This is a genomic window from Pseudomonas sp. St386 (genome assembly GCF_018325865.1).
Lineage (GTDB): Bacteria > Pseudomonadota > Gammaproteobacteria > Pseudomonadales > Pseudomonadaceae > Aquipseudomonas > Aquipseudomonas brassicacearum.
Map to the genome: position 1 here is coordinate 1773072 of NZ_AP021900.1, position 230686 is coordinate 2003757.

General features: G+C 59.8%; 205 protein-coding genes and 2 pseudogenes (2 of these 207 only partly in view). 158 read left to right on the forward strand and 49 right to left on the reverse strand.

The features are described from left to right. Nucleotides 1-741, reverse strand: the 5' portion of a protein-coding gene (locus KI235_RS07870; RefSeq protein WP_003198989.1) for a TolC family outer membrane protein. It extends 618 nt beyond the left edge of the window; the window shows 741 of its 1359 coding nt (coding positions 1-741); the start codon lies at nt 739-741; the stop codon falls past the left edge of the window. Nucleotides 742-1196: 455 nt separating this feature from the next. Between KI235_RS07870 and KI235_RS07875 the strand changes: the two genes are divergently transcribed. Then, nucleotides 1197-10502, forward strand: a complete 9306-nt coding sequence (locus KI235_RS07875) for a retention module-containing protein (RefSeq protein WP_212795630.1) — start codon at nt 1197-1199, stop codon at nt 10500-10502. 67 nt (nt 10503-10569) lie between these two features. Here KI235_RS07875 and KI235_RS07880 read toward each other — a convergent pair whose 3' ends face one another. Together KI235_RS07880 and KI235_RS07885 are read right to left on the reverse strand one after the other, a co-directional pair. Beyond that, nucleotides 10570-10965 carry a YbaN family protein gene (locus tag KI235_RS07880; protein WP_003198995.1) on the reverse strand — a complete coding sequence of 132 codons (396 nt, stop codon included), beginning with the start codon at nt 10963-10965 and terminating at the stop codon, nt 10570-10572. A gap of 8 nt (nt 10966-10973) precedes the next feature. Continuing rightward, nucleotides 10974-11561, reverse strand: a complete 588-nt coding sequence (locus KI235_RS07885; RefSeq protein ID WP_003198997.1) for a YecA family protein — start codon at nt 11559-11561, stop codon at nt 10974-10976. A 437-nt stretch (nt 11562-11998) separates the two neighbouring features. Here KI235_RS07885 and recQ point away from each other — a divergent pair, with 437 nt between their 5' ends. The 3 genes from recQ to KI235_RS07900 all read left to right on the forward strand — a co-directional run bounded on the left by recQ (nt 11999) and on the right by KI235_RS07900 (nt 16756). After that, nucleotides 11999-14125: a DNA helicase RecQ gene (gene recQ, locus KI235_RS07890; protein ID WP_013692519.1), complete on the forward strand. Its 2127-nt coding sequence runs from the start codon at nt 11999-12001 to the stop codon at nt 14123-14125. A 118-nt stretch (nt 14126-14243) separates the two neighbouring features. After that, nucleotides 14244-14678: a MarR family transcriptional regulator gene (locus KI235_RS07895; protein WP_003199001.1), complete on the forward strand. Its 435-nt coding sequence runs from the start codon at nt 14244-14246 to the stop codon at nt 14676-14678. A 113-nt stretch (nt 14679-14791) separates the two neighbouring features. After that, complete coding sequence (locus tag KI235_RS07900) at nt 14792-16756, forward strand: FimV/HubP family polar landmark protein (RefSeq protein ID WP_212795631.1); 1965 nt, start codon at nt 14792-14794, stop codon at nt 16754-16756. Between the two features lie 173 nt (nt 16757-16929). Here the strand turns inward: KI235_RS07900 and KI235_RS07905 are convergent, their stop codons facing one another. Then, nucleotides 16930-19131: a patatin-like phospholipase family protein gene (locus tag KI235_RS07905; protein WP_212795632.1), complete on the reverse strand. Its 2202-nt coding sequence runs from the start codon at nt 19129-19131 to the stop codon at nt 16930-16932. Nucleotides 19132-19202: 71 nt separating this feature from the next. Between KI235_RS07905 and KI235_RS07910 the strand changes: the two genes are divergently transcribed. Beyond that, nucleotides 19203-19490, forward strand: a complete 288-nt coding sequence (locus tag KI235_RS07910; RefSeq protein ID WP_003199006.1) for a SelT/SelW/SelH family protein — start codon at nt 19203-19205, stop codon at nt 19488-19490. Here the strand turns inward: KI235_RS07910 and KI235_RS07915 are convergent. Both KI235_RS07915 and KI235_RS07920 read right to left on the reverse strand, forming a co-directional pair. Continuing rightward, the gene (locus KI235_RS07915; RefSeq protein ID WP_212795633.1) at nt 19484-20374 is read right to left on the reverse strand and encodes a DMT family transporter; all 891 of its coding nucleotides are present in this window, start codon (nt 20372-20374) and stop codon (nt 19484-19486) included. The genes KI235_RS07910 and KI235_RS07915 overlap by 7 nt on opposite strands. Nucleotides 20375-20582: 208 nt before the next feature. Then, nucleotides 20583-21332: a helix-turn-helix domain-containing protein gene (locus KI235_RS07920; protein WP_028237336.1), complete on the reverse strand. Its 750-nt coding sequence runs from the start codon at nt 21330-21332 to the stop codon at nt 20583-20585. 135 nt (nt 21333-21467) lie between these two features. Between KI235_RS07920 and KI235_RS07925 the strand changes: the two genes are divergently transcribed. Continuing rightward, complete coding sequence (locus KI235_RS07925) at nt 21468-22286, forward strand: UDP-2,3-diacylglucosamine diphosphatase (RefSeq protein WP_003199013.1); 819 nt, start codon at nt 21468-21470, stop codon at nt 22284-22286. A gap of 403 nt (nt 22287-22689) precedes the next feature. Here the strand turns inward: KI235_RS07925 and KI235_RS07930 are convergent, their stop codons facing one another. Both KI235_RS07930 and KI235_RS07935 read right to left on the reverse strand, forming a co-directional pair. Beyond that, a complete protein-coding gene (locus KI235_RS07930; RefSeq protein ID WP_003199015.1) occupies nt 22690-23280 on the reverse strand; it encodes an HD domain-containing protein in 591 nt (196 codons plus the stop codon). Between the two features lie 14 nt (nt 23281-23294). Continuing rightward, nucleotides 23295-23606 (reverse strand): DUF962 domain-containing protein, encoded by a 312-nt coding sequence (locus KI235_RS07935; RefSeq protein WP_027912759.1) that lies wholly within the window; start codon nt 23604-23606, stop codon nt 23295-23297. A gap of 160 nt (nt 23607-23766) precedes the next feature. Here KI235_RS07935 and KI235_RS07940 point away from each other — a divergent pair, with 160 nt between their 5' ends. Beyond that, nucleotides 23767-24828, forward strand: coding sequence for an AraC family transcriptional regulator (locus KI235_RS07940; protein WP_003199018.1), 1062 nt, complete (start codon nt 23767-23769; stop codon nt 24826-24828). Here KI235_RS07940 and KI235_RS07945 read toward each other — a convergent pair. After that, the gene (locus tag KI235_RS07945; protein WP_003199020.1) at nt 24785-26239 is read right to left on the reverse strand and encodes a TrkH family potassium uptake protein; all 1455 of its coding nucleotides are present in this window, start codon (nt 26237-26239) and stop codon (nt 24785-24787) included. The two genes, KI235_RS07940 and KI235_RS07945, sit on opposite strands and share 44 nt — an antisense overlap. A gap of 162 nt (nt 26240-26401) precedes the next feature. On the opposite strand from KI235_RS07945, the gene KI235_RS07950 reads away from it, so the two are divergent. Beyond that, nucleotides 26402-26965, forward strand: a complete 564-nt coding sequence (locus tag KI235_RS07950) for an NAD(P)H nitroreductase (protein WP_003199021.1) — start codon at nt 26402-26404, stop codon at nt 26963-26965. Between the two features lie 294 nt (nt 26966-27259). Here KI235_RS07950 and KI235_RS07955 read toward each other — a convergent pair whose 3' ends face one another. From KI235_RS07955 to phhA, 3 genes are all read right to left on the reverse strand, one after another. After that, nucleotides 27260-28453 (reverse strand): amino acid aminotransferase, encoded by a 1194-nt coding sequence (locus KI235_RS07955; RefSeq protein WP_039010862.1) that lies wholly within the window; start codon nt 28451-28453, stop codon nt 27260-27262. Further along, entirely contained in the window at nt 28453-28809 is a 357-nt protein-coding gene (locus KI235_RS07960; RefSeq protein ID WP_013692526.1) for a 4a-hydroxytetrahydrobiopterin dehydratase, read from the reverse strand. The genes KI235_RS07955 and KI235_RS07960 overlap by 1 nt, the downstream gene beginning before the upstream one ends. A 98-nt stretch (nt 28810-28907) precedes the next feature. Beyond that, on the reverse strand, nt 28908-29693 hold the full coding sequence (phhA, locus tag KI235_RS07965; RefSeq protein WP_013692527.1) for a phenylalanine 4-monooxygenase: 786 nt from the start codon (nt 29691-29693) through the stop codon (nt 28908-28910). A gap of 290 nt (nt 29694-29983) precedes the next feature. On the opposite strand from phhA, the gene KI235_RS07970 reads away from it, so the two are divergent. From KI235_RS07970 to KI235_RS08255, 58 genes and pseudogenes are all read left to right on the forward strand, one after another. After that, a complete protein-coding gene (locus KI235_RS07970) occupies nt 29984-31546 on the forward strand; it encodes a sigma-54-dependent phenylalanine hydroxylase transcriptional regulator PhhR (RefSeq protein WP_003199029.1) in 1563 nt (520 codons plus the stop codon). A gap of 186 nt (nt 31547-31732) precedes the next feature. Further along, nucleotides 31733-32851: a DegT/DnrJ/EryC1/StrS family aminotransferase gene (locus KI235_RS07975; protein WP_003199031.1), complete on the forward strand. Its 1119-nt coding sequence runs from the start codon at nt 31733-31735 to the stop codon at nt 32849-32851. Further along, nucleotides 32848-33606 carry a WbqC family protein gene (locus KI235_RS07980; protein ID WP_003199033.1) on the forward strand — a complete coding sequence of 253 codons (759 nt, stop codon included), beginning with the start codon at nt 32848-32850 and terminating at the stop codon, nt 33604-33606. The genes KI235_RS07975 and KI235_RS07980 overlap by 4 nt, the downstream gene beginning before the upstream one ends. Then, complete coding sequence (locus KI235_RS07985; RefSeq protein WP_003199035.1) at nt 33599-34579, forward strand: hypothetical protein; 981 nt, start codon at nt 33599-33601, stop codon at nt 34577-34579. Before KI235_RS07980 ends, KI235_RS07985 begins: the two co-directional genes overlap by 8 nt. Further along, nucleotides 34576-35133 carry a GNAT family protein gene (locus tag KI235_RS07990; RefSeq protein ID WP_013692528.1) on the forward strand — a complete coding sequence of 186 codons (558 nt, stop codon included), beginning with the start codon at nt 34576-34578 and terminating at the stop codon, nt 35131-35133. The genes KI235_RS07985 and KI235_RS07990 overlap by 4 nt, the downstream gene beginning before the upstream one ends. Next, nucleotides 35130-35909 (forward strand): phytanoyl-CoA dioxygenase family protein, encoded by a 780-nt coding sequence (locus tag KI235_RS07995; RefSeq protein WP_003199038.1) that lies wholly within the window; start codon nt 35130-35132, stop codon nt 35907-35909. The genes KI235_RS07990 and KI235_RS07995 overlap by 4 nt, the downstream gene beginning before the upstream one ends. 4 nt (nt 35910-35913) lie before the next feature. Beyond that, nucleotides 35914-36666: a class I SAM-dependent methyltransferase gene (locus KI235_RS08000; RefSeq protein WP_003199040.1), complete on the forward strand. Its 753-nt coding sequence runs from the start codon at nt 35914-35916 to the stop codon at nt 36664-36666. Further along, the gene (locus KI235_RS08005; protein ID WP_212795634.1) at nt 36663-40169 is read left to right on the forward strand and encodes a glycosyltransferase family 2 protein; all 3507 of its coding nucleotides are present in this window, start codon (nt 36663-36665) and stop codon (nt 40167-40169) included. The genes KI235_RS08000 and KI235_RS08005 overlap by 4 nt, the downstream gene beginning before the upstream one ends. A gap of 311 nt (nt 40170-40480) precedes the next feature. After that, on the forward strand, nt 40481-41218 hold the full coding sequence (locus KI235_RS08010) for a flagellar basal body rod protein FlgF (RefSeq protein WP_003199043.1): 738 nt from the start codon (nt 40481-40483) through the stop codon (nt 41216-41218). Between the two features lie 49 nt (nt 41219-41267). Next, a complete protein-coding gene (gene flgG / locus KI235_RS08015) occupies nt 41268-42053 on the forward strand; it encodes a flagellar basal-body rod protein FlgG (protein ID WP_003199045.1) in 786 nt (261 codons plus the stop codon). 72 nt (nt 42054-42125) lie between these two features. Next, entirely contained in the window at nt 42126-42821 is a 696-nt protein-coding gene (flgH, locus tag KI235_RS08020; protein WP_003199049.1) for a flagellar basal body L-ring protein FlgH, read from the forward strand. Nucleotides 42822-42866: 45 nt separating this feature from the next. Beyond that, nucleotides 42867-43937 (forward strand): flagellar basal body P-ring protein FlgI, encoded by a 1071-nt coding sequence (locus KI235_RS08025; RefSeq protein ID WP_161796644.1) that lies wholly within the window; start codon nt 42867-42869, stop codon nt 43935-43937. Between the two features lie 10 nt (nt 43938-43947). Then, a complete protein-coding gene (gene flgJ, locus KI235_RS08030; protein ID WP_212795635.1) occupies nt 43948-45252 on the forward strand; it encodes a flagellar assembly peptidoglycan hydrolase FlgJ in 1305 nt (434 codons plus the stop codon). Nucleotides 45253-45262: 10 nt separating this feature from the next. Continuing rightward, on the forward strand, nt 45263-47329 hold the full coding sequence (flgK, locus tag KI235_RS08035) for a flagellar hook-associated protein FlgK (protein WP_003199056.1): 2067 nt from the start codon (nt 45263-45265) through the stop codon (nt 47327-47329). A 13-nt stretch (nt 47330-47342) separates the two neighbouring features. Continuing rightward, complete coding sequence (locus tag KI235_RS08040; protein ID WP_003199059.1) at nt 47343-48908, forward strand: flagellar hook-associated protein 3; 1566 nt, start codon at nt 47343-47345, stop codon at nt 48906-48908. A gap of 110 nt (nt 48909-49018) precedes the next feature. Continuing rightward, on the forward strand, nt 49019-52600 hold the full coding sequence (locus KI235_RS08045) for a glycosyltransferase (protein WP_212795636.1): 3582 nt from the start codon (nt 49019-49021) through the stop codon (nt 52598-52600). Nucleotides 52601-52663: 63 nt separating this feature from the next. Continuing rightward, entirely contained in the window at nt 52664-55558 is a 2895-nt protein-coding gene (locus KI235_RS08050) for a TIGR00180 family glycosyltransferase (protein ID WP_033063694.1), read from the forward strand. Between the two features lie 330 nt (nt 55559-55888). After that, complete coding sequence (locus KI235_RS08055) at nt 55889-56815, forward strand: ketoacyl-ACP synthase III (protein WP_003199065.1); 927 nt, start codon at nt 55889-55891, stop codon at nt 56813-56815. A 275-nt stretch (nt 56816-57090) separates the two neighbouring features. After that, nucleotides 57091-57939 (forward strand): flagellin domain-containing protein, encoded by an 849-nt coding sequence (locus KI235_RS08060; protein WP_003199067.1) that lies wholly within the window; start codon nt 57091-57093, stop codon nt 57937-57939. A 71-nt stretch (nt 57940-58010) separates the two neighbouring features. Next, complete coding sequence (locus tag KI235_RS08065; RefSeq protein WP_003199070.1) at nt 58011-58376, forward strand: flagellar protein FlaG; 366 nt, start codon at nt 58011-58013, stop codon at nt 58374-58376. 82 nt (nt 58377-58458) lie between these two features. Beyond that, the gene (fliD, locus tag KI235_RS08070; protein WP_003199072.1) at nt 58459-59889 is read left to right on the forward strand and encodes a flagellar filament capping protein FliD; all 1431 of its coding nucleotides are present in this window, start codon (nt 58459-58461) and stop codon (nt 59887-59889) included. Between the two features lie 129 nt (nt 59890-60018). Beyond that, on the forward strand, nt 60019-60414 hold the full coding sequence (gene fliS, locus KI235_RS08075; RefSeq protein ID WP_003199073.1) for a flagellar export chaperone FliS: 396 nt from the start codon (nt 60019-60021) through the stop codon (nt 60412-60414). An 11-nt stretch (nt 60415-60425) separates the two neighbouring features. Continuing rightward, nucleotides 60426-60722, forward strand: coding sequence for a hypothetical protein (locus KI235_RS08080; RefSeq protein WP_003199075.1), 297 nt, complete (start codon nt 60426-60428; stop codon nt 60720-60722). 168 nt (nt 60723-60890) lie between these two features. Further along, nucleotides 60891-62366 (forward strand): sigma-54 dependent transcriptional regulator, encoded by a 1476-nt coding sequence (locus KI235_RS08085; protein ID WP_003199076.1) that lies wholly within the window; start codon nt 60891-60893, stop codon nt 62364-62366. Between the two features lie 128 nt (nt 62367-62494). Beyond that, a complete protein-coding gene (locus KI235_RS08090) occupies nt 62495-63685 on the forward strand; it encodes an ATP-binding protein (RefSeq protein ID WP_196233445.1) in 1191 nt (396 codons plus the stop codon). A 5-nt stretch (nt 63686-63690) separates the two neighbouring features. Further along, the gene (gene fleR / locus KI235_RS08095) at nt 63691-65085 is read left to right on the forward strand and encodes a sigma-54-dependent response regulator transcription factor FleR (protein ID WP_028236946.1); all 1395 of its coding nucleotides are present in this window, start codon (nt 63691-63693) and stop codon (nt 65083-65085) included. Nucleotides 65086-65308: 223 nt separating this feature from the next. After that, nucleotides 65309-65635, forward strand: a complete 327-nt coding sequence (fliE, locus tag KI235_RS08100; RefSeq protein ID WP_003199082.1) for a flagellar hook-basal body complex protein FliE — start codon at nt 65309-65311, stop codon at nt 65633-65635. A 15-nt stretch (nt 65636-65650) separates the two neighbouring features. Beyond that, complete coding sequence (gene fliF / locus KI235_RS08105; protein ID WP_003199084.1) at nt 65651-67435, forward strand: flagellar basal-body MS-ring/collar protein FliF; 1785 nt, start codon at nt 65651-65653, stop codon at nt 67433-67435. Next, a complete protein-coding gene (gene fliG / locus KI235_RS08110; RefSeq protein WP_003199086.1) occupies nt 67428-68447 on the forward strand; it encodes a flagellar motor switch protein FliG in 1020 nt (339 codons plus the stop codon). Before fliF ends, fliG begins: the two co-directional genes overlap by 8 nt. Before the next feature lie 7 nt (nt 68448-68454). Beyond that, nucleotides 68455-69300 (forward strand): flagellar assembly protein FliH, encoded by an 846-nt coding sequence (fliH, locus tag KI235_RS08115; protein WP_003199088.1) that lies wholly within the window; start codon nt 68455-68457, stop codon nt 69298-69300. Then, a pseudogene (fliI, locus tag KI235_RS08120) lies at nt 69290-70647 on the forward strand (flagellar protein export ATPase FliI). Before fliH ends, fliI begins: the two are co-directional and overlap by 11 nt. Nucleotides 70648-70653: 6 nt before the next feature. After that, the gene (fliJ, locus tag KI235_RS08125; RefSeq protein ID WP_003199091.1) at nt 70654-71103 is read left to right on the forward strand and encodes a flagellar export protein FliJ; all 450 of its coding nucleotides are present in this window, start codon (nt 70654-70656) and stop codon (nt 71101-71103) included. A gap of 102 nt (nt 71104-71205) precedes the next feature. After that, complete coding sequence (locus KI235_RS08130) at nt 71206-71511, forward strand: STAS domain-containing protein (RefSeq protein ID WP_003199093.1); 306 nt, start codon at nt 71206-71208, stop codon at nt 71509-71511. 5 nt (nt 71512-71516) lie between these two features. Then, entirely contained in the window at nt 71517-73223 is a 1707-nt protein-coding gene (locus KI235_RS08135) for a fused response regulator/phosphatase (protein WP_038857535.1), read from the forward strand. Nucleotides 73224-73254: 31 nt separating this feature from the next. Then, nucleotides 73255-73599: an Hpt domain-containing protein gene (locus KI235_RS08140; protein ID WP_003199096.1), complete on the forward strand. Its 345-nt coding sequence runs from the start codon at nt 73255-73257 to the stop codon at nt 73597-73599. An 88-nt stretch (nt 73600-73687) separates the two neighbouring features. Beyond that, entirely contained in the window at nt 73688-75061 is a 1374-nt protein-coding gene (locus KI235_RS08145) for a flagellar hook-length control protein FliK (RefSeq protein WP_060613504.1), read from the forward strand. A gap of 229 nt (nt 75062-75290) precedes the next feature. Beyond that, nucleotides 75291-75794, forward strand: coding sequence for a flagellar basal body-associated protein FliL (gene fliL / locus KI235_RS08150; RefSeq protein WP_013692537.1), 504 nt, complete (start codon nt 75291-75293; stop codon nt 75792-75794). A gap of 9 nt (nt 75795-75803) precedes the next feature. Next, on the forward strand, nt 75804-76772 hold the full coding sequence (gene fliM, locus KI235_RS08155; protein ID WP_003199105.1) for a flagellar motor switch protein FliM: 969 nt from the start codon (nt 75804-75806) through the stop codon (nt 76770-76772). 71 nt (nt 76773-76843) lie between these two features. After that, nucleotides 76844-77302: a flagellar motor switch protein FliN gene (fliN, locus tag KI235_RS08160; RefSeq protein WP_003199107.1), complete on the forward strand. Its 459-nt coding sequence runs from the start codon at nt 76844-76846 to the stop codon at nt 77300-77302. Continuing rightward, on the forward strand, nt 77303-77740 hold the full coding sequence (fliO, locus tag KI235_RS08165; RefSeq protein WP_003199109.1) for a flagellar biosynthetic protein FliO: 438 nt from the start codon (nt 77303-77305) through the stop codon (nt 77738-77740). Further along, nucleotides 77740-78489, forward strand: coding sequence for a flagellar type III secretion system pore protein FliP (fliP, locus tag KI235_RS08170; protein ID WP_003199111.1), 750 nt, complete (start codon nt 77740-77742; stop codon nt 78487-78489). Before fliO ends, fliP begins: the two co-directional genes overlap by 1 nt. A gap of 23 nt (nt 78490-78512) precedes the next feature. Then, nucleotides 78513-78782 (forward strand): flagellar biosynthesis protein FliQ, encoded by a 270-nt coding sequence (gene fliQ / locus KI235_RS08175; RefSeq protein ID WP_003199113.1) that lies wholly within the window; start codon nt 78513-78515, stop codon nt 78780-78782. 4 nt (nt 78783-78786) lie between these two features. Next, on the forward strand, nt 78787-79569 hold the full coding sequence (gene fliR, locus KI235_RS08180) for a flagellar biosynthetic protein FliR (protein WP_003199115.1): 783 nt from the start codon (nt 78787-78789) through the stop codon (nt 79567-79569). A gap of 3 nt (nt 79570-79572) precedes the next feature. Next, complete coding sequence (flhB, locus tag KI235_RS08185) at nt 79573-80709, forward strand: flagellar biosynthesis protein FlhB (protein WP_003199117.1); 1137 nt, start codon at nt 79573-79575, stop codon at nt 80707-80709. A gap of 231 nt (nt 80710-80940) precedes the next feature. After that, nucleotides 80941-83070, forward strand: a complete 2130-nt coding sequence (gene flhA, locus KI235_RS08190; protein ID WP_027912735.1) for a flagellar biosynthesis protein FlhA — start codon at nt 80941-80943, stop codon at nt 83068-83070. An 11-nt stretch (nt 83071-83081) separates the two neighbouring features. Next, complete coding sequence (gene flhF / locus KI235_RS08195; protein ID WP_003199121.1) at nt 83082-84431, forward strand: flagellar biosynthesis protein FlhF; 1350 nt, start codon at nt 83082-83084, stop codon at nt 84429-84431. Nucleotides 84432-84547: 116 nt separating this feature from the next. After that, nucleotides 84548-85378, forward strand: a complete 831-nt coding sequence (gene fleN / locus KI235_RS08200) for a flagellar synthesis regulator FleN (protein WP_003184001.1) — start codon at nt 84548-84550, stop codon at nt 85376-85378. Beyond that, entirely contained in the window at nt 85375-86118 is a 744-nt protein-coding gene (fliA, locus tag KI235_RS08205) for an RNA polymerase sigma factor FliA (RefSeq protein ID WP_003199123.1), read from the forward strand. The genes fleN and fliA overlap by 4 nt, the downstream gene beginning before the upstream one ends. A gap of 167 nt (nt 86119-86285) precedes the next feature. Further along, nucleotides 86286-86657 carry a chemotaxis response regulator CheY gene (locus KI235_RS08210; RefSeq protein ID WP_003199125.1) on the forward strand — a complete coding sequence of 124 codons (372 nt, stop codon included), beginning with the start codon at nt 86286-86288 and terminating at the stop codon, nt 86655-86657. An 18-nt stretch (nt 86658-86675) separates the two neighbouring features. Then, on the forward strand, nt 86676-87461 hold the full coding sequence (locus tag KI235_RS08215) for a protein phosphatase CheZ (protein ID WP_003199127.1): 786 nt from the start codon (nt 86676-86678) through the stop codon (nt 87459-87461). Between the two features lie 30 nt (nt 87462-87491). After that, on the forward strand, nt 87492-89753 hold the full coding sequence (locus KI235_RS08220; protein ID WP_003199130.1) for a chemotaxis protein CheA: 2262 nt from the start codon (nt 87492-87494) through the stop codon (nt 89751-89753). 48 nt (nt 89754-89801) lie between these two features. Continuing rightward, the gene (locus KI235_RS08225; RefSeq protein ID WP_013692540.1) at nt 89802-90935 is read left to right on the forward strand and encodes a chemotaxis response regulator protein-glutamate methylesterase; all 1134 of its coding nucleotides are present in this window, start codon (nt 89802-89804) and stop codon (nt 90933-90935) included. After that, a complete protein-coding gene (locus KI235_RS08230; protein WP_003199135.1) occupies nt 90935-91675 on the forward strand; it encodes a flagellar motor protein in 741 nt (246 codons plus the stop codon). The genes KI235_RS08225 and KI235_RS08230 overlap by 1 nt, the downstream gene beginning before the upstream one ends. Before the next feature lie 15 nt (nt 91676-91690). After that, nucleotides 91691-92575, forward strand: a complete 885-nt coding sequence (motD, locus tag KI235_RS08235; protein ID WP_003199137.1) for a flagellar motor protein MotD — start codon at nt 91691-91693, stop codon at nt 92573-92575. Nucleotides 92576-92624: 49 nt separating this feature from the next. Beyond that, a complete protein-coding gene (locus KI235_RS08240) occupies nt 92625-93416 on the forward strand; it encodes a ParA family protein (RefSeq protein WP_003199140.1) in 792 nt (263 codons plus the stop codon). A gap of 96 nt (nt 93417-93512) precedes the next feature. After that, nucleotides 93513-94388, forward strand: coding sequence for a CheW domain-containing protein (locus tag KI235_RS08245; RefSeq protein WP_003199142.1), 876 nt, complete (start codon nt 93513-93515; stop codon nt 94386-94388). A 72-nt stretch (nt 94389-94460) separates the two neighbouring features. Then, on the forward strand, nt 94461-94946 hold the full coding sequence (locus KI235_RS08250) for a chemotaxis protein CheW (RefSeq protein ID WP_003199144.1): 486 nt from the start codon (nt 94461-94463) through the stop codon (nt 94944-94946). Nucleotide 94947: 1 nt separating this feature from the next. After that, nucleotides 94948-95343, forward strand: a complete 396-nt coding sequence (locus tag KI235_RS08255; RefSeq protein ID WP_003183966.1) for a DUF2802 domain-containing protein — start codon at nt 94948-94950, stop codon at nt 95341-95343. A gap of 167 nt (nt 95344-95510) precedes the next feature. Here the strand turns inward: KI235_RS08255 and KI235_RS08260 are convergent, their stop codons facing one another. Together KI235_RS08260 and KI235_RS08265 are read right to left on the reverse strand one after the other, a co-directional pair. After that, nucleotides 95511-95840: an EscU/YscU/HrcU family type III secretion system export apparatus switch protein gene (locus KI235_RS08260; protein WP_003199146.1), complete on the reverse strand. Its 330-nt coding sequence runs from the start codon at nt 95838-95840 to the stop codon at nt 95511-95513. Next, on the reverse strand, nt 95837-97408 hold the full coding sequence (locus KI235_RS08265) for a flagellar hook-length control protein FliK (protein WP_003199148.1): 1572 nt from the start codon (nt 97406-97408) through the stop codon (nt 95837-95839). Before KI235_RS08265 ends, KI235_RS08260 begins: the two co-directional genes overlap by 4 nt. Before the next feature lie 198 nt (nt 97409-97606). Here KI235_RS08265 and ccmA point away from each other — a divergent pair, with 198 nt between their 5' ends. The 11 genes from ccmA to KI235_RS08320 all read left to right on the forward strand — a co-directional run bounded on the left by ccmA (nt 97607) and on the right by KI235_RS08320 (nt 107414). Continuing rightward, nucleotides 97607-98242, forward strand: a complete 636-nt coding sequence (gene ccmA, locus KI235_RS08270) for a cytochrome c biogenesis heme-transporting ATPase CcmA (RefSeq protein ID WP_003199149.1) — start codon at nt 97607-97609, stop codon at nt 98240-98242. Continuing rightward, the gene (gene ccmB / locus KI235_RS08275) at nt 98239-98907 is read left to right on the forward strand and encodes a heme exporter protein CcmB (RefSeq protein ID WP_003199151.1); all 669 of its coding nucleotides are present in this window, start codon (nt 98239-98241) and stop codon (nt 98905-98907) included. Before ccmA ends, ccmB begins: the two co-directional genes overlap by 4 nt. A gap of 94 nt (nt 98908-99001) precedes the next feature. Then, on the forward strand, nt 99002-99757 hold the full coding sequence (locus tag KI235_RS08280; protein ID WP_003199153.1) for a heme ABC transporter permease: 756 nt from the start codon (nt 99002-99004) through the stop codon (nt 99755-99757). Beyond that, nucleotides 99754-99930: a heme exporter protein CcmD gene (gene ccmD / locus KI235_RS08285; protein ID WP_003199159.1), complete on the forward strand. Its 177-nt coding sequence runs from the start codon at nt 99754-99756 to the stop codon at nt 99928-99930. Before KI235_RS08280 ends, ccmD begins: the two co-directional genes overlap by 4 nt. After that, complete coding sequence (ccmE, locus tag KI235_RS08290; protein ID WP_003199160.1) at nt 99927-100382, forward strand: cytochrome c maturation protein CcmE; 456 nt, start codon at nt 99927-99929, stop codon at nt 100380-100382. Before ccmD ends, ccmE begins: the two co-directional genes overlap by 4 nt. Before the next feature lie 3 nt (nt 100383-100385). Further along, on the forward strand, nt 100386-102374 hold the full coding sequence (locus KI235_RS08295) for a heme lyase CcmF/NrfE family subunit (protein ID WP_003199162.1): 1989 nt from the start codon (nt 100386-100388) through the stop codon (nt 102372-102374). After that, nucleotides 102371-102907 (forward strand): DsbE family thiol:disulfide interchange protein, encoded by a 537-nt coding sequence (locus KI235_RS08300; RefSeq protein WP_003199163.1) that lies wholly within the window; start codon nt 102371-102373, stop codon nt 102905-102907. The genes KI235_RS08295 and KI235_RS08300 overlap by 4 nt, the downstream gene beginning before the upstream one ends. Continuing rightward, nucleotides 102904-103377, forward strand: coding sequence for a cytochrome c-type biogenesis protein (locus KI235_RS08305; protein WP_003199166.1), 474 nt, complete (start codon nt 102904-102906; stop codon nt 103375-103377). Before KI235_RS08300 ends, KI235_RS08305 begins: the two co-directional genes overlap by 4 nt. Continuing rightward, on the forward strand, nt 103370-104572 hold the full coding sequence (ccmI, locus tag KI235_RS08310; protein WP_013692544.1) for a c-type cytochrome biogenesis protein CcmI: 1203 nt from the start codon (nt 103370-103372) through the stop codon (nt 104570-104572). The genes KI235_RS08305 and ccmI overlap by 8 nt, the downstream gene beginning before the upstream one ends. A gap of 14 nt (nt 104573-104586) precedes the next feature. Further along, a complete protein-coding gene (locus KI235_RS08315; RefSeq protein ID WP_003199169.1) occupies nt 104587-104994 on the forward strand; it encodes a hypothetical protein in 408 nt (135 codons plus the stop codon). A gap of 326 nt (nt 104995-105320) precedes the next feature. Further along, nucleotides 105321-107414 carry an LTA synthase family protein gene (locus KI235_RS08320; RefSeq protein ID WP_212795637.1) on the forward strand — a complete coding sequence of 698 codons (2094 nt, stop codon included), beginning with the start codon at nt 105321-105323 and terminating at the stop codon, nt 107412-107414. A gap of 63 nt (nt 107415-107477) precedes the next feature. Here the strand turns inward: KI235_RS08320 and KI235_RS08325 are convergent, their stop codons facing one another. Continuing rightward, nucleotides 107478-107630, reverse strand: coding sequence for a DUF3309 family protein (locus tag KI235_RS08325; protein WP_003183939.1), 153 nt, complete (start codon nt 107628-107630; stop codon nt 107478-107480). Nucleotides 107631-107862: 232 nt separating this feature from the next. Between KI235_RS08325 and KI235_RS08330 the strand changes: the two genes are divergently transcribed. The 3 genes from KI235_RS08330 to csrA all read left to right on the forward strand — a co-directional run bounded on the left by KI235_RS08330 (nt 107863) and on the right by csrA (nt 109419). Beyond that, the gene (locus KI235_RS08330) at nt 107863-108678 is read left to right on the forward strand and encodes an SDR family oxidoreductase (protein ID WP_003199173.1); all 816 of its coding nucleotides are present in this window, start codon (nt 107863-107865) and stop codon (nt 108676-108678) included. 57 nt (nt 108679-108735) lie between these two features. Further along, nucleotides 108736-109068 (forward strand): YnfA family protein, encoded by a 333-nt coding sequence (locus KI235_RS08335; protein WP_003199175.1) that lies wholly within the window; start codon nt 108736-108738, stop codon nt 109066-109068. Nucleotides 109069-109218: 150 nt separating this feature from the next. Beyond that, nucleotides 109219-109419: a carbon storage regulator CsrA gene (gene csrA / locus KI235_RS08340; protein ID WP_003199177.1), complete on the forward strand. Its 201-nt coding sequence runs from the start codon at nt 109219-109221 to the stop codon at nt 109417-109419. On the opposite strand, the gene KI235_RS08345 is transcribed toward csrA, so the two are convergent. From KI235_RS08345 to mnmC, 5 genes are all read right to left on the reverse strand, one after another. After that, nucleotides 109408-109635, reverse strand: a complete 228-nt coding sequence (locus KI235_RS08345; RefSeq protein ID WP_003199186.1) for a YheU family protein — start codon at nt 109633-109635, stop codon at nt 109408-109410. The two genes, csrA and KI235_RS08345, sit on opposite strands and share 12 nt — an antisense overlap. Nucleotides 109636-109811: 176 nt before the next feature. Further along, nucleotides 109812-110999, reverse strand: a complete 1188-nt coding sequence (locus KI235_RS08350) for an osmoprotectant NAGGN system M42 family peptidase (protein ID WP_161796645.1) — start codon at nt 110997-110999, stop codon at nt 109812-109814. 204 nt (nt 111000-111203) lie between these two features. Continuing rightward, a complete protein-coding gene (ngg, locus tag KI235_RS08355) occupies nt 111204-112949 on the reverse strand; it encodes an N-acetylglutaminylglutamine synthetase (protein ID WP_003199190.1) in 1746 nt (581 codons plus the stop codon). Between the two features lie 3 nt (nt 112950-112952). Next, the gene (locus KI235_RS08360) at nt 112953-114725 is read right to left on the reverse strand and encodes an N-acetylglutaminylglutamine amidotransferase (RefSeq protein ID WP_003199192.1); all 1773 of its coding nucleotides are present in this window, start codon (nt 114723-114725) and stop codon (nt 112953-112955) included. Nucleotides 114726-115008: 283 nt separating this feature from the next. After that, the gene (gene mnmC, locus KI235_RS08365) at nt 115009-116991 is read right to left on the reverse strand and encodes a bifunctional tRNA (5-methylaminomethyl-2-thiouridine)(34)-methyltransferase MnmD/FAD-dependent 5-carboxymethylaminomethyl-2-thiouridine(34) oxidoreductase MnmC (RefSeq protein ID WP_003199194.1); all 1983 of its coding nucleotides are present in this window, start codon (nt 116989-116991) and stop codon (nt 115009-115011) included. Nucleotides 116992-117141: 150 nt separating this feature from the next. On the opposite strand from mnmC, the gene pap reads away from it, so the two are divergent. Next, the gene (gene pap, locus KI235_RS08370; RefSeq protein WP_003199196.1) at nt 117142-118659 is read left to right on the forward strand and encodes a polyphosphate:AMP phosphotransferase; all 1518 of its coding nucleotides are present in this window, start codon (nt 117142-117144) and stop codon (nt 118657-118659) included. Nucleotides 118660-118762: 103 nt separating this feature from the next. Continuing rightward, nucleotides 118763-119947, forward strand: a complete 1185-nt coding sequence (locus tag KI235_RS08375; RefSeq protein WP_003199198.1) for a thiolase family protein — start codon at nt 118763-118765, stop codon at nt 119945-119947. 175 nt (nt 119948-120122) lie between these two features. On the opposite strand, the gene KI235_RS08380 is transcribed toward KI235_RS08375, so the two are convergent. Beyond that, nucleotides 120123-120320 carry a DUF6316 family protein gene (locus KI235_RS08380; RefSeq protein WP_003199200.1) on the reverse strand — a complete coding sequence of 66 codons (198 nt, stop codon included), beginning with the start codon at nt 120318-120320 and terminating at the stop codon, nt 120123-120125. Nucleotides 120321-120510: 190 nt separating this feature from the next. Between KI235_RS08380 and KI235_RS08385 the strand changes: the two genes are divergently transcribed. Then, nucleotides 120511-121461 (forward strand): DMT family transporter, encoded by a 951-nt coding sequence (locus KI235_RS08385; protein WP_027912729.1) that lies wholly within the window; start codon nt 120511-120513, stop codon nt 121459-121461. Between the two features lie 93 nt (nt 121462-121554). Here the strand turns inward: KI235_RS08385 and KI235_RS08390 are convergent, their stop codons facing one another. Next, complete coding sequence (locus KI235_RS08390) at nt 121555-122949, reverse strand: class II fumarate hydratase (protein ID WP_003199203.1); 1395 nt, start codon at nt 122947-122949, stop codon at nt 121555-121557. Between the two features lie 191 nt (nt 122950-123140). Between KI235_RS08390 and KI235_RS08395 the strand changes: the two genes are divergently transcribed. The 7 genes from KI235_RS08395 (at nt 123141) to KI235_RS08425 (ending at nt 131195) form a co-directional block, all read left to right on the forward strand. Continuing rightward, the gene (locus KI235_RS08395; protein ID WP_003199204.1) at nt 123141-123668 is read left to right on the forward strand and encodes a DUF2059 domain-containing protein; all 528 of its coding nucleotides are present in this window, start codon (nt 123141-123143) and stop codon (nt 123666-123668) included. Nucleotides 123669-123680: 12 nt separating this feature from the next. After that, entirely contained in the window at nt 123681-123980 is a 300-nt protein-coding gene (locus KI235_RS08400; RefSeq protein ID WP_003199206.1) for a BolA family protein, read from the forward strand. A gap of 317 nt (nt 123981-124297) precedes the next feature. Continuing rightward, nucleotides 124298-125239: a rhodanese-related sulfurtransferase gene (locus KI235_RS08405; protein WP_003199207.1), complete on the forward strand. Its 942-nt coding sequence runs from the start codon at nt 124298-124300 to the stop codon at nt 125237-125239. Between the two features lie 36 nt (nt 125240-125275). Beyond that, the gene (locus KI235_RS08410) at nt 125276-125878 is read left to right on the forward strand and encodes a DsbA family protein (protein WP_172436066.1); all 603 of its coding nucleotides are present in this window, start codon (nt 125276-125278) and stop codon (nt 125876-125878) included. Beyond that, complete coding sequence (locus KI235_RS08415; protein WP_003199211.1) at nt 125871-127697, forward strand: ABC transporter ATP-binding protein; 1827 nt, start codon at nt 125871-125873, stop codon at nt 127695-127697. Before KI235_RS08410 ends, KI235_RS08415 begins: the two co-directional genes overlap by 8 nt. Before the next feature lie 190 nt (nt 127698-127887). Next, complete coding sequence (locus KI235_RS08420; RefSeq protein ID WP_003199213.1) at nt 127888-130347, forward strand: EAL domain-containing protein; 2460 nt, start codon at nt 127888-127890, stop codon at nt 130345-130347. A 44-nt stretch (nt 130348-130391) separates the two neighbouring features. Then, nucleotides 130392-131195 (forward strand): iron-containing redox enzyme family protein, encoded by an 804-nt coding sequence (locus tag KI235_RS08425; protein WP_013692551.1) that lies wholly within the window; start codon nt 130392-130394, stop codon nt 131193-131195. Between the two features lie 139 nt (nt 131196-131334). Here the strand turns inward: KI235_RS08425 and KI235_RS08430 are convergent, their stop codons facing one another. The 5 genes from KI235_RS08430 to KI235_RS08450 form a co-directional block, all read right to left on the reverse strand. Continuing rightward, on the reverse strand, nt 131335-132261 hold the full coding sequence (locus KI235_RS08430) for a GGDEF domain-containing protein (protein ID WP_027912727.1): 927 nt from the start codon (nt 132259-132261) through the stop codon (nt 131335-131337). Nucleotides 132262-132616: 355 nt separating this feature from the next. Then, nucleotides 132617-133357 (reverse strand): YciK family oxidoreductase, encoded by a 741-nt coding sequence (locus KI235_RS08435; RefSeq protein ID WP_013692552.1) that lies wholly within the window; start codon nt 133355-133357, stop codon nt 132617-132619. A gap of 191 nt (nt 133358-133548) precedes the next feature. Beyond that, nucleotides 133549-134220, reverse strand: a complete 672-nt coding sequence (mupP, locus tag KI235_RS08440) for an N-acetylmuramic acid 6-phosphate phosphatase MupP (protein WP_038858815.1) — start codon at nt 134218-134220, stop codon at nt 133549-133551. Between the two features lie 4 nt (nt 134221-134224). Beyond that, the gene (gene ubiG / locus KI235_RS08445; RefSeq protein WP_003199224.1) at nt 134225-134923 is read right to left on the reverse strand and encodes a bifunctional 2-polyprenyl-6-hydroxyphenol methylase/3-demethylubiquinol 3-O-methyltransferase UbiG; all 699 of its coding nucleotides are present in this window, start codon (nt 134921-134923) and stop codon (nt 134225-134227) included. 61 nt (nt 134924-134984) lie between these two features. Beyond that, nucleotides 134985-136316: a TRZ/ATZ family hydrolase gene (locus KI235_RS08450; RefSeq protein WP_003199225.1), complete on the reverse strand. Its 1332-nt coding sequence runs from the start codon at nt 136314-136316 to the stop codon at nt 134985-134987. Between the two features lie 106 nt (nt 136317-136422). On the opposite strand from KI235_RS08450, the gene mtnA reads away from it, so the two are divergent. The 37 genes from mtnA (at nt 136423) to KI235_RS08635 (ending at nt 178405) form a co-directional block, all read left to right on the forward strand. Next, nucleotides 136423-137499: an S-methyl-5-thioribose-1-phosphate isomerase gene (gene mtnA, locus KI235_RS08455; protein ID WP_212795638.1), complete on the forward strand. Its 1077-nt coding sequence runs from the start codon at nt 136423-136425 to the stop codon at nt 137497-137499. A gap of 446 nt (nt 137500-137945) precedes the next feature. Then, the gene (gene gyrA, locus KI235_RS08460) at nt 137946-140609 is read left to right on the forward strand and encodes a DNA gyrase subunit A (protein ID WP_060613510.1); all 2664 of its coding nucleotides are present in this window, start codon (nt 137946-137948) and stop codon (nt 140607-140609) included. A gap of 228 nt (nt 140610-140837) precedes the next feature. Then, entirely contained in the window at nt 140838-141923 is a 1086-nt protein-coding gene (gene serC / locus KI235_RS08465; protein WP_003199231.1) for a 3-phosphoserine/phosphohydroxythreonine transaminase, read from the forward strand. Then, nucleotides 141923-143017, forward strand: coding sequence for a prephenate dehydratase (pheA, locus tag KI235_RS08470; protein ID WP_003199233.1), 1095 nt, complete (start codon nt 141923-141925; stop codon nt 143015-143017). Before serC ends, pheA begins: the two co-directional genes overlap by 1 nt. Before the next feature lie 13 nt (nt 143018-143030). After that, nucleotides 143031-144143 (forward strand): histidinol-phosphate transaminase, encoded by a 1113-nt coding sequence (gene hisC / locus KI235_RS08475; protein ID WP_003199235.1) that lies wholly within the window; start codon nt 143031-143033, stop codon nt 144141-144143. A gap of 28 nt (nt 144144-144171) precedes the next feature. Continuing rightward, the gene (locus tag KI235_RS08480; RefSeq protein ID WP_244864313.1) at nt 144172-146379 is read left to right on the forward strand and encodes a bifunctional prephenate dehydrogenase/3-phosphoshikimate 1-carboxyvinyltransferase; all 2208 of its coding nucleotides are present in this window, start codon (nt 144172-144174) and stop codon (nt 146377-146379) included. Next, the gene (gene cmk, locus KI235_RS08485; protein WP_003199238.1) at nt 146376-147065 is read left to right on the forward strand and encodes a (d)CMP kinase; all 690 of its coding nucleotides are present in this window, start codon (nt 146376-146378) and stop codon (nt 147063-147065) included. Before KI235_RS08480 ends, cmk begins: the two co-directional genes overlap by 4 nt. Before the next feature lie 120 nt (nt 147066-147185). Beyond that, nucleotides 147186-148874 carry a 30S ribosomal protein S1 gene (gene rpsA / locus KI235_RS08490; protein ID WP_003199242.1) on the forward strand — a complete coding sequence of 563 codons (1689 nt, stop codon included), beginning with the start codon at nt 147186-147188 and terminating at the stop codon, nt 148872-148874. Nucleotides 148875-149096: 222 nt separating this feature from the next. Next, nucleotides 149097-149375, forward strand: a complete 279-nt coding sequence (locus tag KI235_RS08495; RefSeq protein ID WP_013692555.1) for a hypothetical protein — start codon at nt 149097-149099, stop codon at nt 149373-149375. Nucleotides 149376-149511: 136 nt separating this feature from the next. After that, nucleotides 149512-149808: an integration host factor subunit beta gene (ihfB, locus tag KI235_RS08500; RefSeq protein WP_003199243.1), complete on the forward strand. Its 297-nt coding sequence runs from the start codon at nt 149512-149514 to the stop codon at nt 149806-149808. 26 nt (nt 149809-149834) lie between these two features. Further along, nucleotides 149835-150059 (forward strand): lipopolysaccharide assembly protein LapA domain-containing protein, encoded by a 225-nt coding sequence (locus KI235_RS08505; protein ID WP_013692556.1) that lies wholly within the window; start codon nt 149835-149837, stop codon nt 150057-150059. Nucleotides 150060-150247: 188 nt separating this feature from the next. Continuing rightward, a complete protein-coding gene (locus tag KI235_RS08510; RefSeq protein WP_027912724.1) occupies nt 150248-151288 on the forward strand; it encodes a Wzz/FepE/Etk N-terminal domain-containing protein in 1041 nt (346 codons plus the stop codon). Between the two features lie 547 nt (nt 151289-151835). Further along, entirely contained in the window at nt 151836-152006 is a 171-nt protein-coding gene (locus KI235_RS08515; RefSeq protein WP_155953897.1) for a hypothetical protein, read from the forward strand. A gap of 113 nt (nt 152007-152119) precedes the next feature. Then, nucleotides 152120-153100, forward strand: a complete 981-nt coding sequence (locus KI235_RS08520; RefSeq protein ID WP_027912723.1) for an NAD-dependent 4,6-dehydratase LegB — start codon at nt 152120-152122, stop codon at nt 153098-153100. 9 nt (nt 153101-153109) lie between these two features. Further along, nucleotides 153110-154267 (forward strand): LegC family aminotransferase, encoded by a 1158-nt coding sequence (locus KI235_RS08525; RefSeq protein ID WP_027912722.1) that lies wholly within the window; start codon nt 153110-153112, stop codon nt 154265-154267. Further along, complete coding sequence (gene neuC / locus KI235_RS08530; protein WP_027912721.1) at nt 154257-155417, forward strand: UDP-N-acetylglucosamine 2-epimerase; 1161 nt, start codon at nt 154257-154259, stop codon at nt 155415-155417. Before KI235_RS08525 ends, neuC begins: the two co-directional genes overlap by 11 nt. After that, nucleotides 155414-156499, forward strand: coding sequence for an N-acetylneuraminate synthase (neuB, locus tag KI235_RS08535; protein ID WP_027912720.1), 1086 nt, complete (start codon nt 155414-155416; stop codon nt 156497-156499). The genes neuC and neuB overlap by 4 nt, the downstream gene beginning before the upstream one ends. After that, complete coding sequence (locus KI235_RS08540) at nt 156496-157161, forward strand: acetyltransferase (protein WP_080766445.1); 666 nt, start codon at nt 156496-156498, stop codon at nt 157159-157161. Before neuB ends, KI235_RS08540 begins: the two co-directional genes overlap by 4 nt. A 9-nt stretch (nt 157162-157170) precedes the next feature. After that, nucleotides 157171-158217 carry a nucleotidyltransferase family protein gene (locus KI235_RS08545; RefSeq protein ID WP_027912719.1) on the forward strand — a complete coding sequence of 349 codons (1047 nt, stop codon included), beginning with the start codon at nt 157171-157173 and terminating at the stop codon, nt 158215-158217. A gap of 49 nt (nt 158218-158266) precedes the next feature. Further along, nucleotides 158267-158959, forward strand: a complete 693-nt coding sequence (locus tag KI235_RS08550) for an acylneuraminate cytidylyltransferase family protein (protein WP_027912718.1) — start codon at nt 158267-158269, stop codon at nt 158957-158959. A gap of 183 nt (nt 158960-159142) precedes the next feature. Beyond that, entirely contained in the window at nt 159143-160426 is a 1284-nt protein-coding gene (locus tag KI235_RS08555) for a hypothetical protein (RefSeq protein WP_043041958.1), read from the forward strand. Next, the gene (locus KI235_RS08560) at nt 160413-161597 is read left to right on the forward strand and encodes a hypothetical protein (protein WP_027912717.1); all 1185 of its coding nucleotides are present in this window, start codon (nt 160413-160415) and stop codon (nt 161595-161597) included. The genes KI235_RS08555 and KI235_RS08560 overlap by 14 nt, the downstream gene beginning before the upstream one ends. Further along, nucleotides 161590-162852, forward strand: a complete 1263-nt coding sequence (locus tag KI235_RS08565) for a hypothetical protein (RefSeq protein ID WP_152644358.1) — start codon at nt 161590-161592, stop codon at nt 162850-162852. The genes KI235_RS08560 and KI235_RS08565 overlap by 8 nt, the downstream gene beginning before the upstream one ends. 35 nt (nt 162853-162887) lie before the next feature. Further along, the gene (locus KI235_RS08570) at nt 162888-164021 is read left to right on the forward strand and encodes an N-acetyl sugar amidotransferase (RefSeq protein ID WP_200889244.1); all 1134 of its coding nucleotides are present in this window, start codon (nt 162888-162890) and stop codon (nt 164019-164021) included. Next, on the forward strand, nt 164018-164632 hold the full coding sequence (hisH, locus tag KI235_RS08575; protein WP_027912714.1) for an imidazole glycerol phosphate synthase subunit HisH: 615 nt from the start codon (nt 164018-164020) through the stop codon (nt 164630-164632). The genes KI235_RS08570 and hisH overlap by 4 nt, the downstream gene beginning before the upstream one ends. Before the next feature lies 1 nt (nt 164633). Further along, nucleotides 164634-165416: an AglZ/HisF2 family acetamidino modification protein gene (locus KI235_RS08580; RefSeq protein ID WP_039010896.1), complete on the forward strand. Its 783-nt coding sequence runs from the start codon at nt 164634-164636 to the stop codon at nt 165414-165416. Nucleotides 165417-165447: 31 nt separating this feature from the next. Further along, the gene (locus KI235_RS08585; RefSeq protein WP_039010898.1) at nt 165448-166482 is read left to right on the forward strand and encodes a polysaccharide biosynthesis protein; all 1035 of its coding nucleotides are present in this window, start codon (nt 165448-165450) and stop codon (nt 166480-166482) included. 5 nt (nt 166483-166487) lie between these two features. After that, a complete protein-coding gene (locus KI235_RS08590; RefSeq protein ID WP_003199263.1) occupies nt 166488-167606 on the forward strand; it encodes an NAD-dependent epimerase/dehydratase family protein in 1119 nt (372 codons plus the stop codon). A 10-nt stretch (nt 167607-167616) separates the two neighbouring features. After that, complete coding sequence (wecB, locus tag KI235_RS08595; RefSeq protein ID WP_003199266.1) at nt 167617-168759, forward strand: UDP-N-acetylglucosamine 2-epimerase (non-hydrolyzing); 1143 nt, start codon at nt 167617-167619, stop codon at nt 168757-168759. Nucleotides 168760-168773: 14 nt separating this feature from the next. Then, nucleotides 168774-170027 carry a glycosyltransferase family 4 protein gene (locus KI235_RS08600; RefSeq protein WP_039010900.1) on the forward strand — a complete coding sequence of 418 codons (1254 nt, stop codon included), beginning with the start codon at nt 168774-168776 and terminating at the stop codon, nt 170025-170027. Beyond that, the gene (locus tag KI235_RS08605; RefSeq protein ID WP_027912711.1) at nt 170027-170992 is read left to right on the forward strand and encodes an SDR family oxidoreductase; all 966 of its coding nucleotides are present in this window, start codon (nt 170027-170029) and stop codon (nt 170990-170992) included. The genes KI235_RS08600 and KI235_RS08605 overlap by 1 nt, the downstream gene beginning before the upstream one ends. Then, a complete protein-coding gene (locus KI235_RS08610; protein ID WP_027912710.1) occupies nt 170989-172005 on the forward strand; it encodes a glycosyltransferase family 4 protein in 1017 nt (338 codons plus the stop codon). Before KI235_RS08605 ends, KI235_RS08610 begins: the two co-directional genes overlap by 4 nt. A 79-nt stretch (nt 172006-172084) precedes the next feature. Beyond that, nucleotides 172085-174094: a nucleoside-diphosphate sugar epimerase/dehydratase gene (locus tag KI235_RS08615; protein ID WP_212795640.1), complete on the forward strand. Its 2010-nt coding sequence runs from the start codon at nt 172085-172087 to the stop codon at nt 174092-174094. 191 nt (nt 174095-174285) lie between these two features. Continuing rightward, nucleotides 174286-176280: a nucleoside-diphosphate sugar epimerase/dehydratase gene (locus tag KI235_RS08620; RefSeq protein WP_027912708.1), complete on the forward strand. Its 1995-nt coding sequence runs from the start codon at nt 174286-174288 to the stop codon at nt 176278-176280. A 114-nt stretch (nt 176281-176394) separates the two neighbouring features. Continuing rightward, nucleotides 176395-176730, forward strand: coding sequence for a helix-hairpin-helix domain-containing protein (locus tag KI235_RS08625; RefSeq protein WP_027912707.1), 336 nt, complete (start codon nt 176395-176397; stop codon nt 176728-176730). A gap of 154 nt (nt 176731-176884) precedes the next feature. Next, on the forward strand, nt 176885-177538 hold the full coding sequence (locus KI235_RS08630) for a GntR family transcriptional regulator (RefSeq protein WP_027912706.1): 654 nt from the start codon (nt 176885-176887) through the stop codon (nt 177536-177538). 15 nt (nt 177539-177553) lie between these two features. After that, entirely contained in the window at nt 177554-178405 is an 852-nt protein-coding gene (locus KI235_RS08635; protein ID WP_039010903.1) for a DUF1989 domain-containing protein, read from the forward strand. Between the two features lie 153 nt (nt 178406-178558). Here the strand turns inward: KI235_RS08635 and KI235_RS08640 are convergent, their stop codons facing one another. Both KI235_RS08640 and eat read right to left on the reverse strand, forming a co-directional pair. Next, on the reverse strand, nt 178559-178726 hold the full coding sequence (locus tag KI235_RS08640) for a DUF2897 family protein (RefSeq protein ID WP_003183831.1): 168 nt from the start codon (nt 178724-178726) through the stop codon (nt 178559-178561). A 120-nt stretch (nt 178727-178846) separates the two neighbouring features. Beyond that, entirely contained in the window at nt 178847-180211 is a 1365-nt protein-coding gene (gene eat / locus KI235_RS08645) for an ethanolamine permease (RefSeq protein ID WP_013692567.1), read from the reverse strand. A gap of 395 nt (nt 180212-180606) precedes the next feature. On the opposite strand from eat, the gene kdpF reads away from it, so the two are divergent. The 6 genes from kdpF to KI235_RS08675 all read left to right on the forward strand — a co-directional run bounded on the left by kdpF (nt 180607) and on the right by KI235_RS08675 (nt 188757). Continuing rightward, complete coding sequence (kdpF, locus tag KI235_RS08650; protein WP_032833236.1) at nt 180607-180696, forward strand: K(+)-transporting ATPase subunit F; 90 nt, start codon at nt 180607-180609, stop codon at nt 180694-180696. Between the two features lie 8 nt (nt 180697-180704). Then, on the forward strand, nt 180705-182399 hold the full coding sequence (kdpA, locus tag KI235_RS08655; RefSeq protein ID WP_013692568.1) for a potassium-transporting ATPase subunit KdpA: 1695 nt from the start codon (nt 180705-180707) through the stop codon (nt 182397-182399). An 11-nt stretch (nt 182400-182410) separates the two neighbouring features. Further along, nucleotides 182411-184465: a potassium-transporting ATPase subunit KdpB gene (gene kdpB / locus KI235_RS08660; RefSeq protein WP_027912704.1), complete on the forward strand. Its 2055-nt coding sequence runs from the start codon at nt 182411-182413 to the stop codon at nt 184463-184465. Nucleotides 184466-184558: 93 nt separating this feature from the next. Further along, a complete protein-coding gene (gene kdpC, locus KI235_RS08665; RefSeq protein WP_003199308.1) occupies nt 184559-185104 on the forward strand; it encodes a potassium-transporting ATPase subunit KdpC in 546 nt (181 codons plus the stop codon). 238 nt (nt 185105-185342) lie between these two features. Further along, on the forward strand, nt 185343-187994 hold the full coding sequence (locus KI235_RS08670; RefSeq protein WP_039010905.1) for a sensor histidine kinase KdpD: 2652 nt from the start codon (nt 185343-185345) through the stop codon (nt 187992-187994). A 64-nt stretch (nt 187995-188058) separates the two neighbouring features. Then, entirely contained in the window at nt 188059-188757 is a 699-nt protein-coding gene (locus tag KI235_RS08675) for a response regulator (RefSeq protein ID WP_013692569.1), read from the forward strand. A gap of 117 nt (nt 188758-188874) precedes the next feature. Here KI235_RS08675 and KI235_RS08680 read toward each other — a convergent pair whose 3' ends face one another. Next, nucleotides 188875-189912 (reverse strand): patatin-like phospholipase family protein, encoded by a 1038-nt coding sequence (locus KI235_RS08680; protein ID WP_003199314.1) that lies wholly within the window; start codon nt 189910-189912, stop codon nt 188875-188877. A 207-nt stretch (nt 189913-190119) separates the two neighbouring features. Here KI235_RS08680 and KI235_RS08685 point away from each other — a divergent pair, with 207 nt between their 5' ends. The 3 genes from KI235_RS08685 to KI235_RS08695 all read left to right on the forward strand — a co-directional run bounded on the left by KI235_RS08685 (nt 190120) and on the right by KI235_RS08695 (nt 192322). Continuing rightward, the gene (locus KI235_RS08685) at nt 190120-190410 is read left to right on the forward strand and encodes a hypothetical protein (RefSeq protein ID WP_003199317.1); all 291 of its coding nucleotides are present in this window, start codon (nt 190120-190122) and stop codon (nt 190408-190410) included. 105 nt (nt 190411-190515) lie between these two features. Next, nucleotides 190516-191277, forward strand: coding sequence for a CHAD domain-containing protein (locus KI235_RS08690; RefSeq protein WP_003199320.1), 762 nt, complete (start codon nt 190516-190518; stop codon nt 191275-191277). Between the two features lie 247 nt (nt 191278-191524). Then, nucleotides 191525-192322: a thioesterase family protein gene (locus tag KI235_RS08695; RefSeq protein WP_028236959.1), complete on the forward strand. Its 798-nt coding sequence runs from the start codon at nt 191525-191527 to the stop codon at nt 192320-192322. A gap of 11 nt (nt 192323-192333) precedes the next feature. Here KI235_RS08695 and KI235_RS08700 read toward each other — a convergent pair whose 3' ends face one another. From KI235_RS08700 to KI235_RS08710, 3 genes are all read right to left on the reverse strand, one after another. Continuing rightward, nucleotides 192334-192708, reverse strand: a complete 375-nt coding sequence (locus KI235_RS08700; RefSeq protein WP_003199324.1) for a terminase — start codon at nt 192706-192708, stop codon at nt 192334-192336. Between the two features lie 258 nt (nt 192709-192966). Further along, a complete protein-coding gene (locus KI235_RS08705; protein ID WP_212795641.1) occupies nt 192967-194448 on the reverse strand; it encodes a methyl-accepting chemotaxis protein in 1482 nt (493 codons plus the stop codon). 141 nt (nt 194449-194589) lie between these two features. Continuing rightward, nucleotides 194590-195396 (reverse strand): TatD family hydrolase, encoded by an 807-nt coding sequence (locus tag KI235_RS08710; RefSeq protein WP_212795642.1) that lies wholly within the window; start codon nt 195394-195396, stop codon nt 194590-194592. 237 nt (nt 195397-195633) lie between these two features. Here KI235_RS08710 and KI235_RS08715 point away from each other — a divergent pair, with 237 nt between their 5' ends. The 3 genes from KI235_RS08715 to KI235_RS08725 all read left to right on the forward strand — a co-directional run bounded on the left by KI235_RS08715 (nt 195634) and on the right by KI235_RS08725 (nt 198763). Further along, the gene (locus tag KI235_RS08715) at nt 195634-197055 is read left to right on the forward strand and encodes a transglycosylase SLT domain-containing protein (RefSeq protein ID WP_003199330.1); all 1422 of its coding nucleotides are present in this window, start codon (nt 195634-195636) and stop codon (nt 197053-197055) included. A gap of 100 nt (nt 197056-197155) precedes the next feature. Next, nucleotides 197156-197590, forward strand: a complete 435-nt coding sequence (locus KI235_RS08720; RefSeq protein WP_212795643.1) for a DoxX family protein — start codon at nt 197156-197158, stop codon at nt 197588-197590. An 864-nt stretch (nt 197591-198454) separates the two neighbouring features. After that, complete coding sequence (locus KI235_RS08725) at nt 198455-198763, forward strand: hypothetical protein (RefSeq protein ID WP_013692574.1); 309 nt, start codon at nt 198455-198457, stop codon at nt 198761-198763. 8 nt (nt 198764-198771) lie between these two features. Here KI235_RS08725 and greB read toward each other — a convergent pair whose 3' ends face one another. Genes greB through KI235_RS08740 form a run of 3 tightly spaced genes read right to left on the reverse strand, consistent with a single transcriptional unit; the run spans nt 198772 to nt 202491 of the window. Beyond that, entirely contained in the window at nt 198772-199269 is a 498-nt protein-coding gene (greB, locus tag KI235_RS08730; protein ID WP_003199337.1) for a transcription elongation factor GreB, read from the reverse strand. Between the two features lie 34 nt (nt 199270-199303). Beyond that, complete coding sequence (locus tag KI235_RS08735; protein WP_027912699.1) at nt 199304-201808, reverse strand: ABC transporter permease; 2505 nt, start codon at nt 201806-201808, stop codon at nt 199304-199306. Beyond that, entirely contained in the window at nt 201808-202491 is a 684-nt protein-coding gene (locus KI235_RS08740) for an ABC transporter ATP-binding protein (protein ID WP_003199342.1), read from the reverse strand. The genes KI235_RS08735 and KI235_RS08740 overlap by 1 nt, the downstream gene beginning before the upstream one ends. 10 nt (nt 202492-202501) lie before the next feature. Between KI235_RS08740 and KI235_RS08745 the strand changes: the two genes are divergently transcribed. The 3 genes from KI235_RS08745 to KI235_RS08755 all read left to right on the forward strand — a co-directional run bounded on the left by KI235_RS08745 (nt 202502) and on the right by KI235_RS08755 (nt 204691). After that, on the forward strand, nt 202502-203107 hold the full coding sequence (locus KI235_RS08745) for an arylesterase (protein ID WP_003199345.1): 606 nt from the start codon (nt 202502-202504) through the stop codon (nt 203105-203107). A 56-nt stretch (nt 203108-203163) separates the two neighbouring features. Next, a complete protein-coding gene (locus tag KI235_RS08750) occupies nt 203164-203457 on the forward strand; it encodes a hypothetical protein (RefSeq protein WP_003199347.1) in 294 nt (97 codons plus the stop codon). Nucleotides 203458-203719: 262 nt separating this feature from the next. Further along, nucleotides 203720-204691 carry a L,D-transpeptidase family protein gene (locus KI235_RS08755; protein WP_003199349.1) on the forward strand — a complete coding sequence of 324 codons (972 nt, stop codon included), beginning with the start codon at nt 203720-203722 and terminating at the stop codon, nt 204689-204691. A 141-nt stretch (nt 204692-204832) separates the two neighbouring features. Here KI235_RS08755 and oprI read toward each other — a convergent pair whose 3' ends face one another. After that, a complete protein-coding gene (oprI, locus tag KI235_RS08760) occupies nt 204833-205084 on the reverse strand; it encodes an outer membrane lipoprotei OprI (RefSeq protein ID WP_003199355.1) in 252 nt (83 codons plus the stop codon). Nucleotides 205085-205719: 635 nt separating this feature from the next. Between oprI and KI235_RS08765 the strand changes: the two genes are divergently transcribed. After that, nucleotides 205720-206001, forward strand: a complete 282-nt coding sequence (locus KI235_RS08765) for a GNAT family N-acetyltransferase (RefSeq protein ID WP_003199362.1) — start codon at nt 205720-205722, stop codon at nt 205999-206001. Between the two features lie 186 nt (nt 206002-206187). Here KI235_RS08765 and KI235_RS08770 read toward each other — a convergent pair whose 3' ends face one another. Further along, nucleotides 206188-207264 (reverse strand): 3-deoxy-7-phosphoheptulonate synthase, encoded by a 1077-nt coding sequence (locus tag KI235_RS08770; RefSeq protein ID WP_003199364.1) that lies wholly within the window; start codon nt 207262-207264, stop codon nt 206188-206190. 267 nt (nt 207265-207531) lie between these two features. On the opposite strand from KI235_RS08770, the gene KI235_RS08775 reads away from it, so the two are divergent. From KI235_RS08775 to cysB, 4 genes are all read left to right on the forward strand, one after another. Next, nucleotides 207532-208485 (forward strand): putative 2-dehydropantoate 2-reductase, encoded by a 954-nt coding sequence (locus KI235_RS08775; protein WP_027912698.1) that lies wholly within the window; start codon nt 207532-207534, stop codon nt 208483-208485. 20 nt (nt 208486-208505) lie between these two features. Beyond that, nucleotides 208506-209411 carry a 5'-nucleotidase gene (locus KI235_RS08780; RefSeq protein WP_003199368.1) on the forward strand — a complete coding sequence of 302 codons (906 nt, stop codon included), beginning with the start codon at nt 208506-208508 and terminating at the stop codon, nt 209409-209411. A 96-nt stretch (nt 209412-209507) separates the two neighbouring features. Next, on the forward strand, nt 209508-210008 hold the full coding sequence (locus KI235_RS08785) for a universal stress protein (protein WP_003199370.1): 501 nt from the start codon (nt 209508-209510) through the stop codon (nt 210006-210008). 110 nt (nt 210009-210118) lie between these two features. Beyond that, a complete protein-coding gene (cysB, locus tag KI235_RS08790) occupies nt 210119-211093 on the forward strand; it encodes an HTH-type transcriptional regulator CysB (RefSeq protein ID WP_003199376.1) in 975 nt (324 codons plus the stop codon). 7 nt (nt 211094-211100) lie between these two features. Here the strand turns inward: cysB and KI235_RS08795 are convergent, their stop codons facing one another. Together KI235_RS08795 and KI235_RS08800 are read right to left on the reverse strand one after the other, a co-directional pair. Beyond that, nucleotides 211101-211583: a GreA/GreB family elongation factor gene (locus KI235_RS08795; protein ID WP_003199378.1), complete on the reverse strand. Its 483-nt coding sequence runs from the start codon at nt 211581-211583 to the stop codon at nt 211101-211103. Between the two features lie 2 nt (nt 211584-211585). Then, a complete protein-coding gene (locus tag KI235_RS08800) occupies nt 211586-211972 on the reverse strand; it encodes a hypothetical protein (RefSeq protein WP_003199380.1) in 387 nt (128 codons plus the stop codon). 121 nt (nt 211973-212093) lie between these two features. Here KI235_RS08800 and earP point away from each other — a divergent pair, with 121 nt between their 5' ends. Next, nucleotides 212094-213227 (forward strand): elongation factor P maturation arginine rhamnosyltransferase EarP, encoded by a 1134-nt coding sequence (earP, locus tag KI235_RS08805; protein ID WP_003199383.1) that lies wholly within the window; start codon nt 212094-212096, stop codon nt 213225-213227. A 48-nt stretch (nt 213228-213275) separates the two neighbouring features. Further along, a complete protein-coding gene (locus KI235_RS08810; RefSeq protein WP_003199385.1) occupies nt 213276-213845 on the forward strand; it encodes an elongation factor P in 570 nt (189 codons plus the stop codon). 136 nt (nt 213846-213981) lie between these two features. On the opposite strand, the gene KI235_RS08815 is transcribed toward KI235_RS08810, so the two are convergent. From KI235_RS08815 to KI235_RS08825, 3 genes are all read right to left on the reverse strand, one after another. Next, nucleotides 213982-214995, reverse strand: a complete 1014-nt coding sequence (locus KI235_RS08815; RefSeq protein ID WP_003199387.1) for an alpha/beta hydrolase — start codon at nt 214993-214995, stop codon at nt 213982-213984. A gap of 35 nt (nt 214996-215030) precedes the next feature. After that, nucleotides 215031-215450 carry an organic hydroperoxide resistance protein gene (locus KI235_RS08820; RefSeq protein ID WP_003199389.1) on the reverse strand — a complete coding sequence of 140 codons (420 nt, stop codon included), beginning with the start codon at nt 215448-215450 and terminating at the stop codon, nt 215031-215033. A 343-nt stretch (nt 215451-215793) separates the two neighbouring features. Continuing rightward, nucleotides 215794-216255 (reverse strand): MarR family transcriptional regulator, encoded by a 462-nt coding sequence (locus KI235_RS08825; RefSeq protein ID WP_003199391.1) that lies wholly within the window; start codon nt 216253-216255, stop codon nt 215794-215796. A 144-nt stretch (nt 216256-216399) separates the two neighbouring features. Between KI235_RS08825 and KI235_RS08830 the strand changes: the two are divergent. Next, nucleotides 216400-217148 (forward strand): annotated as a pseudogene (locus tag KI235_RS08830) (sulfite exporter TauE/SafE family protein). On the opposite strand, the gene KI235_RS08835 reads toward KI235_RS08830, so the two are convergent. Further along, complete coding sequence (locus KI235_RS08835; protein WP_027912697.1) at nt 217138-217992, reverse strand: LysR substrate-binding domain-containing protein; 855 nt, start codon at nt 217990-217992, stop codon at nt 217138-217140. The pseudogene KI235_RS08830 and the gene KI235_RS08835 sit on opposite strands and share 11 nt — an antisense overlap. Before the next feature lie 97 nt (nt 217993-218089). Here KI235_RS08835 and KI235_RS08840 point away from each other — a divergent pair, with 97 nt between their 5' ends. Both KI235_RS08840 and KI235_RS08845 read left to right on the forward strand, forming a co-directional pair. Then, a complete protein-coding gene (locus KI235_RS08840) occupies nt 218090-218308 on the forward strand; it encodes a DUF1127 domain-containing protein (protein ID WP_003199394.1) in 219 nt (72 codons plus the stop codon). A 64-nt stretch (nt 218309-218372) separates the two neighbouring features. After that, a complete protein-coding gene (locus KI235_RS08845; RefSeq protein ID WP_003199396.1) occupies nt 218373-219602 on the forward strand; it encodes a winged helix-turn-helix domain-containing protein in 1230 nt (409 codons plus the stop codon). A 135-nt stretch (nt 219603-219737) separates the two neighbouring features. Here the strand turns inward: KI235_RS08845 and KI235_RS08850 are convergent, their stop codons facing one another. Continuing rightward, nucleotides 219738-221084, reverse strand: coding sequence for a 3-deoxy-7-phosphoheptulonate synthase class II (locus KI235_RS08850; protein ID WP_003199400.1), 1347 nt, complete (start codon nt 221082-221084; stop codon nt 219738-219740). A 142-nt stretch (nt 221085-221226) separates the two neighbouring features. Between KI235_RS08850 and KI235_RS08855 the strand changes: the two genes are divergently transcribed. Together KI235_RS08855 and KI235_RS08860 are read left to right on the forward strand one after the other, a co-directional pair. Then, the gene (locus tag KI235_RS08855; protein WP_003199402.1) at nt 221227-221982 is read left to right on the forward strand and encodes a spermidine synthase; all 756 of its coding nucleotides are present in this window, start codon (nt 221227-221229) and stop codon (nt 221980-221982) included. A gap of 490 nt (nt 221983-222472) precedes the next feature. After that, complete coding sequence (locus KI235_RS08860) at nt 222473-224146, forward strand: DEAD/DEAH box helicase (protein ID WP_003199404.1); 1674 nt, start codon at nt 222473-222475, stop codon at nt 224144-224146. 191 nt (nt 224147-224337) lie between these two features. Here KI235_RS08860 and KI235_RS08865 read toward each other — a convergent pair whose 3' ends face one another. Further along, nucleotides 224338-225105 carry a class III extradiol ring-cleavage dioxygenase gene (locus KI235_RS08865; protein WP_003199407.1) on the reverse strand — a complete coding sequence of 256 codons (768 nt, stop codon included), beginning with the start codon at nt 225103-225105 and terminating at the stop codon, nt 224338-224340. 104 nt (nt 225106-225209) lie between these two features. On the opposite strand from KI235_RS08865, the gene KI235_RS08870 reads away from it, so the two are divergent. Beyond that, on the forward strand, nt 225210-225863 hold the full coding sequence (locus tag KI235_RS08870; RefSeq protein WP_003199409.1) for a thiopurine S-methyltransferase: 654 nt from the start codon (nt 225210-225212) through the stop codon (nt 225861-225863). A 328-nt stretch (nt 225864-226191) separates the two neighbouring features. On the opposite strand, the gene htpX is transcribed toward KI235_RS08870, so the two are convergent. Both htpX and KI235_RS08880 read right to left on the reverse strand, forming a co-directional pair. Continuing rightward, nucleotides 226192-227079 (reverse strand): protease HtpX, encoded by an 888-nt coding sequence (htpX, locus tag KI235_RS08875; RefSeq protein ID WP_003199411.1) that lies wholly within the window; start codon nt 227077-227079, stop codon nt 226192-226194. A gap of 301 nt (nt 227080-227380) precedes the next feature. Continuing rightward, complete coding sequence (locus KI235_RS08880; protein WP_003199412.1) at nt 227381-228592, reverse strand: pyridoxal phosphate-dependent aminotransferase; 1212 nt, start codon at nt 228590-228592, stop codon at nt 227381-227383. Between the two features lie 220 nt (nt 228593-228812). Here KI235_RS08880 and msrB point away from each other — a divergent pair, with 220 nt between their 5' ends. The 3 genes from msrB to KI235_RS08895 all read left to right on the forward strand — a co-directional run bounded on the left by msrB (nt 228813) and on the right by KI235_RS08895 (nt 230337). After that, the gene (gene msrB, locus KI235_RS08885) at nt 228813-229208 is read left to right on the forward strand and encodes a peptide-methionine (R)-S-oxide reductase MsrB (protein WP_003199414.1); all 396 of its coding nucleotides are present in this window, start codon (nt 228813-228815) and stop codon (nt 229206-229208) included. A gap of 185 nt (nt 229209-229393) precedes the next feature. Next, a complete protein-coding gene (locus tag KI235_RS08890) occupies nt 229394-229879 on the forward strand; it encodes a glutathione peroxidase (RefSeq protein WP_003199416.1) in 486 nt (161 codons plus the stop codon). Beyond that, on the forward strand, nt 229876-230337 hold the full coding sequence (locus KI235_RS08895; protein WP_039010911.1) for a MarR family transcriptional regulator: 462 nt from the start codon (nt 229876-229878) through the stop codon (nt 230335-230337). The genes KI235_RS08890 and KI235_RS08895 overlap by 4 nt, the downstream gene beginning before the upstream one ends. Here KI235_RS08895 and KI235_RS08900 read toward each other — a convergent pair. Beyond that, nucleotides 230321-230686: the 3' end of a response regulator gene (locus KI235_RS08900; protein WP_003199420.1), read on the reverse strand. The gene runs 1956 nt beyond the window's last position; the window shows 366 of its 2322 coding nt (coding positions 1957-2322); the start codon falls outside the window, past its right edge; its stop codon occupies nt 230321-230323. The genes KI235_RS08895 and KI235_RS08900 overlap by 17 nt on opposite strands.

The following is a 230686-nucleotide window of genomic DNA, read 5'->3' on the forward strand; positions in this document are numbered from 1 at the left end:
ATCCACCATGCTTTGCTGGGCTTCGCGCAGGTCGGCAGGCAGTTCGCCTTTGGTCGAGGGCGGCGTTTCCAGTTCATCGGGCATGCGCCCGACCACGCTGTAGAAGTTCGTCTCGGCGTCGGCCAGGTCGACCTGGGCGGTGTCGTAGTTGTTTTCCGCCAGGGCCCGACGGGCGTTGGACTGGTCGGAGTCGGCCGTACTGCCCACCCCGCGCTGGGTGCGCAGGCCGATCTGGTCGTTGACCCGCAGGTGCGCTTGCAGGTTGTTCTTGGCCAGGGTCACCAGTTCGCGACGCTTGAGCACTTCCAGGTAGACCTCGATGGTGCGCAGCGCCAGATCCTGGGCGGTGCCCTGGGCGTAATAGGCCCGGGAGTTGACCACGCCCTGGGTGCGTTCCACTTCATTGGCGGTGTTGAACCCGTCGAAGATCATCTGTCGCAGGCGCAGCTCCGATTGGGTGTAGGTCAGGATATTGGTGTGGTGATTGCCCAAGGCCCGGGTGTTGGTGTTGTCGCTATAGCCACGACCGTAACCGGCATTCAAATCCACCGACGGGAAAAAGCCCCCTCGGGCGACCTTGACGTCTTCATTGGCCGACAGACGGCTGTCCACCCGTTGTGCCAGCTCAGGGTGAGTGGCAATGGTGCTCTGGATCGCTTCGGTCAAGGACATGGCCTGCGCCTGAGAGGAGCAGGCCATGGCCAGCAAAACCGCGCTGCAGAGGGGGGTTAGAACGCGCATGGGGTGCATCTCCTGAGGTCCGTAGTGCTTCGCTTGTCGCCAAAATATTGACGTGTTTAAGATCAAAACCGTTTCAACCTTGTAACAACACAGCTAAGAACATCCTGAGCAAAACCTAAGAAGAATTTCTCATAAGACTTATGCCGAAAAAAACTTATGTACTTGAAAAAAACCGGCACATTGTTCAAAGCGAAAGCCTTTGAATCTGCGGGTTCTGACGGCTTTTAGGCGTCAATAAAAGTTCCATGCAGATTTTTAAGCAATGTGAAGAAATGTCGAAAGGGCGATCTGTGAGGTGGTTTTTGGTGACGGTTTTTTGTCGTTTTGGCGAATTGCTAGCACCTTCTTCTTTCACGAAAGCTGGCAGATTTTCCAGCTTTTTGGATCGCCAAACCTGAGGACGGATTCTTCACTCAGACAGGTGCCGATTGCGGTCGGCAACGGAGGAAATGCACATGGCAGCGCTCATCGGTATCGTCAGCAAAGTGGTCGGGCAAGTTTTCGCAGAAGCGGCCGGTGGCCTGCGGCGGCCTCTGGTCGAAGGCGATCGGCTTTATGCCGGCGAACACCTGGTCACCGGTGCCGAAGGGGCCGTGGCGGTTCATCTGCAGAACGGCCAGTCATTGACCCTGGGTCGCGGAAGCGACCTGACCCTGACCCCGCAGTTGCTCGCCAACCATGCGCCTCATGTCGATACGCCTGACGCGGCGACACCGAGTAATGCGCAACTGACCGATGTGCAAAAGCTGCAGCAAGCCATCGCTGCCGGTGCCGACCCGACCCAGACCGGTGAAGCCACGGCCGCCGGCCCCGAGGGTGGCAACCCGGGGGGCGTGGGCGGCGGGCACAGTTTTGTGCTGCTGGAAGAAGTCGGTGGGGAGGTCGATCCGCAGATCGGTTTTCCGACGGCCGGGTTCAATGGGATTCCCGAGTTTCCACAGCTGCGCCTGGCCGGTGATCCGGATAACACGGGCGACAATGCAACCGTGCCGCCGGTGACACCGGATAACCCGGTGACCCTCGACGGGGTCGATGTCGAGGGCGGCGAACTGACCATCAACGAAGCCAATCTGGCCGATGGTTCGGCCAGCAATCCGGGGGCGCTGGTGCAAAATGGCACTTTCACGGTTTCCGCGCCTGACGGGCTGAGCAGCCTGAGCATCGGCGGCATCAACGTGATCACCGGCGGTGTGCCCGCAGGCTTCCCCCAAACCGTCACTTCGGCGCTGGGTAACACGTTGACCATCATCGGCTATGACCCGGCCACGGGGGTGGTCAGCTACAGCTACACCCTGACGGACAATGAAACCCATCCTGCCGGTGGTGGTGCCAACAGCATCACCGAGCAGTTCCCGGTGGTGGCCGTCGACACCGACGGCGACACGGCCACCGGCACCCTGGACGTCAACATTACCGATGACGTGCCCCAGGCGATCGACGACAGCCACGCCAACACGGCGTCGGAAACCCTGGTAACCCTCACCGGCAACGTATTGCCCAACGACCATCAGGGCGCCGACCGGATTCCCACCGGTCCCGATAGCGGGCCGATCATTGGCGGCACGTTCACCGGCACCTACGGCACCCTGGTGCTCAACCCCAACGGCACGTACACCTACACCCTGAACACCAGCGACCCGCAATTCGTCGCGTTGCATGGCGGGGGCAGTGGCACCGAGACGTTCACCTACACGCTGACCGATGCCGACGGCGATACCAGCACCGCGAATTTGGTGCTGCAGGTGCACAACAACGACGATCCAGTGGTGTTGGTGGGCCTGAATGCTGAGGGTGGCGAGCTGTCATTGCAGGAGAAAAACCTCAGCGATGGCAGCAGCCCGGATGCACCGGCCCTGACTCAAAGCGGCACGTTCACCGTGACTGCGTTGGACGGTGTGCAAACCTTGAGTGTTGGCGGCATCAATGTGGTGACGGGTGGCGTGGCAGCCGGTTTCCCACAGTCGATTACCACCGCGCTGGGCAACACCCTGACTATCACCGGTTTCAACGCTGCGACTGGGGTGGTCAGCTACAGCTACACCTTGCTGGATAACGAAGCCCATCCAAACGCCAACGGCGCCAACAGCGTTAGCGAACAGTTCGCAGTGGTCGCCACCGACGATAACGGCACCACCGCCAACGGCAACCTGGACGTGAACATCGTCGACGACTTGCCTAAAGCCGTGGATGACAGCAACGCCAGTACAGCCTCGGAAACCAATCTGACCCTGACCGGCAGCGTACTGACCAACGACACCCAAGGTGCAGACCATGTGGCGTCCGGCCCAATCACCCCCGGCACCTTCACTGGCACCTACGGCACCTTGGTGCTCAATGCCGACGGCTCCTACACCTACACCCTCAACACCGCCGATGCCGACTTCAAGGGCCTGCACGGTGGTGGCGATGGCAGCGAAACCTTCACCTACACCCTGACCGATGCCGACGGCGACACCAGCACTGCAAACCTGGTGCTGCAAGTACACAACAACGATGACCCAGTGATCATCACCGGCCTCGACACCGACGGCGGTGAGCTGACGGTCCAGGAGAAAAACCTCAGCGATGGCAGCAGCCCGGATGCACCGGCCCTGACTCAAAGCGGCACGTTCACCGTGACTGCGTTGGACGGTGTGCAAACCTTGAGTGTTGGCGGCATTAACGTCGTCACGGGCGGTGTAGCAGCCGGTTTCCCACAATCGATTACCACCGCACTCGGCAATACGCTGACCATCACTGGCTACAACGCCACCACGGGCGTGGTCAGCTACAGCTACACGCTGCTGGACAATGAAGCCCATCCAAACGCCAACGGCGCCAATAGCCTCAGCGAACAGTTCGCAGTGGTTGTCACCGACGATAACGGCACCACCGCCAACGGCAACCTGGACGTGAACATCGTCGACGACTTGCCCAAAGCCGTGGACGACAGCAACGCCAGCACGGCTTCGGAAACCCACCTGACCCTGACCGGCAGCGTGCTGACCAACGATACTCAAGGTGCGGACCATGTGGCCTCCGGCCCAATCACCCCCGGCACTTTCACCGGTACTTACGGCACCCTGGTGCTCAATGCCGACGGCTCCTACACCTACACCCTCAACACCGCCGATGCCGACTTCAAGGGCCTGCACGGTGGTGGCGATGGCAGCGAAACCTTCACCTACACCCTGACCGATGCCGACGGTGATACCAGCACCGCGAACCTGGTGCTGCAAGTACACAACAACGATGACCCAGTGATCATCACCGGCCTCGACACCGACGGCGGTGAGCTGACGGTCCAGGAGAAAAACCTCAGCGATGGCAGCAGCCCGGATGCACCGGCCCTGACTCAAAGCGGCACGTTCACCGTGACTGCGTTGGACGGTGTGCAAACCTTGAGTGTTGGCGGCATCAATGTGGTGACGGGTGGTGTGGCAGCCGGTTTCCCACAGTCGATTACCACCGCGCTGGGCAACACCCTGACTATCACCGGTTTCAACGCTGCGACTGGGGTGGTCAGCTACAGCTACACGCTGCTGGACAATGAAGCCCATCCAAACGCCAACGGCGCCAATAGCCTCAGCGAACAGTTCGCAGTGGTTGTCACCGACGATAACGGCACCACCGCCAACGGCAACCTGGACGTGAACATCGTCGACGACTTGCCCAAAGCCGTGGATGACAGCAACGCCAGTACAGCCTCGGAAACCCATCTGACCCTGACCGGCAGCGTGCTGACCAACGATACTCAAGGTGCGGACCATGTGGCGTCCGGCCCAATCACCCCCGGCACTTTCACCGGCACCTACGGCACCTTGGTGCTCAATGCCGACGGTTCCTACACCTACACCCTCAACACCGCCGATGCCGACTTCAAGGGCCTGCACGGTGGTGGCGATGGCAGCGAAACCTTCACCTACACCCTGACCGATGCCGACGGTGACACCAGCACCGCGAACCTGGTGCTGCAAGTACACAACAACGATGACCCAGTGATCATCACCGGCCTCGACACCGACGGCGGTGAGCTGACGGTCCAGGAGAAAAACCTCAGCGATGGCAGCAGCCCGGATGCACCGACCCTGACTCAAAGCGGCACGTTCACCGTGACTGCGTTGGACGGTGTGCAAACCTTGAGTGTTGGCGGCATCAATGTGGTGACGGGTGGCGTGGCAGCCGGTTTCCCACAGTCGATTACCACCGCGCTGGGCAACACCCTGACTATCACCGGTTTCAACGCTGCGACTGGGGTGGTCAGCTACAGCTACACCTTGCTGGATAACGAAGCCCATCCAAACGCCAACGGCGCCAACAGCGTTAGCGAACAGTTCGCAGTGGTCGCCACCGACGATAACGGCACCACCGCCAACGGCAACCTGGACGTGAACATCGTCGACGACTTGCCTAAAGCCGTGGATGACAGCAACGCCAGTACAGCCTCGGAAACCAATCTGACCCTGACCGGCAGCGTGCTGACCAACGACACCCAAGGTGCGGACCATGTGGCCTCCGGCCCAATCACCCCCGGCACTTTCACCGGCACCTACGGCACCTTGTTGCTCAATGCCGACGGCTCCTACACCTACACCCTCAACACCGCCGATGCCGACTTCAAGGGCCTGCACGGTGGTGGCGATGGCAGCGAAACCTTCACCTACACCCTGACCGATGCCGACGGCGACACCAGCACTGCAAACCTGGTGCTGCAAGTACACAACAACGATGATCCAGTGATCATCACCGGCCTCGACACCGACGGCGGTGAGCTGACGGTCCAGGAGAAAAACCTCAGCGATGGCAGCAGCCCGGATGCACCGGCCCTGACTCAAAGCGGCACGTTCACCGTGACTGCGTTGGACGGTGTGCAAACCTTGAGTGTTGGCGGCATTAACGTCGTCACCGGTGGTGTGGCAGCCGGTTTCCCACAGTCGATTACCACCGCACTCGGCAATACGTTGACCATCACTGGCTACAACGCCACCACGGGCGTGGTCAGCTACAGCTACTCCTTGCTGGACAACGAAGCCCATCCAAACGCCAACGGCGCCAATAGCCTCAGCGAACAGTTCGCAGTGGTTGTCACCGACGATAACGGCACCACCGCCAACGGCAACCTGGACGTGAATATCGTTGATGACCTGCCGACCGCTCATGCCGACTCTGCCTCGGTGGATGAAGGTGGGACGGTCAGTGGCAACGTCCTGAACAACGATGAAGGTGGTGCCGACGGACCGGCTGCGAGTGGTGCCGTGATCGGTGTGCGTGCAGGCAACGACACCTCGACTCCGGCGATTGGCGGCTTGAACACCCAGATCAACGGCACCTACGGCTACCTGACCCTGGACGCCAATGGCAACGCCGTCTACCACAGCAACCCGAACACCGTCAGCGCCCCGGGTGCGACCGATGTCTTCACCTACACCGTGCGTGATGCCGACGGTGATGAAAGCACCACCACCATCACCATTGATGTCCACGATATCTGCCTCGTCGCCACCCCCGACCACGAAATCAGCGTCTACGAAAAAGCCCTTGACCTGAACCAGGACGGCCAGGACCTGGCCCCCGGCACTGTCACCGGCAGCGCCCCGAGCGCCACCAGCGAAACCGCCAGTGGCAGCCTTGTCGGCTCGATCAGCGGTGCCGTTGGCGCAGTGACCTTCGCGCTGGTGGGCAACGCCAACGGTGCCTACGGTCAACTGTCGCTTCAGCCCGACGGCTCCTACACCTACACCCTGACCTCGCCAGCCACGACGACGCCTCACGCCAACGATGGCCCGAATGTGTTGAGCGAAAGCTTCACCTACCAGGCCACGGACTCGTTGGGCAACACCGTCACCAGCACCATCGTCATCGACATCGTCGACGACGTGCCAAGCGCCCATGCCGATTTCGCCTCGGTGCTGGAGGGCGGCACGGTCAACGGTAACGTGCTGGACAACGACGTACTTGGCGCGGATGGCGGCATGGTGATCGGCGTGCGCGCCGGCAACGACACCTCGAACCCTGCCGTCGGCGGCCTGAACACCCAGATCAACGGCACCTACGGCTACCTGACCCTGGACGCCAATGGCAACGCCGTCTACCACAGCAACCCGAACACCGTCAGCGCCCCGGGCGCGACCGATGTCTTCACCTACACCGTGCGCGACGCCGATGGCGATGAAAGCACCACCACCCTCACCATCGATGTCCACGAAAGCTGCCTCGTTGCCACGTCGGACCACGAAGTCAGCGTCTACGAAAAAGCCCTCGACCTGACCCAGGATGGCCAGGACCTGGCCCCCGGCACCGTCATCGGCAGTGACCCGAGCGCCACTGGTGAAACCGCCAACGGTAGCCTTGTCGGCTCGATCAGCGGTGCCGTTGGCGCAGTGACCTTCGCGCTGGTGGGCAACGCCAACGGTGCCTACGGTCAACTGTCGCTTCAGCCCGATGGTTCGTACACCTACACCCTGACCTCGCCAGCCACGACGACGCCCCACGCCAACGATGGCCCGAATGTGCTGAGCGAAAGCTTCACCTACCAGGCCACGGACTCGTTGGGCAACACCGTCACCAGCACCATCGTCATCGACATCGTCGACGACGTGCCAAGCGCCCATGCCGATTTCACCTCGGTGGTGGAGGGCGGCACGGTCAACGGTAACGTGCTGGACAACGACGTACTTGGCGCGGATGGCGGCATGGTGATCGGCGTACGCGCCGGCAACGACACTTCAACCTCTGCTGTCGGTGGTCTCAACAACCAGATCAACGGCACCTACGGCTACCTGACCCTGGACGCTAACGGCAACGCCGTCTACCACAGCAACCCCGATTCTGTCGGTGCAGCAGGCGCGACCGATGTCTTCACCTACACCGTGCGTGATGCCGATGGTGATGAGAGCACCACCACCCTCACCATTGACGTGCACAACAGCTGCCTCATCGCAGAAACCGACCACGACGTTACTGTCTATGAAAAAGCCCTCGACCTGAACCAGGATGGCCAGGACCTTGCCCCTGGCAGCGTCACCGGCAGCGACCCGAGCGCCACCAGCGAAACTGCCAGTGGCACCTTGGTCGGTTCAGTCAGCGGTGCCACTGGCGCCGTCTCCTTCACCCTGGTGGGCAACGCCACCGGCGCCTACGGCCAGTTGTTGCTCCACCCGGACGGTTCCTACACCTACACCCTGACCTCACCAGCCAACACCACGCCCCATGCCAATGATGGCCCGAACGTGCTGAGCGAAAGCTTCACCTATCAGGCCACGGACTCCCTGGGCAACAGCACCACCGGCAGTCTGGTGGTCAGCATCGTCGATGATGTACCGAAGGCCGTTGCGTCCGAGCGTTCGGTCACCGCGGTGGAGATCGATTCGAACCTGCTGATCGTGCTCGACGTGTCCGGCAGCATGGCCGATGACTCCGGTGTGCCGGGGCTTTCGCGGCTGGATTTGGCGAAACAGGCGATCAGCGCCTTGCTCGATAAATACGATGACCTGGGGGATGTGAAAGTCCAGCTCGTGACGTTCAGCAGCAGTGCCACCGACCAGACTTCGGTGTGGGTCGACGTGGCGACCGCCAAGTCGCTTCTCTCCAGCCTGTCAGCGGACGGCGGGACCAACTACGACGCGGCAGTGGCGACGGCCAAGACCGCGTTCGTCACGTCCGGGCAACTGACCGGCGCGCAGAACATCGGCTACTTCTTCTCGGACGGCAAGCCCAATTCTGGCCTGGAAACCGGCACGGCAGACGAGGCGGCGTGGAAAGCCTTCCTCGATGCCAATGGCATCAAGAACTACGCCATTGGCCTGGGCGACGGTGTCAGTAACGACTACCTCGACCCGCTGGCCTACGACGGCAGCGCTCATACCAACACCAACGCCGTGGTGGTCACCGATCTGAACCAGCTCAATTCGGTGCTCTCCGGCACGGTGCAAGGCGCGCCGGTTACCGGCAACCTGCTGGGCGAAGGCGGTTCGTTCGGCGCCGATGGCGGGTTTGTCAAAAGCCTGGTGGTCGATGGCACCACGTACAGCTACGACCCGGCGGCCAACGGTGGCCACGGTGCACTGAGCGCCAGTGGCGGGGTCAACCACGGCAGCTTCAATACAACCACCAACACACTGAGCATCGCCACCGCCCATGACGGTACCCTGGTGGTCAACCTTGATACCGGTGCGTTCAGCTACACCTCCCAGACCGCCACCAGCACATTGATCACCGAAAACATCGGCTACACCATCAGTGACAACGATGGCGACCTGGCCAGCTCCAGCTTGGTGGTCAAAGTCGTGCCCAACAGCCCACCCGTGGCGATGGACGACAACATCATCACCAACGTGCTGTCAGGCAACATCGTGGTACCGGGCGAATTGCTGCTGGGCAACGACAGCGACGCCAACGGCGATCCGCTCACCGCATCACCCACCAGTTTCAATACCGGTTGGACCGCCAAAGGTGGGGATTTCACTGGCAGCACCGGCACGGTCAGTTTCACCGGTAACAACGTGCAGTCGATCAACCTCAATCGCAGCGCCTTCGTCGCCAATGCCGCGACCATGACGGCGGTGCTGGTGGTCAGTGGCGCGCTGGGTGCGGTTTCCAACAATAATGCCAACGATGAGGACCGCCTCAACATCAGCCTCAAGCAGGGTGAAACCCTGACGCTGGACCATAACCTGGCGGGTGGGCATATCACCCTTGAGTATTCTCTCAACGGTGGGCCGTTCATTGCGATCAGCGACGGCGCCTCGTTCACTGCGGCGGCGGATGGCAACTACCAGATCCACGTCACCAACATCCCCAATCCCGGCGGCGGTAATTCCAACGCTGCGGAAAACTATCAACTGACCATGACCGTCAACTACGCCGGGGCCCAGGACAGCACCCCGGATTACCACGGCAGCTACACCGCCAGCGACAACCATGGCGGTAGCGACAGCGCTGCGGTGGACATCAGCTACCAGGCGGGCCATACCCTGACGGGCACCACCGGGGACGATGTGCTGTTGGCTGGTAACGGCGACAACATCCTCAATGCGGGCGACGGCAACGACATCCTCAGCGCAGGCTCGGGCAACAACACCCTGCACGGCGGGGCAGGCAATGACCTGCTCTACAGCGGCGCGGGCAACGACCTGCTCGATGGCGGTACGGGCAACGACACTGCGAGCTATGCCCACGCGAGCGCCGGGGTCACGGTGAACCTGGGACTGTTGGCGGCGCAGAACACCGTGGGCGCTGGCACCGATACGCTGACAGGCATCGAAAACCTGGTCGGTTCGAACTTCAACGATACCCTCACCGGTGACGGCGCCAGCAACCGCATCAACGGTGGATTGGGCCATGACGTGCTCAACGGCGGTGGCGGCGATGACCTGCTGATCGGCGGCCTGGGCAACAACACGCTCACTGGCGGCAGCGGTGCCGATACCTTCCAATGGCAGGCAGGCAACAGCGGCCACGACGTGATCACGGATTTCGCGCCCGGCGTCGACAAACTCGACCTGTCCCAGCTGTTGCAGGGGGAGAACGGCAGCACCGCGTCACTGGACGATTACCTGCACTTCACCATTAGCGGCAGCGGTGGGGCGGTCATCACCAGCATCGACGTCAGTGCCATTGCCGGTGCCACGCCGAACCAGACCATCGATCTGGCGGGCGTCAACCTCGCCAGTCATTACGGCGTCACGCCCGGCGTAGACGGGATGATCGCGGGCGGGGCGGATACGGCGACCATCATCAACGGAATGCTCAACGATCATTCTTTGAAGGTGGACACGGTGTGAGGTGAGCTGAAACGACAAAACCCGTCATGTCCAGTCTGGACATGACGGGTTTTGCTTTTGTGGCGGCTCAGGGTTTGCGCAATGTCTTCTGCTTGAGGATATAAACCGTTACCAGCACCGCACTGGTGAGCATGAACCCCCGGGCCCACGGCAGGGGCACCAGGTAGCAGGAAAAGAGGATGCTCGCCCACATCAGCCCGATGGCATAGACCTTACCCTTGAGCGGGATGCCGTTGCCGCTGAGGTAGTCGCGGATCCACGGGCCGAGGCGGGGATGTTCTACCAGCCATTGGTAGAAGCGCGGCGAGCTGCGGGCGAAACAGGCCGCCGCCAGGAGCAGGAAAGGGGTGGTGGGCAGTACGGGAACGAAGATGCCGATGACCCCCAGCGCTACGCTCAGCCAGCCAATGGCCAACAGAACGTAACGCAGGATCAGCGGGCGATTGCCGACTGGCGAGGGCACCCGGTCACTCAGTGGTGGCGAGGCTTGAGGATCGCCGGTTTCTCGTCCGGTGCGTTGCACAGCAGGTACAGGGCCGTGAGGGCTTCGGGGATCTGGACAATCATGTCGTCCATCAGGTTGGCGTCGGCGGCGATGTCGGAAAATTCCGGTTGCTCATCGAACAGGCCGGAACCGACCATGATCGGCAGCAGCATTTCGCTGACTTCCTCTTCGGCGGTTTCGAACCAGGCGGCTTCGCGCAGGAACACGCCTTCCATGAAGCCGATGCACCAGCCACGCAACTCCGAATCATCCGGATCATCGCCCAGGTCCAGGTCGCACGGTAGTTCGAATTCTTCGTCGGAAGCCAGTTGGCGGGCGATGTGGGCCTTGAGGCCGACCAGTGTGGCTTCGATTTCGGCACGCTGGGCTTCGTCGCTGTAATGCGGCTCTTCGGCGAACAGGGCGTCGATCCACTCACGGTCCGGCACCGTTTCTGCGCAGATGGACAGGGCGGTCAGATAGCCGTGAGCGGCCACGTAGTCCAGCGCCTCTTCGTGCAGCTCATCGGCGTCGAGGAAGACTTGCAGGCGGGTCAGTTGCTCAGCGAAGGACATTACGGGCTACCTTGGGGAATAAACAATGCGGGAATTCTAGGCCTTCTTGAGCGCCCAGGCCAGCCGCGTGGCGTATTTGCCTCTTGAAGGCCAGGGGTGGACACAAATGGGGGGGCGCCGCAGATCAAATGTGGGAGCGAGCTTGCTCGCGATGAGGGCGGCACATCCAGCACCTTCTCAAAATGACCCACCGCTATCGCGAGCAAGCTCGCTCCCACAGGGACTTGTGGCAACGGAAGCAATGTGTGGGTATCCCTAGCCGCTAGCACCTCCTGTCAGCAGCCCCCTTTGCAACGAAGGCCTCGGGTATACTGCCGCGTTTTGTGATGCCCTGCGGCGTCCCGCCGGTTCGAAACGCGCACTTACGATTCGCCGGTGCAGCTTTTGTGATTCTGAACCAGCCTTGCAGGGATGTTTCGGTGATTTTTGGAGTTTCTATGCTCGAACAGGCTCAACGCGTCCTCAAGGACATCTTCGGCTACGACAGTTTCCGTGGCCGCCAGGGTGCCATTATTGAGCGCGTGGCCAGCGGTGGCGATGCCCTCGTGCTCATGCCTACCGGCGGCGGCAAATCCTTGTGCTTTCAGGTCCCGGCGCTGTTGCGCAACGGCCTGGCGGTGGTGGTCTCGCCGCTGATCGCATTGATGGACGACCAGGTCGCGACCCTCGAGGAACTGGGGGTTGCCGCTGCTTCGCTGAACTCCACCCTCAGCGCCGAGCAACAGCGGGACCTGGCGACACGCATCAAGCGCGGCGAAGTGAAGATGTTGTACCTGGCCCCGGAACGCCTGGTGCAGCCGCGCATGCTGGCGTTCCTGCAGAGCCTGGAAATTGCCCTGTTCGCCATCGACGAAGCCCACTGCGTATCCCAATGGGGGCACGATTTCCGACGCGAATACCTGCAACTGGGGCAACTGGCGGAACTGTTCCCCGACGTACCGCGCATCGCCCTGACCGCCACCGCCGACAAGCGCACCCGCGAGGAAATCGTCGAGCGCCTGCACTTGCAGAACGCCGAGCGCTTCCTGTCCAGTTTCGACCGTCCGAATATTTTCTACCGCATCGTACCCAAGGAGCAGCCGCGCAAGCAGTTGCTGGCGTTCCTCGCCGAGCGCCGCAGCGATGCCGGCATTGTCTATTGCCTGTCGCGCAAGAAGGTCGATGAAGTGGCGGCGTTCCTGTGTGAGCAGGGGTTCCCGGCGCTGCCGTATCACGCCGGCCTGCCCAACGACCTGCGGGCCTATCACCAGAAGCGCTTCCTCAACGAGGAAGGCCTGATCATGGTGGCCACCATTGCGTTCGGCATGGGTATCGACAAACCCAACGTGCGCTTTGTCGCGCACCTGGATCTGCCCAAGTCCCTTGAGGCGTATTACCAGGAAACCGGACGTGCCGGCCGTGATGGCTTGCCGGCCGACGCCTGGATGGCCTACGGCCTGCAAGACGTGGTGATGCTCAAGCAGATGCTGCAGAACTCCGAAGGCGACGAGCGCCACAAGCGTCTGGAACAGCACAAGCTCGACGCGATGCTCTCGCTGTGCGAGGAAACCCGCTGCCGCCGCCAGACCTTGCTGGCCTATTTTGACGAAGACATGCCCCAGCCTTGCGGGCATTGCGACAACTGCGTCGATGGCGTGGAAACCTGGGACGCCACCGAACCGGCCCGCCAGGCCTTGTCGGCGATTTTCCGTACCGGCCAGCGCTACGGTGTCGGGCATCTGGTGGACGTGTTGCTGGGCAAGGACAACGAAAAGGTCCGCAGCTTTGGCCACCAGCACCTGTCGGTGTTCGGCGTGGGCAAGGCGCGCACCGAGGGTGAGTGGCGTTCATTATTCCGACAACTGGTGGCCCGCGGTCTGGCCGACATCGACCTGGAAGGCTACGGCGGTCTGCGCCTGAGTGCGACTTGCCGGCCGTTGCTCAAAGGTGAGGTCACCCTCGAACTGCGTCGTGACCTCAAGCCGGCAACGGCGGTCAAGAGCAGCAAGAGCCAGGCCAGCCAACTGGTACGTGGCGAAGAGCGCGATCAATGGGAAGCCTTGCGGGCCTTGCGGCGCAAGCTGGCCGAGGAGCACGGCGTCCCGCCGTACGTCATCTTCCCCGACTCGACGCTGCTGGAAATGCTCCGCAGTCAGCCCACCTCCCTGGCGGAAATGGCCCAGGTCAGTGGTGTGGGCGCGCGCAAGCTGGAGCGGTATGGCGAGGCCTTCCTCCAGGTCCTGGGTGGCGAGGCCGAAGCACCGAAAGCGGTGGCCGATGTACGTCACGAACTCATTACGCTGGCCCGGGCCGGCATGACACCGTTGCAGATCGCCGGGCAACTGCAGTGCTCGGAAAAGAACGTCTACACGATGCTGGCCGAAGCCATTGGCAAACAGCAGTTGTCCCTGGAACAGGCGCTGGATCTGCCCGAAGAACTGATGGGAGAGGTGCAGGATGCCTTCCTGGATGGCGAAGGCGAGTTACCACCCGTGTCTGAAGTTGCCGCGCTGTTTGTCGGACGGGTTCCCGAAGGCGTGCTGTATTGCGTCAGGGCTGCGTTGCAGTCTGAATTTGAAGTCTGATCAGTGAGTTGCGTGCCTTTAACGATTCAGTACAAGGTGAACCTTGCTTGAATCCAAAGCTCATGCTTAGCTGACTAATAATTAGTTTTTCTCTATTTCAGATCTGATGAGTTTTTTTATGCCGTTAACCGATCAACACCGTTTTGGCATGCAGTTGGCGCAAATGTCTCGAGGCTGGCGTGCCGAACTGGATCGCCGCCTGGCCGGGCTGGGCCTGTCCCAGGCACGTTGGCTGGTGCTGTTGCACCTGGCCCGTTTCGAACAGGCGCCGACCCAGCGTGAACTGGCCCAGAGCGTCGCCGTCGAAGGCCCGACACTGGCCCGGTTGCTCGACAGCCTGGAAACCCAGGGGCTGGTGCAGCGCCAGGCCGTGGCCGAGGACCGCCGGGCCAAGAAAATCGTGCTCTGCGCACCGGCCCTGCCGTTGATCGAACAAATCGAAACCATTGCCACGCAACTGCGTCGTGAGCTGTTCGAAGGTGTCGACGAAGCGGACATGCGCGTGTGCATGCGGGTCCACGGTACGATCCTGGCCAACCTGGAAAAATCCTGAGGCATATCCCTGGCGCCAGACTTTTGAGATTCGGCGATTAGCGAACTATAACCAGTACTAAGTGATCGTATTGGATGCGTTTGCGCTCAGTCTGGTAGTCGAAAGGGATACCCATGCTTGAAAGTTTGCAGTCCACGTTGCGCAGTTGGGTCAACGTGTCGGTCGTCGTGGGTGCCCTGGGGTATTCGGCCTTGGCGTCGGCGCTGGGGCTGGGGGACATCACGCTCCATTCCGCCCTGAACCAGCCGTTGCGCGCCGATATCGCCCTGGTCGATGTGGCCGGGATCAGCGAGGGCGATCTGTCGGCCAGCCTGGCGAGCCCGGACGATTTCAGTCGTGCGGGTGTGGAACGGGCGTTCTTTCTCAATAACCTGCGCTTCACGCCGGTCTTGCGCGGGGAGCGCAGCTTCATTCGGGTGACTTCCAGCAAACCGGTGGAGGAACCCTTCCTCAATTTCCTGGTGCAGCTCAATCAGCCCAACGGGCGCCTGCTGCGCGAATACACCGTACTGATCGACCCGCCGGGCACACCGGGTATCGTGCCGGTCCGTGATGAACCTTCCCAGGCCCCTCAGTCCATCAAGCCGCCCCCGGCGGTACAGGGCAAGCGTTACACCGTCGTGCCGGGAGACAACCCCTGGATCATCGCCAAGCGCCTGCATGACGCCGGTAGCAACGCGTCGGTCAATGAGTTGATGCAAGGAATCCAGGCCTTGAACCCCGGCAGTGACCGGCTTTCCATCGGCCAGCGCTTGTTGCTGCCCGACTCGGCCGTGCTGCCGACTTCGGCTGCAGCCCCTGCTGGCCAGGCCCCCGCCGCGCCCGATGAGCAAATGGCCGCCAGCGTGCTGCAAAACCAGCAGCAACAGAAGACGATCGATGAACTGCAGGCCCGGCTCCAGGCCCAGGACGAGGAAATCGCTGGCCAGCGCAAGCAGATCAGCCAATTGCAGGCCCGGCTGGCCGAGGTTGCGCCAGCCCCTGTTGCATCGACACCACCGCAACCGGCGCTTCCTGCAGCGGAACCGGCGCCGGACGCGCAACCCGCTACAGAACCGGTAGCAGAGCCAGAGGGCGTCAATTGGACATGGGTGGCGGGGCTGGTGGGCCTGTTGGGGGTGTTGGCGCTGTTACTGTTCGTTCGGCGTCGGCAGCAGCAGGCCGAGTTGGAACCGATGACCGGGCGTCCCGAGCCGATGCTGGAGGAGGACGACGAAACCTTTGCATCAATCCCCGATACGGAGCCGTCCGAGACTGCGGCATCGTTCAACAACGGGGATACGCCCCTGGGCGATGTGCTGGAGGGCGTCGGGATCTACTTGACCTACGGTCGGTTCACCGAGGCCGCAGGGCTGTTGCGCGCCGCGTTGCTGGCGGAGCCGGAACGCACCGACCTGGGCCTCAAGTTGCTGGAGGTACTGGGCAAGCAGGGCGATGTCATCGGTTTCCAGGCCCAGGAACATCATCTACTGGCACAGGGTATCGATGCCCGGACGTTGGAGGAGATCCGCGGGCGCTACCCCAAGGTTGCCATGATCGCCGCGCCGACAGTGGCATCGGTACAACCCCAGGTACCGGTTCTTGCACCTGCTCCGGCACCTGCTCCGGCACCGGCACCTGAACGTGAGCCAGTGCCCGGTGACGAGTTCGAGTTGGACCTGGATGCACTGTCCATGGAAACCAGCTGGGACCTCGCCGATGCCCAGGACAACACTGCGGATAAAGAAGCTGTTTCACCTTATGCCGCCGAGAGCTTTTCGCTTTCAGGTTTTGACGAACCGGAGCTGCAATGGGAAGCGCCATTGGAAACCGAGTCGCTGGACGATGCTTTCCTCGATAGCTTTGCCGACGAAGAACAGTCGCTGGAACTCGAGCCGCTGGCCCTTGAACCTGTTTCCCTGGACACCCTTTCCCTCGAACCTCAGGTCCCGGAACACTCGGTCAAGCTGGAACAGGCACAGAATTGCATCGACGATGGAGACCTGAAAACCGCTGTCTCCCTGCTTGAAGAGCTGCTCGAAGAGGGCGACGAACCCCTCAAGCAGACCGCCCGGGTGCTGCTGGCAGGGATTCGCTAAGGTTGCAGCACGGTCAACATCACCGACACTGACCCACCGCTATCGCGAGCAAGCTCGCTCCCACAGGGATTTGTGGTGAACGGCCATTGCGTGTACACCCCGGACCCCATGTGGGAGCGAGCTTGCTCGCGATAGCGGCCTATCAGGCTGTCAAATCCTGTCCAGGTAGCCACTCAAAACGTCTGCCCCAGGTTCAGATACACCGCCTGTTCATCATCGTCGTTAAAGCCATAGCTGAAATTCAGTGGCCCCAGCGGTGTATCGAAACCGAGGAAAATGCTGGCGGCGTTGATGTAGCCGCTGTCGAATTCGTTGTCGTTGTTCCAGGCCCGGCCGCGTTCCAATGAGCCGCCGATGTACAGCGGGAAGTCCAGTGGCAGGTAGGCCCGCGGTGTGAGGCGGCGGTAATACACGGCGCGCATCAGGCTGATGTTCTGCCCGGATACCCCGTCTTCGCGAAAGCCTGACAGTTGCCGCGCGCCACCGAGCACAAAGCTGGACGTCACGACTTCAGCAGTGTCCAGTGTTCGTCCGTAGCGCCCGCCCAGGATGAAGGTATCCGGGCCGCTGCTCAGGGCCTTGTCCAGCTTGAACTCCCATTGGCGGTAACGCTGGTCGGAACCCAGCCCCGGTTCGTATTGGCGCCAGCTCAGGCCGATGTCTTCCCCTTCGTGGGGGAAATACACGTTGTCGAAGGAATCGAAGGAGTACTTCAGCTCATAGAAACCTTCATTGAAGTTTTCGCTGGGCTGGTCATGGTCGCCAATGCGCACATCCGCCTTGCCCCAGGCCTGGCCGACACCGAAGCGGATTTCGCCGTTGTTGCCGATCTGGCGGCCCACGTTCAGCCCGAAGCCATAGCGCTCGACGCGATACTGGGCCACCGGATCGTTGTCCAGGATGGACTCCACGTTGCGGGATTCGAATTGCCCGTAGGGGGCGATGAAGTAGCGCGAGCCGACATCCAATGGCTGGTAGAACTCGCTGTACAACTCCTGCTTGTCGCCGATCTGCGCCCGGGTCAGCCATTCGGCACCGAGGCGATTGATGCCGTTGACCCGATAGCTGGCTCCCAGGTTGAAAGCGCTGTCGCCGCGCATGTCGTCCGACAGGCTCAGCCCCAGCCGCAGGTAGTCGGTGCCGGTGCGTCTTCCCCGAGCGCTGATCACCAGCGTGTGATCCGGGCCCTTGCGGACCACGCGGTATTGCACCTGCTCGAAGTAATCCAGGCCGTACAGCGTGCCCATGTCGGTCTGCAGGCGGCCCAGGTCCAGCGGCTCACCGATCTTCTGGCGAACGTAATAGCGGATCACGTCATCGCCGACTTTCGAGTCGTTCTCCACTCGAATGGCGGTGATGACCGGCGTGCGCTCGCTGGGGGTGCGCGCGGCCATGAGCTCGGCGTTGGGCGCCTCGGACGGGCGTAGAGGAGCCAGGCGCGCCTCGAGTATCCGCGTGGCACGGTAACCGGCGTCGATCATGTCCTGGGCCCGGCCGAAATCGGTGGAGCTGAAGCTCGCCAGCGCCGGTTGGATCAGCACGTCGTCTTTTTTCAGCGTTGCCAGTTGCTCTTCAGAGTTGTGCCGGGTCATCAGGGTGGTCGATTGGTTCAGCACGTCGACCACCGTGACCAGTTGCTTGCGGTTGCGCAGGGGCGTGCCGATGTCGACCACGATGGCCACGTCCACGCCCATTTCCCGAGCCACGTCCAGCGGGATGTTGTCGGACATGCCGCCGTCCACCAGCAGCCGGCCGTCCAGTTCCACCGGGGCGAATACCGCCGGGATCGACATGCTGGCGCGAATGACCTTGGGCAGGTGGCCTTTGCGAAACACGACTTTTTCGCCCGTGGCGATGTCCGTGGCGACTGCGCGAAACGGGATCGGCAGTTTGTCGAAATCTCGGGTGTCGCTGGCGTGGGCCAGCAGGCTTTCGAGCAGCAGGGCCAGGTTCTGGCCCTGGATGACCCCCAAGGGCAGGCCGAGGCTGCCGTCGTCACGAAAGCTCAGTTTCTGTTTGACCAGGAAGTCCCGGTCATCCTGCTTGCGCCGGAATGGCACGTCCTTGCGCGGTGGCGCATCGGACAGAGCCTGTTGCCAGTCGATGCCCAGTGCGAGTTTTTCCAGTTCGTCGATCTTGTAGCCCGAGGCATACAGCCCGCCGATCACCGCGCCCATGCTGGTGCCGGCAATGGCATCGATCTTGATGCCTTGCTCTTCCAGGGCCTTGAGCACGCCGATGTGGGCCAGCCCCCGTGCGGCGCCGCCGGACAGCACCAGGCCGATTTTCGGGCGTGGCGCGTCGACGGCGGGCTCTTTGGCATGACCGAGCAGGGGCAACAGCAACAGAAGCAGGAGGGGCAGGAGGCGGCGCATCGTCAATCTCGGGGCGGGCGATCAAAGGCGGGTATTATAGCGACGCCTTCGAACCCAGGAGTCCACCCGCAATGACCGAACACAAACCGGAAGTCGTCATCACCTATTGCACCCAGTGCCAATGGCTGCTGCGCGCCGCCTGGCTGGCCCAGGAGCTGCTCAGCACCTTTGGCGATGACCTGGGCAAGGTGTCGCTGGTGCCGGGCACCGGCGGTGTGTTCCACATCAGTTGCGACGGCACGCAGATCTGGGAGCGCAAGGCCGATGGTGGTTTTCCCGAAGCCAAGGTCCTGAAGCAGCGGGTCCGCGACCGGATCGATCCGGAGCGGGACCTGGGCCACAACGATCGGGTTCAGTGAGACGCGGCTTGGGCGCCAACCCCCGGTTTCTTTGAACCGCTCAGTTGGCTTGAGATCACGATGGCCGTGATGATCACCACGCCGCCCAGCAGCATGCGCAGGGTCGGGCTCTCATCGAACAGCCACCAGGCCATGGCGATGCCGTAGACCGGCTCCATGGCGAACACCACCGCTGCCGTGCGGGCCTTGATCACCGCCAGGCTGGCGACGAACAGGCTGTGGGCCAGGCCGGTGCAGAACACGCCGAGCAAGCCGATCCACAACCAGTCGATGGGGCGAACGTTGCTCAATTGTGGCGCGGCCATCGGCAGCAGGCACAACCCGACCACCACGTTCTGGCACAGCGCGGCCTGCACCGGCGGGACGTGCGCCGAACCGGCGCGGTTGGTCAATGACAGCAGGGAGAAGAGCAACCCCGAGAACACGGCCCAGAGCAGGCCAGTGGTGGCGCCGCTGGCCAAGTCGAAGTTCGGCGTGACCAACACCAGGCCGACGCTCACCAACACCACCAACCAGATTTCATTGGCGCGAATCCGCTCGCGGAAGATCAGCCCTTCAAGCAGCACCGTGAAGGCCGGGAAGCTGGTGAACCCCAGCGTGGCGACCGTCACGCCGGCAACCTTCACGGCGATGAAGAAACTCACCCAATGCCCGGCCAGTAACAGCCCCCCAAGGAGCAATCGCCAGCCATCCTGGGCCCGCAGTTGCTGCCAGCGGCTGTTGCTGGCGAACCGGGCGAACATCGCCAGGGCGAGCACGGCGAAGACGGCGCGACCAAACACAATGACCGTTGGCGAGGCTGCGGCGAGTTTGCCGAATACACCGGTCAGGCCAAACATGAGTGCGCCGATGTGCAGGGCGCCGAGGGCGGTACGGGGTGTCATTTCAATCCTTTCAACAGACAGTGGGGCAACTGGCGAGTGTCTTCTGTGGGAGCGAGCTTGCTCGCGAAAGCGGTGGTTCAGGCAATGCAGATATTGACTGACAGATAGCAATGGCGAGCAAGCTCGCTCCCACAGGATCGTCCCCTAGTATTTAAGCGTGGGTGAGGCGGCAGTGTCTGTCGCGATCCTAGCGATTTTTAGCGCGAATCTATCGCTGACGCCGCAGCTTGCCCGGCGAGGCGCCGAATTCCCGCAGTACCGCCGCGGCGAAGGCACTTTGGGAGCTGTAGCCGACCCGGTGGGCGATCTCACCGATGGGCAACTGCGAATCACGCAACAACGCTACAGCCTTGTGCAAGCGGCGGCTGCGGATGTAATCCATCGGGGTTTGCCCGCATTCGGCGACGAAACGTGCGTGCAAACGGGCGCTGGAGAGGCCGGCGACTCGCGCCAGGTCCGCCACTTGCAGCGGATAGGCGGTGTTCTGGTCGATGTGGGCGTTGAGTGCGGCGTAGGGCAGGCGCCGGCCGCCGAGGGTTTGCTGGCGAGCGTTATTGAGACTCGCCAGCAGCAGCACCGCGCCTTGCTGGGCGATCACCGGATCGTCCACCGGGCTCCTCGCCAACCAGCTGACCAACTGGCTTTGTCCCGCATCCAGGGGCAGGCGCGCGGTATCGTCGAGCAAACGGCGGCTGGCGTCGGCGTGATCCCCCAGGCACTGCCCGACCCAGTCATCGCTGGGCACATCCAACACCAGGCAACGGCTGCCGTGGGGGCTGCCGCAGGCGTGATGCGCGCCGGCCGGTATCACCACGAAGCTTTGTTGCACCACCTGGCTGCCATGCCCTTCGACCTCGAAATCCAGTGCGCCAGACAGCCCGAACACCAATTGGGCATGGTCATGGCTGTGGACGATCAAGTCGTGGCTGTAGTGGCGTAGCGTGAGGATCGGTCTCATCGCGGTCTCCCGTGTCAGGCCGCCAGCATACACCGAGGGCGTACCGCCCGGCGCTGTCATGCAATGGACTTGTGTTTGTCATAGGCCATTAACCGCTGGCGTGCACAGTGGCAAAAACGATCAGAGGGTTGCCCAATGACCAGCGCCGAGCTCGCCAGACCCAGCCGCAAACAGCGTGTTCGCACCCTGTGGATTTCCGATGTGCACCTGGGCACCCGGGATTGCCAGGCCGAGCACCTGTCGCAGTTTCTCAAGGGCTACCACGCCGACAAGATCTACTTGGTGGGGGACATCATCGACGGCTGGAAACTGCGCGGTGGGATGTATTGGCCCCAGGCCCACACCAACGTCATTCGCCGCTTGCTGACCATGAGCAAGCGCGGCACCGAAGTGATCTACGTCACCGGCAATCATGACGAGTTCCTGCGGCGCTATTCGAAGCTGATCCTGGGCAATATCCAGTTGGTGGACGAAGCGGTGCACGTCACTGCCGATGGTCGGCACCTGTTGGTGATCCATGGCGACCAGTTCGACGTCATTACCCGGTACCACCGTTGGCTGGCGTTCCTCGGGGATTCGGCCTACGAGTTCACCCTCACGCTGAACCGCTGGCTCAACCATTGGCGGGCCCGTTACGGCTACGGTTACTGGTCGTTGTCGGCGTACCTCAAGCACAAGGTCAAGACCGCCGTCAGCTTCATCAGCGATTTCGAAGAAGCCATCGCCCACGAGTGTGTGAAGCGCGAACTGCATGGCGTGGTCTGCGGGCATATCCACCATGCCGAGATGCGCATGGTGGGTGAGGTGGAATACCTCAATTGTGGCGATTGGGTCGAATCCTGCACGGCGCTGATCGAGCACTGGGACGGGTCGATCGAGTTGTATCGGTTGGCGGAGGCCCAGGCACGGGAGGCACTGGCCAAGACTGAGTTGAAAGTGACTGAGCCGGTGTAGGCCTTCATGACGCCATCGCGGGCAAGCCTTGCTCCCACAAGTACTCACCGCCTATGAGAGCAGGCAACACCTGTGGGAGCAAGGCTGTTCCCACAAGTACTCACCGCCTATGAGAGCAGGCAACACCTGTGGGAGCAAGGCTGTTCCCACAAGTACTCACCGCCTATGAGAGCAGGCAACACCTGTGGGAGCAAGGCTGTTCCCACAAGTACTCACCGCCTATGAGAGCAGGCAACACCTGTGGGAGCAAGGTGTTCCCACAAGTACTCACCGCCTATGAGAGCAGGCAACACCTGTGGGAGCAAGGCTGTTCCCACAAGTACTCACCGCCCATGAGAGCAGGCAACACCTGTGGGAGCAAGGCTTGCCCGCGATGGACCGCGCAGCGGTCCCCAGCAATCTGTCAGCCAGAAGGCTGCTCCGTCATCGCCGCCTTGTAGATCGACTGCTTCGGCGCAGCAAACAGCCTTTCCAGCATCGGCTCGAAGAAACTCAACGGCAGCGTGTCGTACTGGGGATCGAACGCCGCTGCGTCATATTTCGCACAAAAGTCGACTGTCGCCTGATACTGCGGATGTTCGAAAAACTGCTCGCGCAGGTGCCGGTCCATGCCCAGGTGATGGAAGAAGTAATAGCCCTGGAAAATCCCGTGCTTCTCCACCATCCACAGGTTTTCCGCGCTGACGAAGGGCTTGAGGATCGCCGCCGCGATGTCCGGGTGGTTATACGAACCCAGGGTGTCGCCGATGTCGTGGAGCAGGGCGCAGACCACGTATTCCTCGTCCCGCCCGTCACGGTAGGCACGGGTGGCGGTTTGCAGGGAATGGGTCAGGCGATCCACCGGGAACCCGCCGAAATCGCCGTCCAGCAGCTTCAAGTGGGCCAGGATCCGGCCCGGCAATTGCCGGGCGTAGGCGCTGAAGTCGGCGGCGATGATCGCCCAGTCCTCCTGAGTGCCGTCCCGCATGTGGGTAAAACGTGCATGAGTGTTCATAGGCAATCCTTTGGCTAGAACGCCACCTTGCCCAGCAGCATGTCGCGGTACATGACGAAATCGCCGAGCAGGCTGTAGAAAGGATGCTGGAAGGTGGCGGGACGGTTTTTTTCGAAGAAGAAGTGCCCGACCCAGGCAAAGCCGTAGCCGGCCACGGGCAGGGCGAGCCACAGCCACCCGCTCCCCACTACGAGGGCCATGACGAACACCAGGATGACCAGGGAGGTGCCGATGAAATGCAATCGTCGGCAGGTGCTGTTGCTGTGCTCGCCGAGGTAATACGGGTAGAACTCGGCGAAGGTATTGAATCGTTTGGCGTTTTCCAAGACTGCAGGCTCTTTGGTTATTGTTCTGGCAACCGATAAATCCAGCGGCTTACTTTGAGTCTAGAGCGATCACTTGCAACAGCCAGTGACAATGGGCGCCACTTTAGTATCCTTCGCAAATCCAGCCGTACCCTGCGGCTCGTCATGCAAGTAAAACGTCATGAACGAACGAACGACTTCTTCAAGCTGGGCGATGGGGATTGTCAAGGCGTTGGAAATCGACGGCCTGGATTGTCGGGTGCTGTTCAAGCAACTGGGGCTGGACTTTGATGCGCTGGAGGATCCGGATGCACGCTTCCCCCAGGACTCGATGACGCGGCTCTGGCAGCGGGCGGTGGAATTGTCCGGTAACCCGGCCATTGGCTTGAACATGGGTAAAGTGGTGCGCCCGGCCTCGTTTCATGTGGCGGGCTACGCCTTGATGTCCAGTCGCACGCTGGCGGAGGGTTTCCAGCGACTGGTGCGATACCAGCGAATCATTGCCGAAAGCGCCGACTTGAGTTTTCGTCGGTTGGAAGAGGGCTATGGGCTGATCCTGACGGTGCATGGCGACCATTTACCCCCCACTCGGCAAAGTGCCGAGGCGTCCCTGGCCTGTGCGTTGGCCCTGTGCAACTGGCTGACCGGGCGTACCTTGCACCCGGTAAAAGTGCTGTTCCAAGGCACCGAACCCCTGGACCTGGCGCCTTATCAGCGAGCCTTCTGCGCACCGCTGGTGTTCGGCGCGTCTTATGACGCGCTGATTTTTGAGCGGGCCGACATGGAGGCGCCTCTGCCGACGGCCAACGAAGCCATGGCGCAGTTGCATGACCGGTTTGCCGGTGAATACCTCGCGCGTTTTTCGGAAAGCCGTGTGACCCATAAGGCACGACAAGTGTTGTGCCGACTGTTGCCCCAGGGCGAGCCCAAGCGTGACGTGGTGGCGCAGACGCTGCACCTGTCGCAGCGCACCTTGCAGCGGCGCTTGCAGGAAGAGGGCACCAGTTTCCAGAGTTTGCTTGAGGACACCCGTCGTGAACTGGCCGAGCAGTACCTGGCGCAGTCGGGCATGACGCTGCTGGAGATCGCCTATCTGCTGGGGTTTGCCGACCCAAGCAATTTTTTCCGGGCCTTCCGCCGCTGGTTCGACACCACGCCTGGCGAATACCGGGCACGGTTGGCGAGCCAGCCTGAAGCGGTCAGTGACGCCAGAACGCCGGGATACACAGCACGAACACCGTGATGATCTCCAGTCGGCCCAGCAGCATGCCTCCTGACAGAATCCACTTGGCCGCGTCCGGCAGCGGTGCGAAGTTGCCGGCCGGCCCGATGGTTTCCCCCAGCCCCGGGCCGACGCCGGACACGGTACTGGCCGCACCGGTCAGCGCCGTCATCCATTCCACGCCCAGCAGCGACAGCAGCAGGGCGATCACGCAGATGGTGATGGCGAAGAAGAACGAGAACGTAAGGATCGAGCGGACGATTTCTTCGTCGAGGCGATGACCGTTGTATTTCTGCTTGATCACCGCGCGGGGGTGGATCAGTTGATTAAGGTTGGCCCGCAGCAGGATGTAGGCGACCTGGAAGCGGAAGATCTTGATCCCGCCGGCCGTCGAGCCTGAACAACCGCCGACGAACCCCAGGTAGAAAAACAGCATCAGCGAAAAATTGCCCCACAGGCTGTAGTCGCCGAGGGCGAAACCGGTGGTGGTGACGATGGACGTCACGTTCAGCGCCACGTGCCGCAGCGCCTCCAGCCAATGCAGGTCGGTGGTCGCCCAATACCAGGTGCCGAGCACCAGCCAGGTCACCAGCAACACCCCGATGAGCCCCTGGACCTGCTGGTCCTTGATCAGTGCCCGGCGATTGCCCCGCAACATCGAGACATAGAGGGCAAACGGCAGGCTGCCGAGGATCATGATGACAATGATGACCCAGTGCACGGCCGGCTGGGTCCATTTGGCCAGGGACAGGTCCGAGGTGGAAAAACCGCCGGTGGAGATCGCCGACATCGCATGGTTGATGGCATCGAACAGGCTCATCCCGGCCCACCAGAGCGCCAGGGTGCCGAGAATGGTGATGCCCACGTAGGACGCCACGATCAGCCGCGCCACCATGTGGGAACGGGGCATGACTTTTTCCGAGCGGTCCGACGATTCGGTCTGGAACAGCCGCATGCCACCGATGCGCAGCAAGGGCAGGATCGCCACCGCCATGCCGATGAAGCCGATACCGCCGAGCCAGTGCAGCAGCGAGCGCCACATCAGGATGCCCGGGGACATGGTGTCCAGGCCGCTCAGGACGGTGGCGCCGGTGGCGGTGATGCCCGACATGCTTTCGAAAAACGAGTCGGTGTAGCTGATCTTCTGGGTCAGCAGGAACGGCAGCGCGGCAAAGATACACACCACCAGCCAACTGCTGACGGTCAGCAAGTACATGTCGCGCGGGCGTAGGTGGATGTGTTCCGGGCGCCCGGGAAGCACCAGGGCCAGGCCGGCCAGGAAGGTAATCATGCTCGACCAGAGGAACGACGGCAGGTCGCGGGTGCGCTCGAAGACCATCAGGGTGGCCATGGGAACGACCATGAAGATCGCCAGGGTGATCAGGAAGATGCCGATGATGAAACCAATGATCCGCAGGGTCGGCAACGCCATGAAGTCCGCTCAGGCTGAAAAAGGAAGGGCGCCATTCTACCCGCGACAAGCGCCCTGTAAACCGGCACCCGGCGCCGAGTGGGCACCTGGTCGCGGAATTTGCGCTAACGAACTCGCCGCACAGCTACTAGAATAGCCGGACATTTTTTCAGGAGGTGGCCGATGCAGGCTCTCGACGCTTTGCTCAACCGTGTTTCCGTCCCGCGCCTGGTGGAGCCGGCCCCCACGCCGGAACAGCGCGAACTCATGTTCGCCGCGGCCATGCGGGCGCCGGATCACGGCCAGCTGCGGCCATGGCGTTTTCTGACAGTCGAAGGGCAGGCGCGGCATCGCATGGGCGAACTGCTGGCCGAAGCAGCGCGGTTCAATGACCCGCTGGTACCGGAAACCGTCGTGGAAAAGGCCCTCAACGGCCCATTGCGCGCGCCCCTGGTCGTGGTGGTGATCGCCCGTCTGCAGGACCATTTCAAAATCCCCAAATCCGAGCAACTGCTGGCAGCCGGCTGCGCAGCCCATGGCATCTTGTTGGCGGCGTATGCCCAAGGGGTTGGCGGCGTGTGGCGCACCGGTGAACTGGCGTACTCGCCGCATGTGGCCAGGGGGCTTGGCCTTGAGGATGGGGAGGAGGTGATCGGTTTCCTCTACCTGGGCACACCGCAGAAAGAAGCGCGCACGGCGCCGAAGGTGGAAACCGCAGAATTTGTCAGCGAGTGGACAGGCCTGTAGTAGCTGCCGAGCGGGAGCAAGCTCTCATGGAACTAATTGCAACCATTTGATTTTTAAGGCTGAAAATACATATCGATCGTTCCCACGCTCCTGCGTGGGAATGTCGCCGGGGACGCTCCGCGTTCCGCTTCTGGAAGGTGACGCAGAGCGTCACGGGATGCATTCCCACGCAGAGCGTGGGAACGATCAAAAACAGATATCTCGTGGACGTCGCTCTAGTTCCCTGCGCGACAGCGCAGCGTCGAAGACGTGGCGGGGACTCCCTCGCCACAAAATCAACGGCCGACGGTGGTGTTATCTGCAAACGTCAGCAATCGCCTCGGCCAGCAGGTCCAGGCGCGTGGCGTCGATGCCGGCCACGTTGGCCCGGCCGGTGCCGACCATGTAGACACTGTGGCGCTCGCGCAGGTGCTTGACCTGTTCCGGCGTCAGGCCGGTGTAGGAAAACATCCCGCGTTGCACGCCGATATGGGCGAAGCGCTCGCGCAAGCCATGGGGTTCGAGAGCCTCCAGCAAGCCGCTGCGCAATTGCGCGATGCGCAGGCGCATGGCCTGGACTTCATCGGCCCACAGGCTCTTGAGTTCCGGGTTGCCGAGGATGGTCGCCACCACGGCCGCACCATGATCCGGCGGTGTCGACCACAGGTTGCGGGCGATGTTTGCCAGTTGGCTGCGGATGTCCACCAGCTTCTCGGCATCCCGGGCGCAGACGATCAACGCACCCGTACGATCGCGGTAGAGGCCGAAGTTCTTCGAGCAGGAACTGGTGACCAGCACTTCCGGCAGGGCCTGGGCAAACAGTCGGACCGCCCAGGCGTCCTGTTCCAATCCATCACCGAAGCCCTGGTAGGCGAAGTCGATCAGTGGCAGCAGGTCGCGGTTGCGCACCACGTCCAACACCTGACGCCATTGTTCATGGGACAGGTCGAACCCGGTGGGGTTGTGGCAACAGGCGTGCAGCAGCACGACATCACCTTTGGGCGCCTGGTTCAGGGCCGCCAGCATTGCTTCGAAATCCAGGCGGTTATCAGCGCCCACGTAAGGGTAGTGACTGACCTTGACCCCGGCCGCGGCGAAGATGGTCTCGTGGATCGGCCAGGTCGGGTTACTCAGCCATACGCCACGGCCCGGCAGGCATTGGGCGATGAAGTCGGCACTCAGGCGCAGCGCACCGGTACCGCCCGGTGTCTGGGTGGCGCCGGCACGTTTTGCGCTGATCAGCGGTGAGTCGGCGCCCAGCACCAGCTCGTTGATCAACTGGCCGAACGCGGCGTCGCCGTGACCGCCGATGTAGGTCTTGGTGGTCTGGCGATCCACCAGCCGTTGTTCAGCCAGCTTCACTGACTGAAGAATCGGCGTCAGGCCCTGGGCGTCCTTGTAGACACCCACGCCCAAGTCGAACTTGCTTGGGTTGCTGTCCGCCCCGTAGGCCTCCATCAGGCCTAGGATCGGGTCGCCGGGCACCCGGCCGATGGCATCGAAATGCATTACTTGCGGCCCTCTGCGGTCTTGGCCACGTCATCGGTGCGGGCGGCCATGATGAAGTCGTTGCGGTGCAGGCCCTTGATGGAGTGGCTCCACCAGGTCACGGTGACTTTGCCCCATTCGGTGAGCAGGCCAGGGTGGTGGCCTTCGGCCTCGGAAATTTCACCGACAGCGTTGGTGAACGCCAGGGCGTGCTTGAAGTTCTTGAACAGGAAAACTTTTTCCAGTTGCATCACGCTGTCGCGCACTTCGATGTTCCAGTCGGGGATCTGCTTGATCAGCACCGGCAGTTCTTCGTCGCTGACTTGTGGGGCATCGGCGCGGCAGGCTTCGCAATGGGCTTGGTTCAGAGTGTTCATGGTGTGTTCCCGGATCGAATATTTGAAAACGTCGATGCACCCACGCTAAAGCAAAGCCGCGTTGTGCAACAGACTCAATTGAGATTAAAAGACGCGGTTCACGCAGCCTTTGGTGGGAATTTCGGGGCGTGCAAGCCCAGTTCCCGACCGCGCTTGACCATGCCCATGATGTCTTCGTGGGCCAGGTCGAACAGGCGCTTGAGCTCGGGCAGCACGAAATAAACCGGTTGCAGGATGTCGATGCGATAGGGCGTGCGCATGGCTTCCAATGGATCGAAGGCCTGATGCTCAGGCTCGTCGGACAGGCAGTACACGGTTTCCTTGGGCGAGGACAGGATGCCGCCACCGTAGATGCGCCGGCCCTGCGGGGTTTCCACCAGGCCGAACTCGATGGTCATCCAGTACAGGCGCGCCAGGTAGACGCGTTCTTCCTTGGAAGCCTGTAGGCCGAGTTTGCCGTAGGTGTGGGTGAATTCGGCGAACCAGGGGTTGGTCAGCAATGGGCAGTGGCCGAAGATCTCGTGGAAAATGTCCGGCTCTTGCAGGTAATCCAGCTCCTCGCGGGTACGAATGAAGGTCGCCACCGGAAACTGCTTGCTGGCGAGCAATTCGAAGAAAGTCTGGAAGGGGATCAAGGCCGGTACCCGGGCGACTTGCCAGCCCGTGGTCGCGCCCAGCACCTGGTTGATTTCGCCCAGTTGCGGGATACGGTCGTGGGGCAGGCCAAGCTTGTCGATGCCGTCCAGGTATTCCTGGCACGCACGGCCTTCGATGACTTTCAGCTGGCGGGTGATCAGCGTATTCCACACCGCATGTTCTTCGGCGGTGTAGTGGATAAAACCTTGCGCATCGGGCTCGCGGGCCACGTACTGCGTCTGCTTCATGCTGCTCTCCTGCTGATTTCCCTCAGGGGGAAGACGTGTTGTTGTTATGTCCAGCGATGTATTAGAGATAACTCGAAGCAGGGGCTTGCGCAGCAGGCTGGCGAAAATGGATTGGGTGAGGGAATCGTCAATCCGTAAACTTTTCGTTACGAAATGGCGGCGGCTACGAGGTTGCTGGGATTTTCTGTTGGGAAACGGCCTACAACTGTCACATAATCTTGACGGTTATTTACGCTGCCGGGCAGAAAAACCTTGTGGCAGGGACCTTTTCATACACATCGGGCCTTTTCATGCGCATCAAAGTCCATTGCCAGAATCGCATCGGTATCCTGCGGGACATCCTCAACCTGTTGGTGGAGTACGGCATCAACGTCGCCCGGGGGGAGGTCGGTGGCGAGCATGGCAACGCGATCTACCTGCACTGCCCAAACCTGATCAACATCCAGTTCCAGGCGCTGCGTCCGAAATTCGAAGGCATTGCCGGGGTATTTGGCGTCAAGCGTGTAGGGCTGATGCCCAGTGAGCGTAGGCACATGGAGCTCAACGCCTTGCTCGGCGCCTTGGAATTCCCGGTGCTGTCTATCGACATGGGCGGCTCCATCGTAGCGGCCAACCGGGCAGCGGCGCAGTTGCTCGGGGTGCGAGTGGACGAGGTGCCGGGGATTCCCTTGTCCCGCTATGCCGAGGATTTCGACTTGCCGGAACTGGTGCGGGCCAACCAGTCGCGCATCAACGGCCTGCGGGTCAAGGTCAAGGGCGATGTCTTCCTGGCCGACATCGCGCCGCTGCAATCGGAGCACGACGACAGCGAAGCCATGGCCGGTGCGGTGCTGACACTGCACCGGGCCGACCGGGTTGGCGAACGTATCTATAACGTGCGCAAACAGGAACTGCGTGGCTTCGACAGTATTTTCCAGAGCTCGAAGGTCATGGCGGCGGTGGTCCGTGAGGCTCGGCGCATGGCCCCGTTGGACGCGCCGCTATTGATAGAAGGTGAAACCGGCACTGGCAAGGAGCTGCTGGCTCGCGCCTGTCACCTGGCGAGTCCGCGCGGGCAATCGCCATTGATGGCGCTCAACTGTGCCGGGCTGCCGGAGTCCATGGCCGAGACCGAGCTCTTCGGCTACGGGCCGGGGGCCTTCGAAGGTGCCCGGGCCGAAGGCAAGCTCGGCCTTCTGGAGCTGACCGCCGGGGGGACGCTGTTCCTCGACGGGGTCGGAGAGATGAGCCCGCGCCTGCAAGTGAAATTGCTGCGCTTCCTACAGGACGGTTGCTTCCGGCGTGTTGGCAGCGATGAGGAGGTGTACCTGGACGTCAGGGTGATCTGCGCCACCCAGGTCGATTTGTCCGAACTCTGCGCCCGGGGCGAATTCCGTCAGGATCTGTATCACCGCTTGAACGTGCTTTCCCTGCACATCCCGCCGCTGCGCGAATGCCTCGATGGCCTGGCGCCGCTGGTGGAGCATTTCCTCGACCAGGCCAGCCGCCAGATCGGCTGCGCCCTGCCCAAGCTGGCCCCGGCGGCGATGGACCGTCTCAGTCATTACCACTGGCCGGGCAATGTCCGGCAACTGGAAAACGTGCTGTTCCAGGCCGTTTCCCTGTGCGATGGCGGGACGGTGAAGGCCGAGCATATCCGCCTGCCGGACTACGGCGTGCATCAGCCCCTTGGCGATTTTTCCCTTGAGGGTGGGCTGGATGAGATCGTCGGACGCTTTGAGAAAGCGGTGCTGGAGCGCTTGTACTCCGAACACCCGAGCAGCCGGCAACTGGGCAAGCGGCTGGGGGTTTCCCATACGACCATTGCCAATAAGTTGCGCGAATACGAAGTCGGCAAAGAACCCAGTGCGTAATCTGAGGTGACGCCGATTATCGGGCTCGCAAGGAGTTGGCCGATTTTTTGCTGGGGTACCCGCACATCAAGAGTCAGCTGTCGGTTTCATGGCGTTGCAGCCCGCCGATATAGACCGTGATGCAACGCCGCGTCTGAGGGATTCCCGAGCCGTGTGCCATTTTTCAGTCACCCGAGTAGTGTACCCATGGCCGATTCCATTACCGTTACCAGCCCGCTGCTACCTCCTCTGGAAGAGTTCACGCCTTATCTGCAGCGAATCTGGGACAGTAAGCGGCTGACCAACGGCGGCCCTTTCCACGAACAACTGGAAAAGGAGTTGGCCGAGTACCTCGGCGTCAAGCATCTTTCGCTGTTTTCCAACGGTACCCTGGCATTGGTGACGGCGCTCCAGGCCCTACGCATCACGGGTGAAGTCATCACTACGCCCTATTCGTTCGTGGCCACCTCCCACTCGCTACTGTGGAACAATCTCAAGCCGGTGTTCGTGGACATCGATCCAGTCACCAAGAACCTCGATCCGCAACGTATCGCCGAAGCCATCACCCCGGCGACTTCGGCGATTCTTCCGGTCCATTGCTATGGTGTTCCCTGTGATGTCGGGGGCATCCAGGACGTAGCCGACACCTATGGACTCAAGGTTATCTATGACGCCGCACATGCCTTCGGGGTCCGACACAACGGCGAAAGCGTTCTCAACAACGGCGACCTGTCGATCCTCAGCTTCCACGCCACCAAGGTATTCAATACTTTCGAAGGCGGCGCAATCATCTGCCGTGACGAAAAGATCAAGCAGCGTATCGATTACCTGAAGAATTTCGGTTTTGCCGATGAAGTCACGGTCATGGCTCCCGGCATCAACGGAAAGATGAACGAGTTGCAGGCCGCATTTGGTGTGCTGCAGTTGCGCTATATCGATGAAGCTCTCAGCCGTCGACAAAAGGTGTTTGAGTACTATCAGAGCGCGCTGGACGGCATACCTGGTATCAGCCTCCTGGAGCAACCGCAGGGGCTGGACTGGAACTATGCCTATTGTCCGATCCTGGTTGATGGTGAGCGCTTCGGCGTGAGCCGGGACGAGCTGTATGACCGCTACCGTGCTGAAAACATTCTCGTGCGCCGGTATTTCTACCCACTGATATGCGAGTTTCCGATGTACCGCGGCCTGCCCAGTTCGGATCTCTCTCAGTTGGGGAACGCCTACAAGGTGTCTCGCGAGGTATTGTGCCTGCCGATCTATCCGGATCTCGATCCGCAGACCCAGACGCGGATCATCGAGGTACTGCTCAAGGCTCGGGCGGCATGAGCCAGGCCCTCACCTTGAAGGTGTGTGCCCCGGCAACTGACCAGCAGCGCCGCATTGCACTCATGCAACCTTACTTGCTGCCCTATCTGGGTTATTTTCAGTTGATCGCTGCTGTCGACTGTTTTGTCATCTACGACAATGTGCAGTTCATCAAGAACGGCTGGATTGAACGCAACCGCTATCTGCTGGGACAGGAGCCGAAGTGGTTCCGGGTGTCACTGACCAAGGGTAGTCACACTGAGCAGATCATGGAAAAACGTATTGCCGAGACGTTCGACCCTGGCGATATCCTTAACAAGTTGAGCTTCGCCTATCGCCGTGCGCCCCACGCGCCGCGCATGCTTGCGTGGCTTGAGGCACTGCTGGTCGAGCCTGCTTCGAGTATCGCTGAGCTCAACGAACGGATTCTGCGGGCCTGCTGCTCCCTGATCGGGCTGCAAACGCCGATCATCCGTTCCAGCGATCTGTCGATCTGCAGTGACAGTCGAGCCCAGGGCCGGGTACTCGAAGTGGTCCAGGCTTGCGCTGGCACCCGCTACCTCAACCCCTTCAACGGCGCTCATCTTTACCAGGCCGAGGCATTCCAACAGGCCGGTATCTGCCTGGAGTTGCTCAAGGCCACCTTGCCCGACTACCGACAGGGGGATGGTGAACAGCCCTTCGTGCCCGGCCTGTCGATTCTCGACGCCTTGATGTACAACGACGCGCAGGTCGTGGGGGCGTGGGCAAAACAAGGAGAGATTGTCCGTGCCTGAAGCCATCGGCGGTTATTTCGAACTGGAGCTGCGCAAGGGACACCATCCTTACCCGCAGGCCATTGCCTTCAACTCGGCCCGCTCAGCCTTCAAGGCGCTGGTGTTGGCGCGCAACCTGCGCCGGGTTCATCTGCCTATCTACATCTGCGATGTCATGCAGGACGTGCTGCGCGGATCCGGCATAGAAGTGATGCGATATGCGCTGACCGAGCGGCTCGAGCTGCCGGATCATCCAGCCCTGCAAGCCGATGAGGCTTTGCTGTTCGTCAATTATTTCGGACTCAAAGCCGATTACATCAGCGAGGTGCTTGCTGTTCGCTACGGCAAGCAATTGATCGTCGACAATTCCCAGGCGCTGTTTTCCCTGCCGCAGTCCGGGATTGCAACCCTTTACTCCCCGCGCAAGTTCGTCGGCGTTGCTGATGGTGGCTGGCTGGCCAATGCCCCTGCTGGTTTGCCGCAAGCGCGGAGCAGCCGTTCGCAGGCGCGTTTCGGCGCGCTGCTGGGGCGCCTTGAAGACTCCCCGCAACATCACTATGCGACGTTCCAGGCATTGGAGCAGGCGCTGGAGAACGATGGCGTCAAGGCGATGGCCACCAGCACTGCGCGTCTGCTCGACAGTATTGATTACCACGAAGTCGCCAGGCGCAGGATAGACAACCTGGCGCACCTGCGCCGACGCCTGGACCACCTCAACCGCTTCGCCATCTGGCCGGTGCAGCCCGTTGCCGCATTGTGTTACCCGCTGCTGGTCAAGTCTGCCGAGACGGCCACCCGATTACGCGCTCAACTGCTCGACCAACATATCTATGTGCCCAGCTACTGGCGCGAAGTGCTGAACAATCCAACTGTGCCACCCATCGAAAGGGACTGGGCACAATGCTTGCTGCCGCTGCCGATCGACCAGCGATACAACGTCGATGACATGAATCGTCTCGCCGACGTCATCCTTCAGAACACGGGAAAATCATGAGCATTCAAGGTCAACGCATCCTGCTCAGGGCACTGGAGCTTGAGGACTTGCCGCTGCTGCATCAATGGTCCAACGATGAGGCCCTCTGGAGCCTGCTGGGCGGATGGCATTTCCCTACCTCGCGGGAAGCGCAACGGGAGTGGCTATTGGGTCTGAAGAGCGACTCGCTCAACCAACGCTTCGGTATCGAGGTCCAAGGCCATGGCCTGATCGGTACGGCGAATCTGGTCAGCATCGACTGGAAAAACCGTACAGCCGAACACGGCATGATGATTGGCGACTCCTCCCTGCGCGGCCAGGGTCATGGCACCGACGTGATTGCCACGGTGATGCGCTATGCCTTCGACGAACTGGGCTTGAGCCGTCTCTCGACCACCATCATTGAGTACAACGCGGCGTCCCTGGCGACCTACACGCGCAAGACCCCTTGGGTCATCGAGGGTGTGCAGCGCCAGTGGTACTACCGCAAGGGCCAGCGTTGGGACCGCATCCTGTTGGGCGTGAGTGCCGAAGAGTACCGCGCCTGGCAAGCCGCGCGGGGAGACAACCTATGAACCCGGTGTTGCAAGCGCTGCAAGCGAACGGCTACGTCTGCCTGCCCTCCCTGATTACGGGGTCGCTGCTCGACCAACTGCGCGAAGACTTGGGGCACGCCATAGACCGTTGCCGTCAGGTGCAACTGGAGAACGGTATTACCCAGCGAACCGAACAGACCGCGCACCATATCCTGATGCAGGACTCCAGTTTCGTTGAATTGCTCAATCGATTCGCCGAATGGGGGATCGTCGACATCCTGCGGCACATGCTGGGCGGTGCCGCGATCCTCAATTCGTTTGGCGGCCTGAACAACCTGAGCAGCACCGACGCCTACGTGCGTAATGTGCACCGGGACGTGCGTTCCTGGTCAGCCGAGTCCATGCAGATGGCCCAGGCGTTGGTGCTGCTCGACGACTTCACTGTCGACAACGGTGCGACCCTGTTCCTGCCGGGCTCGCACGCTGCACCGGACAAACCCGACCCTCAGGTGTTCGAGGAGCAGGCCCGCAAGGCCTTGGGCAGCGCTGGTTCTATCTACTTGTTCGATTCGCGCATCTGGCATGCCGCCGGTGTCAATCGTACCGACCTACCACGACGGTGCCTGACGCTGACCTTCACACGCAGCTATTTCAAACCGCAGTTCGATTATTGCCGAGCGCTCGGCGAAGACTTCTGCCGCTCGCAAACACCGAGCATGCAACAACTGCTGGGGTGGTATGCCCGTACCCCCTCGACCCTTCACGAGTGGTACCAACCTGAAGAACAGCGTTTCTACAGGAAAAGTCAGGAATAACGCCATGTCCGTACGCGATTACAACAAAGAGTTTCAGGATAACGCTCACCGCAGCTACTTCTACGATTTCGATTCGCGGCTGCGACGCTACATGCTGGACAGCTTCGGCCCCTGGCTGGCGAAGGGACCGACCCTGGAAATGGGCTGCTTCGAAGGTGCCTTTACGACGCTGTTCGCCGAACGCTTTGCCGACCTGACGGTCATCGAGGCGGCCAGCGACCTGATCGATGTCACCCGTAAAAAGGTCGGCTCAGGCGTCAGGTTCGTCTGCAGTACCTTTGAAGAAGCCGAGCTGGAACCGCGCTTCGAGAATATCTTCCTGATCCACACCCTGGAGCACCTCGACGACCGTCAGGCAGTGCTCAAGCGCGTGCGCAACTGGCTCGCGCCTGGGGGGCGTTTGTTCATTGCCGTACCAAACGCCAATGCACCTTCGCGCCAGATCGCCGTCAAGATGGGCTTGATCGAGCACAACAGTGCCGTGACCGAAGGCGAGCGTCTGCATGGCCACCGAGTGACCTACACCCTCGATACCCTGGATCACGAAGTACGCAGTGCCGGTTGGCATGTGAGCCACCGTGGTGGGGTCTTCTTCAAGCCGCTGGCCAACTTCCAGCTGGACAAGGCTCTGGAAACCCAGCTTATCGATGAGCGTTTCATGGATGCCTGCCATGCCCTAGGCATGGTCTATCCAGACTTGTGCGCCAGTGTCTTCGTCATTTGTGAGCAGCCCTCCAGCCCCAAGGCCACCGTATGACCACTCCGTCCCTGCATGGCAAGCCGCGTCACCCTTACTACATCGGTGCTCCCAACTATCGGGAAACCTCCTCGGGCGTGTGCGTATTGCACTACCTGTGCCACGTCCTGAACCTGTCCGGCTACGAGGCCTACCTCACGCCCTGCCAGGTCAACCCGAAACTGCGCACCCCGATCCTTACCGACGAGGTGCGTCGGCAGCACCGGTCGCTAGGCTTGGCGCCCATTGCTGTGTATTCCGAGGTGATGGACGGTAACCCGTTAGACGCACCGATCGTAGCCCGTTACATTCTGAACCGTGAAGGCTTCCTCACTGGCCGTGCTATCAAGGCGCAAAAATCAGACCTGTTTTTCTATTACACCCAGGATTTCGGTGGCGACAGCGATAACAGCAACCTACTCCTGTTGCCGGTCATCGACTCGGAGTTGTTTTCACCGCCAACCGAGCCAGTGCAGCGCAGTGGCAACTACCTGTACCTGCACCGCATCGACAGGTCTAAGGTCGACTACTCGATGTTGCCGGACGATATCGAAGTCCTGAGCATGGATAACCCGAAGACCCTTGCTGAACTGGCACAGATTTTTCGAACGGCTTCAACGCTTTACAGTTACGAAATTTCGGCAACGTGTACCGAAGCCATGCTTTGTGGTTGCCCGGTTATCTACATGCCCGGCGGTCATGTGAAGACCCAGCCGTTCATCGAGCAGTTTGGTGATGCGGGCTCGGCACTTTATGACGAGCCAGGTGGGCTGGAGCGCGCCCGTGCGACAGTGATGCAAGCTCGCAGGCGCTGGCTGGACCTTGAAAAGGCCTTCTGGCCTCAACTGGAACGTTTCATCGATATCACTCAGCAGGCTGCTATACAGCATGCCATTGACGTTCGTGTGCCCTCCATCAAGGACTGGCTGCGCAACCGAGTGCTGACGCCGATCCAGCAGCAACTTGTCGATCAGCGCCGTCAGCAGCTCAGCGGACAAACCAGCCTGACGCTGCTGATACTCGATCCCCTGGGCGATTTCAATGCCTTGAGCGATACCGTGGAAAGTCTTGCGCTGTGGCGATCGCGCTCCTCGATCAGCATGCGCATGGTGGTCTTGAGCCCTGCGCCAAGTCCGGCCAACTTGCCCGGCAGCCTGCACTGGCTGACCTGCGCCCAGCCAGGTGCCGTCGAACTGAACGAAGTTCTGCGGGCGGACGACAGCGACTGGATCATGCTGTTGACGGCCGGTGACGAGGTCTTGCCCGCCGGCACGTTGATGCTCGACCTGGAGCTGCCGGGTGCCAACGGTTGCCGGATGATCTATTGCGATGGCATGTATCGCTCAGATCATGGCCCTCAAGCGGTCTTCCGGCCTAGCATCAACCTCGACTACCTCTTGAGCCTGCCATTGACTATGGCCAACCACTGGCTGATCCGTCGCGAGTTGGCGCTGGAGGTTGGAGGTTACGACCCTCAGGTGCCCGCGGCGCTTGAGCTGGACTTGATCCTGCGACTGATCGAAGCCGGGAGCATGAACGGCATCGCCCATCTGAACGAGCCGCTGGTAGCCAGCAACACGCCGACCCTTGCCGATAACCCGGACGAGCTCTATGCCCTGCAACGGCACCTGGACAATCGCGGCTACACGAACGCCAGGGTCCTGCAGGAGCCGCCCCGGCATTACCACATCAAGTACGGTCATGACCAACAGCCCCTGGTATCGATCCTGATTCCTACCCGGGACCGGTTACCGCTGCTGCAGCGCTGCGTGGAAAGCCTGTTGTCGAAAACCCGCTATCCGTACTTCGAGATTATTCTGATCGACAATGGCAGCGAGACCGAAGAGGCACTCATCTGGCTGAGCGAGATGGAGTCGATCGGGGGAGGCAAGGTTCGCGTCATCCGCTTCCCTTATCCATTCAACTTCAGCGCCATGAACAACCTGGCGGCCAGTCAGGCGCGCGGCGAATACCTGGTGTTGTTGAACAACGATACGGAAATCATCCACGAGGATTGGCTGGAAGAACTGCTCAACCACGCCTTGCGCCCCGAAGTGGGGATCGTCGGTGCCAAGCTGATTACCCCGGCAGGCACCGTCCAGCATGCAGGCCTGATCACCGGCTTGCGTGGCCCTGCCGGCAGCCCATTTACCGGTCAGGCTGCCAATGGCGGCGGCTACATGCAGCGCCTGGTGGTCGACCAAAATACCAGTGCGGTCAGTGCGGCCTGCCTGATGATCCGCACGGCGATCTACCTGGAAGCCGGTGGTATGGATGACGCGCTGTTCCAGGTCACCTGCAACGATCTGGACCTGTGCCTGAAAGTGGCGAACCTTGGCTATCTGAATGTATGGACACCTCATGCCGTGCTCGTGCATGAGGGGGAGGGGACTTGGTCAAGCGTTGGCAAGGACCCACTCAACCAGCAACGCTTCGCCTTGGAACAGGAGCAAGCCTTGAGTAAATGGCTGGGTGTCCTGGCCAATGATCCTGCCTACAACAGCAACCTGTCGTTGCGCGGCGTCGGCTTTGAGCTGGAAGCCATCAACGAGCTGTCCTGGCGACCGCTGTCCTGGCGGCCGCTGCCTGTGGTATTGGTGCATCCTGCGAAGTCGGCAAAAGCCGCCAGGTTGCGTATTGTCGAGCCGTTCACGGCTTTGCGCGACTCCGGCAAAATCGAAGGCTGCATCAGCAACAGCCTGTTACCGGCAACGACGCTTGCGCGCTACAACCCCGACGTCATCGTCTTCCAGCATCAGGCTGACCCGCTTCGTCTGGAGCAGATGCAAAGCATCAGCACGCTTTCCAGCGCGTTCAAGGTTCTTGAGCTGGATGCGCTAACGCCAGAGGTTCCAGGATGGATGACTTCGCTGCAGCAATCGGCAAGTCTGGTTGACTGCATCGTTGTAGCGACGCCTGCAATGGCCCACGCCTGTGCCGGGCTGCATCAGGATATTCGTGTTCTCGAAACGCGCCTGGACAACAGATGGCGCAATCTTTCCATCGTGCGCCAGACGTTTGGCATCCCTCGCATAGGCTGCGCTATCGATTCGGCGCAGCCCTTCGTCCAGCCGTTGATCCTCGAGTTAATGCAAGCGCTGGCCGGTCAAGTGGAGTGGGTACTCTGGGGCGATGTGCCCGCGTATCTGCAAGCGCTCGCCTGCGAGATTTATGATGACGTTCACGACAATCCCGATGTCATGGCCAGCCTCAACCTGGATATTGTCCTCGCTCCACAGGGCTTCGGTAAGAACGACCAAGGGGCGAGCTTGCTTCATCATCTGCAGTATGGTGCTTGCGGCTACAGTGTAATCGGCAGCGACACCGCCGATTATCTGGGCGACCTCGCCATCACGCGTGTCGCTGGCAGCCGAGGACAGTGGCTGGAGGCGATCAATGAGCACCTGGCTGATCGGCACGCCTCACGACAACAAGCTGAGGGATTGCGCGAGCAAGTGCTGGCTAACTGGGTCTTCGACGATACCTATGCGGCACACTGGGTTCAGGGATGGCTGCCCAACTGACGGAGGCCTGAGAGAGGCGGCAGGGGAAATCCCCCCTGTCGCCTGACTGGTCAATCCGACCCTCTGTAGTCTGCTCGCGCAAGCTACGCCATACCGCGCTGCAGTAGAAGCGATCAAAGGCTGACACTTGCCACTTAACGGCATGACACCGCCGGTTTTTCGACTTCGACATATTCAATCAACCCCTCTGAATCCCTCAAACCCTTTGTTTTCCGGGCCTGGGGCCGCCAGAAAAAAGTTGGTCTGCAAATTGCTTAAGGCTGTGCAACACAGCAGTGGGCGGCAAACGTCCGGCATGCAGAGGAACGACAGTGGACAAGTACCTTTATGTGGCAATGACCGGCGCCAGCCAGAACGCACTGGCGCAGCGGGCCCATGCCAACAACCTGGCGAACATCTCCACCAACGGTTTTCAGAAAGACCTGGAACAGGCTCGCTCGATGCCGGTGTTCGGCGACAGCTTTCCGGCGCGGGCGTTTGCCATGTCCGAACGGCCTGCTACTGATTTCACTCCGGGTGCGCTGGTGGAAACCGGTCGTGACCTCGACGTCGCGGTGAGCGGGCCGGGCTGGATGGCCGTGCAGAACCCCGACGGCGGTGAAAGCTACGTGCGCACCGGCAGCCTCAATGTTGACGCCCTGGGCGTACTGCGGGCTGGCAACGGCATGCCGGTGATGGGCAACGGCGGTCCGATCGCCGTGCCGCCAGAGCAGAAAATCGAAATCGGCCAGGACGGCACCATCAGCATCCGCGCCATGGGCGAAGGCCCGCGGGTGATGGCTGAAGTGGACCGCATCAAGCTGGTCAACCCGGACCTCAAGAACATGACCAAGGGCCTGGACGGTTCGATCCGTACCAAGGACGGCCAGCCGGCGCCCATCGATGCCAACGTGCAGTTGGTGTCGGGTTTCCAGGAAGCGAGCAACGTCAATGCCGTGGATGAAATGACCTCGGTGCTGGCCCTGGCCAAGCAGTTCGAGCTTCACGTCAAAATGATGAACACCGCCAAAGAAGGCGACGAGGCCATGGCTCGGGTCTTGCAGATCTAACCATTAACTAAAGCGTCGCGCCGAAAAACAGGCGTACGAGGAGAATCGAATGCTTCCGGCTCTATGGGTTGCCAAAACAGGTCTGTCCGCCCAGGACACCAACCTGACGACCATTTCCAACAACCTGGCGAACGTTTCGACCACGGGTTTCAAACGTGATCGTGCCGAGTTCCAGGACCTGCTGTATCAGGTAAAACGCCAGCCTGGCGCCCAGTCGACCCAGGACAGCGAACTGCCGTCGGGCCTGCAAGTGGGTACCGGTGTGCGCATTGTCGGCACCCAGAAAAACTTCACCGCCGGCAGCCTGCAAACCACCGAGCAGCCGCTGGACATGGCCATCGACGGTCGCGGTTTCTTCCAGATCCTGCAGCCGGACGGCACCACGTCCTACACCCGTGACGGTACGTTCCACCTCGATTCCAACGGCCAGATCGTCAATGCCAGCGGTTTCGCCCTGGAGCCGGCCATCATCATCCCGAACGATGCCCAGACGTTCACCGTGGGCCGTGACGGCACCGTGTCCATCACGGTGGCGGGCAACCCGGCCTCCCAAGTGATCGGCAACCTGCAGACCGCCGACTTCATCAACCCGGCCGGCCTGCAAGCGGTAGGCAATAACCTGTTCCTGGAAACCGCCGCCAGTGGCGCGCCGCAAGTCGGCACTCCCGGCCTGAACGGTTTTGGTACCACGCTGCAGAACACCCTGGAAACGTCCAACGTGAGCACGGTCGAGGAGATGGTCAACATGATCACCACCCAGCGCGCCTACGAGATGAACTCCAAAGTGATCTCCACCGCCGACCAGATGCTCTCGTTCGTTACGCAGAATCTGTAATCACGTCGCAACGTCCGTCATTACGTAGACAGGGCGGCCCCAGGGGCGCCTGCAACACCAAGAGGTAGGGTCATGAAACGCTTCGTATCTGTTCTGGCACTGAGTGGGATCACCGCACTCGCGGGCTGTGTCGCGCCGACACCCAGGCCCAATGACCCGTATTACGCCCCGGTGTTGCCGCGCACGCCGTTGCCGGCTGCCGCCAACAATGGCTCGATCTACCAGGCTGGCTTCGAGCAGAACCTGTACAGCGACCGCAAGGCCTTCCGGGTCGGTGACATCATCACCATCACCCTGAATGAGCGGACCCAGGCCAGCAAGAACGCCAACTCGCAAATGGACAAGACCAGCAATACCAGCGTCGGCCTGACGTCGTTGTTCGGTTCCAGCCTGACCACCAACAACCCGATCGGGGGCAATGACCTGAGCCTCAACGCCGGGTACAACTCTGACCGTGCCACCAAGGGCGACAGCAAGTCCGGCCAGAGCAACAGCCTGACCGGCTCGATTACCGTGACCGTCGCCGATGTGTTGCCCAACGGCATCATCGTCGTGCGCGGCGAGAAGTGGCTGACCCTTAACACGGGTGACGAACTGGTGCGCATCGCCGGCATGGTTCGCGCCGATGACATCGCCACCGACAACACGGTTTCGTCGACTCGGGTGGCCGATGCACGCATCACCTACTCGGGCACCGGTGCCTTTGCCGATGCGAGCCAGCCAGGTTGGTTCGACCGTTTCTTCCTCAGCCCGAAGTTCCCTTTCTAGGTGGCCCAGTTGAATCTTAAGCAGCTGTTGATCGGTGCCCTGGTAATGTCGGCAGCCTTTACCGCTCAAGCCGAGCGTCTGAAGGACATCGCCAGCATTTCCGGCGTGCGTTCCAACCAGTTGATCGGCTACGGCCTGGTCGTGGGCCTGAACGGCACCGGTGACCAGACCACCCAGACCCCGTTCACCTTGCAGACCTTCAACAACATGTTGTCGCAGTTCGGCATCAAGGTGCCGGCCGGCTCCGGCAACGTCCAGTTGAAAAACGTCGCGGCGGTGTCGATCAGTGCCGATCTGCCGGCGTTCGCCAAGCCTGGCCAGCAGGTGGATATCACCGTCTCGTCCATCGGTAACTCCAAGAGCCTGCGCGGTGGCACCTTGCTGCTGACGCCGCTCAAGGGTATCGACGGCAACGTCTACGCCATCGCCCAGGGCAACCTGGTGGTGGGCGGTTTCGATGCCGAAGGGCGCGACGGTTCGAAGATCACCGTCAACGTTCCGTCGGCCGGTCGCATCCCTGGCGGTGCGTCGGTGGAACGTGCAGTGCCGAGCGGTTTCAACCAGGGCAACAGCCTGACGCTGAACCTCAACCGTTCCGACTTCACCACCGCCAAGCGTATCGTCGACAAGATCAATGACATGCTCGGCCCAGGCGTGGCCCAGGCCCTCGACGGCGGCTCGATCCGCGTCACCGCGCCACTGGATCCGAGCCAGCGGGTCGATTACCTGTCGATCCTGGAAAACCTCGAGGTCGACCCGGGCCAGGCGGTGGCGAAAGTCATCATCAACTCGCGCACCGGCACTATCGTGATCGGCCAGAACGTCAAGGTGTCTCCGGCCGCCGTGACCCACGGCAGCCTGACCGTGACCATCACCGAAGACCCGATCGTCAGCCAGCCTGGTCCGTTGTCCAACGGCCAGACAGCCGTGGTCCCCCGTTCGCGGGTCAATGCCGAGCAAGAAGCCAAGCCGATGTTCAAGTTCGGCCCGGGCACTACCCTGGATGAAATCGTCCGGGCGGTGAACCAGGTCGGCGCGGCGCCAGGCGACTTGATGGCGATTCTCGAAGCCTTGAAACAGGCCGGCGCGTTGCAAGCCGACCTGATCGTGATTTGAGGACCGGTCCATGGACATGCGCAAGGGTACTTTGATCAGCGGGGATTCGGGCTCCTACTCGGACTTGAACCGACTGAACCAACTCAAGGTTGGCGACAAGAACAGCGACGGCAACCTGCGTAAAGTGGCTCAGGAATTCGAGTCGCTGTTCCTTGGCGAAATGCTCAAGTCCATGCGTTCGGCCACCGATGCGCTGGGCAAGGACAATCCGATGAACACGCCGGAAGCCAAGCAGTACCAGGAAATGTACGACCAGCAGTTGGCCGTCTCCATGTCCCGCGAAGGCGGTGGTATCGGCCTGGCCGATGTGCTGCTGCGCCAGATGTCCAAGAACAAACCGCTGGCGCCAGGCGAGGCGACAAGCTTGTCGGCCGCCAAGCAGCAAGAGGCGCTGGACAAGGTCGCCAAGGCAGCGGTGCCAACGCCAGTGGCCGCCGGCACGCTGCCCGACGGTCCTCTTTCACGCTCCAACGGCCAGCGTCCGCTGTGGGCTTCCCGGGCGGTGAACGTGCCGCAAGGGGCGGGCGAGGGTACTCATCGCAATGACATGGAGCTGATCAACCAGCGCCGCCTGGCCTTGCCGCCGAAACTGGCTGACCGCCTGCTTGCCGGGCTGGTGCCTTCGGCCGCGGCCAACGCCGATGTGCCTGCACAGAACGTCCTGACGGATCGCGCCATCGCCGCCGTCAAGCCGGCGACTGGCGAATTGGCCAATGGCGACTGGTTGGCCGCACTCAAGGCCGCCGAGCCGAAAGGCGACATGCAGGTCTATGGCCGCGCCGTGGCCCAGCCACCGCTGGCACCGGCACGCAAGGCCTTCCGCGATGCCGACGAATTCGTCAACGCCATGTTGCCAATGGCCAAGGAAGCGGCCGACCGCATCGGTGTCGACCCGCGTTACCTGGTGGCCCAGGCCGCTCTGGAAACCGGTTGGGGCAAATCGGTCATGCGCCAGCCCGATGGCAGCAGCAGTCACAACCTGTTCGGTATCAAGGCCAGCGCCAATTGGAAGGGCGATTCGGCCCGGGCGATCACCAGCGAATTTCGCAATGGTGCGATGGTCAAGGAGACGGCCGAGTTCCGTTCCTACGCCTCGTACCGCGACAGTTTCCACGACTTGGTCAACCTGCTGCAAAGCAACAGTCGCTATCAAGATGTGCTGAAGTCTGCCGATAACCCGGAACAGTTTGTACGCGAGTTGCAAAAGGCCGGTTACGCCACCGACCCGCACTACGCCAGCAAGATTTCGAACATAGCCCGGCAGATGACGAGTTACCAAAACTACGCTTCTGCAGGCGCCACCACGACTTTATAAGGTCTGAACCATGAGTTTGCTCAATATAGGGATGTCGGGTCTGTCAGCAAGCCAGACTGCGTTGGTGACCACGGGCAACAACATCGCCAACGTCGATACCGCCGGTTATTCGCGCCAGCAGACCGTACAGACCACCAAGGCTTCGAACCAGTACGGCAACGTGTTCATTGGTTCCGGCACGACCCTGGCCGATGTGCGCCGGGTGTATAACGCCTTCCTTGAAGCACAACTGAAAACCACCACGTCGCTCAACAGTGACGCGGCGGCCTATCAGGGCCAGATCACTCCGCTCGACTCCCTGTTGTCGGACAGCGGCACCGGTCTCAATGGTGCCCTGACCAAGTTTTTCGCCTCGGTGCAGAACGTCAACGCCAAGCCGGGTGACGATGCATCCCGTCAGTTGCTGCTCAGCGACGCCCAGGCCTTGAGTAACCGTTTCAATTCGGTTGCCAACCAGTTGACGGAGCAGAGCCAGAACATCAACGGCAACCTGTCGAACATGGTCGACCAGGTCAATAACCTGGCGGCTACCGTTGCGCAGTTGAACAAGAAAATCGCCGAAGTCTCCAACGCCGGCGGCGCGCCCAATGACCTGCTCGATGCCCGCAGCGAAACCATTCGCCAGCTCTCGACGTTCACTGGCACGCAGGTCGTCGAGAACGGCAGCAGCCTGGACATCTACCTGGGCTCCGGCCAACCGTTGGTGATGGGCAACATCGTCAATACCCTGCAAGCGGTGCCGGACAAGAACGATCCGGGGCGCATAGGTATCCAGCTCAACAGCGGTTCCAGCTCCATGGACCTGACGTCGGTGCTCACCGGCGGCGAGATCGGTGGCCTGATGCGCTACCGCAGCACCGTGCTCGATCCGGCCATGAACGAGCTGGGCCGCGTGGCCCTGGTGGTCGCCGACCAGATGAACAGCATCCAGGCCTCGGGCATCGACATGAACGGGGCCTTCGGCTCCAACCTGTTCACTAACATCAACAGCGCCGCGCAGATCAGCCAGCGCAGCGTTGCGTCGTTGAACAACAGCGCCGGCTCCGGCAACTTCAACATCGCCATCAAAGACTCCGGCAAGCTGACCACCAACGACTACAAGGTAACGTTCACCAGCGGTACGGACTACACCGTCCAGCGCCTGCCCGACGGCACCTCGATGGGCGCGTTCAACACCGCGACCACGCCGCCGCCGGTGATTGACGGTTTTTCGATGACCTTCGCCAACGGCACCGCGGCCGCCGGCGACACATTCAAACTCACGCCGACTCGCAACGAGGCGGCCAATATCAAGACCGAGATGACCGACTCCAAGCGGCTGGCGATTGCCGCGCCGTTGGGTGCCGCCATCGTGCCAGGGGGCAGCGGTACGCTGACCATTCCGGCCAACGGCCAGCCGAGCATGACCACCAAGCTGGACATCTACGACGCCGCCACCACGACCATCGTCCAGAACGGCATCAAGAACTCCATGCCGGTCAAGGTGGTGTTCGGCGCGACGTCCGCCGATGGCACCAGCCAGGCTTATCAGTTGCTCGATGCCAAGGGCGTTCAGATCAGCAATGGCACGATCAAACCTGGGGAAAGCAACACCCTGAGCCTGAGTGTTCCGCTCAAGGATGCCAGTGGCGCCCCGATCATGGATTCGTCCGTGCCACCGGTACAACGCACCGTCACGTTCGACATGTCCATTGCCGGTGCTCCGTCCAACGGAGCGTCCATCAATGTCAGCCTCAGCCAGCCCGGCAGCCTGGACAACCGTAACGGTACTGTCCTGGCCGGCTTGCAGACCGCCAAGACCGTGGACACCGGTTCCTCCAGCAAGGGTATTTCCCTGAACGATGCCTACGGCAAGCTGGTGGAAGGCGTCGGCGCCAAGGCCGCCCAGGGCAAGCTCGACAGTGCCGCCACTGGTGCGATCCTGGACAATGCCAAGACCGCCCGCGATTCGTTGTCGGGCGTGGACCTGGATGAAGAAACCGGCAACCTGGTCAAGTTCCAGCAGTACTACACCGCGTCTTCGCAGATCATCAAGGCGGCGCAGCAAATCTTCAGCACTTTGATCAACAGTCTTTAAGGAGCCGTAGCCCATGCGCATTTCTACTTCTCAGTTTTACGAAAGCACGGCTGCGAACTACCAGAAAAACTTCGCCAAGGTGGTCAAGACCAGCGAAGAAGCCAGCAGCCTGGTACGTGTGAACACCGCCGCCGATGATCCGGTGGGCGCTTCGCGTCTGTTGCAGTTGGGCAACCAGGCTTCGATGCTTTCCCAATATGAAGCCAACGTCACCACCATCAAGGCGACCCTGGGCACGACCGAAGCGGTCATGACCAGCATCGGCAACGTGCTGCAGCGCGCCAAGGAATTGGCCGTCAGTGCCGGCAACGCCGCCTACACCGACGCGGACCGTAAAGCCGTTGCCTCGGAATTGGGGTCGATCGAAGATCAGTTGCTGAGCCTGATGAACACGAAGGATGAAAACGGCAAATACATCTTTTCCGGTTCCAAGGGTGATGTCGTACCGTTCACCCGCAACGACGATGGTACCTACAGTTACAACGGCGACCAGGTGACCCTGGACCTGCCGATCGGCGACACCATGTCGATGGCCACCAACAGCACTGGCTGGGAAGTGTTCCAGCAAGCCGTCAACACCAGTCGCAGCCAGGTCACCATGACCGCGCCGGCGGTGGATGATGGTCGCGTGGTGTTGACCAACGGCCAAGTGTCGTCCAGCGTGACCTACAACAGCCAGTTCCGCAGTGGCGAGCCGTACACAGTGGAATTTGTCAGCGGCACCCAGTTGAAAATCACCGATTCGGGCGGCAATGATGTGACCGCCGAAGCCAGCAAGGGCGGTGTCATCGAGCCGAATAACCAGATCGGGCAGACTGTGAGCTTTCGCGGCGTCGACTTGACCTTGAACGTCAATCTTCAAGCGGGCGACGTTGCCGGCACGGTGTTGCCAGGCCATACCTTCACCCTGGCCGCCAAACCCGATACGTTCACTCCGGCCCGCAGCCCGGGCAACACCACCGCGACTCAGATCACCGGTAGCCAGATCACCGATCCAGTGGCCTACCACGCCAGTTTCCCGACGGGGGCGGCGGTGCTGAAGTTTACCAGTGCCACGGACTTCGACCTGTACGCCGCGCCACTGAACGCTGACAGCAAGCCGGTGTCCAGCGGCACCCTGGCGGGTAACGTCGCCACCGCATCAGGTGTGAGTTTCACGCTCAATGGTGCCGTGGCCGCCAACGACCAGTTCAGCATCGCGGTCAATACCCACGAGACGCAGAACGTACTGGACACCGTGAACCAGTTGCGGACTGCTTTGAACACGCCGACCGATGGCGACAACATCGCCATCCAGAAACTGAATGCGTCACTGGCTTCGGCTATCGGTAACCTGGCCAGCGGCACTGACCAGTTGACCAGTGCATTGAGTTCGGTCGGCGGTCGCGGCCAGTCGCTCGATACCCAGAGCGATACCAATCAGAGCTTTGTCCTGGCTAACACGCAGACCCAGTCGGCGATTCGTGATTCCGACGCGGCCGAGGTGATGACGCGCCTGACCTTGCAGCAGACTATGCTTCAAGCGTCGCAGTTAGCGTTCAGCAAGATCGCTCAATTGGGCCTGTTCAACAAAGTGTGATCCAGGGCCGGGACCGTGACGTTATAAGCGGTCCCTGACCCGTTCCTTTATACGATTCAGGACGTCCTGCTCTCGCCTGAGTTGGCGCCCACCGGTTGAGAGCCAAGCGTGTGAAATCAGCTCCTCTTGTCAGCATCGCCATCCCCGCGTTCAACCCACGCTTTTTCCGCCTCGCCTTGCAAAGCGCGCTCGAGCAGACCTACGAGAACCTTGAGATTGTCATCTGCGACGATTGCCGCACCGATGAAATCGAGCAGATCGTCCAGGAACTTGGCGCGGGCTCCAAGGTTGCGATGCGCTACCTGAGCAACCCGACCCGGCTGGGCTTCCAGCAGAACCTGCTGCGCTGTCTTGAAGAGTCCTGGGGCGAGTTCATCAAGTTCCTGTGCGATGACGACCAGCTGCTGGCGTTCTGTGTCAGTCAACAGGCGGCCATCCTGCAGGAGCATGCCCAAGTATCGCTGGTGATCAACAAACATCATTTAATCGATGCAGACAACTACGCCTTGCCGGTCCGTGTTGAAAACACGGGCATCACGCAATTCGATGCGCTGTTCAACGGCAGCGACATGCTGGCGTACTTCGAAAAAACCACCCGCAATATTCTCGGCGGTTTGAGTGGCGCACTGATGCGCCGCGCAGATGTCGAGGCCTTGCTGCCAGCGTTGGCGCTGCCCGGCGAAGGCTTCGAGGCAGTCCTCGATTTTGCCTTGTTCATCTGCCTGTTGCGCCGGGGTAATCTGGTCCAGCTTTACGCCGAGGGAAGCGGCCAGCGGTTGCATCCAGAGCGCCTGGGGCTTCAGTTCAAGATGGTTGAGACGGCCACGGTGGAACTGACATGGCTCAAGGAAATGCTGGCCCAGCGCAGCGGCGAGCCGGCACCAGCCAGCGGCTGGGTGCGTTACCAGTCGTTGGGGCAGCCCAAGGAGCCAGGGGCGCCCGAGTGGGAAGAAATCAACGTCTACTCGGTCATTGCGACTCGTCAGGGCGTCATCGGCTCGCAAGTCGGCACTGATATCGAAAGCTACGCAGACCTCTATGCGCAGTGGTTGACGTGTCGACGTTTCAGTCCATTGCGCAAGCAAGTCTTGTCCCGGCAGATTGCCCGCTGGGCCTATCGTCCGATGATCATCCCCATCATCATCGATGAGCAGGACAATCCTTATGCATTGGGCATTACCCTGCAGAGTATTGCTGCCCAAGCCTATGCCTGCGAATCAGTGCTGCTGCTCTCCAACGGTCGCCAGGCTGTGGATAACCATGTCCTGCGCCTTGGCCTGCAAGCGGACTGGGCGCAGCAGCTCAACGGGCTGTTGCCTCAACTGGACGGCGCCGATTGGTTCTACCTGCTGCGTGCCGGCGATCGCTTGACGGAGTCGGCACTGCTGATCATGGCCGACCGGATTGTCAGCTCGCCAGCTGCTGCCTGTCTCTACAGCGATGAAGGTGCGCTGGTGGATGACAAGTCGGTGGAGCCGATCTTCAAGCCCGACTTCAATCTCGACCTGATGCGCGGTTATCCCTATGTCGGTCGGACACTGGCTTTCGAGCGTGCGCGATTCCTGGCCTCGGGTGGATTCGATTCGAGCCTGGGCGAATTGGCGCCCCATGACTTGATCTGGCGACTGGTGGAAACGGATGGGCCGCAGGTCATTGGTCATATTCCGGAAGTCCAGGTCGAGTCGACGTTTTCGTTTGCCCAATGGCTGTCATTACCTGAGGTCGTCGAGCAAAACGCCCAGCTGATCGGCGCTCATCTACAGCGTATCGGCGTGCCGCACCGGCTTCACCCAGGGCCGCTCCTGGCGTTGATCCCGCGTATCGAATACCTATTCGCCGAGCGACCACTGGTGTCGATCATCATCAGCGTCAAGGATGACCTGAGCGCGCTGGAGCGTTGCGTCAACAGCCTGATCAGTACGACCGCGTATCCGCACTACGAAATCATCATTGTCGATAACGCCAGTGAAAACGCCGAGCTGCAGCATTGGTTGCGAGCCATGGCCGAGCTGGGCAGCGAAAAGTTGCGAATATTTTTGCACTCGGGAAGCGGCAGCGAAGCCGTCATCCGCAATTTCGCAGCACAACAGGCCCGCGGCGAATACCTGCTATTGCTCAACCCCAATTGCATTGTGCTGGAAGCTGCCTGGCTGGGTGAGTTGCTCAATCAAGGACAACGTCCCGAGGTCGGTATCGTGGGGCCTCGTACACTTAACCAGCAAGGCCGGGTCATCGACTCCGGCATGATCATGGGGCTGGGTGGGTTGGCCGGCAGGGCCTTCGTCAACGAATCAGTAACGTCTGGCGGCTATATGCAACGCTTGCAGACGGTGCAGAACTGGAGTGCTGTCGGCGATCACTGCCTGTTGGTGCGCAAGCAGGTTCTGGAGGAGGCCGGTGGGTTCGATGAGTCGATCACCACGCAGCGCATCAACTCTCTGGAGTTATGCCTGCAGGTGGGAAAAAACGGTTATCTGATCGTCACCACACCTTACAGTGATGTCGTGCTGGCGTCCGGTATGGAAGCGAGTCGTGATCCTTCGTGGAAAGAGCGGCTGGAGCATGAGCAAGAGGCGTTCTATCAGCGCTGGTTGCCCAGGATCGCCAACGATCCTGCCTACAACCGTAACCTGACCCTGACCGGGAAAAGCTTCAGTCTTGAGCCCGGCCCACGCACCGGATGGAATCCGTTGATCACCCGCAACGTACCTTCGATTCTGGGGCTGGCGGTCAATACCTCGGCAGTGGGGCATTACCGGGTCAGCCAACCGTTGTTCGAACTGGAAGCGGCCGGGCGAATCGTGGGGCGTGTTGCCTACGATACACCTTCGATCATCGACATCGAGCGCCAGTCGCCGGATGTGATCGTGCTTCAAGGTCGCTATAACGTGGGTAAGTTCAAGGACATCGCTCAAGTCAAGACTTACTCCAACGCCATGCGCATCTACGAATTGGATGACTACATCGCCAGGGTCCCGGAGAAAAACGAACATCGCCGCAATATGCCGGACAACCTTGAGGACTTGCTGCGACAGGGGATCGGCCTGTGTGATCGGGTGGTGGTGTCCACCCATCCATTGGCAGACGCTTTGTCGAGCATGCACCACGACATCCGCGTGGTGCCCAACATGCTGGCTGCCGGCCTGTGGAATCAGCTCAGAAGCCAGCGTGCAACCTCCAGCAAGCCGCGTATCGGTTGGGGGGGCGGCACCAGCCACCGTGGCGACCTGGAGCTCATTGCCGATGTGGTTCGGGAACTGGCCGACGAAGTCGAATGGGTTTTCTTTGGCATGTGCCCCGATTTGCTCAAGCCCTATATCCATGAGTTCCATCCTGGCGTGAGCCTGGCGCTTTATCCGGCAAAACTTGCCAGCCTGAATCTCGACTTGGCCTTGGCGCCGTTGGAATTCCATATTTTCAACGACTGCAAAAGCAACCTTCGCCTGTTGGAATACGGTGCGTGCGGCTATCCGGTCATCTGTTCGGATACCGAAGCTTATCGGGGACACCTGCCTTGCACCCGGATCCTCACCAACAGCGCCGAAGAATGGCTGGAGGCAATCCGGATGCACCTGGCGGATCCGATTGCCAGCTACCGGATGGGCGACGAATTACGTGAAGTGGTGCTGCGCGACTTTATCTTGCGCGGCGATAACCTGCAGTACTGGGCCAATGGTTGGCTACCGGATTGATGAGTTTCAACCGCGAAACCTCCGGTATCGCTGATGCGGCCACCCACTTGTTAAGGAATGAATATGCAAAGCAATGTCCCAACAGGATCGACTGCGCCGTTGAATGAACGGTTTACCCTGGTGCTGCTCGCTCACGACCAGTCGACTGCCCTGCGGCGGGCGTTGCGCTACTACCGCGACAGTTCGTTTGCGGTGCTGGTGATCGACTCATCGAGCCTGATCGATGCTGATATCACGGCAGCATTCCCCGGCGTGCAATACCAGCACGCGCCCACAGCGGGAGGTTTCGGCGAAAAAGTTCGCCAGGCCGTCGAGCGAGTTGCCACGCCTTACCTGGCGATTGCCGATGCCGAAAGTTTCCTGCTGCCCCAAGCGCTCGAGCAATCGTTGTGTTTCCTCGAAGCACACGCTGAATACGGTGCCTGCCAAGGCTACAGCCTGGCGTTCGAGGCCCATGCCGACCGTGTTGACTATTACCTGCTCGACCGCAAGGGCTGTGAAGATTATTCCGGCGCATCGGCCGAAGCCCGGCTGGCCGTGTTTGCCGAGGATTGCCCGTCATTGGTGAGTGCACTCACGCGCACTGAAACCCTGCGGCGCAGTTACGCTTCGTTGCCCGTCGGTTTTGATTCGCGGTTGCAGGAGGCCGGCCATTGCTTTGGGTTGGTGACGGATGCAAAGGTTCGCTTGCTGGACATTCCTTATGGTGTACACGAGCGCAGTCGCGTGGCGAAGCCACGGAACCCGGTTGGCATGGCACCTGGTACCGAGGACTTGCGAGCAGTCGCTGAACAGGAGCGCATGAGCACCATGCTGGTCGACGCCTTTAGCACGGATGCTTTGGCGTGGGAACATGCCCGGACCATACTCAAGAAGCTGGTCGAGCGTTCGGTGCCGCAGGCTGGGAAACTGTTCGAGTCGACCTGGGATTCGCGGCGTGGCGAACCGGTTCGTCGTTTCGAACCGACGCAATACGTTGAGTTGCCGTTTTATAGCCAGGCTTTTTTTGACGTGCTCACCGCGCTGGAATTCCTGCTTCATGCGGCGCCAAGCGGGCAGGTACAGTTGAAGGAGCTGGAAGCGGTCATGCTCAAGCAGAAGGAGCTGTCTCGCCCTCAGCGCAACACCAGCGCCGAGCCGCTTGATGAACAACTAGCAAGGGCTTTCCTGAGCTATGCCTTCAACCAGGATCTGGTGAAACAACTGCTTGAGGTCATGCAGGCCAAGGGTGACAAGCGCTACGTGCAAATGATCCAGGCCTGGGAACAGCGGCTCAAGGCAGCGGCGTTTGAAAATACCGCGAGGTTTTTCGACACCACACGCTCCGGTCAATTGCTGCGCTGGCTCGAGGCGCGTGAACCGAGCGCCAGTGAAGCCCAGAAAGTGTCCAAATACCTGGCTGCTCGCAACGGGGGCCCGAGATTTGGCATTTTGCTCCTGGATCTGGACGCTGACGTCTTCAAGATGCAGGCAACCTTCGACAGCGTGATCAATGGCTATTGCCGGGCGTTCAAGATTGTCGTGTTTACTACTGGGGACCTGCCGGCCGAGACCACACCGCAGCAGGTCCTGCATTTCGTCAAAGTCAATGAAAGCAATTACGTCGACAAAATCAATCAGGTTGTCAGCCAAAGCGATTGCGATTGGATGGTCATGGCCGAGGCCGGCGATGAATTGACGCCGGGTGGCCTGTTCCGCGCGGGGTTGGAATTTCTGGCCGCGCCACAGTGCCAGGCCGTGGCTATGGATGAGTTCCAGCGCCAGCCTGACGGGACGCTGGCCGACGTCTTCCGGCCAGGGTTCAACCTTGACTTGCTGCAAAGCGCCCCGGCCTTGATGGCCCGTCATTGGCTGGTACGCCGAGAGACGTTGGTAAAGCTCGGCGGTTATTCGCGCGAGTTCAAGAATGCGTTGGAGTTCGACCTGCTGTTACGTTTGATCGAGCAGGACGGCCTGGAGGGGCTTGCCCACCTGGATGAACCTCTGTTGACTTGCCAGGCGCTGCCGGTGGAAGACAATGCCGACGAGCGCAAGACATTGCTGCGTCACTTGGCGGTTCGTGGTTATCAGGCTGACGTGAGCGCGGTCGTGCCGGGCACGCACAAAATCGATTACCGATTTGCCGAGCGCCCTCTGGTGTCGATCATCGTCCATGGCATTGGCGATCTGCCGGCGCTACAACGTTGCCTGCTCAGCGTACTGCAGCGCACCCGATATCAGCGTTACGAAGTATTGGTCCCCACCGGGACAGCGAACCATTCCGTGCTGCGCACCTGGCTTGATGGCCAGGGGCACCAAGCCAGTCGCGTTCGGCTGTTGGATATCGAACCGAATGTCGCGACGGGCACCTGGGTCAACGCTGCCAGCCAGGAGGCCAAGGGCGAGTATCTGGTTACCCTGGCGGCCGACAGTGAAGTGGTCAACGTCAACTGGATCGAATCGCTGCTCAACCAGGCCTTGCGTCCGGAAGTCGGTGTGGTCGGCGCCAAGCTGGTCGAGCGCGATGGGCGTATCACCCAGGCCGGCCTGGTCCTGGGCTTGAATGACGAAGTGGGCTCGGCCTTCGTCGGCGAGCCGAAGACCGCCAGAGGCTACATGAACCGGTTGGTCGTCGAGCAGAATTGTTCGGCGGTGTCTTTTGCCTGCTTGATGATTTCCAAACAGCTGTTCAACGCTGCTGACGGCATAGACAGCGATTTGTTCGACGATGCCTTGGGTGACGTGGATCTGTGCCTCAGAGTCGGCCAGGCCGGCTACCTGACGGTATGGACGCCACACGTGCAGGTGATCCAGTCCGGCGTGCTGGCGAGTACGCCAGAGGCGCGTGCGGCGCTGCGTGAGAAGTGGTCCGAGGCGCTCGCCCAGGATCGCTTCTACAACGCGAACCTGGCATTGCAAGGCGCTGGCTTCACCCTGGGGCCGGTGCGCAACGTACCCTGGACCGACTTGCTGGCATAACCCCGTCTTGCGAGGCATTCCATCGACGCTGGCGGGTTGAACCTGCCGGCGTTCTCGCCCAATTGCCTCGCCATCCTCAAGATTGCTGTCCAGTGTCCAATGCCGTTGCGGGAAATGACGCAGCTTCGTTTGTCATGAAAAAATGCCCCTCCAGGACAAAACGGCGTGACGCATAGGTCATAAAGTGCATCTTCACTGTATTGTATTCCCCGGAGTGGAGGCCCGTTCGTTTGCCGAATAAGGCGTCCGCCCTTGGAAATCAACCATTTTTGAAGCGCCCCTGAGCTTTTGGGGGTGAACCTAGTCGCAGTTTATGATCGGGAAGCCATGATGATTGGCATAAAAAGCATAGCGAGTTATGTGCCGACCGCTGGTGTGGATAACTACGCTCAGGGTGCCAAATTCGAGAAGGATGAGGAATTCATCCTTGGCAAGATTGGTTCGGCGTTCCTGCCGCGCAAAGACGCTGATCAGGAAACCTCGGACCTGTGTGTCGAAGCAGTGAATGCACTGTTCGCCAACAACCCAAGCCTTGCGCGCGAGTCGATCGACGCGTTGATCGTTGTCACCCAGAACGGTGATGAAGAGGGGCTGCCGCACACGGCTGCCATCGTGCAGGACAAGCTCGGGTTGCCGACCCATGTGGCGGCGTTCGATATATCGCTGGGCTGCTCGGGCTATGTGTACGGCATCTATGCCCTGAAAGGCTTCATGGAGGCCGCAGGGCTGAAGAATGGATTGCTGGTTACCGCCGACCCATATTCGAAAATCGTCGACCCTGAAGACCGTAACACCACCATGTTGTTTGGTGATGCCGCCACCGCCACTTGGATGGCCGAGGGCGCCAGCTGGCAGTTGGGCAAGGCCAAGTTCGGCACCGATGGTTCCGGCGCGCCACACCTGAAGGTCAGTGACGGGGTGTTTTTCATGAACGGTCGCCAGGTCTTCAACTTCGCCCTGTTGAAAGTGCCCGCTCATTTGCACGAACTGCTGGACGAATCGTCACTGCAAGCCAGTGATATCGACGCATTCTGCATCCACCAGGGCAGCGCGGCGATTGTGGATGCCGTGGCGCGACGTTTCGAGGGTGAGCCTGAGAAGTTCATCAAGGACATGGTCGAGACCGGCAATACCGTGTCGTCGAGCATTCCGCTGCTGCTGGAAAAGCACGTCCTGGATGCTGACTGGAAGCGCGTGGCGATCAGCGGTTTCGGTGTGGGCCTGTCGTGGGGCTCGGCGATTCTGTATCGCGATTGATCGAATCACGTTCTTCCAATAGCGCTTCAGGTTGGCCTGTGGCGCTTTTTTTTGCCCGCAACTTTGGTCCTGCGGTTTCTTGACGCCATTTTTCGGGCTTTTTCCAGTGACTAAACCCTTGTTTTGCAAGGGATGGCAGTCTGCTAGCAAATTTTTTGAAAAAAGCCCTCAAGCAAGTTCCCAATCCGACGATAACTATTACGAAGGTTCTCTAGGCCACACCCGGCGGTTGCCAGGGCCGGAAGCCGCAGTACCCAACCAACGAGGAATTCGTCATGGCTTTAACAGTAAACACCAACACCACATCGTTGAACGTTCAGAAGAACCTGAACCGGGCTTCCGACGCTCTCTCCACTTCGATGACCCGTCTGTCTTCCGGCCTGAAAATCAACAGCGCTAAAGACGACGCCGCCGGCCTGCAGATCGCTACCCGTATGACCTCGCAAATTCGCGGTCAGACCATGGCGATCAAAAACGCCAACGACGGTATCTCCATGGCGCAGACCGCTGAAGGCGCGATGCAGGAGCAGACCAACATTCTGCAACGTATGCGTGAACTGGCCATCCAGTCCCGTAACGATAGCAACAGCGCAACCGACCGTGTCGCTCTGAACAAAGAGTTCTCGCAGATGAGCGACGAACTGACCCGTATCGCCAACAGCACCAACCTGAACGGCAAGAACCTGCTCGACGGTACTGCCAGCACCATGACTTTCCAGGTCGGTTCGAACACCGGTACTGACAACCAGATCTCCCTGACCTTGAGCGCCAGTTTCGACGCTGCAAGCCTGGGTGTTGACTCGGCAATCACCATCATTGGTTCCGACAGTGCTACTGCTGAAACCAACTTCTCGGCCGCCATGGATGCAATCACCAGCGCGATCGACACCATCAACAGCGCTCGTGCCGACCTCGGTGCTGCACAAAACCGTTTCGCCAGCACCATCTCCAACCTGCAGAACATCAACGAAAACGCCAGTGCTGCACTGGGTCGTGTACAAGATACCGACTTCGCTGCTGAAACTGCACAACTGACCAAGCAGCAGACTCTGCAGCAAGCGTCTACCTCGGTTCTGGCCCAGGCCAACCAACTGCCATCCGCTGTACTGAAGCTGCTTCAGTAATAGCCGGATGAGTTTTAGCGGGGAGTGCGCTTGCGTGCTCTCTCGCTTTTTCCGTTCAAGAGGTGATGGACATGGATATGAGCGTGAAGCTGAACTTGTCTTATCCAGCGGCGAAGCCGGCACCGACAGTGGTCGACAAGCCAGTGGAGAAGCCTCAAGCCGAGGTTGCTACCGTGACTCCGGTCAAGGAAGCTCCTAAAGACGCTGCCGCCGAGCAGGACAAACTCAAGAAGGCCGTTCAGGAAATCGAGAAGTTCGTTCAGTCGGTCAAGCGCAACCTGGAGTTCTCTATTGATGAGCCTTCAGGCAAAGTAGTGGTCAAAGTGATCGCCAGTGGTTCCGGTGAAGTGATTCGCCAGATCCCGAACGAAGAAGTTCTGAAACTGGCCAACAGTTTGAATGATGCAAACAGCTTGTTGTTCAGCGCCGAAGCCTGACAACTGGCACGAATTTTGTTGCTATGTTCTTTTGGGCGTTGTAAGGGTCAAAAGGCCGGCGACATACTGAAGGGAGTCCCACATGGCAAGTCCAATTCTACCTGGCTTGGGTTTAGGCTCTGGCCTTGATACCACCGCGATAGTCAAGGCGTTGGTCGATTCTGACAAGGCCGCCAAGCAAGGTCAGATCACCCGAGCGACGACGACGACTACCAACAGTATCTCCGGGGTGGGAACCCTGAAGTCATTGTTGGCGGCTTTCAATACCGCGATGAAGGACTTGTCCAGCACAACGACCCCGCAATTCTCGGGTTTTGCTGCGACATCTTCCTCCCCCGGTGTCCTCACGGCTACCGCCAGCAACTCGGCGGTGAATGGCACTTACGCGATCAAAGTCACAAGCCTGGCCACTGCGTCCAAAGTCACTACGGCGGCTTTTGCCGGTGGTACTACCAGTGCCATCCCCTCTGGCACGCTGACCATCGCGCAGAACGGTGTCAACTACAACCTCAATGTGCCGGATGGTTCGACCCTGCAATCGGTTCGTGACGCGATCAATGCCGACACTTCGCTCAAGGCTGCCGGTTTCAGTGCGAACATCATCACCGACTCTTTCGGTTCGCGCCTGGTGCTGGGTTCAAGCACTACCGGCGCAGGTTCCGACATCTCGGTGAGTGGTATCGCCGGGCTGGAGATCGATGGGACGAACGTTGTGGGTGCCAACAATACTGCGCTGACGGCTACTTCCGCGGGCGCCATCGGTGCCCTGGCCCAGGATGCCAGCTTCACCGTCGATGGCATGCTGCTGACCAGCAAGAGCAATACGGTCAGCACGGCGATTTCCGGATTGACGTTGAATTTGCTCGGAGTGGCAGGCGGGGGCACTTCAACTGTTACCGTGGCGCCGAACAACGATGGCCTGAAAGCCTCGATCCAGAAATTTGTCGATGCCTATAACGCGATCGCCAATAGCATCACCGCACTGACCAAGCCGTCGCTCGACGATGATGGGAAGCTGACAGTCTCGGCAAAATTGACAGGCGATGCGTTGCCTCGCTCGCTGCTGGCGGCGATTCGAACGCCTTTGTCTGAAACCGGCGCCGGGGACAAGCTGACTTCGCTAGCCCAGTTGGGTATTACCACCGATCAGAAGACGGGTGCGTTGAACTTCGATAGCGTCAAATTCACCACAGCGATGAACGATAAAAAGCTCAGCGGTGAAGTGCAAACGTTGTTCACTGGCAGCAATGGCCTGCTGGAGCGCATGGGTAAGGCGATCGAGCCCTTCACCCAGACAGGTGGCATCCTCGATCAGCGGACCACGGCGCTGAACAGGACCCAGACTCGCCTGAAGAACGATCAGGAGGCTCTGGATCGTCGGGTCGAGACCCTGACCGCCGTACTGACTAAAAAGTACAACGACATGGACACCCTGGTCGGCAAGCTGAAGGCCACCGCCAGCAACATCACTTCCATGTTCGAAGCAATGACGGCGCAGCAGAAGAACAGCTGATTTTCGACCGATGCAAAAGCCCGGCAACGTTTTGACAGCGTTCCGGGCTTTCGGCTTTTTGACCTAAAGTTTTTTGACGCAGCGTCGATACGCTGTTTATACGAACTGAAGTTTTAGATGAGGTAGAACATGAATCCGATGTTGGCCCTTCGCCAATACCAGAAGATTGGCGCCCAAGCGCAAACCTCCGAAGCGAGTCCCCATCGTCTTGTGCAGATGCTCATGGAAGGCGGACTGGATCGTATCGCCCAAGCCAAGGGCGCGCTGGAGCGCAAGGATATTGCAAACAGAGGCATTCTGATCAGCAAGGCCATCGGCATCGTCGGTGGTTTGCGTGAAGGCCTGGACCTGGAAAATCGGGCCGAGTCGGTCGCTGAATTGGACGCTCTTTACGCTTACATGATGAAACGTCTGGCCGAGGCCAACGTCAAGGCCGATGCGAAGATCCTCGACGAAGTCGCCGATCTGCTTCACACGGTCAAGGAAGGCTGGGATGCCATTGCCGCGCCTGGTCCGCAATTCTAAGGAGTGCTCTCATGAGTCTTGTCCTGCAGCGAATCGAACAAACCCGTGATGCCTTGGTTGATGCCCTGGCCGAGCGAAACTGGGAGGCCATCGGTCAGTTGGACCTGGCTTGCCGTTCCTGCATGGAAGACGTCCTGGGCGAGTCCCAGGTGGATGAGGCGGCGTTGCGGATCAATCTTGAGGAGTTGCTAGGGGTGTATCGGCAATTGCTGGAGGCGGCGACAGGAGAGCGTCAGGCGATCGTCGACGAGATGCAACAGATCCATCAAGCACAGAACGCGGCAAAGGTTTACCATCTGTTCGGTTAATGCTCACTTAATCCGAGCCGTTGCGCCATAAATTTGACTGTGCGCGGTTTTTTGACTTAACTAGTAGCTGTTTACAGATTTAAGGCGTCTACAGGCATGACAAGTCTGCAAGCGTCTAGCTTGCCCCCTAATTTCGGGCATTGGGTTGACTAGGGAAGTTGCTATTGCATGTGGCGTGAAACCAAAATTCTCCTGATCGATGACGATAGCGTCCGCCGCCGCGACTTGGCGGTGATCCTGAATTTTCTCGGCGAAGAAAATTTACCCTGCGGAAGCCATGACTGGCAGCAGGCTGTCGGCTCATTGTCGTCCAGTCGTGAAGTCATCTGTGTCCTTATCGGGACCGTAAATGCTCCTGCAACGCTTTTGGGCTTGCTAAAGACACTCTCAACCTGGGATGAGTTCCTTCCGGTTTTGTTAATGGGCGAAAATTCTTCCCTTGACTTGCCTGAAGACCAGCGCCGCCGGGTTCTTTCCACGCTCGAAATGCCGCCCAGCTACAGCAAGCTGCTTGATTCGCTGCATCGCGCGCAGGTTTATCGCGAGATGTACGACCAGGCCCGTGAGCGCGGCAGGCATCGTGAACCCAACCTGTTCCGCAGCCTTGTCGGCACCAGCCGGGCGATCCAGCACGTGCGCCAGATGATGCAGCAGGTCGCCGATACCGACGCCAGCGTGCTGATCCTGGGCGAATCGGGCACCGGCAAGGAAGTGGTTGCGCGCAACCTGCATTACCACTCCAAGCGCCGCGAAGCGCCGTTCGTGCCAGTCAACTGTGGCGCGATCCCGGCCGAGTTGCTGGAGAGCGAGCTGTTTGGTCATGAGAAGGGCGCCTTTACCGGCGCGATCACCAGCCGCGCCGGGCGTTTCGAACTGGCCAACGGCGGTACGCTGTTTCTCGACGAAATCGGCGACATGCCGCTGCCGATGCAGGTCAAGCTGTTGCGGGTCCTGCAGGAGCGCACCTTCGAACGCGTGGGCAGCAACAAGACCCAGAGCGTCGATGTGCGAATCATTGCCGCTACGCACAAGAACCTCGAGAGCATGATCGAGGTTGGCAGTTTCCGCGAAGACCTCTACTACCGCCTCAACGTTTTCCCGATCGAAATGGCGCCACTGCGCGAGCGCGTCGAAGACATTCCGTTGTTGATGAACGAACTGATCTCGCGCATGGAGCACGAAAAGCGCGGTTCGATTCGTTTCAACTCGGCGGCGATCATGTCCCTGTGCCGCCATGGCTGGCCGGGCAACGTCCGTGAGCTGGCCAATCTGGTGGAGCGCATGGCGATCATGCACCCGTACGGGGTGATCGGCGTGAACGAACTGCCGAAGAAATTCCGCTACGTCGACGACGAAGACGAGCAAATGGTCGACAGCCTGCGCAGCGATCTGGAGGAGCGGGTGGCAATCAACGGCCACACACCGGATTTCACCGCCAATGCCTTGTTGCCGCCCGAAGGCCTGGATCTCAAGGATTACCTGGGAGGCCTGGAGCAAGGGCTGATCCAGCAGGCGCTGGATGATGCCAACGGTATCGTGGCCCGCGCGGCAGAACGCCTGCGCATCCGTCGCACCACCCTGGTGGAGAAGATGCGCAAGTACGGCATGAGCCGTCGCGAAGGAGATGAACAGGCGGATGATTGACGCCTGTTTTCCAACCGCCTGATTTTCAGGCGGTTTTTTTTCGGCACGGGTATTGCTATAGCCCTCGCAACGTTCCGTTTAACTGACGGTCAGCCAAGCGAGAGAGCACGATGACCCTAGCCGCCCAGATGTCTCCTGTCCCCGAGCCGGAACACATGCCGTCCGCCGAGCAGGCAAGCCGGCTTGGACTTGAGCAGGCATTTTCGCTGTTCAACCAGATGTCCAGCCAACTGACTGATTCCTACAGCCTGCTCGAAGCCCGGGTCACCGAGCTCAAGGGTGAGCTGGCCGTGGTCAGCGCCCAGCGCATGCAGGAGCTGGCGGAAAAGGAACGCCTGGCTAATCGTCTGCAAAATCTCCTCGATCTGTTGCCCGGTGGCGTTATCGTCATCGACGCCCACGGCCGTGTACGCGAAGCCAACCCCGCGGCCTGCGAGTTGCTCGGCCTGCCGTTGGAAGGCGAGCTGTGGCGGCATGTCATCGCCCGCTGCTTTGCGCCCCGTGAAGACGATGGTCATGAGGTCTCCCTCAAGGACGGTCGGCGCCTGTCCATCTCGACGCGCTCGCTGGATGCCGAGCCGGGGCAGTTGGTGCTGCTCAATGACTTGACTGAAACCCGTCACTTGCAAGACCAGCTGGCTCGCCATGAGCGCCTCTCTTCCCTGGGGCGGATGGTGGCGTCGCTGGCCCATCAGATTCGTACGCCGCTTTCTGCCGCGCTGCTCTATGCCAGTCATCTGACTGAACAGCAATTGCCGATGGAAACCCAGCAACGGTTCGCCGGACGCTTGAAAGAACGCCTGCACGAACTGGAGCACCAGGTGCGCGACATGCTGGTATTCGCTCGCGGCGAGCTGCCGTTGACCGACCGTGTCACCCCCAAGGCCTTGCTGCAATCACTGCAGGCCGCGGCGTTGACCCATGTACAGGAGCTGCCGATCCGTTGGCAGTGCGACAGCCACGTCGGCGAAGTGTTATGTAACCGCGACACGTTGGTGGGCGCGGTGTTGAACCTCATCGAAAACGCGATCCAGGCCAGCGGCGGGGACGTCCGGCTGAAAGTGCACTTATATACACGCGATCACACCTTGCGCCTGTGTGTCAGCGACAACGGCAGTGGTATCGCGCCGGCCGTGCTGGCGCGCTTGGGCGAGCCATTTTTCACCACCAAGACCACTGGCACCGGCCTGGGCCTGACCGTGATCAAGGCTGTGGCGCGTGCCCACCAGGGAGAATTGCAACTGCGCTCGCGGTTGGGTCGTGGCACCTGTGCGACGGTGTGCTTGCCGCTGTTTTCCAATGCGCCAGTGGTGGAGTGAAAGCAATGGCGATCAAGGTGTTACTGGTTGAGGATGACCGGGCCCTGCGCGAGGCGCTGGCCGATACACTGGTGCTGGCCGGGCACGACTATGCCGCTGTCGGTTCGGCGGAAGAAGCGCTGCTGGCGGTGGGGCGCGAAGCATTCAGCCTGGTGGTCAGTGACGTCAATATGCCGGGCATGGACGGCCATCAATTACTCGGCCTGTTGCGCGCCCGTCAGCCGCAACTGCCGGTCTTGCTGATGACCGCTCACGGCGCCGTCGAGCGAGCGGTGGATGCCATGCGCCAGGGCGCCGCGGATTACCTGGTCAAGCCGTTCGAGCCAAAAGCGCTGCTGGACCTGGTCGCGCGTCATGCCTTGGGCAGCCTCGCGGTCGAGGGCGAAGGCCCGGTGGCCTTTGAACCAGCCAGTGCGCAACTGCTGGAATTGGCCGCGCGGGTGGCACGCAGCGACTCAACCGTGTTGATTTCCGGCGAGTCCGGTACGGGCAAGGAAGTGCTGGCGCGCTATATCCATCAACAGTCCCGACGCGCCAGCGAACCGTTCATTGCCATCAATTGCGCGGCGATTCCCGACAACATGCTCGAAGCGACACTGTTCGGTCACGAAAAGGGCTCGTTCACGGGGGCCATCGCGGCTCAGGCCGGTAAATTCGAACAAGCCGACGGCGGCACGATCCTGCTCGATGAAATTTCCGAAATGCCGATGGGCTTGCAGGCCAAGTTGCTGCGGGTATTGCAGGAGCGGGAAGTGGAACGGGTCGGTGCGCGCAAGCCCATCAGCCTGGATATCCGCGTGGTGGCGACCACCAACCGCGACCTGGCCGGCGAAGTGGCGGCGGGGCGGTTTCGTGAGGATCTCTATTACCGCCTGTCGGTATTCCCGCTGGCCTGGCGTCCGTTGCGCGAGCGCACCGCCGATATCCTGCCTCTGGCTGAGCGTCTGCTGAACAAACACGTCAATAAAATGAAGCATGCGGCGGCGCGGCTATCAGCGCAGGCTCAGGCCTGCCTGATTGCCTACCCATGGCCGGGAAATGTCCGAGAGCTCGATAACGCCATCCAGCGGGCCTTGATCCTGCAGCAGGGCGGCTTGATCCAACCGGAGGATTTCTGCCTGGCCGGCCCGGTGGCCTGCGCGCCATTGCCTGCTCTGTCGCCAGTACCAGCAGCGGCCTTTGCGCCTGCGGTGGAAGTGGAGGGCGAGTCGGCCGGCGCCTTGGGAGACGACCTGCGTCGTCGCGAATTCCAGATGATCATCGACACCCTGCGCGCCGAACGCGGTCGTCGCAAGGAGGCGGCCGAACGCCTGGGGATCAGCCCGCGTACCCTGCGCTACAAACTGGCGCAAATGCGCGACGCCGGCATGGATGTCGAGGCTTATCTGTTCGCCAGTTGAATAAGCGCCAAAAATCCCTGTGGGAGCGAGCTTGCTCGCGATAGCGGTGGGTCAGTCAAGTTGAGGTCGGATGTGATGGGTTATCGCGAGCAAGCTCGCTCCCACAATGGAGTTGTGCGCGCATTTGTTTTTTGCGGCCATGGAGCTGGCACCCTTGTTGCTAATACCTGAATACCCGCTGAGTAAGTGTCAAAAAAATGCGGGCCGCCAGAGAGAGTAGACCATGAGCCAAGGTATTGAATTTAATCGGTTGATGTTGGACATGCGGGCCATGCAAATGGACGCCATGGCCCAGCCTAAATCGGTCGCGGTCCCCCAGGTGGGTGGCAGCAGCTTTTCCGACATGCTCGGTCAGGCCGTCAATAAAGTGAACGATACCCAGCAGGCATCGAACCAGTTGGCCAGTGCTTTCGAGATTGGCAAAAGTGGCGTCGACCTGACGGACGTAATGATCTCCTCGCAGAAAGCCAGTGTCTCGTTTCAGGCGTTGACCCAGGTTCGTAACAAACTGGTTCAAGCCTACCAAGACATCATGCAGATGCCGGTTTAAGGAAATTATTGAGTCATGGCAGAAGCAGCCGTTGATAACGTTCCGGCCAAGGCCACTCCGGTAGACGGCAAACCGCCGCTATTCGGTCTGTCCTTCCTGGAAAATCTCTCCGAGATGACCATGCTGCGTCAGGTGGGCCTGTTGGTCGGCCTGGCTGCCAGCGTGGCGATTGGTTTTGCCGTGGTGCTGTGGTCCCAGCAGCCGGACTACCGGCCGCTGTATGGCAGCCTGGCGGGCATGGACGCCAAGCAAGTCATGGAAACCCTGGCTTCCGCCGACATTCCTTACACCGTCGAACCCAACTCCGGCGCGTTGCTGGTCAAGGCCGATGACGTTGCCCGTGCGCGCCTCAAGCTCGCTGCGGCTGGCGTGACGCCTACCGATGGCAACATCGGTTTCGAGATCCTCGACAAGGACCAGGGCCTGGGCACCAGCCAATTCATGGAAGCGACCCGTTATCGTCGCGGCCTGGAGGGTGAGCTGGCGCGGACCATTTCCAGCCTGAACAACGTCAAGGGCGCCCGTGTGCACCTGGCGATCCCGAAAAGCTCGGTGTTCGTGCGCGATGAGCGCAAGCCCAGCGCTTCGGTATTGGTCGAGCTGTATTCGGGCCGCTCCCTGGAGCCAGGCCAAGTGCTTGCCATCATCAACCTGGTGGCAACCAGCGTACCTGAGCTGAGCAAATCGCAGATCACTGTGGTCGACCAGAAAGGCAACCTGCTGTCCGATCAGGCGGAAAACTCCGAACTGACCATGGCCGGCAAGCAATTCGATTACAGCCGCCGCATGGAAGGCATGCTGACCCAGCGGGTGCACAACATCCTGCAACCGATCCTGGGTAACGATCGCTACAAAGCCGAAGTGTCGGCTGATGTCGACTTCAGCGCCGTCGAGTCCACTTCCGAGCAGTTCAACCCGGATCAACCGGCGTTGCGCAGCGAACAGTCGGTGAATGAGCAGCGTACTGCCAGCAATGGCCCGCAAGGCGTACCGGGTGCCCTGAGCAACCAGCCGCCGTCGCCGGCCAGCGCGCCGCAAACCACCGGTGGCGCCACGGCGGCCGCCGGCATGGTGCAGCCAGGCCAACCGCTGATCGATGCCAATGGCCAGCAGATCATGGACCCGGCCACCGGCCAGCCGATGCTGGCGCCGTATCCGGCCGACAAGCGTCAGCAGTCGACCAAGAACTTCGAACTCGACCGCTCCATCAGCCACACCAAGCAGCAGCAGGGCCGTTTGACCCGCTTGTCGGTCGCCGTGGTGGTGGACGATCAGGTCAAGGTCAATGCGGCCAACGGCGAAACCAGTCGTGCACCATGGAGTGCCGACGAATTGGCGCGCTTTACTCGCCTGGTGCAGGACGCCGTCGGTTTCGACGCCAGCCGCGGCGACAGCGTCAGCGTGATCAACGTACCGTTCTCCCTGGAACGCGGTGAAGTGGTCGCCGATATTCCGTTTTATTCGCAACCCTGGTTCTGGGATGTGGTCAAGCAAGTACTGGGTGTGCTGTTTATCCTGGTGCTGGTGTTTGGCGTGCTGCGTCCGGTGCTCAACAACATCACCGGTGGCGGCAAGAGCAAGCAGTTGGCAGGTTTTGGTGATGTCGAGCTGGGAGGCATGGGCGGCCTGGATGGCGAATTGGCCAACGATCGCGTCAGCCTCGGCGGGCCGCAGAGCATTCTGCTGCCAAGCCCGAGTGAAGGCTATGACGCTCAGTTGAACGCCATCAAGAGTCTGGTGGCAGAAGATCCGGGTCGTGTGGCCCAGGTCGTGAAAGAGTGGATTAACGCAGATGAGTGATAATCGAGCCGCTGTTGCCAAATTGTCCCGGGTCGACAAAGCCGCGATCCTGCTGCTGTCTCTGGGTTCGACCGACGCTGCCCAGGTGCTGCGCCACATGGGGCCCAAGGAGGTCCAGCGTGTGGGCGTGGCCATGGCACAAATGGGCAACGTGCACCGTGAACAGGTCGAGCAGGTGATGAGTGAGTTCGTCGACATCGTCGGCGATCAGACCAGCCTGGGCGTCGGTTCCGACGACTATGTGCGCAAGATGCTCACCCAGGCACTGGGCGAGGACAAGGCCAACGGCCTGATCGACCGGATCCTGTTGGGCGGCAACACCAGCGGCCTGGACAGCCTCAAGTGGATGGAGCCGCGGGCGGTTGCCGACGTGATCCGTTACGAGCACCCGCAGATCCAGGCGATCGTGGTGGCTTACCTCGATCCGGACCAGGCCGGTGAAGTGTTGGGCAACTTCGACCACAAGGTGCGCCTGGACATCATCCTGCGGGTGTCTTCGCTCAACACCGTGCAGCCGGCGGCCCTGAAAGAATTGAACCAGATTCTCGAGAAGCAGTTCTCGGGCAACTCCAATGCCTCGCGCACCACCCTGGGTGGCATCAAGCGCGCGGCGGACATCATGAACTTCCTCGACAGTTCGATCGAAGGTCAGTTGATGGACTCGATCCGCGAGTTCGACGAAGACCTGTCCGGTCAGATCGAAGACCTCATGTTCGTGTTCAACAACCTGTCCGATGTCGACGATCGTGGCATCCAGGCGCTGTTGCGCGAAGTGTCGTCCGACGTGCTGGTACTGGCCCTCAAGGGGTCGGACGAAGGCGTCAAGGAAAAGATCTTCAAGAACATGTCCAAACGGGCGGCCGAACTGTTGCGCGACGATCTCGAGGCCAAGGGCCCGGTACGCGTCAGCGACGTGGAAACCGCACAGAAGGAAATCCTCACCATCGCCCGCCGCATGGCCGAAGCCGGGGAGATCGTTCTCGGTGGCAAGGGCGGCGAAGAGATGATCTAAGGTCGTTATGTCTGCCAAGAGTGATGAAGCACCCAGCGACCTGATCCGCGCCCGTGACGTCGGTGGTTTCGACGTCTGGTCGCTGCCCAGCTTCGACCCCCATGTTCCCGAGCCTGAGCCGGAACCGGTGGAAGAGCTGCCGGAACCGGAGGAAGTGCCGCTGGAGGAAGTCCAGCCACTGACCCTCGAGGAAGTCGAGAGCATTCGCCAGGAAGCCTACAACGAAGGCTTTGCCGTGGGTGAAAAGGAAGGCTTCCACAGCACCTCGCTCAAGGTCCGCCAGGAAGCCGATGTGGCGCTGACGGCCAAGCTCCGTGCCTTGGAATCGCTGATGCTCAACCTGTTCGACCCTATCGCCGAGCAGGACAGCCAGATCGAGAAATCCCTGGTGGGGCTGGTGCAGCACATCGCCCGGCAAGTGATCCAGCGCGAGCTGGCCATCGATTCGACCCAGATCGAACATGTCATGCGCGAAGCGCTCAAGTTGTTGCCATTGGGCGTGGGCAACGTGCGGCTGTACATCAATCCCCAGGACTTCGAGCTGGTCAAGGCGCTGCGCGAACGCCATGAAGAAACCTGGCGTATCGTCGAGGACGCTTCGCTGCTGCCCGGCGGCTGCCGTGTGGAAACCGAACACAGCCGCATCGACGCCACCGTTGAAACGCGCATCAGTCAGATCATGGCCAAATTGTTCGACCAGTTGCACGAACAGGCCCTGCATCCGGCCGCTCCCGATCTGAGCCTGGAGTTGCCGGACGAACCCCTGATCAGCGCTGATGCCGCGCCGGCCGATGCTGGCTTGGATGTACCTGAATTGGACGCTTCTGCACTGGACAACCGCGATGCGCCTTGAGCGAACCAGTTTCGGCAAGCGCCTGGGCAGCTACGCCGAGGCCAGCGAGCTGGCCGGTCAACCGATCCTGGAAGGCCGCCTGCTGCGCATGGTCGGCCTGACCCTCGAAGCCGAAGGTCTTCGTGCCGCCATGGGCAGCCGTTGCATGGTGATCAACGACGACAGCTATCACCCGGTGCAGGTCGAAGCTGAAGTCATGGGCTTCTCCGGCAGCAAGGTCTTCTTGATGCCGGTGGGCAGCGTTGCTGGCATCGCCCCGGGTGCGCGCGTGGTGCCCCTGGCCGACAATGGCCGCCTGCCCATGGGCATGAGCATGCTCGGGCGCGTGCTGGACGGGGCCGGGCGGGCCCTGGACGGCAAGGGCGGCATGAAGGCTGAAGACTGGGTGCCGATGGACGGCCCGACGATCAATCCCCTCAAGCGTGACCCCATCAGCGTACCGCTGGACGTGGGCATCCGCTGCATCAACGGTTTATTGACGGTCGGACGCGGCCAGCGTCTGGGCCTGTTCGCCGGTACCGGGTGGGCAAGAGTGTGCTGCTGGGCATGATGACCCGCTTCACCGAAGCCGACATCATCGTGGTGGGGCTGATCGGCGAGCGGGGTCGCGAGGTGAAGGAATTCATCGAGCACATTCTTGGCGAGGAAGGGCTCAAGCGTTCGGTGGTGGTGGCTTCGCCGGCGGACGATGCGCCATTGATGCGCCTGCGGGCAGCCATGTACTGCACGCGCATTGCCGAGTACTTTCGCGACAAGGGCAAGAACGTCCTGCTGTTGATGGATTCGCTGACCCGTTTCGCCCAGGCCCAGCGGGAAATCGCCCTGGCCATCGGCGAGCCGCCGGCCACCAAGGGTTATCCGCCTTCGGTATTCGCCAAGCTGCCGAAACTGGTGGAGCGCGCCGGCAATGCGGAAAAGGGCGGCGGTTCGATCACCGCGTTCTATACCGTGCTGTCCGAAGGCGACGACCAGCAGGATCCCATCGCCGACTCGGCCCGGGGCGTACTCGACGGGCACATCGTGCTGTCCAGGCGCCTGGCCGAAGAAGGGCATTACCCGGCCATCGACATCGAGGCGTCCATCAGCCGGGTCATGCCGTCGGTGATCAGCGCCGAACACATGAAGCGCGCCCAGCAGTTCAAGCAGTACTGGTCGCGCTACCAGCAAAGCCGCGACCTGATCAGCGTCGGCGCCTATGTCCCCGGTGGTGACCGTGAGACCGACACCGCCATCAGTCTTTACCCGGCCATGGCCGTTTACCTGCGCCAGAGCCTGAACGACAACATCGGCATGGGCGCCAGCGAAGCGCATTTGCAGACTATTTTCGCCCCGGTCTCAGGCACGTAACCGGCCATGGCCACGAGTCGTGCGGCACGCCTGGCGCCAGTGGTGGACATGGCGGAAAAGGCCGAGAAGACTGCCGTCCAGCGACTGGCGTATTTTCAGGGCCAGGTCAAAGTCGCCGAAAGCAAACTGGCAGACCTCGAAAACTTTCGACTCGAGTACCAGGAGCAGTGGATCGCCCGGGGCGCCCACGGGGTTTCCGGGCAGTGGTTATTGGGTTACCAAGGATTCCTTGCGCAGTTGGGTACCGCTATCGACCAGCAGCGCCAGAGCCTGGTCTGGCACCAGAACAACCTGGAGAAGGCCCGCCAGAGCTGGCAAGAGGCGTTTGCCCGGGTCGAAGGGCTGCGTAAACTGGTGCAGCGCTATATTGATGAGGCACGGCAACTGGAAGACAAGCGCGAACAGAAACTCCTCGATGAGTTGTCCCAGCGCCTGCCACGCCAGAATCCCTATTGATGCGAAACCGCGATTTTGTCGGCTGAATGAGGCAAAACCTTGCTCAGACCTTTACCAGATGCTACACCTTGTACACGTATGTCCATGACAAGGAAGCCGATCATGTCAGTTGTTACCGAAGTATCCCCCGATGGGCATAAGCTGACGATCTCGATCAAAGGTCGATTCGATTTCGGGCGGCATCAGGAATTTCGTGAGTCCTATGAACGGCTCAACAAAAAACCTGACTCCATCGTGGTGGATTTGAAAGACGCCACTTATCTCGACAGTTCCGCCTTGGGCATGCTCCTGCTGTTGCGTGATCATGCCGGTGGCGATGCGTCGGATATCCGCGTTGTCAACAGCAGCAATGACGTCAAGAAAATCCTCGCGATCTCCAATTTCGACAAGCTGTTCGACATCAGTTGATCGCCATGCAATCGTCGTCGGAGTCGCTGACGGTCCTGATTGCCGAAGACAGTGCCGCTGACCGACTGCTGTTGTCGACCATCGTCCGCCGCCAGGGGCATCATGTGCTCACTGCGGCCGATGGCGCCGAAGCGGTCGACGTCTATCTGGAGCAGCGTCCGCACCTGGTGTTGATGGACGCGATGATGCCGGTGATGGACGGCTTTGAAGCCGCGCAGAAGATCAAGCAGTTGGCCGGGGACCAGTTGGTCCCGATTATTTTCCTCACCTCGTTGACTGAGGGCGAAGCCCTGGCCCGTTGCGTGGAAGCGGGCGGCGACGATTTCCTGGCCAAACCCTACAACCAAGTGATCCTGGCGGCCAAGATCAAGGCCATGGATCGCTTGCGTCGGTTGCAGGCCACGGTGGTGGAGCAGCGCGACCAGATTGCCCGGCACCATGACTACTTGCTCAACGAGCAACGGGTCGCCAAGGCCGTGTTCGACAAGATCGCCCACTCCGGCTGCCTGAGCGCGCCGAACATCCGTTACTTGCAATCGCCTTATGCCTTGTTCAACGGTGACCTGCTGTTGGCAGCGTTCAATCCGGCCGGCGACATGCACGTCCTGCTGGGGGATTTCACCGGCCACGGTTTGCCCGCGGCGGTCGGCGCGATGCCGCTGGCGGAAGTGTTCTACGGGATGACCGCCAAGGGCTACGGCCTGGCGCAGATCCTGCGAGAGATGAATGCCAAGCTCAAGCGCATCCTGCCGGTCGACATGTTCTGTTGCGCGACGTTGTTATGCCTGAGCTTCCAGCGTTGCACGGTAGAGATCTGGAACGGCGGCATGCCCGATGGATACCTGCATGACAGCCTCAGTGGCGTGCGTACGCCATTGCCGGCGCGGCACCTGCCGTTGGGCGTGCTCACACCTCAATTATTCGATGACCGCACCGAAGTGCATACCATGTCGCTGGGTGACCGGGTGTTCCTGTTGTCCGACGGTGTGATCGATACCACCGACGAAGACGAGCAACTGTTTGGCGTGGAACGGCTGCAACAGGTGTTCGCCGCCAACCGTGAACCCGACCTGCTGTTTGAAGACATCCAGCAGGCCTTGCGGGATTTTCGCGGTGAGTCGCGGGATGACTTCAGCATGGTCGAGTTGCGATTGGTCGCACCGACGCAACTCAATCCGCCGCCACCGGTCTATTCCGATAGCGGTCAGTCCAGCCCGCTGGATTGGTCGGTGAGCTTCGAGTTCCGGGCGCAGACGCTAAAACGCTTCAACCCGATGCCCTACTTGCTGCAATTGCTGCTTGAGGTCCATGGGCTCAGGGTGCAGAGTGGCGCCCTTTACAGCGTCATGTCGGAGCTGTATTCCAATGCCCTGGATCATGGGGTGCTGGGGCTCGACTCCAGTCTCAAGCGTGACGCGGCGGGTTTTGCCCGCTATTACAGGGAGCGCAATACGCGCCTGGATGAACTGAGCGACGGCTACGTGCGGGTGCACTTGCATGTCTCGCCAAACGGTGAGGGTGGGTGCCTGGCCATAGAGGTCGAGGACAGTGGCGAAGGCTTTGATGTCGCCAGGGTGCTGGCGCGTCCTGTGGACACTGATCGGTTGTCGGGGCGCGGCGTGAGCCTGGTACGCCAGTTGAGCCACCAAGCCAGTTGGTCAGACGATGGTCGTAGTGCGCGCGTGGAGTTTTTCTGGGAGGCTCCGGCATAATCGGCGCCATTCTTGATCAGGGAGCGAACAAGTGAACGAGATTCATCTGGACCGCGACGTGCTCAGCACGCTGAAGGAAGTCATGGAGGAGGGGTATCTGGAGTTGCTGGATACGTTTCTCAATGACTCGGAGGCTCGCCTGCGCGTGCTGCATGAGGCGCGGGACGCTGAAAAACTGAGCGCCACGGCCCACAGCTTCAAGGGTAGCAGCAGCAACATGGGCGCTATCCGCCTGGCCGAGCTGTGTGGCGAACTGGAGCAGCGTGCCAAACAGCCCTCATTGGGTGGTATCGAGAAACTGGTCAACGAAATCGACAGTGAATTCGCTCATGTTCGCAAGCTTTGCCGAGAAGAGCGCGAAGGCTTTCACTGCTGAGATTTGACGGTCGGGCAGACGTTGGCCCGTGCCTTGCATTACCTAGTCTCGACTGTACCTATGATTCCAGTGCAGCGGAGACCTTTATATGCCCGTTACCCCCAATACACTGCTTCAGGCCTCTGTCCAGGCCAAGCCCCAGGTCGCCGTCAATTCACCGGCAGTGGCCCCGGATCTCGGGGATAGAGCCTCCAGCTTCGCTCAAGTCTTCGCCAAGCAGGCGCCTGCCAAGGCAGCGGCGGCCCCTGAGCCACCGGTGAAATCGGCGCGCGACAACGCCTCCAGCAACACCGTCAAAAAAGACACCGGCAACCAAACCTCTGCCGCCTCGGAACCGACGGTTGCCGATAGCGGCAAACCCTTGCCCGCCGACAAACCGGCCAGCGCTGACGACAAGGCCGCCCGCGACGACAACGCTGACTCGGCTGAAACGCCAGTGGCGGATGCTGCACCCGTCGATCCGAGCCTTGATCCAGGATTGCTGCCCGACATGACGGTGCCGGTGGCGACAATCGCACCGGAACCTGCGCCTGTGGTCACGACCGAGGTTCAGGTCACCACGGCCGTCGCGGCACCGGTTGCCCCGCTGGTCACGCCGGCCCAGGCTGCGGTGGCCCCGGAGGTCGATCCAGCCTTTGACCCTGAAGCCGACCCGCTCGATGCGTTGCCAGCGTTGCGTTTGGCGATGGAGCAGGGCGGTCATGTTTCCGCCGCTAGCCAGGCGCAATCCAAGACTACTGCCCCGGCGTCGCTCGACGGTGAACCGACTTCGGCGCAGACCTTCGCCGCGGGCATGGCGAGCATGCTCACCGTGCAGGCCGATCAGAACAGTACCGAGTCCGGCAGTCAGGGCGGCGACAAGGCATTCGGCGGCTTGATCAGCGAGGGCCTCAAGGACCTCGGCGCCGCGTCCAGTGACACACGCGTGGACGATTTCGCCAACCGCCTGGCCGCACTGACCCAGGCTGCTACACCCAAGACCGCCAACGCGGTGCCGGTCAATCAACCTATCGCGATGAATCAGAGCGGTTGGACCGAGGAGGTGGTCAACCGGGTGATGTACCTGTCCAGCGTCAATCTCAAGGCGGCCGACATCCAGCTGCAACCCGCCGAACTCGGGCGCCTGGATATCCGGGTGAACATGGTTCCGGACCAGCAGACCCAGGTCACGTTCATGAGCGCCCACCCCGGCGTTCGCGAAGCCCTCGAAGGTCAGTTGCATCGCCTGCGGGACAGTTTTGCCCAGCAGGGCATGGGCCAGGTCGACGTCAGCGTGTCCGATCAATCCCGTGGCTCGCAGAACCAGGGGCAGCAGGCCCAGCAACAAGCCCAGGCCGGGCGCACGACGTCGTCCGGTGGGCGAGTGGACTCGGTGGATGAGCACCTGCCGGCCAGCGTTGCTGAAGTAGCGGCCAGTACCACCAGCGTCATCGGCAGCAGCGCGGTCGACTACTACGCCTGACGCCTCAACACCCTCTGTGGGAGCGAGCTTGCTCGCGATAGCGGACTGTCAGTCACCCTTGTGGTGACAGATCCACTGCTATCGCGAGCAAGCTCGCTCCCACATTGCTTTTTGGGCGATCAAAGATTGCACCCGGCCCGCCATCTTCTCTCTTGCCACTTCTGGCATAACACTTGCTCCAGCCTTGCCGTGCAACAGTGAAAACCTCGATTAGTGACGGATTATTGGCATGGCGAAGAGTGAAGCAGCAGCTGTAAAAGACCCTGCAACCAAAGGCAAACTCAAGCTGATCATCATGATCGTGGTGGGTTTGCTCCTGGCGATCGGTGTGTCTGTGGGCGCGACCTGGTATTTCATGCACAGCGCTCAAAGCAAGCCGGCAGTCGCGGTCGAAGCTGCGCCAGTGGGCAAGCAGCCGGCGATTTTCGAACCGATGGCGCCAGCCTTCGTGGCCAACTACACCCAGAACGGTCGTCAACGCTACATGCAGGTGAGCATTACCCTGCTGGGTCGCAACCAGGCTGACCTGGAGGCGCTGCGGGTGCATATGCCACTGATCCGCAATAACCTGGTGATGCTGTTTTCCGGACAGAATTTCGACACCCTGGCCACTCCGGTCGGCCAGGAAATGTTGCGTCAGAAAGCCACGGCCAGCGTGCAGGAAGTCGCTCAGAAAGAGCTTGGCAAAGTGGTGATCGAACAGTTGCTCTTCACTAACTTCGTATTGCAGTAGGAACACGACATGGCCGTGCAGGACCTGCTGTCCCAGGACGAAATCGATGCGCTGTTGCATGGTGTCGACGACGGTCTGGTACAGACCGAAAACGCTGCTGAACCGGGCAGCGTCAAAAGCTACGACCTGACCAGCCAGGATCGCATCGTTCGCGGACGCATGCCGACCCTGGAAATGATCAACGAACGTTTCGCCCGTTACACCCGCATCAGCATGTTCAACATGCTGCGTCGCTCGGCCGACGTGGCCGTCGGTGGCGTGCAAGTGATGAAGTTCGGTGAGTACGTGCACTCGCTGTACGTACCCACCAGCCTCAACCTGGTGAAGATCAAGCCGTTGCGCGGCACCGCGTTGTTCATCCTGGACGCCAAATTGGTGTTCAAGCTGGTGGACAACTTCTTCGGTGGTGACGGCCGTCACGCCAAGATCGAAGGTCGGGAATTCACCCCGACCGAGCTGCGGGTGGTGCGCATGGTGCTGGAGCAGGCCTTCGTCGACTTGAAGGAAGCCTGGCAGGCGATCATGGAAGTGAACTTCGAGTACATCAACTCGGAAGTGAACCCGGCGATGGCCAACATCGTCGGCCCAAGCGAGGCCATTGTGGTCTCGACTTTCCACATCGAGCTCGATGGCGGTGGTGGCGACCTGCACGTGACCATGCCGTACTCGATGATCGAGCCGGTGCGTGAAATGCTCGACGCCGGTTTCCAGTCGGACCTCGACGACCAGGACGAACGCTGGATCAACGCTTTGCGCCAGGACGTGCTGGATGTCGACGTGCCGATCGGCGCTACAGTCGCTCGGCGCCAACTGCGTCTGCGTGACATCCTGCACATGCAGCCGGGGGACATCATCCCCGTCGAGATGCCGGAAGACATGGTCATGCGCGCCAATGGCGTGCCGGCCTTCAAGGTCAAGATGGGCTCTCACAAAGGCAACCTGGCGTTGCAGGTGATCGAGCCGATCGAACGCCGCTGAGCGGTGTCGAACACCTTAAGTTTGTAACGGATTTTTGCTTCTAACTGAATTTTGCCCGCCGAGGACACATGATGGCTGACGATATGAATACCCAGGATGACCAGGCGCTGGCCGATGAATGGGCTGCGGCCCTGGAAGAAACCGGCGATGCCGGGCAAGCCGACATCGACGCCTTGCTGGCGGCCGACACTGGCGCCCATGCGTCCAGCCGCCTGCAGATGGAAGAATTTGGCAGCGTGCCGAAGAGTCATGAACCGGTGACGCTCGATGGCCCGAATCTGGATGTGATTCTCGATATCCCGGTGTCGATTTCCATGGAAGTGGGCAGCACCGACATCAATATCCGCAACCTGCTGCAGCTCAACCAAGGCTCGGTGATCGAACTGGACCGCCTGGCCGGCGAGCCGCTCGATGTACTGGTCAACGGCACCTTGATCGCCCATGGCGAAGTGGTGGTGGTCAACGAGAAGTTCGGCATTCGCCTGACGGACGTGATCAGCCCGAGCGAACGCATCAAGAAGTTGCGCTAAGTGAAAGGTTTCTTCGCAGCAGCCGCGATGCTGCCGTTGAGTGTGCTGGCGGCCGAACCGGTTGCCACGGCCGCCGCCGCGCCGGCAGCAGGCAGTGGTGTCGCCGGGCAATTGGCGCAATTGGTGCTCGGCTTGCTGCTGGTGCTGGGCTTGATCTTCTTTCTCGCCTGGCTGTTGCGGCGTGTGCAGCAGGCGGGGCCGGCTGGCAAGGGGCAGGTCATCGACATCGTCGGTTCCCGCGCGCTCGGGCCACGCGACCGGCTGGTGCTGGTGCAGGTCGGCAATGAGCAGATCCTGCTGGGCCTGAGCCCGGGCACCATCACCGCCTTGCACGTCCTCAAGGAGCCGGTGCAGGTGCCTTCCGCCGAGCAGGCCAGCCCCGAATTTGCCCAGCGCCTCATGGAACTGTTGGGTAAAGACCAGAAGGATAAAAAGTAATGCCGTTGCGCATCCTGTTGGCATTGGCCCTGATGCTGGCCGCACCGTTGGCGTTCGCCGCCGATCCGCTGTCGATCCCGGCGATTACTCTCGGAACCAACGCCGAAGGGGCTCAGGAATACTCGGTCAGCCTGCAGATCCTGCTGATCATGACGGCGCTGAGTTTCATACCGGCGTTCGTCATGCTGATGACCAGCTTCACCCGGATCATCATTGTCTTTTCGATCCTGCGTCAGGCCCTGGGCCTGCAACAGACGCCCTCGAACCAGATCCTCACCGGCATGGCGCTGTTCCTGACCATGTTCATCATGGCGCCGGTGTTCGACCGGGTGAACCAGGATGCGTTGCAACCTTACCTGGCAGAAAAAATCACCGCCCAGGATGCCGTGGCCAAGGCTGAAGTGCCGATCAAGGATTTCATGCTGGCCCAGACTCGCAGCAGCGACCTGGAGCTGTTCATGCGCCTGTCCAAGCGCACCGATATCCCCAGTGCCGATCAGGCGCCGCTGACCATCCTGGTGCCGGCGTTCGTGACGTCCGAGCTCAAGACCGCTTTCCAGATTGGCTTCATGATTTTCATCCCTTTCCTGATCATTGACCTGGTGGTCGCCAGTATCCTGATGGCCATGGGCATGATGATGCTCTCTCCGTTGATCATTTCCCTGCCGTTCAAGATCATGCTGTTTGTGCTGGTGGATGGCTGGGCGCTGATTATCGGTACCCTGGCGGGCAGTTTCGGCGGTGTTTAGGCCTTTTGTGCGGGTAGGACGATATGACGCCTGAAGTAGCGGTAGACCTGTTCCGTGAAGCGCTCTGGCTGACGACCACGATGGTCGCCATCCTGGTGATCCCCAGCCTGCTGGTGGGGTTGCTGGTGGCGATGTTCCAGGCCGCGACCCAGATCAACGAGCAGACCTTGAGCTTCCTGCCGCGCCTGTTGGTGATGTTGGTGACGCTGATCGTCGCCGGGCCCTGGCTGGTGCAAACCTTCATGGAATACATCCTGCAGTTGTACGGCAGTATTCCGCAGTTGATCGGCTGACCTCATGTCGATGCTCGCGCTGACGGACACCCAGATCAGTTCCTGGGTGGCATCGTTCGTCCTGCCACTGTTTCGCGTCACCGCGGTGCTCATGAGTATGCCGGTCTTCGGCACGACCCTGGTGCCTCGGCGCGTGCGCTTGTATTTCGCCCTGGCGATCACGGTGGTCATCGCGCCCGGGCTGCCGCCGATGCCATCGGTTCATGCGCTGGACCTCAGTGCATTGATGCTGGTGGCCGAGCAGATCCTCATCGGCACCTTGATGGGGTTCTCGCTGCAGCTGTTCTTCCAGGCGTTCGTGGTGGCCGGGCAAATCATTTCGATCCAGATGGGCATGGCCTTCGCGTCCATGGTCGACCCCACCAATGGCGTGACGACGGCAGTGATCGGTCAGTTCCTGACGATGCTGGTGACCCTGTTGTTCCTCGCCATGAACGGGCATCTGGTGGTGTTCGAAGTCTTGACCGAGAGTTTTACCACCATGCCGGTGGGCAGTGCGTTGCTGGTCAATCATTTCTGGGAAATCGCCGGCAAGCTCGGTTGGGTCCTGGGTGCGGCGATGGTGCTGGTATTGCCCGCGATCACTGCGTTGCTGGTGGTCAACATCGCCTTTGGCGTGATGACCCGGGCGGCGCCGCAGTTGAACATTTTCTCCATCGGTTTCCCGCTGATCCTCACGCTGGGCATGGTGATTTTCTGGATCAGCCTGGGGGATATCCTCAACCAGTATCAGCCGCTGGCCATCCAGGCCTTGCAACTGCTACGCGACATGGCACAGGCACGCTGAACCATGGCCGAGAGCGAGAGTGGCCAGGACAAGACAGAAGACCCCACGGAAAAGCGCCTGCGCGAATCCCGGGAAAAGGGTGAGACCGCCCGCTCCAAGGAGCTCAATACCCTGGCGGTGATGCTGGCCGGGGCGGGTGGGTTGCTGATTTATGGTGGCGGGTTGGCCCTGGACCTGCTGGAAATCATGCGGCTGAATTTCTCGCTGCCCCGTGAGGTGCTGCTCACGCCGGGGTCCATGGCCCAGTATCTGCTGCACTCAGGCAAAATCGCGATTCTGGCGATACAGCCGGTTCTGATCTTCCTGTTGCTGGCCGCTGTTATCGGCCCGATTTCCCTGGGCGGCTGGTTGTTCGCCGCCGGTAGCCTGGCCCCCAAATTCAGTCGGATGAACCCCGCCGCTGGTCTTAAGCGCATGTTTTCGACCTCGGCGCTGATGGAACTGCTCAAGGCTTTCGGGAAATTCCTGCTGGTTCTGTTTGTCGCGCTGACGGTGTTGCAGTCCGATATCGACGATCTGTTGCGCATCGCTCACGAGCCGCTGGAGCAGGCCATCATCCACAGTGTGCAGTTGGTGGGTTGGAGCACGTTGTGGATAGCCTGCGGCCTGATCCTGATCGCTGCCATCGACGTGCCGATCCAGCTGTATCAGAGCAAGCAGAAGCTGATGATGACCAAGCAGGAAGTGCGCGACGAGCACAAGGACTCGGAGGGCAAGCCGGAGGTCAAGCAGCGGATTCGCCAGTTGCAGCGCGAGGTGTCCCAGCGGCGGATGATGGCAGCGATCCCAGACGCCGATGTGGTCATCACCAACCCGACCCACTATGCCGTGGCGCTCAAGTACGACCCCGAGAAAGGCAACGCTCCCGTGTTGCTGGCCAAGGGCAGTGACTTCCTGGCGCTGAAGATCCGTGAGATCGCCGTGGCCAATGAGGTGATGCTGCTCGAGTCCCCGGCGCTGGCGCGGTCGATTTACTACTCCACCGAGCTCGACCAGGAAATCCCTGGCGGCCTGTACCTGGCCGTGGCCCAGGTGCTGGCCTACGTCTACCAGATCCGCCAGCACCGCGCCGGCAAGGGCAAACGCCCCGAACCGCTCAAGGACCTGCCGATCCCGCCGGATTTGCGGCGTGATTCCTGAGTCGGCTGGCACAAAACCCTGTGGGAGCGAGCTTGCTCGCGATTGCGCTGGTTCAGTCGACTATGGGTGTGACTGACAAATCGCTATCGCGAGCCAGCTCGCTCCCACAGGTCAGCGTCCCTTCAACCCCTCTATTTCAGCCTCCGACAAAAGTTGGAAGGCTTCTTGCAATACCCCGTCTGCGCCCCCTCCGGGCGTCAAAAGTTTGCTTCACAGGAACGGGGAATATTGGTGGATCGCTCTCAGTTATTCAGCACCGCGCGCAGTAATGTCGTAGACCTCAGCCGGGGTAATCTGGGCGTGCCGCTGTTGCTGCTGGTCATGCTCGCCATGATGATGCTGCCGGTGCCGCCGTTCCTGCTGGACGTGTTTTTCACGTTCAACATCGCCCTGTCGATCGTCGTGCTGCTGGTGTGCGTCTACGCCCTGCGGCCGCTGGATTTCGCCGTATTCCCGACCATCCTGCTGGTGGCCACGCTGTTGCGCCTGGCGCTGAACGTGGCGTCCACCCGGGTGGTCATGCTCCACGGCCAGGACGGTCACGCCGCCGCCGGTAAGGTGATCCAGGCCTTTGGTGAGGTGGTGATCGGCGGCAACTACGTGGTCGGTATCGTGGTTTTCGCCATCTTGATGATCATCAACTTCGTCGTGGTGACCAAGGGTGCCGGGCGGATTTCCGAGGTGAGCGCGCGTTTTACCCTCGATGCGATGCCCGGCAAGCAGATGGCGATCGACGCCGACCTCAACGCCGGCCTCATTGATCAGAGCCAGGCCAAGCTGCGTCGTCTGGAAGTGGCCCAGGAAGCCGAGTTCTACGGTTCCATGGACGGTGCCAGCAAATTCGTGCGCGGTGACGCCATCGCCGGCCTGTTGATTCTGTTCATCAACCTGATCGGCGGCATGGCTGTCGGTATCTTCCAGCACAACATGAGTTTTGGCGACGCTGGCAGGGTTTACGCCTTGTTGACCATCGGTGACGGTTTGGTGGCGCAATTGCCATCACTGTTGTTATCTACAGCGGCCGCGATCATGGTGACCCGTGCTTCGGGCTCCGAAGACATGGGCAAGCAGATCGGCCGGCAGATGTTCGCCTCGCCCAAGGCCCTGGCCGTTGCCGCCGGCCTGATGGCGGTGATGGGCCTGGTGCCGGGGATGCCCCACATTTCCTTCCTGAGCATGGCGGCCATGGCTGCAGGCGGAGCCTACCTGTTCTGGAAGAAGCAGAACGTGCAGAAAGTCCAGGCCCTGCAAGAGGTCAAGCGTCAGCAGGAACTGCTGCCGTCGCCGGCCCGCGCCATGGAAACCAAGGAGCTGGGCTGGGATGACGTGACGCCGATCGACATGATCGGCCTGGAAGTCGGTTACCGCCTGATTCCATTGGTCGACCGCAACCAGGGTGGGCAATTGCTGGCGCGGATCAAGGGGGTGCGCAAGAAGCTGTCCCAGGACCTGGGCTTCCTGATGCCGACCGTGCATATCCGCGATAACCTCGATCTGGCGCCGAGCGCCTACCGCCTGACGCTGATGGGGGTGATCCTGGCCGAAGCCGAGATCTACCCCGACCGCGAGCTGGCGATCAACCCCGGGCAGGTCTACGGCTCCCTCAATGGCATCACCGCCAAGGATCCGGCTTTCGGCCTGGAAGCGGTGTGGATCGAAATCAGCCAGCGGGCCCAGGCCCAGTCCCTCGGTTATACCGTGGTGGACGCCAGTACGGTGGTGGCGACCCACTTGAACCAGATCCTGTACAAGCACTCCAGCGAGCTGATTGGCCACGAAGAAGTCCAGCAACTCCTGCAAGTACTGGCCAAAGGCTCGCCGAAGCTGGCCGAAGAGCTGGTGCCGGGTGTGGTTTCGTTGTCGCAGTTGCTCAAGGTGCTGCAGGCGCTGTTGGCCGAACAGGTGCCCGTGCGCGACATACGCAGTATCGCCGAGGCTATCGCCAATAACGCCTCCAAGAGTCAAGATACCGCCGCCCTGGTGGCTGCGGTTCGGGTCGGCGTGTCCCGCGCAATCGTCCAAAGCATTGTAGGCACTGAGTCTGAGCTGCCTGTGATCACCTTGGAACCAAGGTTGGAACAGATATTGCTCAATAGTCTGCAGAAGGCAGGACAAGGCTCGGAAGAGGGTGTTCTGCTGGAGCCAAGCATGGCCGAGAAGCTGCAGCGTTCGCTGATCGAAGCAGCCCAGCGGCAAGAGATGCAAGGCCAGCCAGTGATCCTGCTGGTGGCCGGCCCGATTCGCGCGATGCTCTCGCGATTCGGGCGCCTCGCGGTCCCGGGGTTGCATGTGCTGGCGTACCAGGAAATACCGGACAACAAGCAAGTGACCATCGTTGCGACAGTAGGGCCCAACGGCTGAGGTAGTGGTTTATGCAAGTGAAGCGTTTTTTCGCCGCCGACATGCGTCAGGCCATGAAACTGGTTCGTGACGAGCTGGGCGCTGAAGCAGCCATCATTGGCAACCGTCGTATCGCCGGCGGTGTCGAGCTGACGGCGGCCCTGGATTACAAACTGTCTGCGCTGGCCCCGCGGGTTCCGAACATGGAACTCGAAGATGAGCTGCGCAAGACTCAATCGCGCATCGCCAGCGCCCAGGCCGAGCTGAGCCTGCGCAGCAGTGAAGGCGAGGCCGCGGCAGGCACCAATCGTCAATTGTTCGCCGGTCAGCCGCTGACGGCCGGCCTGCCGTTGACGGCTGCCGAACCGCTGATCGAGCAGGCCCACGCCGAACCGCGTCGTCCTGAGCCGGCGCCCGCGGCGCCTGCCCGGGGTGTCGATCCGCGCGCCCTGGACTCGATGCGCTTTGAACTCAACAGCCTGCGCGAGCTGATGGAAGTCCAGCTCGGCTCCCTGGCCTGGAACCAGCTGCAAGGCAGCCGTCCAGCCCAGGCCAACCTGTGGCGTCGCCTGCAACGCATCGGCCTGTCCGGCCCGTTGTCCCGGGACCTGCTGGCGCTGATCAATGGTATCGAAGAGCCTCGCCAGGCCTGGCGCATGTTGCTGGCGCACCTGGCGCGGATGATCGCGACCCCGGAAGTCGAGCCGCTGGAAGAAGGCGGGGTAATTGCCATGGTCGGTCCTGCCGGCATGGGCAAGACCACCACCCTGGCCAAGCTCGCCGCCCGTTATGTACTCAAGTACGGCGCCCAGAGCATTGCCCTGGTGAGCATGGACAGTTTCCGCATCGGTGCCCAGGAGCAACTCAAGACCCTCGGCCGGATCCTCAATGTGTCGGTGACCCATGTGGATCCGGGCCAGTCCCTGGCCCAGGCGCTGGAGCCGCTGCTGCGCAAACGCGTCGTGCTGATCGATACCGCAGGCCTGCAAGCCAGCGATCCAGCCCTGCGCATGCAGCTCGAAAGCCTGGCCGGACGCGGTATCAAGTCAAAAAATTATCTCGTGTTGGCAACCACCAGCCAGAAACAGGTTCTAACCGCCGCATACCACAGCTACAAACGCTGCGGGCTGGCCGGCTGCATCCTGACTAAGCTGGACGAAACGGCAAGCCTGGGCGAGGTGTTGAGCCTGGCGATCGGTCATGAATTACCGGTGGCCTACCTGACCGACGGGCCGCGGATCCCGGATGATTTGCATCTGCCGCGCCGTCATCAACTGGTCAGTCGTGCCGTGAGTGTGCAAATGCAGGAAGAACCCAGCGAAGAAGCCATGGCTGATATGTTCGCTGATATCTACCACAGCCCGACCAAGCAGGTCGGCTGAGGTAATCATGAATATTTTTTGTACCTACATCGATGGTCTGCCATGCATTGTTCCGTATGCGAACGCGCAGCCAGTAATGTGGCCTCCGTCTAAGTAAGACAAGGTAAAGAACGAACATGGGCAGCATGCATCCCGTACAGGTGATCGCGGTGACCGGCGGCAAAGGTGGCGTCGGGAAGACTAACGTGTCAGTGAACTTGTCCCTGGCTCTGGCAGAGCTTGGCCGACGGGTCATGCTGCTGGACGCCGACCTGGGCCTGGCGAACGTCGACGTGTTGTTGGGGCTTACACCCAAACGCACGCTGGCGGACGTGATTGAAGGGCGCTGTGAGCTGCGTGACGTGTTGTTGCAGGGGCCGGGCGGGATTCGCATCGTGCCGGCTGCCTCAGGCACCCAGAGCATGGTTCACCTGACCCCGGCCCAGCACGCGGGCCTGATCCAGGCTTTCAGCGACATCGGCGACAACCTCGATGTGCTGGTGATCGACACCGCAGCCGGTATCGGTGACTCGGTCGTCAGTTTCGTCCGCGCGGCCCAGGAAGTGCTGCTGGTGGTCTGCGACGAACCGACGTCCATCACCGACGCCTATGCCCTGATCAAGTTGCTTAACCGCGACTATGGCATGAACCGCTTCCGCGTCCTGGCCAACATGGCCCAGAGCCCGCAGGAAGGACGCAACCTGTTCGCCAAGTTGACAAAGGTCACGGATCGCTTCCTGGACGTCGCCCTACAATACGTCGGCGCAGTGCCTTACGACGAAAGCGTACGCAAGGCCGTCCAGAAGCAACGTGCCGTTTATGAAGCCTTTCCACGCTCCAAATGCGCGCTGGCGTTCAAGGCCATCGCCCAGAAGGTCGATACCTGGCCACTGCCGGCCAACCCTCGCGGGCATCTGGAATTTTTCGTCGAGCGTCTTGTGCAACAAACAGCAGGGCCCGTGCTATGACAGCCAGCGGTTACAACCATCTCTATAAAAAATCGGCACGGGACGCCCAATACGAATTGATCGAGCGTTACGCGCCACTGGTCAAGCGTATCGCCTATCACTTGCTGGCGCGGTTGCCGGCCAGTGTCCAGGTTGAAGACTTGATCCAGGCGGGCATGATCGGCCTGCTCGAAGTGTCGAACAAATACGACGCGAGCAAGGGCGCGAGTTTCGAGACGTATGCCGGTATTCGCATTCGCGGTGCCATGCTCGATGAAGTCCGCAAGGGCGATTGGGCGCCGCGTTCGGTACACCGCAATACCCGCATGGTCAGTGATGCAATTCGGGCAATTGAAGCTAAAACCGGGCGTGACGCTAAAGATCACGAGGTTGCGGCCGAACTCCAGTTGAGTCTCGACGATTATTACGGGATTTTGAACGATACCTTGGGCAGCCGCCTGTTCAGTTTCGACGACCTGTTGCAGGACGGCGAACATGAAGGGCTGCACGAGGATAACGCGAGTGCTCACATGGAGCCGTCGCGTGACCTGGAAGATGAACGTTTCCAGAGCGCGCTGGCGGAAGCGATTGCCAATTTGCCGGAGCGTGAGCGGCTGGTCTTGGCGCTGTACTACGACGAAGAGCTGAACCTCAAGGAAATCGGTGAGGTCCTGGGGGTCAGCGAATCGCGGGTCAGCCAGTTACACAGCCAGTGCGCGGCCCGTTTGCGGGGGCGTTTGGGGGAGTGGCGAGCGCGTTGACAGGCAGTGTGGGGACACTGCGAACGAGGCTGGCCTGGCAGGTGCTGTGCCAGTCTCCATCCGTGGTGCTCCAGACCGTTGTCGAGTGTTGTGCCGGATTGATTGAAATGGCGCGTCCAGGTGCTGGGCGCGTTTAAGACTGCTTGGAGGTCGAATTGGACAAGAACATGAAAATCCTCATCGTTGATGACTTCTCAACGATGCGGCGGATCATAAAAAACCTGTTGCGTGACCTTGGGTTCACCAACACGGCCGAAGCAGATGACGGGACCACTGCGCTCCCGATGTTGCACAGTGGCAACTTCGATTTTCTGGTCACCGACTGGAACATGCCGGGCATGACCGGTATCGACCTGTTGCGCCAGGTGCGTGCCGACGAAAAACTCAAGCATCTTCCGGTGCTGATGGTCACTGCCGAAGCCAAGCGCGAGCAGATCATCGAAGCGGCCCAGGCCGGTGTAAACGGCTATGTGGTCAAACCCTTCACGGCCCAGGCGTTGAAAGAGAAGATTGAAAAAATCTTCGAACGCATCGGTTAACGGCGCCACGGGGGAGCTATGGATAACGAATCTTCAATGGGTGATTTCGAATCGACCCTGAAAAAACATGCCCGCGAACTGGTCGACAGCCTTGAAAAAGGTCGTTTTGGCGATGCGGTTCAAATGATCCATGAGCTCAACCAGACCCGTGACCGCGGTCTGTATCAGGAGGTGGGCAAGCTCACGCGTGAATTGCACAGCGCGATTGTCAATTTCCAGATCGACCCGAATATGCCGCAGGCCGAGGAAGTCTCGCAGATCACCGACGCCACCGAGCGTCTGGGTTATGTGGTCAAGCTGACCGAGGCCGCGGCCAACCGCACCATGGACCTGGTGGAAAGCGCAACGCCCCTGGTCAACGGCCTGAGCGAAGAAGCCCAGGCCTTGAGCACCGACTGGGGTCGGTTCATGCGGCGCGAAGTCGGCGCCGAAGAGTTTCGGGAGTTGGCCCGTCGGGTCGACGGTTTCCTGGCGCGCAGCAGCACCGAGAACCGCGCGGTGGCAAGCAACCTCAACGATATTCTGCTGGCTCAGGACTATCAGGACCTGACCGGCCAGGTGATCAAGCGTGTGACCCAACTGGTCACCGAAGTGGAAAGTAACCTGCTCAAACTGGTGTTGATGGCCAGCCAGGTAGACCGCTTTGCAGGCATCGAACACGACCGTGAAGCGATGCTTGCTGAAAAAGATCCACAAAAACATCTCTCTCAGGGTGAAGGTCCGCAGATTCATGCCGATAAAAGAGAAGACGTTATGTCCGGTCAGGACGATGTGGACGATTTGCTGTCCAGCCTTGGATTCTGAGTTTTAGCCCTGTTTTAGGAGCAGCCATTAATGAGCTTCGGCGCCGATGAAGAGATCCTTCAGGATTTCCTGGTTGAGGCCGGCGAGATTCTAGAGCAACTGTCCGAACAGCTGGTCGAGCTGGAAAGCCGACCAGATGATGCGGATCTGCTCAATGCAATTTTTCGCGGTTTCCACACTGTAAAAGGAGGCGCCGGCTTCCTCCAGCTCAACGAGCTGGTGGAGTGCTGTCACATTGCCGAAAACGTGTTCGACATCCTGCGCAAGGGTGAGCGTCGCGTTGATTCGGAACTGATGGACGTGGTGCTTGAAGCGCTGGATGCGGTCAACAGCATGTTCAGCGAAGTGCGTGAGCGCTCGCCGATCACCGCTGCCACGCCTGAGTTGCTCGCCGCGCTGGCACGCCTGGCGGAGCCGCAATCGGCTGATGAAGCGGCTCCGGTTGCCGAGGCAGTGGCTGAAGAGCCGGTCGCCGAAGAGTCGGGCGACATCACCGATAACGAATTTGAACAACTGCTGGATTCGCTGAACGCCGTCAAGGCCCAAGCCGAAGCGCCGGCGGCACCTGCTGCGCCGCCCGCCAATGCAACAGCTGACGCCAGTGATGAAATCACCGACGACGAGTTCGAGTCATTGCTCGACCAGCTCCATGGCAAAGGTCAGTTCGCTCCCGATGCGGTCACGCCAGCGGCGACTCCGGCTGCCCCGAAAGCGGCGGGCGACAACTCCGACATCACCGACGACGAATTCGAAGCCTTGCTCGATCAGTTGCACGGCAAGGGCACGTTTGCCGTTGACGCGCTGGATTCGGCCATCGCTTCCGCGCCGACGCCAGCCAAGCCGGCTGCCGCCGCGGCTGGCAGCGACCTGATCAGCGATCACGAATTCGAATCGCTGCTCGACGAACTGCACGGCAAAGGCAAGTTTACAGAAGTCGGGAAGGCCGCGGCTGCTCCTGCTGCCGGCACTACCGCCACTGCTGTTCCAGCAGCCAAGGCTGCGCCCAAACCCGCTGCCAAGGCACCGGAACCGAAGGCCGAACCCGCCAAGCCTGCTGCCACTGCGGCCCCGGCACCTGCCCGTGCTGCGGCGGCTGCGCCAGCGGAAAAACCGGCCAGCGAAGCCGAGACCACCGTTCGGGTCGATACCGCACGCCTGGACGAGATCATGAACATGGTCGGCGAACTGGTGCTGGTGCGTAACCGTCTGGTGCGCCTGGGCCTCAATAGCCAGGACGAAGCCATGTCCAAGGCCGTGTCGAACCTGGACGTGGTCACGGCGGACCTGCAGACCGCGGTCATGAAGACCCGGATGCAGCCGATCAAGAAAGTCTTCGGGCGCTTCCCGCGCCTGGTTCGCGACCTGGCTCGCCAGCTCAAGAAAGAAATCAACCTGGAACTGGTGGGTGAAGAGACCGACCTCGACAAGAACCTTGTCGAGGCCCTGGCCGACCCGCTGGTCCACTTGGTGCGCAACGCGGTCGACCACGGCATCGAGTCGCCGGAAGAGCGCGAAGCCTCGGGCAAGGTCCGCAGCGGCAAGGTGATCCTGGCCGCCGAGCAGGAAGGCGACCACATCCTGCTGTCGATCTCCGACGACGGCAAAGGCATGGATCCGAACGTGTTGCGTTCCATCGCGGTGAAACGCGGTGTGATGGACAAGGATGCCGCCGACCGCCTGAGCGACACCGAGTGCTACAACCTGATCTTCGCCCCGGGTTTCTCGACCAAGACCGAGATTTCCGACGTGTCGGGCCGTGGCGTGGGCATGGACGTGGTGAAAACCAAGATTTCCCAGCTCAACGGTTCGATCAATATCTACTCGACCAAGGGCCAGGGCTCGAAGATCGTCATCAAGGTCCCGCTGACCCTGGCGATCATGCCGACCCTGATGGTGATGCTGGGCAACCAGGCCTTCGCCTTCCCGCTGGTCAACGTCAACGAGATCTTCCACCTCGACCTGTCGCGCACCAACGTGGTGGACGGCCAGGAAGTGGTGATCGTACGGGACAAGGCACTGCCACTGTTCTACCTCAAGCGCTGGTTGGTCAGCTCCGCCGCTCATGTGGAGCAGGGCGAGGGCCATGTGGTGATCCTTTCGGTGGGCACCCAGCGGATCGGCTTCGTCGTCGACCAGTTGGTGGGCCAGGAAGAAGTGGTCATCAAGCCGTTGGGCAAGATGCTCCAGGGCACCCCGGGCATGTCCGGCGCCACCATCACCGGCGACGGCCGCATCGCGTTGATTCTCGATGTGCCAAGCATGCTCAAGCGTTACGCCGCCCGGCGTATTTGATTCTGGAGGGGCGTGGCCCAGGGCCGCGCCTCGTCTAACGGAGTGTTTATGGTAGTTAAAGTCCTGGTGGTGGACGATTCGGGGTTTTTCCGCCGCCGCGTCTCGGAAATTCTTTCGGCGGACACGAGTATTCAGGTCGTCGGTACCGCGACCAACGGCAAAGAGGCGATCGATCAGGCCCTGGCACTCAAGCCGGACGTGATCACCATGGACTACGAGATGCCGATGATGGATGGCATCACGGCCGTGCGGCATATCATGCAGCGCTGCCCGACCCCGGTATTGATGTTCTCGTCCCTGACCCATGAAGGCGCCCGAGTGACCCTCGATGCGCTGGACGCCGGGGCGGTGGATTTCCTGCCGAAAAATTTCGAAGACATTTCGCGCAACCCCGACAAAGTCCGGCAGTTGCTGTGCGAAAAGGTCCACAGCATTTCCCGCAGCAATCGTCGTGTCGGTGCCTACAGCGCACCGGCGCCAGCCCCTGTTGCGGCGCCAAGCCCGGCGCCGACTGCATCGAGCAGCTTCAATCCGGCACCGGTACGCAGTGCATCGGCACCAGCCCCTGCGCCGGCTCGCCCGGTGCCCGCCAGTGCGTCGTCGCCGGCGCCCAAGCGCAAAGCCTACAAGCTGGTCGCTATCGGCACGTCCACGGGTGGCCCGGTGGCGCTGCAACGGGTCCTGACCCAGTTGCCGGCCAACTTCCCGGCCCCCATCGTGCTGATCCAGCACATGCCGGCGGCGTTCACCAAGGCTTTCGCGGAGCGCCTGGACAAGCTGTGCAACATCAGCGTCAAGGAAGCCGAGGATGGCGACATCCTGCGTCCAGGCCTGGCGTTGTTGGCGCCAGGTGGCAAGCAGATGATGATCGATGGCCGCGGCGCGGTGAAAATCCTGCCGGGCGACGAGCGTCTGAACTACAAGCCTTGCGTGGACATTACCTTCGGTTCCGCGGCCAAGTCCTACGGTGACAAAGTTCTGGCGGTGGTGCTCACCGGCATGGGCGCCGACGGTCGCGAAGGCGCGCGCCTGCTCAAGCAGGGCGGCAGTGCGATCTGGGCCCAGGACGAAGCCAGCTGCGTGATCTACGGCATGCCAATGGCCATCGTAAAAGCCGATCTCGCCGACGCAGTGTACGGATTGGACGACATCGGTAGACACCTGGTCGAGGCCTGCCTGTAATGGATGTACTCAGCCTGATCGGCATCATCATGGCGTTCGTCGCCATCATTGGCGGCAATTATCTGGAAGGCGGTCATCTGGGCGCGCTGGCCAACGGCCCGGCGGCGTTGATCGTGCTCGGTGGCACCATTGGCGCGGCGCTGTTGCAGTCGCCCATGAGCGCTTTCAAGCGCGCCATGCAAGTGCTGATCTGGATTCTGTTCCCGCCCCGTGTCGACCTGGCCGGTGGTATCGATCGTGTGGTGAACTGGAGTCTGACCGCTCGCAAGGAGGGCCTGCTGGGGCTGGAAGGGGTGGCCGATGCCGAGCCCGACAGCTACTCACGCAAAGGCCTGCAATTGCTGGTGGACGGCGCCGAGCCGGAAGCCATCCGCAGCATCCTGGAAGTGGATTTCTACACCCAGGAAAGCCGCGATATCGAAGCGGCCAAGGTGTTCGAAAGCATGGGCGGCTACGCGCCGACCATCGGCATCATCGGTGCGGTGATGGGCCTGATCCATGTGATGGGCAACCTGGCCGATCCGTCGCAATTGGGTAGCGGCATCGCCGTGGCGTTCGTCGCCACGATCTATGGCGTGGCGAGTGCCAACCTGGTGCTGCTGCCGATCGCGGCCAAGCTCAAGTCCATCGCGTTGCGCCAGTCGCGCTATCGCGAAATGCTGCTGGAAGGGATCCTGTCGATCGCCGAAGGTGAAAACCCGCGCTCCATTGAGTTGAAGCTCCAGGGCTTCATGGACTGATGGGAGACAAGGAATATGGCACGTCGCAGGCACACCGAAGAACACGTCAACCATGAACGCTGGCTCGTTTCCTACGCCGACTTCATCACCCTGCTGTTCGCCTTTTTCGTGGTCATGTATTCGATCTCGTCGGTCAATGAAGGCAAGTACAAAGTCATTTCCGAGGCGTTGATCGGCGTCTTCACGGATTCCGACCGCGCGCTCAAACCGATTCCCATCGGCGATGAGCGCCCCAAGACCACCACGCCGGCCAAGCCCTTGGTCAAGGACAGCGAACAGGTCGATGCCGGTATCGCCGGCGGTAGCGATCCGTTGAAAAGCATCGCCGACGATATCAGCGCGGCGTTCGGTGACCTGATCAGCTCCAACCAGATGACCGTGCGTGGCAACGAGTTGTGGGTCGAGATCGAGCTCAATTCCAGCTTGTTGTTCGGCAGCGGCGACGCCATGCCCAGCGACATGGCGTTCAACATCATCGATAAGGTCGCGGCGATCCTCAAGCCCTTCGACAACCCGATCCATGTCGAAGGCTTCACGGACGACCAACCGATCCGTACTTCGCAATACCCGACCAACTGGGAGCTGTCCTCGGCCCGTTCGGCGAGCATCGTGCGCATGCTGGCGATGCAGGGCGTGAACCCCGGCCGCCTGGCCTCGGTGGGCTACGGCGAGTTTCAGCCGGTCGCCAACAACGCCACGGCCGAGGGGCGTGCGCGCAACCGGCGGGTGGTGCTGGTGGTGTCGCGCAACCTCGATGTGCGTCGCAGCCTGACCGGTACCGGTACGGCCAAAGCAACTCCGGATGCGGCATTGAAGCGGGCTGGCACACAAACTGCACCGGCTCCGGTCAAGTCGCCGGGAAGACAGAGTGCCGTCAATTCTCCGTCACCCGCTTTATAACCGAGCTATTTCTCGGTCGAGCCTGTTTCGGCCGGGAGGAACGATCCAAATGAGAGTCTGGGCAGTCGCCAATCAAAAAGGTGGTGTGGGCAAGACCACATCTTCCATCGCTTTAGCCGGGTTGCTGGCCGAGGCGGGCAAGCGCGTGGTCATTGTCGACCTGGACCCCCATGGCTCGATGACCAGCTATTTCGGCTACGATCCCGACAGCCTGGAGCACAGCAACTACGACCTGTTCCTGCACAAGGGCGTTGTGCCCGAGGGCCTGCCGGGGCAGTTGCTGTTGTCCACCAGCGACGAGCGGATTTCCCTGCTGCCATCGAGCACCGCCCTGGCCACCCTGGAGCGACAGTCGCCGGGGCAGGGCGGGTTGGGCCTGGTGATCGCCAAGAGTCTGGCGCAGCTGTGGCAGGATTTCGATTACGCGATCATCGACAGCCCGCCGTTGCTGGGTTTGCTGATGGTCAATGCCTTGGCGGCCAGCCAACAATTGGTCATTCCGGTGCAGACCGAGCACCTGGCGGTCAAGGGCCTGGAGCGCATGGTCAATACACTGGCGATGGTCAACCGCTCGCGCAAGCAGACGCTGGCCTTCAACATCGTGCCAACCCTGTTCGATCGTCGTACCCAGGCCTCCCTGGGCACCTTGCGGGTGTTGCGGGACAAGTACCCGGAAGACATCTGGCAAGGCTATATCCCCGTTGATACCCGCTTGCGGGACGCCAGCCGTGCCGGTGTGACCCCGTCGCAATTCGATGGCAAGAGCCGCGGAGTGCTGGCCTATCGGGCGCTGCTCAAGCACCTGTTGACCCAACAGCTTGTTCCGCAGCAGGTGGCTTAAGGTGACGAGGCTTTCCACTGGCATTGTGTTCGCCTGCGAACGCTCAAGTCCTGCCGCATTCATGCCGATAACCTCTTCAAGTGGCGCACTGTTCCTATGAGCCGCCCGATAAAGACAACCTCGCGTCCGCAAATGGCCCTGCAGTCCTATCTGGATGGGCTGCTGCAGGAAGCGACCGAAGAATTGCCACCACAGCCAAGCGTGATCGAGGCGTTGCCCGAGAACGTCGAAGCCAAGGGTGTGCTGGATGAGTTTCAGGCGGCCGTGCTCGAAGAGCAGGCCCGTGACGCACAGAAATCAGTGATAGCTGCAGCGGTCGAGGCACCGTTTATCAAGCCCCAGGTGGCGGTCATGGACGCGCCTGCGCCGATCCTGGCGCCGGTCTCGACCGTTGCCCCGCTGCTACAAGGCCTGGTGACGCCGGTGGTGGAAATCCACCTGCCGCCGAGCAATCCGCCGCCACCGGTGCCGGGCGACGACCGTCCGGCCTGGGCCGCCGAGCCGTTCGAGTGTCTGTTGTTTGATGTGGCCGGGTTGACCCTGGCGGTGCCGCTGGTATGCCTGGGGTCGATTTATTCCCTGGCCGGGCAGGAATTGACGCCGTTGTTTGGCCAGCCGGAATGGTTCCTCGGAATCCTGCCGAGCCAGGCCGGCAACCTGAAGGTACTGGATACGGCACGCTGGGTCATGCCGGACCGTTATCGCGATGATTTTCGCCAAGGCTTGCAGTACGTGATTTCAGTGCAGGGTTACGAGTGGGGTTTGGCGGTGCATCAGGTCAGCCGTTCGCTGCGCCTGGACCCGAACGAGATCAAGTGGCGCAGCCATCGAGGGCAACGGCCATGGCTGGCCGGTACGGTGATCGAGCATATGTGCGCCTTGCTGGACGTTTCCGAGCTGGCGGAGCTGATCGCCAGCGGCGGGGCAAAACACCTGGGTGGCAGTAAGAAGCCGGTCCAGAAACCGAAATAAGATAACCGGCGGCGCCCAGCGTCGTCGGACAGAATACACGCCGCCACAGGCGGTTTTTCGAGGGGTCAGGGTATGAATGATAAGGCGTCGTCTCAAAAGGGTTCTGAAGATCCGATTCTGCAATGGGTGACCTTCAAGCTCGATAACGAAACCTACGGCATCAACGTGATGCGCGTTCAGGAAGTGCTGCGCTATACCGAGATCGCCCCGGTACCGGGTGCACCGAGCTACGTTCTGGGCATCATCAACCTGCGTGGCAACGTGGTCACGGTGATCGATACCCGCCAGCGCTTCGGCCTGATGAATGCCGAGATCAGCGACAACACCCGGATCGTCATCATCGAAGCCGACAAGCAAGTGGTTGGCATCATGGTCGACAGCGTCGCCGAAGTGGTTTACCTGCGCCAGTCGGAAATCGAGACTGCGCCGAACGTGGGTAACGAAGAATCCGCCAAGTTCATTCAGGGCGTGTGCAACAAGAACAACGAGTTGTTGATTCTGGTTGAACTGGACAAGATGATGAGCGAAGAAGAGTGGTCGGAACTGGAGAGTATCTGATTTGATTCTTGAGGTAGCAGTCATTGTCCTGTTCCTTTTCTGGGCAGGCACGCTGGCGATGTTCTTGGCGTACATACGTGGCCAGCGGCAGATCGCCGCTCAGCAGGCCCAGGGCGATGCGCTGCGCGATCAGCGCATCAAGGACCTGGCCAAGCGTGTCGACGATTACCAGAACGGCACCGTGCGCATGGGCGAAGCGCTCCATGAGCTGCGTGCCGTGGTCGCGCCGTTGCCGGATAAACTCGCCCAGCTGGAACAGCGCGACCCCTCCAGCCTGTCCTTTGCCCAGGCCGCCCGCCTGGTGGGCATGGGCGCCAGTGTCGACGAACTGACCCAAGCCTGCGGCCTGACCCAGGCCGAGGCGGAGTTGATGAGTAAGCTGCATAAGGGCGGCTGATCGCCTTCACCCCCCGATCCAATTGTGGGAGCGAGCTTGCTCGCGATAGCGGTGTGACAGTCAACAGAGATGTTGAATGTGAGTCCGCCATCGCGAGCAAGCTCGCTCCCACAGGTTTTTTTGTCGCTCACACACTGATCATTCCAGCCCAAGCACCGCCGCTGTGATCAGTAGTCGTCGCCGCGGTCGGTCACATCTTTCTCGACACTCGGCGCATTCGGGTCGTAGCCCTGGGGAAACTTGCCCTTGAGGTTCCAGGCAAACGCAATGATCTCGGCAATCGTGCGGTACAGCTCTTCCGGGATGCTGTCCCCCAGCTCCATCCGCGCCAACAGCTTCACCAGCTCGGCATTTTCATAGATCGGCACTTCGCTTTCGCGGGCGATGCGCAGGATTTCCTCGGCCAGGGCTTCGTCGCCCTTGGCGGTGAGGGTCGGGGCGTGGTGGCCGTCGTACTTGAGGGCGATGGCCTGGCGGGGTTCGGTATGGGTTGTCATGCGGTTTCGTCCACCCAGCGTTGTTCCAGGCGAGTCTTGGGGCCTTGGGGCGGGGTGCCGAGGTGGCAGTCCAGCTCGCCGACGTTCAGGCCACAGGTCACCAGGCGTTCACGCAAGGCTGTCAGGTTGCTTTCGATCAGGCTTGCGGTGTACGGCCGTTCTGCCCACAGCTGGCTGGACAGGCTGCCGCTGAGCAACTGCGCCTGAACCTGCAGTGGGCCGAGCGGTTCCATGTCGAACGCCAATTCCACCCGCCAGAGCTGCTGTTTTGGCTCGCGTTCTTCCCGGCGCTCGTTGGGTTGCTCCCGGGGCGGGGTTTCCTCACGCTGGAACTTGACCTGCAACGGCACGATGTCCTGCAAGTTGCGCATCGGGATCTCCAATTGCCAGGTGCTCATCAGCCGACCGTCGTCGGTCAGGCCGGTCTGTTCCAGGCTCGACAACTGATGGCTTTGCAGGCGTGACACGGCGGCAGCGGCCAGGCGCAGCAGGTGTTCGAGGTCGCCTTCTTCGTCCTGGCCTTTCATCTGGCGCGAGGGCAGGGGGAAGCTGGTGGGTTGTGGCTTGGCGCTGACCTGGCCGAGCATCCCCAGGGCGCTGCGTACGAAGCTAGGCAGGACTTGGGCCAACGTATTGGCGGCAATGATGGCGCTGAGGTTGGTGGAGGTGGGTAGGGCCGGTGTCAGTTGGGCGATCAGTTTCAGCAGGTCGCCTTTCATGTCCGGCGCCAGGCTCGGCGGCTGCCCGGCGAGCAACTTGCTTTCCAGGAACACACCGCTGGCGACCATGGCCTGGGCCAGCCCCTTGGGCGTACTCAGTTGCTGGACATCCGGCAGGCTGGCCAACAGGCGTGTCACCGCGGCGCGCAGCTCGGCACCGGTGTCGTCGGTGGCCGGAAGGTTTTGCAGGGCGGTGATCAGGCTGTCCAGCGAGCCCTGCTGGCTCATTTGCGTGACCAACTGCTGGCTCACCGCCAATTGCTCCTGGCGGTTGCTCAGCGGAACGAACTTCAGCGTCTGAGTATCTTGCACCTGGGCACTCAACAGCGTGCCGATGCGCAGCGGCTGCGGGCTGTCGATGTCCAGGGTGCTACCCGCCTGGGCGGTATTGAGCAAGCTTACCAACGACCGATACACCGCCGGTTGTCCCGGCAGCTGCGGCAACGCCTGACTGGTCAGCACTTTGCCTTGCAGCAGGGTGCCGACCGGCAACTGCGCCGTGTCGATTCGGGTGAGGGTGGCGACGCTGGAGGCCACGGCCTGTTGCACGGCAATCGCCAGGTTGCTGGCGGACGGCTGCGTCACGGCCAGGCTGGTGCCTTGGGGCAACGGCTGGGTGCTGGTGGCCTGCACGGTGGTCTGGCGGCCGCTCTCCAGGGTGACCTTGAGCAACAGCTGGAAAGTCTGGTCGGCCTGCTTGAGCGACAGCACTTCGGCCTGGGCGGTCTGGCCCGAGCTGATCAGGCCTTCGGTCGGCACCAGCAGTTTGAGCAGCTCGCCATTGACCGCTGGCATACGCGTGGTTGCCGTGGCCTGGGGCAGCGGCAGGATGTTCATGTCGCCTGTCATTTGCGGTCTTACCTTGGGGAAATAAGCTCTCTTGAGAGGAGGTTAGGGCATGTATAATGCCGCCCGTCTTTCAGGGAGTGGCGAAAACCTTGCAATTGTTTGACGCAGCTCTGTGGAACAGCTCGTCAATGCATCTATGCTGCATCTCTTTAACGGCCGCTGCACCGCCGACTTGAACCGTATAAGGCCCGCGATCCCTTGACCAGTCCTCTCCTGCAAACCGTCGGCCTCGCCTGTGAGCGAGACTTGCGACTGCTTTTCGAAAATCTCGAATTGAGACTCTCGCGTGGCGACATGGTGCAAATCAGTGGTCCCAACGGCAGCGGCAAGACCAGCTTGCTGCGCCTGCTGGCCGGGTTGATGCAACCCACCGCAGGCCAAGTGTTGCTCAATGGCCAGCCCTTGCACAGCCAGCGTAGCGAACTGGCCCGCAACCTGCTCTGGATCGGCCATGCCGCCGGTATCAAGGATTTGCTGACCCCCGAAGAGAACCTCAGTTGGCTCTGCGCATTGCATACGCCGGCCGGCCGCGAAGCGATCTGGCAGGCGTTGGCGGCGGTAGGGCTGCGCGGCTTCGAAGACGTGCCGAGCCACACCTTGTCCGCCGGCCAGCAACGCCGCGTGGCCCTGGCCCGGCTGTATCTGGACAGCCCGCCGCTGTGGATTCTCGACGAGCCGTTCACCGCCCTGGACAAGCAGGGTGTCGCGCAGCTCGAGGAACACTTGGCCCAGCACTGTGAAAACGGTGGCATGGTGCTCTTGACCACTCACCACACGCTGGCGCGGATGCCGGCCGGTTATCGCAACATTGATCTGGGGAACTGGGCCGTATGAGTGTGTTTGGCCTGTTGCTTGCCCGCGAGGCGCGCCTGCTGTTCCGTCGTCCGGCCGAATTGGCCAATCCGCTGGTGTTCTTCGCGATAGTGATTGCGTTGTTCCCGTTGGCGGTCGGGCCGGAGACTCAATTGTTGCAAACCTTGTCTCCGGGACTGGTCTGGGTCGCCGCGCTTTTATCGGTCCTGCTCTCGCTGGACGGGCTTTTCCGCAGTGATTTCGAAGACGGTTCACTGGAACAGTGGGTCCTTTCGTCGCACCCCCTGGCCCTTCTGGTTTTAGCCAAGGTACTGGCACACTGGGTTTTTTCCGGGCTGGCACTGGTATTGCTCTCGCCACTGCTGGCAATGATGCTGGGGCTGCCCGGCGCGTGCATGCCGGTGCTGCTGGTGTCGCTGCTGCTGGGCACGCCGGTGCTGAGCCTGCTCGGTGCGGTGGGCGCGGCGTTGACGGTGGGGTTGAAGCGCGGCGGCCTGTTGCTGGCGCTGCTGATCCTGCCGTTGTATATCCCGGTCCTGATCCTGGGCAGTGGTGCCTTGCAAGCGGCGTTGCAAGGAATGCCCGCGACCGGTTATCTGCTGTGGCTTGGTAGCCTGACCGCCCTGGCGATAACCCTGACACCCTTTGCAATAGCCGCTGGCCTGAAGATCAGCGTCGGCGAATAATAACGAGGCCTGGTCAAAAATTGACCACTTCTTTGGAAGTAAAGGCTGCCCCGGCGGTTCGTGACGGCGAGCCGCAACCGTGATGGAAACAGCAATGAACTGGACCTGGTTTCACAAGCTCGGCTCACCCAAGTGGTTCTACGGCATCAGCGGCAAACTGCTCCCATGGTTGAGCATCGCTGCACTGTTGTTGATTGGTTCTGGCGTAGTCTGGGGCCTGGCCTTCGCACCGCCGGACTACCAGCAGGGCAACAGCTTCCGCATCATCTACATCCACGTACCCACGGCGATGCTGGCCCAGTCCGTCTACGTGATGCTGGCGGTGTGCGGTGTGGTAGGGCTGGTGTGGAAGATGAAGCTGGCCGACGTGGCCCTGCAATGCGCTGCGCCCATCGGTGCCTGGATGACTGCCGTGGCGCTGGTCACCGGGGCCATCTGGGGCAAGCCGACCTGGGGTTCGTGGTGGGTCTGGGATGCGCGACTGACGTCGATGCTGATCCTGCTGTTCCTGTACTTCGGTCTTATTGCGCTGGGCAACGCCATCAGCAATCGTGACAGTGCCGCCAAGGCCTGCGCGGTACTGGCGATTGTCGGTGTGATCAACATCCCGATCATCAAGTACTCGGTGGAGTGGTGGAACACCCTGCACCAGGGGGCGACTTTCACGCTTACCGAAAAACCGGCAATGCCCGTCGAAATGTGGCTGCCGCTGTTGCTGACCGTGTTGGGTTTCTACTGTTTCTTCGGCGCGGTGCTGCTGCTGCGCATGCGCCTGGAAGTGCTCAAGCGCGAGTCCCGGGCCAGTTGGGTGAAGGCCGAAGTACAGAACAGCCTGGAGGCCGCTCGATGAGTTTCGCTTCATTCGGCGATTTCCTCGCCATGGGCCATCATGGCCTGTATGTCTGGTCAGCCTATGGCATCTGCCTGGTGGTGCTGGCCCTCAACGTGGCGGTGCCAATCCTGGCCCGCAAGCGGTATCTGCAACAAGAGGCGCGTCGTCTGCGCCGGGAGAACGGTCAGTGAATCCGCTGCGCAAAAAACGTCTTGTCATCATTCTTGCGATCCTGGTGGGTGTCGGTGCCGCGGTCGCCCTGGCCCTGAGCGCCCTGCAGCAAAACATCAACCTGTTCTACACCCCGACCCAGATCGCCAACGGCGAAGCGCCCAAGGACACCCGCATCCGCGCTGGCGGCATGGTGGAAAAAGGCTCGCTGGAGCGCTCCGGGGATTCCCTGGACGTGAAATTCAATGTCACCGACTTCAACAAGACCGTGACCATCACCTATCGCGGCATCCTCCCGGACCTGTTCCGCGAAGGGCAGGGCATCGTCGCCCTGGGCAAGCTCAACGCCGACGGCGTAGTGGTGGCCGACGAAGTGCTGGCCAAGCACGACGAAAAATACATGCCGCCGGAAGTGACCAAGGCGCTGAAAGACAGCGGTCAGTCGGCGCCCGCTCCCGTGAAGGAGGGCTGATCAATGACTGCTGGCATCTTTATTCCCGAGTTGGGCCACCTGGCGATGATCCTTGCCCTGTGTTTCTCCCTGGTACAGGCCGTGGTGCCCTTGCTCGGTGCCTGGCGCGGCGACCGCTTGTGGATGAGCCTGGCCCAGCCGGCGGCGTGGGGGCAGTTCGCCTTCATGCTGTTCGCCTTCGGTTGCCTGACCTATGCGTTCATGGCCGACGATTTTTCCGTGGAATACGTCGCCAGCAACTCCAATAGCGCCTTGCCCTGGTACTACAAGTTCAGCGCCGTGTGGGGCGCCCACGAAGGCTCGCTGCTGCTTTGGGCGTTGATCCTGGCCGGCTGGACCTTCGCCGTCTCGGTGTTCTCCCGGCAGTTGCCCCAGGTGATGCTGGCCCGGGTGCTCGCGGTGATGGGCATGATCAGCACCGGTTTCCTGCTGTTTTTGATCGTCACCTCCAACCCGTTCGAGCGCATCCTGCCGCAGATGCCGACGGATGGCCGCGACCTCAACCCATTGCTGCAAGACATCGGCCTGATCGTTCATCCGCCCATGCTCTACATGGGCTACGTCGGCTTCTCCGTGGCCTTCGCCTTCGCCATCGCCGCGTTGCTCGGTGGTCGTCTCGATGCGGCGTGGGCACGCTGGTCGCGTCCGTGGACCATCGTCGCCTGGGCCTTCCTCGGCATCGGTATCACCCTCGGTTCATGGTGGGCCTACTACGAACTCGGCTGGGGCGGCTGGTGGTTCTGGGACCCGGTGGAAAACGCCTCGTTCATGCCCTGGTTGGTGGGCACGGCGCTGATCCATTCCCTGGCGGTCACGGAAAAACGTGGTGTGTTCAAGAGCTGGACCGTGCTGCTGGCCATCGCGGCGTTCTCGCTGAGCCTGCTGGGGACGTTCCTGGTGCGCTCGGGCGTGCTGACGTCGGTGCATGCCTTCGCCTCGGACCCTGAGCGTGGCGTGTTCATCCTGATGTTCCTGCTATTTGTGGTCGGCGGTTCGCTGACGCTGTTCGCCCTGCGTGCGCCGGTGGTCAAGAGCCAGGTTGGCTTCAACCTCTGGTCGCGGGAAACCCTGTTGCTGGGCAATAACCTGGTGCTGGTGGTGGCCGCGTCGATGATCCTGCTGGGGACGTTGTACCCGCTGGTGCTCGATGCGTTGTCCGGTGCCAAGCTGTCGGTGGGCCCGCCGTACTTCAATGCGCTGTTCATCCCGCTGATGGCTATCCTGATGGTAGTAATGGCCATCGGTATGCTGGTGCGTTGGAAAGATACCCCGGTCAAGTGGCTGCTGGGCATGTTGACCCCGGTGCTGCTGGGCACCGCCGCGCTGGCCGTGGTGGCCGGCGTGGCGTATGGCGATTTCAACTGGGCGGTACTGGCGACGTTCGTGCTGGCAGCCTGGGTATTGCTGGCGGGTGTACGGGACATCTTCGACAAGACCCGGCACAAAGGCCTGATCAAGGGGCTGCCGACCCTGACCCGCAGTTACTGGGGCATGCAGGTCGCACACCTGGGCATCGCCGTCTGCGCTCTGGGCGTGGTGCTGTCCAGCCAGAACAGCGCCGAGCGCGACCTGCGCCTGGCGCCGGGTGAGTCCATGGACCTGGCCGGCTATCAGTTCGTTTTCGAGGGCGCCAAACATTTCGAGGGCCCGAACTTCACATCCGACAAAGGCACTGTGCGAGTCCTTCGCAACGGCCAGGAAATCACCGTGCTGCACCCGGAAAAACGTCTCTACACCGTGCAGAACTCGGTGATGACCGAAGCCGGCATCGATGCCGGTTTCACCCGCGATCTCTACGTGGCGCTGGGCGAGTCCCTGGGCGACGGCGCGTGGGCGGTGCGGGTCCACGTCAAGCCATTCGTGCGCTGGATCTGGTTCGGTGGCTTGCTCACCGGCCTGGGTGGGGTGCTGGCGGCGCTGGATCGGCGTTATCGAGTCAAGGTGAAAACCCGGGTGCGTGAAGCCCTGGGCGCGACGGGAGCCACTGCATGAAACGTTGGTTGATGTTGGTGCCGCTGGCGCTGTTCCTGTTGATGGCGGTGTTTTTGTACCGCGGGCTGTACCTGAATCCGACCGAGTTGCCCTCGGCGATGATCGGCAAGCCGTTTCCGGATTTCTCCCTGCCTTCGGTGCAGGGTGATAAAACCTTGACCCGCGCCGACCTGCTGGGCAAGCCGGCGCTGGTCAACGTGTGGGGCACCTGGTGCATCTCCTGCCGGGTCGAGCACCCGGTGTTGAACAAACTGGCCCAGAACGGCGTGGTGATCTACGGCGTCAATTACAAGGACGTCAACGTCGACGCCTTGAAGTGGCTGGCCGAGTTCCACAATCCGTATCAACTGGACATTCGCGATGAAGACGGTTCCCTGGGCCTGAACCTGGGTGTCTACGGTGCGCCGGAAACGTTCTTCATCGACGCCAAGGGCGTTATCCGCGACAAGTTCGTCGGCGTGATCGACGAACAGGTCTGGCGCGAGAAACTGGCCGCCAAGTATCAGGCACTGGTGGACGAGGCCAAGCCATGAAGCGCTGGTTAGCCGCCGCCATCCTCGGCCTGAGCCTTGCCGGCGTGGCCCACGCCGCCATTGATACCTACGAATTCGCCAACGACGGCGAGCGCGAGCGGTTTCGTGAACTGACCAAGGAACTGCGCTGCCCCAAGTGCCAGAACCAGGACATCGCCGACTCCAACGCACCGATTGCCGCCGACTTGCGCAAGGAGATCTTCCGCATGCTCGGCGAGGGCAAGGACAACCAGCAGATCATCGATTTCATGGTCGATCGCTACGGTGAGTTCGTGCGCTACAACCCCGCCCTGTCCTCCAAGACGGCGCTGCTGTGGTTCGGCCCCGCCGGGCTGTTGTTCGGTGGTTTCGTCGTCATTGCAGTGATCGTGCGCCGCCGCCGGGTCCAGCGCACGGCCGCCCCGGACACGCTTTCTGTCGAAGAGCGCCAGCGCCTCGACCAACTGTTGGATAAAACCAAGCATGATTGATTTCTGGCTCGCCGCAGGTCTGCTTCTTCTGGTTGCCCTGAGTTTTCTGTTGATCCCTGTCCTGCGTGGTCGTCGCGCTCAACGCGAGGAGGACCGTACCGCGCTCAACGTGGCGCTGTACCAGGAACGCGTTGCCGAACTGCAAGTCGAGCGGGAGGAGGGCGTGCTCAACGCCGCGCAACTGGACACCGGTCGCGCCGAAGCTGCCCGTGAACTGCTCGCCGACACCGAGGGCGCCGATGCACCACGCGAATCCCGGTTGGGCAAGCCGTTGCCATTGCTCGCCGCTGTGCTGGTGCCGGTGTTGGGCCTGGCGCTGTACCTGCATTTCGGTGCCAGCGACAAGGTCGAGCTGACCCGTGAATTCGCCCAGGCGCCGCAGTCGATGGAAGAGATGACCCTGCGCCTGGAACGTGCGGTGGCGGCGCAACCGGATAACGCCGAGGGCCTGTATTTCCTCGGGCGTACCTACATGGCGCAGGATCGGCCCGCAGACGCGGCAAAGATCTTCGAGCGCACCGTGGCGGTGGCTGGTCGCCAACCCGAACTGCTGGGCCAATGGGCCCAGGCGCAGTATTTTGCCGATGGCAAGAAATGGTCGGACAAGCTCCAGGCGCTGACCGACGAAGCGCTGAAGCTCGATCCGAAGGAAGTCACCAGCCTCGGCCTGCTGGGTATCGCCGCTTTTGAGGGTGAGCGCTATCAGGACGCGATCGATTACTGGGGACGCCTGCTGGTGGAACTGCCCGAGGGCGACAAGTCCCGTGAAGCGCTGCAGGGCGGCATTACCCGTGCCACCGAGAAGCTGCAAGCCAGTGGCGGCAAGGTCGCCCAGGCGCCGGTGGCCAAGGCTGCGGCACTGCTCAAGGTGCGCGTCGACCTGGCGCCGGCACTCAAGGCCAAGGTGCAGCCGGGCGACAGCGTGTTCATCTTCGCCCGCGCCGTTTCCGGCCCGCCTGCGCCACTTGCCGCCAAGCGCCTGACGGTCGCCGATCTGCCGGTCACGGTAGAGCTGGGTGACGCGGACGCAATGATGCCGCAGTTGAAACTGTCGAACTTCCCCGAAGTCCAACTGGTGGCGCGCATCTCCCGGGCCGGCCAGCCGACCGCGGGTGAGTGGATCGGCCGCAGCCAGCCCCTGGCGAGCAGCACCACGGCGCAGCAACAATTGACCATCGACAGTCCGGACAAATAACAGGAATTCGCACCATGACCGCCATCGCTCGTATCACCCTGCTCACGCTCGTCATGGGCCTGAGCGCTTGTGCGGTCCAGCGTCCGTCGGAGCCCTCGGCACCGCTGCCTCCGATCCCGCCGTCGACCCCGACCAGCAAACCGGTCCCGTCCACAGCGCCGGGCAAACCTGTCATCCCGAACAAGCCGGCCAAACCGCTGCCGCGCACCTCCGCCAGCTTCGCCCCACCGCCAGGTGGCAACAGCCATTGGGACGCCAAGCTTGGGGTCTATGTGCTGGACAACCAGACGAACACGTTCTATCGCCAGCGAACCTATTACCGCTGGAACAACGGTTGGAGCCGTTCCGTCAGCCCGAATGGTCCATGGGAAGACACCAGCATCGAAGGCGTGCCAGCGGGCTTGGGGCGGCAATTCCATTAAGCAACGGGAACCCCGGAGGAAAGGGGGCATCTGTGGGAGCAAGCTTTGCTCCCACAGATAAATCCCCTTGCTACCATAGCGTTCGGTTGAGCCGCATCGCCAGGCTGGGCTTTTTGTGTTTCTGAATATTCTTTGAACGAAATTTTCACAAAATCTTGCGGACAATCCCCCGCGCTCATATCGCCGCCGGTTATTTAATGGCAATGCCATAGCCGTTCGTGCAACATTTGCGCACTCGCGCAAGCCCCGAGGCCAGACTTTGGTCAACAGAGGGCGCGCCGTTGTTTCTTTTTGTCACTCCAATTCCGATAGGGTCCTTAAACGACATGGCAATCCCGGACGCCCTGAGTCAGCAGCGTACTACGCATCGCCTGCTGCAACCGACCGTCAAATCACACCTGGCCTACACGTTGCTCTGTGCCCTGGTGATGATGGTCATGTTCAGCCTGCTGCGCGTGGCGCTGCTGGTCTATAACCGCGAGATGATCCTCGACACCCCGGCCTCGACCTTCGTTGAAGCCTTCGTCAATGGCCTGCGTTTCGACTTGCGCCTGGTGGTCTATCTCTGCATCCCGTTGTTGCTGGCGTTGTTCAGCGCCAGGGCCATGGCCGCCCGTGGGTTCTTTCGTTTGTGGCTGACCGTCACTTCCAGCATCGCGCTGTTCCTGGGCTTGATGGAGATGGATTTCTACCGTGAATTCCACCAGCGCCTCAACGGCCTGGTCTTCCAGTACGTAAAGGAAGACCCGAAAACCGTGATGAGCATGCTCTGGTACGGTTTTCCGGTGGTGCGCTACCTGCTGGCGTGGGCCGGCGGCACCATCATCCTCAGCCTGGCGTTCAAAGGCGCCGACCGCGCCACGCGTCCCCGTGGGCCGTTCAGTGGCGGCACCATTGGCACCCGGCAGATCGCTCCGTGGTATGGGCGTGTCGTGGTGTTCATCGTTTGCCTGCTGGTCGCTGTGACCGCCGCGCGTGGCACCTTGCGCCAAGGGCCGCCCCTGCGCTGGGGCGACGTCTACACCACCGATTCGAACTTCGCCAACCAGTTGGGCCTCAACGGTACCTTGTCGCTGGTGGCCGCGGCGAAAAGCCGGATGTCCGAAGACCGCGACAACATCTGGAAAGCCACCCTCGAGCAACCGTTGGCACAGCAGACTGTGCGCGACATGCTGGTGATGCCTGACGATAAACTGGTGGACACCGCGACCGCCGCCGTGCGCCGCGACTACACGCCGCCGGCCGACAAGACCCTGCCGATCAAGAACGTGGTCGTGATCCTCATGGAAAGCATGGCCGGTCACTCGGTTGGCGCCCTGGGCGCGCCGGGCAACATCACGCCTTACCTGGACAAACTGTCCAAGGAAGGCCTGTTGTTCGACCGTTTCTTCTCCAACGGTACCCACACCCACCAAGGCATGTTCGCCACCATGGCGTGCTTCCCGAACCTGCCCGGTTTTGAGTACCTGATGCAGACGCCGGAGGGCAGCCACAAGCTGTCGGGCCTGCCGCAACTGCTCAGCGCCCGTGACTACGACGACGTGTATGTCTACAACGGCGATTTTGCCTGGGACAACCAGTCGGGTTTCTTCAGCAGCCAGGGCATGACTACATTCATCGGGCGTAACGACTTCGTGAACCCGGTGTTCTCCGATCCGACCTGGGGCGTGTCCGACCAGGATATGTTCGAGCGTGGCCTGATCGAGCTCAAGGCGCGGGAAAACGGCAAGCCGTTCTATGCCTTGCTGCAAACCTTGTCCAACCACACCCCTTATGCGCTGCCGACGCCGTTGCCGGTCGAGCGGGTCACCGACCGTGGCAGCCTGAACGAACACCTGACTGCCATGCGTTACTCCGACTGGGCGCTGGGCCAGTTCTTCGAGAAGGCCCGCAAGGAGCCTTACTTCAAGGAAACCCTGTTCGTCGTGGTCGGCGACCATGGCTTTGGCAACGAACGCCAGATCACCGAGATGGACCTGGGCCGTTTCAACGTACCGATGCTGTTGATCGGTCCGGGCGTCCAGGAAAAATTCGGCCAGCGTAACCACACCGTGGGTACCCAGGTCGACATCGTGCCGACCATCATGGGCCGGATCGGTGGGCAAGTACGGAACCAGTGCTGGGGCCGTGACCTGTTGAACCTGCCGCAAGGCGATCCCGGTTTTGGTGTGATCAAGCCGTCGGGCAGTGATCAGACCACCGCGATCATCCGGGGTGACACCGTCCTGATGCTTCCCAAGGAAAAGGAAATGGCGCCGAAGATGTATCGCTATGAGCTGGGCGCCAATCCGCATGCGCAAATCATCCAGGATGCACCCGACGCTGCCGAGATGAAGCTCAAGCTCGAATCCTTCCTGCAAACCGCGACCAAGAGCCTGCTGGATAACACCGCCGGGGTTGTTGACGGCAAGCCGGACTGATAAACGGCGCACATAAAAAAGAGGCCTGCAAAGGCCTCTTTTTTTTTGCGCTTACTTAGTGGTTTATATCTTGCCCAGTAGTAGCAGGACCAACAGCACCACCAACACCACACCGATGATACCGGACGGGCCGTAACCCCAACTTCTGGAGTGCGGGAAGACTGGGAGACCACCGATCAGCAGGAGGATCAGGATAATGATAAGTATTGTGCCCATTGTAGATTTCCTTATTGGTCAGTTCTGGAGTGATGCAACTTCCAACTACCAGCGCGCATGCGTTAAATCCGGGCGGCTTAATAAGTCCGACCGTCGCGCCTTGTAGAAAATTCAAAGTTTTTGTAGCGCCTACGGTTTGCCCTCGCCATTCAGCAATCTGATGGAGCGTGGGTCCGCTGAATGCCTTCGCTACACTCGGCCTATCTCTCCCGGAACAACAAGGCTGTCTGCTATGCAAAATCGCATGATGATCACTGGTGCCGGCTCCGGCCTGGGTCGCGAAATCGCGCTGCGCTGGGCCCGCGAAGGATGGCGCCTGGCCTTATCGGATGTCAGCGAGCCGGGCCTCGTGGAAACCCTCAAGCTAGTGCGTGGTGCCGGTGGCGACGGCTTTATCCAGCGCTGCGACGTGCGCGACTACAGCCAATTGACTGCGTTCGCCCAGGCCTGCGAAGAGAAGTTCGGCGGTATCGATATCATCGTCAACAATGCCGGCGTGGCCTCGGGCGGCTTCTTCAGCGAGCTTTCCCTGGAGGATTGGGACTGGCAGATCGCGATCAACCTCATGGGCGTGGTCAAGGGCTGCAAGGCGTTCCTGCCGCTGCTGGAAAAAAGCCGTGGCAAGATCATCAACATCGCCTCCATGGCAGCCCTGATGCAGGGCCCGGCCATGAGCAACTACAACGTGGCCAAGGCAGGTGTCGTGGCGCTGTCGGAAAGCCTGCTGGTGGAACTGGCGCAGCAGGAAGTTGGCGTACACGTGGTGTGCCCGTCGTTCTTCCAGACCAATCTGTTGGACTCCTTCCGCGGCCCGACCCCGGCCATGAAAGCCCAGGTTGGCAAGTTGCTGGAAAGCTCACCGATCAGCGCCACGGATATTGCCGACTACATCTACCAGCAGGTCGCCCAGGGCCAGTTCATGATCCTGCCCCACGAACAGGGACGCATGGCTTGGGCGCTCAAGCAGAAGAACCCACAGTTGCTGTACGACGAAATGACCGTCATGGCCGACAAGATGCGCGCCAAGGCCCGGCAAAACCTCAATTGACCTGGATGCCCGATGTCCTCAGGATGGCGCCATTCGGCCCTCCTGATGGACATTTGCATGCTCAATTACCTGTGGTTTTTTCTCGCCGCGCTGTTTGAGATCGCTGGCTGCTACGCATTCTGGATGTGGTTGCGCCAGGGCAAGAGCGCCTGGTGGATCGCCCCGGCGGTGCTCAGCCTCACCCTGTTCGCGCTGTTGCTGACCCGCATCGAAGCGACGTACGCCGGGCGCGCCTACGCCGCTTATGGCGGCCTCTATATCATTGCCTCGATCGGCTGGCTGGCGGTGGTTGAGCGGGTGCGACCACTGGGGTCCGACTGGATTGGCGTGGCGCTCTGCGTGTTGGGGGCGAGTGTGATTCTATTCGGCCCGCGGTTCTCGGCGCCCTGAAATACCGGCGGTCCGACAGGGTTTTGCAGGAAGTTTCCGTCAGTCACAAGAACTTTGCTTGTAGGGCCTTACTGAATTCTCGTGGGTGACTTGAGAACAGGAAACAGGCCGGGCATGGTCAGGGTCCAGACATTCTTAAGGACAAGAACCATGCTTGTATTAAGCCGCGCTGTAGGTGAGTTGATTTCCATCGGTGACGATATTTCCGTCCGTGTGCTGTCGGTCAGCGGCGGCACGGTGCGTTTTGGCGTGGAAGCGCCACGGCATGTCGATGTCCATCGTTCCGAAATCTACGACAAGATCCAGAAGAAAAAGGCCCATGCCACTCGCAAGGCCTGTTCAGTCGAATAGGTGTTTGGGCACGTCGTGCTTGAGCATCAGTTGACACTGTTCACTTTCGGGGTCGAAGACGATCAACGCCTGGCCTTTGGTCAGGGCTTGCCTGACCCGCAGAACCCGCGTTTCCAGGGGCGTGTCGTCACCATTGTCGGTGCCGTCGCGGGTCACGAAATCCTCGATCAGGCGGGTGAGCGTGTCGACTTCGAGTTGGTCGTGGGGGATGAGCATGGGGTACCTCGGCTAGACAATAGGGCGATGCTACGGCCAATGGGCTTTTGCGGCTAGCCTTGGGTTTTGTGGAGCCTGTCCTGGCCTCATCGCGAGCAAGCTCGCTCCCACAATGGAGCACCTTGTGGGAGCGAGCTTGCTCGCGATGGCAATAGCCCAGACAGTGAAATGTCGGGTTAGTTATCGGAGCGCTGCCCAATCAGGCTGTCCACCGACGGTACCCGGGTATCACTTTCCATCTGTGTATCGTGTTCGATCTGATGACTGAAACGGTCCAGTGAACCCTGGGCTGGTTGCGCGTCGCTGGCGAACACCGGCGGGCTGAGGATGTAGGCGCCGAGCAGGCGACTGAGGGCGGCCAGGCTGTCGATGTGGGTGCGTTCGTAGCCATGGGTGGCGTCGCAGCCGAAGGCCAGCAGGGCGGTGCGGATATCGTGGCCGGCGGTGATGGCCGAATGAGCGTCGCTGAAGTAGTAGCGGAACAGGTCGCGGCGTGCCGGTACCTCGTTCTCCTTGGCCAGTTTCAGCAAGTGCCGCGACAGATGATAGTCGTAGGGGCCTCCGGAATCCTGCATCGCCACGCTGACTGTGTGTTCGCTGGAATGCTGGCCTGGCGCGACAGGCGCGATGTCGATGCCAACGAATTCGCTGACATCCCAGGGCAGTGCGGCCGCGGCACCGCTGCCGGTTTCCTCGGTGATGGTGAACAGTGGGTGACAGTCGATCAGCAGTTCTTCGCCGCTGTCGACAATCGCCTTGAGCGCCGCCAGCAGCGCCGCGACCCCGGCCTTGTCGTCCAGGTGACGAGCGCTGATGTGGCCGCTTTCGGTGAATTCCGGCAGGGGGTCGAAGGCGACGTAATCGCCGATGCCCACCCCCAGGGTTTCGCAATCGGCGCGGGTGGTGCAATAAGCGTCCAGGCGCAGCTCGATGTGGTCCCAACTGATGGGCAGTTCATCCACGGCGGTATTGAACGCGTGCCCGGATGCCATCAACGGCAGCACGCTGCCACGGATCACGCCGGTGTCGGTAAACAGGCTGACTCGGCTGCCTTCGGCAAATCGGCTGGACCAGCAACCCACGGGGGCCAGGGTCAGGCGGCCGTTGTCCTTGATGGCCCGCACCGAGGCACCGATGGTATCCAAGTGCGCCGACACGGCCCGGTCGGGGCTGCTCTTGCGCCCCTTGAGCGTGGCGCGAATGGTGCCACGGCGGGTCATTTCAAAAGCGATACCCAGCTCTTCGAGCCGCTCGGCGACGTAGCGCACGATGGTGTCGGTAAAGCCGGTAGGGCTGGGGATGGCGAGCATCTCCAGCAGGACCTTTTGCAGGTATTCGAGATCCGGTTCGGGAATTTTGCTGATCATGGAAACTCCTGATGGGTTGAACGCATCGATGGTTTCGATGAGTGTGTCCGACTGTTGGATGGCGGTGCCTGAACTGGCCTCATCGCGAGCAAGCTCGCTCCCACAGAGGTCCTACGATGAACACAGAATGTGTAAACACCAGAAATCCCATGTGGGAGCGAGCTTGCTCGCGATGGCATCTGTTCAGGCACTACGCCTCTGCTAGGCCGCCGTCTGGCTATGGGGAAACAACAAATCCACAAAGCGCTCGGCGGTGGGTTGTGGTTCGTGGTTGGCCAGGCCTGCGCGTTCGTTGGCTTCGATGAACACGTACTCGGGTTGATCGGCCGCCGGCACCAGCAGGTCGAGGCCGACCATGGGGATGTCGAGCGCCCGCGCGGCGCGCACCGCCGCATCGACAAGGGTCGGATGCAGGATGCCGGTGACATCCTCCAGCACGCCGCCGGTATGGAGGTTCGCCGTACGCCGTACGAACAGGTGCTCCCCAGCGGGCAGCACGCTGTCGTAGTCGAACCCCGCCGCGCTGAGCGTGCGCAGGGTCTCGGCGTCCATCGGGATTTTACTTTCGCCGCCCGTGGCCGCTTGGCGTCGGCGGCTCTGGGCTTCGATCAGCGCGCCGATGGTGTGCCGGCCATCGCCGATCACCTCCGCCGGGCGCCGGATCGCCGCCGCCACCACTTCGAAACCGATCACCAGAATGCGCAGGTCCAGTCCCTCGTGGAAGCTTTCCAGCAAGACCTGGCTATCGAACTGCCGGGCCGCTTCGATGGCGCTCTGCACCTCCTCGATGGTGCGCAGGTCTACCGCCACGCCTTGGCCCTGTTCACCGTCCAGCGGCTTGACGACCACCCGTTCGTGCTCGTCGAGAAACGCCAGGTTGTCATCGGCATTGCCCGCCAACTGTTGGGCCGGCAGGTTCAGGCCGGCGTTTTTCAGCACTTTGTGGGTCAGGCTTTTGTTCTGGCACAGCGTCATGCTGATGGCGCTGGTCAGGTCGCTCAAGGATTCGCGGCATCGGACCCGACGGCTGCCGTGGACCAGGGTGAACAAGCCGGCCTCGGCATCGTCCACCTGCACGTCGATGCCTCGGCGGTGAGCTTCTTCGACAATGATTCGCGCATAAGGATTGAACTGCGCTTCGGGGCCTGGCCCCAGGAACAACGGCTGGTTGATGCCGTTCTTGCGTTTGATGGCGAAGGTCGAGAGATTGCGAAAGCCGAGTTTGGCGTAGAGGTTTTTCGCCAGGCGATTGTCGTGCAACACCGACAGGTCGAGGTAACTCAAGCCACGGCTCATGAAATGCTCGATGAGGTGACGCACCAGCACTTCGCCAACACCGGGCCGCGGACATTGCGGGTCGACTGCCAGGCACCAGAGGCTGCTGCCGTTTTCCGGGTCGTTGAAGGCTTTCTGGTGATTCAGACCCATGACGCTGCCGATCACCGCACCGGTGTCGTCATCTTCGGCCAGCCAGTAGACCGGGCCACCCTCATGGCGCGGGGTCAGGCGCAGCGGGTCGATGGGCAACATGCCTCGGGCTTGGTAGAGCTGGTTGATGGCCTGCCAGTCGGTCTCGCTCTGGGCCCGACGAATCCGGAAACCGCGAAACACCCGGGTGGACTGGCGATAGTCGCTGAACCACAAGCGCAAGGTGTCGGACGGATCGAGGAACAGTTGTGCCGGTTCCAGCCCCAGTACTTGCTGGGGCGCGGCCACGTACAAGGCAATGTCGCGTTCGCCGGGTTGTTCGTTGAGCAGTTCCTGGGCCAGGCTTGCCGGGTCCGGGAAGGTGTGGCCGATCAAAAGTCGGCCCCAGCCGCAATGCACCGCGATCGGGTCGGCACCCAACTCGCTGCCGTCTTCGGCCAGGCGTGCCTGCAGGCGTTCGTAGGAGGGCGCCTGGCCACGCAAGAGGCGTTGATTGTGAACTGTTGCATGAGGTTTCATCGATCAGATTCCTTGCTCGCTGAGCCACAGGTTCAGCGCCGCCAGTTGCCACAGTCGCGAGCCGCGCAATGGCGTGAGCTGGCCGTTGGGGTCGGTCAGCAGGCGGTCGAGCATGGCCGGGTTGAACAGGCCGCGGTCCTGGCTCGGGTCCAGCAGCAACTCGCGAACCCAGGCCAGCGTATTGCCTTCCAGGTGCTTGAGGCCTGGCACCGGGAAATAGCCTTTCTTGCGGTCGATCACCTCGCCGGGGATCACCCGCCGGGCGGCTTCCTTGAGTACCTGCTTGCCGCCATCGGGCAGCTTGAACTTCGCTGGGACCCGGGCCGAGAGTTCCACCAGGCGGTAGTCCAGGAAGGGCGTGCGCGCTTCCAGGCCCCAGGCCATGGTCATGTTGTCGACACGCTTGACCGGGTCGTCCACCAGCATCACGGTGCTGTCCAGGCGCAGGGCCTTGTCTACCGCCGCATCGGCCCCGGGCTGGGCGAAATGTTCTTTGACGAAGTCACCGGCCGCGTCGTTGGCCATCAGCCATTTGGGCTGCACGGTGGCGGCATATTCTTCGTAGCTGCGGTCGAAGAACGCGGCGCGATAGGCCGCGTACGGATCGCTGGCGCCATCGACCTGCGGGTACCAGTGGTAACCGGCGAACAGCTCGTCGGCGCCCTGGCCGCTTTGCACCACTTTGCAGTGCTTGGCCACTTCCCGCGATAGCAGGTAGAAGGCGATGCAGTCATGGCTGACCATCGGCTCGCTCATGGCACGGAACGCTGCCGGCAGTTGCTCGATGATCTCTTTCTCGTCGATACGCAGTTGGTGGTGGCGGGTGCCGTAGTGCTTGGCGATCAGGTCTGAATACTGGAACTCGTCACCACGCTCGCCGCCGGCATCCTGGAAACCGATAGAGAAGGTCGACAGGTCTTCTACGCCGACCTCGCGCAGCAGTCCCACAAGCATGCTCGAATCCACGCCACCGGAAAGCAGCACGCCGACATCCACGGCGGCGCGTTGGCGAATGGCAACCGCTTCACGGGTGCTGTCGAGCACGCGGTCGATCCAGTCTTCCAGGTTCAGGTGCTGTTCGTCGGCCCGTGGTCCGTAGGGCAGGGTCCACCAGGTTTTCTGCTCGGTGCTGCCGTCGGCTTCGATGCGCATCCAGGTGGCGGGCGGCAGTTTTTCAACACCCGCCAGCAAGGTGCGGGGCGCCGGGACCACTGCGTGGAAATTCAGGTAATGGTTGAGGGCCACCGGGTCGAGCATCGGGTTGATATCGCCACCCTTGAGCAGTGCTGGCAATGCCGAGGCGAAACGTAGCCGTTGGCCGGTGCGCGACAGGTACAGCGGCTTGACGCCGAGGCGGTCGCGGGCGATGAACAGCCGCTTGGCATCGCGTTCCCAGATGGCGAAGGCGAACATGCCGTTGAGCTTGGGCAGCAGCGCTTCGCCCCAGGCGTGATAGCCCTTGAGCAGCACTTCGGTGTCGCCACCTGAATAGAAGCTGTAGCCCAGGCCTTCGAGCTCGCTGCGCAGTTCCGGGTAGTTGTAGATCGCGCCGTTGAAGGCCAGGGACAGGCCCAACTGATTGTCGATCATCGGCTGGGCCGAGCCGTCCGACAGGTCCATGATTTTCAGGCGCCGATGGCCCAGGGCAATTGGCCCTTGGCTATGAAAGCCCCAGGCGTCGGGGCCGCGAGGGGCCAGGTGATGGGTGATTCGCTCTACGGCCGCAAGGTCCGCAGGTTGTTGATCGAAACGTAACTCTCCAGCTAATCCGCACATAAGTCCTTACCGGTTTTTCCGTTGGGGAGGGGTCAAGCCGCACACGCCAAAAGGGCGGGTACCCTGAAACTGACCGGAGGGATTGCTGTGAGTTTTAGATCGATGCGTTATAAGCCGGCCCGTGGGGGGATGGTCTGCCACGGGATTTCAAAGATGGGCGAACCTGTGGGCGCTGAGCTTGCTCGCGATGGCGGTGGATCAGTCGGCATCCAAGTAGGCTGACACATCGCCATCGCGAGCAAGCTCAGCTCCCACAGGATTTGTGGTGAGCCATCCATCTGTGTCAGGCCTTGCCCCGAATCAATGCTCGCAACGCAAACCGGTTTGGATGGCAGGCTTCGGCCACGCTGCGGGGCAGTGGCAGGGGTTCGTTGTCCAGCCAGGCGGCGATCAGTTCGCCCGACAGCGGGGCGGTGATCAGGCCGCGGGAACCGTGGCCGCTGTTGATGTACAGGCCATCGAGCCACGGGCAGGGGGCGTCCGGTACTTGGCGGGCGTCTTTGCCGAGGGCCGCATAGGCTTCGGTAAAGGCTTGACGATCCGCTAATGGGCCGACAATCGGCAGGTAATCCGGGCTGGTGCAACGGAACGCCGCGCGACCTTCGAGGCGTTCCGGGTCCAGGCTGCCGGCATTCAGGCGGTCCACCAGGTCCAGGGAAATTTCTTCAAGCATCTGCAGGTTGCCGGCATGCTCGGCGGCCGTGGGCGTCAGGTCGTCGCTGTTGAAATCGAAACTGGCGCCCAGGGTGTGCTCGCCCAGTCGCGGCGGGGCCGCATAACCTTCGGCACAAACCACGGTCGCCAGGCTCTGGCTGCGGGTGGTTTGTGGCAATCGGGTGATTTGCCCACGAATGCGCTTGAGCGGCAAGTCGGCGGCCGCTTCGAAACGTTTGATCTCGGCGGCGCTGGCGAGGATCGCCACCGGCGCGCTGGCCAGGCATCGTTCGCCGTCCCACGCCTGCCAATGGCCGTCCACGCGGCGCAGTTGCAGCACTTCATGATGGGGCTGCACGTCAATCGCCGGCCCCGAGGCTTGCCAGCGACACAACGCCGGTGGATGCACCCAGCCGCCCTCGGGATAAAACAGACCACCACAGGCCAGACCGATGCCGGACCGCACCTGCGCCTCGGACTGATCGAGGGTATGCAGCAAATCCCTTGGGAACGCCTCGGCCAGTTGCGCCTGACGCTCGGCTTCCTTGCTGTTGAAGGCCAGTTGCAAGACGCCGCAGGCGTCCCAGTCAGTGCCGCGTTGCAGTTGCTCCAGCACGCGCCGGGTGTAGCCGAAGCCGCTGAGGATCATCTGCGACAACGCCGTGCCGTGGGCCGACAGCTTGAGATACAGCACGCCCTGGGGGTTGCCGGAAGCTTCCTCGGCCAACCCGGCATGACGCTCCAGCAACGTCACCTGCCAGCCACGTGCGGCGAGGCTGGCAGCGCTGGCACAACCGGCCAGGCCGCCGCCGATCACGAGTGCCCGGCGTTCGCCGGTCAGCGTGGCGGGGCGGGCGTACCAGGGTTTTGCCGGGGCCGGGGCCGGTGTCTGCTCCGGCCAACCGAGAAACACACCGCGCAGGATTTCCCACTTGTGGCCGATGCCCGGCGTGCGCTTCATCTTGAAGCCCGCCGCGTTCAGCAATCGCCGGACCCAACCGGTGCTGGTGAAGGTGCTGAGGGTGGCGTCGGGTGCGGCCAGCCGGGCCAGTTCGGCGAACAGCTCGGCGGTCCACATCTCGGGGTTCCTGGCCGGCGCGAAACCGTCGAGGAACCAGGCGTCGATCTGACCGTCCAGCTGCGGCAACTGCTCCAGGGCATCGCCGATCAACAGGGTCAGCGTCACCCGTCCGTCCGCCAGGACCAGGCGCTGGAAGCCCTGGTGGATCGCCACGTACTGCTCAAGCAATTGCTCCGCCTGAAGACTCAGTTGCGGCCACAAGGCCAGGGCCCGGCCCAGGTCCTGGGGGGTCAAGGGGTACTTCTCGACACTGACGAAATGCAGCCGGGCGCCTGCCGGTGCGCACTGTTCGAACAGTTGCCAGGCACAGAGGAAATTCAAGCCGGTGCCAAATCCGGTTTCGCCGATCACCAGCCGCCCGTCATCGGCCAGGGCCGCGAAACGCTCGGCCAGGTTGTTCTGCTCAAGGAACACATAACGGGTTTCTTCCAGCCCCGACTGGTCGGAAAAATACACATCGTCGAACACCCGCGAACGCGGGCGACCCTGATCATCCCAGTCGAGTTGGGCGTGTTGCTGGATGGGCGTCATGGCTGGCTCGGTCAAAACTGAGCGGCCATTCTAGCCGATCGGTATCGGCTTGCTTGACCCATCGCAACAGAGCGCGCATCTGGATGGAATCTGCTGCACAGGGCCGCATCCAATCCGCTAGTCTTGGCCCATCCCCGGAAGGAGCTGCCCATGTTTGAATCCGCTGAAATCGGTCATGCCATCGATAAAGAAACCTTTGAGGCCGAAGTGCCGGCCCTGCGTGAAGCGTTGTTGGAGGCGCAGTTCGAGTTGCAGCAGCAGGGCCGGTTTCCGGTCATCGTGCTGATCAATGGCATCGAAGGTGCGGGCAAGGGCGAGACGGTGAAGTTGCTCAACGAGTGGATGGACCCGCGGCTGATCGAAGTGCGCACCTTCGACCAGCAGACCGACGAGGAACTGGCGCGGCCTCCAGCGTGGCGCTACTGGCGGATGCTGCCGGCCAAGGGGCGCATGGGGATTTTCTTCGGCAACTGGTACAGCCAGATGCTGCAAGGCCGAGTCCATGGCGAGTTCAAGGACCCACGGCTCGACCAGGCGATTGCCGGTGCCGAGCGCCTGGAAAAAATGCTCTGCGACGAAGGCGCGCTGATCTTCAAGTTCTGGTTCCACCTGTCCAAGAAACAGATGAAGGCCCGGCTCAAGGGGCTCAAGGATGACCCACTGCACAGCTGGCGCATCAGCCCGCTGGACTGGCAGCAGTCCCAGACCTACGACAAGTTCGTCAAATACGGTGAGCGCGTGCTGCGCCGCACCAGTCGCGATTACGCGCCGTGGCATGTGATCGAAGGGATGGACAGCTGTTATCGCAGCCTCACCGTCGGACGGATCCTGCTCGACGGCTTGCGCCAGGCCCTGGACCGTCCGAAGGTCAAACCGCAAAAGGTCGGCGTGGCGCCGCTGCCCGCGCTGGACGGCCAGGTCACGCTGCTCGACAGCCTGGACATGACCTTGCGCCTGGACAAGGCCGATTACGAAGAACAGCTGATCACCGAGCAGGCGCGGTTCGCCGGCCTGCTGCGGGACAAGCGCATGCGCCAGCATGCCTTGGTGGCGGTGTTCGAGGGCAATGATGCGGCAGGCAAGGGCGGGGCGATCCGGCGGGTCGCGGCAGCCCTGGACCCGCGTCAATACAGCATCGTGCCGATTGCCGCGCCCACTGAAGAAGAGCGCGCCCACCCCTACATGTGGCGGTTCTGGCGGCATATTCCCGCGCGGGGCAAGTTCACCATGTTCGACCGCTCCTGGTACGGCCGGGTGCTGGTGGAGCGGGTCGAAGGCTTTTGCAGCCAGGCCGACTGGCTGCGGGCCTATGGAGAAATCAACGATTTCGAGGAGCAGGTCGCCGATGCCGGCTTGGTGGTGGTCAAGTTCTGGCTGGCCATCGACAAGGAAACCCAGCTGGAGCGTTTCCAGGAGCGCGAGGACATTCCATTCAAGCGCTTCAAGATCACCGAGGACGACTGGCGCAACCGCGACAAGTGGGACGCTTACCGCGCAGCGGTGTGCGACATGGTCGACCGCACGAGCACCGAGATTTCCCCTTGGACATTGGTGGAAGCCAACGACAAGCGCTGGGCGCGGGTCAAGGTGTTGCGTACTCTCAATCAGGCGCTGGAGGCGGCTTTCGAGCGGAGTGCAAAGCAGGCTCGCAAGAAAAAGAAGGGCTAGGGCGATGGGTGCGCATACGCGGGGTGAATGATTGTCGCGGTCGGTTATGCAGTGGATTTATGCTCGATTCACTCTCAACCGACTACAACAATGAGGTACAGCCATGCGTGAAGTGGTGATCGTCGACAGCGTACGGACCGGCCTGGCCAAGTCCTTTCGCGGCAAGTTCAACATGACCCGTCCAGACGACATGGCGGCCCATTGTGTCGATGCCTTGCTGGCGCGCAACGACATCAATCCGGCCAGTGTCGAGGACTGCATCGTCGGGGCCGGGTCCAATGAAGGCGCCCAGGGCTACAACATCGGGCGCAACGTGGCGGTGCTCTCGAGATTGGGCACCGGCACCGCCGGCATGACCCTCAACCGCTTCTGTTCCTCGGGCCTGCAAGCCATTGCCATCGCCGCCAACCAGATCGCTTCCGGTTGCAGCGACATCATCGTGGCGGGCGGCGTGGAATCCATCAGTCTGACGATGAAAAGCGTCAACACCGACAATCTGATCAACCCGCTGCTCAAGGAGCAGGTGCCCGGGATCTATTTCCCCATGGGCCAGACGGCCGAGATCGTTGCCCGTCGTTACCAGGTCAGCCGCGAGGAACAGGACCGCTACGCCTTGCAGAGCCAGCAGCGCACCGCCAAGGCCCAGGCGGCCGGGTTGTTCAATGACGAAATCATCCCGATGGCGGTCAAGTACCGGGTCGAGGACAAGAACACTGGCGCTGTCCAGATCCTCGACGGTGTGGTCGATCACGACGATTGCAACCGTCCGGACACCACCTACGAAAGCCTGGCCGGCCTGAAACCGGTATTCGCCGAAGACGGTTCGGTGACGGCGGGCAACTCGTCGCAGTTGTCCGACGGGGCCTCGATGACCTTGGTGATGAGCCTGGAAAAAGCCCTGGCGCTGGGGCTCAAGCCCAAGGCGTTTTTCCGCGGCTTCACCGTGGCCGGTTGCGAGCCGGACGAGATGGGCATCGGCCCGGTGTTTTCAGTGCCCAAGCTGCTCAAGGCCAAGGGCTTGCAGATCGCCGATATCGACCTGTGGGAACTCAACGAGGCCTTTGCTTCCCAGTGCCTGTACAGCCGCAACCGGTTGGAAATCGATCCCGAGAAATACAACGTCAACGGCGGCTCGATCTCCATCGGTCATCCGTTCGGCATGACCGGCTCGCGGCAAGTGGGGCACCTGGTGCGCGAGCTGCAACGACGCAACCTGCGCTATGGCATCGTGACCATGTGCGTGGGCGGCGGGATGGGGGCTACGGGGTTGTTTGAGGCGGTGAGATAACCGGGCGCTGACGAGGGGATTATTTATGGCAAGGGGATTTGTCTCTGTGGGAGCAAGGCTTGCCCGCGATGAAGTTGATGCGGTCTCTCAAACCGAGGTGTCTGCATCGCGAGCAAGCTTTGCTCCCACAGGTAAATTCCCTTGCCACAAGGAGCTGCGCCAGCCGTGAGAGTGTTTAGCTGGCAACCTGAGTCAACTGCTGCATCCGCTGGATATACGCTTCTATCTCCACTTCTGCCGCTTCGCGGGTGGCGAACGGACCCTCTTGGGTGCCCTCACGTGTATTGAAATAAAACTCGCCGTTAACCCGGCAGATCCGGTCACTGCGAAAAATAGTCGTAGGGGCGGGATCCAAGGCGCGTTTTCCAAGCATGTCGGGTCTCCAGAGTGCAGCGAGGTCTGTTTCAAATGAGCATATGTGTTGTCCCAGATTCCCGCCTGTCCAACCGATCGACGGCTACGACCCCTACAATCCCATGGGCGGCCTCTGCCAAACTGTCCCTGTGTCGTGACGCAATAGACGCCTAGAATGGACGTCCTTTGTCTTGGGCTTCGAGGGTTGCATGCACATATCGTCCGGTCGCTGGGTCTACGGCCTGTTCCTCGCCCTGTTGACTGCCCTGCTATGGGGAATCCTGCCGATCAAGCTCAAGCAAGTGCTGCAAGTGATGGATCCGGTCACCGTGACCTGGTTTCGCTTGCTGGTGTCCGGCGGTTTGCTGTTCATCTATTTGGCCGCCACCCGGCGCCTGCCCAGTCACAAGGTCCTGGGCCCACGGGGCGGCTGGCTGGTAGCGATGGCGGTGCTCGGGCTGGTGGGCAACTACGTGTTGTACCTGATGGGCCTGAACCGCTTGAGCCCCGGCACCGCACAATTGGTGGTGCAGATGGGACCGATCATGTTGCTGGTCGCCAGTCTGTTCGTGTTCAAGGAGCGTTTCAGCGTGGGGCAGGGCATCGGCCTGCTGGTGTTGCTGATCGGTTTTACGCTGTTTTTCAACCAGCGCCTGGGCGAGTTGCTGACGTCCCTGAGCGACTACACCGCCGGGGTCCTGATGGTGTTGCTGGCGTCGACGGTCTGGACGTTTTATGCCCTGGGCCAGAAGCAATTGTTGACGGTGTGGAATTCGTTGCAGGTGATGATGGTGATCTACCTGTTCTGCGCGTTGCTGCTCACGCCCTGGGTGCATCCGTTGGAGGCGCTGCAATTGAGCCCGTTGCAAGGCTGGCTGTTGCTCGCATGCTGCCTCAACACGCTGATTGCCTATGGCGCGTTTGCCGAAGCCTTGGCCCATTGGGAGGCGTCGCGGGTCAGCGCGACCCTGGCGATCACGCCGCTGGTGACGTTCGCCGCAGTGGCGACGGCGGCTTGGTGGTGGCCTGATTATGTCCATGCCGAGCAGATCAATCTGCTGGGGTATGGCGGGGCGGTGCTGGTGGTGCTGGGGTCGGCGCTGGTTGCCCTGGGCCCGTCGCTGATCGCCGGGCTCAGGGCCCGGCGCGTGGGACATTAGCCCCCTGTGGGAGCGAGCCTGCTCGCGATGGCGGCCTGACAGGCAATAGAAATGTCGAGCCTGCCGGCCCCATCGCGAGCAGGGGGACTGGCGTTAACCCTGGCTACCGGCCTCCAGCATATTCTCCGGCCGCACCCAGGCATCGAACTCTTCATCGGTCAGGTACCCCAGTTGCAGCGCCGCCTCACGCAGGGTCAAGCCTTCGCCGTAGGCTTTCTTGGCGATTTCCGCAGACTTGTCGTAGCCGATGTGCGGGTTCAGCGCAGTCACCAGCATCAACCCACGCTCCAGATGCGCGGCCATCTGCTCGGCATCCGGCTCGAGCCCGGCGATGCAGTGCTGCTGGAAGTTGCTGCAGCCATCGGCCAGAAGGCGAATCGATTGCAGCAGGTTGTGGATGATCACCGGTTTGAACACGTTCAACTGCAAATGCCCCTGGCTGGCGGCAAAACCGATGGTCACGTCGTTGCCCATGACCTGGCAGGCCAGCATCGACAAGGCTTCGCACTGGGTCGGGTTGACCTTGCCGGGCATGATGGAACTGCCCGGTTCGTTGGCCGGCAGTTTCACCTCGGCGAACCCGGCCCGTGGTCCGGAGCCCAGCAGGCGCAGGTCGTTGGCAATCTTCATCAAGGTCACGGCGAGGGTTTTCAGCGCGCCAGACAGGGACGTCAGGGGTTCATGGCCGGCCAGCGCGGCAAACTTGTTCGGCGCGGTGACGAACGGCAGGCCCGACAGCGCCGCCAGTTCAGCGGCAATCGCTTCGCCGAAACCATGGGGTGAATTGAGCCCGGTGCCGACTGCCGTGCCGCCCTGGGCCAGTTCGCAGACCGCCGGTAGCGTGGCGCGGATCGCCCGTTCGGCGTAATCGAGTTGAGCAATGAACGCCGACAGTTCCTGGCCGAAGGTGATTGGCGTGGCATCCATCATGTGGGTTCGGCCGGTCTTGACCAGTTTCATGTGGCGCGCCGCCAGTTCCGCCAGGCCACCGGAAAGCTCGCTGATGGCCGGAAGCAATTGCTGGTGGACGGCCTGGGCGGCAGCAATGTGCATCGCAGTGGGGAAGCAGTCGTTGGAACTCTGCGAGCGGTTGACGTGGTCGTTGGGGTGCACCGGGCTCTTGCCGCCGCGAGGGTTGCCGGCCAGTTCGTTGGCGCGCCCGGCGATCACCTCGTTGACGTTCATGTTGCTCTGGGTTCCGCTGCCGGTCTGCCAGACCACCAGTGGAAACTGGTCGTCATGCTGGCCGGCCAGCACTTCGTCGGCGGCCTGTTCGATCAGGCGGGCGATGTCGGCGGGGAGGTCGCCATTGCGATCATTGACCCGCGCGGCGGCTTTCTTGATCAGTGCCAATGCGTGCAACACCGACAGCGGCATGCGTTCGTTGCCAATGGCGAAGTTGATCATGGAACGCTGCGTCTGGGCGCCCCAGTAGGCGTCGTCCGGGACTTCAACCTGGCCAAGGCTGTCGGTTTCGATACGGCTCATCGGGTCAAACTCCTTAAGGGCTGAATGCGCAGTTTAGGCCCAGATGGGCGGCGCCGGTTCCCTCAATCTAGGAGCGATGGGTTCGGCCCGTCAATCGGACCCGGCAAGCATCGGGGTTGAGGCCCAGCGTTTTTTAGGCGCAGAATGGTCGCCCTTGGGGTTTTACCTCGCCTGTAATGAAAGGAAACTCGATGACCCGTCTTCGTGCCATCTGTACCGCAGTTGCTCTGGTGTGTGCCAGCGGCCCTGTTTTCGCCGATACCGCCAGCCACAACGCCAGCGCCGAAGCGTTCCTGACCCTGGCGCACGCTGACAAACTGGGCACTCCGGTATACATGCAAGTGCAGCAGATGTTTGCCCAGCGCTTTGAACAGACCAAGGCCCCTGAGTCGAAAAAAGCCACCCTGGAAACCTACCAGGCCAAGGCCAATGCCGCGTTGGACCAAGCCATCGGCTGGAACAAGCTCAAGCCAGACATGGTCAAGCTCTACACCAGCAACTTCAGCGAATCTGAGCTCAAGGACCTGGTCGCTTTCTATCAATCGCCACTGGGCAAGAAAGTCCTGGAAAAAATGCCGCAGCTGACCCAGCAATCGGCCCAACTGACCCAGGCCAAGCTTGAAAGCGCGGTACCGGTGGTCAACAAGCTGCTGGCGGACATGACGGCCGAGCTCGAGCCAAAAGGCGCCGCCCCTGCCCCTGCCAAGAAAAAGCCGTAAGCGGAGCCTGGTATGAGCATGCAACAACGCATCGAATCGACACTCGGGCTCTTGCAGCCCGAGTATTTGCAAGTGCTGGATGAAAGCCACATGCACAGCCGTGGCCTGCAGACCCACTTCAAGGCCGTGGTGGTCAGCCAGCAGTTCGAAGGGCTCAATCGCGTCAAGCGCCACCAGAAGGTCTACGGCACGCTGGGCGAGCTGATGGGTGAGTTCCATGCGTTGGCGCTGCACACCTACACCCCCGAAGAATGGGCGCAGATCGACGCGGCCCCGGCTTCGCCGACGTGTGCCGGTGGCAGCAAGCACTGATTGGGCTGCGGTGGATGGCAAAGCCTTGAGTTTGTGGGAGCAAAGCCCTATGGGAGTGAGCACCTGTGGGAGCAAAGCTTGCTCGCGATGAAGTTGATGCGGTCTCTCAAAAACCGAGGTGTCCGCATCGCGAGCAAAGCTTTGCTCCCACAGGGCCTTGCTCCCACAGAGTGATCCTCACGGCACTGTTGCGCACAGCAATCGCTGTCTGCACCCCTCCTGTTTTTTGTTAGAATCCGCAACGCGCCGCTCACTCGGCGCGTTTTTTTTCGCATCCGGTTCACCCTTTACGAGGGTAGCCACCTGGAGAAACACCCATGGCACAACCCATTGTCGTGGCGGCACTGTATAAGTTCGTCACCCTGGAAGATTATGTCGAGCTGCGTGAGCCCTTGCTCAAGGCCATGCTCGACAACGGCATCAAAGGCACGTTGCTGATCGCCGAAGAAGGCATCAACGGCACGGTCTCCGGCACTCGCGAAGGCATCGACGGCCTGCTGGCCTGGCTCAAGAACGATCCGCGCATGATCGACATCGACCATAAAGAGTCGTACTGCGATGAGCAGCCGTTCTACCGCACCAAGGTCAAGCTCAAGAAAGAAATCGTCACCCTCGGCGTCGAAGGCGTGGACCCTAACAAGCAGGTCGGCACTTATGTCGAACCGCAGGACTGGAACGCGCTGATCAGCGATCCGGAAGTGTTGTTGATCGACACCCGTAACGATTACGAAGTGTCCATCGGCACCTTCGAGGGCGCCATCGACCCCAAGACCACCAGCTTTCGTGAATTCCCTGAGTACATCAAGGCCAACTTCGACCCGGCCAGGCACAAGAAAGTCGCGATGTTCTGCACCGGCGGCATTCGTTGTGAAAAAGCCTCCAGCTACATGCTCGGCCAGGGTTTCGACGAGGTCTATCACCTCAAGGGCGGCATCCTGAAATACCTCGAAGAGGTCCCCCAGGAAGAAACCAAGTGGCGCGGCGACTGCTTCGTGTTCGACAACCGCGTGACTGTTCGCCACGACCTCAGCGAAGGGGACTACGATCAATGTCACGCTTGTCGTACCCCGGTAAGCGTAGAAGACCGCGCCTCGGAGCACTATGTGCCTGGCATCAGTTGCCCGCATTGCTGGGATAAACTGAGCGAGAAGACCCGTCGCAGCGCCATCGACCGGCAGAAGCAGATCGAGTTGGCCAAGGCTCGCAACATGCCGCACCCGATCGGCTACAACTACAAGCAAACATCTTCAGAGGCTTGAACCATGGCGTCACGCCTGCTCTATGTGATGGACCCGATGTGCTCCTGGTGCTGGGGCTTTGCGCCGGTGGCCGAGGCGTTGGTAGAGCAGGCGCATGCCGCGGGGGTGGAGTTGCACCTGGTGGTGGGTGGTTTGCGCACTGGCAGCGGTTCGGCGCTGGAGCCGACCACCCGTCGCTACATTCTTGAACACTGGCAGGCGGTCACCCAGGCCACCGGCCAGCCTTTCAAGCTCGAAGGCGCATTGCCGGACGGTTTTGTCTACGACACCGAGCCTGCCTGCCGGGCTCTGGTGACGGCCCGCAGCCTGGCCCCGGACCTGGCCTGGAAGTTGGTGAAGTTGATCCAGCAGGCTTTTTATGTGCAAGGCCGCGACGTGACCCACGCCAGCGTGCTGGTGGAGTTGGCCGAACAGGCCGGGCTGCCCCGCATCGAATTCGCCGCGGCCTTCGACCGCGCCGACCAACATGCGGCCACCGCTGCGGATTTCACCTGGGTACAGGACCTGGGCATTGCCGGATTCCCCACACTGTTGGCCGAGCGTGATGGGCAGTTGGCCTTGTTGACCAACGGTTACCAGCCCCTGAGCCAACTGTCGCCTTTGCTGGGCCGCTGGCTGGAGCGCGCGACCTGTGCCTGACCGGCCGCCAGATACATCGGCCTCGCAGCGCATCGACCGGTTGAGTTGGGCGGAAATCCGTCGCCTGGCCCTCAAGCATAAAAAAGCCCTGTGGATCGCCAACGGCGTGGCCGTGCTGGCGACGCTGTGCAGCGTGCCGATCCCGTTGCTATTGCCGTTGCTGGTGGATGAAGTCCTGCTGGGGCATGGCGATGCGGCCCTGAAAGTCATGAACCAGGCGTTGCCCATGGGCTGGCAGCGCGCGGCCGGCTACATCGGGCTGATGTTGCTGGTAACCCTGGCCCTGCGCTGTGGCGCATTGCTGTTCAACGTGGTGCAGGCGCGCTTGTTCGCCCGGTTGGCCAAGGACATCGTCTATCGCATTCGCATCCGGTTGATCGAACGTCTCAAACGAATTTCCCTGGGCGAATACGAAAGCCTGGGCAGCGGCACCGTGGCGGCCCACCTGGTCACCGACCTGGACACCCTGGACAAATTCATCGGCGAAACCCTCAGTCGTTTCCTTGTGGCGATGCTGACCCTGGTGGGCACCGCCGGGATCCTGGTGTGGATGCACTGGGAGCTGGCGCTGCTGATCCTGCTGTTCAATCCGCTGGTGATCTACGCCACGGTGCAGTTGGGCAAGCGGGTCAAGCACCTCAAGAAACTGGAGAACGACAGTACCTCGCGCTTCACCCAGGCCTTGACCGAAACCCTGGATGCCATCCAGGAAGTGCGCGCTGGTAACCGCCAGGGTTACTTCCTTGGCCGCTTGGGAATGCGCGCCAAGGAGGTCCGTGATTACGCCGTGAGTTCGCAGTGGAAGACCGACGCCTCGAACCGCGCCAGTGGTTTGCTGTTCCAGTTCGGCATCGATATTTTTCGCGCGGCGGCCATGCTCACCGTGGTGTTTTCCGACCTGTCCATCGGCCAGATGCTGGCGGTCTTCAGCTACCTCTGGTTCATGATCGGGCCGGTCGAGCAACTGTTGAACCTGCAGTACGCCTATTACGCCGCTGGCGGTGCCTTGAACCGGATCAATGAACTGCTGGCCCGGGCCGACGAGCCCCAGTACACGGGCGTTGTCGATCCGTTCAAGGGCCGTGACACGGTGGGCATCGAGATCCAGGGGTTGAGTTTCGGCTACGGCGAGGAGTTGGTGCTCAACCAGTTGAACCTGTCCATCTCGCCGGGCGAGAAAGTCGCCATCGTCGGGGCCAGCGGCGGCGGCAAGAGCACCCTGGTGCAGTTGTTACTGGGGCTGTACACGCCGCAATCGGGCAGCATTCGTTTCGGTGGCGCCACGCAGCAGGAGATCGGCCTGGAGACCATCCGGGAGAATGTTGCGGTGGTGTTGCAACATCCGGCGCTGTTCAACGACACGGTGCGGGCCAACCTCGCCATGGGCCGTGAGTGCAGTGACGACGACTGCTGGCGGGCTCTGGAAATCGCCCAGCTCGATGCCACCGTACGGGCGCTGCCCCAGGGCCTGGAGAGCGTCGTTGGACGTTCCGGGGTGCGGCTTTCGGGCGGACAGCGTCAACGGCTGGCTATCGCTCGCATGGTATTGGCCGATCCGCGGGTGGTGATTCTCGACGAAGCCACCTCGGCACTGGACGCTGCCACCGAGTACAACCTTCACCAGGCATTGGCGCGTTTTTTGAGCGCACGCACCACGCTGATCATCGCCCACCGGCTCTCGGCGGTGAAGCAGGCCGATCGGGTATTGGTGTTCGACGGTGGGCAAATCGCCGAAGACGGCGACCATTTGCAGCTGATTGCCGAAGGTGGCCTGTACGCCCGACTCTATGGTCATTTGCAACAGATTCAGCAGCCTTGAGTTTCTAGCGCTTTTCTGCGCTTAGTATCGGAAAAAAAGCAGGCAAACACGCCGATTTTTCTGAATTCCACGCAAAGTCTGTCGATCTGTTCATCCATTCATTCGAAGGGTCGAAAACTAGCCTAGGCTATTGAGTCAGGAGCGGAATTCTGGCGGGTGTTCATCCGGCAATACCTGTGCAAGGGACCTCATGAAGCAAAAGCAGACTCTCGGAACACCACGGCTGCTGGGCATCGTCTGGCCCTTTATCGCCGTCGTGCTATTTCAGGCATTGCTTGGCGGCGTCAGCCTTTACGTGCTGTCCGCCGTTCGCGGCTATGTGGCGGGGGAGAGTCTCTGGTCCAAGGGCCAGAAAGACGCCATCTATTACCTCAATCTCTACGCCGACAGCCGCGACGAGGCGATTTTCCGCAAATACCAGCAAGCCATCGCCGTCCCCGAGGGCGGCCATGAACTGCGGGTGGCGCTGGACCGCAAGCCGCCGGATCTCGAAGCCGCACGGGCCGGGATTCTCCAAGGTGGCAACCATCCTGATGACGTGTCCAGCGTGATCTGGTTGTACCTCAATTTTCGCCACTTCAGTTACCTGGAAGAAGCCATCGATCTCTGGACGGTGGGCGACGGCTACCTGATCGAGCTGGATAACGTCGCCCGGCAGATGCACAGCAGCATTGCCGCAGGCCAGGCGTCGGAAGTGGATATCCGCGGCTGGAAGGCCCAGATATTTGCGATCAACGATTCCGTTACCCCGGCTGCCAAGGCATTCAGCGACGCACTGGGCGAGGGCTCGCGTTTTATCCTGCGGCTCCTGCTGGTGACCAATTTCGCCACTGCCCTGGGATTGATCGTCCTGGCGTTGTTGCGCACCCATAAACTGCTCGCCCAGCGGCAGGTGTTCGCCAACGCGCTGCAGATGGAGAAAGAGCGGGCGCAGATCACCCTGCAATCCATTGGCGACGGGGTCATCACCACCGACGTCGAGGGCGCCATCGCCTACATGAACCCCGCTGCCGAAGCGATGACCCATTGGAAAGCCGAACACGCCACGGGCTTGCCCCTGGCGGCGCTGTTCAATTTGCTCGATGACAATGCCCAGACCGAGGGGCTGACCCTGATCGAGCACATCCTCAGCGGTCGGCTCAGCGGTGCCAGCGAACATTCCAAACTGATCCAGCGCCTGGATGGCAGTACCGTGTCGGTCACCCTGGTGGGCGCGCCAATCCGTCATGCGGGCAAGGTCAGCGGCGCTGTGCTGGTGTTGCATGACATGACCCAGGAACGCCAATACATCGCCAACCTGTCGTGGCAGGCCACCCATGACGCCCTGACTGGCCTGGCCAACCGCCGGGAATTCGAATATCGCCTCGAGCAGGCCTTGCACAACCTCACTCGCCAGGTCGGGCGCCATGCCTTGATGTTTCTCGACCTGGACCAGTTCAAGCTGGTCAACGACACCTGCGGCCATGCAGCGGGTGACGAATTGTTGCGCCATATCTGCGCCTTGCTGCAATCAGGGCTGCGGGAAAACGACACCCTGGCCCGGCTGGGCGGGGATGAGTTCGGGATCTTGCTGGAGAACTGTTCGCCGGAAGCGGCGGAAAAGATTGCCGAAGGGCTGCGCCAGACCGTGCAGAACCTGCACTTTGTCTGGAAGGGCCGGCCGTTCGTGACCACCGTGAGCATCGGCCTGGTGCATATCGCCCAGACGCCGACGACCCTCGAGGCGTCCCTGCGGGCTGCCGACATGGCCTGCTACATGGCCAAGGAAAAGGGCCGCAACCGGGTCCAGGTCTATCATGCCGACGACTCGGAGCTGTCCCTGCGTTTTGGCGAAATGGCCTGGGTCCAGCGCTTGCACATGGCCCTGGAGGAAAATCGCTTCTGCCTCTACGCCCAGGAAATCGCCGCGTTGGGCCCGGGCGAGCATGGTGGCGGGCACATTGAGATCCTGCTACGCCTGCATGACGAAGCCGGGCGGATGATCCTGCCGGACAGCTTCATTCCCGCGGCGGAACGCTACGGCCTGATGACCTCCCTGGACCGTTGGGTGGTGGAGAATGTCTTCAAGATCATCCGCCAGTGCCTGAATGATTCGCGACAGGGGCCCATGGCGATGTGTGCGATCAATCTGTCAGGCACAACGATCGGAGATCAGGCGTTCCTCGATTTCCTGCGTAAACAGTTCGCGGCCTACTCGATTCCGCCGGAAATGATTTGTTTTGAAATTACAGAAACCAGCGCTATTTCGAATTTGGGTAGTGCGATCCGCTTTATCAATGAACTCAAGAGCTTGGGATGTTACTTCTCGCTGGATGACTTTTGCGCCGGAATGTCTTCATTCGCTTACCTGAAACATTTACCTGTAGACTTCCTGAAGATCGACGGGAGTTTCGTAAAGGATATGCTGGACGACCCGATTAACCGTGCAATGGTCGAAGTGATCAATCACATCGGCCACGTCATGGGTAAGCGCACGATTGCCGAGTTTGTTGAAACCGCCCAGATCGAGCAGGCATTGCTGGAAATAGGGGTGGATTACGCTCAGGGGTATGTGATCGAACGCCCGCAATTGTTTACCTGCGACACGTTGCAATGTCGGCCGGCCCGGCCCCAGCCGTTGTTATTCAAGGCCCCCGGCACGTTCCGCTGAACCTCTTGTTGATCCGGAAAATCACAATCAAAAGGAGCCCGACAGTGATCGACACATTCAACCGAACAGGCCCGCTCATGGACGCCACGAGCTATCCGAAATGGGCACAGCAGCTCATTACCGATTGCAGCGAGAGCAAGCGCCGGGTTGTCGAACACGAACTGTATCAGCGCATGCGCGACAACAAGCTCAGCGCCAGGACCATGCGCCACTACCTCATTGGTGGTTGGCCGGTCGTCGAACAGTTCGCTTTATACATGGCACAGAACCTCACCAAGACCCGCTTTGCCCGCCACCCCGGCGAGGACATGGCGCGTCGCTGGCTGATGCGCAACATTCGTGTCGAACTCAACCATGCCGACTACTGGGTCAACTGGAGCGCCGCCCATGGCGTGACCCTGGAAGACCTGCAAGCCCAGCATGTGCCGCCTGAGCTGCATGCCTTGAGCCACTGGTGCTGGCACACCAGTTCCTCGGATTCGTTGATCGTGGCCATCGCCGCGACCAACTATGCGATTGAGGGGGCCACGGGAGAGTGGTCGGCGCTGGTGTGTTCCAGCGGTGTCTACGCGGCCGCTTTCGCCGAGGAAGACCGCAAGCGGGCCATGAAGTGGCTGAAGATGCATGCCCAGTACGACGATGCCCATCCTTGGGAAGCCCTGGAAATCATCTGTACGCTGGCGGGGATGAACCCAAGCAAAGCCCTGCAAACGGAGCTGCGCCAGGCCGTGTGCAAGAGCTATGACTACATGTACCTGTTCCTGGAGCGTTGCATGCAACTGGAGCAGTCGGAGACGGTGAGCAAGTCTTCATCCACCCGCGAGCGCCTGGCACTGGCGGAAAGCTGATTTGCATCGCTGCGAATAAGTAACCCAGTGTGGGAGCGAGTCTGCTTGCGAAGAGGTCTGGACAGTCAACGGGGAGGTTGACAGCCAGATCGTCATCGTCGGATCGCCGCCCGGAGCAAGCTCGCTCCCACCATTGTTTTCAGCCTGCCATTGCCAGTCGATTACGTCCTTCGCGCTTGGCCACGTACAGTGCGCTGTCAGCCCTGCGCAGCAGGCTTTCCGATGATTCCCCTGGTAGCAGGGTGGCGCAACCCAGGCTGACCGTCAGCTCGATCCTTGTGCCTGCGGCGAAATAATCCTGGGTCTGGGCGGCATAACGCAGCCGTTCACCGACCATGGCCGCAGCATCCCGGCTGGTATTGGCCAGCAGGATCAGAAATTCTTCACCGCCGAACCTGAACACCATGTCCACGTTGCGCAGCTGGCTCTTGATCGACTCGGCCACGGCCTTGAGCACTTCGTCGCCAACGCCGTGACCATGGCTATCGTTGATGCGCTTGAAATGGTCGATGTCGAGCATCAGCACCGACAAGGGCTGCGAATGACGCTTGGCCATGTCGATCTCACGCATCAGCGTCTGGTCCATGGCAATGCGGTTGCCGGTACCGGTCAGCGGATCGCGCAGGGCGCTCTGGGTCGCGGCGCGATAGAGCAGTGCGTTGCGCAGTGGATACAGCAGCGTCGACATGATGGATTCAAGGTCGCTCTGTTCCGCTTCAGTGAAGCGCTGGTTGCGACGGAATACCAGTTCACCCAGGTGTTCGCCTTCATGGCTGAGGTTATAGCTGAGGGTGTGATGCCCGCGTTGCCCGAACTCCAGGCGCAGATCACTGGCTTTGTGCTGGTAGGCCAACGCATCCAGGGGCACCAGCCGCTGGACTTCCCGGAAAAACAGGCCGAGGATTCGCTGTGGCTCCAGGCTGGTCTGCAGCTGCTGGCTCAGTTGCTGGCGCAATTGCGAAAGACTGACGGAGTGTGCCGCGAGCGGCGATGGCTGGCCAAGACCCAGACGCTGCAATTTGGCGCTGTCGAAGTCAATCGCGTTGATCTGGGTGGGCGTTTTCATATTGGCGTTAGCCCCTAAGCTAAATCTGTCCTGGCAGGTTGGGTGTGGCGGCTTTGGGCTGCGCGTCGTACTGGTCCTTCAGTCCCGTAGGACACTGATTTGAGTTTAGTCTGCTTTCCCTGGCAGGCATAAGTCTCGTCTCAACGTCCATTACTTGCCGAACATGGCATGTTTGAGGAAGTTTAGAGCGAAAGTCGTGCCATTCGGTTCACTTCAATAAAAACCGATTGAAAATCAATGAATTGGTAGAAAGATACGGCAGTCCTGGCGACGTGGACTTGGCGGTTCGCCTCGCTGGGCATCGACCCAAGGCCCGTACCGCGACGGTAAATCGTCGCGACACGGGCCGGGCTCACTATTGCGCGTTGAACGCCTGGCCGTTGACGCCGGAGCTGTCCGGGCCCATGAGGTACAGGTAGACCGGCATGATCTCCTCGGGCGTCGGATTGTTGAGCGGGTTTTCCCCCGGGTAGGCCTGGGCGCGCATGCTGGTGCGGGTGGCGCCGGGGTTGATGCTGTTGGCGCGCACGGCGGCGACGGTGTCGACTTCGTCGGCCAGGGTCTGCATCAGTCCCTCGGTGGCGAACTTGGACACGCCATAGGCGCCCCAATACGCCCGGCCCTTGCGCCCGACGCTGCTGGAGGTGAATACCACGGACGCATCCTTGGACAGCTTGAGCAGGGGCAGCAAGGTGCTGGTGAGCATGAACATCGCGTTGACGTTGACGTGCATCACCCGCATGAAATTCTCACCGGACAACTGTTCCAGGGGGGTACGCGGGCCGATGATCGAGGCGTTGTGCAGCAGGCCGTCCAGATGACCGAACTCGGTTTCGATCATGGCCGCCAGTTCATCGTACTGATGAGGCAGCGCGGTTTCGAGGTTGAACGGGATCACCGCTGGCTGCGGATGACCGGCCGCTTCGATTTCATCGTAGACCTGGGTCAGGTTGGCTTCGGTCTTGCCCAGCAGCAGCACGGTGGCGCCATGGGCGGCGTAGGCTTTCGCGGCAGCGGCACCGATCCCGCGGCCGGCGCCGGTGACCAGAATCATCCGGCCATTGAGCAGATCGGGGCGGGCGGAATAATCAAACATAAAAAAACCTCAACAAATCAATCTGTTGGCAGAAGCTGTAGTGTCAGGGGATTGAGCCCCGCCATTGGAAGCAGGCTGTGGGAGCAAAGCTTGCTCGCGAAACAGGCGCCTCGATTTCTGGACGACCGCATCGCCTTCATCGCGGGCAAGCCTTGCTCCCACATAAATTCCTTCATCACAAGACAGTCATATCAGCACCCGCACAGCGCGTTATCCAGCACCTCGCGCAGTGCCGATGGGTGATCGATCACCACATCCGCGCCCCAGTGCCTGGGGTTGTCGTCCGGGTGGATGTAGCCATAGGTCACCGCACACGTCTTGGTGCCGGCGCTGCGACCGGACTCGATGTCCCGCAGGTCATCACCCACGAACAGCACGCTGGCCGGGTCCAGGTCGAGCAGCTTGCACGCCAGGGTCAGTGGTTCCGGGTCCGGCTTGCTGTTTTTCACATGGTCAGGGCAGATCAGCACTTTCGAGCGTTCGGCCAGGCCCAGTTGCTGCATGATCGGTTCGGCGAAGCGCACCGGCTTGTTGGTGACCACGCCCCAGATCAGGTTGGCCGCTTCGATATCGGCCAGCACCTTGGCCATGCCGTCGAACAAATGGCTGTGGACCGCGCAACCCTTGAGGTAGCGGTCGAGGAACTCCTGACGCAGTTCCTCGAACCCCGGTGATTCCGGGTCCATGGAAAAGGTCACAGCGACCATCGCCCGGGCACCGCCGGAAATCTCGTCGCGAATGTGCTGCGTGTTCATCGGTGGCAAGCCACGGTCGGCGCGCATGGCCTGGCAGATGGCGATGAAATCCGGCGCGGTGTCGAGCAGCGTGCCGTCCATGTCGAAGAGAACCGCTTTGAGACGCATCGACTTACTCCTCGCGCAGGGTCTGGATCATGTAGTTGACGTCGACGTCGGCGGCCAGCTTGTAGTGCTTGGTCAGCGGATTGTAGGTCAGGCCAATGATGTCCTTGACGGTCAGCCCGGCCGCACGGCTCCAGGCGCCCAGTTCGGAAGGGCGGATGAATTTCTTGAAGTCGTGAGTGCCGCGAGGCAGCAGCTTCATGATGTATTCGGCGCCGACGATGGCGAACAGGTAGGCCTTCGGGTTGCGGTTGATGGTGGAGAAAAACACCTGGCCGCCCGGCTTGACCATGCGGAAGCAGGCGCGGATGACCGACGACGGATCCGGCACGTGCTCGAGCATTTCCAGGCAGGTGACCACGTCGAATTGGCCGGGCATTTCTTCGGCCAGGGCTTCGGCGGTGATCTGCCGGTATTCCACGCTGACGCCCGACTCCAGCTGATGCAGTTGTGCAACCGCCAGTGGCGCTTCGCCCATGTCGATGCCCATCACCGTCGCCCCGCGCTGGGCCATGGCTTCGCTGAGGATACCGCCGCCACAACCGACGTCGAGCACCTTCTTGCCAGCCAGGTTGACCCGTTCGTCAATCCAGTTGACCCGCAGCGGGTTGATGTCGTGCAGCGGCTTGAATTCACTTTCGCGGTCCCACCAGCGATGGGCCAGGGCTTCGAATTTGGCGATTTCGGCGTGGTCGACGTTGCTCATGTGCAGATCCTCGAAAAGCTTGAAAAATCAGGTGCCCCGAGCCGTGGCTCAAGGGGCGTGGTTATTCGTTGTGGCCGCTGATGCGGCGACCCCAGGCCTGGGCCGTGGCGATCAGTCTTGATTCGTCCATGCGGGTCAGTCGGCCATCTTCCAATAGCGGCTTGCCGCCCACCCACAGGTGTTTTACGCAATCGCGCCCGGTGGCATAAATCAGTTGCGACACCGGGTCGTAGATCGGCTGCTGGGCCAGGCCCGACAGATCGAAGGCCACCAGGTCGGCGGCCTTGCCGACTTCCAGCGAGCCGACTGTCGCTTCGATGCCCAGCGCCCGGGCGCCATTGAGCGTAGCCATGCGCAGTGCCCGATGAGCATCCAGGGCCGTGGCGGAACCGGCGACGGCCTTGGCCAGCAGGGCGGCGGTGCGGGTTTCGCCGAGCAGATCCAGGTCGTTGTTGCTCGCCGCGCCGTCGGTGCCGAGGGCGACATTGACGCCGGCCTGCCACAGGCGCTCCACCGGGCAGAAACCGCTGGCCAGCTTCAGGTTCGATTCCGGGCAGTGGATCACGCTGCAATTGCTTTCTACCAGCAAGGCCTGGTCTTCGTCGCTGATTTGAGTCATGTGCACGGCCTGAAAGCGTGGCCCCAGCAGGCCAAGTCGTCCCAGGCGCGCCAGCGGTCGCTCCGCTGTGTTATCCACAGCCTGCTGCACTTCGAAGGCGGTTTCGTGAACGTGCATATGAATGGCCGCGTCCAGCTCCTCGGCGATCACGCGGATTTTCTCCAGGTTCTCGTCGCCTACGGTGTAGGGCGCGTGCGGACCGAATGCGACTTTGATCCGTGGGTGGTGCTTGAGGTCGCCAAACAGCTCGATGCCCTGACGAATGGCTTCGTCGGCGCTGGCGGCGCCGGGGATCGGGAAATCGAGGATTGGAATCGCGATTTGCGCACGAATACCACTGTCGTGGACACACTCGCTGGCGATCTTGGGGTAGAAATACATGTCGGAGAAGCAGGTGATGCCGCCCTTGATCTGCTCGGCGATTGCCAGGTCGGTGCCATCGCGCACGAAATCTTCATCGACCCATTTGGCTTCCGCCGGCCAGATATGCTGTTCGAGCCAGCTCATCAAGGGCAGGTCGTCGGCCAGGCCGCGGAACAGCGTCATGGCTGCGTGGCCATGGGCATTGATCAGGCCGGGGCTGAGCAGCATGCCGGGCAGCTCGCGGACCTGGGCGGCGTCACATTTGAGGGCTTCTGCCCGTGGACCGATGAACACGATGCAGCCGTCGCGAATGCCCAGGCCATGATCCTTGAGCACTACACCGGCGGGTTCGACAGGCACCAACCAGGTCGGCAGCAATAATAAGTCGAGCGCAACGGCAGGCTTGGGCATCGTGGAACGGTTCCATGGGGTATAAAGGATGGCGAAGTATACCCGAGCGTCTTCGCGGAGGGATCGCTATAATCGGCGGCTTTTGTTCATGAGTACGGGGTGAAGGATGCGCGATCGACTATTGGCTGCGGAGAAGGTGAAGGCCATCGATTGGCGTGATGGCGTCCTGTACCTGTTGGACCTGCGTGTCTTGCCGTTCGAGGAAAACTGGATCGCCTGCACCTGTGCCGCCGATGTGGCCGAGGCCATTGGCTCGCTGGTGGTGCGCGGCGCGCCGGCCATCGGCATCAGCGCGGCTTATGGTGTGGTGCTGGCGGCGCGGGCCAGGATGGCCGAGGGCGGTGACTGGCAAGCGGCGCTGGAGGCTGATTTTGCCTTGCTGGCCCAGGCCCGGCCGACAGCGGCGAACCTCTTCTGGGCGCTGGATCGGATGCGCGACCGGTTGGGACGCTTGAAAGAGCACACCGAGCCGCTGGCGGTGCTTGAGGCTGAAGCCATCGCGATCCACGAAAGTGACCGCGAAGCCAACCTGACCATGGCCCAGCTCGGTGTCGACCTGATCCGCAAGCACCAGGGCAACGCCCAGGCCATCCTCACCCACGGCAACACCGGTGCCCTGGCGACTGGCGGCTTCGGCACGGCCTTGGGGGGCATCCGTGGCGCGTATATCGAAGGCATGGTGGAGCGCGTCTATGCCGACGAAACCCGTCCATCGCAGCAAGGCTCGCGCCTGACGGCGTGGGAGCTGGCCCATGAGGGCATCCCAGTGACCCTCAACGCCGATTCCGCCGCTGCCCACATCATGAAGACGAAAGGTGTGACCTGGGTGATCGTCGGTGCCGACTGCATCACCGCCAATGGCGACGTGGCGAACAAGATCGGCACCTATCAACTGGCGGTCTGTGCCATGCACCATGGCGTGCGTTTCATGGTGGTGGCGCCGAGTTCGACCATCGACATGAGCCTGGCCAGCGGTGATGACATTCCGCTCGAGGAGCGCGATGGGCGTGAACTGCTGGAAATTGGTGGTAAGAGGCTTGGCGCGGAGGTGGACGCCTTCAACCCGGCGTTCGATGTCACTCCGGCGGATTTGATCGACGTCATCGTCACGGAGAAGGGCATCATCGAGCGCCCGGACACCGCCAAGCTGGCGCAGTTGATGTGTCGCAAGCGGTTGCATTGAAGGCCTTTTGGTGTCTGATCCACCGCCATCGCGAGCAGGCTCGCTCCCACAGTGGATAGGAGGTGTGTCTGAAATTTCAGACACAAAAGATCCTTGTAGGAGCGAGCTTGCTCGCGATGAGGTCCTCAAAGGCAACAAATGCCTTGCATTTTCGCCCTGATTCTCCATCCGTAGCGCTTCTAAGCCCCTCTGGTCCCATATCAGCCTGTCACCGGTCAACTAACTACGCACCATGCGCATCTGGGGGATAGGTGCGTGGCGGCTCTTGTGATAACATCCGGCGGTTTCCAAGGCTGCCTCGCGAGGTGGCCTTTACTGCGCAGATCCATGGCATAACTCGTTGATTTGTCGTAAGTCGCTGCACGGCACTTGTTCTGCAGCGGCGAGCTTCGTTCGTCCCATCTGGATGTGACGAGGTTTCACCAGAAAAAGGAATCAGGCTTCTCATGGGCGAACTGGCCAAAGAAATCCTCCCGGTCAATATCGAAGACGAGCTGAAACAGTCCTACCTCGACTACGCAATGAGCGTAATCGTCGGGCGGGCGCTGCCGGATGCGCGCGATGGCTTGAAGCCCGTGCACCGGCGCGTGTTGTTCGCGATGAGCGAGCTGGGCAACGACTTCAACAAGCCGTACAAGAAATCTGCCCGTGTCGTCGGCGACGTGATCGGTAAGTATCACCCCCACGGCGACACTGCCGTGTACGACACCATCGTTCGTATGGCGCAGCCATTCTCCTTGCGCTACCTGCTGGTAGACGGCCAGGGCAACTTCGGTTCCGTGGACGGCGACAACGCCGCGGCCATGCGATACACCGAAGTGCGCATGACCAAGCTGGCTCACGAACTGCTGGCCGACCTGCACAAGGAAACCGTGGACTGGGTGCCGAACTACGACGGCACCGAAATGATCCCGGCGGTCATGCCGACCCGTATCCCGAACCTGCTCGTCAACGGCTCCAGCGGTATTGCCGTGGGCATGGCGACCAACATCCCGCCGCACAACCTCGGTGAAGTCATCGACGGTTGCCTGGCCCTCATCGACAATCCCGAGCTGACCGTCGATGAGCTGATGCAATACATCCCGGGTCCGGACTTCCCGACCGCCGCGATCATCAACGGTCGGGCCGGCATCATCGAAGCCTACCGCACCGGCCGTGGCCGCATTTACATGCGCGCCCGCTCCACCGTCGAAGATATCGACAAGGTCGGTGGTCGCCAGCAGATCGTCATCACCGAACTGCCGTATCAGCTGAACAAGGCTCGCCTGATCGAGAAGATCGCCGAGCTGGTGAAAGAGAAGAAGCTCGAGGGCATCACCGAGCTGCGTGACGAGTCCGACAAGGACGGCATGCGCGTCGTGATCGAGTTGCGTCGTGGCGAAGTGCCTGAGGTGATCCTCAACAACCTCTACGCCCAGACCCAACTGCAAAGCGTGTTCGGCATCAACATCGTTGCGTTGATCGACGGCCGTCCGCGGATCCTGAACCTCAAGGACCTGCTGGAAGCCTTCGTGCGTCACCGTCGCGAAGTGGTCACCCGTCGTACCGTATTCGAGCTGCGCAAGGCTCGCGAGCGTGGTCACATTCTCGAAGGCCAGGCCGTTGCCCTGTCGAACATCGACCCGGTGATCGCCTTGATCAAGGCCTCGCCAACGCCGTCGGAAGCCAAGGAAGCGCTGATCAGCACCCCTTGGGAGTCCTCCGCGGTGGTGGCAATGGTCGAGCGCGCTGGCGCCGACTCGTGCCGTCCGGAGAACCTCGACCCGCAGTACGGCCTGCGCGAAGGCAAGTACTTCCTGTCCCCGGAACAGGCGCAAGCCATCCTGGAACTGCGCCTGCACCGCCTGACCGGCCTGGAGCACGAGAAGCTGCTGGCCGAGTACCAGGAAATCCTCAACCAGATCGGCGAGCTGATCCGCATCCTCAACAGCGCCACGCGCCTGATGGAAGTGATCCGCGAAGAGCTGGAAGTGATTCGTGCCGAGTACGGCGACGTGCGCCGCACCGAGATCCTCGATGCGCGCCTGGACCTGACCCTGGGTGACATGATCCCGGAAGAAGAGCGCGTGGTGACCATTTCCCACGGCGGCTACGCCAAGACCCAGCCGCTGGCTGCCTACCAGGCCCAGCGTCGCGGCGGCAAAGGCAAGTCGGCGACCGGCGTCAAGGACGAGGACTACATCGCTCACCTGCTGGTCGCCAACAGCCACACCACGCTGCTGCTGTTCTCCAGCAAAGGCAAGGTGTACTGGCTCAAGACCTACGAAATCCCGGAAGCGTCCCGTGCCGCACGTGGCCGTCCGCTGGTCAACCTGTTGCCGCTGGACGATGGTGAATACATCACCACCATGCTGCCGGTGGAGGAATACACCGAAGGCCACTACATCTTCATGGCTACCGCCAATGGCACCGTGAAGAAGACCCCGCTGGAATCCTTCAGCCGCCAGCGCAGCGTCGGCCTGATCGCCCTGGAGCTGGACGAAGGCGACGTACTGATTTCCGCCGCCATCACCGACGGCGAGCGTGAGGTCATGCTGTTCTCCGACGGTGGCAAGGTCACTCGCTTCAAGGAATCCGACGTGCGTGCCATGGGCCGTACCGCCCGCGGTGTGCGCGGCATGCGCCTGCCGGAAGGCCAGAAGCTGATTTCCATGCTGATTCCCGAAGAAGGCAGCCAGATCCTCACCGCTTCGGCGCGTGGTTATGGCAAACGCACGGCCATCAGCGAGTTCCCTGAGTATAAGCGTGGTGGCCAGGGCGTGATCGCCATGGTCAGCAACGATCGTAACGGTCGTCTGGTTGGCGCTGTCCAGGTGCTCGATGGCGAGGAGATCATGCTGATCTCCGACCAGGGTACCCTGGTGCGTACACGAGTTGCCGAAGTCTCGAGCCTGGGCCGTAACACCCAGGGCGTGACGCTGATCAAGCTGGCCAACGACGAAACGCTGGTAGGGCTTGAGCGGGTGCAGGAGCCATCGGAAGTCGAAGGCGAGGAGCTGGAAGGCGAGGAAGGCGTGGCGTTCGAGGGCACCCTGGGTGCCGATGTCGACGACGTGACCGGCGACCAACCGCTCGACGCTGCCGCAGACGAAGAAGAACCGCAGGACTAAGCGGACACGTGGGGGGCGGATGAAGATTCGCCCCCTTGTTGTTTGTCTCGTTTGAAAGTTTGCGACACTGCACATTAGGATCGTTCCCACGCTCCGCGTGGGAATGCCGCTCGGGACGCTCCGCGTCCCATGACGCAGAGCGTCATTGGATGCATTCCCACGCAGAGCGTGGGAACGATCAGTGTTGAACAAGATTTATGTGACCACCAGATCAGAGCGAGATTGGATGTGAGCAAGAGAGCCTATAACTTCTGTGCCGGCCCGGCGGCGCTTCCTGAGGCGGTCCTGAAGCGTGCCCAGGGTGAACTTCTCGACTGGCACGGCAAGGGCCTGTCGGTCATGGAAATGAGTCATCGCAGCGATGAGTTCGTATCCATTGCCACCAAGGCCGAGCAGGACCTGCGTGATCTGCTGAACATCCCGTCCAATTACAAGGTGCTGTTCCTGCAGGGCGGCGCGAGCCAGCAGTTCGCCCAGATCCCGTTGAACCTGCTGCCGGAAAGTGGCAAGGCCGACTACATCGATACCGGTATCTGGTCGCAGAAAGCCATCGAAGAAGCTTCGCGCTACGGTCACGTCAACGTGGCTGCCACCGCCAAGCCCTACGATTATTTCGCGATTCCCGGCCAGAACGAATGGAACCTGTCCAAGGACGCGGCCTACGTTCACTACGCGCCGAACGAAACCATCGGTGGCCTGGAATTCAACTGGATCCCGGAAACCGGCGACGTGCCATTGGTGGCCGACATGTCCTCGGACATTCTCTCGCGCCCTGTGGATATCTCCCGTTTCGGCATGATCTACGCTGGCGCCCAGAAAAACATCGGCCCTAGCGGCATCCTGGTCAGCATCATTCGTGAAGACCTGCTGGGGCGTGCCCGTTCCCTGTGCCCGACCATGCTCAACTACAAGGTCGCGGCCGACAACGGCTCGATGTACAACACTCCGCCGACCCTGGCCTGGTACCTCTCCGGCCTGGTGTTCGAATGGCTGAAGGAGCAGGGCGGTGTCGAAGCCATCGGCAAGCTCAACGAAGTCAAGCAGCGCACGCTGTATGACTTCATCGACGCCAGCGGTCTCTACAGCAACCCGATCAACAAGACCGATCGTTCGTGGATGAACGTGCCGTTCCGCCTGGCCGACGACCGTCTGGACAAGCCGTTCCTGGCCGGCGCCGACGAGCGTGGCCTGCTGAACCTCAAGGGCCACCGTTCGGTCGGTGGCATGCGTGCCTCCATCTACAACGCCGTCGACATCAACGCCGTCAATGCGTTGATCGCCTACATGGCAGAGTTCGAGAAGGAACATGGCTGATGTCTGAGCAAGAACTCAAGGCGCTGCGCCTGCGCATCGATGCCCTGGACGAAAAGGTCCTGGAGCTGATCAGCGAGCGTGCGCGCTGCGCCCAGGAAGTCGCCCGGGTGAAGATGGCCTCCCTGGCCGAAGGCGAAGTGCCGGTGTTCTATCGTCCTGAGCGTGAAGCTCAGGTGCTCAAGCGTGTCATGGAGCGCAACAAGGGGCCGCTGGGCAACGAAGAGATGGCGCGGTTGTTCCGCGAAATCATGTCGTCGTGCCTGGCGCTCGAACAGCCGCTGAAAGTCGCCTACCTGGGCCCGGAAGGGACCTTCACCCAGGCCGCCGCCATGAAGCACTTTGGTCACGCCGTGATCAGCAAGCCAATGGCGGCCATCGACGAAGTCTTCCGTGAAGTGGCGGCCGGCGCGGTGAATTTCGGCGTGGTGCCGGTGGAGAACTCCACCGAAGGCGCGGTCAACCACACGCTGGACAGCTTCCTCGAACATGACATGGTGATCTGCGGCGAAGTCGAGCTGCGTATCCACCATCACCTGCTGGTCGGCGAGAACACCAAGACCGACAGCATCAGCCGGATCTATTCCCATGCCCAGTCGTTGGCCCAGTGCCGCAAGTGGCTGGACGCCCATTACCCGAACGTCGAGCGCGTAGCGGTATCGAGCAACGCCGAAGCGGCCAAGCGGGTCAAGGGTGAGTGGAACTCGGCGGCGATTGCTGGCGATATGGCGGCCGGCCTCTATGGGCTGACTCGCCTGGCCGAGAAAATCGAGGATCGCCCAGACAACTCCACGCGGTTCCTGATGATCGGCAGCCAGGAAGTGCCGCCGACTGGCGACGACAAGACTTCGATCATCGTCTCCATGAGCAACAAGCCTGGTGCGCTCCATGAGCTGCTGGTGCCGTTCCACGACAACGGTATCGACCTGACGCGGATCGAGACCCGTCCGTCGCGCAGCGGTAAATGGACCTACGTGTTCTTCATCGATTTTGTCGGCCACCACCGCGATCCGCTGGTAAAAGGTGTGCTGGAGAAAATCAGTCAGGAAGCAGTGGCACTCAAGGTGCTGGGTTCCTACCCCAAGGCAGTTCTTTAAGGGCGGATAGCAAATGAGTGGCAACTTCCTCGCTCTGGCTCAGCCAGGCGTGCAACAACTCTCGCCTTACGTTCCGGGCAAGCCCGTGGACGAACTGGCCCGCGAGCTGGACCTGGATCCGGCCAGCATCGTCAAGTTGGCGAGCAACGAAAACCCGTTGGGCGCGAGCCCCAAGGCGCTGGCGGCGATCCGCGACGAACTGGCCGAGCTGACCCGTTACCCCGATGGTAATGGGTTTGCGCTGAAAAGCCTGCTGGCCGAGCGCTGTGGCGTCGAGCTGAACCAAGTGACGCTGGGCAACGGCTCCAACGACATTCTTGAGTTGGTGGCGCGCGCGTACCTGGCACCAGGTCTCAACGCCGTGTTCAGCGAGCACGCGTTTGCGGTCTACCCGATTGCGACCCAGGCCGTGGGCGCGGATGCCCATGTGGTCCCGGCCAAAAACTGGGGACACGATCTGCCGGCCATGCTGGCTGCCATCGACGCCAACACGCGGGTGGTCTTCATTGCCAACCCGAACAACCCGACCGGCACCTGGTTCGATGCCCAGGCCCTGGACGACTTCCTGCAAGACGTGCCTGCGCACGTGCTTGTGGTGTTGGACGAGGCCTACATCGAATACGCCGAAGGCAGCGATTTGCCCGATGGCCTGGATTTCCTCGCGGCCTACCCGAACCTGCTGGTTTCGCGCACGTTCTCGAAAGCCTACGGCCTGGCCTCGCTACGGGTTGGCTACGGCTTGTCCACCGCCGTGGTGGCCGATGTGCTGAACCGCGTGCGCCAGCCATTCAACGTCAACAGCTTCGCCCTGGCAGCCGCCTGCGCCGCATTGCAGGATGAGGCCTACCTGGCCGAAAGCCGTCGCCTGAACGCGGCCGGCATGCAGCAGTTGGAAGCGGGGTTCCGGGAGTTGGGCTTGAGCTGGATTCCATCCAAAGGCAACTTCATCTGCGTCGACCTGGGGCGTGTCGCCGCGCCGGTGTATCAGGGGCTGCTGCGCGAAGGCGTGATCGTGCGTCCGGTGGCCAACTACGGCATGCCGAACCACCTGCGCATCACCATCGGCCTGCCAGCGGAAAACAACCGTTTCCTTGAGGCGTTGAGCAAGGTTCTGGCTCGTGGTTGATGTCACTTCTCTGCAACCTGCTGCCCCTATGATCGGTCGCCTGGTGGTGGTCGGCCTGGGGTTGATTGGCGGTTCGTTTGCCAAGGGCTTGCGTGAAAGCGGCCTGTGCCGCGAGGTGGTCGGTGTCGACCTGGATCCGCAGTCGCGCAAGCTGGCCGTGGAGCTGGGGGTGGTCGATCGCTGCGAGGATGACCTGGCGATCGCTTGCCAGGGCGCGGACGTAATCCAGTTGGCTGTGCCGATCCTGGCCATGGAAAAACTGCTGGCGCGTCTGGCGACCATGAACCTGGGGCAAGCGATCCTGACCGACGTCGGTAGCGCCAAGGGCAACGTCGTGCGTGCGGCCACCGAGGCTTTCGGTGGGATGCCGGCGCGCTTCGTACCCGGCCATCCGATTGCCGGTTCCGAGCAGAGCGGGGTGGAAGCCTCCAACGCCGAGTTGTTTCGTCGCCACAAAGTGATCCTCACGCCGCTGGACCAGACGGATCCAGCCGCGCTGGCGATGGTGGACCGTTTGTGGCGCGAATTGGGCGCCGATGTCGAGCACATGCAGGTCGAGCGCCACGATGAAGTGTTGGCTGCCACCAGCCACTTGCCGCACCTGTTGGCGTTCGGCCTGGTGGATTCGTTGGCCAAACGCAATGAAAATCTTGAGATCTTCCGTTACGCTGCCGGCGGTTTCCGCGATTTCACGAGAATCGCTGGAAGCGACCCGGTCATGTGGCACGACATCTTCCTCGCCAACCGCGAAGCTGTCCTGCGCACACTCGATACATTTCGCAGCGACCTCGACGCCTTGCGCGACGCGGTCGATGCAGGGGACGGGCACCAATTGCTGGGCGTTTTCACACGCGCCAGGGTGGCCCGCGAGCATTTCAGTAAAATCCTGGCCCGTCGGGCCTATGTGGACGCTATGAACTCCAACGATCTGATTTTCCTGGCACAACCTGGTGGCTCCCTGAGCGGGCGTATTCGTGTACCGGGCGATAAATCGATTTCCCACCGTTCGATCATGCTCGGCTCCCTGGCCGAAGGCGTGACCGAGGTGGAAGGCTTCCTTGAGGGCGAAGACGCCCTGGCGACGCTGCAAGCGTTTCGCGACATGGGCGTGGTCATCGAAGGTCCGCACCACGGTCGCGTGACCATCCATGGTGTCGGCCTGCACGGCCTCAAGCCTGCCCCGGGTCCAATCTACCTGGGTAACTCCGGGACCTCGATGCGCCTGTTGTCCGGCCTGCTGGCCGCGCAGGACTTCGACAGCACCCTGACCGGTGATGCCTCGCTGTCCAAGCGCCCGATGAATCGCGTCGCCAACCCATTGCGGGAAATGGGCGCGGTCATCGAGACGGCCGCCGACGGTCGTCCGCCGATGATCATCCGCGGTGGCAACAAGCTCAAGGGCCTGACCTACACCATGCCAATGGCCAGCGCCCAGGTGAAATCCTGCCTGCTGCTGGCCGGTCTCTACGCCGAAGGCAAGACCACCGTCACCGAACCGGCCCCGACCCGCGATCATACCGAGCGCATGCTGCGCGGCTTCGGCTACCCGGTCACGGTCGATGGCGCCACGGCGTCCGTCGAGTCTGGCAGCAAGCTGACCGCGACCCACATCGAAGTGCCGGGCGACATCTCGTCGTCGGCGTTCTTCCTGGTGGCCGCCTCGATCGCCGAAGGCTCCGACCTGGTGCTCGAGCACGTCGGCATCAATCCGACCCGTACCGGCGTGATCGACATCCTGCGCTTGATGGGCGCTGACATCACCCTGGAAAACCAGCGTGAAGTCGGCGGCGAACCCGTGGCGGACCTGCGCGTACGAGCAGCTAAACTCAGGGGTATCGAGATTCCGGAGGCTCTGGTTCCGCTGGCCATCGACGAGTTCCCGGTGCTGTTCGTGGCGGCCGCCTGTGCAGAAGGGCGCACCGTATTGACGGGCGCTGAGGAACTGCGGGTCAAGGAATCGGATCGTATCCAGGTGATGGCTGATGGCTTGCTCGCCCTTGGCGTCAAGTGCCAGCCGACGCCGGACGGCATCATCATCGACGGCGGCCCGATTGGCGGCGGCGAAGTCCATGGTCACGGCGACCACCGTATCGCCATGGCCTTCAGTGTTGCGTCTTTGCGCGCCAGCGCGCCGATTCGCATCCATGATTGCGCCAACGTCGCGACGTCGTTCCCGAACTTCCTGGCGCTGTGCGCACAGGTCGGTATTCGAGTGGCACAAGAGGCACAGTCGTGAACATCAAGGCACCGGTCATCACCATCGATGGTCCGAGCGGTTCGGGCAAGGGGACCGTCGCCGGGATCCTGGCCAGGCAGCTGGGCTGGAATCTGCTCGATTCGGGTGCCTTGTATCGTCTATTGGCGTTCGCTGCCGCGAACCATGGCGTCGACCTGACCAACGAAGAGTTGCTCAAGGCGCTGGCCGCTCATCTGGATGTGCAATTCATTGCCGCAGCCGACGGTCAGCTCCAGCGCATCATTCTGGAAGGTGATGAAGTCAGCGACGTCATTCGTACCGAAAGCGTGGGGGCCGGGGCCTCCCAGGTCGCCGCGCTGCCCGCGGTGCGTGAAGCCTTGTTGCAACGTCAGCGCGCATTCCAGGAGCCGCCGGGACTGGTGGCAGACGGTCGCGACATGGGCACGGTGGTTTTTCCCGATGCACCGCTGAAGATTTTCCTCACCGCCAGTGCGGAGGAGAGGGCGCGTCGCCGATATTTGCAGTTGAAGGGCAAAGGCGAGGATGTTAGTCTGTCGAGTCTGCTAGATGAGATCCGTGCACGCGATGAGCGTGACACCCAGCGCGCAGTAGCCCCGCTCAAACCGGCGGCTGACGCGATACAGCTGGATTCCACGGAGTTGTCCATCGACCAGGTGTTGCAACGCATCATGAGCGAAATCGCCATTCGCGATATCGCCGGGTGACCCGGAAGCCCTGCAGGGGACCAGTCATAGTCCTGCGGTGCTTCCTTTATATGAAACTAACCCACACCGTCTGGGGTGTGGAGGCGGGCGTATTCTTCGCCCTAATCAACAGGAATTAAAATGAGCGAAAGCTTTGCGGAACTCTTTGAAGAAAGCCTGAAAACCCTGAACCTTCAGGCAGGCTCCATCATCACCGGTGTTATCGTTGATATCGATTACCAAGCTCGCTGGGTAACCGTTCACGCTGGTCTGAAGTCTGAAGCACTCATCCCGCTTGAGCAGTTCTACAACGACGCTGGCGAACTGAACATCAACGTCGGTGACGAAGTTCACGTTGCGCTGGACTCGGTTGAAGATGGCTTTGGTGAAACCAAGCTGTCCCGTGAAAAAGCCAAGCGCGCTGAATGCTGGATCGTTCTGGAAGCGGCTTTCGCAGCTGAGGAAGTGGTCAAGGGCGTTATCAACGGTAAGGTTAAAGGCGGCTTCACTGTCGACGTTAACGGCATCCGTGCGTTCCTGCCAGGTTCCCTGGTTGACGTCCGTCCAGTGCGCGATACCACGCACCTGGAAGGCAAAGAGCTGGAATTCAAGGTCATCAAGCTGGACCAGAAGCGCAACAACGTTGTCGTTTCCCGTCGCAGTGTCCTGGAAGCCGAGAACTCCGCCGAGCGTGAAGCTCTGCTGGAATCGCTGCAGGAAGGCCAGCAGGTCAAGGGTATCGTCAAGAACCTCACCGATTACGGCGCATTCGTCGATCTGGGTGGCGTCGATGGCCTGCTGCACATCACCGACATGGCCTGGAAGCGTATCAAGCATCCTTCGGAAATCGTCAACGTTGGCGACGAGATCGATGTCAAGGTTCTGAAGTACGATCGCGAGCGCAATCGTGTTTCCCTGGGCCTCAAGCAACTGGGTGAAGATCCATGGGTCGCTATCAAAGCCCGTTACCCAGAAAGCACCCGCGTCACCGCTCGTGTTACCAACCTCACCGACTACGGCTGCTTCGCTGAGCTGGAAGAAGGCGTTGAAGGCCTGGTACACGTTTCCGAAATGGACTGGACCAACAAGAACATCCACCCTTCGAAAGTCGTACAAGTCGGCGACGAAGTGGAAGTCATGGTTCTGGACATCGACGAAGAGCGTCGTCGTATCTCCCTCGGCATCAAGCAGTGCAAGTCCAACCCATGGGAAGACTTCTCTGGCCAGTTCAACAAGGGCGATAAAATCTCCGGCACCATCAAGTCGATCACCGATTTCGGTATCTTCATTGGTCTGGACGGCGGCATCGACGGCCTGGTTCACCTGTCCGACATCTCCTGGAACGAAGTGGGCGAAGAAGCCGTACGTCGTTTTAAGAAGGGCGACGAGCTGGACACCGTTATCCTGTCGGTTGACCCAGAGCGCGAGCGCATCTCCCTGGGTATCAAGCAACTGGAAAGCGATCCGTTCTCCGAGTACGTTCAAGAGAACGACAAAGGCGCAATCGTTAAGGGCATCGTGAAAGAAGTTGACGCTAAAGGCGCCATCATCACTCTGGCCGACGATATCGAAGCGACTCTGAAAGCCTCCGAAATCAGCCGTGACCGCGTTGAAGACGCGCGCAACGTTCTGAAAGAAGGCGAAGAAGTAGAAGCCAAGATCATCAGCGTTGACCGCAAGAGCCGCGTAATCCAGCTCTCCATCAAGTCGAAAGACGATGCTGAAGAGAAAGAAGCAATCCAGAGCCTGCGCGAAAAGCCAGCTGAGATTGCTGCTGGTCCTACCACTCTGGGCGACCTGCTGCGTGCACAAATGGAAAAACAGAACTGAGTTCTGTCAGACCATAGAAAAAGGGCGACTTCGGTCGCCCTTTTTTGTGCCTGCGAAATTTCAAGGTTCTCTGCCCGAGTCGATGACGGTGTTCATTCGGGACGCTGCGAAACCAACCCATCAACCCAGCTGTCTCTTTTATGAAGCGGATCAATAATCTATTCAGGGCGTGGCTCCGACTTGTATAAGTGATCGATCCGGACCTCTGTCTAAAGGAACTGAATGAACAAGCTCTTTCTGGTATTGAGTGTCTTGGTGCTGGCAGCTTGCTCTACGAGTGCCAAGACCCACGCAGTGCGTGGTGTCAGTGGTATCGAGGTCGACTGCTCGGGGTTGGGTTCCGGCTGGGAGAAGTGCCACAAGAGAGCTGCAAGAGAGTGCAAGGGGGCTGGTTACAAGGTGATTACCCGATCCGACGATGCGAAGGATGAAGATCAGTATCCCTTTGGTTTCAATCCGGCTGGCTATCTGACTCGTACGATGCTGGTCATCTGTCGATAGCATCTCCCTGCTTGCGCGGAAAGAGGCAATAGGGGAGTCAAGAAGAATGTCAATACTTGGGCTGTTCAAATCCCTCCGGTCATGCTAAAACCTTTTCAAGCGATTTTCCTAGCTGCTTGAAAAAGAAGGGAAAAATATGACGAAGTCGGAGTTGATCGAACGAATTGTCACCCATCAAGGGCTACTCTCATCCAAGGATGTGGAGCTGGCCATCAAGACTATGCTTGAGCAGATGTCCCAGTGCTTGGCGACTGGAGATCGCATCGAGATTCGCGGTTTCGGCAGTTTTTCCTTGCATTACCGCGCTCCGCGGGTAGGTCGCAATCCAAAGACCGGCCAGTCCGTCAGCCTAGACGGGAAGTTCGTCCCCCATTTCAAGCCGGGTAAAGAGCTCAGGGATCGGGTGAATGAGGAGGAGGGGGATGAGCTCTGATAGAGCCCCAAAACAGAGGAGTTCACATGCGGAACTTTAAACGCTTGGCCCTTGTCGTACTTGCGCTGCTCGTGGCCTCAGCTATCGTCCTGTTCGTGCTTGAAAATAACCAGTCGGTGGCACTGCTGTTTCTGGGCTGGTCAGCTCCGCAGCTCCCTGTCTCGGTTTTCGTGATCCTGGCGCTTCTCGCTGGTATGATGTTTGGACCGTTACTCGCATGGTTCGTGGGTGCGCGTCGACGATTGAAATAATGGATGTGTGAGCCCAGGAGTCTTGGTAAGGATCACTGTCTACAATTTTTCTGACTTTGGGTGCGTTTTGTTCGTATTTAATCTAACTCAGTTTAGGGCTGTATCCGCCGAGGCCTTGTCAGTCTTGCCTTTTAGAGCTTCCAGTTTCACCTGGGGCGTAATGCCAAAAAAAGGAAGCGAGGCCGTACATGCACGATAATCACATGAATGCGCAGAGCGCTGACGATATTGACCTGATTGAGCTTGCTCGAGGGGTATGGGGTCAAAAGTGGTTAATCTTGGGCGTCGCTCTTGTAGTTTTTATCGTAGCTGCTGCTTATGCGTTTCTTAGCAAGCCGGTCTATGAAGTAAAACTTTTTATTATGCCACCGACCCAGAATGGTATTGCCGAGCTGAATTATGGTCGTGGAAAAAGTACAGAGTTGGATCCTTATTCGATTCAGTATGTTTATGACGTATTCGCCCGGAATCTCCAGGGGGAGTCTCTTCGTCAAAAGTTCTTTAATGAGATTTATCTTCCTTCGCTTGATGAGTCACAACGAAAAAAAGTTGCGTTCGACCGTTTGTATGAGCGCTTCTCCCGAGAGTTGGTGATAAAAGGGCCTGGTAAAGATACACCAGATCGCTTCTCGATAACTGTTCAAGGTGCTGACCCTGCTCGGGCGACAGCGTGGGCTAAAGCCTATGTCCAGCGCGCCAGTGAAACTGCTGAGTCAGAGTTGATTAAGAACGTCACCTCTGAGGCGGCCGTAAGGGCGCGTAACTTAGAGCAGCGGATTATCAGCTTGCGCGAGACTGCGCAGCGGATTCGCGAGGACAGGATTCAACAGCTTCGCGAAGCGTTGAAAATCGCTAAAGCAATTGGTTTGACTTCACCGACTATCAACTCTACGGCGGCGGTTGATATAACGGTAGAGACAGGTAATAAAATGGATTACCAGCGAGGTAGTAAAGCCTTGATAGCGGAAGTCGAGGCTCTGGAGTCCAGGTCGTCTGATGATGCATTTATATCGGATTTGCGATCGCTGCAGATGCGATACAACTTCTACCGTAAGCTGAATGTTGACTCTGAGAGTATTTCTGTTTATCGGCAGGATGGCAGCGTTGAGGTGCCAGAAAGTCCGATCAAGCCGAATAAAGCACTGATTTTGTTCCTGGGTGCTGTTGCCGGTCTGATTCTTGGTGGATTTATTGCCCTGGTTCGCTTTTTTTTAAGGCGGCATCAGTAATAGCTTGATAGAAGTCGTTTGCCTGAAGGAGCCTGTTGTCGCTGATATGTTCTGCGGCAGCGGGCTTTTTCGGAATATCTCGTGACAGGTCTGTCATCAGTTCTCACCTCTACGATTAGTGGCTACTTGCTTTCAATGGCTGATGGCCATACGTGGGCTTTCCCTGTCGTCTCATTGAATTTGTTACTAAATGCTGCCTGAATTGCGTCGTTCAATGGCGGGCTAGCGCGCATGTCTGAAAAAACCATTTTGCCCAATGGCTTGGCCTCGCTATCATTGCTGCTCTCAGCGATTTATGTGTGGGTGAATGGCAGGCGCATAATCGACGCTGGTGGAGTTTCTCCTCTGGCTATCTCTCGGTTCAAGCGCCGCAGAAAGGGACTAGGGTCCCCAGCGTTCGATCCAGAGAACCGAGAGGGCCGGTACCTTTTTAGAGGGCGGTCTCGAGTCAGCGATGACCTGGTGAGGCAAATGCCCAGGCAGCCAGAAGTCAGCAACAGGATTTTTCAAGGCCAGGGATGAGCTATGCCGAGGAGGAGATTGCATCATGGAGATCGATGTAATTTGTGTAGCTCTCAATGGAGAAGAAAGGAGCTATACTTTTGATCAGTTTATTGAATCAAAAAAGGCAGTTGAGCTTGCTAGAAAAGCTCAAAATTATGCAGCTGGCCTAGGTTGTTTGAACGATCTCCCGTTTCAGGGAAACGATAAATTCTGAGGCGGTAATGTGTCAGATTTGGTTTTTAGCTTTGGACTAGCGCAGCAGCAGAGTCGTCCAGCCTAAAGCTACCAGTGCTAAATTTAAATACTCAACCAGTACTGAGGTGGAAATTGAATAAGGTTTTAGTAACGGGCGCTGATGGTTTTATTGGCTCTCACTTGGTTGAGTTGTTGGTGCAAGAAGGCTATCACGTAAAGGCGTTGTCCCAGTACAATTCGTTTAACTATTGGGGTTGGCTGGAAAACATCAACTGCCTTGGTCAGGTTGAAGTGGTCAATGGCGATGTAAGAGATCCGCACTTTTGCAAGCACATAACCAAGGACGTTGATGTGGTTTTTCACCTCGCGGCCTTGATAGCAATCCCTTATTCGTATGTTGCTCCAGATAGCTATGTAGATACAAACGTAAAAGGAACGTTGAATATCTGCCAGGCGGCCCTGGAAAATAATGTAAAAAGAGTGATTCATACGTCGACCAGTGAAGTCTATGGTACGGCCCAATACGTCCCAATCGACGAAAAACATCCTCTACAAGCTCAATCTCCATACAGCGCTTCAAAAATAGGCGCTGATGCCATGGCTATGAGTTTCTTTAACTCTTTTGATTTGCCGCTGACCATTGCCAGACCGTTTAATACATATGGTCCTAGGCAGTCGGCCAGAGCCGTTATTCCAACAATTATCACCCAAATAGCCAGTGGTCAAAAACAAATTAAGTTGGGCGATGTCTCTCCGACGAGGGATTTCAACTACGTAGCTGATACCTGCAGAGGCTTCTTGCAATTGGCAAGATGCGAAGAGGCAATCGGTGAGGTGGTGAATATCGGTTCGAACTACGAAATATCGGTGAGAGATACACTTAATCTCATCAAAGAACTCATGAATAGTGATGTTGAGTTTTTGACTGATGATCAACGTATCCGCCCTGGCAAATCGGAAGTTTTTAGATTGTGGTGCGATAACACCAAAATCAAACGTTTGACGGGTTTTGTGCCGAACTATTCTATTGCTGAGGGTCTGCAAGCGACAATCGACTGGCTTCTCATTCCCGAAAATTTGGCTAAATATAAAGCTGATATATACAACGTCTGAGGCAGTCTCATGTTCGATTCATTGATTAAGTTTGTGCGCGACGAATACGCCACTAATGATTTCATTCCACTTCATGCGCCAGTATTTAACGGGCATGAGCGTGATTATGTAGTTGAAACGATTGAATCTACATTTGTGTCGAGCGTGGGGGCTTTTGTTGACCGTTTTGAAAAAGACTTGGCTGCTTATACTGGCAGCCCCAGGGCTACGGCCACGGTAAACGGTACGGCAGCGCTGCACACGGCGTTGATATTGGCTGATGTGAAGGAAGGTGACTTGGTATTGACCCAGGCCTTGACCTTCGTGGCCACATGCAACGCCATTGCCTATTGCGGTGCCATGCCAGTGTTTATTGATGTTGATTTGCATACTCTGGGTTTTTCCCCTTCGGCGATGAGTGTATGGCTTCAAGAGCACGCCTATTTAGATGATGAAGGTCTTTGCCGTAATAAAGACACTAATCAAGTCGTTCGGGCCTGTCTGCCTATGCATACTTTTGGGCATCCTGTGGAGATCGACCAGCTGACGAAAGTGTGTAAGCTTTGGAATATTACTCTGGTAGAGGACGCAGCGGAGTCGCTTGGGAGTTATTACAAAGGGCAACATACTGGTACTTTTGGCTCTTTAGGGGTGCTCAGCTTTAACGGTAATAAAATTATAACCACTGGCGGCGGCGGTGCCATTCTATCGAATGAGCTAGTCGGCGTTAAAGCCAAACACCTGACTACGACGGCCAAGCAACCCCACGCTTATGAATATGTGCATGATGCATTGGGTTTCAATTATAGATTACCAAACCTGAATGCTGCTTTGGGCTGCGCGCAATTAGAGCAGCTTGATATGTTCGTTGTGGCCAAGCGTGAGTTGGCATCCCGCTATGCGGCGTTATTGGCGGGCAGTGAGTTGACTTTTTTCACAGAACCACCTGGGTGTCGTTCGAATTATTGGCTAAATACAGTTATTTGTGACTCGGTTGAACGCCGTGATGCTCTTCTTAAAGCGACAAACGATAAGGGTGTGATGACTCGCCCTATTTGGAAGCTCATGTGTCATTTGCCGCTATACAGTCAATGCATGAAAGGTGATTTAACTAATTCACTGTGGCTGGAGTCGCGAGTAGTAAACTTGCCGAGTAGCGTGTTGCCGGAGTTTCAAGGTGGTCGGTAAGGTAGCGGTATTCACCGGCACAAGGGCCGAGTACGGCCTTTTATATTGGCTGATGAAGGGGCTAAAAGATATACCGGCACTGGAGCTGCAGGTTATCGTGAGCGGCATGCATTTGTCGCCTGAGTTCGGAGAAACCTGGAAGCATATTGTTCAAGATGGATTTGAAATTGATGCAAAAGTAGAGATGCTGCTGTCCTCCGATACGGCGGTAGGTGTTGTTAAGTCCATGGGGCTTGGTTTATTAGGATTTGCCGATGCTTTGGAGCGATTGGCTCCAGATGTGCTGGTGGTGCTAGGGGATCGATTCGAGGCGCTGGCTGTGGTGCAAGCTGCACTAATCATGAAGATTCCGGTTGCTCATATCCATGGCGGAGAGATAACTGAAGGGGCCTATGACGATGCTATCCGGCATGCCATAAGCAAGATGTCTATGTTGCATTTTGTCGCTGCCGAACCTTACAGACAGCGTGTTATTCAAATGGGCGAAGATCCGGCCCGAGTATTCAATGTGGGTGCGGTAGGTTTGGATCACATCAAGCGTGGCGAGTTTCTTTCGCTTGAAGCATTGTCGCTGAGTCTTGGATTTGAATTGGCCAAGCCGTTTATGTTGGTCACGTACCACCCGGTAACACTCGCTGAAGAAGATCCTGAACAAAGTTTTATTTCTTTGTTGGATGCACTGGAGTCATTTCCAGATCACCAGGTAATAATAACTTATCCAAATGCAGATAACGGCGGCCGTAGTATCATATCTCTGATCGAAAAATATGCAGCGGCGAATCCTACCAGGGTGCTCGCTGTTCCATCGCTCGGATTCAAGCGTTATTTAAGTACTGTACAGCATGCTTGTGTTGTCGTTGGCAATTCATCAAGCGGAATCATTGAAGTGCCTTCATTTGGATTGCCGACAGTGAATATCGGCTCCCGTCAAAAAGGCAGGCTAGCGGCTCAGACGGTCATACATTGTGATCCTGGCAGTAAGGCGATTTCCGAAGCTATTTCCCTCGCGTTATCAAAAGATTTTTCCAGCATGTGCCAGCAGGCAACGAATCCGTACGGGCAAGGTGATGCCAGTCAAAAAATCATACAGCAATTAATGAATTTTGATGGCAGTACTTCAAAAAAATTTCATGACTTGGATTCACTATGAAAAATAGCCATCAAGGTGTGTATGTAATCGCGGAAGCCGGAGTTAATCATAACGGTCAACGGGATATGGCTTTTGCGCTTGTTGATGCAGCTGCAGAGTCGGGTGCTGATGCTGTGAAGTTCCAGACATTTGACGCTGCCAAACTGGCCTCCAAAACTGCACCGAAGGCCGCTTATCAAGTCAAAAATACTGATGATGCTGAATCTCAGTTGGCTATGTTAAAGAAGCTCGAACTACCCAAAGAGTGGCATCTGGATATACAACAACATGCACGCCGTCGTGGGATTGAATTTCTTTCTACCGCTTTTGATACAGAGAGCCTGGATTTTTTAACCGACTTAGGCATGCCTTTTTTCAAAGTGCCTTCTGGCGAGTTAACCAATGGGCCATTGTTGTGGCGATTTGCTCGTACTCAGAAACCCTTGGTCCTCTCTACCGGCATGGCCACATTGAGTGAGGTCGAGCAGGGCTTGGCCATCGTTACTCATGCCTTGGCCCATGAGCACGAGCCTGACAATATGGATGAGGTGTGGCGTTCCTGGGGGATTGCGGAAAATAGGCACAGATTGTTTGGTCATGTGACGCTGCTTCATTGCACATCGCAATATCCGACCCCATGGTCCGAGGTCAACTTAAGAGCCATGGATACGCTTGCGAATGCCTTCGGTCTGGAGGTTGGATACTCGGATCATACTGAGGGTGCATTAGTCTCAATCGCAGCTGTAGCCAGGGGAGCGAAGGTCATTGAAAAGCATTTTACCCTTGACCGTACGTTGCCAGGGCCTGACCACAAGGCATCTCTTGAGCCGACTGAGCTCAAAAGCATGATCTGCGACATTCGCGCCTTGGAGCAAGCTATCGGTAGCGCATGCAAGGCTCCGCAAGCCAGCGAATGGGATACCCGTAAAGCCGCTCGGCAACAGGTTGTAGCCAATCGTCCAATCGCAAAAGGTGCGGTGATAACACGCCAAGATCTAACAACCGCTCGCAGTGGTGGTGGCTTACCCGCCGTTGAATTATGGGGGTTGATAGGAAAAATTAGCCTTCGCGAGTATGCCATTGGTGAGGCTTTCGAAAAGTGAAGCCAGCAGAGGCTACAAACACATTGGTGCTGGTCGGTGCCGGCGGACATGCCAAGGTTCTTCTGTCTTTGGCAAAGTCCGCAGGTTTCGAAGTTCTGGGGGTGTGTGGCCCAGAGTTCGAGTCTCGAGAAATAAAAGAATGGCGTGGTATCAAAGTATTGGGCGGTGACAGTTCCATTGAACAGCTGGATCCCAAAAAAATCGGTCTCATCAATGGGGTCGGCCACGTGATGCACAATAGTATTAGAAGAGCTATCTTCGAGCGTTACCGTGACAAGGGGTTTAATTTTCCTGCGTTGATTCATCCGTTTTCTTCTGTAGATCCAAGTGTGAGTCTTGGTCAGGGTGTTCAGGTGATGGCTGGTGTTGTTATACAGGCAGACAGCGTCATTGGAGAAAATACAATTATCAATTCGCGTGCAAGCATAGATCACGACTGCATTGTAAATGCTAACGTGCATATAGCGCCTGGTGTAGTGGTGTGCGGGAGCACCACCATCGGGGGCGGTGCTTTCATTGGTGCAGGTGCTACCATCATTCAATCCTTGGTCGTTGGAGAGAATGCCGTGGTAGGTGCCGGCTCGGTACTGGTGAGATCTCTACCAGCCAATTGCATGTCGTTAGGTATTAAACCTCATGTTACCCAACGGCAACAGAATTAAGAGGCAAGAATGAAACAGTGGCAGTTAACGCTTGTTAGTCCCGATATGGCGATGGAAGACGCTATAGCTACGCTCGATCGTGTTGCTATGCGGATAGTGCTGGTAGTAGACGAACAGCAAAGTCTACTAGGCACTGTGACCGATGGAGATATTAGGCGAGCTCTACTAAAAAAATTGCCGTTAAATGGTCCCGTCAAGGATATCATGTGTTTATCACCTAAAACGGCCCGACTGGGCTGGACGAAAGCACGTATTCTTTCTGTGATGGAGCAATACAAATTGCTTCAGCTTCCAGTCTTGGATGACCGGGGTAGGGTCATTGGCCTGGAAACTCTCCACGATCTGATCGATACTCCTCGCCGCGACAATCCGGTATTTCTGATGGCAGGTGGTTTCGGTACACGATTGAGGCCGCTGACCCATAACTGCCCTAAACCACTGCTCAAGGTCGGCGATAAGCCTATTCTGGAGCTTATTTTAGAACGATTTATAAACTCAGGTTTTCATCGTTTCTATATATCTACCCATTATATGCCAGAGATGATTAGAGACTATTTCGGCAATGGAAGCCAATGGGGCGTAAGCATTACCTATATCCATGAAGAGACACCTTTGGGAACCGGTGGGGCACTCGGCCTACTTCCCCATGATGAAATAGATATGCCACTCTTCATGATGAATGGCGATTTATTGACGACGTTGAATTTTCAGAACCTACTTGAATTTCATGAAACGCATAATGGCTCCGCTACGATGTGCGTAAGAGAGTTCGAGTACTGTGTCCCTTATGGTGTCATACAAAGTGAAGGGCATAAAATAGTCTCGATGGTTGAAAAGCCTGTACAGCATTTTTTCATCAATGCCGGAATCTATTTGCTTTCACCTGAACTAGTAAAAAGCGTCCCTCCGGGAGAACGTATCGACATGCCAACGCTTTTAGAAAGGGAGATTGAATGTGATAGAAATGTCAATATGTTTCCTGTGCATGAGTACTGGCTTGATATTGGTCGTATGGAAGACTTTCAAAGAGCGCAAAGTGAATTTTTAAGTTTGTGACAAAATTGCATTCGGATGAGTTGCGTTTTTTATAAGGTAGAGGTTGTTTATGAAAACTTACGCTTTTATATTTGCAAGAGGTGGTTCTAAAGGTCTGCCTGGCAAAAATATCAGGAGCTTGGCAGGCATCCCTTTACTGGCATACTCCATTAATGTGGCTAAGCAGGTTGAAGGAATAGATAAAGTTTTTGTTTCAACTGACTGCAGTAAAATAGCGGCCATAGCCATTCAATATGGAGCGGAGGTAATTGATCGACCTGAGTATTTAGCTGCGGATACAGCGGCGGAGTGGAAGTCTTGGCAGCATGCGATCGAGATTCTGGAGCAGCGCGGTGACTATTTTGATGTATTCTTGAGTCTTCCCGCTACAAGCCCATTAAGAAATGCAAGCGATGTACGTAAATGCCTTGAGTCGATTGAAGATGCCGACGTGGTCGTTACGGTAACGCCGGCGGCAACAAACCCGTATTTCGCGATGGTGGTCAGGGATGAGGTTGGATTAAGTAAGTTGGTATGTGGGGATGGCACTATTGCTCGGAGACAAGATGCTCCGGCAGTCTACGATATGACTGGTGTCGCCTATGTGACTAGGCCTTCTTACGTAAAAGTAGCGAAGGGGCTGTTTGATGGGCGTTTAAAGTCTGTTGTTATCCCGCGTATGCGTGCTGTTGATGTTGATGATATTTACGATTTTAAGATGGCCGAGATGTTTGTGCATGATGAAAATCTGAATGCAGATTAAAATGCCTGATGTCGAAGTGGTATGGGCAACTCAGAGTTGTAGAACTGGCGAGCTGTATGCTTATGTTACAAAAGCATGCTTGAACGATGTTTTGTGGGCAGTAGGGGTTGCTTCTATTTTGTTTTTTTGGAAACGGAACATTGACTGTTGTCATAAAGAATGCCGATCCGGTTGCTATGTGAAATGCTGACTTTGATAGGGCGCGAAAACATAAAGCGCTTCATAAATTTAAATATAAGAGCGGCTACGTTGGTTAGTAAGTTCGCTCTCATTTTTTTTATTGCCAAATACCTTGATGCCAAGGATGTGGGTGTCTACGGCTTGATATCGGCTACAATTGGGTATGCTATATATTTAGTTGGATTCGAGTTTTACAATTACTCTACTCGTGAAATTATCGGCTCTGACCCTGATCTTTTGTTCGGCTATATAAAAGATCAGCTTGTACTGTATTCTATAGCCTATGTTTTAGTTGCTCCGCTGACCGTTGTGTTTTTTTCGACTGGGGTTATATCGATTGAATATATCTACTGGTTTGGATGCTTGTTGGTGGTCGAGCATTTAGCTCAAGAGTTAAATAGAGTGCTGGTGGCTATCTCGAAACAAATGCTCGCCAGTGTTGTCCTGTTTGTACGCAGCGGTGTTTGGTGTTTGCTCGTAATAGTTGTAATGGTTTTATCGCCGGATTCACGTAGCTTGAATCTGGTCCTGGTGCTATGGTTTTTGGGTTGCTTGTTTGCGTTGGTTATAGGTCTCTGGAGTTTAAGGTCCTATAGCTTCAATTCTTTTTTTAAACCGGTGAATTGGTTGTGGATTAAGAAGGGATTGAGGCTGATGTGGCCTCTGTTGATCGCCAGTCTTTGTATTCGCGGTATCTTTACGGTTGACCGATATTGGATTGAACGTGTCGCAGGTTTAGACGTCCTGGGCGCGTATGTATTGTACATCGGAATGGCGACAGCGGTACTTTCCTTTTTAGATGCTGCCGTGATTGTATTTTATTATCCGAAACTCATTCTTTCAGCCAAAAATGGCGACATACATCAGTTTTCATCTGTTATGCGTGGCCTTACTCTGAATGTCGTTGGTTTTACCTTGTTTCTTTCCCTGGCTTGTTATTTCTTTGGCTGGGGTATGGTGCTGTGGTTGGATAAGAGTGTTTATGTGGATTACTTTTATATTTTGAAGTGGCTGATCTTATCGATTGCCTTGTATTCGCTTAGTATGATTCCTCATGTAGGGTTATATGCGCTCCATAAAGATAAGCATATATTTTTTAGTCAGATAGGCGGGTTATTGGTTTTTGTCATGTCTTATCTTGTTATGCGAGTTGCGAAAGTTGACGGGGTTTCATCAGTTCTCTGGGGGATGTGCAATGCTTTTGCGATTATATTCGTCTGGAAGACTTTGGCTTACGTTTTTGGCTTTGGATTGATTAAAATGGATGGTTGTGATGCTAAGGCCTAAAGGGGAAGTTCCAGAAGTAGGGCGGGAAAAGTTATCTTCTTTTTTTGTCGCGGTCATATCATTATGGCTTGTGATTTCTGCGATTTATTATATTGAGTTTTTGTTTTCTGGCAATATTTTAGCTTCTCGCGATGATCATTTGTTTCACAAAATGGCAAAATACCTGGTGACTTTAGGTGTGTCGATGGCTTTAATGCTTAGATCGGGTTGCTATTTAAGTAGTCTGATCTACGGCATGGCATTGTTTTTGGTCTGCATAATATATTCTATTTTTCCCGATTCACTATGGTTGATTGAGGCCTTAATAGTTTTCTTTTCGATGTCCGGTATGGCTCTTCTGTTGGGTAGTTGTACTGAGAAACAGCGTCATGTATTGGTCGGAGCAATTTTATTTGGTGCTTTTTGTGCGGGAGTCATGTCATTTTATGAAATGCACTTTCTTGTAGAATTGTATCAGGGCTATTGGGCGCAGACCGGAACAATAAGATCCATATCAACTTTATTTAATCCCAATAATTTGGGGCTTTACATGGGGGCTTCATTAATTTTGCTTTTTGGATATAAGGTGTCTCTTGTTTTAAGAGGTATCTTGTTTCTTCCGATTTTTTACGGCTTTTGTATGAGCGGCTCTCGAACCGCTTGGATGGCGCTGTTTATAACTTTTTCTGTGTATTGTTTGCTTGAGTTGAGAAGGGCTAATATAAAAATTATTTTCGGTTTGGCGGTTGCGTTTCTGTTTTTGTCTTTTGGTGTGGCGTATTTCATTGTTGTAGGAGAGTTTTATGCTCCGGAAAGGATGTTGAATTTCGATAGCGCTCTCATAAGATTTGAACGGTATTTTGAGTTTGTACAAAATTTTGATTTGACCTATTTCTTGCCGGATTCTGAGGGGGCGAGGCTTGGTCTTGTGAGCGAAAGTGCTTATTTTACCTTGATGAACTCACTGGGTGCCTTGGGCTTCATGCTGTTCCTGGTTTTTGTAGTCTTTATTTTCAAAGCTCGTTCGGGTGTGGATAGGGATGTTTCTTTCAAGCTGGTCTTTTGGTATTACGTCGTCTGTGCATTATTCGAAAATACATTGAATTCCTTTCCAAATAATCAGATGTTCTTTATTTCGATGGGGGTGTTTTTTGTCTTTAGGGAGTCACAGAGGAACAAAGTGCGTGGATAAGAATAAGTCTAGCCAATTGAGGTTGCTTGCACATTATCTTGCTGCGACAAAAAATGAAGTTGCTATTGATAAGAGTGTGTACTCGCTTTGTTCCTGTGAGCCAAGTGACTTGGGGTATGCACCACGCCCAGCCAAGTTGATAAGTATCGCGGGTTCAAATTTACGCTCGATTCGTTTGATTATAAATCTAGCTGCTTTCATGTGGCGGGTCGGGCTGGATAAGTGTTGGTTTTTGCTTGACTTCTTAAGGTTGATGATTGTTAAGGATAGATTCGATGATCGATATTCGAATTTGCCTTCGAATTTACCTATCGGACTTTCTTTTTCTCCGCGTGCGTTGGGTGTACTTGAGTCAGCTGGCGTGCTAAATGGAATGGGTGCTTTGATCAAGTGTCCTGGCAGTGAGGCGCTTGACTTAGATTCCAAGGTGTTGGCATTTAACTTTTCCGCACTGTTGACTTGGCAAGATTGTATTCAAGCATTGAGGCTGTCTTTTATTATCTCAAGTCGGATGAGGAAAAAAGCGTTATTTGATGTATGGAGGCTGCAAAGCTACACCGCGTTCAAATGGATCGCGTTCTATCTGGCTATTGAAAAAATGTCCTCTCATAAATTTGTCATAACCGATCATTACGATAGGTGGGCGGTCCTGATGGATCGTCTTGTTGCTGAAAGGTCAAAAAAGGAATCAAGCCTTACAATCGTTCAGCATGGGTCATTGGTTGGGCTGGCTTCGACAAGCATGGAGTCCAGTTTTTCTGTGGAGATTCCAACGCGGTTGTGCAATGTGGCGAAGCTATACGTTTATAACGAAGGGTCAGCTGAAGTGTTTCGTCACTATATTTTGTCTCATAGGGCTACCGAGCATTCCCTTGAGGTCGAGTTTTTCAAGCCTAAAATTTCATTGTCCCCTGTATCCTCTGATTTCAGCGTCCTGATAGTCGGCCATGCTATATGTGAAAACTTTCACTTGTATCTTTATGATCAAGTGGTGTCGAATTCCACTGTTGATTTTTTTTATAAGCCGCACCCCACGGTGTCTCCGAGCAAGGAGATAAAATCAAGGGGATGGCACATGATTGAGCAGGCCGATTTCTTTCCTGAGGTCGATTTGTTAATATCCTACCCCTCTACCTTGGTGGCTGAGTATGAGGGGCGCGGGATAGGGGCAGTTTTGCATCCCTTGGCGATTAAGCCTGAAGAGTATTGCGAAGTATTATCAAGAATAAATAATAAGTTACAAGCGGTGAAGTAGTATTTTAATCGGGGGGGGAATAGATGAGTAGTGCCATGGAGTATGCTATTTGTAGTAATTGTATTATGGATACAAGTGATCCTAATATAAAGTTTGATGAGCAAGGTGTTTGTGAGTATTGCAATAATTTTTCCAAGGTTATTGAGCCTAGTTGGCACACTGATGCGCGGGGTGATGCTGAGCTTAAGTTGTTGGCTAAAAAAATAAAAGCTGATGGTGTTGGGCGTGAGTTCGATTGCATCATCGGCCTTAGTGGCGGTCTTGATAGCTCGTATTTGTGTTACGTAGCTAAAGTAGTTATGGGCCTGCGCCCTTTGTTGTTTCATGTTGATGCGGGTTGGAATACGGACCAGGCGGTCAGTAATATTGAGAAGCTGGTCGATGGTCTAGGTTTGGATTTATACACTGATGTTATAAACTGGGAAGAAATGAAAAGCCTGCAAGTGGCTTTTTTAAAGGCTCAGATCCCGGATCAGGATATTCCGCAAGACACTGCTTTTTTTTCAGGGCTCTATAAGTTCGCCAAAGCTAATAAAATAAAATACGTGCTGACTGGCGCCAACTATTCTACCGAGTGCTGTCGGGAACCGGAGGAGTGGGGGGCTTACCCGGGCATTGACGAGATGCTGATAAATGATATTCATGCTAAATTTGGTACGCGAAAACTTAAAACTTTTCCACTTGTAGATATATTGTCCTATAAAATTTATTATCGTTATGTCTTGGGTATGCAGGTTGTGCGTCCTTTGAATCTTGTGCCTTATGTGAAGAGCGAGGCTGAGGATACGCTTGAGCGCCTGTTTGGTTGGAAGCGTTTTCAGCATAAGCATCATGAATCCAGATTCACTCGTTTTTACGAAGACTACTGGATGCCGCGCAAGTTTGGCTATGAGAAACGTCGTGCTCATTTCTCCAGCCTTATCATGACCGGGCAAATGACCCGGGAAGCCGCTTTAGCGCGCATCGCCAAACCCGAACTGGATGAAAACTTTCTTGCTTCGGAATTTGAATACGTCGCGCATAAGTTGGACTTGACTGTTCCCGAGCTTCAGCGCATTTTCGACGGCGAAAACAAGACCTTCCATGATTACAAAAACAAACGCTTCTTGATTGGAATAGGTGCTCGTATCCTCAGCGCAATCGGATTGGAAAGACGACTGTTCAGATGATTACCATCATTGACTACGGTCTGGGTAATATCCAGGCTTTCGTGAACGTTTATCGACGTTTGCACATCCCGGTCGCAGTCGCTCAGACGGCTGCGCAGCTAGACGGTGCAACGAAGTTGATTCTCCCCGGGGTAGGCGCATTCGATCATGCGGTGGAGCGGCTTGATGCCTCAGGTATGCGGCCCACGCTTGAAGAGTTGGTCCTGCATCACAAGGTTCCGGTCCTGGGCGTTTGCGTAGGCATGCAGATCCTGGCGAACAGCAGTGACGAGGGAGCCTTGCCTGGCCTTGGCTGGGTGCCTGGTTGTGTTCGGTCATTCAAGTCGATTCCTGACCTGGCCGAGCTGCCTCTGCCGCACATGGGGTGGAACGACGTCAGTCCTTCCTCAGGTTCCGCTTTGTTCAAGGGGTTTGAGACTGACGCGCGCTTCTATTTTCTCCATTCGTTCTTTTTTGATTGCGAAGACGCTGGATATAGCGAGGCGACGTCCTCCTATGGCTTGGAGTTCAGTTGCGCGGTGCGCGCTCAAAATGTGTATGGCGTCCAGTTTCACCCTGAAAAGAGCCATCACTTCGGCGTCGGACTACTGAAAAACTTCGCGGAACTATGACATGTTGAGACCCAGGATCATTCCCTGCTTGCTGATTCAAGATGGCGGGCTGGTGAAGACAGTGAAGTTCAAGGACCCCAAATACGTCGGGGACCCGATCAATGCGGTAAAAATCTTCAATGAGAAAGAAGCCGACGAATTGATCGTGATCGATATCGATGCCACCGCAAATGCTGTGGAACCTAATTATGCCCAGATTGCCAAATTGGCGGCGGAGTGCAGGATGCCGCTGTGCTACGGCGGGGGCATTCGTACAGCTCAGCAGGCCAAGAATATTATTGCGCTGGGTGTCGAGAAGGTTGCCATCAGCTCGGCGGCATTTGAAAATCCGCAATTGATCAGTCAGATCGCTGAAGAGATTGGCAGGCAGAGTGTTGTGGTGGTCCTGGATCATAAAGCGCGCTTGTTGAGCAAGCAGCAGGAAGTCTGGACGCACAACGGCACGCGCAATACCAAGCGCAGCGTCATTGAGGCCGCTCAAGAGTTTGAAAAACTCGGTGCCGGCGAAATTGTGCTCAATTCCATCGAAAACGACGGCAAAATGAAAGGCTACGATGTGGAGCTTGCAATCAAGCTTCGTGAAGCCGTGCGCATCCCCATCACTATTCTAGGCGGTGGCGGCTCGCTTGAAGACATGCGTAGCGTCGTGGCAGCTTGTGGCGTGGTGGGCGTAGCGGCGGGCAGCTTCTTTGTGTTCAAGGGCGCGTACCGGGCGGTGCTGATCAGCTATCCAAGTGCTCAGCAGAAAGACGACATCATTTATTCAGCTCTACGAGCCAGGTAATTCGCCAGGTTCGTGGCAAGGGTCAGATCATATGTTCAACGGCAAAAAACTTCTTATCACTGGTGGTACTGGGTCCTTCGGCAACGCGGTGCTCAAACGTTTCCTGGATACCGACATTGCTGAGATCCGCATTTTCAGTCGTGATGAGAAAAAACAGGACGACATGCGCAAGCGTTACAGTAACGTCAAGCTGAAGTTTTACATCGGCGATGTACGGGACTACCAAAGCGTGCTGAATGCTACCCGTGGTGTTGACTATATCTTCCATGCTGCGGCCCTCAAGCAGGTACCGTCCTGCGAATTCCACCCCATGGAGGCGGTGAAAACCAACGTCATCGGCACCGACAACGTGCTTGAGGCGGCCATCCAGAATGGTGTCCAGCGCGTGGTCTGCCTGAGCACGGACAAGGCTGTCTACCCAATTAATGCCATGGGTATCTCCAAGGCCATGATGGAAAAAGTCATGGTGGCCAAGTCGCGTAATGTCGACGAAAGCAAGACGGTTATTTGCGGTACACGATACGGCAACGTCATGGCCTCCCGAGGGTCAGTCATCCCTCTGTTCATTGAGCAGATTCGTGCAGGGAAATCGCTTTCGATCACCGATCCCAACATGACCCGCTTCATGATGACCCTGGCCGATGCGGTGGATCTGGTGCTTTACGCCTTCGAGCATGGCAACAACGGTGATCTCTTTGTTCAGAAAGCCCCGGCTGCCACTGTCGAAACCCTCGCTCAAGCGTTGACATCGATGCTCGGTCAACCTGACCACCCGATTCAAATCATTGGCACGCGCCACGGTGAAAAGCTTTACGAGGCACTGCTCAGTCGTGAGGAGATGGCCTGCGCTGAAGACATGGGCGCCTATTTCCGTGTACCACCAGACCTGCGCGACTTGAACTACAGCAAGTTCGTGGAGCTAGGCGAGGAGAAAATTTCGCGCACCGAGGATTACAACTCGCATAACACCGAGCGCTTGGATGTCGAAGGTATGCAAAAGCTGTTGTTGAAGCTGGATTTCATGCGGGCCATACAGCGTGGCGAGCCCGCCACTCCAGAGGAGTGATGCCCATGAAAGTTCTTATTACCGGGGCTGGCGGCTTTGTCGGCAAAAACCTTGTGGCCCACCTGCAAGAGCGCCAAGACGTTCAGGTGGTTCGATTTGGTCGCCAGGAGGCCCCATCCGATCTGTTGTCGATGCTTGATGAAGTGGACTTTGTGTTCCATCTGGCGGGCGTCAATCGACCCCAGCGTATCGAGGAGTTCAGCGAAGGTAACAGTGGCCTCACTGCTACGTTGTGTGCTGCCATCAAGGCCACTGGCCGGTCGATACCCGTGATCTACACCTCATCCATACAGGCTGAGGTCGATAATCCTTATGGGACCAGCAAGCGCGATGCTGAACACGCCTTGCTTGATCTGTCGAAACAGCAAGGTTCGCCAGTTTATCTTTATCGTTTGCCCAACGTTTTCGGAAAGTGGGCGAGGCCAGACTACAATTCGGCGGTGGCGACGTTCTGCCATAACATCGTCCGTGGCTTGCCAATTACCGTCAATGATCCCGCGGCACCGCTGCAGTTGGTCTATATCGACGATGTAATCCGAAGCTTCATCGATGTGATGGATGGCAGCGCCCCGGAAGGCCCTTATCTGGATGTACAACCTGTTTATGCCACGACAGTCGGGGCATTGGCCGATCAGTTGCAGGCGTTCAAGCGCAGCCGAGAGACGATGGTGACCGAGCGGGTGGGGACTGGGTTGGTCCGCGCTTTGTATTCGACTTACCTGAGCTATTTCACGCCAGACGATTTCACCTATGAGCTGCCCAAGCACGGTGATGTGCGAGGCGTATTCGTTGAGATGCTCAAGACCCCGGATGCCGGTCAGTTCTCTTACTTCACTGCTCATCCTGGCATTACGCGGGGAGGACATTACCATCACAGCAAGACCGAGAAGTTCCTGGTTATCAAAGGTCACGCCTGCTTCCGTTTTCGGCACATTGTCAGCGGTGAGTTCTACGAACTTTACACTGACGGTGAAACACCACAAATAGTTGAAACCGTCCCGGGTTGGAGCCATGACATCACCAACACTGGCGAAACCGAAATGATCGTAATGCTGTGGGCCAACGAAATTTTTGATCGTGAGCGGCCAGACACCTACACCATGGCTGTTGGCACTCAGGCCTGAAGGATTAGCAATGAATACTGCACTAAAAAAACTGAAAATCGTCACCGTGGTGGGCACGCGTCCTGAAATTATCCGTTTGTCCAGGGTCATGGCCGCACTGGATAAGTATTGCGAACACGTGCTGGTGCATACCGGTCAGAATTATGACTACGAGCTGAACGAGATTTTCTTCCAGGACTTGGGCATCCGAAAGCCTGACCACTTCTTGAATGCTGCCGGGAGCACCGGCGCGGAAACCATCGGCAATGTGATCATCGCGGTGGACCGGGTACTGGCTATTATTGAACCTGAAGCCTTGCTGGTGCTGGGTGATACAAACAGTTGCATGGCAGTTATTCCCGCCAAGCGGCGCAAGATCCCCACGTTCCATATGGAAGCCGGAAACCGTTGCTTTGATATGCGCGTCCCCGAAGAAATCAATCGGCGCATCGTTGATCACACGGCAGACATCAACCTGACCTATAGCACCATCGCCCGGGATTATTTGCTGGGCGAGGGTTTGCCTGCCGATCGTGTCATAAAGACTGGCAGTCCTATGTTTGAAGTGCTCAATCATTATCGCGACAGTATCGAGGCGTCGAACGTCCTGGAGCGACTTGGTTTAGAGGCGGGCAAGTTCTTTGTGGTCAGCGCGCACCGCGAAGAGAACGTCGACTCGGATAAGAACTTCCTCAAGTTGGTCGAGGTGCTCAATACCGTTGCCAGTACGTTTGGCCAGCCCGTGATTGTCTCTACCCATCCACGCACTCAAAAGCGTGTCGATGCCATGGGCATTGTTTTTCATGAAAATGTCAGACTGCTCAAGCCCTTGGGATTCATGGACTACAACAAGCTGCAACTCGAGTCGCGTGCAGTCTTGTCTGACAGTGGCACCATCAATGAAGAGTCGTCGATTCTCAACTTCCCAGCCTTGAACCTGCGCGAAGCTCATGAGCGGCCCGAGGGGATGGAAGAAGCAGCGGTGATGATGGTGGGGCTGGAAGTCGAGCGAGTCCTGCAAGGACTGAATATCCTCCAGACACAACTCTCGGGTAGCGAGCGCAGCCTTCGTCTGGTAGCGGACTACAGCATGCCTAACGTTTCCGAAAAAGTAGCCAGAATCGTGCACAGCTATACCGACTACGTAAACCGTGTCGTTTGGAAGCGGTATTGAGTCGAGTCGTGAATATGCCTGAGAGCAAGCTGAATATTTTGGTGGTCACGCAATACTTCTGGCCAGAGAACATGCGCATCAACGATCTGGTGCGTGACTTCACCGAAAAAGGGCATTCGGTCACGGTGCTTACTGGAGTGCCTAATTATCCGGAAGGGAAGGTGTTCGATGCCTACAAGTCAGCACCAGGGCAGTTCACCGAATACCATGGTGCCCGCATTGTGCGGGTGCCCATGATCCCGCGCGGCAAACGCAGCATTCAGTTGATCCTCAACTACCTGAGTTTTTTTTCCAGTGCTTCGACCGTTGGCGCCTACGCGCTGCGGGGACGCACTTTCGATGCCGTATTCGTCTACGCAGTCTCCCCCATCATGGCGGCTATTCCTGCCCTGGTGATCGGTCGCTTGAAGAAAGCCCCCGTATTCATTTGGATTCTGGATTTGTGGCCGGAAACACTGAGGGCGGTTGGTGTATTGAAAAAACCAGCGTTACTGTCCATGGTCGGTCGAATGGTGTCTTGGATCTATAACCGTGCCGACTACCTATTGCTGCAATCGAATGGTTTTCTCGAAAACGTCAAAGGCTACTGCACACGGCCCATAGATCCACAACGCTTGGTCTACTTCCCCAGCTGGGCTGAAGACGATTTCTCTGCGACTTCGGAGCACTCGAACTCGATACTGGCACGCGATGAGTCGGTATTTACCGTGGTATTTGCTGGAAATCTGGGCGAGGCTCAGGATTTCCCCGCCGTGCTTGACGCTGCCGAGCAATTGCGTGGGAAAGTCGCCGTGCGTTGGGCCATCGTGGGGGATGGCCGGATGAGCCAGTGGTTGAGCCAGCAGGTAAGTGCGCGAGGTCTGGACAATGTCCTGCTTCTGGGCAGGCATCCGTTGGAGGCCATGCCGGCGTTGTTTGCCAATGCCGATGCACTGTTGGTTTCACTGAAGACCAATGATGTGTTTGAAAAAACCATTCCCGGAAAAGTCCAGGCTTACCTGGCCTCGGGCAGGCCTCTGCTCGGCATGATCAATGGCGAAGCCGCGCGCGTAATCAACGAGTCCGGTGCAGGGTTTACGTGTGCATCCGGTGATGCAGGTGGCTTGGCACGTATCACTCAGACCCTGGCGGGTTTTGCGCCATCCCAGCGCAAAGTCATGGGGGAAAGCGGTCGTGACTATTACCTCCAGCACTACTCCAAGCAACGCTTGCTGGCGCGTTTGGAAGATATCTTCAGAAAAGCCACGCTACGGAAGGTGAACCGCTGATGCAGAAAAGTATTCTTGTGACCGGGGCAAGTGGGTTTGTAGGTGGTGCGGTACTTACACGGTTGCAAGCAGATGCAGGACGATCCGTGATCGCAGTGGTTCGTGGTGACCGGCATTCGCCAGGCCCGATCAGCACTGTGCGGATTGAGTCATTTTCCGCGCAAACTCAATGGCACGCGCACCTGGCTAATGTGGATACAGTCATTCATTGCGCTGCTCGCGTGCACGTGATGAACGATACGGAGGCTGATCCGTTGGCCGCCTTTCGGCAGGTCAACGTGGAGGGGACGCTCAATTTTGCAAGGCAGGCGGCTGAAGCCGGTGTCCGTCGATTTATTTTCATCAGCTCCATCAAAGTGAACGGGGAAGGTACGTCGCCCGGCCAACCTTACGCCGCCGACGATATTCCTGCGCCAGCGGACCCGTATGGCGTGTCCAAGCAGGAGGCCGAGCAAGGTCTGCGGGAGGTTGCGCAGGCGACAGGAATGGAAGTGGTCATCATCCGGCCTGTCCTGGTGTACGGGCCCGGCGTGAAGGCTAATTTCTTGAACATGATGCGTTGGTTGGACAAAGGCGTGCCTTTGCCATTCGGTGCCATCGATAACCGACGTAGTCTGGTGAGCATCGATAACCTGGTCGACCTTATCGTAACCTGTATCGATCACCCCGCGGCGGCGAACCAGACCTTCCTGGTCAGTGACGGAGAAGATCTGTCGACCACGACATTGCTCAGCCGGATGGCTCGTGCGCTGGGTAAACCTGCCCGGTTGATTCCGGTTCCTAGCTGGATGCTCGACCGCGGCGCCAGCATGCTGGGCAGAAAAGCGCTGTCCCAGCGCCTATGTGGTTCGCTGCAGGTCAATATCGAGAAGACACGTACACTTTTGAATTGGAACCCACCCGTGAGTGTCGATGATGCATTGGCCGAAACCGCACGGCATTTCAGGATGAATCAAGCTAAATGATGTACTTCTGGTTGTTTGCCTCTGTCACGGTGGCCTCACTGCTCATGACCGCGGGGCTGCGCCGCTATGCCTTGGCGCGTAGCATCATCGATATTCCGAATGCGCGCAGCTCCCACAGTATCCCGACGCCCCGGGGCGGAGGTGTCGCCATAGTCGTGGCATTCCTGCTGACATTGCCCTTGCTGGGGCAACTGGGTCTGGTACCGCCTCACTACCTGATCGCATTGGGCGGTGCAGGTGCGCTGGTCGCCATCGTGGGTTTCATGGATGACCATGGACACATTGCAGCGCGGTGGCGATTGCTCGGACATTTCAGCGCCGCTATATGGGCGTTGGCATGGCTTGAAGGTCTGGCGCCGCTGAACCTGTTTGGTGTCAGTGTCGATCTATCCTGGATAGGACATGCCCTGGCTGCCTTTTATCTTGTCTGGGTTCTCAACCTGTACAACTTCATGGACGGTATTGACGGTATTGCCAGCATAGAAGCGGTGTCGGCGTGCCTGGGCGCGAGTGCTCTCTACATACTGTCGGGTTTCACCGACCTGATCTGGCCTCCGTTGATCTTGGCCGCCGCAGTGCTGGGCTTTCTGTTTTGGAATTTCCCACCTGCGAAAATTTTCATGGGGGACGCGGGCAGTGGTTTCCTGGGGATCGCGCTTGGGATCATGTCCTTGCAAGCCGCCTGGGTCTCTCCGGCCTTGTTCTGGGCATGGCTGATCCTGCTGGGGGTGTTTATCGTCGACGCGACGGTCACCCTGACTCGGCGGTTTTTGCGGGGAGATAAAGTCTACGAGGCTCATCGTAGTCATGCCTATCAGTTTGCCTCGCGCCGTTATGGGCGCCATCGTCCGGTCACGATGGCAGTGGCGGCGATCAACGTGCTGTGGTTGTTTCCCCTGGCGTGGTGCGTCGTGGTTCTGAAGCTGGATGGGCTGACAGGCGTTGTGTTGGCCTACGTGCCCTTGGTGATATTGGCCTTCAAGTTCAAGGCCGGTCAGTTGGAGGATGCCTGAGCGCCCGGGTAAAGATGTGAAATGGGTCAAGCCGGACATAACGAGAATGAGTAGGAACAACAAGGGGCTGGAAACATTCATGGATAGACTTCGCGTTGCATTGCTGGGCCTGCCGCGTCGGCAGAAACGACTGCTTCAGGTCATGGCCGACGTAGTGCTGGTCTGGGGGGCCTTGTGGTTGGCGTTCGTGGTGCGCCTTGGCTTTGACGAGATGATCAATCCCTTTACCAACCATCCATGGCTCCTTGTCAGCGCATCTTTGATCGCTATCCCATTGTTCGTTCATTTTGGTATGTATCGGGCCGTCATGCGCTACCTGGGTAACGATGCCTTGATCGCGATCATCAAGGCAGTCAGCTTGAGCGCGTTGGTATTGGCGCTCGTGGTGTACTGGGGCGCATCTTACATGGCGCCTGTCCCGCGTTCGGTCATCTTCAATTACTGGTGGCTCAGCCTGGTGATGATCGGCGGCTTGAGGTTGTTTATGCGCCAGTACTTCATGGGCGATTGGTTCATTCCCTCCCGCCATGCGCCCTTCATCAACCGTAACGCCAGCCTTACCAAAGTGGCGATCTACGGAGCCGGTGCTGCCGGTAATCAACTGGTAGCAGCCTTGCGCATTGGTCGAGATATGCAACCAGTGGCTTTCATCGATGACGATGCCAGTATCGCCAATCGAATGATTTCTGGTCTGCAGGTATTCAAGGCCAAGCATATCCAGAAGATGATTCGCCTCACTGGCGCTCAAGAAGTGCTGTTGGCCGTTCCTTCGGCGAGTCGTGCGCGACGCCGTGAAATCCTTGGGTATCTGGAAGGCTATCCACTGCACGTACGCAGTGTGCCGGGTTTCATGGATCTGGCCAGCGGCCGTGTGAAAGTCGACGATATCCAGGAAGTCGATATTGCCGACTTGTTGGGTCGAGATGCGGTGCCTGCACAACCCGAGCTTCTGTCGCGTTGTATTCGGGGAAAGGTTGTCCTGGTTACGGGAGCGGGTGGGTCGATTGGTTCTGAACTCTGTCGTCAGATTCTCGCCCTGCAGCCGTCCACTTTGCTGTTGTTCGATCACAGCGAGTTCAACCTCTACAGTATCTTGAGCGAACTGGAAGAGACCATCGTCCGACAATCAATCGCAGTAAATCTATTGCCGATCCTGGGCTCGGTACGTAACGCGACCAAACTGTTCGACGTCATGAAGTCCTGGAGCGTCGAGACGGTGTATCACGCAGCAGCCTATAAGCATGTGCCCCTCGTGGAGCACAATATCGCCGAAGGCATGCTCAACAACGTCATCGGTACGTTGAACACCGCGCAAGCGGCGTTGAAGGCTCAGGTCGAGAACTTTGTGCTCATTTCCACGGACAAGGCCGTGCGTCCGACCAATGTCATGGGCAGCACCAAGCGCCTGGCAGAAATGGTCTTGCAAGCACTGAGTCATGAGCTGGCGCCAGTGCTCTTCGCAGACAGCGGTAATGTTGCCCGGGTCAATAAGACCCGTTTTGTCATGGTGCGCTTCGGTAATGTGCTGGGGTCATCCGGCTCGGTTATTCCGCGTTTCCGGCAGCAGATCAAATCCGGCGGCCCCATCACCGTCACGCATCCCAATATCACCCGTTATTTCATGACAATCCCGGAAGCTGCCCAGTTGGTGATTCAGGCAGGTTCGATGGGGCGAGGCGGCGATGTGTTTGTGCTGGATATGGGAGAACCGGTGAAAATCGCCGAGTTGGCTGAGAAAATGGTCCACCTGTCTGGCTTGAATGTGTGCTCCGAGAAGAATGTGCACGGGGATATTGCAATTGAGTTCACGGGGTTGCGTCCAGGCGAGAAGCTCTACGAGGAACTGTTGATCGGTGACAACGTGGTCGCGACCCAGCACCCCATGATCATGAGCGCCAATGAAGATCATCTGCCCTGGGACCAACTCAAGGCTAGACTGGATGAATTGATGGCCGCCGTTGCCAAGGATGAATATTCACGGGTCCGCATGCTGCTACGCGAAACCGTAAGCGGTTACACGCCCGAAGGAGAGATTGTCGATTGGATATTCCAGCAACGACGCCTGATGCCAAAACACAAGGATCGTTGAGTGGAGCCTTGGCGCGCTGTGGCTGATGATGTTGGCCGCTCAAGCGTCGTACTGGATCTTGAGGAGGTCTAATCTGAAGGTCGGTACAAGTTCGTTTTCAAATGATCGTTTTTACTAAGTGATGTGTAACGTTGCTACGTACAATAGAAACGTATTCAAGACGGGAACGTGCCAAGGTGAGTAAAGGGTTTATGGATAAGTTGAGAATAGCCCTGCTGGGATTGCCAAGACGCCACAAACGGGCGATACAAGTGGCAACAGACATCGTCCTTGTCTGGATCGCCCTCTGGTTGGCGTTCGTCGTTCGACTGGGTGTTGAAGCATTGGCCAGCCCGATTGCAACGCATTTGTGGCTTTTCGGGTCCGCACCGCTGGTCGCCATTCCTATCTTTATCCGCTTTGGCATGTATCGCGCGGTCATGCGTTATTTCGGTAACGACGCGCTGATCACGATTTGCAAGGCAGTCAGCCTTTCGGCCTTGCTGCTGGCCTTGGTGGTGTATTGGTACAGCAACCATAAAACCGTGGTACCACGCTCCATCATTTTCAATTATTGGTGGTTGAGCCTGATCATGATTGGTGGCTTGCGCCTGATGATGCGGCAATACTTCCTGGGGGACTGGTTTACTGCAGCCCAGCATGTACCCTTTACCAACCGGGACGACGGCCTGCCCAAGGTTGCTATTTATGGTGCCGGGGCCGCAGGCAACCAGCTCGTGGCCGCACTACGCATGGGGCGGGTGATGCGACCGGTCGCCTTCATCGATGATGACAGCAGCATCGCTGACCGCGTGATCGCTGGGCTACAGGTCTACGCGCCAAAACATATCCAGAAAATGATCGACACAACTGGCGCGCAGGAAATTCTACTGGCGGTACCGTCCTCGTCACGCGGCCGCCGTAGAGAGATCTTGACACTGCTTGAAGGTTTTCCGCTGCATGTACGCAGTGTCCCCGGGTTCATGGACCTGGCCAGCGGCCGGGTCAAGGTCGATGACATCCAGGAAGTGGACATCGCGGACCTTCTAGGGCGCGATCCGGTTCCCGCGCAACCTGATCTGTTGGAGCATTGCATCACTGGCCAGTCGGTTCTGGTCACTGGAGCCGGTGGCTCGATCGGCTCCGAGCTTTGTCGGCAAATTCTGACACTGAAACCGACTACGTTGCTGCTGTATGAACATAGCGAATTCAATCTCTATAGCATTCTGTCTGAACTTGAACCTCGAGTTATTCGCGAATCGTTGTCCGTTCGGCTGCTGCCTATCCTCGGATCAGTACGGGACCAGGACAAACTGCTGGACGTAATGAAGACTTGGAATGTCGATACGGTCTATCACGCCGCCGCTTATAAACATGTCCCGATGGTCGAGCACAATATCGCCGAAGGTGTCCTGAACAATGTGATCGGCACGTTGAATACGGCACAGGCTGCGTTGCAGGCAGGCGTATCGAACTTCGTGCTGATCTCTACCGATAAAGCAGTGCGCCCGACCAATGTAATGGGCAGCACCAAGCGGCTTGCAGAACTGACGTTGCAGGCCCTCAGCCGCGAACTGGCCCCCGTGTTATTCGGCGACAAGGGCAACGTCTCGCGGGTGAACAAGACGCGCTTCACCATGGTCCGGTTCGGCAACGTACTGGGTTCATCCGGTTCGGTCATCCCCCTGTTCCATAAACAGATCAAGTCCGGCGGGCCGTTGACTGTTACCCATCCCAAGATCACCCGTTATTTCATGACCATTCCCGAGGCCGCGCAGTTGGTGATCCAGGCGGGTTCCATGGGGTTGGGCGGGGATGTGTTTGTGCTGGACATGGGCGAGCCGGTGAGGATTGTCGAGCTGGCGGAAAAAATGATTCATCTGTCTGGCCTGAGTGTTCGTTCGGAAAAGAATCCCCACGGCGACATTTCAATCGAGTTCACAGGTTTGCGTCCGGGCGAGAAGCTTTACGAGGAGTTGCTGATTGGTGACAACGTCGTCGCCACCCAGCACCCAATGATCATGAGTGCCAACGAGGACCATCTGTCGTGGGAGACGCTCAAGATCAAGCTGGCTGAGTTGCTGGCCGCCATTGAACACGATGACTACACCAGGGTTCGCCAACTGCTTCGGGATACAGTCAGTGGTTACGCTCCGGATGGCGAGATTGTCGACTGGATCTACCAGCAGCGCCGTCTCGAACCCTGATTGTTACATACGCTGTAACGTACACATTTTTGACAGCGACATCTCATCGCCTAAGTTTGAGAGGCAGCTTCGGAAAAGTTGCTTCTCTCTTAACGATGTCATGGAGCGTCATTTATGCGTACAGGCTATTTCTACTCTCTGGTTTTTGCCTTTCTCACCAGCGCCTCGATTGCTGCTATCGCCGCCCCAGTGGTCAAACCCGAGTTGGTCGCTACGCCGCAAACAGTGGAGCAGCCAGCCAAAACGCAGAGCACCAAGGTGGATTTAAACGGGGCGGATGCTGCCACGCTGCAGCGTGAGCTGTCAGGGATAGGGAAGGGTAAGGCCGAGGCAATTGTTGCGTATCGGGAGAATAATGGGCCGTTTTCTTCGGTGGAGGAGCTGCTGGAGGTCAAGGGGATTGGCAAGGCGATTCTTGACAGGAATCGTGACAAGCTGGAAGTGAATTGAGTTTGTGATTGAAGGAGGCCGGTCGAATTGACTGGCCTTTTTGCTGTCTTGCGGGTGCAAATTTTGGACGCGTTCTCGAAACGCTCCCGCGACTGGCATAAATAATGATTACCTACAGCCAATCGATTGTTCAACAATCCAAGGCCTTCCTCCCATGATTAACACACTCTCCCTAGCCGACCGGATCACCCTGGAGCTACGCGCCGATATTATCGGCGGCCGCCTGCTGCCAGGCATGGCGCTGGTAGAGAACAACTTGGTCTCGGCTTACAACGCCTCGCGCAACACCATCCGCGAAGCGTTACACCGCCTGGGCCAGGAAGGGTTGACCCGTTACGTGCGTAACAAAGGGGTGATCGTCCGCAGGTTAGGTGTCGATGATGTGCGAGATCTGTTCAAGGTCCGTCGCACCTTGGAGCTTCAAGCCATCCTGGGCAGCCAGCCATTGCGCGAGTATCAGTCCGACCGGATGCTCGAAGCTCTCGAGGCTGCGGATTTGGCCCGGGAGCGTGAAGACTGGCGTTCAGTTGGTACCCATGGCCTGGCGTTCCATCAGCACATCGTCGGGTTGATGTGCAGTCCATTACTTGATGAGTTTTTCACCAATGTGGTTGCACAACTGCGCCTGGTGTTTAGCTCCGCGCCCGATGAGGCGCGTTTCCAAGCACCGTGGCTAGCCCGTGACCGCTATATCCACGATTGCCTGGCCGAGGGTGACAAGCTTGCGGGCCACGAAGCGATGAGTCTTTACCTCGACGATTCCGAGCAACTGCTTCTGCAACTGCTAACTCCCACCCATCACCACTGATCAAGGACCCGCGCCATGTACAAAGACTACCCAGCCGCCTACCAGGTCAGCAAAGGTTCCGCCCTGCAAGTGGACAAACCCTTCTACGACCGCATCCGCGCCCAGCAGGACAAGCGCACCCTGATCGAACAGTTCGAGGTGCCGATCCGCACCGGCCGCGCTTGGCACGTACCTGCCGGTCATGTGTTCCGCGTCACGACCCCGGTGGGCCCGCAGGTAGGGGACTTCAACGTCTGGAACGCCCACGATCCGCGGGAACGCCTGTGGGCGGCGCGCACGCGCCAGCTTCAAGGCGCCCACGTCAGTACCCATGATCGATTGTGGTCGAACCTGCCGTTCCTGCGGCCCTTGGTGACCATCACCGATGACAGTCTGGCCGGCTATGGCATCGACGAGCATGGTGGACGACTGCATGATCTGTTGGGTACGCGCTGTGATCCCTATGTGAACAAGATGCTGACCGGGGAGGATTTTCATCATCACTGCCACTCGAACCTGACCCGTGCGGTGTTGCCCCACGGCCTGACGGAGTTCGATGTGCATGACGTGCTGAATATCTTCCAGTGCACGGGGCTTAATCATGACGACATGTACTTCATGAAGGCCTGTCCGGCGCAGAAGGGCGATTACCTGGAGTTTTTTGCCGAGATCGATCTGTTGTGCGCCCTGTCCACCTGCCCGGGTGGCGACTTGTCGCTGGCGATGTGGGGGCCGGATGCGCAGGATCCCCTTAGCGTCTGTCGCCCGCTGGGGGTTGAGATCTATCGATTGGAGGATTCATTGCTGGAGGGCTGGAGCCAGCCTGAGCGGGCGGCATACAACGGGTTGCATGGCTTGCACATCGCCAAGGCGGATTGGGAAAGGTGATGCAGTTGGCGCTGGCTTTGTAGGAGCTGGCGAAGCCTGCGATCTTTTGATCTTCGCTCCAGACTCAATTGATAGGGGAAAGATCGCAGCCTCGTTGCACTCGACAGCTCCTACAGACCCAGCGGGAGCAAGCTCCCTCGCCACACAAGCAGATCAACGATCCTTGGCCTCCTTCGCATCCATTTCCGCATTGCGCTCGGCAACGCGCTTGCGTTGCTCATCGGTCAACTCGACCTTGTTGGCGGTGTCGCGCAGCATCATCAGACCACCAACGATCGAGCCGATTGCAACAATCAGAATCAACCAGGCATACCAGGGCATAGGGTTCTCCTTGAGGGGGCGATGGACGGACGAACATTTCGCCGATCCATCGCACCTACCACTTATGAGCGAAGGTTGCTCGCAGTGGTTCAATACTACGCCCGTTCGGCAGGCTTCACCTTAAAGCCCGGTCAGCATCGCATCGGCGGGAGCGTCCGCTCGCAGCTGTGCGGTGAGGATGAAGTAGACGAAACCCACCGCCATGAAGCCGAGGAAGATCAGCCCGATCAGCGCGTTGAACCAGGCCATCGCCACCAGGCACACCACTGCCAGCACCAGGGCGATGCCCGGCACGATCGGATAGCCCGGGGCGCGGAAAGTACGTTCCAGGTTGGGTTCGGTTTTACGCAATTTGAACAGGCTGAGCATGCTCATGATGTACATGACGATGGCACCGAACACGGCCATGGTGATCATCGCTGCAGTCAGGGTCATGCCGCCGAGATTGATCAGGCCGTCGCTGTAGATCGCTGCGATGCCGATCAGCCCACCGGCGATGATCGCCCGGTGCGGCGTCTGGAAGCGTGACAGTTTGGCCAGGGATGCGGGCAGGTAACCGGCGCGGGCCAGGGCGAAGAACTGGCGCGAGTAGCCAAGGATGATGCCGTGGAAACTCGCCACCAGGCCGAACAGGCCGATCCACACCAGCATGTGCAGCCAGCCGGAGCTTTCGCCAACCACGGTTTTCATGGCTTGGGGCAGGGGATCGTTGATGTTCGACAGGGTGCGCCAGTCGCCGACGCCGCCGGCGAAGAACATCACGCCCATTGCCAGGACCACCAGGGTCAGGATGCCGCTGATGTAAGCCTTGGGAATCGTGCGTTTCGGGTCCTTGGCTTCTTCGGCAGCCATGGCCGCGCCTTCGATGGCCAGGAAGAACCAGATGGCGAAGGGAATCGCGGCAAACATGCCGGCGATGGCCGGTGCGCCGAACACATCGGAACCGGCCCAGCCGTTCAGGGCAAAATTGCTGAAACTGAACGCCGGAGCCACGACGCCCATGAACACCAGCAGTTCGGCCACCGCCAAGACGCAGACAATCAGCTCGAACGTCGCGGCCAGCTTGACCCCGAGGATGTTCAGGCCCATGAACACGATATAGGCACCGACCGCTGCGTGTTTTGGGTCCAGGGCCGGGAACTGCACGTTCAGGTAGGCGCCGATGGCCAGGGCAATGGCCGGCGGGGCGAAGACAAATTCGATCAGCGTCGCCAGGCCGGCAATCAACCCGCCTTTCTCGCCGAAGGCGCGACGGCTGTAGGCAAACGGTCCGCCGGCATGGGGAATGGCGGTGGTCAGTTCGGTGAAGCTGAAAATGAAGCAGGTGTACATGGCCGCCACCATGAAGGACGTCACCAAAAAGCCCATTGTCCCGGCCACGCCCCAGCCGTAGCTCCAGCCGAAATACTCGCCGGAAATCACCAGGCCGACGGCAATACCCCATAAATGCAGGGTGCCCAGGGTGGGTTTGAGTTGTGTGTTCATCGGTGGCTCCCCTCGATCCATAGCAAAAGCGCTGGGGAGGGGCAGTGCAGTGGGCGTGCCAGTGTGGCGAGGGCGGTCGTAATGGGCGAAATCGTGTCGTATCGGGGATGTTCGCTATCGGATGGCTTGGTTTTGTGCCCCAGTTCAGAGCGTCGGCGCCTGGGCTGGCCTCATCGCGAGCAAGCTCGCTCCCACAGGAGGGCTTCAGCGAACACAAATTCTTTATTCACCACAGATCCCATGTGGGAGCGAGCTTGCTCGCGATGAGGCCGGCCCAGCCAACACTTTTTACGGATTCTTTACCCCCCAGCCCCGCTCTCGATCTCGTTCCTTTACAGCCTCCCTGCCGACAATCACTTCACACACGGCACGACGCCGTACCACGGAGAAATCCCATGAGTGTTCTGGACGGGGTGTCGCTGCTGCTGGCAGGGGCGCTGTTCATTTATCTGCTGGTTGCGCTATTGCGCGCAGATCGGAACTAGGAGCGGCTATGCACGGTTATGACTATGGGCTGATCCTCGCCTTTTTCGCCCTGGTGCTGATTCCGGCACCGTTTCTGGGGCGTTTTTACTACCGGGTGATGGAAGGCCAGCGCACTTGGCTTTCGCCGATCCTCGGCCCGGTGGAGCGCGGTTGCTATCGCCTGGCCGGTGTCGACTCCACCGCTGAGCAGAGCTGGCAGAAATACACCCTGGCCTTGCTCGCGTTCAACCTGGCGGGTTTTGTGTTGCTGTTCGCCATTCTCCTGCTGCAGGGATATCTGCCGCTCAATACCGAACAATTGCCCGGCATGGAGTGGACCCAGGCTTTCAACACGGCCGTGAGTTTCATGACCAACACCAACTGGCAGTCCTACAGCGGTGAAGCGTCCCTGAGCTACCTGAGCCAGATGGTCGGCCTGACCGTGCAGAACTTCGTCAGCGCCGCCACCGGCCTGGCCGTGCTCGTGGCACTGTGTCGCGGCATCGGGCGCAAGTCCGCCGCAACGTTGGGTAACTTCTGGGTCGACATGACTCGCGCCACCCTCTACGGGCTGTTGCCTCTGTGCCTGCTGCTGGCATTGTTCCTGGTCTGGCAGGGTGTACCGCAGACCTTTGCGCACTATGTACACGGGGTCACGATGCAAGGTGTCGACCAGGTCATCCCGTTGGGGCCGGCCGCCAGCCAGATCGCGATCAAGCAACTGGGCACCAACGGTGGCGGTTTCTTCGGCGTCAACTCGGCGCATCCGTTCGAAAACCCGACGGCCTGGAGCAACCTGTTCGAAGTCGCTTCGATCATCCTGATTCCCGCCGCGCTGGTGTTCACCTTCGGCCATTACGTCAAGGACCTGCGCCAGAGCCGGGCGATCATCGCCTGCATGCTTGCCCTGTTCCTGATCGGCGGTGCCACGTCGCTGTGGGCCGAATACCAGCCCAACCCGGCCCTGAACAACCCAGCCGTCGAGCAAACCGCGCCGCTGGAAGGCAAGGAAGCGCGCTTCGGCACCACCGCCACGGTGCTGTGGTCGGTGACCACCACGGCAGCGTCCAACGGTTCGGTCAACGCCATGCACGACAGCCTCAACCCGCTCAGTGGCATGGTGTCGCTGGTGAACATGATGGTCGGCGAGGTGATCTTCGGCGGCGTCGGGGCTGGGCTCTACGGAATGCTGTTGAACGTGCTGATCGCAGTATTCCTGGCCGGCTTGATGATCGGTCGCACCCCGGAATACCTGGGCAAGAAGCTGGGCGCCAGGGAGGTGCAACTGTTGGTGGCAACCCTGCTGGTGATGCCTGTCAGCGTGCTGGTGCTGGGGGCCGTCGCCGCAAGCCTGCCCGGTCCGGCCGCTGCGGTGAGCAACCCGGGTGCCCACGGTTTCAGCCAGTTGTTGTACGCCTACACCTCGGCGGGAGCGAACAACGGTTCGGCATTTGCCGGGTTCGGCGCCAACACACCTTTCCACAACCTGATGCTGGGCCTGGGCATGTTGATCGGCCGGTTCGGCTACATCCTGCCAGTGCTGGCGTTGGCCGGCAGCCTGGCCTTGAAGAAAACCGCGCCGATTGGCCAGAACAGCTTCCCCACCCACGGCCCGTTGTTCGTGACCTTGTTGACCGTGACCATCCTGTTGGTGGGCGGCTTGACCTTCTTGCCGACCCTGGCCCTGGGGCCGATTGCTGAACACTTGAGCCTGGGCTTCTGAGGGATATGAAAATGAATATGCCGATGAGCAAAACCGCCGTCGCCAAGGCGCCGGAGCAACCGAAAACCGCAATCTCGGCCCTGTGGCGGCCAGCGCTGGTGCAAGCTTTCGTCAAGCTCGACCCGCGTCAATTGCACCGCGCCCCGGTGATGCTGGTGGTGGAACTGACCGCGATCCTCACCACCGTGCTGTGCTTCATTCCCGACAACGCCGTGCCGACTTTTGTCGCCGCGCAAATCGCGCTGTGGCTGTGGTTCACCGTGCTGTTCGCCAACTTCGCCGAAGCGTTGGCCGAAGGCCGCGGCAAGGCTCGGGCCGACAGCCTCAAGGCCGGTAGCGAAGGCCTCAACGCACGTCGCCAGACCGCCAGCGGTTTTGAAATCGTCCCCGCCACCCGTCTGCGCAAAGGTGATGTGGTGCGCGTCGAGGCCGGCGACATGATCCCCGGCGACGGTGAAGTGATCGAAGGCATCGCCGCGGTCAACGAGGCTGCGATCACCGGCGAATCGGCGCCGGTCATCCGCGAGTCCGGCGGCGATCGCTCGGCCGTCACCGGCAATACGCGGCTGGTCTCCGACTGGCTGCTGATACGTATCACCAGCAATCCCGGCGAGTCCACACTGGACCGCATGATCGCCCTGGTCGAAGGCGCCAAACGCCAGAAAACGCCGAACGAGGTGGCGCTGGATATCCTGTTGATCGGCCTGACGCTGATCTTCCTGTTGGTGGTGGTGACGCTGCAACCGTTCGCCCATTTCGCCAACGCCAACCTGCCGCTGGTGTTTCTGGTGGCGCTGCTGGTCACCTTGATTCCCACCACCATCGGCGGGTTGCTGTCGGCCATCGGCATCGCCGGGATGGACCGGTTGGTTCGCCTGAACGTGATCGCCAAATCCGGTCGTGCGGTCGAGGCGGCGGGGGACGTGCATGTGCTGATGCTGGACAAGACCGGCACCATCACCTTTGGCAATCGTCGTTGTACAGCGGTCTATACCGCCCCTGGTGTGAGTGCCAAGGAACTGGCCGAAGGCGCGCTGTTCGCCTCGTTGGCTGACGACACCGCCGAGGGCAAGTCCATCGTCGAGTACCTGCGAGGTTTGCATCCACAGTCTGAGCCTGGCGTCGAAGCGCTGACGGCCGTGCCGTTCAGTGCTGAAACCCGTTTGTCCGGAGTCGACTATCAGGGCCGTATCTACCGCAAGGGCGCCGTGGACTCGTTGCTGGACTTCATCGGCCTTGCACGCAATGAGTTGCCGCAGGCATTGGCGCGGGAGGTCGACAAGATCGCCCAGAGTGGCGGCACACCGCTGCTGGTTTGCATGGACGGCCGGTTGCTGGGGGCCATCCATCTCAAGGACGTGGTCAAGCCGGGCATTCGCGAGCGCTTTGCCGAGCTGCGCAAGCTGGGGATCCGCACGGTGATGGTCACCGGTGACAACCCGCTGACCGCTGCGGCGATTGCCGCCGAGGCCGGTGTCGATGACGTGCTGGCAGAGGCCACGCCGGAGAAAAAGCTGGCGCGTATCCGTCATGAGCAAAATGACGGTCGGCTGGTGGCCATGTGTGGCGACGGTGCCAACGACGCCCCGGCCCTGGCCCAGGCCGATGTCGGCATGGCGATGAACGACGGCACCCAGGCCGCGCGGGAGGCGGCCAACATGGTCGACCTCGACAGCGACCCGACCAAACTGCTCGATGTGGTACAGATCGGCAAGGAACTGTTGGTGACCCGTGGTGCATTGACCACCTTCTCCATCGCCAACGACATCGCCAAGTACTTCGCGATCCTGCCGGCGCTGTTCGCTTCGATTTATCCACAGCTCGGCGTGTTGAATGTGATGCACCTGAGCAGCCCCCAGAGCGCGATCCTGTCGGCCATCGTATTCAACGCCCTGATCATCGTCGTACTGATCCCCCTGGCCCTGCGCGGTGTACGAGTGCAAGCGGCAAGTGCGGCGGCGCTGTTGCGACGCAATCTGTTGATCTATGGCCTGGGTGGGATCGTGGTGCCGTTCGTGGGGATCAAGGCGATCGATATGTTGCTGACGGCGTTGAAGCTGGTTTGAGTTCGCCGTTTCTTGTGGGAGCAAGCTTTGCTCCCACAAGGTGACTCCCACAGGCTTTGAGCACTGGATTTACTTCAATTCGAGGATTTTGAAATGTCCACTCTGATTCGCCCGGCCTTGAGCCTGTTATTACTGATGACCCTGATCACCGGTGTCGCGTACCCACTGGTGGTCACTGGCGTGGCGCAAGTCGCCTTTCCCGCCCAGGCCAATGGCAGCCTGATCGTCGATGCGGCCGGCAAGGTCCGTGGCTCGACGCTGATCGCCCAGGATTTCACCGGCGATGCCTGGTTTCATCCACGGCCATCGGCTGGAGCCTTCGCCACGGTCGCCAGCGGCGCCAGCAACTTTTCCCCGAGCAATCCGGCCCTGGCCTCGCGGGTAATCGAAGACGCCCAAAAACTCCAGGTGCCCGGCCAGGGCCCGGTGCCGCTGGCATTGCTGACCACCTCCGCCAGTGGGCTGGATCCGCACTTGCCTCCGGCGGCGATTGCCTATCAACTGGCGCGTGTCGCCGCCGCGCGCAACCTGCCGGCCTCGACCTTGCAGCAACTGCTCGACGACAACACTGAGCAATCCTTGGTGGGCCCGCCAGTGGTGAATGTGCTGGCGCTGAACCTGGCCCTGGAAAAACTGTAAAACCCGTGGGAGTGGCGCCTGTGGGAGCAAAGCTTGCTGCAGTAAAAGCCCGCTGTAGCAAAGCCTGTGGGAGCAAAGCTTGCTCGCGATGAACGATAACGCGGTCCATCCGTTGAACTGTGTCGCCTTGATCGCGAGCAAGCTTTGCTCCCACAGGTCCACTTCCCATAAGCTTTGCTCCCACAGGTCCGACTCCCCACAGGGTGTTTGATCAATATTTGAAAGAGATTTCCACGCCATGAGCGACTCCGGCCGCGCCGACGCACTGTTAGCCAATCTGCCCCGCAACGACCGTGGCCGGCTCAAGGTCTTCCTGGGTGCGGCGCCCGGTGTCGGCAAGACCTACGCCATGCTGCAAGCGGCCCACACCCAACTGCGTCAAGGCGTGAAAGTCGTCGCCGGAGTGGTGGAAACCCACGGTCGTGCCGAAACCGAAGCACTGCTCGGCGGCCTGGTACAGCAACCGTTGGTGCGTTCGGAATATCGCGGCGTCATGCTCGAAGAAATGGACCTCGACGGCCTGCTCGCGGCCCGCCCGGCCTTGGTGCTGGTGGACGAACTGGCCCACAGCAACGCCCCCGGCAGCCGTCATGCCAAACGCTGGCAAGACATCCAGGACTTGCTTGCCGCCGGTATCGATGTCTACACCACCGTCAACGTCCAACACCTGGAAAGCCTCAACGATCAAGTGCGCGGCATCACCGGTGTGCAGGTGCGCGAGACGCTGCCGGACTGGGTCTTGCAGGAAGCCGATGAACTGCTGTTGATCGACCTGCCATCACGCGAGCTGCTGGAGCGCCTGCGTGATGGCAAGGTCTATGTGCCGGAGCAGGCGCGAGCGGCGATCGATGCGTTTTTCACCCAGACCAACCTGACCGCGCTGCGTGAACTGGCCATGCAGACCGCCGCCGCCCAGGTGGACAACGACCTGGCCCAGGGTTATCGGCAACTGGGCCAGGCCGCGCCGGCAGTGCGCGGACGATTGCTGGTGGGGGTGGGCGCCGATGTGCAGGCCGAGCGTCTGGTGCGCCACGCCAGCCGCGTCGCCCAGCGTCGGCATCTGCCGTGGAGCCTGGTCCACGTAGACAGCGGCGTCGCGCACGACGAGTCATCGCGACAGTACCTGCAAAATGCCCAGCAGCTGGCTGAACGTCTCGGCGGCGAAGTGGTGCTGTTGCGGGCCGGCGAAGTCGCCAAGACCTTGATCCAGCACGCCACCGAACGTCGCGCCACGCTACTGCTGGTGGGCCAGTCCCGGCCGCGTTTGCGGCGACGGTTGTTCGGCGGTGGCTTGGCTTCACGCTTGTTGCGCGATGCCCGGGGACTGGAAATCAACGTGCTGGACAGCGATGAACAGCCCCGTCCCGCCCAAGTGCGTTCGAGCGCGGTCCAGACCGGGTTCGACTACGTGCTGGCGCTGACGGCGACCGTGGCGGCCAGCGCGTTGGCCTGGGGTATTTCAGGGTGGCTGGCGCTGCCCAATATCTCCCTGGTGTTCCTGATGGCGGTGCTGCTGGTGGCGGTACGTAGCAGCCTTGGCCCGGCGCTGGCCTGTGCGGCGCTGTCGTTCCTGGCCTATGATTTCCTGTTCATCCCGCCGAATTTTTCCTTCACCATCCAGCGCGAAGAAGACGTGCTGACCCTGGTGTTTTTCCTGCTGATGGCCGCCCTGACCGGCAATCTTGCCGCTCGCCAGCGTCGCCAGTTGCAGGCCCTGCGCGACACCCAGCAGGAAACCGGCGAACTGCTCGACCTGTCGCGCAAACTCACTGCCGCCACCGACCGCCAGGCGGTGATCAGCGCCGCCGCGCAGCATCTCAACGGCCTGCACGACTTGCAGCTTTGCCTGCTCAATCGCGACGGCCAGAGCGATTGGAAGGTCGAGACCGGCGAGCCGTTGACATTCACCGAGGCCGAACGTGCGGCGGCCGACTGGGCCTGGCAGCACGACCAGCCCGCCGGTGCCGGCACCGGGACGTTGCCATCCGGACGCTGGTGGTGGTGGCCGCTGTCGGCGGAAGGCGGGCCACTGGGATTGCTGGGTGTGTGCCCGAACGAAGGCAAGCCGTTGAGCGGCCAGCGTCGCCGTTTACTGGCGGCCCTCAGTCAACCATTGGCCCAGGCGTTGGCGCGGGCGCAACTGGCCCAGGACCTGGAAGCGGCGCGCCTGCACGGTGAAACCGAGCAACTGCGCAGCGCCTTGCTGGCTTCGGTGTCCCATGACTTGCGCACGCCGCTGACGTCCATGCGCGGCAGCATCGACAGCCTGCTGGCGCTGGGGGAGGCGATCCCACTGGCCGATCGCCGCGAACTGCTCGAAGGCACCCGCGATGAGGCCGAGCGGCTGGATCGCTACATCCAGAACCTGCTGGACATGACCCGTCTTGGCCACGGCGCCCTGAAGCTGGCGCGGGACTGGGTGTCGCCGGCCGATATCGTCGGCAGCGCACTGAACCGCTTGCGGGCGGTGTTGGCGCCGCTGGCGGTCGGCGTCGAGGTGCCTGTTGACCTGCCTTTGCTGTATGTCCACGCGGCGCTGATCGAGCAGGCCTTGGTCAACGTGCTGGAAAACGCCGCACGTTTTTCACCGGCCCACGGGCGGCTGCTGCTGAGCGCGGGTACCACGGACGGCGAAGTGTTTTTTGCCGTCGCCGATGAAGGCCCAGGAATCCCTCAAGAAGAACGGGAGAAAATCTTCGACATGTTCTACACCGCCGCGCGCGGTGACCGGGGCGGGCAGGGCACGGGGTTGGGATTGGCCATCTGCCAGGGCATGGTCGGTGCCCATGGCGGGCGGATCAGCGTGGCCGATGGTCTCGACGGACGCGGCACCTGCATCACGTTGCACCTGCCCTTGCAGGCACAACCGGGCATGGACGATGAAGCTTGAGCGGCGCTGGGTTACTCTCGTCCCACCTGCTTGCCTTTCCACCTGAGTGCAACGAACGAACCCCATGAGCCAGACCGCGACCCTTTTGGTCATCGATGACGAGCCGCAGATCCGCAAATTCCTGCGCATCAGCCTGAGTTCCCAAGGCTACAAGGTGCTGGAAGCCGGCACTGGCGCTGAAGGGCTTGCCCAAGCGGCGCTGAACAAACCCGATCTGCTGGTGCTCGACCTGGGCCTGCCGGACATGGACGGCCAGCAGGTGTTGCGCGAGTTTCGCCAATGGTCGACGGTGCCGGTGCTGGTGCTCTCTGTGAGGGCCAGCGAAGCGCAGAAGGTCGAGGCGCTGGACAACGGAGCCAACGATTATGTGACCAAGCCGTTCGGCATCCAGGAATTTCTCGCCCGCGTTCGCGCCTTGTTGCGCCAGGCCCCGGCAGGCGAGCCTCAGGAAGCCGCGCTGAAGTTCGGCCCGCTGACGGTGGACCTGGCGTATCGACGGGTGCTGCTGGACGACACCGAAGTGGCCCTGACTCGCAAGGAATACGCCGTGCTGGCGCAGCTGGCGCGGCACCCGGGTCGGGTCATTACCCAGCAGCAACTGCTCAAGGACATCTGGGGCCCGACCCACACCGAAGACAGTCACTACCTGCGGATCGTGGTCGGCCACCTGCGCCAGAAACTGGCCGACGACCCGACCCGACCGCGGTTCATTGTGACCGAGGCGGGGGTGGGGTATCGGTTGTTGGGGGAGGGTGGGCTTTAGTCTGGTGTTGTCAGGGCTGCCGCCATCGCGAGCAAGCTCGCTCCCACAGGGTTCACTGCAGATCAATGTGGGAGCGAGCTTGCTCGCGAAGAGGCCCGAACAGCCACTCGATATCTCTCAGTTCTGGTCGCTCTCATACCGATCCAAAGTATCGCTGGCAATCTCCCGCCCCAACGCGATCAGCTCCGGCGCCTTGTAGAACTCGAAGAACCGGCACACCCGTTTTGGCACGTTGATCAGCACATCCGGCGGGTAACCGGCAATCTTGTACTGGGCCAGCGAGGTCTGCATCACTTCGAAACTCTGGTTGATCAAATCCAGCAACGAGGCCGGGCCGACGTTATCGATGATGAACGAACCGGTGGCGGATTTCGGTGCGCCTTCGTTCTCTGGCGCGGCGGCCGGTTGTTGGCCTTCGGGCTCGGCCGAGTCGATCCACGGGTTGATGTCAGCGGCTTCGGCCTTCAAGGCTTCCTGCTCCAGCAGCAACAGCTGCTCGGCCTGCTTGCGGCGAAACGGCAGGCGCGACCCCAGGGAACTGACCAGGGTGTCGAAGCGCCGCCGGAACGCGGCGGGGCGCGGGATCACCGGTAACCGATATTGTTTCTGATTGGTGGCGTTGAGGTTGACCGCGATGATCAGGTCGCAGTGGCTCGACACCACCGGCACGATCGGCAATGGGTTGAGCAGGCCGCCATCCACCAACATGCGGTTGCCTTGCATCACGGGCGTGAACAGGCTGGGAATCGCCGCCGAGGCGCGCATCGCCTGATGCAGGCAACCTTCCTGGAACCAGATTTCCTGCTGGTTGGTCAGGTCGGTCGCGACGGCGGTGTAGGGGATGCGCAATTGTTCAATGTTGATTTCGCCGACGATCTTGCGGATCTGCCCGAAGACCTTTTCGCCACGGATCGCCCCCAGGCGAAAACTGACGTCGACCAGGCGCAGGACGTCCAGATAATCCAGGCTTTCGATCCAGTTGCGGTACTCCTCAAGCTTGCCCGCCGCATAAATCCCCCCCACGACCGCGCCCATGGAACAACCGGCGATGCAAGCAATGTCGTAGCCACGTCGTTCGATTTCTTCGATCACCCCGATATGGGCATAGCCCCGGGCGCCACCCGAACCCAATACCAATGCGACACGTTTTGTCATGACCCGGCCTCTTGTCGAACAGATTTCAACAATGCACCCATCGACGACTTGGCTCAATCGTTGTGGCGCACGCGTCGTTTTTTGACACGCCGTGGCGGCATTTGCGTATGCTCGGCCACACTTGAATTTACGCGGTCAAGCAAGGCACTTTTCGCCGTTGCCACCGTCTTAATAGCACGACTGTTGACCTGACTTGAGGTGTTATTGATGAAAGCCCGGATCCGCCTGCCCTTGGTGGCTTCTTTGATGGTTTTGGCCCTGGCCGGTTGTGCAGGCAAAACCGCTTACCGCGACAGTTGTGGCAGCCAGCTCGACAGTGCCTGGCATGAACTGGACCTGGCCAAGGCCGAAGGTTTTGCCGGCACCGTCAGCTACTCCAAGGCCCTGTCCTTGCTGACGGGCGCCAAGACCCAGCAGCAATTCGAAGCGTTCGAAGGCTGCGCCAAGAAAGCCGAGAAGGCGCGTTTCTACATTCGCGAGTCCCGCGCCGGACGATAAAGGCAGCGACAAGCAATCAACTGCAAGCTACAAGGGAAGGACGCAGAATCGTTTTTCACTGGTAGCTTGCGGCTTGACGCTCAACGCTGTGTACGGAGTACGTCCATGATCGATCGGCTGGTGGCCCGGATACTGGGCCTGGAAGTCCGCCTGTTGGCCTGTCAGGCCCGCTTGAATGCCCATACCGACAGCGAAGCGCTGCATGACCTGCGGACCACGGTTCGCCGTTTGCGCAGCCTGCTTCGACCATTGCGTGGGTTGCCCGGCGTCGAACAGCTGGAAACGGCTGCTTCGGCGGTCGGCACCCTGACCACGCCCTTGCGCGACCGGGAAGTGTTGGCCGCTTACCTGGAGCAGCATGGCCAGGCCGAGGCGGCGCGGCGACGCCAGGTGCAAATGGCCGAGGCTTATCCCGCCGTGGCCGCGAGTGTTGAACTGGCGCAGTTGCTGATGATCCTCGATGCCTTCCCGCGCTTCATTCGCGCCGCCCAGCGTGAGGGGTTGCTGAAGGGCTTGCGCAAGCGCATCGAAAAGCGCCTGGACAAACAGTGGAAGACGCTCGGCGAAGCCCTGCGTGATCCGGCCCATGACCGCCATCGATTGCGCCTGCTGATCAAGCGCGTGCGCTACGCCATCGAAGCCTACCCTGAACTCGACCGCCTGCCCGAAGCGGCCATGCCCCGGCTCAAGTCCGCCCAGGCCGCGCTGGGTGACTGGCACGATTGCTGGCAATGGCTGGCCAGGGCCAAGGAAGAAACCGATCTGCACGCTTGTGTGCCAACCTGGCACGCCGCGATGGAAAAGGCCGAGGCCAAGTCCGACAAGGTGCTCGACAAGCTGATTGCCAGTTGCTTCGAAAAATCCTGAACCCCAGCACATCCCCCTGTGGGACTTCCCCTCTGTGGGAGCGAGCTTGCTCGCGATAGCGGTGGGTCAGTTCGCGTACAGATTGACTGATACACCGCTATCGCGAGCAAGCTCGCTCCCACATTGGTTTGGGGGGAATTCAAAGACTGCGGCTTTTCTGTCAGTCTCTTTGGCCGGAATGAGCCCTGTGCCGCCAGCCCGGGCTGGTTAAGATCCCTTCATCCTTTTCCCTGTTTTCGAGGTCGTCATGCGCTTTTCCGATTTGATCGATGCCGTGCGCCGGCAGCCAGGTGCGGTGAGCATCGCGCCTGAATGGGGCCAGGGGCGGGCCAGTTTTGGCGGGTTGGTGGCGGCACTGCAATATGAGGCGATGCGTGCCCAAGTGCCGGCGGACCGCCCGGTGCGCTCGCTGGCGATCACCTTTGTCGGCCCGGTCGAACCCGACGTGCCTGTCAGTTTCGAAGTCGACGTATTGCGTGAAGGCAAGGCAGTCAGCCAGGTGTTGGGGCGCGCGGTGCAGAACGGCCAGGTGGTGACCGTGGTGCAAGGCAGCTTCGGTGCATCGCGCTCATCCGTGGTGGCGGTGCAGGCCGATCCCGCGCCAGAATTCAAAAGCGTGGAGCAATGCCAGGAGCTGCCTTATGTCAAAGGCATGACCCCGGAATTCATGCGGCACCTGGCGATGCGCTGGAGCGTTGGCGGCTTGCCATTCAGCGGTAACAAGTCCCGGAGCATGGGCGGTTGGGTACGTTTGCGCGGGGACGTGAAAGAGGAACAGCTGAACGAAAGCCACATCCTGGCCTTGGTCGATGCCTGGCCTCCAGCCTTATTGCCTCACCTCACGCAAATGGCCCCGGGCAGTACGCTCACTTGGACCATCGAGTTCGTCCAGCCGCTGCTGGAGCTCACGACACTGGACTGGTGCAAGTACCTGGCCGAGATTGAGCACGCCCAGGACGGCTACGGCCATGTCGCCGCGAAGTTCTGGAGCGCCGATGGCCGCTTGATCGCCCTGAGTCGGCAGACGGTCACTATCTTTGGGTAAGGCTGCTCCGGTCAAGGCTTGCGGTTGTGGCGGTGGCGCTCCCGCCAGGCGCGCCACCAGCCACCGCTGAGAAAGAACCGTGGGAAAGTCAGGAACTGTTCCACCAGCAGGCGTGACACGGCATCCTTGCGATCGCTGAACGGCTCGGAGGCCTGGGCCTCCAGGCTGTGTCCGTGACGTTGCAAGCCGAGTGCCGCGAGCAGGCCGATGATGCCGATGGCGATATCGCCCAGGCTCAAGCTGAACACCCCCGACACAATCAGCAGAAACGCGATGATGAACAGCGGCACGGCAATCAGGTGCAACACCAGGTTGGTGGGGTGCCGATGATTGTCTGGGTAGGCGCGCCATTGCCAGGCGGGAAGATTGGGGTGACGTTTGCCCATGATGCTGTTCCTTGAATGAAGCTGAATAATCCAAGGATAGGTCCGGTCGGGTGAGGCGGCGAATGGCGGTTGGCTATCGAAGCGATAGGTGGCCATACAGTTTGCTGTTGTGGCAAGGGGATTTATCTGTGGGAGCAAGGCTTGCCCGCGATGGAGGCACGTCGGTTCGCCAAAGACCGCATTGCGCCCATCGCGGGCAAGCCTTGCTCCCACAGAGGGAATCCCCTCACCACAGGGAAACTCGGGCAAGCCAGTGTTCTACAGTTTCAACTGCCCAATCGCCTTGCTCAACTCGCCCGCCAACGTCGCCAGTTCATGGCTGGTGGTGGCTGAGTCGACGGTTTGGCGCACGGTGTTTTCGGTCACGTCGCGAATACTCACCACCGCCCGGTTCATTTCCTCGGCGACATGGCTTTGCTGTTCGGCCGCGACAGCGATCTGGGTGTTGCTCTCGCGCATTTGCGCCACCGCTGCGGTGATCTGTGCCAACGCGTCACCGGCCTCGCGGGCCTGTTGCACGCAATCGTCGGCCTTGAGCGAACTCTCCTGCATGAAGTCCACCGCGTCCCGGGTCCCGGCTTGCAGGGCCGAAACCATGGTGGTGATTTCGTCCGTGGAGGTCTGTACTCGCTTGGCCAGGTTACGCACTTCGTCGGCCACCACGGCAAAGCCTCGGCCCATTTCCCCGGCCCGTGCGGCTTCTATGGCCGCGTTCAGGGCGAGCAGATTGGTCTGTTCGGCGATGCTGTGGATCACACTGACCACGCCATTGATCTTCTGGCTGTCTTCGGCCAGGCGCTGGATCATTTCGGCGGTCTGTTGCACACCCGAAGACAACCCGGTGATCGACTGTTGCACCCGGGCGACCACTTCGTGACCGTTGCCGGCCAGGGTGTCGGCGGTTTTCGACAGGTCGCGGGTGGCGCCGGCATGTTGGGCGATGTGATAAACCGTGGCGGACATTTCGTTGATCGCCGTGGCGGCCTGATCAGTTTCGCTTTGCTGGCCGAGCATGCCGTGGCGAACATCGTTCATGCTCGACGCCAGGCGTGCCGCACCACTGTCCAACTGCCGGGCGGTGCTGGCAACGGTGTCGACCACCCGTTGATAACCGGCCTGCATGGCGTTGAACGCCGCCGCCATCTGGCCCACTTCGTCCTCGCAGGCCAGGGGCACGCGGGCGGACAGGTCACCGGTTTTTTCCACATGCAGCATCACGTCTTTGAGCGTGTTGAGCTGGCTGAGCAAAAAACGGATCAACAGCTGCGAGGCGCCCAGCATCGCCAACATCAACACGAACACGGCCACGGCGTAATGGCTGAAGCGTTCACCGAACACTTGGCTCAGGCTCACACCTTGGGCCAACACGGCGAGTTGTTGGCCGTCACCTCGACGGACCACTTGGGCGCCCAGCAGCGGGTCGTCGCCAAACAGCAGCCCGGTGTCGAGTTCGACCCAGCCGTTGGCCTGGGCCAGCGAAGGCAACGGTTGTTCGTTGATAACGGGGACCTGGTCGCGCTGGAATGCCAGGAGATAGTCGACCTTGGGCAAGGGCGTTCCGGCTGGCCAGGCATCAAGCAGGTGCGCCTGGGCCTGGGCGTTCGCCTGGGCCGCGTGGTTGCGCGCCTGCTGTTCGAGGTGCACCGCGTAGAGCACCAGCAGCAAGGTGGTGACAAAGGCGACCGCATTGACCGCCCAGAATTTGTATTTCAGCGAGATATTGCTAAGCCAGGCACCCATGGAAGGTCTTCTCTGATAGCGGAAACAGCATTGGCAAGGTGCCATTATTCTGCCGCTACTCAGGTGACGGGATTTTGATATGGGTCAACAGACAACATCGACCCCAGGGTTTTGATGTGAGCCCACAGGGATCTGCAGGGTTCAGGATATTGTGGGTAAACCAAAAAACGCCCGGGCGCAGGCGGTGCTGTGGGCTGCCAGGTCTTCCTGGGTTTCGCCCCGGTGCAAGGCCACTTCGCGCAGGACCTCCGTCAGATAGGCCGGTTCGTTGCGGCCATTCTTGGGTTTGGGCCGCAACGTACGGGGCAGCAGGTACGGTGCGTCGCTTTCGAGCATCAGCCGACCGCGGGGAATTTCGCGCACCAGCGGGTGCAGGTGCGTGCCGCGGCGTTCGTCACAGATCCAGCCAGTGATGCCGATGTGCAGGTCCAGGTCGAGGTAGCTGAACAGCGCCTTTTTTTCACCGGTAAAGCAGTGCACCACGGCCGCCGGCAATTGATCGCGAAAATCCCGGAGGATGTCCAGCAAGCGTTGATCGGCATCGCGTTCATGCAGGAACACCGGCAATTGCAACTGGACCGCCAAGGCGAGGTGTTCTTCCAGGACCTTTTCCTGTTGCGGTCGGGGAGAGAAGTCCCGGTTGAAATCCAGCCCGCATTCGCCCACCGCGCGCACGCGGCTGTGCATCAGCAGATCCTTGAGGTGCCGGGCGCTGTCGGCGGTCCACTCGCTGGCACTGTGAGGGTGAATGCCGGCGGTGGAAAACAGTCGCTCGCCAGCGTCGTCGAGGTGTTGACACAGTTCCAGAGCCTGTTCGCTGCCCTCGATACTGGTGCCGGTCAAGACCAGTTGGCAGACTCCGGATTCATAGGCGCGCTCGAGCACCGCCTGATGTTTGTCGGCGAAACTGGGGTTGGTCAGGTTGACGCCGATATCGATGAGTTGCATGGTGCTACCTCGGCCCAAAGGCTGGAAAGCATATCAGAGCTGTAGATTTATAAGAAAAGCCAAGAACTACAACGAGTTGAGGCTGTCTGTTAAGGCCGCGAGACACATCGGGTTGGTATAAAAGCCATCACTGTGCCAGTCTTCCGCACTTTTTCAGCGCCCCAGGCGCTCTGTTTCTGTCGACTCAGCCTCGTTTTTTCAAGGGAGGCGGTCCGCAGTATTCCTTCCGGAGAGTGGATGACACGTCCCCAGGTATTGCTACTGTTGTGTTGTTCGCTGTTGTTGCCAATGCCGGCCGAAGCGCGGCTGCCTGGGCCGGTGCAGGCGGTGGCGCCGGGCACGGTGCGCGACCTGGCGCAAATTCGCAGCAGCCGTGTGTTGAAGGTTTTGGTCAACCAGAGCCGCAACAGCTCCGGTGAAGTCCAGGGCCAACCCATTGGTGTCGAATACCATCGGCTGCGAGCCTTCGAGCAATACCTCAACGGCCACGCCCGGGATGGCCAGGAAATCACCCTCAAGATTATCCCCATGGCCAAGGACCAGTTGCTCGGCGCCTTGCAGCGCGGGGAGGGCGACCTGGTAGCGCCGGGTGAGTTGCTTGAGCTGCAGGCCGGCCATGCGGTCAGCGCCAGCGATCCGATCCGTACCGGCGTGCCGTTGCTGCTGGTGGGTATCAAGGGCGAGAAGCGCTACACCCGTGTGGAGCAACTTTCCGGCAAGACCCTGGCCCTGCCCAACGGCAGCGCGGCGGGGGACGCGGTGAGCCAGATCAACCAGAAACTGGCGCTGCTCAAGCTGCCGCCGGTGAAGGTCGAATGGGTCGATCCCACCCTGGCTGTTGAGGATGTCCTGGAAATGGTCCAGGGTGGGATTTTCCATTTGACCATCGTCGAGCAGCCCATCGCCGAGCGCTGGAGCAAGATCCTGCCCAAGTTGCGCTTCGACCGTCAGGTGCTGATCGGCGAGCCGAGTGACGAGTATTGGTTCGTTCGCCGTGACGCCGCCATGCTGCGGGCGAGCATCGACCGATTCCTGGCGACCTACAAGGTCCCCGCCAACGAGGACGCGGCATTCCTGCGCATTTACCGTCGTTTGTACCAGGTCCACTATCCGCTGGCCCGGGCTGATCGCCAGCGTCTGGAAAAACTGCGCCCGGTGCTGCAAAAACATGCCGATGCCCAAGGCATGGACTGGCTCAACCTGGCGGCCCTGGCGTTCAAGGAATCAGCCCTGCAACCCAACGCCCGCAGCGGCACAGGCCCCACCGGCCTGATGCAGATCACCCCATCGGCGGCTCAGCGCGTCGGAGTCGATAACATCCAGAACCTGGATGCCAATGTGCAGGCTGGCGCCAAGTACCTGGCCCTCATCCGCCGCAAGTTCTTTGCCAGCCCCAAGCTCAACGAGCGCGAGCGCATGGCCTTCGTCCTGGCCGCCTACAACATGGGCCCCGAGCGCGTCCAAGGTATGCGAGCCGAGGCCCGGCGGCGGGGACTGAACCCCAACCAGTGGTTTTTCCAGGTCGAGCGCATTGCCATGGAGCAGGTAGGAATGGGCGCCGTCAGCTACGTTAATAGTGTCAATAAGTACTACTTGGCGTTTGATCGTGAGCGAGAGTCGCTGGAGCCTGGAGATCAAAAGGTCGCCCAGCGAAAATAATCGATAAATTCGATTTGTATCTCGCATTTTTTGCGCTTTTGGTACAAGTTTTTTTGATTAATATAGCGACCAACAACCACATACCTAGGGATGAACCCGCATGAGCTCGTTGATCAATAAAGTCTTGTTTACCCGCGCTGGCTACGGCCTGACTGCCCTGCGCATCGCTGTCGGCATCATTTTCGCCGCCCATGGCTCGCAGAAACTCTTCGGCCTGTTCGGTGGCTACGGCTTGGCAGGCACCGCGCAGTGGATGGAAAGCATCGGCCTGACCCCAGGTTACGTGATGGCGACACTGGCGGGCGGCACCGAGTTTTTCGCCGGCCTGGCGCTGATCATCGGGTTGCTGGCGCGTCCTGCGGCACTGGGCCTGGCCTTTCTGTCGCTGGTGGCGATTTTCTCCGTGCACATCGGTAACGGCTTGTTCATGGCCAACAACGGTTATGAGTTTGCCCTGGCGTTGCTGGCGGGCAGTATTGCCGTGCTGATCGAAGGTGCGGGCAAGCTGTCGGTCGATCGCGCCATCGCGGGTTGATTGCACGATTGGAACCCGTCTTGTACGTGATGCTGTTCACTTCGAAAAAGCGGCGCTTCTTCCAGAAATGGGAAAGCGCCGTTTTTTTGGTTTTGTTGTTTTGGCTGTGGGAGCAAAGCTTGCTCGCGAAGGCGGTGTGTCAGTTTGCGGTGATGTTGGATGTGCCGGCCTCATCGCGAGCAAGCTCGCTCCCACAGTGGTTTTGTGTCGGACATAATTTTGTGTTCACTGGAGATTCTGTGTGGGAGCGAGCTTGCTCGCGATAGCGGTGGCTCAGCCCCAAAGATGCTGGCATGTGTCCCCCGGTCTTGCTCTTGCTCTTGCTTTAGATCTTGATCTGGACGCCCCGTAAAACCACGCTGGCCGAACGCAGGCATTGCGCAGTGGGCACCTCGGCATGGATGCCGAGGTAGCCGCGCTGGGCCATGGATGGCCCTTCGCGGCGGGCCCACGGAGCAATGCCGGAGTGCGGGCACACCGAGCCTAGGCGAGGTGCCGAGTGGTGGGGCAAAGCGCTTTTGGGCGCTTTTCCAAAAGTGACCCGCCGTAAGGGCGGAACCCTAAGTCGCCGTTACCGCAGCAACGGATATACACACCAACCCACACCTCTCGGAACAGATAATCAGAAAACAGCATTACTGTCTTCTACGGGCCTTTTTATGGAGAGTGATTCTTGACACTGGCCAGTCAGCTTCTCTAGGATGCCGCTCATGCGCCGATTTAAACAGCTACTTGCGGGGCGCCAGGTGACTCAATCCAGTCGCTGATAGAAGCCGAAGACAAGGCTTCGAAATACCGCTAAAGCGCTGGTTCGGTGTTGCCTCTCACCTGCCATGCAGACTTTTGAGGCAGAGACACGACACGATGAACGCACCCAGCCCCCTAGTACGTCTTGCGCCGATCACGGCGAACCTTGTGCAACGCAATCCGAAAATTCTCCTGGGCGGCACTCACCAGCCAACGCTCTTGCGCTATCTCGACGGCTGGCCACGTCGTAATCATGGGCCCGCAGCTTTCCTGATCCAGTTTGTCGAAGACGGCGAGTCACTGGCCCGGTTCGCCAATGACAGTTTCGATCTGGCCGTCATCCAGTCCCCCAGTGCGGTGGACGCTCCTGAAATGATCCGGCAGTTGACCCGTGTTGCCCGGCAGGGATTGATCACGCGCCGCTGAGGCGAGGATTACGGATACGCGATGTCCACGATGTAGACCCGTTTCTCGCCGGTAGGCGTCTGGACGCTGACCTCGGCGTCCAGGGCCTTGCCGATCAGGGCCCGTGCCAACGGTGAGTCGATACTGATCAGGTTCTGCTTCAGGTCCAGCTCGTCCGGGCCGACGATGCGATAGCGTGATTCCTTGCCATCCTCATCTTCGACCGTCACCCAGGCACCGAAGTACACCTTGTTCGGATCGCTGGGTTTTTCACTGACCACTTTAAGCGCTTCAAGGCGCTTGGTGAGGAAGCGCACGCGACTGTCGATTTCCCGCAGCATTTTCTTGCCGTAGGTGTATTCGGCGTTCTCCGAACGATCACCCTGGGCCGCCGCCTCGCTGACCGCCTGGGTCACCTGGGGACGGCGCACATGCCACAGCTCATGGAATTCAGCGCGCATCCGCGCTTCACCCTCGGGGGTGATCAGCGCGGTGCCGGCGGTGCGGGGTGGGCGATAACGGCTCATGGCAACTTCTTGTAATAGCGAAGCCGGGAGTCTATCAACCCTCGCGCAATACTGTCAGCGGGCTGGCGTTGAGCGCTCGACGGGTGCCAAACACCCCGGCCGCGCCGATCAACAAGGCCCCCAGCAGCGGCAATGCCAACAGCCATGGATGCGGATGCCAGGGCAGGTCGAAGGCGTACCGGTAAAGCACCAGGCTCACCAGCTCCGAACCCAGGGCCGCAAGCAGGCCACTGACCGCGCCCAGCAGGCCGAACTCGATGCGCCGGGCCTTGACCAGCAAGGGCCGTTCGGCGCCCAGTGCACGCAATAGCGCACCTTGGCGAATGCGCTCGTCGAGGGTCGCCTGCAGGCCGGAAAACAACACCGCCATCCCCGCTGCCAGTACAAACAACAACACATACTCCACCGCCAGGGTCACCTGGGCCAGGATGCTGCGCAGTTGTTCGAGCAGGGCCTCGACTTGCAGGATCGTCACCGCCGGAAAGGCCCGGGACAGGTCGACGATCTGTTGGTCGTGGCCCGACGCCAGGTAGAAACTGGTGAGATAGGTCGCTGGCAGATCCTTCAATGTGCCTGGCTGGAAGATCATGAAGAAGTTGGGCTGGAAATTGTCCCAGTTGATCTCCCGCAGGCTGGTGACCTTCGCTTCACGGTTGACGCCGCCCACGCTGAACACCAGGCGGTCGCCCAGCTTGATCTTGAGGTTCTCGGCCACTTTGCCTTCCACCGAAACCCCCGGGATATCGTCCGGTGGTTGTTGCGGCCACCAGGTCCCTGCGGTGACGATGTTGCCCGTCGGCAGGTCCGCGGCCCAGGTCAGGCTCAAGTCACGTTGCAGCGCCCGGTCACCCGCAGAGTCCTTGGTGACGAACTCTGTGGCCGGTTCGCCATTGATGCTGACGAGGCGCCCGGGTACCACGGGGTAGAGCGGGGCCGATTGCGCCGACAATGCCAGCAGCTTGTCGGTGAAGGCCTGCTTGTCGTTGGGCAGGATGTTCAGCGCGAAATAGTTCGGGGCGTTTTTTGGCAACTGGTTTTGCCAGGTGTCCAGCAGCTCGCCGCGCAACAACGCGATCAACGCCATGGACAACAGGATCAGGCCAAACGCCAGGGCCTGGCCGGCGGCGGCCAAGGGATGACGCAGCAATTGGCCGAGGCCCAGCCGCCAGGGCAGGGAAGCGCGGGCCAACAGGCGACGCAGGCTCTGGAGCAGCAGCAACAACAAGCCGCCGAGCACCAGCGCGGCGACGACGCCACCACCCAGCAGGGCGAAGGTGAGGACCAGGTCCAGGCTCAGGCGCCACATGATCAGGCCCAGGGCGCCCAGCGCGGCACCGTAGATCACCCAGGAGCTGGAGGGGATCGGCAGCATGTCCCGGCGCAGCACGCGCAACGGCGGTACCCGGCCCAGCGCAGCCAATGGCGGCAGGGCGAACCCCGCCAGGGCCACCAGCCCGGTGCCGATCCCGGCGATCGCCGGCAGCAGGCCACCCGGCGGAACGGTGGTGGGCAGCAGGTCATGCAGCAGGGCGAACAGGCCCAGTTGGGCGATCCAGCCGAGCAGGGCGCCGCTGATGCTGGCGAGCAGGCCCAACACCGTCAATTGCAGGCTGAACAGCACCATGGTTTCCCGGCGTGACAGGCCCAGGCAGCGCAGCAGCGCGCTGGCGTCGAACCGTCGGGTGGCAAAGCGGTTGGCCGAGAGCGCGACGGCGACACCGGACAGCAACACCGCCACCAGGCTGGCCATGTTCAGGTAGCGTTCGGCCTTGCCCAGGGCGCCACCGATCTGCCGGTTGCCGTCGCGGGCATCCTGCAGGCGCTGGTTGGCTTCAAGGCCTGGCTTGACCAGGTCGCGGTAGGTTTGCAGCGCCGATGCCGGGCCGCGCCACAGGTCGCGATAGCTGACACGGCTGCCCGGCTGGACCACGCCGGTGGCCTCCAGGTCCTTGAGGTTGATCAGTACCCGCGGGGTGAGGCTGTAGAAGTTGCCGGCGCGATCGGGCTCATAAGTCAGCACGCGGCTCAGGCGCAAGGTCTGGTTGCCGACGTCGATGCTGTCGCCGATCTTCAGCTCCAGTGCCGTCAGCAGTCGTGCTTCGACCCAGGCCTCGCCAGGGTTCGGGCGTCCGCCGATTTCTTCCGGGGCGAACGGGGTGGGGGTGCTTTTCAGCTCGCCGCGCAATGGGTAGCTGTCATCGGCCGCCTTGACGCTGGACAGCTGGATGCCATTGTCGGTGGCCACAACACTGGAAAACTCCACCACCCGGGCGTGTTCCAACCCCAGTTCGATGCCGCTGCGAATCTGCTCCGGGCGGGCGGGGGAGCTGCCTTCGAGCAGCAGGTCGGCACCGAGGAACTCGGTGGCGCGCATCATCATCGCGCCGTTGAGGCGGGCACCGAAGTAACCGATGGCGGTACTGGCCGCCACCGCCACCAGCAGGGCGAAGAACAACACCCGCAACTCACCGGCGCGGGCATCGCGAAGCAATTGACGGACAGCGAGACTGAACAGGCGCAACAGCGGCAAGCGTGCCATCAAGGCTCCAGAGGGGCGACCATCTCGCCGGCTTCAAGTCGGATCAGGCGCCGGCAACGATGGGCCAGGCGTTCATCATGGGTCACCAGCACCAGGGTCGTGCCGCGTTCCTTGTTCAATTCGAACAGCAGGTCGCTGATGCGCTCGCCGGTATGGCTGTCGAGGTTGCCGGTGGGTTCGTCGGCAAACAGCACGTCGGGCTCGGCGGCAAAGGCGCGGGCAATCGCCACGCGTTGCTGTTCGCCGCCGGAGAGCTGGCGTGGCGAGTGGGTCAGGCGCTGGCCCAGGCCGACGCGCTGCAACAGTTGCGTGGCCCGTTCGCGGGCATCCTTGCGCCCGTCAAGTTCCAGCGGCAGCATGACGTTTTCCAGTGCATTGAGGCTGTCGAGCAACTGGAACGACTGGAAGACGAAGCCGACATGCTCGGCGCGGATCCGCGCACGCTGGTCTTCATCCAGAGCGCTGAGCGCTTGGCCGGCGAGTGTCACCTCGCCGCTGCTGGGCAGGTCGAGGCCGGCCAGCAGGCCCAGGAGAGTGGATTTGCCGGAACCGGACGCCCCGACGATGGCCAGGCTATCGCCTTTGTTCAGTTCCAGGCTGAGTTCGTGCAGGATGGTCAGTTCACCTTCCGCGCTGGAGACCACTTTGCTAAGGTCCGTCGCGGTGAGAATGCTTGAGCCCATGGAGAATCCGATGCGTGTGTGGTTTTTGAGTGCCGGCCTGGCCTTGATGTGCATGGCCCAGAACGCAGCGGCGGGTACAGTCCTGATCGTTGGCGATAGTATCAGCGCGGCTTTCGGCCTGGATACCCGGCAAGGGTGGGTGTCGTTGCTCGAACAACGGCTCAAGGCCGAGGGTTTTGACGATAAAGTGGTCAATGCTTCCATCAGTGGCGACACCAGTGCCGGAGGCCAGGCGCGGCTGCCGGCGCTGCTTGCAGCCCATAAGCCGGACCTGGTGATCCTGGAACTGGGCGGCAACGATGGCCTGCGCGGACAGCCGCCAACACAATTGCAACAAAACCTTGCAGCGATGATCGACAGCGCTCGTGCCAGCGGTGCCCAGGTACTTTTGCTGGGCATGCAACTGCCACCCAATTACGGACGGCGCTACACCGATGCCTTTGCCCGGGTCTACAGCACCCTGGCCGAGGAGAAAAAAGTCCCGCTGGTGCCGTTTTTTCTCAAGGACGTCGGTGGCATCCCGACCATGATGCAAGGCGACGGATTGCACCCGTCCGTCGCGGCCCAGGGCAAGTTGCTGGAAAATGTCTGGCCGACACTGAAACCGCTGCTTTGACGCTTTTCTACCGGCGGGCTTTCGGCTAATGTGGCGCCCCCGATTTGGAGCCCCCGATGCCGCGTCCCGCCTGGTCCCTGTTTGCCTACCAACTGATCGAGCCTGACGAGCAGCTGGATCTGTTCGCCTGCCAGGAAGTACGGGTGCACCTGGTGACCCGGCAGTTGGAACTCGGTGGCTCGGCCGACCGGACCCTCTGCGGCAGCCTGCTGCCGGCCCAGCCACGCTGGTCGAGCGTCGATCGCAAGATTTTCCAGGATCATCGCCTGTGCTCGTTGTGCCGGGCGATCCTGGAGTCCCAGAAACGCGGCACCTCGCCAATCTGGCCGGAGCTGCGGTTCGAGTTGTAGTTTCCCAGATTTCGACATGTCCCTTGTGGGAGCGAGCCTGCTCGCGATGGCGGCAGCACATTCAACATTAATGCAAGCAGACCCTCCGCTATCGCGAGCAGGCTCGCTCCCACAGGGATTTGGTCGAACCATCCATAGATGTGAACGCCTGAAACAATGCTTCACATCGGACGCCTCTGTACCGCTCTCCCCGAAATAACAGGTGGCAGTGTACAATCGCCGTTTTCATAACCCCTTGTTCGATCTGCGAAGGATTTCCCGGATGTTGCCGCGCTTGCCTGCCGTCGCCCGCTGCCTGTCTCTTGCCGCCCTGTGTATGGCGGGCCCCGTTGCCGCCCTGGAGCTGCCTCTGCCACCGCCGGGTGAAGACATCGTTGGCCAGGTGCAGGTTATCAAGGCCAAATACGAAGACACCTTCGCCGACCTGGGTACCACCTATGACCTGGGCTACAGCGAGATGGTCGCCGCCAACCCCGGGGTCGATCCCTGGTTGCCGGGCGCAGGCACCGAGATCGTGCTGCCGACTCGCTTCATCCTGCCGCCGGGTCCGCGCGAGGGCATCGTGATCAACCTTGCCGAGTACCGTCTCTACTATTTCCCCAAGGGGCGGAACGTGGTCTACACCTTCCCGCTGGGGATTGGGCGTGAGGGGTGGGGATCGCCGATCGCCCACACCAGCATCATCGCCAAGACGCCGAACCCGACCTGGACCCCGCCGGCATCGATCAAGGCCGAACACGCCGCTGACGGCGACCCGCTGCCGAATGTCGTGCCCGCCGGCCCGGATAACCCGCTGGGTCCGTTCAAGTTCACCCTGGGCACCCCGGGCTACCTGATCCATGGTTCGAACAAGAAGTTCGGCATCGGCATGCGGACCAGCCACGGTTGCTTCCGGATGTTCAACAACAACGTGCTGGAAATGGCCGGCATGGTGCCGGTGGGGACATCGGTGCGGATCATCAACGACCCCTACAAGCTGGGCTTGAGCGGTGGCAAGGTGTACCTGGAAGCTCACACACCGCTGGACGACAAGGGCAACCCGTCGGTGGTGGACAAGCACACCTCAGTGATCAACGCGATGCTCAAGCGTGAAGACATCACCAGCAACTTGCGCATGAACTGGGACGTGGTGCGGGACGTGGTGGCGGCCGAAGATGGCATGCCGGTGGAAATCGCTGTTCCGAATACCTCGGCACCGATGGTCACGAGCGCGCCGATCGACTTGCAGCAGTAAAAGACTCGACAACAACCCGCCGACGTTTCGCGATGTCGGCGGGTTTTTTATTGCTTGGGAAAACACCGGGCAATAGCTCTCGAACCCAAAAAAAAAGCCGACCCAAAAATGGGTCGGCTCGATAACAATCCCGAAGGACTATTACTTGCGGCTAGCTTTGTCCAGCATGCGCAGAGCACGCTCGTTAGCTTCGTCAGCAGTCTGTTGTGCTTTTTGAGCAGCAGCCAGAGCTTCATCAGCTTTACGGTAAGCTTCGTCTGCACGAGCCTGGGAGCGAGCTGCTGCGTCTTCGGTAGCAGTCAGACGTGCTTCGGTTTCTTTCGATGCGCTGCTGCAACCGGTAGCCAGAACTGCGGCCAGGGCCAGAGCAGAGAATTTCAGAACGTTGTTCATCGTGTTCCCCTTCAAGGACATTCTATTAGTGACTGTCTCCCCAGACTGAGGAGTTAGCCGGCGTACATACTACCCATTACTTGTAGTAAGTAAACTGACGTAGCGCAAGAAGCAAAAAAATTGTAGGCGGTGATTCTTTTTCGAGCAACTTTTCTAAGGGGTGTTTAAAAAATATACAGCCCGAAGCCCTTTGCTGGAGCGCGTCAACGAAAAAAAGTTCCGTGGCGACGGAGAACTCTGGCAGCCCTCGCTAACACCGTTGTTTATTGATTCACCTACACTTTTGTACATTTTTTGTGCAATGCCCCAGGCATCTTTATTGGTATTGGCGGTGACTTTAACTACGCGCGCTCGTCTCAAGACTCAACAACTGGCGATGTTCAGCTATTGCACCGTGACCGACTACAGCGCGACGATGGCGCTCAATCGATAAACCGGACGAGGTTTACCCCTTCGATGACAGGCGTGCCTTGAGCATTTGCGTCATTGGTGCCTACTATTCACGACGTGCTCGGGTTTGAGCGGATCGGTTTTGGCGCTCGGTGACCAGGAAGGCACGGGGTGGCGTAGATGTTCCTTCGCCGGAAAAACATCGGTAAGGTAGGGGTCGGCATTCAGACCCGCGAGGAGTAGTGATGAGCGAGGCGGTTACCATCCACCATGACCAGGCTGGTCATCAGTTCGAGACCAATGTGGACGGTCATCGTGCCTATCTGACCTATATGGACCTGGGCAAGCAGACCCTGGATATCTATCGCACCTTCGTGCCCAACGCCTTGCGCGGTCGGGGCATCGCGGCGGCGTTGACCGAAAGTGCGCTGCAGTACGCTGAAGAAATGGGCTATACGGTGATCCCATCCTGTTCCTACGTGGAGCGCTACATGGAGCGTCACCAGCGGCACGCGGCGAAACTCTGAGAAAACGGATTCCCAATAAAAAACGCCGAGCTGAAGAGCCCGGCGTTTTTTTATGTCTTGAGGAAAGCAAAAGATCGCAGGCTTCGCCAGCTCCTACATCCCCGCTCCAAATATGTGTAGAAGTTACGTAGGAGCGTGTAGGGGCTGTGTAGGAGCTGTCGAGTGCAACGAAGGCTGCGATCCTTTTTAGCCGCGCTGCCGCTTCGGCAGAACATCCTTGAGCTTGGCATGCATGCTGCGCAGGGTGTTCTCGGTGGCGCTCCAGTCGATGCAGGCATCGGTGATGGAGACGCCGTACTGCAAGTCGGCGAGGTCTTTCGGGATGGCCTGGCAGCCCCAATTCAAGTGGCTTTCGACCATCAGGCCGATAATCGACTGGTTGCCTTCCAGGATCTGGTTGGCCACGTTCTCCATCACCAGCGGTTGCAGTGCCGGGTCCTTGTTGGAGTTGGCGTGGCTGCAGTCGACCATGATGTTCGGCTTGATCTTGGCTTTGTTCAGCGCCTGTTCACACAGCGCGACGCTGACCGAATCGTAGTTCGGCTTGCCATTGCCACCGCGCAGTACCACGTGACCGTAGGCGTTGCCCTTGGTGGTGACGATCGACACGCCACCTTCCTGGTTGATGCCCAGGAAACGGTGTGGGCTGGAGACCGACTGCAAGGCGTTGATCGCCACGGTGAGGCCACCGTCGGTGCCGTTCTTGAAGCCCACTGCCGACGACAGGCCGGAGGCCATTTCGCGGTGGGTCTGGGATTCGGTGGTGCGCGCGCCGATGGCCGACCAGCTGATCAGGTCCTGCAGGTATTGCGGCGAGATCGGGTCCAGCGCTTCGGTGGCCGTGGGCAGGCCCATTTCCGCCAGGTCCAGCAGCAATTGACGACCGATGTGCAGGCCGTCCTGGATCTTGAAGGAGTCATCCAGGTACGGGTCGTTGATCAGGCCTTTCCAGCCGACGGTGGTCCGAGGCTTCTCGAAATACACCCGCATGACCAGGTACAAGGTGTCGGAGACTTCCGCAGCCAGCACTTTCAGGCGCTCGGCGTATTCGTGGGCGGCCTTGATGTCATGGATCGAGCAGGGCCCGATGACCACGAACAGGCGATGATCGGTGCCGTCCAGGATGTTGCGGATGACTTCCCGGCCCTTGGTCACGGTGCGCAGGGCAGCGTCGCTCAGGGGAATATCGCGCTTGAGCTGGTCAGGCGTGATGAGGGTCTCGTTGGAGGCGACGTTAAGGTCGTTGATCGGTAAATCAGCCATCGTGTTACTCGTCAGGTCACGGGTGCCGGCCGCCAGCGATCCCCGCGCGGCGGTGCACAGCGGATTTTAAGCGCGTCGGGGAGCCGAACCTTATCGCGTTACGAGGTGGCTCGACAATGGGCTGGGTCGGGTTTAATGCCCTAAAGGCTGGGGAGCAGGCCTTGGGGATGGCTCTGAAGCAGATTCGTGAGCAGATGTAATGATGATTGCATGCCATGCCGCTCGCGCTGATAGTGTGCAGGGACTTTTACCAGGAGAGTTGCAAAGATGCAGGCAGGCGTGAAACCGCGGATCGGGATGATCGGCACCGGGGCGATCGGTGGGTTCTACGGCGTGATGCTGGCGCGTGCCGGTTTTGACGTGCACTTTTTACTGCGCAGCGAATTTGCTGCCGTGGCCGAAGCCGGCTTGCGGATCGACAGCGCGGTTCACGGTACGCTGGCCCTCAACCCCGTCCAGGCGTATCGCTCGGCAGCCGACATGCCGCCCTGCGACTGGCTGCTGGTCGGCGCCAAGACCACCAGCAATGCCGAGCTGGCCCCGGCCATTACCCGGGCTGCCGCTGACGGGGCAAAAGTCCTGTTGCTGCAGAACGGCCTGGATGTCGAAGACGATCTTCGACCCTTGTTGCCCGATTCGTTGCACCTGCTGGGTGGCCTGTGCCTGATCTGCGTGCATCGCGTCGGCCCTGGTGTCGTCACCCACCAGGCCCTCGGCGCGGTCAACGTCGGTTATCACAGTGGGCCTTGCGCCGACCAGGCACAACGCATGGTGATCGTCGAAGAGGCGGCGACGTTGTTCCGCAACGCCGGTATCGATGCCCAGGCCATGCCGGGCCTGCAACAGGCCCGCTGGCAGAAGCTGGTGTGGAATGTGCCGTACAACGGTCTTTCGGTTCTGTTGGGCGCCAGTACCACGCCGTTGATGGCCAACGACCATAGCCGCGAATTGATCCAGGCACTGATGGGGGAGGTGGTTCGCGGTGCGCAAGCCTGCGGGCATCACATCGCGCCGGGTTATGCCGAGTATCTGTTCACGATGACCGAGAAGATGCCCGACTACTGGCCGAGCATGTACCACGATTATTCCCACAAGCGTGCGCTGGAACTGGACGCGATCTACGGCCGGCCATTGGCGGCTGCGAAAGCGGCAGGGTGTGAGCTGCCGAAAATCGAAGCCTTGTATCAGGCGTTGGCGTTCGTGGACCGATATAACCGCTGAGCGGGCGAAAGGGGAGCGGTATGGCAAACAACATCGACGACAAACTGGTGCTGGCGATTTCGTCGCGGGCGTTGTTCGACCTGCGGGAAAGCCACAAGGTGTATTTGTCCAGTGGCGTCGAAGCCTATCGGCAGTACCAGATCGAGCATGAAGACGAAGTCCTGGCACCCGGTGATGCCTTCGCCCTGGTGCAAAAGCTGCTGAACCTCAACGAGCACCTGGGGCGCGCCCGAGTCGAGGTGATTCTGGTTTCGCGCAACAGCGCCGACACCGGCCTTCGAGTGTTCAACTCGATTCATCATTACGGGCTGGCGATCTCGCGCGCGGCTTTCGTTGGCGGCCGCAGTCCTTACCCGTACCTCAAGGCGTTCGGTTGCGATCTCTTTTTGTCGACCCACGCTGAAGACGTGCGCAGTGCCCTGGACGCCGGGTTTGCCGCCGCGACCATCCTGTCGGGTGGTGCCAGTCGCGCGGCCAGCGAGGAGCTGCGCATTGCCTTCGACGGCGATGCCGTGCTGTTTTCCGATGAATCGGAGCGCGTCTATCAGGCCGATGGGTTGGAAGCCTTCCAGGCCAGCGAGCGACAGGCCGCCCGCGAGCCACTGCGAGGCGGGCCGTTCAAGGGGTTCCTGGCGGCGCTCAATGCACTGCAGCGCGAGTTTCCCGAGGACGCCTGTCCCATTCGTACGGCGCTGGTGACGGCCCGTTCGGCACCGGCCCACGAGCGGGTCATCCGGACCTTGCGTGAGTGGGATATTCGCCTGGATGAGTCGTTGTTCCTGGGCGGCCTGACCAAATCGGCCTTCCTCGAAGCGTTCGCCGCCGATGTTTTTTTCGATGACCAGACCGGCCATTGCGAACTGGCCCGAGAGGTGGTCGCCACCGGTCACGTGCCCCACGGTATCAGTAACGAAATGAAGCCCTGACTGCCCTTGGTCCGGGACGTCAAGCCACACGTCGCAGTCCCCGAGGCGCTGCTAAGCTGAATCAATCTCCGCCATTTTGGCACGCGAGGAGGTCACATGATTCGTTCGATGCTGTACGCCACAGACCTGGGCCTGTACGCCCCTTATGTGATGCAGCATGCCTTGGCGTTAGCACGGACGTTTGAAGCCGAGTTGTATGTGGTGCATGCGGTAGAACCGATGGGGCTGTTCGCCGAGTCGGTGTTGCAGAGCTATCTCGATGAGCAGGCGCTGAACGAATTTCATCGCCAAGGTCTGAATACGGTGATGGCCAATATCGAACAGCGAGTGCTCGACAGTTTCCGCGAGGAGTTGGGAGACGGGCAGCAGGATTTGCAACTGATCAAGTCGGTCAGGGTGTACCAGGGCGATCCTTCCCAGGTCATCCTGGAGCAGGCTGCGAAACTCTCTGTCGACTTGCTGATCGTAGGCAGTCATTGCCAAGGGGCAAGCGGTGAGACCCCCTTGGGCAGAACCGCTGCACGGGTGTTGCAGTTATCCCGGGTACCGGTCTACCTGGTACCGCTGGTACAGCGTCGACGCCAGGGAGAGGCTTGAGGCTAAATGATGGCTTTTTATAAAAAGTTCTAGATTTATTGTCGTAACCTTTCATATAGTTATATACCGTCGCTGATGCCCGTGGCGTCCAACTGCTTTGAGGGATACATATGAAGCTTCAACAACTGCGCTACATCTGGGAAGTGGCGCACCACGACCTCAACGTTTCCGCTACTGCCCAAAGCCTTTACACGTCGCAACCTGGCATCAGCAAGCAGATCCGCCTGTTGGAAGATGAACTGGGCGTCGAAGTCTTCGCCCGCAGCGGTAAACACCTGACCCGCGTGACTCCGGCCGGCGAGCGCATCATCACCACCGCTGGCGAGATCCTGCGCAAGGTCGAAAGCATCAAGCAGATCGCCCAGGAGTTCTCCAACGAGAAAAAGGGCACCCTGTCGATCGCCACTACCCACACCCAGGCCCGCTATGCGCTGCCGCCGGTGATCAGCAACTTCATCAAGCAATACCCCGACGTGGCGCTGCACATGCACCAAGGCTCGCCAATGCAGATCGCCGAGATGGCGGCCGACGGCACGGTGGATTTCGCCATTGCCACCGAGGCCCTGGAACTGTTCGGGGATTTGGTGATGATGCCGTGCTATCGCTGGAACCGCTGTGTGGTCGTGCCCCAGGGCCATCCGTTGACGAAGCTGCCGAAGCTGACCCTCGAAGCCCTGGCCGAATACCCGATCGTGACCTACGTATTCGGTTTCACTGGTCGTTCCAAGCTTGACGAAGCCTTCAGCCATCGTGGCCTGACGCCGAAAGTAGTGTTCACCGCCGCCGATGCCGACGTGATCAAGACCTACGTTCGCCTGGGCCTGGGCGTGGGCATCGTCGCGAAGATGGCCGTCGATACCAAGCTCGACAGCGACCTGGTGGTGCTGGATGCCAGCGAGTTGTTCGAATCCAGCGTGACCAAGATCGGCTTCCGTCGTGGCACTTTCCTGCGGGGTTTCATGTGCGATTTCATCGAGAAATTTGCACCGCACCTGACCCGGGAAGTCATGGCCAAGGCCATCCAGTGCCACAACAAGCAAGAGCTCGAAGAGTTGTTCGACGGCGTCGAACTACCGGTGCACTAAGACCCTTCTAGATCGCCTCGGTGACAGCGAACTGTTGCCGGGCGCCCGCTACCACGATCTCTACTTCATCCCCTTCGAACTTGCCCAGAAGGCCGCGGCCCAGCGGTGAGCGAGGGGTGATGACAGTGATCGGCTGGCCCACCAGCGAGACCTTCAAGCCCGCCGCATCCGGCCCCAGGAAGAGCCATTGCTGACGGCCGTCCTCATCTTCCAGGCCGATCAAGGTGCCGACCTGAATACCGCGCTGCTCGTCGTAAGGCCTTAGCGTCAGGTTCTGGCAGAGGGTGAGGGCCTGGCGGATTTCTTCCACGCGCCTGGCTTGTCCGGCGGCGAGGTAGGACGCCTCGAGACCCAGGGTGTCGTACTTGTTCTCGGCGATGTTTTCTTCGTGGGTCGCGGTTTCGTAGGCGGTCTGCGCGGCGCGTTCGGCGATGTCGAGATCAATCTTGAGCTTGTCGAGAATCAACTGGTGGACGGTCTGTTTGTTCATGGTCATTCGCAGAATTGCAGAACGTTGGCGCGGCTTTTTTCACTGGGCGCATTCTGGTCCTGTTGCAGCCAGAACTGGCACTTGGGGTTGGACAGGTTGCGCGGATTGTTGCGGGCCTGATCGAGCGCCTGGCGCTGCTCGTTCCGTTGCAGGTTCTGTTGGTACTGCTCGAACATCGGTGTGGGCGGCTCTGGGGGTGGTTGCACCGCCGGTGGTTGCGCCAGTTGATGGACGGCGGCGGCCACGGGTGCCAGTTGTTCATTGAACAGAAATCTGGACAGCAGCCAGCTCGTCAACACGATGGCGAGGAACCCCAGCCAGAGGCCCAGGGCGATGCTGAAGGTCAATTGCAAAGCCGTGAGGCGCGAGGGTGTCGAGTGATCGGGCATGGCTGCTTCCTGGCAGAGTCATGGGCAGGCGATGATTGTCGCATGAAGATTAATCGCCGTCGGCTCTTCTGCGTGATCGGTTTATTCGGGACAATCAGGCCTTTGCCACAGGGAGTCGGGAATGACCGTGCGTTGGGATATTTTTTGCACCGTCGTCGATAACTTTGGCGACATTGGTGTCACGTGGCGCCTGGCTCGGCAGTTGGTGGCCGAGCATCGATGCGCGGTGCGGCTATGGGTCGATGACCTGCGTGCCTTCGAACGGTTGTGTCCGGAAATCGACGTCACCCTGTCCGAGCAATGGCAGCAGGGTGTGCAAGTGTGTCACTGGCCTGGGGAGTGGGCGCCCACCGACGCCGCCGACGTGGTGATCGCTGCGTTTGCCTGCCAACTGCCGAGCGCCTACATGGATGCGATGGCGGCGCGCCAGACGACGCCCCTGTGGATGAACCTTGATTATTTGAGCGCCGAGGACTGGGTGATCGGTTGCCACGGCCTACCGTCGGTCAAGTACAAGCACGTGCAGAAATATTTCTTTTTCCCGGGCTTCCAGGAAGGAACAGGTGGCCTGCTGCGTGAGGCGGGGCTTCTGGAACGCCGCCGGCAATTCCAGCAGGATGCCGCGGCGCAACGAATGTTCCTGCAAGGTCTGGGCGTCGAGCGGGCGCCGAATACCTGCCTTATCTCGCTGTTTGCCTATGAGAACGCCGGGCTGGCGAGCTGGTTTGACGCAATGGCCGCTGATGCCCAGGCGTTTCATGTGCTGGTTCCCGAAGGGCGGGTACTGGGTGATGTCGAGCGTTGGCTTGGCGTCGACGGCCTGGCGGTCGGTGCGGTACATCGACGCGGCGCACTGACGGTGCAGGTATTGCCGTTCATCCGCCAGGACCAGTACGATCAATTGTTATGGTGTTGCGATTTCAACGCCGTGCGTGGCGAAGATTCCTTCGTGCGCGCCCAATGGGCCGGCCGGCCGTTGCTCTGGCACATCTACCAGCAGGAAGAAGACGTCCACCTGGAAAAACTCGAGGCGTTTCTCAGGCTCTACACCCAGGGGCTTTCCCAGGCGGCGCAAAAAGCGATCAGCGGTCTTTGGCGGGCCTGGAATGCCGGCCAGGAGATGACTGAACATTGGAAAGACACCCGTGAACAGCAGCAGGAACTGGCCGAACATGCCCAGGCGTGGTGTCTGGAACAGGCCTCGCGAGCCGATCTTGCCGCAGCGCTGGTGAAGTTTTATGTAAATTGGATATGATACGCGGCCTAGATTTTTGTAAATCCCATCCAAATTCGGATATTCGCAATGAAAACTGGTAAAGAACTGAAACCCGGGACCGTGATCCGTCTCGAAAACGATCCTTGGCTGGTTCAGAAAGCTGAGTTCACCAAGTCGGGTCGTAACAGCGCGATCATGAAGACCAAGCTGAAGAACCTGCTGACCGGTTACAAGACCGAGATCGTCTACAGCGCCGACGACAAACTGGACGACGTGATCCTCGACCGCAAAGAAGCGACCCTGTCCTTCATCAGCGGCGACACCTACACGTTCATGGACACCACTGACTACACCATGTACGAGCTGAACGCCGAAGACATCGAAAGCGTTCTGCCGTTCATCGAAGAAGGCATGACCGACGTCTGCGAAGCCGTGTTCTTCGAAGAGCGCCTGGTTTCCGTAGAGCTGCCGACCACCATCGTGCGTCAGGTTGACTACACCGAAGGCTCCGCTCGCGGTGACACTTCCGGCAAGGTGATGAAGCCTGCCAAACTGAAGAACGGTACCGAACTGTCGGTAGCTGACTTCATCGAAATCGGCGACATGATCGAGATCGATACCCGCGAAGGCGGTTCCTACAAAGGCCGCGCTAAATAAGCGAAGCCTTGTGTATGAAAAAGCCCGACCATTGAGTCGGGCTTTTTTATGCCTGCGGATCATGTTCAGGCCAAGGGACAGGATGGGGTCTGTGGTGAGGGGATTGATCCTTGCTCCCACAGTGTTTCATCACAAGTCACTTCAGGTGTTGCTTGAGCTCTTGCGACACCTGCAGCATCGCCGAACGTACCGCCGGCACCTGGCTGACCACGTTGAGCAAGCCATAGTCGTGGATCATGCCGTTGTAGCGCACGGCGGTGACGGGTACACCGGCTGCGTCCAGCTTGCGGGCATAGGCTTCACCCTCATCGCGCAGGACGTCGGCCTCGGCAGTTTGTACCAGCGCGGGCGGCAGGCCCTTGAGTTGTGCGGTGCTGGCGCGTAACGGCGAGGCATAGATCTGGCTGCGTTGCCCGGCGTCGGTGGTGTAGTTGTCCCAGAACCACTTCATCATGTTTTTACTGAGGAAGTGCCCTTCGGCGAACTGGTTGTAGGACGCCGTCTCGAAGCTGGCATCGGTCACCGGCCACAGCAATGCCTGGAAGCGGATCGCCGGCGTGCCTTTGTCCTTCGCCATCAAGGCCACGACCGCCGCCATGTTGCCGCCGACGCTGTTGCCCACCACGGCCAGGCGCTTGCCGTCGACGTTGATCTGCTTGCCGTGTTCGGCCACCCATTTCGTGGCGGCGTAGGCCTGGTTGATCGCCACCGGGTAATGCGCCTCGGGTGAGGGCGTGTAGTTGACGAACACCGCGACAGCGCCCGAGCCCGCCACCAGATCCCGAACCAGGCGTTCGTGGGTCGGGAAGTCACCCAATACCCAGCCACCGCCGTGGAAGAACATGAACACGGGCAACTCACCCTTGACCCCGGCCGGGCGAACGATGGTCAGGCTGATCGGTTGGCCCTCGACCTGGATGGTTTTCTCGCTGACGTCGGCCTTGGGCAAGGTCAGTTTCACCCCTGCCTGGGCGCCCACCAATACGGCGCGAGCGTCCTTGGGTGACAGTTGCTCCAGGGGCTTGCCGGTGCCGGCATTCAGCGCGTCGAGAAACGCCTGGGTGTTGTGTTCGACGATGCCGTCGGCGAAGGCACTGCTGACGCCGAGGGCGAGAAGGGTGGCGGTCAAGGCTTTGCTGAGCGTGTTCATGTGCATCTCCTTAGGTTCGGGTCCAGGGTCGGTGGTTAGACGGTGACGTGCAGGCGCACATCAACGTTGCCGCGGGTGGCGTTGGAGTACGGGCAGACCTGGTGAGCCGCATCCACCAGGCTTTGCGCGTCGGCCTGGTCCAGCCCTGGCAGGCTGATGTGCAGGTCGATGTCGAGGCCGAAACCGCCGGGGATCTGGCCGATGCCGACATGGGCGGTAATCGAGGCGTCGTCCGGGATCTTGCGTTTGCTCTGGCTGGCCACGAATTTCAGTGCGCCGATGAAGCAGGCCGAGTAGCCGGCGGCGAACAGTTGCTCAGGGTTGGTTGCCGCACCGCCTGCACCACCGAGTTCCTTGGGCGTGGCGAGTTTGACGTCGAGGATGTTGTCGCTGGAGATCGCACGACCATCACGGCCGCCGGTGGAGGTTGCGATTGCGGTGTAGAGAGTTTGCATGATGAGAGCCTCGTTTCTGGATTGATGTTGTTGCGCTAAATGTTTGCGCGCTAAGTAGGTGTGAGGAGAATGTATAGCGCTAATATTTAGTGCGCAATATAAATTTTCGAAGCGAGTTGAATTTGCGCCGCTGAAAGGGCGTGTAACCCTTGATCTAGAGCGTTTAAGCGCAGCATAAAAATTTTAGATGGGCGAGTTACAGATCAGGGAGCGGCAGGACTGCCGCCATCGCGAGCAAGCTCGCTCCCACATTAGATTTGCGTCGAACGCAGATTTATAGTCACTGAGCATCAAGTGTGGGAGCGAGCTTGCTCGCGATAGCGGTGGGTCAGTTGGAGGTAAGTCAGAGGCTGTCTTGCAAATGCCCGCGCAGTGCCTGCAGGTCAAGTTGCAGCTTCTTCAACTGCTCCAGGGTCAGGCCGCTGGCGGCGAGGATGCACTGGGGGATGTCGAGGGCTTTTTCGCGCAGGGCGCGACCCTGTTCGGTGAGTTCGACAATCACTACGCGTTCGTCTTCACGGCTGCGGGTGCGGCTCAGCAGGCCTTCGGCCTCCAGGCGCTTGAGCAGTGGCGTCAGCGAGCCGGGGTCTGTCAGCAGACGTGTGCTGATTTCACCGACGGTCAATCCGTCCTTTTCCCACAACACCATCATCGCCAGGTATTGCGGATACGTCAGGCCCAGGGCCTGTAGCAGCGGCTTGTAGACTTTGGTCATCAGCAGCGAGGTGGAGTGCAGGGCGAAACAGACCTGGTTGTCGAGCAGCAGGGCTTCGCAGGCTTCGGGGGTGTCGCGCAGGGTGTTCATGGCAAAACCTTCAATCAATGATCGTTACGAATCTAGCGGGCGAATCTTTAATGCGCCAGATAATTCTGACGTCTGCACAGATGTTACGTTTCCCCGCTGGCGCCGACTGCGTAGGATAAGCACCCTGATGAAAGGGGAATCGTCTTGTTCGAATTTGTGCTGTTTTTGGTGTTTGGTGCCGTGTTGGGTACCTTGGGGGATTGTTCGGGATCGGTGGCGGCCTGATTGCCATTCCGGTGCTGGGCGTCTGGTTCGGCCTCGACCAGCAACTGGCCCAAGGTACGGCGCTGGTCATGGTGGTGCCCAACGTGATGCTCGCGTTGTGGCGCTATCACCAGCGCAATCGCATTGAATTGCGCCATGTCCTGCCGTTGGCTTCCATGGGTTTCTGCTTTGCCTGGCTTGGTTCGATCTGGGCCGTGGGGATCGACGCGAACAGCATGCGGATCGGCTTCGTCGCGTTCCTGATCGCGCTGACCCTCTACAACCTGGCCCGCATGTTCGCCGCCAATGCACCGGCTTCGGCGCAGATGCGTTATGGCTGGCCATGGCTCGCCGTACTGGGGGCAGCATCCGGCACCATGGGCGGTCTGTTCGGGGTTGGCGGGGCCGTGGTCGCGACGCCGATCCTGACCAGCATCTTTGGCACCAGCCAGGTGGTCGCCCAAGGGTTATCCCTGGCACTGGCCTTGCCCAGTACCGGCGTGACCCTCGCCACTTATGCGTTTCACCATGAGGTGGACTGGAGCATCGGCCTGCCGCTGGCCGTCGGTGGCCTGCTGAGCATCAGTTGGGGGGTGAAAGTCGCCCACGCCTTGCCGGAGCGGCTGTTGCGCGGGCTGTTCTGCGGTTTCCTGGTGCTGTGCGCGGTGCTGCTCGCCTTTAAAGTTTGAAGCCTTCGACGATGTGCTCGGCCAGGCACTCGGTGATCGGCGAGGGGTTATGCAGGTTGCGGATCAGCATGATGCTGGCCTCGGGCAGTTCCGGCAGGTCTTCAGCTTCGCCCAGTACGCGCATGTCCGGGGTCAGCAGGCTTTCCAGTTGCGCCGTGATTGCCAGGCCGGCGCCCACCACCGCCATGAGCGCCGACAGGCTCGAGCTGTTGTATGCCACGCGATAATCGCGCCCCATGGCATCCAGCGCATTGCAGGCCCATTGCCGGCAGAAACAGTCACTGTTGAACATCGCCAGCGGCAGCGGTGTTTGTTCATGGACGTTGAAGCAGGCGGCTTCGGCCCAGACAAAACGCTCCTTGCGCAGCAACTGGCCGATTTCGTCCCCTGGCTTGCGGGTGACGATGGACAGGTCCAGGTCCTGGCGCAGCAGCAACTGCTTGGACGATTCGCAGTGCACTTCAATTTCGATCAGCGGGTAGAACTGGGCGAAGCGTTGCAGGATGCCAGGCAGAAAGCGCATCACGTAATCGTCCGGCGTGCCGATGCGCACCGTGCCGACCATGTGCGGTTCGCGCAGGGTATTGAACACCTCGCTGTGCAGCTTGAGGATCCGCCGAGCGTAGCCCAGCAGCACCTGGCCTTCGGCGGTGAGCTTGACCTGGCGTCCGTCACGCTCGAACAGGCGGCGTTGCAATACGTCTTCTTCCAGCCGCTTCATCTGCATGCTCACGGCAGACTGGGTGCGATTGACCAATTCCCCGGCCCGGGTGAAACCGCCTTGGTCGGCGATGGCGACAAAGGTACGCAGCACTTCCGTATCGATGCTCGGGTAACTCGACAATTGATCAATCTCCGAGATGTATTGCATAAGAAACATTCGTTGGATTGATCTTATCGTTAGCGCGAGACTTGATCCATCCCCAACGGAGGACATCACGATGAAAGGTCAAAAAGGTTATCTACTGATAGACAAACTCTCCCACGGCTTTTCCGTCAGCGCCCTGCTGCACAAGTTTAGTCGCTGGTACGAATTGCACCACGAACGCGAACTGCTGGCCGGAATGAGCGACGAGGCGCTCAAGGACATTGGCGTGAGTCGTGCCGACGTGGAACAGGAAGTGGTTCGGCCATTCTGGGACGACCCAATGCACAAATGAGCCATCCTTTCCTACACAAACCCCTTATTGGTGAGGTAGGTTGCGAGCAGAGAAGGAGATCTCCATGCCCGCGACTCTGTCCTTTACCCTCAAACAGGCCCGGCGTCTGGCGTTGGCCGCCCAAGGATTCGATGGGCGGTCGCCGCCAGCTTCGGTGCAACCCTCACGCCTCAACCGCCTGATCGAACGCCTCGGCGTCCTGCAGATCGACTCAGTCAATGCGTTGGTGCGCTCGCATTACCTCCCGCTGTTCTCCCGCCTCGGTCACTACAATCGCGATTTGCTCGATCAAGCAGCCTGGAGCCAGGGCCGACGTCGTACGCTGTTCGAATACTGGGGACATGAAGCGTCGCTGCTGCCGATGTCGATGTATCCGTTGATGCGCTGGCGCATGAATCGGGCGTCGGGTGGCGAAGGGATTTATCAGCAGTTGGCGCGTTTCGGCCAAGAACGCCAGGATGTCATCCGCCGTGTCCTGGCGTCGGTCCAGGAGCAGGGCGCCCTGGGTGCTGGCAGCTTGTCCACGCGCCAGGAGAAGGCCGGGCCTTGGTGGGACTGGAGTGCGGAGAAACATGCGCTGGAGTGGCTGTTTGCCGCGGGTGAAGTCACGGTGGCGGGGCGGCGCGGGTTCGAGCGGCTCTACGACTTGCCCGAACGGGTCCTGCCGGCCTCGATCCTGCAGCAACCGTTGCCGGACGAGGCCCAGGCCCAACGCGCCTTGCTGCTACATGCAGCCGACGCCCTAGGCATTGCCACAGAGAAAGATCTGCGCGACTACTTTCGCCTCGCTCCGGCCGACAGCCGTGGGCGCCTGGCTGAGTTGGAGGAGGCCGGAGAGCTGCTGCGCTGCCAGGTGCAGGGCTGGAAACAACCGGCCTGGTGCCGACCTGAGGCGAAAGTTCCTCGCAAAGTCGCCGCCAGTGCCTTGCTGTCGCCGTTCGACTCGCTGGTCTGGGAGCGCGGCCGTACCGAGCGGTTGTTCGACTTTCGCTACCGGTTGGAGATCTACACGCCTGTCCACAAGCGGGTGTATGGCTATTACGTGTTGCCGTTCCTGCACCACGAACGCATTGCAGCTCGGGTGGACCTGCGGGCGGAGCGGGCCCTGGGGCAGTTGGCCGTGCATGCCGTGCACGAGGACGCGTCGGGGCTGGACGAGGAGGGGATGCAGGCCCTGGCGCTGAACTTGAGGCGCATGGCCCGGTGGCTGGGGTTGGAGCGGGTCCAGCTCAATTGCCAGCGAGTGAGTGGGGTGCGGTTGGCGGTGGCATTGGCCCAGATTGATGGTGACTGAGCCGACGCCTTCGCGAGCAAGCTCGCTCCCACAAGGGATTTCTGGTGACCACAGGTTTTGTGTTCACAGCCGATCCAATGTGGGAGCGAGCTTGCTCGCGACAGCAATCCAGCAGGCACCGAAAGCCTTACTGACTCACCGCCGAACCTGCTTCAACGTCTCGGCAATCAAAAACGCCAGCTCCAGCGACTGATCGGCATTCATCCGCGGGTCGCAGTGGGTGTGGTAGCGGTCCGACAGCCCGTCCTCGGTAATCGGGCGTGCGCCGCCGATGCATTCGGTGACGTTTTGCCCGGTCATCTCGATGTGAATCCCGCCGGCATAGGTGCCTTCGGCTTCGTGGACCTGGAAGAACTGCTTCACTTCACCGAGGATCTGCGCAAAGTCCCGGGTCTTGTAGCCGCTGCTGGCCTTGATGGTGTTGCCATGCATCGGGTCTGAGCTCCACAGCACTTGCTTGCCTTCACGCTGCACGGCGCGCAACAGCGGCGGCAAGTGTTCGCCGACCTTGTTGGCGCCCATCCGGGCGATCAGGTTCAGCCGGCCGGGGTCGTTCTGCGGGTTGAGCACGTCGATCAGGCGGATCAGGTCGTCGGGATCCATACTCGGGCCGACCTTGACCCCGATCGGGTTGTTCACCCCGCGCAGGAATTCGACATGGGCGCCGTCCAACTGACGGGTGCGGTCGCCGATCCACAGCATGTGGGCCGAGCAGTCGTAATAATCGTTGGTCAGGCTGTCACGGCGCACGAAGGCTTCTTCGTAATTGAGCAGCAACGCTTCGTGGGCAGTGAAGAAACTGGTTTCGCGCAGTTGCGGCGAGCTGTCCATGCCGCAGGCGCGCATGAATGCCAGCGTTTCGTCGATGCGGTCGGCCAGGTGACTGTACTTTTCCGCCAGGGCCGAATTGGCGATGAAGTCCAGGTTCCACTTGTGCACCTGGTGCAGGTCGGCGAACCCGCCCTGGGCGAAGGCGCGCAGCAGGTTCAAGGTGGCGGTGGACTGGTGGTAGGACTGCAGCAACCGCTCCGGGTCCGGTACGCGGCTTTTCTCGTCGAAACCGATGCCGTTGACGATATCGCCCCGGTAGGCCGGCAAGGTCACACCGTCGATGGTTTCATCATTGGCTGAGCGCGGCTTGGCGAACTGCCCGGCCATGCGCCCGACCTTGACCACCGGGCAGCCGGCGGCAAAGGTCATGACGATCGCCATCTGCAAGAGCACCTTGAAGGTGTCGCGGATCTTGGCCGCCGAGAACTCGGCAAAGCTTTCGGCGCAGTCGCCGCCTTGCAGCAGGAACGCCCGGCCCTGGGTCACCTCGGCGAACTGACGGCGCAACTCCCGGGCCTCACCGGCAAACACCAGAGGCGGATAGCTGGCCAGGGTCTGCTCTACCTGCAACAGGTGCGCGGCGTCGGGGTAGCGGGGTTGTTGCTGGATCGGCAGGGCGCGCCAGCTGTCAGGGCTCCAGGGTTGGCTCATCATGATCTCTAGGTGATTTACGCTTGGACGGCCATGTTATCAGCAAATTAGTGCGTGACCTGCTCCGGTTGCTTCGCGGACAATCGCGCCTTTGTCCCGTATACGCAGGCTCAAGCCGGCACGGTCACCATCAGGAGATGAAATGACAGAGGAGCGCGTCGAGCATTTGCTCGCCGAGGTGCACGACGAGTTCGGCATGATTCGCGTATTCGAAGTGGCCGATTACCGGTTTCTCGAGTTTGGCGATGCCATCGAGCAGAGTTGCGTGTTCACAGCCGATCCGAGCTGGCTCGAATATGACTATACCCGCGCCATGCTCATCGGCGCGTTGTGTCACGAGCAGCCGGAAAGTGCGCTGTTTCTGGGGCTGGGCGCCGGTACGTTGACCCAGGCCTGCCTCAAGTTCCTGCCGTTGGAAGATGTCGAGGCCATTGAACTGCGCCCCGACGTGCCACGCCTGGCCATCGAATACCTGGGGTTGGATGACGATCCGCGGCTGTACATCCGCGTCGGCGATGCACTGGAGCTGCTTGAAAGCGCCGAGCCGGCGGACTTGATTTTCGTCGACCTCTATACCGATGTCGGTCCCGGCGTCGGGCACCTGGCCTGGGGCTTCCTGGAAAACTGCCAGAAACGCCTCAACCCGGGCGGCTGGCTGGTGATCAACCAGTGGGCCACCGATGACGGCAAGCCATTGGGGGCGGCGCTGTTGCGCGGCTTGTACCACCGGCATTATTGGGAGCTGCCGGTGAAGGAGGGCAATGTGATCCTCATCGTGCCGGCGGACCTGGATCAGGAGCTGGACATGCAAGGACTGGTCGCCAGGGCCGAAGGGCTGGCGCCGCGACTGGGCTATTCGTTGCAGTCGTTGATCAAGGCCATTCGCCCGGCAACGTGACCCCCGTCCAAGGCGTGACAACCCCCCCTGTGGGAGCAAAGCTTGCTCGCGATGAACGCAACTCAGTACCTGCGCAAATCGCGGTGTCCGCATCGCGAGCAAGCTTTGCTCCCACAGGTAAAGATGAACCGTTTTAGCACCTCATCCCCGCAACGCTGGGCCTCTGCAAAACAAACGGTTGTACCGTTAACCCCTGGGCCTGTGACAGCGAGCCCCATAACGGTGTCTGGCAATAAAAAAAGCTCCCTTTTTGGGCGAATTCCGGTATAGTGCGCGCCGGCCTTTAGCCGGGCCGCGTCAAGGTAGCGCAATTCCCCGAAGTCAGCTTCGGTTGCATGTCCGCACAACGGATGCTTCCACGACGTTCTTTTTCATTCATTCGTTTTCGCAAATCCCCGCCGACAAAGCAGCCAGGGCGACTCTTGAGTCTCAACACGGCATGCGCAGCTTTGGAGCATGGGTCTTTGCGGATGCACTTAGAGGCAGACCCATGACCCAGGAAACCGGCGGCTTCGCCGCTTTTAATCTCAACCCGAACATTCTCGCTGCCGTCACTGCGACCGGCTACGAAGAACCTTCGGCGATTCAGCAGCAATCGATCCCGATCATCATGGCCGGCCACGACATGATTGGCCAGGCGCAAACCGGTACGGGTAAAACCGCTGCGTTCGCCCTGCCGATCCTGCATCGCATCGATCCTGCCAAGCGCGAACCGCAAGCCCTGATCCTGGCGCCAACTCGTGAGTTGGCGCTGCAAGTAGCAACCGCTTTCGAAACCTATTCCAAGCAGATGCCTGGCGTTACTGTTGTGGCCGTTTACGGCGGTGCCCCGATGGGCCCACAACTCAAAGCCATCCGTAATGGCGCGCAGATCGTTGTCGCCACTCCGGGTCGTCTGTGCGACCACCTGCGTCGTGACGAAAAAGTCCTGGCCACCGTGAACCACCTGGTTCTCGACGAAGCCGACGAAATGCTCAAGCTGGGTTTCATGGATGACCTGGAAGTCATCTTCAAGGCCCTGCCAGCAACCCGCCAGACTGTATTGTTCTCGGCCACCCTGCCGCAATCGATCCGCGCCATTGCCGAGCGCCACCTGCGCGATCCGCAACACGTGAAGATCCAGACCAAGACCCAGACCGTCACCGCGATCGAACAGGCTCACCTGCTGGTTCACGCTGACCAGAAGACGTCTGCCGTTCTCAGCTTGCTGGAAGTGGAAGACTTCGACGCCCTGATCATGTTCGTGCGCACCAAGCAAGCGACCCTGGACCTGGCCAGCGCCCTGGAAGCCAAAGGCTACAAAGCCGCTGCGCTGAACGGTGACATTGCCCAGAACCAGCGTGAGCGCGTGATCGACTCCCTCAAGGATGGCCGCCTGGACATCGTTGTGGCGACCGACGTTGCTGCCCGTGGCCTGGACGTTCCGCGCATCACCCACGTATTCAACGTGGACATGCCGTACGATCCGGAATCCTACGTTCACCGTATCGGCCGTACTGGCCGTGCCGGTCGCGAAGGCCGTGCGCTGCTGCTGGTCACCCCGCGTGAGCGCCGCATGCTGCAAGTGATCGAGCGTGTAACTGGCCAGAAGGTAGCTGAAGTTCGCCTGCCGGACGCCCAGGCCGTTCTCGATGCCCGCATCAAGAAACTGACCAACAGCCTGTCGCCACTGGTGGCTGACGCCGAATCGACCCACGGTGATCTGCTCGATCGCCTGACCGCCGACATCGGTTGCAGCCCTCGCGCCTTGGCCGCCGCACTGCTGCGCAAGGCCACCAATGGCCAAGCGCTGAACCTGGCTGCAATCGAGAAGGAACGTCCCCTGGTGCCGAACAACGCACCGCGTGGCGATCGTCCTGAGCGCACCGGTGATCGTCCGGATCGTGGTGATCGCGAGCGTCGTGCGCCGATCCCGCTGGCCGAAGGTCGTGCTCGCTGCCGTACCGCGCTGGGTGCCCGTGACGGCATCGCTGCCAAGAACCTGCTGGGTGCCATCCTCAACGAAGGCGGCCTGGCCCGCGAAGCTATCGGCCGCATCCAGGTGCGTGACAGCTTCAGCCTGGTAGAGCTGCCGGAAGATGGTCTGGAGAAGTTGCTGACCAAGTTGAAAGACACTCGTGTGGCTGGCAAGCAGCTCAAGCTGCGTCGCTATCGCGAAGATTGATCGGCTCTTGGGCTGATTGATCGAACATGAAAAATCCCCGACTGGTTCGGGGATTTTTTTTGCCTGTCGTTTGGTGTTCCTTCAGGTTGATTGGCGTTGTCCCATTCGCGAGCAAGTCCGCTCCCACAAGGTTTTGGGAGCGCCGAAAATCCAATGTGGGAGCGAGCTTGCTCGCGATTGAAGCGACCCGGTCAATCGAACCGATAGATGTCCATCCCCAGCGTCCCCATCGTGAACCCCGCATGGGCAACACTGAACTTGCCCCCTGCACCCCGGGCAAAATACAGCGGCAGCAAGTGCTCATCACTGGGGTGGCTGCGCACGGCGTTCGGTGCCTGGCGACGGTAATCATGCAGCGCGGTCTCGTCGTCGGCCGCCAGCTTCTCAACCATCCAATCGCGAAAGTCCTTGGCCCAGGGCTCGATGCTGTCGGGACCGGCGTTCCAGTCCAGGTCGCGCAGGTTATGGGTGATGCTGCCAGAGCCGATCAGCAAGATGCCCTGTTGGCGCAGGTTCGCCAGGGCCTGGCCGACCTGTGTCTGCAACATCGGTCCCTGGCGGCTGGGCAGGGAAACCTGCACCACCGGGATGTCGGCCTCGGGGTACATCAAGGACAATGGCACCCAGGCACCATGGTCAAACGGCCGTTGAGGGTCGAGGCGTGCCGGCAGGTCCGCGGCGTTGAGCATGTCCGCGACTTGCGTCGCCAGTTGAGGATCGCCAGGCGCGGGGTACTGCACCTCATACAGCGCCGGTGGAAAGCCGCCGAAGTCGTGCCAGGTGCGCGGCTGCGGATTGGCGCTGACCAGCAGTTCGTTACTTTCCCAGTGAGCGGACACGATGACGATGGCCTTGGGCTTGGGCAATTGAGCGGCCAGGCGAGCCAATGCCGGACCGCTGTCGCCGGGTTCCAGGGCGAGCATCGGTGAGCCATGGGAGATAAACAGGCTGGGCAGCATGAAGGGACTCCTGAGCGTTAAGATGGGGTCATCTTCCATCAGGTCAATGATCTAAATCTAATATAAGTTTTAACCCATTTTGATCGAATTTTCTGGAGTGAATCATGGAGCCCGAGTTTTGGCACAAGCGCTGGTCATCGAACCAGATTGGTTTTCACTTACCGGAGGTGAACCCCTACCTGCAACGTTTCTGGCCACAATTGGGATTGGCCCAAGGCAGTCGGGTGCTGGTGCCGTTGTGTGGGAAAAGCCTGGATCTGCTGTGGCTTGCCCATCAGGGCTACTCAGTGCTTGGCGTGGAGTTGTCGGAAAAAGCCGCCACGGATTTTTTCCTTGAGCATCAGCTTGAGCCGGTTGTGAGTGAAGAGGGCGCTTTCAGGGTGTTCCGTGCCGGTGATATCGAGATTCGCTGCGGTGATTTCTTTGCCCTGGGCCCGAAGGATGTGGTCGATTGCGTGGGACTGTACGACCGCGCCGCGCTGATCGCTTTGCCCCTGCCGATGCGCGAGCGGTATGCGGCCCATCTGCAGAAGATCTTGCCCAATGGCGTCGGATTGTTGATTACCCTGGATTACAACCAGGATGAAATGCCTGGCCCACCGTTCTCTGTCGGGGATGATGAGGTGCAGCGGCTGCTGGGGGATGCCTGGCGGCTGGAGGTCTTGCAGGAACAGGATGTACTGGGAGAGAGCTGGAAGTTTTTGCAGGCGGGTGTGAAGCGGCTGGATGAGCGTGTTTATCGGCTGTCCAGAGGTTGAAGCGTTGTTTGTGCTGATGCCATCGGGAGCATGCTTGCTCCCACATTTGATCTGCTGTGAACACAAAACCTGTGGTCACCCAAGTTCCCCTGTGGGAGCGGGCTTGCTCGCGAAGGCGGCCTGACGGGGTGGCCTGGATTTTGTTGATCGAGTACATATCCGTTACCGCAGTAATGGATATACACACGACCCATCAGGAAAAGGGCGAGTAGATTTTTCCAAAAAAAACTCCCCAAAAAAAGACGCTTCCCATTTCTGAAAGAAGCGCCGTTTCTCTAAGCTGAACCAGCATTACGCATTTCTGCGGGTTTTCTCTTGAGGCTAACGATCAGCCCCGACGACGCAGTGCGTCAATACGCTCTTCCAGCGGCGGATGGCTCATGAACATGCGAGCCAGGCCCTGCTTGATGCCACCGTTGATGCCAAAGGCATTCAGGGTGTCGGGCATGTGCACTGGCAAGCCTTGTTCGGCGCGCAGGCGTTGCAGGGCGCCGATCATGGCGCTGGTGCCGGCCAGGCGTGCACCGGCGTCGTCGGCGCGGAATTCACGCTTGCGCGAGAACCACATGACGATGGCGCTGGCGAGGATGCCCAGTACCAGTTCGGCGAAGATGGTCGCCACGTAGTAGGCGATGCCTTGGCCTTCTTCGTTCTTGAAGATCACCTTGTCGACGAAATTGCCGATGATGCGGGCAAAGAACATCACGAAGGTGTTCACCACGCCCTGGATCAGCGCCAGGGTCACCATGTCGCCGTTGGCGACGTGGCCGATCTCGTGGGCCAGCACGGCCTTGACTTCATCGGGCGAGAAGCGCTCGAGCAAGCCCTGGCTGACGGCGACCAGTGCGTCGTTCTTGTTCCAGCCGGTGGCAAAGGCGTTGGCCTCATAGGCCGGGAAGATACCGACTTCCGGCATCTTGATACCGGCTTCGCGGGACAACTGCTCGACGGTTTGCAGCAGCCATTGTTCGTGGCGAGTGCGCGGCTGGCTGATGATCTGGGTGCTGGTGCTCATCTTCGCCATCCACTTGGAGATGAACAGCGAGAACAGGGAACCGGCGAAACCGAACACCGCACAGAAAATCAGCAGCTGATTGAGGTTGAGATCAACCCCGTTGGCCGCCATGAACCCGTTGAAGCCGAAGAGGCTCAGGGTGATGCTGGCAATCAGCACGACCGCCAGGTTAGTGGCCAAGAACAGCAGGATGCGCATCATGGTTGTGAAAATCTCCTCGTGCTAAAGATGTAGCGTTATGCGGGGTATATAAGGTGCCGCCGCAGGCTATTCAACTCGCCGACTATTTCAAACTGTGTCCTACAGCCGTCCTAAATGTTTGAAAGACTTTTCTGAAAGTGACTGGGGAAAAAAATATGGCGCCTGCCCCCCGTGAACGTTGAGCCAGAGTGCCCGTTGGCTGTTCAACCCCTAGTGTAGAAGGCGTTGCGGAGTCGGCAGAACGGATGTGTTGCTGAATCAAACAGCGTGCGAGGCGAGGACTCCCCGCACGCTGTCTGGCTTATTGGCGGTAGGACTTGAGGAAGTTGCCGATCCGGCCAATGGCCTGGTCGAGGTCATCGACCCGCGGCAGGGTCACGACGCGGAAGTGATCCGGCCACGGCCAGTTGAACGCCGTGCCCTGGACCACCAGTAGCTTCTCGGACAGCAGCAGGTCGAGGACGAATTTTTCATCGTTGTGGATCGGGCAGACCTTCGGGTCGATCCGCGGGAAGGCATACAGCGCGCCCATCGGCTTGACACAACTGACGCCGGGAATGTCGTTGAGCAGCTCCCAGGTTCGATTGCGCTGTTCCAGCAGTCGGCCCTGGGGCAGGACCAGGTCGTTGATGCTCTGGTAGCCGCCAAGCGCCGTCTGGATCGCATGCTGGCTCGGCACGTTGGCACACAGGCGCATGTTGGCCAGCATGTCGATGCCTTCGATGTAGCTCTGGGCGTGATGCTTGGGACCGGAAATGACGACCCAGCCTGAGCGGAAACCCGCTACCCGATAGGATTTGGACAGGCCGTTGAAGGTCAGGCACAGCAGGTCCGGTGCCAGGGATGCAGTGCAGATGTGCACGGCGTCGTCGTAGAGGATCTTGTCGTAGATCTCGTCGGAAAACACCACCAGGTTGTGCTGGCGGGCCAGTTCCAGCATGCCCAGCAGCACTTCCCTGGAATACACGGCGCCGGTCGGGTTGTTCGGGTTGATGATCACCAGTGCCTTGGTATTGGGCGTGATCTTGGCCTTGATGTCCGCCAGGTCGGGAAACCAGTTGGCCTGTTCGTCGCACAGGTAATGCACCGGGTTGCCACCGGACAGGCTCACGGCAGCGGTCCACAGCGGATAGTCCGGCGCCGGCACCAGCACTTCGTCGCCGTTGTTGAGCAGGGCTTGCATGGACATCACGATCAGCTCGGACACACCGTTACCCAGGTAGATGTCCTCGATGCCGACGCCTTCGACCTGCTTCTGCTGGTAGTACTGCATCACGGCCTTGCGGGCGCTGAACAGGCCCTTGGAGTCGCTGTAGCCCTGGGCGGTCGGCAGATTGCGGATGACGTCCTGGAGGATTTCATCGGGCGCTTCGAAACCAAAGGGGGCCGGATTACCGATGTTCAGCTTGAGGATGCGATGGCCTTCCTCTTCCAGGCGTTTGGCGTGCTTGAGCACCGGGCCGCGAATGTCGTAGCAGACGTTGGCGAGCTTGTTCGATTTGCTGACCTGCATGGCGATGTGTTCCCGAAAATGAACGATCCAGGCGGCGTATGAACTACCGTACTGGGAATCCTGCGTCTGTGCCCAGGCCTGACGCGGTATAGGCGCCACAATCCGTTTGAATGCGCATGACGTGACTGCCAGACTGGCGTCTGACGAGGCGCAATCATACGTGCCGCCCGATCTGCGGAAAAGCGTCGGATCGGGCTTTTTCAATTGCCGAGGTAGGACGATGGAAAAGTTGGAAAAAACCCTTGAAGAATGGCGCTCCATGCTCGACCCGGAGCAGTACAACGTCTGTCGGCTGAAGGGCACCGAGCGGCCATTCTCCGGTAAATACAACGCCACCAAGACCGACGGCGTGTACCACTGCATTTGCTGCAACGAGCCGTTGTTCGATTCGCAGACCAAATTCGATTCCGGTTGTGGCTGGCCGAGTTTCTACGCGCCGATCGAGGGCAGCGCGGTGGTGGAGGTTCGGGACGTCAGCCACGGCATGATTCGCACCGAGGTGGTCTGCGCCAAATGCGACGCTCACCTGGGCCACGTCTTCCCCGACGGCCCGCCGCCCACGGGTTTGCGGTACTGCATCAACTCGGTGTGCCTGGATCTGGTCCCCCGGGAGTAATTCGGTGGGAGCAAAGCTTGCTCGCGAAACAGGGCCTCTCGATTTCTGAACGACCGTATCGCCTTCATCGCGGGCAAGCCTTGCTCCCACAGTTTGTGGTGTGGGTATTTTTGATAATTAAATTGCATGCAATTTAATTGCTCGCTATCTTCGCCGCCTGTCCTATACGTTTTCGGAGCCTTGCCATGAGCGATAACCTGTTGAGCATCCCGTGCACCACCATCAAGGGTGAGCAAAAGACCCTCGCCGATTTCGCCGGCAAGGCTGTGCTGGTGGTCAACACGGCCAGCCAGTGCGGGTTCACCCCGCAGTACAAGGGGCTTGAGGCGCTGTGGCAGACCTACAAGGACCAGGGCCTGGTGGTGTTGGGCTTTCCCTGCAATCAATTCGGCAAGCAGGAGCCGGGCAACGAGGGGGCGATTACCGAGTTCTGCGAGCTGAACTTTGGCGTGAGTTTTCCGCTGTTCAAGAAAATCGAGGTCAATGGTGCCAACGCCCATCCCCTGTTCGTCCAGCTTAAGCAGCGGGCGCCCGGCGTGCTGGGGTCCAAAGGCATCAAGTGGAATTTCACCAAGTTCCTGATCGGCAAGGACGGCCAAGTGGTCAAGCGTTTTGCCCCGACCACCAAGCCCCAGGACCTGACCGGTGAGATCGAAGCGCTGCTCAAATGAATGACCTGTCAGTCGATTCGCTGAAGCTCGACAGCCAGTTGTGCTTCAAGCTGTACGCTGCTTCGCGCGCAGTGATCCGTGGCTACAAACCGATGCTCGATCAGCTCGGTCTGACTTATCCGCAGTACCTGGCGATGCTGGTGCTGTGGGAATGGCAGGACACGGCCCCACCACAGCCGACGGTCAAGGCCCTGGGTGAGCGTTTGCTGCTGGATTCCGGCACGCTGACGCCGCTGCTCAAGCGCCTGGAACAGCTGGACCTGGTCCAGCGCCAGCGTTCGGCCCGGGACGAGCGGGAGGTGCACTTGAGCCTGACGACTGCAGGGCGAGCCTTGCGTGAACAGGTCGCTCCGCTCAAGGCCCGCCTGTTGTGCGACAGCGGTATCGACCTGGACCGCCTCAGAACGTTGCGAGACGGTCTCGATCACCTGTTGGGCCAGATCAAAGCGCTGACGTAGTCGGCACCCACTGGTCCAGCACTGCCGCCAGTTCTTCGCGGCGGAATGGCTTGGACAGGTAATCGTTCATGCCGGCCGCGCGGCAACGCTCGCGTTCCTCGGGCATCGCGTTGGCCGTCAGGGCGACAATCGGCAGATCCGACCAGCGCCCGCTTTGGCGGATCTGCCGGCTGGCTTCGTAACCATCCATCACCGGCATGTTGCAGTCCATCAACACCAGGTCGAACACCCGTTGTTCCAGTTGATCCAGGGCTTCGCCGCCATGGGCCGCGACGGTGACTTCGCAGCCCAGCTTTACCAACATCCCCTTGGCCACCAGTTGGTTGACCGGGTTGTCCTCCACCAGCAG

Bases quoted from the DNA above. Each gene is read 5' to 3' on its own strand.
- KI235_RS07875 (WP_212795630.1), top strand. From the start codon at position 1,197: ATGGCAGCGCTCATCGGTATCGTCAGCAAAGTGGTCGGGCAAGTTTTC.
- KI235_RS07885 (WP_003198997.1), bottom strand. From the start codon at position 11,561: ATGTCCTTCGCTGAGCAACTGACCCGCCTGCAAGTCTTCCTCGACGCC.
- recQ (WP_013692519.1), top strand. From the start codon at position 11,999: ATGCTCGAACAGGCTCAACGCGTCCTCAAGGACATCTTCGGCTACGAC.
- KI235_RS07895 (WP_003199001.1), top strand. From the start codon at position 14,244: ATGCCGTTAACCGATCAACACCGTTTTGGCATGCAGTTGGCGCAAATG.
- KI235_RS07900 (WP_212795631.1), top strand. From the start codon at position 14,792: ATGCTTGAAAGTTTGCAGTCCACGTTGCGCAGTTGGGTCAACGTGTCG.
- KI235_RS07905 (WP_212795632.1), bottom strand. From the start codon at position 19,131: ATGCGCCGCCTCCTGCCCCTCCTGCTTCTGTTGCTGTTGCCCCTGCTC.
- KI235_RS07910 (WP_003199006.1), top strand. From the start codon at position 19,203: ATGACCGAACACAAACCGGAAGTCGTCATCACCTATTGCACCCAGTGC.
- KI235_RS07915 (WP_212795633.1), bottom strand. From the start codon at position 20,374: ATGACACCCCGTACCGCCCTCGGCGCCCTGCACATCGGCGCACTCATG.
- KI235_RS07920 (WP_028237336.1), bottom strand. From the start codon at position 21,332: ATGAGACCGATCCTCACGCTACGCCACTACAGCCACGACTTGATCGTC.
- KI235_RS07925 (WP_003199013.1), top strand. From the start codon at position 21,468: ATGACCAGCGCCGAGCTCGCCAGACCCAGCCGCAAACAGCGTGTTCGC.
- KI235_RS07930 (WP_003199015.1), bottom strand. From the start codon at position 23,280: ATGAACACTCATGCACGTTTTACCCACATGCGGGACGGCACTCAGGAG.
- KI235_RS07940 (WP_003199018.1), top strand. From the start codon at position 23,767: ATGAACGAACGAACGACTTCTTCAAGCTGGGCGATGGGGATTGTCAAG.
- KI235_RS07945 (WP_003199020.1), bottom strand. From the start codon at position 26,239: ATGGCGTTGCCGACCCTGCGGATCATTGGTTTCATCATCGGCATCTTC.
- KI235_RS07950 (WP_003199021.1), top strand. From the start codon at position 26,402: ATGCAGGCTCTCGACGCTTTGCTCAACCGTGTTTCCGTCCCGCGCCTG.
- KI235_RS07955 (WP_039010862.1), bottom strand. From the start codon at position 28,453: ATGCATTTCGATGCCATCGGCCGGGTGCCCGGCGACCCGATCCTAGGC.
- KI235_RS07960 (WP_013692526.1), bottom strand. From the start codon at position 28,809: ATGAACACTCTGAACCAAGCCCATTGCGAAGCCTGCCGCGCCGATGCC.
- phhA (WP_013692527.1), bottom strand. From the start codon at position 29,693: ATGAAGCAGACGCAGTACGTGGCCCGCGAGCCCGATGCGCAAGGTTTT.
- KI235_RS07970 (WP_003199029.1), top strand. From the start codon at position 29,984: ATGCGCATCAAAGTCCATTGCCAGAATCGCATCGGTATCCTGCGGGAC.
- KI235_RS07975 (WP_003199031.1), top strand. From the start codon at position 31,733: ATGGCCGATTCCATTACCGTTACCAGCCCGCTGCTACCTCCTCTGGAA.
- KI235_RS07980 (WP_003199033.1), top strand. From the start codon at position 32,848: ATGAGCCAGGCCCTCACCTTGAAGGTGTGTGCCCCGGCAACTGACCAG.
- KI235_RS07990 (WP_013692528.1), top strand. From the start codon at position 34,576: ATGAGCATTCAAGGTCAACGCATCCTGCTCAGGGCACTGGAGCTTGAG.
- KI235_RS07995 (WP_003199038.1), top strand. From the start codon at position 35,130: ATGAACCCGGTGTTGCAAGCGCTGCAAGCGAACGGCTACGTCTGCCTG.
- KI235_RS08000 (WP_003199040.1), top strand. From the start codon at position 35,914: ATGTCCGTACGCGATTACAACAAAGAGTTTCAGGATAACGCTCACCGC.
- KI235_RS08005 (WP_212795634.1), top strand. From the start codon at position 36,663: ATGACCACTCCGTCCCTGCATGGCAAGCCGCGTCACCCTTACTACATC.
- flgG (WP_003199045.1), top strand. From the start codon at position 41,268: ATGCTTCCGGCTCTATGGGTTGCCAAAACAGGTCTGTCCGCCCAGGAC.
- flgH (WP_003199049.1), top strand. From the start codon at position 42,126: ATGAAACGCTTCGTATCTGTTCTGGCACTGAGTGGGATCACCGCACTC.
- KI235_RS08025 (WP_161796644.1), top strand. From the start codon at position 42,867: ATGTCGGCAGCCTTTACCGCTCAAGCCGAGCGTCTGAAGGACATCGCC.
- flgJ (WP_212795635.1), top strand. From the start codon at position 43,948: ATGGACATGCGCAAGGGTACTTTGATCAGCGGGGATTCGGGCTCCTAC.
- flgK (WP_003199056.1), top strand. From the start codon at position 45,263: ATGAGTTTGCTCAATATAGGGATGTCGGGTCTGTCAGCAAGCCAGACT.
- KI235_RS08040 (WP_003199059.1), top strand. From the start codon at position 47,343: ATGCGCATTTCTACTTCTCAGTTTTACGAAAGCACGGCTGCGAACTAC.
- KI235_RS08050 (WP_033063694.1), top strand. From the start codon at position 52,664: ATGCAAAGCAATGTCCCAACAGGATCGACTGCGCCGTTGAATGAACGG.
- KI235_RS08055 (WP_003199065.1), top strand. From the start codon at position 55,889: ATGATTGGCATAAAAAGCATAGCGAGTTATGTGCCGACCGCTGGTGTG.
- KI235_RS08060 (WP_003199067.1), top strand. From the start codon at position 57,091: ATGGCTTTAACAGTAAACACCAACACCACATCGTTGAACGTTCAGAAG.
- KI235_RS08065 (WP_003199070.1), top strand. From the start codon at position 58,011: ATGGATATGAGCGTGAAGCTGAACTTGTCTTATCCAGCGGCGAAGCCG.
- fliD (WP_003199072.1), top strand. From the start codon at position 58,459: ATGGCAAGTCCAATTCTACCTGGCTTGGGTTTAGGCTCTGGCCTTGAT.
- fliS (WP_003199073.1), top strand. From the start codon at position 60,019: ATGAATCCGATGTTGGCCCTTCGCCAATACCAGAAGATTGGCGCCCAA.
- KI235_RS08080 (WP_003199075.1), top strand. From the start codon at position 60,426: ATGAGTCTTGTCCTGCAGCGAATCGAACAAACCCGTGATGCCTTGGTT.
- KI235_RS08085 (WP_003199076.1), top strand. From the start codon at position 60,891: ATGTGGCGTGAAACCAAAATTCTCCTGATCGATGACGATAGCGTCCGC.
- KI235_RS08090 (WP_196233445.1), top strand. From the start codon at position 62,495: ATGTCTCCTGTCCCCGAGCCGGAACACATGCCGTCCGCCGAGCAGGCA.
- fleR (WP_028236946.1), top strand. From the start codon at position 63,691: ATGGCGATCAAGGTGTTACTGGTTGAGGATGACCGGGCCCTGCGCGAG.
- fliE (WP_003199082.1), top strand. From the start codon at position 65,309: ATGAGCCAAGGTATTGAATTTAATCGGTTGATGTTGGACATGCGGGCC.
- fliF (WP_003199084.1), top strand. From the start codon at position 65,651: ATGGCAGAAGCAGCCGTTGATAACGTTCCGGCCAAGGCCACTCCGGTA.
- fliG (WP_003199086.1), top strand. From the start codon at position 67,428: ATGAGTGATAATCGAGCCGCTGTTGCCAAATTGTCCCGGGTCGACAAA.
- fliH (WP_003199088.1), top strand. From the start codon at position 68,455: ATGTCTGCCAAGAGTGATGAAGCACCCAGCGACCTGATCCGCGCCCGT.
- fliJ (WP_003199091.1), top strand. From the start codon at position 70,654: ATGGCCACGAGTCGTGCGGCACGCCTGGCGCCAGTGGTGGACATGGCG.
- KI235_RS08130 (WP_003199093.1), top strand. From the start codon at position 71,206: ATGTCAGTTGTTACCGAAGTATCCCCCGATGGGCATAAGCTGACGATC.
- KI235_RS08135 (WP_038857535.1), top strand. From the start codon at position 71,517: ATGCAATCGTCGTCGGAGTCGCTGACGGTCCTGATTGCCGAAGACAGT.
- KI235_RS08145 (WP_060613504.1), top strand. From the start codon at position 73,688: ATGCCCGTTACCCCCAATACACTGCTTCAGGCCTCTGTCCAGGCCAAG.
- fliL (WP_013692537.1), top strand. From the start codon at position 75,291: ATGGCGAAGAGTGAAGCAGCAGCTGTAAAAGACCCTGCAACCAAAGGC.
- fliM (WP_003199105.1), top strand. From the start codon at position 75,804: ATGGCCGTGCAGGACCTGCTGTCCCAGGACGAAATCGATGCGCTGTTG.
- fliN (WP_003199107.1), top strand. From the start codon at position 76,844: ATGGCTGACGATATGAATACCCAGGATGACCAGGCGCTGGCCGATGAA.
- fliP (WP_003199111.1), top strand. From the start codon at position 77,740: ATGCCGTTGCGCATCCTGTTGGCATTGGCCCTGATGCTGGCCGCACCG.
- fliQ (WP_003199113.1), top strand. From the start codon at position 78,513: ATGACGCCTGAAGTAGCGGTAGACCTGTTCCGTGAAGCGCTCTGGCTG.
- fliR (WP_003199115.1), top strand. From the start codon at position 78,787: ATGTCGATGCTCGCGCTGACGGACACCCAGATCAGTTCCTGGGTGGCA.
- flhB (WP_003199117.1), top strand. From the start codon at position 79,573: ATGGCCGAGAGCGAGAGTGGCCAGGACAAGACAGAAGACCCCACGGAA.
- flhF (WP_003199121.1), top strand. From the start codon at position 83,082: ATGCAAGTGAAGCGTTTTTTCGCCGCCGACATGCGTCAGGCCATGAAA.
- fleN (WP_003184001.1), top strand. From the start codon at position 84,548: ATGGGCAGCATGCATCCCGTACAGGTGATCGCGGTGACCGGCGGCAAA.
- fliA (WP_003199123.1), top strand. From the start codon at position 85,375: ATGACAGCCAGCGGTTACAACCATCTCTATAAAAAATCGGCACGGGAC.
- KI235_RS08210 (WP_003199125.1), top strand. From the start codon at position 86,286: ATGAAAATCCTCATCGTTGATGACTTCTCAACGATGCGGCGGATCATA.
- KI235_RS08215 (WP_003199127.1), top strand. From the start codon at position 86,676: ATGGATAACGAATCTTCAATGGGTGATTTCGAATCGACCCTGAAAAAA.
- KI235_RS08220 (WP_003199130.1), top strand. From the start codon at position 87,492: ATGAGCTTCGGCGCCGATGAAGAGATCCTTCAGGATTTCCTGGTTGAG.
- KI235_RS08225 (WP_013692540.1), top strand. From the start codon at position 89,802: ATGGTAGTTAAAGTCCTGGTGGTGGACGATTCGGGGTTTTTCCGCCGC.
- KI235_RS08230 (WP_003199135.1), top strand. From the start codon at position 90,935: ATGGATGTACTCAGCCTGATCGGCATCATCATGGCGTTCGTCGCCATC.
- motD (WP_003199137.1), top strand. From the start codon at position 91,691: ATGGCACGTCGCAGGCACACCGAAGAACACGTCAACCATGAACGCTGG.
- KI235_RS08240 (WP_003199140.1), top strand. From the start codon at position 92,625: ATGAGAGTCTGGGCAGTCGCCAATCAAAAAGGTGGTGTGGGCAAGACC.
- KI235_RS08245 (WP_003199142.1), top strand. From the start codon at position 93,513: ATGAGCCGCCCGATAAAGACAACCTCGCGTCCGCAAATGGCCCTGCAG.
- KI235_RS08250 (WP_003199144.1), top strand. From the start codon at position 94,461: ATGAATGATAAGGCGTCGTCTCAAAAGGGTTCTGAAGATCCGATTCTG.
- KI235_RS08260 (WP_003199146.1), bottom strand. From the start codon at position 95,840: ATGACAACCCATACCGAACCCCGCCAGGCCATCGCCCTCAAGTACGAC.
- KI235_RS08265 (WP_003199148.1), bottom strand. From the start codon at position 97,408: ATGACAGGCGACATGAACATCCTGCCGCTGCCCCAGGCCACGGCAACC.
- ccmB (WP_003199151.1), top strand. From the start codon at position 98,239: ATGAGTGTGTTTGGCCTGTTGCTTGCCCGCGAGGCGCGCCTGCTGTTC.
- KI235_RS08280 (WP_003199153.1), top strand. From the start codon at position 99,002: ATGAACTGGACCTGGTTTCACAAGCTCGGCTCACCCAAGTGGTTCTAC.
- ccmD (WP_003199159.1), top strand. From the start codon at position 99,754: ATGAGTTTCGCTTCATTCGGCGATTTCCTCGCCATGGGCCATCATGGC.
- KI235_RS08295 (WP_003199162.1), top strand. From the start codon at position 100,386: ATGACTGCTGGCATCTTTATTCCCGAGTTGGGCCACCTGGCGATGATC.
- KI235_RS08300 (WP_003199163.1), top strand. From the start codon at position 102,371: ATGAAACGTTGGTTGATGTTGGTGCCGCTGGCGCTGTTCCTGTTGATG.
- KI235_RS08305 (WP_003199166.1), top strand. From the start codon at position 102,904: ATGAAGCGCTGGTTAGCCGCCGCCATCCTCGGCCTGAGCCTTGCCGGC.
- ccmI (WP_013692544.1), top strand. From the start codon at position 103,370: ATGATTGATTTCTGGCTCGCCGCAGGTCTGCTTCTTCTGGTTGCCCTG.
- KI235_RS08315 (WP_003199169.1), top strand. From the start codon at position 104,587: ATGACCGCCATCGCTCGTATCACCCTGCTCACGCTCGTCATGGGCCTG.
- KI235_RS08320 (WP_212795637.1), top strand. From the start codon at position 105,321: ATGGCAATCCCGGACGCCCTGAGTCAGCAGCGTACTACGCATCGCCTG.
- KI235_RS08325 (WP_003183939.1), bottom strand. From the start codon at position 107,630: ATGGGCACAATACTTATCATTATCCTGATCCTCCTGCTGATCGGTGGT.
- KI235_RS08330 (WP_003199173.1), top strand. From the start codon at position 107,863: ATGCAAAATCGCATGATGATCACTGGTGCCGGCTCCGGCCTGGGTCGC.
- KI235_RS08335 (WP_003199175.1), top strand. From the start codon at position 108,736: ATGCTCAATTACCTGTGGTTTTTTCTCGCCGCGCTGTTTGAGATCGCT.
- csrA (WP_003199177.1), top strand. From the start codon at position 109,219: ATGCTTGTATTAAGCCGCGCTGTAGGTGAGTTGATTTCCATCGGTGAC.
- KI235_RS08345 (WP_003199186.1), bottom strand. From the start codon at position 109,635: ATGCTCATCCCCCACGACCAACTCGAAGTCGACACGCTCACCCGCCTG.
- ngg (WP_003199190.1), bottom strand. From the start codon at position 112,949: ATGAAACCTCATGCAACAGTTCACAATCAACGCCTCTTGCGTGGCCAG.
- KI235_RS08360 (WP_003199192.1), bottom strand. From the start codon at position 114,725: ATGTGCGGATTAGCTGGAGAGTTACGTTTCGATCAACAACCTGCGGAC.
- mnmC (WP_003199194.1), bottom strand. From the start codon at position 116,991: ATGACGCCCATCCAGCAACACGCCCAACTCGACTGGGATGATCAGGGT.
- pap (WP_003199196.1), top strand. From the start codon at position 117,142: ATGTTTGAATCCGCTGAAATCGGTCATGCCATCGATAAAGAAACCTTT.
- KI235_RS08375 (WP_003199198.1), top strand. From the start codon at position 118,763: ATGCGTGAAGTGGTGATCGTCGACAGCGTACGGACCGGCCTGGCCAAG.
- KI235_RS08380 (WP_003199200.1), bottom strand. From the start codon at position 120,320: ATGCTTGGAAAACGCGCCTTGGATCCCGCCCCTACGACTATTTTTCGC.
- KI235_RS08385 (WP_027912729.1), top strand. From the start codon at position 120,511: ATGCACATATCGTCCGGTCGCTGGGTCTACGGCCTGTTCCTCGCCCTG.
- KI235_RS08390 (WP_003199203.1), bottom strand. From the start codon at position 122,949: ATGAGCCGTATCGAAACCGACAGCCTTGGCCAGGTTGAAGTCCCGGAC.
- KI235_RS08395 (WP_003199204.1), top strand. From the start codon at position 123,141: ATGACCCGTCTTCGTGCCATCTGTACCGCAGTTGCTCTGGTGTGTGCC.
- KI235_RS08400 (WP_003199206.1), top strand. From the start codon at position 123,681: ATGAGCATGCAACAACGCATCGAATCGACACTCGGGCTCTTGCAGCCC.
- KI235_RS08405 (WP_003199207.1), top strand. From the start codon at position 124,298: ATGGCACAACCCATTGTCGTGGCGGCACTGTATAAGTTCGTCACCCTG.
- KI235_RS08410 (WP_172436066.1), top strand. From the start codon at position 125,276: ATGTGCTCCTGGTGCTGGGGCTTTGCGCCGGTGGCCGAGGCGTTGGTA.
- KI235_RS08420 (WP_003199213.1), top strand. From the start codon at position 127,888: ATGAAGCAAAAGCAGACTCTCGGAACACCACGGCTGCTGGGCATCGTC.
- KI235_RS08430 (WP_027912727.1), bottom strand. From the start codon at position 132,261: ATGAAAACGCCCACCCAGATCAACGCGATTGACTTCGACAGCGCCAAA.
- KI235_RS08435 (WP_013692552.1), bottom strand. From the start codon at position 133,357: ATGTTTGATTATTCCGCCCGCCCCGATCTGCTCAATGGCCGGATGATT.
- mupP (WP_038858815.1), bottom strand. From the start codon at position 134,220: ATGCGTCTCAAAGCGGTTCTCTTCGACATGGACGGCACGCTGCTCGAC.
- ubiG (WP_003199224.1), bottom strand. From the start codon at position 134,923: ATGAGCAACGTCGACCACGCCGAAATCGCCAAATTCGAAGCCCTGGCC.
- KI235_RS08450 (WP_003199225.1), bottom strand. From the start codon at position 136,316: ATGCCCAAGCCTGCCGTTGCGCTCGACTTATTATTGCTGCCGACCTGG.
- mtnA (WP_212795638.1), top strand. From the start codon at position 136,423: ATGCGCGATCGACTATTGGCTGCGGAGAAGGTGAAGGCCATCGATTGG.
- gyrA (WP_060613510.1), top strand. From the start codon at position 137,946: ATGGGCGAACTGGCCAAAGAAATCCTCCCGGTCAATATCGAAGACGAG.
- pheA (WP_003199233.1), top strand. From the start codon at position 141,923: ATGTCTGAGCAAGAACTCAAGGCGCTGCGCCTGCGCATCGATGCCCTG.
- hisC (WP_003199235.1), top strand. From the start codon at position 143,031: ATGAGTGGCAACTTCCTCGCTCTGGCTCAGCCAGGCGTGCAACAACTC.
- KI235_RS08480 (WP_244864313.1), top strand. From the start codon at position 144,172: ATGATCGGTCGCCTGGTGGTGGTCGGCCTGGGGTTGATTGGCGGTTCG.
- rpsA (WP_003199242.1), top strand. From the start codon at position 147,186: ATGAGCGAAAGCTTTGCGGAACTCTTTGAAGAAAGCCTGAAAACCCTG.
- KI235_RS08495 (WP_013692555.1), top strand. From the start codon at position 149,097: ATGAACAAGCTCTTTCTGGTATTGAGTGTCTTGGTGCTGGCAGCTTGC.
- ihfB (WP_003199243.1), top strand. From the start codon at position 149,512: ATGACGAAGTCGGAGTTGATCGAACGAATTGTCACCCATCAAGGGCTA.
- KI235_RS08505 (WP_013692556.1), top strand. From the start codon at position 149,835: ATGCGGAACTTTAAACGCTTGGCCCTTGTCGTACTTGCGCTGCTCGTG.
- KI235_RS08510 (WP_027912724.1), top strand. From the start codon at position 150,248: ATGCACGATAATCACATGAATGCGCAGAGCGCTGACGATATTGACCTG.
- KI235_RS08515 (WP_155953897.1), top strand. From the start codon at position 151,836: ATGGAGATCGATGTAATTTGTGTAGCTCTCAATGGAGAAGAAAGGAGC.
- KI235_RS08525 (WP_027912722.1), top strand. From the start codon at position 153,110: ATGTTCGATTCATTGATTAAGTTTGTGCGCGACGAATACGCCACTAAT.
- neuB (WP_027912720.1), top strand. From the start codon at position 155,414: ATGAAAAATAGCCATCAAGGTGTGTATGTAATCGCGGAAGCCGGAGTT.
- KI235_RS08545 (WP_027912719.1), top strand. From the start codon at position 157,171: ATGAAACAGTGGCAGTTAACGCTTGTTAGTCCCGATATGGCGATGGAA.
- KI235_RS08550 (WP_027912718.1), top strand. From the start codon at position 158,267: ATGAAAACTTACGCTTTTATATTTGCAAGAGGTGGTTCTAAAGGTCTG.
- KI235_RS08555 (WP_043041958.1), top strand. From the start codon at position 159,143: ATGCTGACTTTGATAGGGCGCGAAAACATAAAGCGCTTCATAAATTTA.
- KI235_RS08560 (WP_027912717.1), top strand. From the start codon at position 160,413: ATGCTAAGGCCTAAAGGGGAAGTTCCAGAAGTAGGGCGGGAAAAGTTA.
- KI235_RS08570 (WP_200889244.1), top strand. From the start codon at position 162,888: ATGGAGTATGCTATTTGTAGTAATTGTATTATGGATACAAGTGATCCT.
- hisH (WP_027912714.1), top strand. From the start codon at position 164,018: ATGATTACCATCATTGACTACGGTCTGGGTAATATCCAGGCTTTCGTG.
- KI235_RS08580 (WP_039010896.1), top strand. From the start codon at position 164,634: ATGTTGAGACCCAGGATCATTCCCTGCTTGCTGATTCAAGATGGCGGG.
- KI235_RS08585 (WP_039010898.1), top strand. From the start codon at position 165,448: ATGTTCAACGGCAAAAAACTTCTTATCACTGGTGGTACTGGGTCCTTC.
- KI235_RS08590 (WP_003199263.1), top strand. From the start codon at position 166,488: ATGAAAGTTCTTATTACCGGGGCTGGCGGCTTTGTCGGCAAAAACCTT.
- wecB (WP_003199266.1), top strand. From the start codon at position 167,617: ATGAATACTGCACTAAAAAAACTGAAAATCGTCACCGTGGTGGGCACG.
- KI235_RS08600 (WP_039010900.1), top strand. From the start codon at position 168,774: ATGCCTGAGAGCAAGCTGAATATTTTGGTGGTCACGCAATACTTCTGG.
- KI235_RS08605 (WP_027912711.1), top strand. From the start codon at position 170,027: ATGCAGAAAAGTATTCTTGTGACCGGGGCAAGTGGGTTTGTAGGTGGT.
- KI235_RS08610 (WP_027912710.1), top strand. From the start codon at position 170,989: ATGATGTACTTCTGGTTGTTTGCCTCTGTCACGGTGGCCTCACTGCTC.
- KI235_RS08615 (WP_212795640.1), top strand. From the start codon at position 172,085: ATGGATAGACTTCGCGTTGCATTGCTGGGCCTGCCGCGTCGGCAGAAA.
- KI235_RS08620 (WP_027912708.1), top strand. From the start codon at position 174,286: ATGGATAAGTTGAGAATAGCCCTGCTGGGATTGCCAAGACGCCACAAA.
- KI235_RS08625 (WP_027912707.1), top strand. From the start codon at position 176,395: ATGCGTACAGGCTATTTCTACTCTCTGGTTTTTGCCTTTCTCACCAGC.
- KI235_RS08630 (WP_027912706.1), top strand. From the start codon at position 176,885: ATGATTAACACACTCTCCCTAGCCGACCGGATCACCCTGGAGCTACGC.
- KI235_RS08635 (WP_039010903.1), top strand. From the start codon at position 177,554: ATGTACAAAGACTACCCAGCCGCCTACCAGGTCAGCAAAGGTTCCGCC.
- KI235_RS08640 (WP_003183831.1), bottom strand. From the start codon at position 178,726: ATGCCCTGGTATGCCTGGTTGATTCTGATTGTTGCAATCGGCTCGATC.
- eat (WP_013692567.1), bottom strand. From the start codon at position 180,211: ATGAACACACAACTCAAACCCACCCTGGGCACCCTGCATTTATGGGGT.
- kdpF (WP_032833236.1), top strand. From the start codon at position 180,607: ATGAGTGTTCTGGACGGGGTGTCGCTGCTGCTGGCAGGGGCGCTGTTC.
- kdpA (WP_013692568.1), top strand. From the start codon at position 180,705: ATGCACGGTTATGACTATGGGCTGATCCTCGCCTTTTTCGCCCTGGTG.
- kdpB (WP_027912704.1), top strand. From the start codon at position 182,411: ATGAATATGCCGATGAGCAAAACCGCCGTCGCCAAGGCGCCGGAGCAA.
- kdpC (WP_003199308.1), top strand. From the start codon at position 184,559: ATGTCCACTCTGATTCGCCCGGCCTTGAGCCTGTTATTACTGATGACC.
- KI235_RS08670 (WP_039010905.1), top strand. From the start codon at position 185,343: ATGAGCGACTCCGGCCGCGCCGACGCACTGTTAGCCAATCTGCCCCGC.
- KI235_RS08675 (WP_013692569.1), top strand. From the start codon at position 188,059: ATGAGCCAGACCGCGACCCTTTTGGTCATCGATGACGAGCCGCAGATC.
- KI235_RS08680 (WP_003199314.1), bottom strand. From the start codon at position 189,912: ATGACAAAACGTGTCGCATTGGTATTGGGTTCGGGTGGCGCCCGGGGC.
- KI235_RS08685 (WP_003199317.1), top strand. From the start codon at position 190,120: ATGAAAGCCCGGATCCGCCTGCCCTTGGTGGCTTCTTTGATGGTTTTG.
- KI235_RS08690 (WP_003199320.1), top strand. From the start codon at position 190,516: ATGATCGATCGGCTGGTGGCCCGGATACTGGGCCTGGAAGTCCGCCTG.
- KI235_RS08695 (WP_028236959.1), top strand. From the start codon at position 191,525: ATGCGCTTTTCCGATTTGATCGATGCCGTGCGCCGGCAGCCAGGTGCG.
- KI235_RS08700 (WP_003199324.1), bottom strand. From the start codon at position 192,708: ATGGGCAAACGTCACCCCAATCTTCCCGCCTGGCAATGGCGCGCCTAC.
- KI235_RS08705 (WP_212795641.1), bottom strand. From the start codon at position 194,448: ATGGGTGCCTGGCTTAGCAATATCTCGCTGAAATACAAATTCTGGGCG.
- KI235_RS08710 (WP_212795642.1), bottom strand. From the start codon at position 195,396: ATGCAACTCATCGATATCGGCGTCAACCTGACCAACCCCAGTTTCGCC.
- KI235_RS08715 (WP_003199330.1), top strand. From the start codon at position 195,634: ATGACACGTCCCCAGGTATTGCTACTGTTGTGTTGTTCGCTGTTGTTG.
- KI235_RS08720 (WP_212795643.1), top strand. From the start codon at position 197,156: ATGAGCTCGTTGATCAATAAAGTCTTGTTTACCCGCGCTGGCTACGGC.
- KI235_RS08725 (WP_013692574.1), top strand. From the start codon at position 198,455: ATGAACGCACCCAGCCCCCTAGTACGTCTTGCGCCGATCACGGCGAAC.
- greB (WP_003199337.1), bottom strand. From the start codon at position 199,269: ATGAGCCGTTATCGCCCACCCCGCACCGCCGGCACCGCGCTGATCACC.
- KI235_RS08735 (WP_027912699.1), bottom strand. From the start codon at position 201,808: ATGGCACGCTTGCCGCTGTTGCGCCTGTTCAGTCTCGCTGTCCGTCAA.
- KI235_RS08740 (WP_003199342.1), bottom strand. From the start codon at position 202,491: ATGGGCTCAAGCATTCTCACCGCGACGGACCTTAGCAAAGTGGTCTCC.
- KI235_RS08745 (WP_003199345.1), top strand. From the start codon at position 202,502: ATGCGTGTGTGGTTTTTGAGTGCCGGCCTGGCCTTGATGTGCATGGCC.
- KI235_RS08750 (WP_003199347.1), top strand. From the start codon at position 203,164: ATGCCGCGTCCCGCCTGGTCCCTGTTTGCCTACCAACTGATCGAGCCT.
- KI235_RS08755 (WP_003199349.1), top strand. From the start codon at position 203,720: ATGTTGCCGCGCTTGCCTGCCGTCGCCCGCTGCCTGTCTCTTGCCGCC.
- oprI (WP_003199355.1), bottom strand. From the start codon at position 205,084: ATGAACAACGTTCTGAAATTCTCTGCTCTGGCCCTGGCCGCAGTTCTG.
- KI235_RS08765 (WP_003199362.1), top strand. From the start codon at position 205,720: ATGAGCGAGGCGGTTACCATCCACCATGACCAGGCTGGTCATCAGTTC.
- KI235_RS08770 (WP_003199364.1), bottom strand. From the start codon at position 207,264: ATGGCTGATTTACCGATCAACGACCTTAACGTCGCCTCCAACGAGACC.
- KI235_RS08775 (WP_027912698.1), top strand. From the start codon at position 207,532: ATGCAGGCAGGCGTGAAACCGCGGATCGGGATGATCGGCACCGGGGCG.
- KI235_RS08780 (WP_003199368.1), top strand. From the start codon at position 208,506: ATGGCAAACAACATCGACGACAAACTGGTGCTGGCGATTTCGTCGCGG.
- KI235_RS08785 (WP_003199370.1), top strand. From the start codon at position 209,508: ATGATTCGTTCGATGCTGTACGCCACAGACCTGGGCCTGTACGCCCCT.
- cysB (WP_003199376.1), top strand. From the start codon at position 210,119: ATGAAGCTTCAACAACTGCGCTACATCTGGGAAGTGGCGCACCACGAC.
- KI235_RS08795 (WP_003199378.1), bottom strand. From the start codon at position 211,583: ATGAACAAACAGACCGTCCACCAGTTGATTCTCGACAAGCTCAAGATT.
- KI235_RS08800 (WP_003199380.1), bottom strand. From the start codon at position 211,972: ATGCCCGATCACTCGACACCCTCGCGCCTCACGGCTTTGCAATTGACC.
- earP (WP_003199383.1), top strand. From the start codon at position 212,094: ATGACCGTGCGTTGGGATATTTTTTGCACCGTCGTCGATAACTTTGGC.
- KI235_RS08810 (WP_003199385.1), top strand. From the start codon at position 213,276: ATGAAAACTGGTAAAGAACTGAAACCCGGGACCGTGATCCGTCTCGAA.
- KI235_RS08815 (WP_003199387.1), bottom strand. From the start codon at position 214,995: ATGAACACGCTCAGCAAAGCCTTGACCGCCACCCTTCTCGCCCTCGGC.
- KI235_RS08820 (WP_003199389.1), bottom strand. From the start codon at position 215,450: ATGCAAACTCTCTACACCGCAATCGCAACCTCCACCGGCGGCCGTGAT.
- KI235_RS08825 (WP_003199391.1), bottom strand. From the start codon at position 216,255: ATGAACACCCTGCGCGACACCCCCGAAGCCTGCGAAGCCCTGCTGCTC.
- KI235_RS08840 (WP_003199394.1), top strand. From the start codon at position 218,090: ATGAAAGGTCAAAAAGGTTATCTACTGATAGACAAACTCTCCCACGGC.
- KI235_RS08845 (WP_003199396.1), top strand. From the start codon at position 218,373: ATGCCCGCGACTCTGTCCTTTACCCTCAAACAGGCCCGGCGTCTGGCG.
- KI235_RS08850 (WP_003199400.1), bottom strand. From the start codon at position 221,084: ATGAGCCAACCCTGGAGCCCTGACAGCTGGCGCGCCCTGCCGATCCAG.
- KI235_RS08855 (WP_003199402.1), top strand. From the start codon at position 221,227: ATGACAGAGGAGCGCGTCGAGCATTTGCTCGCCGAGGTGCACGACGAG.
- KI235_RS08860 (WP_003199404.1), top strand. From the start codon at position 222,473: ATGACCCAGGAAACCGGCGGCTTCGCCGCTTTTAATCTCAACCCGAAC.
- KI235_RS08865 (WP_003199407.1), bottom strand. From the start codon at position 225,105: ATGCTGCCCAGCCTGTTTATCTCCCATGGCTCACCGATGCTCGCCCTG.
- KI235_RS08870 (WP_003199409.1), top strand. From the start codon at position 225,210: ATGGAGCCCGAGTTTTGGCACAAGCGCTGGTCATCGAACCAGATTGGT.
- htpX (WP_003199411.1), bottom strand. From the start codon at position 227,079: ATGATGCGCATCCTGCTGTTCTTGGCCACTAACCTGGCGGTCGTGCTG.
- KI235_RS08880 (WP_003199412.1), bottom strand. From the start codon at position 228,592: ATGCAGGTCAGCAAATCGAACAAGCTCGCCAACGTCTGCTACGACATT.
- msrB (WP_003199414.1), top strand. From the start codon at position 228,813: ATGGAAAAGTTGGAAAAAACCCTTGAAGAATGGCGCTCCATGCTCGAC.
- KI235_RS08890 (WP_003199416.1), top strand. From the start codon at position 229,394: ATGAGCGATAACCTGTTGAGCATCCCGTGCACCACCATCAAGGGTGAG.
- KI235_RS08895 (WP_039010911.1), top strand. From the start codon at position 229,876: ATGAATGACCTGTCAGTCGATTCGCTGAAGCTCGACAGCCAGTTGTGC.